We start from the raw sequence: 225,145 nt of genomic DNA, 5'->3' as shown, positions 1-225,145 counted from the left end.
CGTCGGTCGCGACCATCGTCAACCACATCGAGAACGTCCGCGCGCTGCTGCGTGTGGAGATAGCCGAGCTGCTGGCCTGACGGTCAGGACGGAAGGAGGGTTTTCCATGACCACTCAGGCACGCAAGCAGAAGGGCGGCCAGTCGCGGACGTCGGAGCACCGCTTCCACAATCCGCAGGGCGCCGAGGTCAAGACGCGCGACGAGGCGTTCGCCACGCCGATGGCCGAGGTGTCGACCGAGGCCCTGTCGACGGAGTGCAAGCTGACGCTCCACAGCGGCGCCGTCACGTTCGTCCTCGAGGTGAAGTACAACCCCAACACCTATCCGCACGTGGTGACGGGCGGGCAGATCACGTCCGGCATCTGCGGTGCGCCGTGGGACATCACGGGCGGCACGCTCGGCGAGACGATGCGGCTCGACGCGAAGCGCGCCGGGCAGGGGTCGTGCGCGAACACGATCACGATCGTGGGCGAGTACCAGAATCCTCCGGCGTACCGGGGGACGTACGGGTTCGACGGCGCGACGTCGTCGTTCAAGCACACGACGCGGTACGAATGCTGAGGTAAGGCACCGGACGGGCTGGATGTTTCAGCCCGTCCGGCGTTTGAGGACTGGGGGTCAAGGGGGCAAAGCCCCCTTGGAGACCGTGCTGCTAGAGACCCTGCTGCGACCGCGCCTTGAACGCCGCCTTGCGGGCCTCCTTGGCCACCTTCTTGTCGGGGTGCAGGCGGCCCATCGCCTCCAGGACGTCGGCCGTGGCGGGGTGCTCGACGCGCCACGCGGTGGCGAAGAAGCCGCTGTGCTGCTGCGCGAGGCCCTCGACCAGGCCCTGCAGCTCGTCCGAGTTGCCCTCGACGGCGAGCTGCGCGGCGAGCGTGTCGATGGTCAGCCAGAAGATGAGCTCCTCCGACGGCGCGGGCACGTCCACGGCGCCGTGCTCGGTGAGCCACACCCGGGCCAGGCCCCCGAGCTCCGGGTCGTCGAGGACATCGCGCAGCGCGGGCTCCGCCTCGTCGCCGACCAGGGAGAGCGCCTGCTGGCAGCGGAGCCTGCGCAGCGGCGCACCCTCGTCGCCGCCGCGCGCCGCGACCAGCAACTCCCGTGCGGCGGCCAGCGGTTCGTGCCGGGCGAGCCACCGCTCGATCTCCGCCTGCGCGGCGTGCTGCGGGAAGCCTGAGGTGCCGTCGAGCAGCACGTCGGCGCCCTTGTCCGCGAGGTCGCCGACGGCGGGCGCGTCGACACCGGCCTCCAGCATCCGGGCACGGACGCCGTACAGACCGAGCGGGGTGAGCCGGACCATGCCGTAGCGGCTGACGTCCTCGTCGTCGACGGGGGCGGGCTCGGGGCCCTCCTCGTCGATGTCGGCCATGAGCGCCTCGTCGACCGGCTGGTACTCGACGAGACCGAGCGGCTCGAAGATCCGGAACTGGTCGTCGAGCTTCATCATCGCGTCCGACACCTGCTCGAGGATGTCGTCCGTGGGCTCGCCCATGTCGTCGGGGACGATCATCGAGGCGGCGAGCGCGGGCAGCGGCACCGGCTCGTCGCCGCCCGCGGCGTCGCCCACGGTGAGCAGGTAGAGGTTGCCGAGGACGCCGTCCAGGAAGTCGGCCTCGGCCTGCGGGTCCCAGCCGAGCTCTTCGAAGTCGACCTCGCCGTTCTCCTCCAGGACGTCGAGGAGGTTCTCCATGTCGGGCACGGTGGCGTCCGAGTACACCGTGTCGAGGGCGCCGAGCCAGATGCCGAGGACGTCCTGCGGGCTGCCCGCGGAGAGCAGCGCGAGGTCCTCGCCCTGGGTGACGGTGCCTTCCGCGCCCTCTTCCTCGGCGTCCGTGACGTCGATGAGGCCGGTGTCCACCGCGACCCGCCAGGCCTCGCTCGCGTACGCGGCCGCATCTGCGCCGTCGATGGCATCCGCCGCGAGGCCGAGCTCGGCAGCGGCCGCCGGAAGCTGCGCGTCGACGAGCTCACCGCCCGCGCGGACGCGGGTGTCGGGTCCCGCCCAGCGGGCGAGCCGCACGGCGCGGGACAGCAGCGGCGTGGCGAGCGCGGCCCGCGCGAGTTCCGCTTCGGAGTGCAGCAGCACCGGCGGCAGGGTGGCGGGGCTTACGGACATCGGCTGGTTCTCCTCCGAGGGTGTGGGGCGCCGAGGGTACGGGTCGGCAAGGCGCAAGCCTAGACGGATTTGGCACCATGCCGCCCGGTTCATGTCCCTGTCAGAAAACGTACAGCCTCGGAACACCCGAACAACCTTGACAACTCCCCTGGTCACACAAGAGATTGACGCGCGTAGAGCCCCGCACGGGCCCGCACCGCCGCACCGTTTCTTTCCCTGCTCCCACCCTCATCCGGAGTCACTGATGCCGCACATACCGACGCCCCGCGTACCGAGAACCGCCGCCGTCAGCGCCGTCGTCGCCACCGCCCTGGCCGCGGGACTGCTCATGGTCTCGTCCTCTGCCGCCTCCGGCGCCTCCGGCGCCTCGTCCGATGCGGTCGGCATCCACGACGTCCAGGGCGCCACCCGTGTCTCGCCCCTGGCGGGACAGCAGGTCAAGGACGTCGCGGGCATCGTGACCGGGGTCCGCGGGTACGGCTCGAAGGGCTTCTGGATCCAGTCCGCCGACGGGGCGGCCGACGCCGACCCCGCCACCAGTGAGGCCGTCTTCGTCTTCACCGGCTCGGCGGCGCTCACCGTGAAGGCGGGCGACGCGGTCCTGGTCTCCGGGACCGTCGGTGAGTACGTGCCCGGGGGCGCCGGTTCCGGCAACCAGTCCGTCACCCAGCTCACCAAGCCGACGGTGACCGTGGAGTCGTCCGGCAACCCGCTGCCCGCGCCCGTCACGGTCGACGCGAAGTCCGTGCCCGCCGCGTACGCGCCCGCAGGTGACCCCGCGCAGGGCGGCAGCATCAACGCGCTGCCGCTGAAGCCGCGCTCGTACGCCCTCGACCTGTACGAGTCCCTGGAGGGCATGAACGTACGGGTCGGCAGCTCGCGCGTGGTCGGCGCGACCGACGCGTACAACGAGCTGTGGGTCACCGTGAAGAAGCACGAGCACCGGAACAGGCGCGGCGGCACCGTCTACGGCTCGTACGACGCGCAGAACGGCGGACGGCTGCAGATCCAGCAGCTCGCCCCGGTCTCCGAGCAGCCGTTCCCCAAGGCGGACGTCGGTGACGTGCTGCGCGGCGGCGCCGAGGGCCCCCTGGACTTCAACCAGTTCGGCGGCTACACCCTCGTGGCACGCGAGCTCGGCAAGGTCGAGGGCAAGGGCCTCACGCGCGAGAAGACACGGCGGCAGGCCAAGGGCGAGCTCGCCGTGGCCACGTACAACGTCGAGAACCTCGACCCGACCGACCCGCAGAAGAAGTTCGACGCGCTCGCCGGGGCCGTCGTCTCGAACCTCTCCTCGCCCGACATCGTGGCCCTTGAGGAGATCCAGGACGACAACGGGGCGAAGAACGACGGCACGGTCTCCGCGGAGGCGACCCTGAAGAAGTTCACGGACGCGATCGCCGCCGCGGGCGGGCCGCGCTACGCGTGGCGGTCCGTGGACCCGGAGAACAACAAGGACGGCGGCGAGCCGGGCGGCAACATCCGTCAGGTCTTCCTCTACAACCCCGAGCGGGTCTCGTTCACCGAGCGCGCGCCCGGCGACGCGACGACCCCCACCGAGGTGGTGCGCAAGGGCGGCCGGGCCGCGCTGAGCCACTCCCCCGGGCGCGTCGACCCGGGGAACGCGGCGTGGGCGGACAGCCGCAAGCCGCTGGCCGGTGAGTTCACCTTCCGCGGCCGGACCGTCTTCGTGATCGCCAACCACTTCGGGTCGAAGGGCGGCGACGAGGGGCTGACCTCGCACCACCAGCCGCCGGTGCGTTCCTCCGAGGCCAAGCGGCTGCTGCAGGCGCAGGCCGTGAACGGCTTCGTGAAGGACATCCGCAAGGTCCAGCGGAACGCCGACGTCGTCGTGCTCGGCGACATCAACGACTTCGAGTTCTCCGCGGCCACCAAGGCCCTGGAGGACGGCGGCGCGCTGCGCTCCGCCGCCAGGTCGCTGCCGAAGAGCGAGCGCTACTCGTACGTCTACCAGGGCAACTCGCAGGTCCTCGACCAGATCCTGACCAGCCCGGGGGTGGGCGACGCGGACGACTTCAGCTACGACAGCGTGCACATCAACGCGGAGTTCGCGGAGCAGAACAGCGACCACGACCCGCAGGTGCTGCGCTTCAGGCCGTAGCGGTCCTGGACCGGCCGGGCCGCCTCAGCCGTAGAGGTGGTCCAGCCAGTCCTGCCACGCCAGTTCGGTGCCTTTGGGGTCCGCGTGCGCGCCGAAGTCGTGGATGCTGACGCCGACCGGGGCGCCGAAGTGGTTGCGTCCGTAGAAGCGGTGCAGCGTCTCGTCGGCGCGCAGGCCGATGAAGTACCGGCTGCGGAAGTCGATCACCGCGTCCAGCTCCCCGCCCGCTGCCTGCACCCGTACGCGCGCGCCGTCCGAGGCGTCGTCGGGCAGGCCGAGGGCCCGGCCGAGCCTGACGAAGGCGTCCGGGGCACTGGAGGCGGCCGGTCCGTGCAGGGCGGAGTAGACGACGGGGCGGCCCTCGAAGTACGCCATGTACTGGCCCAGGGTGTGCAGATGGAAGTCGGTGTGCTTCACGGCGCCGTCGTACTGCGTGTCCCAGTCGCCGGTGAAGATGCCGCTGTGCACATGGCGCAGCCAGGAGCGGCGGCCGCCGTCGCGCGGCTCGATGACGTGGTCGAGCTGGTTGAGGCGCCGGCCGGGCAGGCCGTCCGGGTCCTCGACGCGGGCCGCGAGGCGGTGGGGCGGGTCCCAGCAGGTGACGGTGGAGCCGCCGGGGCCCGCGCCGCCCTCGCGGGGCTCGTACTCCATCGGCCACAGCCAGCCGCCGGTGCCGGTGGTGAGGGCGGCCCAGAGCTGGGCCGGGGAACCCTCGACCTCCAGCTCCCGGACGATCTCGAAGGGCTTGCCCGTGCCGCCGGGGCCACCCGTACTGTCGGCGGCGCTCTGGACGGGTCTCCCGCTCTCGGTCTTCTCCCTGCCGGGCCTGCGTCTGCCCGGCCTGCCCCGGCCCGTCCTGCCGTCACCGCTCATGCCGGTCCCCGGGGTGGTGGCGAGGGACCGCGGTGACGTCCGGCATGGCTCCACCGTCCCGCCGCCGTCTGCCGCTGTCCAGGAGAGCGGGGCGGTCGGCGGTGAAGGGCCGGGAAAAACTACGCCTTGCTCGGTACGAAGCCGTACGCGAACCGGTACCTGGCGCCCGCACCGCCGCCCGCCGCGGCGAGCGCGTCGGCGTGGGCCTGCTCGCTCTCCCACTCCGCGTAGGTGACGACCCGCCTGCCGTCCGTGCTGACGTGGAAGTGCGCGGCGTACAGGCCGGGGTCGCCGCCGGGGTCGCTGTCCAGTGCCTCGGCCGCCCGGTCCGACCAGGCGCGCTGCCCGTCGGGGTCGGGCGCGTCGAAGTCGACCCGGGCGATGGCGACGGCGCCGGGGTCGCGGCCCTCGCGCCCGCGCCCGTCGGTCCAGCTGCGGTACAGCCGCGTCTTGTTCAGGCCGAGCCGCTCGATGCCGGGCACGGCCGCGTCGATCTCGGCGTTCCTGGCGTCCCTGCCGTTGCCGGTGCTCGCGAAGAAGTCCTGGTAGGCCTCCTCGTCCCGCCACTGCGAGTGGTGCAGGACGGTCGTGCCGTCGGAGCCCGCGTACACCGTGTACGAGAGGAGGCCCTCGTGCGGCCAGGTGCGGGTCTCCCAGGCCTTCGCGATGGCGTCCAGGGTGGCCCGCTGCCGCTCGGGCGAACCGGTGCTCCAGGTGCTGATGAAGGTGAGGCCTCCGTCGGCGCGGGCCGGGTCGGGGAGGGTGCCGGTGCTGAGGGTGCTGGTCGCGGGCATGGCGGGTCCGTCCGTCTCGGTCGAAGGGTCGAAGTCTGGTGCCGGAGCGGGTGTCAGCTCCGTGCACGCACCACACTCCGACCTCGACCAAGGTTGAGGTCAAGGGTTGACGCCAAGGGGCGAGGCCAAGGGGCGAGGCCAGGGGGTGAGGTCAAGGGGCGAGGTCAGGCCCTTTCGTGATCCGCCGCGGTCACCGCCTCCAGCGCCGGGCGCTTCGCGTCCCGCCCGTCGCCCGACGACCGCCCGCGCACCCGCCGCCACGCCCAGGGCCCCATGAACCCCGCGAACCAGCGCGCCTCCGCCGTCACCGCCCCGAGCACGGACACCGGGGCCAGCGGCGGCAGCGGGCTCATCCAGCTCTCGTGCCCCGCGAGGCCGAGCGCGTCCGCCATGCCCGCGGCGATCCGGGCGTGGCCGAGCGGGCTGGCGTGCATGCGGTCCTTGCTCCACAGCCGTGGATCGGTCGTGATGCGGTGCGGGAACGTGTCGAGCACGACCACGCCGTGCCGGTCGGCGGCCGCGCGGATCCGGGCGTTGAGGTCCAGGACGCGGGGCAGCGCACGCCGGGCGAGGGGCGAGACGCGCCCGATGTCCGGGAAGGTGACGGTGGCCACGCGCGCGCCCGCCGCGGTGAGTTCGGTGAACATCTCCTCGACGTCGGCGGCGACGCGCGCGGCCTCGAAGCCCGGCCGCACCAGGTCGTTCATGCCCGCCATGACGGTCACCAGATCCGGCTTCAGGGCGAGGGCGGGACCCAGCTGCTCCGCCTTGATCCCCGCCGTCCGACGGCCGCGCACGGCGAGGTTGGCGTAGGTGAAGTCCGGGTGCCCGGCGGCGAGGATCTCGGCGAGCCGGTCGGCCCAGCCGCGGTAGCCGTGCTCTTCGTCGCCGTCCCCGAGGCCCTCCGTCTGACTGTCGCCGATCGCGACGTAACGGGCGTACGGATGCTGCTGCGTCGTGGCCATGGCCCGAGCTTCCTCCGGGCGTCCGGACCCGTCAACGCAGGCCCGGCGCCGCCCGATGGGCCGCAGATGGGCTACAGGAGGTGGCCGCCGCCGTCGACGAGCAGTACCTCTCCGGTGATGTACGAGGAGTTGGCCAGGTCGGCGACCGCCCCGGCGATGTCCTCCGGGCGGCCCACGCGGCCCAGCGGCAGCCGCTCCGCCACCGCCGCCATGGACGCCTCGATGCCCTCGACCCCGTCGAACCACGGCGTGTCGATCATGCCGGGCGCCACCGCGTTGACCCGCACGGCCGGGCCGAGCGTCTTGGCGAGCAGCTTGGTCATGTGGTTCACGGCGGCCTTGCTGACCGCGTACGGGATCGAGCTGCCGTTCGGGCGCACGCCCGCCTGCGAGGTGATGTTGACGATGCTGCCCGCACCGCTCGCGCGCAGGTGCGGGACGGCCGCGGTGATGGTCTGCCACACGCCGATGACGTTGACGTCGTACAGCTCCCGCCACACCTCGGGACTGGCCGCCGTCAGGTCGTCGTGGTCGATGAAGCGGGTAGTGCCCGCGCAGTTGACGAGGATGTCCAGGCGGCCGTACGTGTCGACGGCGGTCTGCACGAGCCGCGCGGCGTCGGCCTCGTCGGCGACGTTCGCCCGGACGTAGACGGCGTCCGGGAGTTCGGCCGCCAGCTTCTCGCCCGCCTCGACCGAGCGGGCGGAGTTGACGACGACGCGGACGCCGGTGGCGGCGAGGCGGCGGGCGATGGCGGCGCCGATGCCGGACGAGGAGCCCGTCACCAGCGCGACGCGCCGCTCGTCCTGCCCTGCGGTGCCAGGGCCGCTGTCGTCGGAGCCGGTGCCGCCGTTGGTGCTGCTTTCGCTGTTGTTCTTCATCGTGCCTTCAGCCTCTGTGTCCGTCCGGCCTGTCGGCGCCCGCGCCGATCATGTCAGACGGCCGCGGGAGTCAGCCCGGCCAGCGGCCCGTCAGGCGCCGTACGCCGACCGCGCCGCCGCGGTCCACCGCGGCCCTGACCACGGAGAAGATCGCGCCCTGCAGCGCCGCGGCGGCGAGGATCTCGTTCCAGGAGCGTTCCTCGTCATGGGCGTCCGGCGCGTCGTCCTCGCCCGCCACCGCCTTCCAGGTGCGCCGGAACAGCGCGCCCGCGACCGCGCCGCCCAGCATGCCGAAGGCCATGCCGAGCGGCTTGTAGAGGATCTTGGTCCCGCTCATCGGCGGCCGGACCGCTTGCGGCGGCGCAGCATCACCCAGGCCACCAGGACGCCCGCCCCGGCCGCGGCGACCGTCCGCGGGTGGCGGCCGCCGGTCCGCACGACACCGCTCGCGGCGGCCCGCACGGGCTCGGGCGTGCCGTCCTGCACGCGGCGCGCGGCTTCGGCCACCTTCTCCTCCGCCTGGACCACGGCGCGGTGCTGCTCGGCACGTGCCTTGCCCTCCAGCACGGCACCCTTGGCACGCCCGGCGCCCTCGGCCGCGATCCCCTTGGCACGCCCGGCCCCTTCGGCGGCCTTGCCCTTGGCGTGGGCCACACCCTCGGCGGCCTTGCCCTTGGCGTGGGCCGCACCCTCGGCCGTCGCGCTCCGCGCGTGCCCGGCCTCGCCCGCGGCCTTGTCCTTGGCGCGCGCCGCCTGCTCCGTCACCTTGTCCTTCACCTGTGCCGCCGTCCCTTGCACCTGGTCCTTCACCGCCGCGGCCCGGTCCCGGGCGCGGGCCTTCACGTCCGCCTTCGCCGCCAGCTCCCCGACGGTCTCGCCGAGGCTGCCGCGAGTCTCCTCGATCTGCCGACGCAGTTCGTCGGGCCCCTTCGCGCCCGCGTTCTTCTTCCCGGCTGCGTTCTTGGCGTTCTTGGCGTTCTTCGCGTCCTTCGGGGTTTCCGTCATCGGTGCGCCCTTTCCTTGATCTCGTCGACATCCGCCCTGACGCTGTCCATCGCCTCCCGCGGCATGGGGGGCGCCGCGCGGCTCAGCTGTCCTCGGCCCACGACGGCGAGCACCGCGGCCACGGCGAAGAGCACGCCCGTGACGACGAGGGCGGCGCCCCAGACGGGCAGGGTCAGTGCGAGTGCCGCGACCCCCGTGGCCGCCAGCGCCATGAGTCCGACGTAGGACACCGCACCGGCCGCTCCGAGGAGTCCCCCGCCGCGGCCCGCGCGCCTGCCCTTCGCGGCCATCTCCTGTCCGGCGAGCCGCATTTCCTGGCGTACGAGTTCCGAAAGCTGTGCGGTGGCCCGCTCGACGAGCTCTCCCACCGAGTGCTGCGCATGCTCGCGCGTCGGCTGCTCGCCCATGGTCCCGGTCACGGGGTCCGCCTCCCTTCTGGCTGGGACGGCCGAGTACCCGCGCCGGGCGACGCTATCCCCGCCGATCTCCGTGAGCCGCGCCGACACAGCGCGTCCGGCACGAGGACGGGCGGCAATTCTCGTAGCTCCTCTATCCATTACCTCGTAGAAGAATTAAGTGGAGCTTCACCACAGGCGGACCGAGACTTCCCCCATGACCTCCCGAACCGCGGCGCCCTTCGGCCGCGCCCTCTGCGCGATGATCACGCCCTTCACGGCCGGGGGCGACCTCGACCTCGACGGCGCCCGGCAGCTCGCCGACCACCTGGTGTCCGAGGGCTGCGACGGGCTCGTCCTGTCCGGCACGACCGGTGAGTCGCCGACCACCTCCGACGCCGAGAAGGCGGCGCTCGTCCGGGCCGTGGCCGACGCGGTCGGCGACCGCGCGTCCATCGTCGCGGGCGTCGGCAGCAACGACACCCGGCACGCGATTGAGCAGGCCCGGCAGGCCGAAAAGGCGGGCGCCCACGGCCTGTTGGTACTCACGCCGTCCTACAGCCTGCCGCCGCAGGACGCCGTCGAGGCACACTTCCGCACGGTCACCGACGCCTGCGGGCTGCCGGTGCTGCTGTACGACATCCCGGGCCGCACCGGCACCCGCATCGCGACGGAGACGGTGCTGCGGCTCGCGGACCACCCGCGGATCGTCGGGGTGAAGGACTGCGCGTACGACGTCCTCGGCAGCCAGAAGGTCATCTCCCGCACGGAGCTGGCGTACTACGCGGGCTGCGACGAGTTCCATCTGGCGCTGTACGCGGTGGGCGGCGCGGGCTGCGTCAGCACGGTGGCCAACGTGCTCCCCGGCCGTCCGCGGGAGGTCTTCGACGCGTTCGACGCCGGTGACACGGAGGGTGCGCGCCGGGCGCAGCTGGCCGCGGTCCCGCTGATCGAGGCGATGATGGCGTCGGGCCTGCCCGGCACCGTCACGGCGAAGGCCCTGCTCGGCGCGCTCGGCCTGCCCGCGGGGCCGGTACGGGCACCGCTGCTGCCCGCCGGCCGGGAGGCGACCGACGGGCTGCTTGCCGCGTACGAGAGGGCGCGGGGCGCGACGGCCCTGGCTGCGGGGTGACCGGCTCCGGGGCTCAGCGCCAGCGCTCGGCGTTAGTGCTCAGCCCCAGTGCTCAGCGCCGGGCGAAGAGCGGTGTCCAGCGTCCGCCGGAACTGTCCCCCGACGAGCGGTAGCCGCTGAGCGGAACCGTCTTCTTGCTCCCGATGGTGATGAGCACGAGCCGCTGCCGGTACTCGCTAGTGCCCGGTTCGATGTCCCAGGCGATGAGCCGTCGGTCGTCGGCCCAGGCGAGCAGCTGCTGACCGGGCAGCTTGGCGATCCGCTTGCCGGTGAGGGGGTCGAGGACCTCGGTGGCGGTGGTCTTCATGCCGCCCGCGAAGTCACCTGCGGCGAGCTTCCCGTTCGGGGAGAGCCGGGCCTCGACGGCCCAGTGCAGGTGCCTCTCCCGCACGGGCGTGCTCTTCTTCCGCCCCTGGAAGTCGTAGTACTGCTGGCTGGGCTCGCGGATCCGACCCGAGTAGACCAGCGAGCCGTCCCGGCTGAAGTCGAAGTCCTGCCGGGTGTTGATGTCCGACATGCCGAACCCGCCCCCCTTGGTCTTCACCTCGCTCCAACTGCCTTTCCCCGAGGCCACGTCGAGGACGTAGAAGCCGGTCCTGCTCGGATCGGCGGGCCCCGGCTCCTCGTGCTTGCCGTCGTTGATCGGCCGGTCCTTGTCGAGCCGGTCCGGGTCCTTCGCGTACGTCGTCGCGACGAGCTTCCTGCCGTCGGGCGAGAACTCGACGCCGCCGACACCGCCGACGCCACCGTCCACCGGGATCCAGCGCTCGACCTTGCCCGTGAGCAGGTTCAGCAGCCCGATCCGCTGGGCGGGCAGACCGCGCTCCAGGACGGCGGCGGTCCGCATGCCGGGCGCGACGTCGATCCACGACCAGCGGGGGTCCGTGCGGTAGGTGCCGGTCTTCTGGTCGAGCAGCCGGTAGGTGCGGGTCATGAGGGCATCGCCGTCAGGCTGCTTGACGTTCTTGTTCGTGCTGTACGCGGCGAGGGCCGTGCCGCCCGCGGCGATCAGCTCCCGCGGCGGCGTCTGGCCGGGGTGCGCGACGACGTCGCCGCTCTGCAGCTCGCTGGCCGGGCGCGGCCCCTGCTCCTCGGAGTCCGAGGAGATGACCGGCACCGCCACCGCCACGACGGCGGCCGTCGCCACGGCGAGCGAGGTGCCCACGATCGCCCGGTTCCTGCGCCGTCGGCTCACGGCAAGCACGCGGTCGGCGAAGTCCCCCGGCACGGGCGCCCCTTGGCCCGCCTGCTCCCGCAGCGACTCGCGCACCAGATCTGCCACGTTCACGGTGAAACCTCCATGGGCGAGAAGTCGGAGGACGCGGGCCGGTCGGCGGCGTCGGAGCGGTCCAGGTGCGCCAGTTCGGGGGCGAGGCCCCGCAGCCTGGCGAGCGAGCGGTGCGTGGTGCTGCGCACGGTGCCGACGGAGCAGCCGAGGACGGCGGCCACCTCCGCCTCCGGCAGGTCCTCGAAGTAACGCAGGACGAGCACGGTCCGCTGCCGTGCGGTGAGCTTGGCGAGGGCCCCGCGCATCACGATGCGCAGCTCCGCCGCGGACGTGCCGTCCCCCGACTCGGCACGTTCCGGCGGTTCGGCGACGGCCAGTTCGCGCCGCGGCCACTTCAGCCGCCACCGGCTGACCTGCTGCCGGTACAGGATCCGGCGGACGTACGCCTCCGGCTCGTCGATCCGCTGCCACCGCCCGGCCGCCTTGACGAGGGCGTTCTGCAGCAGGTCCTCCCCCGCGTGCCGGTCGCCCCCGCAGAGCAGCACGGCGGTCTTCAGCAGCGCCGACGATCTGGTCTCCACGAACTCCCGGAAACTGTCCTGCTCATGGACATTCATCGGCACCTTCGCTCCCTGGTGGGCCTGTTGCCCTCCCGCATGAATGAGGACGGGTCCGGACGGCCGCCGCTATGCCTCGCCGCCGGAAAAAGAAAAAAGAGCGGCCGCCCTGCAAGAGGGCGGCCGCTCCTGGCCGAGGCGCGTGCGCCTGCGTGCTCGTCAGCGGGCGGCGGGGAACCCCGCCGCCTTGGTCCAGCGCAGCGTGTCGCTGCCCCGGCTGAACGTGACCTTCTTGCCTCCGGGGGCGACGACGATCTTCTCCCAGCCGTCGAAGTCCTTCGTGAGGTGCTTGTCCCACTTGGTCAGCGGCCCCACGGCGACCGCGGCGACCGACTCGGTCGGCGGTTCGCCGTCCGCGCAGTACACGCCGAAGTCACCGAAGGCCGCGACCGTGCCGTCCTTGGCCTTGAGCGTGATCCCCTGGCAGGCGTCGGTCTTGGTCTTGTACACAACGGCCGACTTGGACCACCCCTTGGTGCGGGGGCTGTAGTCCTGCACGAACAGCCCCTTGCCGCGCATGTAGTGCATGGCCACGCGCCGCCCGTCGGCGAGCTTGACCTGCGCGTTGAACGGGCTCGGGCTGCCGCTCCAGTGGATGTCGCTCTTGCGCAGCGGATAGCTGTGGTCGCCGGTCGCCGCCCGGCTCACCTGCTGCGCGCCGCCGCCCCGGACGTCGTCACGCGGCTGCCCCACGCTCTGCCCGCACCCGGCCACCAGGCCGAGCACCGCGGCGGCGCCGAGGGCCAAGGCCCGTGCACCCGTTCTGTTCATGTCGTCCCCCTGTGGAGCGCTGTGGAGCCGTGGCGATGGCGACGGCGATGGCGCCCCAACGATAGAGCAGCGGCGTCTGCCGTCAGTTGTGGCTGTGCAGCACGTCGTTCAGGCCGCCCCACACCGCGTTGTTCGGGCGGGCCTCGACGGCGCCGCTGACCGAGTTGCGACGGAAGAGGATGTTGGACGCGCCGGAGAGCTCGCGGGCCTTGACGATCTGTCCGTCGGGCAGGGTCACGCGCGTGCCCGCGGTGACGTACAGACCGGCCTCGACGACGCACTCGTCGCCCAGCGCGATGCCGACGCCCGCCTCGGCGCCGATCAGGCAGCGCTCGCCGATGACGATGCGTACGTTGCCGCCGCCGGACAGCGTGCCCATCGTGGAGGCGCCGCCACCGATGTCCGAGCCGTCGCCGACGACGACACCCGCGGAGATGCGGCCCTCGACCATGGAGGTGCCGAGCGTGCCCGCGTTGAAGTTCACGAAGCCCTCGTGCATGACCGTGGTGCCCGCGGCGAGGTGCGCGCCGAGGCGCACGCGGTCGGCGTCGGCGATGCGGACGCCCTTCGGCGTGACGTAGTCCGTCATGCGCGGGAACTTGTCGATGGACGTCACGGCGAGGTGCAGACCCTCGGCGCGGGCGTTGAGCCGCACCTTCTCGACGTCGTCGACGGCGACGGGGCCGAGCGAGGTCCAGGCGACGTTGGCGAGGAAGGCGAACTGGCCGTCCAGGTTCACGCCGTGCGGCTTGACCAGGCGGTGCGAGAGCAGGTGCAGGCGCAGGTAGACGTCATGGGCGTCCAGCGGCTTATCGTCGAGGGACCCGATGACCGTACGGACAGCGATGATCTCCACGCCACGGCGGGCGTCCGGGCCGATGGCCTTGCCCGCGCCCGCACCGAGCAGTTCCACGGCGCGCTCGGCGGTCAGCCGCTCACTCCCGGCGGGGCCGGGCTCGGCGACGAGCTCGGGGGCGGGGAACCAGGTGTCGAGAACGGTGCCGTCGGCGGTGACGGTGGCGAGGCCTGCGGCGACGGCGCCGGTGGTGCGGGAAGCGTTCGTGTCGGTCATGGGTGAAACCTAACCGGAGGTGCACCGCGCGGGCGAACCGGTCTCAAGGTCCGGGCCGCCACGAGGCCCCTGTGCGCGGGCCGCACCGCGAATCCCTGCGCGCCCTGAGCCAGCGCCGACCGAAGTAGAACATTCCCACCGCTCCACCCACCGCACCGACGGCACACAACACGGTCGCCCATCGAGCCATGTCCCGCGTCATCCACAGCAAGCTGACCGCGACCAACGCCAGAGAGATCAGAAACCGCTCCCCATATCCCGGATATCCCGGACTACGGCGCCCCATCAGGCCCTCGCTCCCTGTCGGGGGTGCACGAGCAGCCGGTCGAGCATGTCCCGTGCGTACTCCTCCTCGTACTCGCCCCCGGTGAGCAGCACCTGCAGGCTGATCCCGTCCATGAGGGCGACGAGGGCGCGTGCGGTGACCGGGTCGGTCCGCAGTACCAGGACGTCGGCGAGCCCCTGGCACCACTCGGCGGCCACGGGCCGCAGCGCGGGCCTGCGCAGGGCGGCGAGGTAGAGCTCGTACTCCAGCTCGACCCCGGACCGCTCCCCCGCGAACCACTCGCCCAGGAGCCTGGCGAGCCCGGCGGCGAGGTCGGCGGCCGGGTCCTCGAACACATCGCTGGCGGCCATCACCTTGGCGAAGCCCTCGTTGCTCTGCCGCAGCGCGGCGACCATCAGCTCGTCGAGGGTCTTGAAGTGGTACGTCGTCGAGCCGAGCGGCACATCGGCCTCGGCGGCGACCGAGCGGTGGCTGAGCCCGCCGATCCCCTTCGCCCCGACGACGCGGATCGCGGCGTCGATGATCCGCTGGCGGCGCTCGGGGTCGTAGCGACGGGCCATCAGTGGGCCCCGCCCAGGTTGAGCACGACCACGCCCGCGATGACGAGCGCGATGCCCGCGACCTTGATCATGTTGGCCGACTCCCCCAGGAAGATCATGCCGATGGCGGCCACGGCGGCAGTGCCGATACCGGCCCAGATCGCATACGCAGTGCCCACGGACAGGGTCTTCAGGGTCTGCGCGAGCAGCGTGAAGGCGAGCAGATAGCCCGCGACCGTGATCAGCGAGGGGACCAGCCTGCTGAACCCCTCGCTGTACTTCATGGCCGTCGTCCCGGCCACCTCCGCCGCGATGGCCGCGGCCAGCAGTGCGTATCCCATGCGTACGAGTGTACATATCGATGCGTACAGGCGTACACAAAAGCGCGTGGCATCACCGATTAGGGTGACGCGATCACTGTGGGGGGGCACCGAGGGCCTGGCGCACACCCTGCACTCGGCGGCGTGAGCGGGCACGACAAAGCCCCCCGGAGAATCCTCCGAGGGGCTTCGCAAGGCGTCGCTCAGACGTTGAACCCGAGCGCCCGAAGCTGCTCACGCCCATCGTCCGTGATCTTGTCGGGGCCCCACGGCGGCATCCAGACCCAGTTGATCCGGAGCTCGTTGACGATGCCCTCCGTCGCGGACTTCGCCTGGTCCTCGATGACGTCGGTCAGCGGGCAGGCCGCGGACGTCAGCGTCATGTCGATCGTGGCGATGTTCGCGTCGTCGATGTGCACGCCGTAGATCAGGCCGAGGTTGACGACGTCGATGCCCAGCTCGGGGTCGACGACGTCGTACAGCGCCTCGCGGACCTCTTCCTCGGAAGCGGGCTTCGTGGTCAGGGTCTCGTTCTCGCTCATGCGGTCTTCCTCTCAGCGACGTCGGCGGCGTCGGTGCCCAGCGCCTGGGCCGTCGCGTCCTTCCACGCCATCCAGCTCAGCAGAGCACACTTCACACGTGCCGGGTACTTGGAGACACCGGCGAACGCGACGGCGTCCTCCAGGATCTCCTCCATCGAGTCGTCCGGCTCCAGCTTGCCCTTGGACTGCATCAGCTCCAGGAACGTGGCCTGGATCTGCTGCGCCTCCTCCAGTTCCTTGCCGACCAGGAGGTCGTTCAGGACGGACGCGCTGGCCTGGCTGATGGAGCAGCCCTGGCCCTCGTACGAAACGTCGGCGATCGTCGACCCGTCGTACTTCACGCGCAGCGTGATCTCGTCGCCGCACGTCGGATTGACGTGGTGCACCTCGGCGTCGCCATCGCGCAGACCACGCCCGTGCGGGTGCTTGTAGTGGTCCAGGATGACTTCCTGGTACATCGAATCCAGCTTCACGTTCCCAGCCAGCCCCTCAGCCGAAGAAGTTCCGTACGTGCTCCAGGCCGTCGACGAGAGCGTCGATCTCGCCGGGCGTGGAGTACAGATAGAACGACGCTCGCGTGGTCGCAGGAATTCCGTACCGGAGGCAGACAGGGCGCGCGCAGTGGTGACCCACGCGGACCGCGATGCCCTGCTCGTCGAGGACCTGGCCCACGTCGTGCGGGTGGATGTCGCCGAGCGTGAAGGAGATCGCGGCGCCGCGCTCCTCCGCCGTCGTCGGACCGATGATGCGCAGGTCCGGGACTTCGAGGAGGCGCTTGACCGCGTACTCGGTGATCGCGTGCTCGTGCGCGGCGATCTTGTCCATGCCGATGGCCGACAGGTAGTCCACGGCCGCGCCCAGGCCCACGGCCTGGGAGACCGGCGGCGTGCCCGCCTCGAACTTGTGCGGCGCCGGCGCGTACGTCGACGAGTTCATCGACACGGTCTCGATCATCTCGCCGCCGCCGAGGAACGGGGGCAGGTCCTCCAGGAGCTCCTGCCGTCCCCACAGGACGCCGATGCCCGTCGGGCCGCACATCTTGTGGCCGGTGAAGGCCACGAAGTCGGCCTGCAGCGCCTGCACGTCCAGCGGCATGTGCGGGGCGGCCTGCGAGGCGTCGATCAGGACGAGCGCCCCGACCTCCTGGGCGCGGCGCACGATGGCCTCGACCGGGTTGTGGGTGCCCAGGATGTTCGACACCAGCACGAAGGAGACGATCTTGGTCTTCTCCGTGATGACCTCTTCGATGTTCGAGAGGTCCAGGCGGCCGTCGTCCGTGAGGCCGAACCACTTCAGCTTCGCGCCGGTGCGCTGCGAGAGCAGCTGCCACGGGACGATGTTGGAGTGGTGCTCCATCTCCGTGATGACGATCTCGGTCTCGTGGTCCACGCGGTAGGGCTCGTCGGCCCAACCCAGCATGTTCGCCACGAGGTTGAGCGACTCGGACGCGTTCTTGGTGAAGATCACCTCGTCGCGACTGGGCGCGTTGATGAACTCCGCGACCTTGTCACGGGCGCCCTCGTACAGCGCCGTGGCCTCCTCGGCGAGGACGTGCACGCCGCGGTGAACGTTGGCGTTGTGCTGCTCGTAGTACTCGTTCAGCACGTCGAGGACCTGGCGCGGCGTCTGCGAGGTCGCCGCGTTGTCCAGGTACACGAGCTTCTTGCCGTCGTGGATCGTGCGATCCAGGATCGGGAAGTCCTTGCGGATCGCCTCGGTGTCGAGGAGGCCGGAGAGCCCCTGGTGGGCCACTGTCACGCGGATGCGCCACCCTTCGTGTAGGCCTCGTAGCCCTCGGCCTCCAGCTTGTCGGCGAGCTCGGCGCCGCCGGACTCGGCGATGCGGCCGTTCGCGAAGACGTGCACGAAGTCGGGCTTGATGTAGCGCAGGATGCGCGTGTAGTGCGTGATGAGGAGGGTGCCGACCTCGCCCGTCTCGCGGACGCGGTTGACGCCGTCCGAGACCTGGCGCAGCGCGTCGACGTCCAGACCGGAGTCCGTCTCGTCGAGGATCGCGATCTTCGGCTTGAGGAGCTCCATCTGCAGGATCTCGTGGCGCTTCTTCTCACCGCCGGAGAAGCCCTCGTTCACGTTGCGCTCGGCGAAGGCCGGGTCCATCTGGAGCTGCTCCATCGCGGACTTGACCTCCTTCACCCAGGTGCGCAGCTTGGGGGCCTCGCCGCGGATCGCCGTCGCCGACGTGCGCAGGAAGTTGGAGACCGAGACGCCGGGGACCTCGACCGGGTACTGCATGGCCAGGAACATGCCAGCGCGGGCGCGCTCGTCGACGGACATCTCCAGGACGTCCTCGCCGTCGAGGGTCACGCTGCCCTGGGTGATCGTGTACTTGGGGTGACCCGCGACCGAGTAGGCGAGCGTCGACTTGCCGGAGCCGTTCGGGCCCATGATGGCGTGGGTCTCGCCCTGCTTCACGGTCAGGTCGACGCCCTTGAGGATCTCCTTCGTGGCGTTGTCGGCCTCGACGGTGACGTGCAGGTCCTTGATTTCAAGCGTTGCCATGGGTGCCTCAGGACTCCTGGGAAAGGGAGGCGTGTACGTCAACGAGTACATCGCCCCCTTCGATCTTTACGGGGTATACGGGGACGGGGCGCGTCGCGGGAAGGCCGGACGGCTTGCCGGTGCGGAGGTCGAAGCTGGAGCCGTGCAGCCAGCACTCGATCTGACAGTCCTCCACCTCGCCCTCGGAGAGGGAGACGTTCGCGTGCGAGCAGATGTCGTGAATCGCGTACACCTCGCCCTCGGTGTGGACGACCGAGACCGGCGTGCCGTCGAGTTCCACCCGCTTCGGGGTGTCCTCCTCCAGCTCGCTCAGTCCGCAGGCCCGAACGAAGCGGGCTTGGTCGAGGCTCATGCGACGGTCGCCTCCAGCTCCTCTTCGATCTTCGCGATGAGGCGCTCCTCGACGTCGGGCAGGCCGATCTGCTGGACCAGCTCGGCGAAGAAGCCCCGGACGACGAGGCGGCGGGCCTCCTCCTCCGGGATGCCGCGCGACTGGAGGTAGAAGAGCTGCTCGTCGTCGAAGCGGCCGGTCGCCGAGGCGTGGCCCGCGCCGACGATCTCGCCGGTCTCGATCTCGAGGTTCGGCACCGAGTCGACCCGGGCGCCGTCGGTCAGAACCAGGTTGCGGTTCATCTCGTACGTGTCCGTGCCCTCGGCGGCGGCCTCGATGAGGACGTCACCGATCCACACCGCGTGCGCGTTGTCGCCCTGGAGCGCGCCCTTGTAGACGACGTTCGACTTGCAGTGCGGGGTGTTGTGGTCGACCAGGAGGCGGTGCTCCTGGTGCTGGCCCGCGTCGGTGATGTAGAGGCCGAAGAGCTCGGCCTCGCCACCGGTGCCCGCGTAGTTGACGCGGGGGTGCAGGCGGACCAGGTCGCCGCCGAAGGTGACGACCACGGACTTGAAGGTGGCGTCGCGGCCGACCAGCGCGTTGTGCTGGGCGACGTGCACCGCCTTGTCGTCCCAGTCCTGGACGGAGACGACGGTGAGCTTGGCGCCGTCGCCGACGACGAAGTCGACGTTGGCGGCGAGCACGGCGTCACCGGTGTGGTCGATGACGACCAGGGCCTCGGCGAACGCGCCGAGCTCGATGACCTGGTGCGCGAAGGCGGTGCCGCCCTCGCCGTGCACGGCGATCCGGATCGGCTCGGTGAGCACCGTCTCCTTGGGGACGGTGACGATCGAGGCCTTCTCGAAGGAGGAGTAGGCCTGCGCGGCGATGCGGTCGACGGGCTTGCCCGCCTTGCCGACGCGCGCGTCGTCCCGGCCGACGGTCTCCTGGGTGACGCCAGCGGGGGCGCTCACCTCGACGCGGATGCCGCCGTCGGCGACCGCCGTGCCGTCGTGCAGTCCGCGCAGGCGCTCCAGCGGCGTGAACCGCCACTCCTCCTCGCGGCCGTGCGGGACCGGGAAGCTGTCCACGTCGAAGGACGGGGGCGCGCTCATGCGGGTCGCGACGGTGGACTCGGCGGCCACCGCGATCGATCCGGCGGTGGTGCTTCCCACCGGGATGTTCTGAGCCTCAGCCATGGCTGTCGTCGTGCTCTCTCTCTGGGTCAAGAAGTCAGTCGCTGCTAAAGAGGAACGGTCTTAACCGACCGAACCCTCCATCTGCAGCTCGATCAGCCGGTTCAGCTCCAGGGCGTACTCCATGGGCAGCTCCTTGGCGATCGGCTCGACGAAGCCGCGCACGATCATCGCCATGGCCTCGAACTCGGTCATGCCGCGGCTCATCAGGTAGAAGAGCTGGTCGTCGGAGACCTTGGAGACGGTGGCCTCGTGGCCCATGGAGACGTCGTCCTCGCGGACGTCGACGTAGGGGTAGGTGTCCGAGCGCGAGATCGTGTCGACGAGCAGCGCGTCGCAGAGCACGTTCGACTTCGATCCGGCGGCACCCTCACCGATCTCGACGAGGCCGCGGTACGACGTACGACCGCCGCCGCGCGCCACCGACTTGGAGACGATGTTGGAGGAGGTGTTCGGCGCCATGTGGACCATCTTGGAGCCGGCGTCCTGGTGCTGGCCCTCGCCCGCGAAGGCGATGGACAGGGTCTCGCCCTTGGCGTGCTCGCCCATGAGGTAGACGGCGGGGTACTTCATCGTCACCTTGGAGCCGATGTTGCCGTCGATCCACTCCATGGTCGCGCCCTCGTACGCCACGGCGCGCTTGGTGACCAGGTTGTAGACGTTGTTCGACCAGTTCTGGATCGTCGTGTAGCGGCAGCGGCCGCCCTTCTTCACGATGATCTCGACCACGGCGGAGTGCAGCGAGTCCGACTTGTAGATCGGCGCGGTGCAGCCCTCGACGTAGTGAACGTAGGCGTCCTCGTCGACGATGATCAGGGTCCGCTCGAACTGACCCATGTTCTCCGTGTTGATGCGGAAGTAGGCCTGGAGCGGGATCTCGACCTGCACGCCCTTGGGGACGTAGATGAACGAGCCGCCGGACCACACGGCCGTGTTCAGCGAGGCGAACTTGTTGTCACCGACGGGGATGACGGTCCCGAAGTACTCCTTGAAGAGCTCCGGGTGCTCCTTCAGCGCCGTGTCGGTGTCCATGAAGATGACGCCCTGCTCCTCCAGGTCCTCGCGGATCTGGTGGTAGACGACCTCGGACTCGTACTGGGCCGCGACACCGGCGACGAGGCGCTGCTTCTCCGCCTCGGGGATGCCGAGCTTGTCGTACGTGCTCTTGATGTCCTCGGGCAGGTCCTCCCAGGACTGTGCCTGCTTCTCCGTGGACCGCACGAAGTACTTGATGTTGTCGAAGTCGATGCCCGACAGGTCCGAGCCCCAGTTCGGCATGGGCTTCTTGTCGAACAGGCGCAGGCCCTTGAGGCGCAGCTTCGTCATCCACTCGGGCTCGGACTTCTTGGCCGAGATGTCCTTGACGACGTCCTCGTTGATGCCGCGCTTGGCGGAGGCACCGGCCACGTCCGAGTCGGCCCAGCCGTATTCGTACGTGCCCAGACCCTCGAGTTCGGGGTGGGCAGTCTCCGTGGGGAGCGTCATGCGGGGTTCCTCCCGGCCGTGCTTGCTGATGCTGGTGTGGTGGTCCGTCTGGTGCTGCTGCTGCCGCTACCGCCGCTGCCGCCGCTGCGCGGAATGAACGTCGTACAGACGCCGTCTCCGTGGGCGATGGTGGCGAGGCGCTGCACATGCGTGCCGAGGAGCTCGGAGAACATCTCCGTCTCCGCCTCGCAGAGCTGCGGAAACTTTTCGGCGACATGGGCGACCGGGCAGTGGTGCTGGCAGAGCTGTTCGCCGACCGGTGCGCTACGCGCCGTAGCAGCGTACCCGTCTGCGGTCAACGCCTTCGCCAGAGCCTCGGTGCGCCGTTCGGGGGGCGCGGCGTCCATCGCCTGCTTGTACGTCTCGGCCTGGGCGACGATCCTCGCCCGGGCGAAATCGACGACGGCCCCTTCGCCGTGGTGCTCGGTGATCCACCGGAGCGCGTCCGCGGCCAGCTTGTCGTACGACTGGTCGAAGGCGTCGCGCCCGCAGTCGGTCAGTGCGAAGACCTTGGCGGGGCGGCCCCGGGTCCGTGCGCCGTACACCCGCTGTTCGCGGGGCTCGACGACGTTCTCGTGCGCGAGGGCGTCGAGGTGCCTGCGGACGGCCGCCTGGGTGAGGCCGAGGCGCTTCGCGAGATCGGCGACGGTGGACGGGCCGTGATCCAGGATGGACCGCGCGACCCGGTTGCGCGTCGAGTGGTCCGAGCGCATCCCGGCCGCGAGTTCCTCCTGCGGAGCCTCGCCAACGTTTTTCACAACGCCATTGTTGCGTAATTCCTCAGAGCCTGACAACCCGCGCCCTGATCACCCAACGGTGCGCTGCATCACTTAGGCATACCTAAGCTGACCTGCGGAAACGATCACTGATCGATCAATTCGGTGGCGCGGGCGGGGCTCTTCGGGGAGACTCCCTGACCATGCCGACACCCCCTCCGACCGGCCCTTTGTGCACTCGCGAGTCGCTCAGGGACGAGCTTTTGAAGCTCGGCGTGCGCCCCGGCGAGACGCTCCTCGCACACACCTCGCTCAGCTCGCTCGGCTGGGTCAGCGGTGGAGTGGTCGCACTCGTCCAGGCGCTCCTCGACGCGCTGGGCCCCGACGGCACGCTGGTGGTCCCCACCCACACCGGTGACAACTCCGAGCCCTCGGTGTGGCAGAACCCGCCCGTGCCCGAGGAGTGGTGGCCGGTCCTGCGCGCGTCGATGCCCGCGTACGACCCGCTGACCTCGCCCTCCTTCGGCGTCGGCGTCGTCCCCGAAGCCGTGCGCACCTGGCCCGGCGCCCTGCGCAGCACCCACCCGCACGCGTCCTTCGCGGCGCTCGGCCCCGCCGCCGCCACGATCACCGCCGGGCACGCCCGCACCTCCAGCTTCGGCGAGCGCAGCCCACTGGCACACCTGGAGAAGGCGGGCGCCCGCGTCCTGCTGCTCGGCGCGGGCTACGACTCCTGCACCGCCTTCCACCTGGCCCAGTACCGGATCCCGGGCCCCGAGACCGAGAACTCCTTCGCGGTCATGACGTCCCAGGGGCGCCAGTGGACGACCGTGCGAGAGCCCGCGTTCCCCAGCGACCGCTTCGACGAACTCGGCGCGGACTTCGAGCGGGACACGGAGGTCGTACGAGGACGCGTGGGCGCCGCCGATGCGCGGCTGTTCCCGGTGGCCGACGCCGTCGCGTACGCCGAGCGGTGGCTGGCCCCACCCGCCTAGAGGTCTTCCTCCCGCTCGGGACGGCCCATGAACCAGTAGGAACCTGCGACGAGCAGCCCGCCCCCGACCACGTTCCCCGCCACCGTGAACAGCAGGTTCCTGCCCAGATCGGCGAAGCCCGCGCCGCCGTCGAGGATCGCCAGGGCGAACAGCGCCATGTTCGCCACGCAGTGCTCGAAGCCGACCGCGACGAACACCAGGACCGGTATCCAGAGCACGAAGATCTTCGCGCCGTCGCCCTTGGCCCGGTAGAACATCCAGATCGCCAGGCAGACCAGGAAGTTGCAGAGCACCGCGCGCCAGAAGAGCTGACCGCCGTCCAGCGCCTCCTTGCCCCGCACCATGTCGGCGAGCATCGCCCGCGCGGACGGCGTCGACGTCACGCCCGACGCATGCACCATGGCGCCGAAGACGAAGGCGCCGACGAGGTTCCCGACCAGCGAGAGCCCCCAGCTGCCCACCAGGTCCCGCGCGCCCGTCCGTCCCGTCAGCGCCCCGATCAGCATCACCATCACATTGCTGGTGAAGAGCTGCGCGCCCGCGAACATCACGATCGTCAGCGCGATCGGGAAGACCGCTCCTTCGAGGAGTTTCACCGCGGGCGAGCCCGCCGCCACGAACGGCGACACCGCCACCAGGAGCAGCACCTCGCCCACCCCGATGTAAGCGCCCGCGAGCACCGCCGAGACGAAGTAGCGCGGGGCGCGCCTGAGGTCGTGCGCCTTGTGCGCCGCCTGCTCGGATGTCTCCTCGACGTTCTCCGCGATGCTGGTCACGCATCGACGCTAGGTCCCGATTCGTCTGCGTACGGACGGAAAAGGTCCCTGGGCAGGGGACCGCCGCCCCGCGCGTCCGGGACCTCGGGCCCGTACCTAGACTGGCTCACCATGCGAAACGAGCCCGTCGTCCAGATCGAGAATCTGGTCAAGCGGTACGGACCCAAGACCGCGGTGGACGGTCTCGACCTGAGCGCCGGAGCCGGTATCACCGCCGTCCTCGGCCCCAACGGCGCGGGCAAGACCACCACGATCGAGACCTGCGAGGGCTACCGGAAGCCGGACTCCGGCACCGTCCGCGTCCTCGGCCTGGACCCGGTCCGCGAAGCCGCCGCGCTGCGGCCCCGCGTCGGCGTGATGCTCCAGTCCGGCGGCGTCTACTCCGGCGCCCGCGCCGACGAGATGCTCCGCCACGTGGCCAAGCTCCATGCCGACCCCCTGGAAGTCCCCGATCTCATCGAGCGCCTCGGCCTCGGCAGCTGCGGCCGCACCACCTACCGGCGGCTCTCCGGCGGCCAGCAGCAGCGCCTGGCGCTCGCCATGGCCGTGGTCGGCAGGCCCGAGCTGGTCTTCCTCGACGAGCCGACCGCGGGCCTCGACCCGCAGGCGCGCCGGGCGACCTGGGAGCTCGTGCGGGACCTGCGCCGCGACGGGGTCTCGGTCATCCTCACCACGCACCACATGGACGAGGCCGAGGAGCTCTCCGACGACGTCGCGATCGTCGACGCGGGCAAGGTCATCGCCCAGGGCAGCCCCGACGAGCTGTGCCGCGGCGGCGCCGAGAACACCCTGCGCTTCACCGGCCGCCCCGGCCTCGACGTCGGCTCGCTCCTCAAGGCCCTGCCCCCGGACTCCGCCGCGGCCGAACTGACCCCGGGCGCCTACCGCGTGAGCGGCACGGTCGACCCGCAGCTGCTCGCCACGGTCACCTCGTGGTGCGCGCAGCACGGGGTCATGCCGGACCGCATCTCGGTCGAACGCCACACCCTGGAAGACGTCTTCCTGGAGCTCACAGGCAAGGAGCTGCGCGGATGAGCGCCGCCGGAACGTACACGCCGAAGCCGGGCGCCGCCCCGCTCCCCCGCATGATCGCGGCGCAGGCGGCCCTGGAGACGAAGATGCTGCTGCGCAACGGCGAGCAGCTGCTCCTCACCGTCATCATCCCGACCCTGCTGCTCGTGCTCTTCAGCGCGGTCGACATCGTCGACACGGGCAAGGGCGAGGCCGTGGACTTCCTCGCGCCCGGCATCCTCGCGCTCGCCGTGATGTCGACGGCGTTCACCGGACAGGCCATCGCGACGGGCTTCGAGCGCCGGTACGGGGTGCTCAAGCGGCTCGGCGCCTCGCCGCTGCCGCGCTGGGGCCTGATGACGGCGAAGACGCTCTCGGTGCTGGTCACCGAGGTGCTGCAGATCGTGCTCGTCACGGTCATCGCGTTCGCGCTCGGCTGGTCGCCGCACGGCAACCCGTTCGCCGTGCTGCTGCTCCTGGTACTCGGCACGGCGGCGTTCTCCGGGCTCGGTCTGCTGATGGCGGGCACGCTCAAGGCGGAGGCGACGCTGGCCGCGGCGAACCTCGTCTTCCTGCTGCTGCTCATGGGCGGCGGCGTGATCGTCCCCCTCGACAAGTTCCCCGACGCGGCCCAGACGCTCCTCGGACTGCTCCCCATCTCGGCGCTCTCGGACGGCCTGCGCGACGTCCTGCAGCACGGCGCGGGCATGCCGTGGAAGGACCTCGGCATCCTCGCGGTGTGGTCGGTGCTGGGGCTCGGCGCGGCGGCGAAGTTCTTCCGCTGGGAGTAGAAGTTCTTCCGCCGGGAGTAATCGCGGTCACAAAAGCACCGCATACGTCCCCCTCGTGAAGCCGTGCACAAGCGGCCCCCTACGATGGGGCGCGTGCCAAACGTGACCCGAGCCGACATCGCTCAAGCCGTGCGGAACCCGCTCGCCTTCATCGCCGAGCGCTGGACCCCCACCCAGCGGACCGTCCAGCAGGCGGCCCTGATCTCCCTCGCCATGACGGTCCTCATCGTGGTGACGGGCGGCGCCGTCCGACTGACCGGCTCGGGCCTCGGCTGCCCGACCTGGCCCAAGTGCACGGACGATTCACTGACCGCGACGCATGAGATGGGCTTCCACGGAGCCATCGAGTTCGGCAACCGCATGCTGGCGTACGTGCTGTCCGCGGCCGTCGGCTGGGCGATCATCGCGGCCCGCTCGCAGAAGCCGCTGCGGCGCAGCCTCGTCCGGCTCGGCTGGGTGCAGTTCTGGCTGGTCATGGGCAATGCCGTACTCGGCGGCATCGTCGTCCTCGTCGGTCTGAACCCGTACACGGTCGCGGCACACTTCCTGCTCTCCTCCGCCCTGATCGCGGTCGCCGTCATCATGTGGCAGCGGACCCGTGAGGGCGACGCCGAGCCGCGGCCGCTGGTCGGCAAGGCCGTGGTGCAGCTCGTCTGGTTCCTGGTCGGGGTCTCGGTCCTGCTGATCGTGGTGGGCACCGTCGTGACGGGCTCCGGGCCGCACGCGGGCGACTCCAGCGAAGTTCCGCGCATGGGCGTCGACTGGGAGACGGTCAGCAAGATCCATGCGGTCCTCGCGTGGATCGTGGTGACGCTGACGTTCGCCCTGTGGTTCGTCCTGAAGGCGGTCGACGCGCCGCCCGGCCCGCTGGTCCGCACCCGCCAGCTGTTCCTGATCCTGCTGTCGCAGGGCGCGATCGGTTACGTCCAGTACTTCACGGACCTGCCGGAGCTCCTGGTCGGACTGCACATGCTCGGCTCGTGCATCGTGTGGATCGCCGTGGTGCGCGTCCTGCTCTCGCTGCGGGAGCGGCCGCTCACCACCGCCGACCTGCCCGCCCAGGCGGACGACTCACGGCTCTCGGCCGTCTGACCCGCCCGGCAGTCCGTACACCCGCCGCGCGTTGCCCGCGGCGATGAGCCCCGCCACGCGCTGCGCGTCGGTGAGCGACCAGGCGCCCTCCGCGACCCAGGTGCCGAGCACCCGCCCGAGTGCCTCCCTGAACAGGGAGGCCCCGACGACGTGCAGTTCGGGCAGCCCGTGGGCGCCGCTGGAGAACAGCAGCTTCCCGAAGGGCGCCAGTTCGAGGATCTCGGCGAGCACGGCGGCCGCGCGGGCCCCGGTGCGGACGAGCGCGGGACCCAGATCGGCGTACACATGCGGGAAGACGGCCGCGAGGTGCGCGGCGCTGCGGTGGTACGGGTAGCCGTGCAGCAGCACCAGATCGGTGCCGAGCCCGGCGGTGGCCCGCGCGAACTCCCCGAAGTACGTCTGCGGGTCCCCGGCCCCCGCGTGCAGTTGCAGCGGCCTGCCCGAGGCCACCGCGATCCACAGCAGGTGCCGCAGCAGCACGGGATCGGTGAGCACGCCGCCCACCTGCCGCCCCGCGAGCCAGCGCCCCACCGCGCCCCGCACCTCGCCGGGCCCCGGCGGCTCCGGGGCGAGGGCGAGCGGGTGCCGCACGCCCGCGACCGAGGTGAAGGCGACGGCTCCGACGGCGGCCGCGTGCACGGACTCGGCGAGGTTGGCGAGGAACGAGTCGGCGGTGCCCGAGGTGTCCGCGACCTGCTCGGCCAGTAATTCCAGGCGGACGATCTCGCGGGCGTCGGCGGCGCCGGTGGAGGCCATCTCGCCGGGCCCCGTCAGGTCCCCGGGCAGCCCCGTGTCGACGAGGTACGTGGTGATGCCGCTGCCGCGGAGGAGGCGCCGCCCCGATTCCAGGACGCCCAGTTCGCGGCGGCGGGCGAGATAGCGGGCCGGCCGGCAGTGCGGCTCGATGCCGAGTAGGGGCGGACACCAGCGGCGCACCGCGAAGCCGGTCTGGGTGTCGAAGAAGGTGGTGCCGGGGGCGGGTGGTCCCTCGCCCCGGCCGAGGTGGGCCTCGAAGGTGCCGAGGCCCAGCTCCGTGCGGAGGACGCCATGGCAGTACTGATCCACCAGGGACGGCGTTTCGATCATCCGGGCTCCCGATAGATGGACCGTGCTTCTACGGTCCTAACGGGTGAACCGGGTGTCAGGTGTTGCTTTCGGCGGTTATCAGTGCGAGCCGGTGCCGGGTCCGTCAGCCGTTGCTCGGGCCGCCGATCTGGATGCCCGCCATCCGCTTCCATTCGTAGGGGCCGGTCTTCACCTTGGCGGCGAATTCCCCCGCGAAGTCCTCGTGCACGGTGATCCCGGCCTTTTCCACGGCGCTCTGCGCGATGGCGTAGGTGGGCGCCACCAGGTCGCCCCAGCCGCCGTCCTCGCCGACGAGGACGATCCGGGTGCCCTCGTGCCCGATGTACGCGAGCTGTCCCTCGGCCCCGCCGTGGGCCTGCACGAAGGCGCCGATCTCCTTGGCGAGCCGGGCCGCCCTGCGCTCGGCCTTGGCGGCCTGCTTGCTGTCGTCCACCTGCTGCGTGTCTGCCATGAGCAGGATGCTACCGACGGGTAGATCAACTGGCGACGGGCGGGGCACGTGGCGTGCAACACCACGTGCCCCGCCCGTCGGCAAAGCCCTCGTCCGTGGACCCTCAGCGCAGGAAGGGGTCCACCGCCACGGCGACGAAGAGCAGCGAGACGTAGGTGATGGACCAGTGGAAGAGCCGCATCTCCTTGAGCTTGCCGCCCGTGACCTCCGCCTTGGCCCGGGTCTGCAGCCCGTGCGCCTCCCACAGCCAGTAGCCGCCGGTCACCAGCGCCACCACGGTGTAGAACCAGCCGGTGTAGCCGAGCGGCTGCAGCAGCAGCGAGACGGCGACCATGACCCAGCTGTAGAGGACGATCTGGCGGGCGACCACCTTGTTGGAGGCCACGACCGGCAGCATAGGCACGCCGACGCGCGCGTAGTCGTCCTTGACCTTCATGGAGAGCGGCCAGTAGTGCGGCGGCGTCCAGAAGAACATGACGAGGAAGAGGACGATCGGCGCCCACGACATGGAGTTGGTGACCGAGGACCAGCCGATCAGCACCGGTAGACAGCCCGCGATGCCGCCCCAGACGATGTTCTGGGAGGTCCGGCGCTTCAGGATCATCGTGTAGATGACCACGTAGAAGAGCAGTGCGCCGAGCGAGAGCCACGCGGAGAGCCAGTTGACGGCGAAGCCGAACAGCAAGGTGGAGATGACCCCGAGGGCGATGCCGAAGACGAGGCACTCGCGGGGACTGACCATGCCGGTCACCAGTGGCCGCTGCGACGTGCGGTCCATCAGCGCGTCGATGTCGCGGTCGATGTACATGTTGAGGGCGTTCGCGCCCCCCGCGGAGAGGTATCCGCCCAGGCAGGTCACGAAGACCAGCCACAGGTCCGGCACCCCTTGCTCGGCGAGGAACATCACCGGAACGGTGGTGATGAGCAGAAGCTCGATGATCCGCGGCTTGGTCAGCGCCACGAACGCCTTGACACGAGCCCCGAACGGCCGATGGCTCGGGCTAAGGTCCGTCCCGGAAACCCCCGCTGGACGGGATTCAACGGCCGTCACGCACACCCCTGACAGAGACATCCCAGCGAGCCGACCAGCACCTTCAGACATGAAGATCCGGTAAAGGCCCGCGCGTACCACGCCACTGTAGACGTTGCCCATACCTCGCCCTTCGCGGGGGTGGGGTCGTGTTGGGCGACCGGTCGAACGGCGTCCGGGGCGACTTGAGTCGCCACATGAGCGGAACCGTGCGTTCATTGAGCGGACAAATGGGCGATACCTATGGCCTTTTGAGCGGACATATGAGCGAGCCCGTATTCACTTGCGGAATGCCTGCGCTTTCCTTTCGGGAGGCGCATCCTCGCATGTCACTGCAGTCTGGAATGACTCGAAAAAATGAGCGTTCTAGCAGCGGTAGGCTCGACATCGGCCGGTGAGATCTGCATCGCCGGCATTCGACATGTGGAGAGGAGCCCTGACTCAGGGTGAGCACCAAGCCGACCACCACAGACCTCGAGTGGACCGAACTGGACCAGCGGGCCGTTGACACCGCCCGCGTCCTGGCCATGGATTCCGTACAGAAGGTCGGCAACGGCCATCCCGGTACGGCCATGAGCCTCGCGCCCGCCGCGTACACCCTCTTCCAGAAGGTGATGCGCCACGACCCGGCGGACGCCGAGTGGACCGGCCGCGACCGGTTCGTCCTCTCTGCGGGCCACTCGTCCCTGACCCTCTACATCCAGCTGTACCTGGCCGGCTTCGGCCTGGAGCTGGATGACCTGAAGGCCTTCCGCACCTGGGGTTCGAAGACCCCGGGCCACCCGGAGTACGGCCACACGGTGGGCGTGGAGACGACCACGGGACCGCTGGGCCAGGGCGTTGCCAACGCCGTGGGCATGGCGATGGCCGCCCGCTACGAGCGCGGTCTGTTCGACCCGGAGACGACCGACGGCTCGTCGCCGTTCGACCACTTCGTCTACGCCATCGCCGGTGACGGCTGCCTCCAGGAGGGCATCTCCGGCGAGGCCTCATCGCTGGCCGGGCACCAGAAGCTCGGCAACCTGGTCCTGCTGTGGGACGACAACCACATCTCGATCGAGGGCGACACCGAGACCGCGGTCTCCGAGGACACCCTCAAGCGGTACGAGGCGTACGGCTGGCACGTCCAGCGCGTGGCGCCCAAGGAGGACGGCGACCTCGACCCCGCCGCGCTCTACGCCGCCATCCAGGCCGCCAAGGCCGAGACCGAGCGCCCCTCCTTCATCGCGATGCGCTCGATCATCGCCTGGCCCGCCCCGAACGCGCAGAACACCGAGGCCGCCCACGGCTCGGCGCTCGGCGACGAGGAAGTGGCCGCCACCAAGCGCGTCCTCGGCTTCGACCCGGAGCAGAACTTCGAGGTCTCCGACGAGGTCCTGGCGCACGCCCGCAAGGCGCTCGACCGCGGCCGCGAGGCCAAGGCCGAGTGGGAGAAGGGCTTCGCCGCCTGGCGCACCGCCGACTCCGCGCGCGCGGCCGAGTTCGACCGCGTCGCCGCGGGCGAGCTACCCGAGGGCTGGGAGGAGAAGCTCCCGGAGTTCGAGACCGGCAAGGGTCTCGCCACGCGTGCCGCGTCCGGCAAGGTCCTGCAGGCGCTCGGCGGGGTCATCCCCGAGCTGTGGGGCGGCTCCGCCGACCTGGCGGGCTCGAACAACACCACGATCGACAAGACGTCGTCGTTCCTCCCCGTGGGCAACCCGCTGCCGGAGGCCGATCCGTACGGCCGCACGATCCACTACGGCATCCGCGAGCACTCCATGGCCGCGGAGATGAACGGCATCGCGCTGCACGGCAACACCCGCATCTACGGCGGCACCTTCCTGGTGTTCTCCGACTACATGCGCAACGCCGTGCGTCTCTCCGCGCTGATGCACCTGCCGGTGACGTACGTGTGGACGCACGACTCGATCGGCCTCGGCGAGGACGGCCCGACCCACCAGCCGGTCGAGCACCTGGCCTCGCTGCGCGCCATCCCGGGCCTGAACGTCGTGCGCCCGGCCGACGCGAACGAGACCGTCATCGCGTGGCGCGAGATCCTCAAGCGCTACACCAAGGAGTTCGGCAAGGGCGCCCCGCACGGCCTCGCGCTGACCCGCCAGGGCGTGCCCACGTACGAGCGCAACGAGGACGCCGCCAAGGGTGGTTACGTCCTGTTCGAGGCCGAGGGCGGCGAGCCCGAGGTCGTGCTCATCGGCACCGGCTCCGAGGTCCAGCTCGCCGTCGAGGCGCGCGAGCAGCTGCAGGCCGCGGGCGTCCCGACGCGAGTCGTCTCGATGCCGTCGGTCGAGTGGTTCGAGGAGCAGGAGCAGGGGTACCGCGAGAGCGTGCTGCCGCCGTCGGTGAAGGCGCGCGTGGCGGTCGAGGCGGGCATCGGCCTGACCTGGCACCGCTTCGTCGGTGACGCCGGTCGCATCGTTTCGCTGGAGCACTTCGGTGCTTCCGCGGATGCCAAGGTGCTCTTCCGCGAGTTCGGGTTCACCGCGGACGCGGTGGCCCAGGCGGCGCGGGAATCGATCGCCGCCGCTCAGCGCTGACGCTCATATACGACCAAGTAGGAGATGTAATTCCATGACAGACGCACTCAAGCGCCTTTCCGAAGAAGGCGTCGCGATCTGGCTGGACGACCTGTCGCGCAAGCGGATCACGTCCGGCAACCTCGCCGAGCTGATCGACCAGCAGCACGTCGTGGGCGTCACGACCAACCCGTCGATCTTCCAGAAGGCGATCTCGTCGGGCGACGGTTACGAGCAGCAGCTCGCCGACCTCGCCGCCCGCAAGGTCACCGTCGAAGAGGCCATCCGCATGATCACGACGGCGGACGTCCGTGACGCCGCCGACATCCTGCGTCCGGTCTTCGACGCAACGGGCGGCCAGGACGGCCGCGTGTCGATCGAGGTCGACCCGCGCCTGGCGCACAACACGGCGGCCACGGTCGCCGAGGCCAAGCAGCTGGCCTGGCTGGTGGACCGGCCGAACACGCTCATCAAGATCCCGGCCACCAAGGCGGGCCTCCCGGCGATCACCGAGGTCATCGGCCTCGGCATCAGCGTCAACGTGACGCTGATCTTCTCCCTTGAGCGCTACCGCGCGGTCATGGACGCCTTCCTCGCCGGCCTGGAGAAGGCCAAGGAGCGCGGCCTGGACCTCTCCAAGATCCACTCGGTGGCGTCCTTCTTCGTGTCCCGCGTGGACACCGAGATCGACAAGCGCCTGGACGGCATCGGCACGGACGAGGCCAAGTCCCTCAAGGGCAAGGCCGCGCTCGCCAACGCGCGTCTGGCGTACGAGGCGTACGAGGAGGTCTTCTCCTCCGACCGCTGGGCCGCCCTCGACAAGGCACAGGCCAACAAGCAGCGTCCGCTGTGGGCCTCGACCGGCGTCAAGGACCCCGCGTACAAGGACACGCTGTACGTCGACGACCTCGTCGCGCCCAACACGGTGAACACCATGCCGGAGGCGACCCTGGAGGCCTCGGCCGACCACGGTCAGATCACCGGCAACACCATCGCGGGCACGTACGACCAGTCGCGCGCGGAGATCGCCGCGGTGGAGAAGCTCGGCATCGCCTACGACGACGTCGTGCAGCTCCTCGAGGACGAGGGCGTCGAGAAGTTCGCGGCGTCCTGGAACGACCTGCTCAAGTCGACTGAGGCCGAGCTCCAGCGCCTCGCTCCCGCGAAGGGCTGACCCACCTTGTCAAGCAGCAATCCGCTGCGTGACGCCGCAGACCGACGGCTCCCGCGTATCGCGGGGCCGTCGGGCCTGGTCATCTTCGGCGTCACGGGCGATTTGTCCCGCAAAAAGCTGATGCCTGCTGTCTACGACCTCGCCAACCGAGGTCTGTTGCCGCCGGGCTTCTCCCTCATCGGGTTCGCCCGCCGCGAGTGGCAGGACGAGGACTTCGCACAGGAGGTGCACGACGCCGTCAAGCAGCACGCGCGCACGCCCTTCCGCGAGGAGGTCTGGCAGCAGCTCATCCAGGGCATGCGCTTCGTCCAGGGCAACTTCGACGACGACGACGCCTTCGAGCAGCTCAAGGCCACCATCCAGGAGCTGGACAAGGCGCAGGGAACGGGCGGCAACTTCGCCTTCTACCTCTCCGTGCCCCCGAAGTTCTTCCCCCAGGTCGTCCAGCAGCTCAAGAAGCACGAGCTGGCGGACGCCCCCGAGGGCTCCTGGCGGCGTGCCGTCATCGAGAAGCCGTTCGGCCACGACCTGGCGTCCGCGCAGGACCTGAACGCGATCGTGCACGAGGTGTTCGCGCCGGACCAGGTGTTCCGGATCGACCACTACCTCGGCAAGGAGACCGTCCAGAACATCCTGGCGCTCCGCTTCGCCAACCAGATGTTCGAGCCGATCTGGAACCGGTCGTACGTCGACCACGTCCAGATCACGATGGCCGAGGACATCGGCATCGGCGGCCGCGCCGGTTACTACGACGGCATCGGCGCCGCGCGTGACGTCATCCAGAACCACCTGCTCCAGCTGATGGCGCTGACCGCGATGGAGGAGCCCGCCTCCTTCGACGCCAACGCGCTCGTCGCGGAGAAGGCGAAGGTCCTCGGCGCCGTCCGGCTGCCGAAGGACCTCGGCAGGGACACGGTCCGCGGCCAGTACTCCGCGGGCTGGCAGGGCGGCGAGAAGGCCCTCGGCTATCTGCAGGAAGACGGCATCGACGCCAAGTCGAAGACCGACACCTACGCCGCGATCAAGCTGGAGGTGGACAACCGCCGCTGGGCGGGCGTCCCCTTCTACCTGCGCACCGGCAAGCGTCTGGGCCGCCGCGTCACCGAGATCGCGGTCGTCTTCCAGCGCGCGCCCCACTCCCCCTTCGACCACACCGCCACCGAGGAGCTCGGGCAGAACGCGATCGTCATCCGCGTCCAGCCCGACGAGGGCATCACGGTGCGGTTCGGCTCGAAGGTCCCCGGCACCTCCATGGAGATCCGGGACGTCTCGATGGACTTCGCGTACGGCGAGTCCTTCACCGAGTCCAGCCCGGAGGCGTACGAGCGCCTGATCCTCGACGTCCTGCTCGGCGACGCCAACCTCTTCCCGCGCACGGAGGAGGTCGAGCTGTCCTGGAACATCCTCGACCCGATCGAGCAGTACTGGGACAAGCACGGCAAGCCCGCGCAGTACGCGTCCGGCACCTGGGGCCCGGCCGAGGCGGACGAAATGCTCGCACGAGACGGACGGAGCTGGCGCCGGCCATGAAGATCGACCTCACGGACACCACGTCCAGCAAGATCAACAAGGCGCTCGTGCAGGGCCGCCGCGCGATCGGGACCCCGGCCGTCGGCATGGTGCTCACCCTCGTCATCGTCACCGACGAGGAGAACGCCTACGACTCGCTGAAGGCGGCCAGCGAGGCGTCCCGCGAGCACCCCTCGCGCACCCTCGTGGTCATCAAGCGCGCCGCCCGCTCGCCCCGCGACCGCACCACCTCGCGCCTCGACGCCGAGGTCCGGGTCGGCGCGGACGCGGGCACCGGCGAGACGGTCATCCTGCGGCTGTACGGCGAGGGCATCAACCACGCCCAGTCCGTCGTCCTGCCGCTGCTGCTGCCCGACGCCCCCGTGGTCGCCTGGTGGCCGGTGAACGCCCCGCTGGACCCCGCCAAGGACCCGCTCGGCGCCCTGGCCCAGCGCCGCGTCACGGACACGTACGCCGCGGAGCAGCCGATCCACGAGCTGACCGCGCGCGCCGAGGCCTACAGCCCCGGCGACACGGACCTGTCCTGGACCCGCATCACGCCGTGGCGCTCCATGCTGGCCGCCGCGCTCGACCAGGTCACCTGCAAGGTCACCTCGGTGCAGGTGGAGGGCGAGGAGTTCAACCCGAGCTGCGAGCTGCTCGCCATGTGGCTTGCGGACCGCCTCGACGTCCCCGTGCAGCGCACGCTGTCGGCGGGCCCGGGTCTGACCGGCGTACGCCTGGAGACCACCTGTGGTCCCATCGTGCTCGACCGGGCCGACGGCGCGCTCGCCACGCTCTCCATCCAGGGGCAGCCCGACCGTGCGGTGGCGCTCAAGCGCCGCGAGACGGCCGAGCTGATCGCCGAGGAGCTGCGGCGTCTGGACCCGGACGACACCTATGCGTCCGCGCTGAAGTTCGGCGTGGACCGCCTGGGCGAGCCCGTGGAGCAGACGGCGTCCCTGGCCGACGAGAAGCCCGCCGAGGAGTCCAAGTCCGCGGCGGCCACGTCGGAACCCGCCAAGAAGGCCCCGGCCAAGAAGACCGCGGCGAAGAAGGCGGCGGCGAAGTGACCGCGGCTCCGCAGCTCGTCGTCCACCGGGACAAGGAGCTGATGGCGCAGGCCGCCGCGGCCCGCCTCATCACGAAGATCGTCGACGCGCAGGCCGCCCGCGGCCACGCGTCGGTGGTCCTCACCGGCGGCCGCAACGGCAACGGCGTGCTGGCCGCGCTGGCGTCGTCCCCCGCGAAGGACGCGATCGACTGGTCGCGCCTTGACCTGTGGTGGGGCGACGAGCGCTTCCTGCCGGACGGCGACCCGGAGCGCAACTACACCCAGGCCAAGGAGGCACTGCTCGACTCGGTGCCCCTCAACCCGGCCCGGGTGCACCCGATGCCCGCGTCGGACGGCGCGTACGAGGTGGACGCGGCGGCGGAGATCTACGCCGCCGAACTCACCGCGGCCGCGGGCCCGGAGGACCACGGCCCCGTGCCGACCTTCGACGTCCTGATGCTCGGCGTCGGCCCGGACACGCACGTCGCGTCGCTCTTCCCGGAGCTGCCCGCGGTGCGCGAGACGGAGCGCTCGGTGGTCGGCGTGCACGGCGCGCCGAAGCCCCCGCCGACCCGCGTCACGCTCACGCTCCCGGCGATCCGGGCGGCCCGCGAGGTGTGGCTGCTCGCGGCGGGCGAGGACAAGGCGAACGCCGCGGCCATCGCCCTGTCGGGCGCCGGAGAGGTGCAGGCTCCTGCGGCCGGTGCCTACGGCCGCTCGCGCACGCTGTGGCTCCTGGACGCCGCGGCGGCCTCCCAGCTCCCCCCGGAGCTGTATCCACCGGCCATCGCGTAGCCGTTCACCGCTGCACATGCCTGAGGGCCCCGCACCGTCCGGTGCGGGGCCCTCAGGCGTCCACGAGGACGCGGCGGTAGCGGCTGCCGTCCTGCTCGCGGACGAGGAGGCCGTCGGTGACGCAGTACCTCCGCAGCGCCGCCGTGTCGTCGTGGACGGTGCGGAACGCGTCGTTGATCTCGCCCTCGCTGTAGGTGCGGTCGGCGTCGAAGAGGGCGTCCGTGAGGTGGACGAGGAGTTCGTGGCGCACGACGGGACGGACCGGAATGGCCGTGAGGCGGCCGTGCGCGAAGAAGCCGGTGAGGCGGCGCGGCACCGTGGGATGGGCGTGCGCGTCGACGGGGTCCGGGGAGCGCCGGAAGACGGCCGGGTCGGCCCGCAGCGATCCGTCGGGCAGCCGCTCCACGAGCCCGGTGGCGAGGAGGCGCCCCAGGTGCTTGCGGGCGACGGCGGAGTCGGCCTCGCGCGGCGGCAGGTCGTCGAGGACTATCCGCGCGTACAGCCTGAGTCTCTCGGGGTCGGCGAGCGCGGCGTGCAGCTGGTCCATGACGGGGTCCCCTCCCGGCGGGTGACAGAGCCGAAGCAGTGTCACCCGCCGGGCGGTTCGCCCGCATCCGATTATCGCCTGGTGAGACTCAACGCCCGCGCAGATCGCGGTACTTGGCGACCAGCGCGGTGGTCGACCCGTCCAGGTCGGGCACCTCGGCGCCCTCGGTCAGCGCGGGCTCGACGCGCTTGGCGAGGACCTTGCCGAGCTCGACGCCCCACTGGTCGAAGGAGTCGATGTTCCACACCGCACCCTGCACGAAGACCTTGTGCTCGTAGAGCGCGATGAGCTGGCCGAGGACCGAGGGGGTCAGCTCCTTGGCCAGGATCGTCGTCGTGGGGTGGTTGCCCTTGAACGTCTTGTGCGGGACCAGTTCCTCCGCGACGCCCTCGGCGCGCACCTCGTCCGGCGTCTTGCCGAACGCCAGCGCCTGGGTCTGTGCGAAGAAGTTGGCCATCAGCAGGTCGTGCTGGGCGACCAGGCCCGGCAGCAGATCGGCGACGGGCTCGGCGAAGCCGATGAAGTCCGCCGGGATCAACTTCGTGCCCTGGTGGATGAGTTGGTAGTAGGCGTGCTGCCCGTTGGTGCCGGGCGTGCCCCAGACGACCGGGCCCGTCTGCCAGTCGACCTCCTTGCCGTCACGCCCGACGTACTTGCCGTTGGACTCCATGTCCAGCTGCTGCAGATAGGCGGTGAACTTGGAGAGGTAGTGCGAGTACGGCAGGACGGCGTGCGACTGCGCGTCGTGGAAGTTGCCGTACCAGATGCCCAACAGGCCCATCAGCAAAGGCACGTTGGACTCGGCGGGCGCCGTGCGGAAGTGCTCGTCGACGAGGTGGAAGCCGTCGAGCATCTCGCGGAAGCGGGCGGGCCCGATGGCGATCATCAGGGAGAGGCCGATCGCCGAGTCGTACGAGTAGCGGCCGCCGACCCAGTCCCAGAACTCGAACATGTTGTCCGTGTCGATGCCGAAGTCGGAGACCTTCTCGGCATTGGTCGACAGGGCCACGAAGTGCTTGGCGACGGCGTCCTGCGAGGCCTTCAGCTCGGTGAGCAGCCAGTCGCGCGCGGACGTGGCGTTCGTGATCGTCTCGATGGTGGTGAACGTCTTCGAGGCGATGATGAAGAGCGTCTCGGCGGCGTCCAGGTCCCGCACGGCCTCGTGCAGGTCGGCGCCGTCCACGTTCGACACGAAGCGGACCGTGAGGCCGCGGTCGGTGAAGGAGCGCAGCGTCTCGTACGCCATCGCCGGACCGAGGTCGGAGCCGCCGATGCCGATGTTGACGACGTTCTTGATGCGCTTGCCGGTGTGTCCGGTCCACTCGCCGGAGCGGACCTTCTCCGAGAAGGCACCCATCTTGTCGAGGACGGCGTGCACGGCGGGCATCACGTTCTCGCCGTCGACCTCGACGACGCTGCCCCGCGGGGCGCGCAGCGCCGTGTGCAGGACGGCCCGGTCCTCGGTGGTGTTGATCTTCTCGCCGCGGAACATGGCGTCCCGCAGCCCGAAGACGTCGGTGGCGGCCGCCAGCTCGCGCAGCAGCGTCAGCGTCTCACCGGTGACGAGGTGCTTGGAGTAGTCGATGTGCAGGTCGCCGACCTGGAGGGTGTACGCCGTACCGCGCGCCGGATCGGCGGCGAACAGCTCGCGCAGCTGCACCTCCCCCAGCCGGTCACGGTGCCCGGCGAGCGCCGTCCACTCGGGAGTCTGATCGAGCCTGGCGCGGCTTTCTGCGTTCATCTCGGACTTCAGCCTTCTTTCGTACGCGCGTACGTCCAATTGCCCCGCTGCATCCTCCAACCTAATCGATCAGAGAGCGGGATGAGATGTCCGAAACTGTCTGTCAGCACACGTACGGGACAAAGAAACCGGCCGGACACCTATTGGTGTCCGGCCGGTTCTCACGTCGTATTCAAGTGCTAGATCTCGCCCCGCAGTTTGGCGAGCGCTTCCGCGAGGATCGCCTCCCCGTCCGCGTCGCTGCGCCGCTCGCGTACATACGCCAGGTGCGTCTTGTACGGCTCGGTGCGCGGCGGATCCGGCGGGTTGTCCCGGTCCTGACCTGCCGGAAAGCCGCAGCGGGGACAGTCCCACGTATCGGGGACCTGCGCGTCGCTGGCGAAGCTCGGCTGCGTCTCATGCCCGTTGGAGCACCAGAAGGAGATGCGCAGTCGCGGCGCGGACTCACCGCGCTCGGCCTCGCCCATCGGCCCCGCCCCGACCCGACTTCCTCGGATCGCGTTGCCACTTGCCACGGTCGTAACTCCCTGCGTGATGGTGCTGCTGCGGGCGCCTCAGTTTACGTAAGGCCCAACGCGCGTCCAGTGTTGGGAGTTACACCCCACCCCCGGACGCAAGCCCCATGATAAGCCGCGCACGCGGGCGCGCACCGGACAAGCGACCAGTGGCTGGCGCTAGTTGTTCGCCTTCATCAGCAGGCCGAGCGCGACAATGCACGCGAACCACAGCAGACCGACCACGACCGTGATGCGGTCGAGGTTGCGCTCCGCGACGGACGAACCGCCGACGGACGACTGCATGCCGCCACCGAACATGTCGGAAAGACCGCCGCCCTTGCCCTTGTGCATCAGCACCAGCAACATCATCAGAGCGCTGAAGACGATCAGGGCGATCGAGAACCCCATAACCACGGCTGGACCAACTTCCTCGGATCTGAATCGACGACGGGGGCCGAAGGCTTCCTTCGGCCCCCGTCAGGGTACGACGTAACGTCGCTAGCGCATACTCACTGGTCGCCGAAGCGAACGATCTTGACGAACTCGTCCGTGTCCAGCGCCGCGCCACCGACCAGGGCGCCGTCGACATCGCGCTGCGCCATGATGTCGGCGACGTTCTTCGCCTTGACGGAGCCGCCGTACTGGATGCGGACCTTGTCGGCGAGCTCCTGCGAGTACAGCTCGGCGAGGCGGCCGCGGATCGCGCCGCAGACCTCCTGCGCGTCCTCGGGGGTCGCGACCTCGCCGGTGCCGATCGCCCAGACGGGCTCGTACGCGATCACGATGGTCTCGGCCTGCTCGGCCGGGACGTCCTTCAGGCCGCCGTCGAGCTGGTTCAGCGTGTACTGGACCTGCTGTCCGGCCTTGCGGATGTCCAGACCCTCGCCGATGCAGAGGATCGGGGTCAGGCCGTGCTTGTACGCGGCCTTCACCTTGGCGTTGCAGATCTCGTCGGTCTCGTTGTGGTACTGACGGCGCTCGGAGTGGCCCACGGCGACGTAGGTGCACTTCAGCTTGGACAGCATCGGGCCCGAGATCTCGCCGGTGTAGGCACCGGAGTCCTGCGCCGAGATGTCCTGGGCGCCGTACTTGATCTTGAGCTTGTCGCCGTCGACCAGGGTCTGCACGGAGCGCAGGTCGGTGAAGGGCGGCAGGACGGCGACCTCGCAGGCCTCGTAGTCCTTGTCCGCCAGGGCGAAGGCGAGCTTCTGGACGTGGGCGATGGCCTCGAGGTGGTTGAGGTTCATCTTCCAGTTGCCCGCCATCAGCGGGGTACGCGTAGTCATCAGGTGTCAGTTCTCCAGTGCGGCGAGGCCGGGGAGCGTCTTGCCCTCGAGGTATTCGAGGGAGGCGCCGCCGCCGGTCGAGATGTGGCCGAATGCGTTCTCGTCGAAGCCTAGGTTGCGGACGGCCGCGGCGGAGTCGCCGCCCCCGACCACGGTGAAGCCGTCGCAGTTGAGCAGGGCTCGCGCGACGGCGGCGGTGCCCCCGGCGTAGTCGGGGTGCTCGGCGACGCCGACCGGGCCGTTCCAGAAGACGGTCTCGGCGTCGGCGATCTTCTCGGCGAAGAGCTCACGGCTCTTGGGGCCGATGTCCAGGCCCTCCTGGTCCGCGGGGATCTTGTCCGCGTCGACCGTCGAGAAGTCGGCCGGGGCCTTCGTCTTCAGGTCGGGGAAGTCCGTGGAGACCAGCACGTCGACCGGCAGCACGAGCTCGACGCCGCTCTTCTCGGCGCGCTCCATGTACTCCTTGACGACCGGGATCTGGTCCTCCTGGAGGAGGGAGATGCCGACCTCGTGGCCCTGGGCCTTGAGGAAGGTGTACGCCATGCCGCCACCGATGAGCAGACGGTCGGCCTTGCCGAGCAGCTCGTCGATGACGGCGAGCTTGTCGGAGACCTTGGCGCCGCCGAGGATGACGGTGTACGGGCGCTTGACGTCCTCGGTGAGCTTCTTGAGGACGCCGACCTCGGTGGCGATCAGGTAGCCCGCGTAGTGCGGGAGCTTCGCCGGGAGGTCGTACACGGACGCGTGCTTGCGGTGCACGGCGCCGAAACCGTCGCCTACGTAGACATCGGCGAGGGCAGCAAGCTGATCGGCGAACCCGCCGCGCTCGGCGTCGTCCTTGGACGTCTCACCGGCGTTGAAGCGAAGGTTCTCGATGACGGCGACCTGGCCGGGCTGCAGGCCGTCCACCGCGTCGTGCGCGGCGGGGCCGACCGTGTCCTGCGCGAACGCGACGGGCGCGCCGAGGAGTTCACCGAGCCGCTCGGCGGCGGGCAGCAGCGAGAAGGCCGGGTCCGGGGCGCCCTTGGGGCGGCCCAGGTGCGAGGCCACGACCACCTTGGCGCCCGCGGCGGCGAGGGCCTTGACGGTCGGCAGGACGGCGCGGATGCGGCCGTCGTCGGTGATGGTGGCGCCGTCGAGCGGCACGTTGAGGTCGGCGCGGACGAAGACCCGCTTGCCGTCGACTCCTTCGGCGAGAAGTTCGTCGATCGTCTTCACTACTGGACTCCTTGGGTGGGCTGACGCACAACAGGGCCCGGAGCGCGCGGCGTTGCGCGGTCCGGACCCTGTGCTCACATCTAGGTGTCTGCTCTGGTGACTAGAGCTGACCGCCGACGAAGACGGTGAGGTCGACGAGGCGGTTGGAGTAGCCCCACTCGTTGTCGTACCAGCCGAGGATCTTCACCGTCTTGCCCTCCTGGACCATGGTCAGGGAGGAGTCGAAGGTGCAGGAGGCCGGGTCGCTGACGATGTCGGACGACACGATCGGGTCCTCGGTGTAGAAGAGGATGCCCTTGAGGGCGCCATCGTCGGCGGCCTTCTTGAACGCGGCGTTGACCTCGTCCTTGGTGACGTCGCGCTGCAGGTCGACGACGAGGTCGGTGGCGGAGCCGGTCGGGACCGGGACGCGCATCGCGATGCCGTCGAGCTTGCCCTTGAGCTGGGGCAGGACCAGGGCGGTGGCCTTGGCGGCACCGGTCGTGGTCGGAATGATGTTCTCGGCGGCGGCGCGGGCGCGGCGCAGGTCCGAGTGCGGGAAGTCCAGGATCCGCTGGTCGTTGGTGTACGCGTGGACCGTGGTCATCAGGCCCTTGACGATGCCGAAGTTCTCGTCGAGAACCTTCGCCATCGGCGCCACGCAGTTGGTGGTGCAGGAGGCGTTGGAGATGACGTGGTGGTTGGCCGCGTCGTACTTGTCCTGGTTGACGCCCATCACAATGGTGATGTCCTCGTCCTTGGCCGGAGCCGAGATGAGGACCTTCTTGGCGCCGCCCGCGATGTGCTTCTCGGCGTCGGCCTTCTTGGTGAAGATGCCGGTGGACTCGATCACGATGTCGACGCCCAGCTTGCCCCACGGGATGTCGGCGGGGTTGCGCTCGGACAGCACCTTGATGGTGTGGCCGTCGACCGTGATGGTGTCCTCGGTGTGCGACACCTCGGCCTTGAGGCGGCCCAGGATGGTGTCGTACTTCAGCAGGTGCGCCGTGGTCGCGGTGTCACCCAGGTCGTTGACAGCCACGATCTCGATGTCCGCACCCTGCTCGAGCAGCGCGCGGAAGTAGTTGCGACCGATGCGGCCAAAGCCGTTGATGCCTACGCGGATCGTCACGAAACCGATCTCCTCGTTGGTACGCCGGTTTTAGACGCCGGCGAGTTGTATGGGATGTCCCCGACCGCCTCCGACCCTACCTCTCTGAAGCCTCTGAGGTGACATCGAGAGGGGCCGTAAGCGGCACAAAGGCCCGTACCCCGGAGTAGGGGTACGGGCCGCCGGGACCTTCGTCCCGATTACGGAGTGTCAGCTGCGCAGATGTGCCAGGGAGGCGCCCATAAGAGCGGCCCTTTCGGCACTTCCGGGCACATGCTCGAAGCCGAAGCCGAGGAGCACGCTGTCACGCGCTGTGACCGCCGCGAAGGAGCGGTAGAGCTCCCCGGTCCGGGCCCAGTCGCCTGTGATATTGGGGCTTCCCGGCGGGGCCGGCGCGACGCTCCAGGTGCCGAGCGACGACTCGAATCCCTCGGTCTCCTTGACGTTGCCGTTGACGACCAGCTGCGCGTTGTCGGCGAAGAGGCCGCGGCCGCCGGTGGAGGGGTCGGTGACGGAGCTGAGAGCCACCTCGATCTTCTTGCCCGCGTAAGGGCTGAGGTCGAAGGCGACGGGCTTCCAGCCGCCGGAGGAACCGGTGAAGCTGTTCCAGGCGCCGCTGGTGCCGGACGCCGTGCAGCCGTTGGCACCGACCGTCAGGTAGTGGCGCAGGAACGGGTGGCCGTTGACGAAGAACCCGGCCGCGCACTCGGCGGGGACGGCTGCGGACGAGTTGCCGTTCTTGTCGGGCAGCGTCGTCCAGTCGTCGGCGCCGGTGGTGTGCGCCTCCAGGAGGCCGTGGTCGTAGCCGGTCTCCAGGTTCCAGTTGAGCGCGAACCGCAGCTCCGGCTGGTCGGCGGCCGTGACGCCGGTCAGGTCGATGGTGCGGGTGAGCCGCTTCCAGTCCTGGTCGGCGTGGGTGGCCGAGGCCATGCCCTGCCCCTCGAAGGGCGCGTACGGGTTGGTGAGGCCGGGGTAGGAGCCCGCGGCCGCGCTCTTGAACTGCGGGAACTTCTCGGGCGGCAGGCTGTCGGAGGTGACGGTGAAGCGTCCTGCCTTGTCGAGCGGGTTGTTGTCGGCGGCGCCGAGCGGGGTGCTGACCCCGTCGAGCGCGCCGCTGCCCTGGAAGCTCTTGGCGCCGGGCGCGGAGAGCCGCTCGTACGCGCCGAGGTAGTACTGCGCGAAGTCGTCGGTGAGGGCCTCGCCGAGGTCGACGTTGGTGCCGGTGCGCTCACCGGACTCGATGAGCTTGCCGCCCTCGTTGAGGTAGTCGCGCAGGGCGAGTTGGGTGGGCGCGCCGGGGACGGGGTCGCCGGTGTAGTGGACGACCGCGGAGAAGTGCGACAGGACGCCGAGCGGGTGCGGGACGCCCTGCTTGGCGACGTCCCAGACGGCGGCGGTGCGGCCGTTGGCCTCGATGGCGTCGACGTACTTCTGTGTCTGGGTGGCCGTCGCGCCCTCCTCGGCGACGACGAGCGTGTTCGCCTTCGGGCGTTCGGCGACGGTATAGGTGAAGTGCTCGCTCTGGCTGCCGCCGTTCTTCGTGCGGCCGGTGAACCACACCTCTACCTTGTCACCCACGCGTGCGCCCTCGACCTCGGCGCGGTACTCGTCGAAGTGGAGGTTGTCGGCGCCGCCGTAGGTCTCGCCGCCCTTCCAGGCCTTGAGGCTCTCGTCGTGCGTACGGCCGCCGTTGACGCGGTAGTTGAGCTTCTTGTCGCGCACCGACTTGCGGGCGGTGACGGCGACCTTCTGGTCGCCTCCGCGGGCGTACGAGGTGGCGAAGGTGTCCGGGGTGAAGTCCGGGGCCTCGATGCCGGTGACGGAGACCGGCTGGTCGGGGTGGAGTGCGGTCTCGGCGACGGCGAGCGCGAACGGGACGTTCTTGGCGAACTCCTGCTGGATCAGCTTCTCGTCGTCCGGGAAGGTGAAGATGGACGCGCAGTCCTCGGGCTTCCAGGCGTCGTTCGGGTCGATGTTCGACGCGGTCTGGCAGGTGGACATCTCCGGGGTGAACATCGAGATGCCGTTGACGTTGCCCGCGTGGCCGTCGGCCTCACCGTTGGTGGTGTAGAGCTCGGAGGAGACCTGCGGGTGGTAGCCGGGCACGGCGGGCTTCTCCGGGGTGCCGTTCAGCGCCCGGTAGAGCACGTCGTCCGGGGTCGGCGTGGCGACCTGCCAGCCCACTCCGTAGAGGAGCAGTTCGGCCGCGGAGTGGTAGTTGATCCCGTACGTGAAGCCGATGCGCTTCTGGAAGCGGTCGAGCGCCTTGGTCTCCGGCTCGGACATCGCTCCGGTGCCGCGGTAGGTCTCGGAGGAGGCGTCCGGGGACGAGCCCTCGTTGTCGTAGCCCCACTTGTAGGCGAAGTTGCGGTTGAGGTCGACGCCGTCGCCCGGCGCTATCTTGCCGTCGCCGTCGACGTCGCGCAGGTTCTTGCGCCACTGGCGGTTGGCGGTGGCGGCGTGCGTGAAGTCGTAGCCGTCGGGGTTGGCGGAGAGCACGAACCACAGCTCGGTGGAGTTCACGAGCTTGGTGATGCGCTTGTCCTTGCCGTAGTTGTCCAAGTAGTGGTGCATCAGGCGGCGGGTCATCTCGGGGGTGATCCACTCGCGCGCGTGCTGGTTGGACATGTAGAGCGTGGAGGGCTTGGAGCCGTCCTTGGACTTCTTGGCGTCCTTGGAGAGCTTCAGGGCGAGGATGTCCTTGCCCTGGAGGGTCTTGCCGATGGAGACGACCTTGGTGATGCCGGGGTTCGCCTGCCCGGTCTTGACGACCTCCTCCTGGAGACCGCCCTTTCCGCTGTACGGCCGGTAGACGCCGTCCCCCGCGGCCTTGAGCCGCTTCTGCGTCGCCGCCGACACCTTGTGCTCGCTGAGCTCGATGCCCTTGCGCTCGATGGCCTTGGCCTGGCCCTCGGTGAGGTACAGCTCGACGCGGCCGGTGCCGGTCTCGGGTGTCTGTCCCGCGAGTTCGTGGGCGTCCTGGCCCGCCTCGACGAGGATCGGTATCTGTTTCTTGGTGACCTCTGCCTGGTAGACCTGCACGGCCGCCGGGTCGTCGGCGGCCGGGGCCTTGCCCGGGCCGCTGGCCTGGGCGTGCGGTGCGGCGGCGAGGCCGCCGATGAGCAGTGCTCCGGTGGCGAGAACGGATCTCGCGCTCGCTCTTCGTCTCATGAGCCCCCCTTGCGGTTGTCCGGCACAGATGTGCTGGATGCCAGGCTCGTGACAGTGCATGATCATGTCAATACAGCGCGTGAAGGCGTGCGAGGCGGGCATGCGAAAGCCGCCGGTGCCCGGTGGGACACCAGCGGCTTACGTGACGTACGGGACCGGCGTCAGACCGCCATGTTGTCCGCGAGCTCGTCGCTCAAGTTGGACTCCGTGCCCGCGATGCCCAGGTCCTGGGCCCGCTTGTCGGCCATGGCGAGCAGGCGGCGGATGCGGCCCGCGACGGCGTCCTTCGTCAGCACCGGGTCGGCGAGCGCGCCCAGCTCCTCCAGGGAGGCCTGCTTGTGCTCCATGCGCAGACGCCCGGCGGCCGCGAGGTGCTCCGGCACCTCGTCGCCGAGGATCTCCAGGGCGCGCTGCACACGGGCCCCCGCGGCGACGGCCGCACGGGCCGAGCGGCGCAGGTTCGCGTCGTCGAAGTTGGCCAGGCGGTTGGCGGTGGCGCGCACCTCGCGGCGCATCCGCCGCTCCTCCCAGGCGAGCACCGACTCGTGCGCCCCGAGCCGGGTGAGCAGCGCGCCGATCGCGTCACCGTCGCGCACGACGACGCGGTCCACGCCCCGCACCTCACGGGCCTTGCTGGCGATCTGCAGCCTGCGCGCGGCACCGACCAGCGCGAGCGCGGCCTCCGGGCCCGGGCAGGTCACCTCCAGGGAGGAGGAGCGGCCGGGCTCGGTGAGCGAGCCGTGCGCGAGGAACGCCCCGCGCCAGGCCGCCTCGGCGTCGCAGGTGGCCCCGGAGACCACCTGCGGCGGCAGCCCCCGGATGGGGCGGCCGCGGCCGTCGACGAGTCCCGTCTGGCGGGCCAGCTGGTCGCCGCCCGCCACGACACGGACCACGTAGCGCGAGCCGCGCCGCAGGCCGCCGGGGGCCATCACGATCAGCTCCGAGCTGTGCCCGAAGATCTCCAGGATGTCCCGCTTGAGCCGCCGGGCGGCCATCGCGGTGTCCAGCTCCGCCTCGATCACGATGCGGCCGCTCACCAGGTGAAGGCCGCCCGCGAACCGCAGGATCGCCGAGACCTCTGCTTTTCTGCAGCAGGTCCGGGTGACGGGGAGCCGGGAGATCTCGTCCTTCACCGCTGCCGTCATCGCCATGGGCCGATCCTTCCATGCATCCGAAAAATACGGTCGTACGCGGCTGCCAGGAGCTCCGGGTCGTGCCTCGGAGTCCCGTCGGGCCGGGCCACCGGCGCCAGCTCGACCGTGGCACCGAGCCGCTTGGCGGCATCGGTCAGTGACTCACGGTCGGGCACGGCGGCCTCGTCGGCCAGCACCACGTCCAGGGCGAGTTTAGGGGCGTGTCGGGCCAAAACCTCCAAATGACGCTGCGGAGAGAACCCTTCGGTTTCTCCCGGTTGCGGCGCGAGGTTGAGCGAGAGGACCTTGCGGGCCTTCGTCTCGGTGAGCGCGTCGAGCAGTTCGGGGACCAGCAGGTGCGGGATCACCGAGGAGAACCAGGAGCCGGGGCCGAGCACCACCCAGTCCGCGTCGAGCACGGCGGCGACCGTCTCGGGAACCGCGGGCGGGTCGTGCGGGACGACCTGGACGGACTGGACCTCGCCGGGCGTGAGCGCGACCGTGGCCTGTCCGCGCACGGTGTCCACGTCGTAGGGGCGCTCCGGGTCGTGGCCCTTGACCAGGGCCTGGAGCTCCAGCGGCACGGCCGACATGGGCAGCACGCGGCCCTGCGCGCCGAGCAGCCTGCCGACCAGGTCCAGCGCCTGGACGTGGTCGCCGAGCTGCTCCCACAGGGCGACGATCAGCAGATTGCCGACCGCGTGCTCGTGCAGGTCGCCCTTGGACTGGAAGCGGTGCTGGATGACGCGGGACCAGGTCTGGCCCCAGTCGTCGTCGCCGCAGAGCGCGGCGAGGGCCTTGCGCAGGTCGCCGGGCGGCAGCACGCCGAGCTCGTCGCGCAAGCGGCCGCTGGAGCCGCCGTCGTCGGCGACCGTGACGACGGCGGTGAGGTCACCGGCTCCGGTGATGCGGCGCAGCGCGGCGAGCGAGGCGGACAGGCCCATGCCCCCGCCGAGCGCGACCACCTTCGGCTGGGCGCCCCGCTTGCGGCCCAGTCGGCTCAGGCGGACGCTCCGGCGGTGCGGCGTCATTCGCGCCCCATGTCCCGGTGGACGATGACGGTCTCCACACCCTCGGACACCAGGCGCGCCGCGAGCTTCTCCGACATGGCGACGGAGCGGTGCTTGCCGCCGGTGCAGCCGACCGCGATCGTCACGTACCGCTTGCCCTCGCGGCGGTAGCCCGCGGCGATGAGCTGGAGCATTTCCGCGTACCTGTCGAGGAACTCCTTGGCGCCCGGCTGGTTGAAGACGTACGCCGCCACCTCCTCGTTGAGGCCGGTGTACTGGCGCAGCTCGGGGACCCAGTGCGGGTTCGGCAGGAAGCGCATGTCCACGACCAGGTCGGCGTCGACCGGCAGGCCGTACTTGAAGCCGAAGGACATGACGGTGGCCCGCAGCTCGGGCTCTTCCTCGCCCGCGAACGAGGCGTCCATCTTGGCGCGCAGCTCGTGCACGTTCAGGCTGGAGGTGTCGATGACCAGGTCGGCGTCGCCGCGCAGCTCGCGCAGCAGGTCGCGCTCGGCCGCGATGCCGTCGACGATGCGGCCGTCGCCCTGCAGCGGGTGCGGGCGGCGGACCGATTCGAAGCGGCGGACCAGGGCGTCGTCGGAGGACTCCAGGAAGACGATGCGCCGTGTGACGTTCTTCGACTCCAGCTCGGCGAGGGAGTCGCGGAGGTTGTCGAAGAACCGCCTGCCGCGCACGTCGACGACGACCGCGATGCGGGCGACGTTGCCCTGCGAGCGGGCGCCGAGCTCCACCATGGTGGGGATCAGCGCGGGCGGCAGGTTGTCGACCACGAACCAGCCGAGGTCCTCCAGGCACTTTGCCGCCGTGCTGCGTCCGGCACCCGACATGCCCGAGATGATCACCAGCTCGGGGATCGCGGCGTCCGGGACGGCCGGCGTCTCGTTGGGCGTGGCCGCACTCACTTGTTCTCCACCTTCGTCGTGCTCGCTCATGTCTCCTGCCCCCGTCGTTCTTCCGGGGTGCCCGCGGTCACGGGCTCCCCGCTCTCATTCTCCCCGGGCCCGCCCTCGGCGGGCGGCTCCCGGTCGTCGTCGGCCGCGGCGAACGGCTCGTCGTCGTCCAGGATCTCTCCGGTGGTCACGTTGACCGCGGGGGCGGCGGGGGCCGCCTGGGCGAGGGCCACCGCGATGGCCTCGGCCGTCTTGCGGCCCACTCCCGGAACCTCGCAGATCTGGTCGATTGTCGCGGATCGCAGCCGCTTCACCGAACCGAAGTGCTTGATCAGCGTACGTTTCCGGGCATCGCCGAGGCCGCGGACCTCGTCCAGCGGCCCGGCCTTGAAGCGCTTGGCCCGCTTGGTGCGCTGGTAGGTGATGGCGAAGCGGTGCGCTTCGTCACGTACCCGCTGGAGGAGGTAGAGCCCTTCGCTGGTGCGCGGCAGAATGACCGGATCGTCCTCGTCGGGGACCCAGACCTCCTCCAGGCGCTTGGCCAGGCCGCACACCGCGATGTCGTCGATGCCGAGCTCGTCGAGGGCTCTCTTGGCCGCGGCGACCTGGGGCTGTCCGCCGTCCACCACGACGAGCTGGGGCGGGTAGGCGAAACGCTTGGGACGGCCGTCCTCCTCGGTGGGGCCGTTGTCCGAGACCTCGCCGGTCTCCTCGTCCACCCACTCCCCGGTCCGCTCCTTCTCGGCGAGGTAGCGCCTGAAGCGGCGCATGATCACCTCGTGCATGGAGCGGACGTCGTCCTGGCCCTCGCCGTGCCAGATTTGCGTGTCTCCGACACGACCCTTGATCTGGAAGCGGCGGTACTCGCTCTTCCTGGCGAGGCCGTCCTCGAAGACGACCATCGACGCCACGACGTCGTCGCCCTGGAGGTGCGAGATGTCGTAGCACTCGATGCGCAGCGGGGCGCTGTCCAGCTCCAGGGCGGCGGCGATCTCCTCCAGCGCGCGCGAGCGCGTGGTCAGGTCGGAGGCGCGCTTGGTCTTGTGCAGAACGAGGGACTGCTGCGCGTTGCGCGCGACGGTCTCCATGAGGGCCTTCTTGTCGCCGCGCTGCGGGATGCGCAGCGAGACGTTCGCGCCGCGGCGCTCGGTCAGCCACTCCTGGACCGGCTCTATCGGGTCGGGCAGCGCGGGGACGAGCACCTCCTTGGGCACGGCGTCGCCGCGCTCCTCCCCGTACAGCTGCTGGAGGGCGTGCTCGACGAGGTCTCCGCTGGTGACCGCCTCGACCTTGTCGGTGACCCAGCCGCGCTGGCCGCGCACGCGCCCGCCGCGGACGTGGAAGATCTGCACGGCGGCCTCCAGCTCGTCCTCGGCGAGGGCGATGAGGTCGGCGTCCGTGGCGTCGGCGAGGACGACGGCGCTCTTCTCCATGGCCTTCTTGAGGGCTTCGATGTCGTCGCGCAGGCGGCCCGCCCGCTCGTACTCCATCTCCTCGGCCGCGTCCGTCATCTGCCGCTCCAGGCGGCGGATGTACGTGCCCGTGCGGCCCGCCATGAAGTCGCAGAAGTCCTCGGCGAGTTCGCGGTGTTCGTCGGGCGTGATGCGCTCCACGCAGGGCGCCGAGCACTTGCCGATGTAGCCGAGCAGGCAGGGGCGGCCGGTGCGGGCGGCGTTCTTGAACACACCGGCGGAGCACGTCCGGACGGGGAAGGCGCGCAGCAGCAGGTCGACCGTGTCGCGGATCGCCCACGCGTGGCCGTACGGACCGAAGTAGCGCACGCCCTTCTTCTTGGCGCCGCGCATCACCTGCACGCGCGGGAACTCCTCGTTCATCGTCACCGCGAGGTACGGATAGCTCTTGTCGTCGCGGTACTTGACGTTGAACCGGGGGTCGAACTCCTTGATCCAGGAGTACTCCAGCTGCAGCGCCTCGACCTCGGTGGTGACGACCGTCCACTCGACGGAGGCCGCCGTGGTCACCATGGAGCGGGTGCGGGGGTGGAGACCGGCCAGGTCCTGGAAGTAGTTGGCCAGGCGCTGGCGCAGGCTCTTGGCCTTCCCGACGTAGATCACCCGGCGGTGCTCGTCGCGGAATTTGTAGACCCCCGGGGCGTCGGGGATCTGTCCCGGCTTGGGGCGGTAGCTGGAAGGGTCGGCCATGTCGGACAGCCTACTGGCGGCCGCTGACAGTACGGGTCAGCGAGCGGGGCGACCGGCGCGGACGGTGATCACGTCGCCGGGTTCGAGACGCCCGTGGAGCGTGCGGGCGTCGTCGGGGCGCAGGCCGATCCAGCCCTTGGTGACGTCCATGGTCCCCGGCGCCTTCTCGTTGTAGGTCAGCGCGACGACGTAGTTGGTGCCGCCGTCGGGGGTGCGCAGCTCGACGACCCAGGGCAGCGTCATGTCGTACTCGCCGGGGCCGAACTCCTCCGCGGGCATGCGCTTCTGGGGGTAGGTGGCGACGACCGTCATCCGGCCGGTGGGGGTGGGGTGCGCGGCGGTGCCCGCGGAGACGGGCAGCTCCCGGCCGTCGAGCGTCATCCGGTGCCGGGACAGGTCGACCGTGGCGGCGGGGCGGCGGGTGCTCTCGGTGGCGACGGGCGCCGGTTTCCGGTGCGGGCGTTCATCGTCGGAGCCGGAGCCGGTGGTCAGGAGCCCGGCCGCGACGGTCACGGCCACGGCCGCCGTGACGAGGGTCGCGCCCGCGGCGGCGGCACGGCGGCGGCGTCCGCGCGCCGTGGCACGGCGGCGGATCTCGGCGCCGGGCACGGGAGGCGGCGTCCGGTGGTCGGCCGCCAGGTCACGGAGCGCGGAGGTCAGGTCATCGGACACGGCCACTCTCCTTCGCGCTCTGCCCGTCGCCGTCGTCGTCGCCTGCGCCGCCGCCGGAGCCCGGTCCGTCCCGCTCGGCGGACAACTGCGCGGCGAGCGCCGCCCGGCCGCGCGAGAGGCGGGCCTTGACCGTCCCGACGGGCGAGCCGGTCTCGGAGGCTACCTGCTCCACACTCAGGTCGCACAGGTGGTGCAGCACGACGGCGGTGCGCTGCGCCTCCGGGAGGGTGCGCAGCGCCTGCACCAGGGCGGTGTGTTCGGGTCCCGGTCCCGCGACGCGGTCGGCGGGCGGGTTCTTGCGCACGAGGTCCAGCCAGCGCCGGGCCCGGCGCCAGCGGCTCACCGCGAGGCGCAGGGCGACGGTACGTATCCAGGCCTCGGGGGCCTCGTCGGCGAGGAAGCTCTGACGGCGGTCCCAGGCCCGTACGAACGCCTCCTGGACGACGTCCTGCGCTTCGCCGTGATCACCGATGAGCGCGTACAACTGGCCGACCAGACGCGGGAAGGCGGATGCGTAGAACGCATCGAACTCGTCCTCCGTCATGCCCCGCGCCCCCGTCCGGCCCACCGGATCACGTGATCTGAAAATTCCCGCACCTGGTGTGCAACCCGCCGCCTCCCCCGTGCGTACAGGTCGCGTATATCGAAACACAGCCCAGGGGGACCGATGACCACAGGAATGACGACGGCCAGGCGCGCCACGCGCGCGTGGGGAGCCGCGGCGCTCTGTTCGCTCGCGCTCGCGGGGTGCACCGCGCAGGGCGGGGCCGACCAGGGCCGGGGATCCGACCCGAAGGACGCGGCGACCGCGGCGGACCGCGCGTCGTCCGCGCGGCAGAAGCCGGAGCGGCCCACGGCGAGGCCCGCCCCTGATCCCGCCGCACTCAAGGGCGTGCGGATCAACGTCTCCAACGGACAGACCGTCGGCGTCGGCATGCCGATATCGCTCACCTTCGCCCGTCCGGTGCCGGTGGCGGAACGGGCCGCGGTCGAGCGGCGCCTGAAGGTGGAGACCGACCCCGGTGTGACGGGCTCGTGGAGCTGGGTGCAGGACCGCAACCTGCCCGAGGGCCAGCGCGTCGACTACCGGCCGCGCGAACGGTGGAAGCCCGGTACGGAGGTCACCGTCCGGGCGGGGTCCGGGACCACCCGGACCTTTGAGGTGGGCCGTTCCCTCGTTGCCACCGTCGACGTGCGGACCCACACGATGACGGTGGTGAAGGACGGCAGGCCGCGCGAGGTGAAGGTGACGGCGGGCGCCCCCGGCATGGACACCTGGAACGGCACCATGGTCGTCCTGGACAAGCAGTCCCGCGTGCTCATGGATTCCCGGACCGTGGGCTACGGAAAGGCGTACAAGGACTACTACAACTACGCGGTGCACCTGACGGCTTCGGGTACCTACCTGCACGAGAACCCGAACGCGAACGCCACCGCGGGCGAGAGCAACGTGACGCACGGCTGCATAGGCCTGGCCACCGACGGGACCGCAAGGCGCTTCTACGAAGAGGTCATCCCCGGCGACATCGTGCGGGTCGTCGGCTCCAAGGAGACCGTGGCGGCGGGCAACGGCTACGGCGGCTGGAACGTCGGCTGGAAGCAGTGGCGTGCTGGCAGTGCGCTGAACTGAGGGCCGACGAGAGACCCAGCCAGGAAGGTCTGCGGAGCGGCGACCGGCGTCCCGGCCGCCGCTCCCCCGGGTCAGCCCCGCTGCCGGGCGCCGCGGCGCCGGACGAGCGCCGCCCCGGAGAGGCCGAGGGCGACCAGCGCCCCCGCGCCCGCCAGCGACGAGGCGACCGTGACCGGGCCCTCGGCGGACGACGCGGGACCCGTCTCCGGTTCGTCGTAGCCGCCCGCCTTGCCCGACTTCGCGTACGCGGAGCCCGGCAGCTTGTCGGCGTACGCCTTCCGCACGCGCTCGCGGTAGGCGGCGACCGAGGTTCCCTCGGCGCCCACGGCACGTATCGCGTCCTTGTCGAGGGGCAGCACGCGCGCGTGGGCATCGTCCCCGCCGTCCCTGACGTACCAGGCGTTGATCTGCGGCTCGTGGAAGACGGTGCCTCCGGGCAGCTTCTTGGCACCCACGCGCGCGTAGTGGGTCTCGTCGTCCCCGGTGGCGATGTTCACGACCTGCCAGGAACCGCCCCGCTCGACGGTCCAGAGGGAGGCCTCCTGGCCGTCTGAGGAGACCGCCTTGCTGGCGAGGAACTCCAGGCTGGCGATGGGTGCGCCCTTCTTGCCCGCGACGAAGTCCGCGGAGAGGTAGTAGACGGGCACGGCCTTGCCCTCGACGCGCGGGTCGGCCGCGGCCTTGGTGACCGCTCCCTCCCTGGCGAAGAAGCGGGAGAGCGTGTCGAGGGTCTTCGGCGCCCCCGCCGCCCGGTGCGCGGCGTCCCGGGAGGCCGCCGAGGGTGCGGCGGGGCGGGAGTCGGCGGAGGCCGCCGGGGCGGCCAGGCCGAGGAGCAGGGTGGCGGCGGTGCCCGCGAGGGCGGCCCTGACCAGGTGGCCGGGGAGGTGGCCGGAGAGCTGGCGGGGAAGGTGACGGGTCATCGCTCTCACGCCCCGATCCGGTAGAGCGAGTGGGTCCAGGAGAAGGTGTTGTTGTCGATGTACCAGTCGTGCGAGGCCCAGTTGTAGCGGTCGTTGGAGGGCCAGGGATCGCCCCAGTAGACCCAGCTGCTCGCGTCGTCGTAGCCGTAGAGGACGTGCATGTGGCCGCCGCCGTTGGACCATTGGATGCGGGTCTCGACCGGGCGGCCCGCGTCGATCTCGGCCTTCACGGTCGGATAGCGCAGCCAGCCGGTGACGTACGAGCCGGAGTTGATGCCCGCCCAGCGCAGACCGTTCTGCACATTGCCGAGGGTGGCCTGGTTGTTGGGGCACTCGGTGTTCTGGTTGCGCCCGAAGGCGGCGTTGCAGAACTGGTTCTGGCTGTAGTTGCGGCCCAGGAAGGTCGCGATGGTGTTTCCGGCCGCGGCCCAGCACCAGTTGGTCTTCTGCTGGGCCTGCATGGTGATGTTCAGCCGCTTGGCTGCGAGGACGGACGGGTCGGCGGCGTTCTTGGCCGTGGTGGCCGTAGTGGCATGGGCGGTGGTGGCGGTCGCCGTGCGGGCCTCGGGCGCGGCCGACAGGGCGGGGACGGGGTCGAGCGGGGCCGCCGTGGCCGTGGCCACGGGCGCGGCGAACAGGGCCGCCGTGACGACGGCGAGCGCGGAGAGGCGTCTCCGCCTGCCGACGCTGCCGCTCCTGCTGTGTGGTGGGCGCATCGCGTTCCTCCCGTGCGGGGTGGGGTGTGGAGGAGCGCGTCCGGACGCTGCGATTGAGCATCAAGTGTTGTCGGGTGCAGGTCAACACGCTTCAATGCGGGATTACTTGAGGCGTGAACGGCGGCGTACGGATGTGAACGCGAGCCGCGCGTCCACCTGGCAGCCCGCCCCCACCGGCGCGAACGCCGGAACGCAGATGTGAACGTTCACAGAAGGAGCCCGCTTTGCGGCACGGCACACCACTCGCGGCGGAACCCGAGCCCGATGCGCCCGCGGACCTGGAGGCCGCCCTGCGCACCGGCCCCTTCCACCTCGCGCTGCGCACCGCCATCGCCGCGCGGCGCCTGCCCCTGCAGCGCATACGCCACCATCTGGTGCGGCACGGCGTCAATGTCGGGGTGACGAGCCTCAGTTACTGGCAGCAGGGCGCCCGCCGCCCCCAACGCGCCGAGTCCCTGCGCGCCGTACGCGCCCTGGAGGAGATCCTCCAGCTCCCGGAGGAATCACTCATCCGGCTGCTCGTACGGCCTGCGGACCGCGCGGACCGGGCCCGGCCGGCCGCCCGCTCGTACCGCTCCCTGGTGGAGGCCTCCGACGTGCTGCGGTCCCTCCTGACCGACCTCGGCTCGCCGGTCGACGGCGGACTGCACACCATCGGCCACCACGAGCGGGTGCGGATCGGCGCGGAACGCGAGCTGCTCGGCCGCGAGTCGCAGCACATCGTGCGCGCCCACCGGGACGGCGTGGACCGCTATGTGGCCATCCACCACGGCGACCCCGGGTGCGCCCCGGACCGCGTCCGGGTGCTCGCCCTGGAGAACTGCCGCACGGGACGGGTGCGCTGGCACCAGAAGACGGGGGTGCTGGTCGCCGAGCTGCTCTTCGACGCCCGGCTGCGCGCGGGCGACACCCATCTGTTCGGCTACGGCTTCGAGGACGGCACGGCAGGGGCCGCCACCGAGTACATGCGCGGCTTCACCTACGCGGGCGGCCAGTACGCGCTGCAGATCCGCTACGACGAGGCCGCCCTGCCCGTACGCTGCCACCGCTTCACACAGCACTCGGCGGCGGCCCCGCGCGGCGGGCGGCAGGAGCTGACGCTGAGCGGCAACCACCGCTCGGTGCACACGGTCGAGCCGCAGGTGCGGGCGGGGATCCTGGGGATCGCGTGGGACTGGGAGTGAGTCCCGCGGAGTGAGGCCCCGGCCTGCTCAGGCCTTCTTCGCCGGACCCGCGACGATCTTGCCGTTCGCCACCTTCACCGGCACTTCGGGCAGCGGCTCGACGGCCGGCTCGTGCAGCACCTTGCCGTTGGTGGCGTCGAACTGGCTGCCGTGGCACTGGCAGATCAGCTTGTGTCCCTCCAGATTCTGGATGGGGCACCGCGCGTGGGTGCAGATCGTGCTGTACGCCTTGTACTCGTCGTCGGAGATCCGGCTGACCACGACGTTGCTGTCCTTGTACAGCTTCGAGGCGCCCACCTTCACGTCGTCGGCCTTCCCGAGGTCCACCGGCGCGGTCGGCGCCGACCGGTTCGACCCGTCGCCGGAGGAGCAGGCGGTGAGCCCGAGTCCGACGGCCGGGGCGAGAGCGGCGGCCCGCAGCACGGTGCGGCGGGCGTGGGGCGTGCCGGACATGGTGTCTCCACAGGTCAGGAGGGCATCGGTGACGGATCAGACCATACCGGTGCACCGCGCCGCGACCGGGTCGGGCACGACCGTGCCCGAGTCCTGCCCGGTTCCGCCCGCCGCGCCGCGCACGGCCTAGCCTGAGCCCGGCGAGCCCACCCGGACGGTGCCTGAGAGGAATGACCCGTGATTGTCGTCGCAGGAGAGGCCCTGATCGACCTCGTGCCGCAGGGAGCGGACGGCGGGCCGCACGAAGGCGGAGCCGGTGACGCGGGGCTGCCCGCGCTCGCGCCGCGCCTCGGCGGCGGCCCGTACAACACCGCCGTGGCGCTCGGCAGGCTCGGCTCCCCCGTCGCCTTCTGCTCACGCGTCTCCCGGGACGCGTTCGGCGAGGCGCTGCTGGACGGGCTGCGGGCGGCCGGAGTCGACGTGACGCCCGTGCGGCGCGGTCCTGAACCGACGACGCTCGCCGTCGCCTCGATCGGCGCGGACGGCTCGGCGGGGTACTCCTTCTATGTCGAGGGCACGGCCGACCGGCTCTTCGAGGCGCCCGACCGGCTCCCCGACGGCGTACGGGCGATGTCGTTCGGCACCTGCTCGCTCGTCCTGGAGCCGGGCGCGAGTGCGTACGAGGAGCTGATGCGGCGGGCGGCGGCGGACGGCGTCTTCACGGCTCTCGACCCGAACGTACGCGCCGGTCTGATCCCCGACCCGGACGCCTACCGCGCCCGGTTCAAGAGCTGGCTGCCGTCGGTGTCGCTGCTCAAGCTGTCGCAGGAGGACGCCGACTGGCTCGGCGGCACCCCGCACGAGTGGCTGGCATCGGGGCCCGCGGCCGTGGTCGTCACGCACGGCGGGGACGGTCTTTCGCTGTACACGCGGGACGGTACGGAGCTGCGCGTGCCCGGCGAGAAGGTCGACGTGGTCGACACGATCGGCGCGGGCGACACCGTCAACGCGGCGCTGTTGCACGGCCTTTGCGCGCGGGACGCGCTGTCGCCCCGGGGGCTGGCCGGTCTCGGCGCGGAGGGCTGGACCGGCGTCCTGCGGTTCGCGGCGCGCGCGGCGGCGCTCACCTGCTCCCGGGCGGGCGCGGAGCCTCCGTACGCGACGGAACTCGCCTGACCGCTGCCTCCCCCGACCGGCGGGCGTGCCGTCAGTGCCTTCAGTGCCGTCAGTCCCGTCAGCCGTTCACGACGTGCAGGCCGCCGGGTCTGCGGCCGGTGAGCCGGTCCAGGGCGGCCGACGTGGCTCCGTCGGCCGGGATGTAGACGATCAGGCGCTGCGGGTCGATGTCGGGCAGCGCGAGCGTCTCATACTCAAGGCGGAGCGGGCCTGCCTCCGGGTGGGTGATGCGCTGGACGCCACTGCGGCGGGGCAGCACGGGCGCACCGGATAGGCGGTCGGCGAACGGCGCGCCCGCGTCGACGGTCAGCTCGTCGGTGAAGCCCCGCACATGGGAGTCGTCGAGCATGGACTCGGTCTTGAGGTGCCCGACCAGGTCGTCGGCGAGGCGGTCCCACTCGGGGTAGGCGGCACGGGCCCGTTCGTCGGTGAAGGCGTACCGGGCGAGGTTGGGACGCTCGCCGTCCAGGATGCCGAGGGGTTCCGCGATCCGCCGGTAGCCCGTCGTGCAGGCCAGCACGTCCGCGAGGCGGTTGAGCAGGACGGCGGGCGTGGGCTCCAGGCTGTCCAGGATGGCGCGCACGGTGGGCCGGACCGACTCGGCCGGTGCGACGGCCGACGGGCAGCAGGTGGCCGAGCCGCGCTCCTCCTCCAGTCGGCGCAGGTGGATGCGCTCCTCGACCCTCAGGTGCAGCGCGTCGGCGAGCGCGCCGAGCACCTGGGCGGACGGGTGGCGGTCCCTGCCCTGTTCCAGCCGGGTGAGGTACTCGACGCTGATTCCGGCGAGGGTCGCGACCTCGGAGCGGCGCAGGCCCGGTGTTCGGCGGCGGGGGCCGCTGGGCAGTCCGACCTCGGTGGGTGTGACGGCTTCCCTGCGCGCTCGCAGGAAGGCGCCCAGCTCGTTCTCGCTCACGACTCGTTCTCGCTCACGGTGCGAACGTATCAGCGGTCCCGGTCCGGATCGTGGCCCTGTCACTACCAGCCTCGGCTCGGCCTCCCTCCGGGCCGGGCAGCGCCGCAAGGTGGGCTCATGACTCTTGAATCCACCGACACGTCCCGCTCCTCCGCACCCGCGCTGCCACTGGCCGCCGGGGTCTGGGAGATCGAGCCTTTCCACTCCGCCGTCAACTTCTCCATCCGCCACCTCGGCATCTCCAAGGTGCGCGGCCGTTTCACCGATGTGCAGGCCGAGCTGGTGGTGGGTGAGCGGGCCGAGGACTCCTCGGTGACGGCCACCATCGCGCTCGCGTCGATCGACACGGGCAACAAGGACCGGGACGGGCACGTGCTCTCCTCGGAACTGCTCGACGTCGAGAAGCGGCCCACGATGGCGTTCCGTTCGGCTCGGATCGCGGGCGCGGACGAGGAGTGGAGCATGGAGGGCGCGCTGACGATCGGCGAGGTGACCAGGCCGGTGACGCTGGCCGTGGAGTTCGGGGGCGTCGAGATCTTCCCCGGTCAGGAGCGCAGGCACGCGGGGTTCGAGGCGACGGGCGAGATCCGCCGCAGCGAGTTCGGGCTCGACTTCGCCCCGGGGCTGCTCGGCGAGGTCGTGAAGATCCAGCTGGACATGCAGTTCCTGGAGCCTGCGGAGGCTGCCGCGAAGCGGTGAGCACCCGGCCGGGGTTATGACACAGGCTCTCAGCGGCCGTTGAACGCCCCGTGCCGCCCCACCCCCGCGGCGAAGCGCGCCGCCCCCTGAGCCGCCTCGGCCAGGGAGTGCAGGCCATGGGCCAGCTCACCCGCCATCGCTTCCTCTTCGGACCGGCCGCCCTGTTCGAGTACGGAGAGCCGGTCGCGCCGCATACAGGTCTGCGGGAACGCGGCGATCTCGGCGGCGAGCCGCTCGGCCGCGGCGCGCGAGGTGCCCGGGGGCACAGTCCGGTTGACCAGACCCATGCCGAGCGCCTCCGCGGCGCCGACGGGGCGGCCGGTCAGGATCAGGTCCAGGGCGCGGCCCTCGCCGATCAGCCGGGGCAGCCGCACCGTCCCGCCGTCGATGAGCGGTACGCCCCAGCGTCTGCAGAACACCCCGAGGACGGCGTCCTCGTCGGCGACGCGCAGATCGCACCAGAGTGCGAGTTCGAGGCCGCCCGCGACGGCGTGGCCGGAGATCGCCGCGATCACCGGCTTCGACAGGCGCATCCGGGTGGGGCCCATGGGGCCGTCCCCGTCCTCGGTCACTTTGTTGCCGTCCGGGGTGCCGATGGCCTTGAGGTCGGCGCCCGCGCAGAAGGTACCGCCCTCGCCCCACAGCACGGCGACGGCGGCGTCCGGGTCTGCGTCGAAGGCGCGGAAGGCGTCGGCTAGGGCGCGGGCGGTGGGCCCGTCGACGGCATTTCGCGCGGTGGGGCGGGACAGCACGATGGTGGTGATGGGGCCTGCGCGTTCGCTGCGTACGGGCATGGGGCAAGCCGACCACGGGAACGGGGCGCCGGACAAGGTGTGTTCGGGCCCCCGCTCCCCCGTACGCGCGAAGCGCCCCGCCCCTGGTGAGGGGCGGGGCGCTCCGTCCGGGGACCCCGGTCGGGTCCCCGGTGCGCGGCGGCGGTCAGGCCTTGCGGGCCCGCGTCGTCTTCTTCGCGACGGCCTTCTTGGAGGCGGCCGTCTTGGCGGCGGCAGCCTTCTTCGTGGCGGTCGGCTTCTCCGTGACCGCCGTCTTCTTGGCGGCGGTCCCCGTCCTGGCGGTGGCCGTCTTCTTCGTGGCCGTGGCGCTCGCCGCCACCACCTTCTTGGCGGCGGCCTTCTTCGCGGGAGCCTTCTTGGCGGGTGCCTTGTTCGCGGCCGCCTTCTTCGCGGTGGCCTTCTTGGCGGCGCCACGCCCCTGTGAGGGCAGCGCGTCGCTGATCCGGTCGGCCGAGATGATGTCCCGCAGGAACTTGCCGGTGTGGCTGGCCGGTACCCCCGCGACCTCCTCGGGCGTGCCTTCGGCGACGACCCAACCGCCGCCGTTGCCTCCCTCGGGGCCCATGTCGACGACCCAGTCCGCGGTCTTGATCACGTCGAGGTTGTGCTCGATGACGATGACCGTGTTGCCCTTGTCGACCAGGCCGGAGAGGACCGTGATCAGCTTGCTGATGTCCTCGAAGTGCAGACCGGTGGTCGGCTCGTCGAGGACGTACACGGTCCGGCCCGTCGACCGCTTCTGGAGCTCGGAGGCCAGCTTCACGCGCTGGGCCTCGCCTCCGGAGAGCGTGGGCGCCGACTGACCGAGGCGCACGTACCCGAGGCCGACGTCGTTGAGCGTCTTCAGGTGACGGGCGATGGCGGGCACGGCCTCGAAGAAGGCGAGCCCCTCCTCGATCGGCATGTCGAGGACCTCGGCGATGGACTTGCCCTTGTAGTGCACGTCCAGCGTCTCGCGGTTGTAGCGCGCGCCGTGGCAGACCTCGCACGGCACGTACACATCCGGGAGGAAGTTCATCTCGATCTTGATCGTGCCGTCGCCGGAGCAGTTCTCGCAGCGACCGCCCTTGACGTTGAAGGAGAAGCGCCCGGGGAGGTAACCCCGCACCTTCGCCTCCGTGGTCTCCGCGAAGAGCTTGCGGACGTGGTCGAAGACTCCGGTGTACGTCGCCGGGTTCGACCGCGGGGTGCGGCCGATGGGCGACTGGTCGACGTGCACGACCTTGTCGACCAGCTCGTCGCCGTCCACGCGCGTGTGGCGGCCGGGGACGGACCGGGCGCCGTTCAGCTCGCGGGCCAGGTGCGTGTACAGGATGTCGTTCACGAGCGTCGACTTGCCGGAGCCCGAGACGCCCGTGACCGCGGTGAGGACGCCGAGCGGGAAGGAGACGTCGATGTCCTGGAGGTTGTTCTCGCGGGCGCCGTGCACCGTGAGCTGCCGGGACGGGTCGGCCGGGCGGCGCAGGTCAGGGATCGGGATGGCCCGCTTGCCCGACAGATACTGCCCGGTGATCGACTTGTCGTTGGCGAGCAGCTCCTTCATGGAGCCGCTGTGCACGACCTTGCCGCCGTGCTCGCCCGCGCCGGGGCCGATGTCGACGACCCAGTCGGCGACCTTGATGGTGTCCTCGTCGTGCTCGACGACGATGAGCGTGTTGCCCATGTCGCGCAGGCGGACGAGGGTCTCGATCAGGCGGTGGTTGTCGCGCTGGTGGAGGCCGATGGACGGCTCGTCCAGGACGTACAGCACGCCGACCAGGCCGGAGCCGATCTGGGTGGCCAGGCGGATGCGCTGGGCCTCGCCTCCGGAGAGGGTGCCCGCGGCGCGGTTCAGCGAGAGGTAGTCCAGGCCGACGTCGACCAGGAACCTCAGCCGTTCGTTGACCTCCTTGAGGACCCGCTCGGCGATCTTCTTGTCGCGGGCGCCCAGCTTCAGCTCCGCGAGGAAGTCCGCGCAGTCGCTGATGGACATCGCGGAGACCTCGGCGATGGACTTCCCCATGACCGAGACGGCCAGGACGATCGGCTTGAGGCGGGTGCCCTCACAGGTGGGGCAGGGCACCTCGCGCATGTACCCCTCGAAGCGCTCGCGGCTCGCGTCGCTCTCGGCTTCGCTGTGGCGGCGCTTGACGAAGGGCACGGCACCTTCGAAGGCGGTGGTGTAGACCCTCTCCCGCCCGTACCGATTGCGGTAGCGGACTTCGATCTGGGTCTTGTGGCCGTTGAGGAGGGCCTTCTTGGCGCGCTGCGGGAGCCCGGCCCAGGGCATGTCCGTGGAGAAGCCGAGGGCGTCGGCGAGGGCGCCGACGAGCCGGCCGAAGTACTCCTTGGTGTGGCCGTGCGACCAGGGGTGGATGGCGCCCTCGTCGAGCGACTTGTCCTCGTCCGGGACGATCAGCTCGGGGTCGACCTCCATGCGCGTGCCGATGCCGGTGCAGTCCGGGCAGGCGCCGAAGGGCGAGTTGAAGGAGAAGGAGCGGGGCTCCAGCTCCTCGAAGGACAGGTCGTCGTACGGGCAGTAGAGGTGCTCCGAGTACATCCGCTCGCGCTCGGGGTCGTCCTCGGGGAGGTCGACGAAGTCGAGCACGACCATGCCGCCGGAGAGGCCGAGGGCGGTCTCCACGGAGTCGGTGAGGCGGCGCTTGGCGGAGTCCTTCACCGTGAGGCGGTCGACGACCACCTCGATGGTGTGCTTCTCCTGCTTCTTGAGCGTGGGCGGCTCGGAGAGCTGGATCGTCTCGCCGTCGACCCGCGCGCGGGAGTACCCCTTCGTCTGGAGGTCGGCGAAGAGGTCGACGAACTCGCCCTTGCGCTCGCGGACCAGCGGCGACAGGACCTGGAAACGGCTGCCCTCGGGCAGTTCGAGGACCTTGTCGACGATGGCCTGCGGCGACTGCCGGGAGATCGGGCGGCCGCACTCGGGACAGTGCGGCTTGCCGATGCGCGCGAAGAGCAGGCGCAGGTAGTCGTATACCTCGGTGATGGTGCCGACCGTCGAGCGCGGGTTGCGCGAGGTCGACTTCTGGTCGATGGAGACCGCGGGCGAGAGGCCCTCGATGAAGTCGACGTCGGGCTTGTCCATCTGGCCCAGGAACTGTCGGGCGTACGAGGACAGCGACTCGACGTACCGCCGCTGGCCCTCGGCGAAGATCGTGTCGAACGCGAGCGAGGACTTGCCCGACCCGGAGAGTCCGGTGAACACGATGAGGGAGTCACGCGGGAGGTCGAGCGAGACGTTCTTGAGATTGTGCTCGCGCGCGCCACGGACGATGAGACGGTCGGCCACGCCGGTCCGCACCTTTCTTGAGAGAAGAGACAGGGGGCAGAACCCCCGTCGTTCACAGACTAGGGCGAGCCACTGACAACGCCGGGCTGCTTCCCTGGTTCCACGTACACAACAAACCCGGACCTTCAAGAATGCCCGATGCCGTCCTCGACCATATAGCACGTGTATTCGATTTGAGGGCGGGTTCGGAGCCCTTCACCCGAACGTGTCGCACAGCTATCGTCGACCGCATGATTGATCATGTGCGCGACCTGGCGTCTGTACGTGACGCGACCGACCGGCTGCTCAGTGCAGCGGCAAAACTGAACAACGATTCGACTGCCGAGCCGTCACGGCTTCCCGGCTGGAGCCGCGGCCACGTCCTGGCCCACATCGCGCGGAACGCGGACGCGCTGGTGAACGTCCTCGCCGGACGCCCGATGTACGAGAGCGCGCAGGCGCGCGACGGGGACATCGACCGGGATGCGCCGCGGCCGCTGGACGCACAGCTGGAGGACGTGCGCGAGAGCGGGGCCCGCTTCCTGGCCGAGGGCGAGCGGCCCGCCGACTGGTCCCGCACGGTGGAGCTGCGCAACGGCGTCACCGACTCCGCGTCGCGGGTGCCCTTCCGGCGCTGGGGCGAGGTGGAGCTGCACCATGTCGACCTCGGCATCGGGTACGACCTGGAGGATCTGCCCGAGGAATTCGCGCAGCGGGAGATCGCGTTCCTGACGGCACGCTTCTCAGGGAACCACGATCTCGCGCCCGTCCTGCTCAAGGACGGCACGCACGCGTGGAGCACCGGCCGGGAGGGCCGCCCCGAGATCACTGTCTCCGGGACCGCGCCCGAGCTGCTCGGCTGGCTGGCGGGCCGCCGCGACGGCTCCGCGCTCACGGCCGAAGGGGGCCTCCTGCCGTCCCTGCCCCCGCTATAGGCTGACGCACATGACGTACAGCGGAGCGGTGAAGGTCGGCGGGCCCGCGGATGTGCACGAGCTGCCGGACCTGATGATTTCGAAGGTCGCGGTCGGGCCGATGGACAACAACGCCTACCTGTTGCGCTGCCGGGCCACCGGCGAGCAGCTGCTGATCGACGCGGCGAACGACTCCGGGACGCTGCTGACGCTGATCGGTGACGACGGCATCGCGTCCGTCGTCACCACGCATCAGCACGGCGACCACTGGCAGGCCCTGGCCGCCGTCGTCGGGGCCACCCGGGCGCGGACGTACGCGGGCCGCGAGGACGCCACCGGCATCCCCGTCCCGACGGACGTCCTGGTGGACGACGGCGACACGGTCACGGTCGGCCGCGTCACGCTGACCGCGCGGCACCTGGTGGGTCACACCCCGGGTTCGATCGCGCTGGTCTACGACGACCCGCACGGCCACCCGCACGTGTTCACCGGCGACTGCCTCTTCCCGGGCGGCGTCGGCAACACGTGGAAGGACCCGAAGGCCTTCGCGAGCCTCATCGACGACGTCGAGACGAAGATCTTCGGGACGCTGCCGGACGAGACGTGGGTCTACCCCGGCCACGGCGGCGACACGACGCTCGGCGCCGAGCGGCCGCAGCTCGCCGACTGGCGCGCGCGGGGCTGGTGAGGCAGAACCGGTGACCTAGGGGTATGCGTTACGCCTGGCCGACGGCGATCAGCGCCGCCACCCGCTCCACCGCGAACGCGTACCCCTGCACACCGCATCCCGCGATGACACCGTCGGCACGCTGCGAAACGTAGCTGTGGTGCCGGAACGCCTCGCGCTGGTGGATGTTGGAGATGTGCACCTCCAACACCGGCATCCCGTCACAGGTGTTGAGCGCGTCCAGGATCGCGACGGACGTGTGGGAGTAGGCCGCCGGGTTGATGACGATGCCCGCGTGGTGCTCGCGCGCCTCGTGGATCCAGTCGACCAACTCGCCCTCGTGGTTGCTCTGTCGCAGATCCACGGTCCCGCCGTGCGCGGCCGCCGCCTTGGCGCACAGGGCCTCGACGTCGGCGAGGGTGTCCGTGCCGTAGATCTCGGGCTGGCGGCGACCGAGGAGGTTCAGGTTCGGGCCGTTCAGGATCATGATCGGGGCGGTGGCGAGGCTGCGCGTCATAGGGGAGGTCTATCACGCCTCCCTTGAGCGGGAGCACCCCAATCCGGATACCCTGACGGGGCAGTCGCCATGCGTTACCGGTAGTCACTTTGGGTAGTTGACGCGGCATGCACCGAACTGCGCCACCCTCACTGCCGCGGCTCGCGGCCGCCTCGCTCGCCGGGACCGCCATCGAGTTCTACGACTTCTTCATCTACGGGACGGCGGCGGCACTGGTCCTGGGTCCGCTGTTCTTCCCCACGTTCTCGCCGCTCGCCGGGACCCTCGCCGCCTTCGCGACCTTCGGAGTGGGCTTCGTCGCGCGTCCGCTGGGATCCGTCCTCTTCGGGCACATCGGTGACCGGCACGGGCGGCGGCCCGTGCTCATCGCGTCGCTGCTCCTCACCGGGGTCGCCACGGTCGCCGTCGGCTGCGTACCGACGTACGGATCGATCGGGATCGCCGCTCCCGTGTTGCTTCTCGTGCTGCGTTTCCTGCAGGGGCTGGGGCTCGGGGGCGAGTGGGGCGGTGCCGTGCTGCTGACGGCGGAGCATGCGCCTGCCGAGCGGCGCGGGCTGTGGGCGAGCTTCCCGCAGATCGGTCCCTCGGTCGGGTTCCTGCTGGCCAACGGCATCATGCTGACCCTGTCCGCCACGCTCACCGAGGCGCAGTTCGCGGCCTGGGGATGGCGTGTGCCGTTCTGGGTCGCGGGGCTGCTCGTGGCGGCGGGCCTCGCGCTGCGCAGCTCGCTCGCCGAGAGCCCGGACTTCCTGGAGCTGCGCGAGCACGCGCGCGTGCCGCTCGCCGAGGTGGTGCGCGGGCACTGGCGGCTGGTCCTCCTGACGGCGGGCGCGCTCGCGGTCGGGTACGCGGTGTTCTACGCCGTGACGACCTGGTCGCTCTCGTACGGAGTGGAGCGGCTCGGCGTGAGCCGCACGGTCATGCTGGCCTGCATCATGGCGGCGGTGGTGGTGAAGGGCGCCCTGACGCCGGTGGTCGCGGTGCTCGGCGACCGTTACGGGCGGCGGCCGCTGTGTCTGCTCGGGTGCGCCGCAACGGCCCTGTGGATGTTCCCGATGATCGCGCTGCTCGCGACCGGGGAGCCGCTGCTGATGTTCACCGGGTTCCTGGTGGCGCTGCTCGCGTTCATCACGATGTTCGCGGTGATCGGCGCGTATCTGCCGGAGCTGTACGAGCCCCGGATGCGCTGCACGGGCGCCGCGGTCGGCTACAACCTCGGCGGGGTGGTCGGCGGCGCCCTCACCCCGATCGTGGCGACGGCGGCGGCGCAGGGGGACGGGACGCCGTGGGGCGTGGCCGCCTATCTGACGGGCATCGCGCTGCTGAGCCTCGGGTGCTTCGCACTGCTGCCGGAGACCCGGCCGGTCACGGTCCCCGATCCGGCCGCCGCTACGGGGTGACCGCGAGCTCCAGGAACGCCGCGAACAGCACCAGATGGACCCCGCCCTGCAGCGGCGTGGCGCGTCCCGGCACGACCGTGAGCGTGCCGACGATCACGGTGAGCGCGAGCAGGACCATATGGGTGGAGCTCAGCCCCAGCACGAGCGGTCCCGACAGCCACACGGACGCGATGGCGACGGCCGGGATGGTCAGCCCGATGCTGGCCATCGCCGAGCCGAGGGCGAGGTTGAGGCTGGTCTGCACGCGGTCGCGGCGGGCGGCGCGCATGGCCGCGATGGTTTCCGGGAGCAGCACGAGCAGCGCGATGATCACGCCGACGACGGCGTGCGGCATGCCCGCGCTCTCCACACCCGACTCGATCGTCGGGGACACGCCCTTGGCCAGGCCGACCACGCCGATCAGCGCGAGCCCGAGCAGCCCCAGGCTGAGCATCGCCTCTTTGGCGGAGGGGCCCTCGGCGTGGCTGTCGGTGTCGATGACCTCGCCCTGTTTGGTGAGGGGCAGGAAGTAGTCGCGGTGCCGCACGGTCTGGGTGGTCACGAAGATGCCGTAGAGGACGATCGAGGCGATCGCGGCGAAGGTCAGCTGGCCCGTGGAGAACTCGGGGCCCTGCTTGGTGGTGGTGAACGTCGGCAGGACCAGGCAGAGCGTGGCCAGTGTCGCGACGGTGGCGAGGGCGGCGCCGGTGCCCTCGGGGTTGAAGACGGCGACGCGGTGGCGGAGGGCGCCCACCAGGAGGCAGAGGCCGACGATGCCGTTGCAGGTGATCATCACGGCGGCGAAGACGGTGTCCCGCGCGAGGGTGGAACTCTTGTCGCCGCCATCGGCCATGAGGGTGACGATCAGCGCCACTTCGATGATCGTCACCGCGACCGCGAGGACGAGTGAGCCGAAGGGTTCGCCGACGCGGTGCGCGATCACCTCGGCGTGGTGGACGGCGGCGAGCACCGCCCCCGCGAGGATCAGCGTCACCACGGCGACCAGCACGCCGGGCAGGTCCCGCCCCCAGGTGAGGGCGAGGAGAACGATCGCGAGGACCGGCACCACGGCCGTCCACTGCATGCTGAGCGCCCGGAGCCGAGTGACCATGACTCGATGCTGCCCCGGGCGCTCTGGTGCCGCTACTCGGTGGCTCCCGCCCCCGTGAGGGGGCGGGAGCGGTGCCGTCAGGCCTCGATCAGGCCTCGATGCTGTCCTTGCGGGCGTCGTCGGTGCCGCCCTCGGTCTCGGCCGCCGCCTGCTGCTCCTGCTTCTTGGAGGCGATGAGGCTGGTGATCGTGGTGATCACCAGGACGCCGCAGATGACGCCGAGCGAGACCGGGATGGAGATCTCGGGGACGTGCACCCCGTTCTCGTGCAGGGCGTGCAGCACGAGCTTCACACCGATGAAGCCGAGGATCACCGACAGGCCGTAGCTGAGGTGGACCAGCTTCCTGAGCAGTCCGCCGATCAGGAAGTACAGCTGGCGCAGGCCCATCAGGGCGAACGCGTTGGCGGTGAAGACGATGTACGGGTCCTGGGTGAGGCCGAAGATCGCCGGGATGGAGTCCATCGCGAAGAGCACGTCGGTGGTGCCGATGGCGAGCATGACGACCATGAGGGGCGTCATGATCTTCTTGCCGTTCTTCCTGATGAACAGCTTCGTGCCCTCGTACCGGTCCGAGACGCCGAACTTCTTCTCGATGGACTTCAGGAGGCGGTTCTCCTCCCAGTCCTCTTCCTCGTCGTCGGCACGGGCCTCCTGGATGAGCTTCCAGGCGGTGTAGATCAGGAACGCGCCGAAGATGTAGAAGACCCACGAGAAGTTGGCGATGACCGCGGCGCCGGCGGCGATGAAGATCGCTCGCAGGACCAGGGCGATCAGCACGCCGAACAGCAGCACTCGCTGCTGCAGGTGGGACGGGACCGAGAACTTCGCCATGATCAGGATGAAGACGAAGAGGTTGTCCACGGAGAGGGACTTCTCGGTGATGAAGCCCGCGAAGAACTCGCCGGACGCCTGGCTCTCGCCCGCGAACAGCAGGCCCAGGCCGAAGAGTGCGGCGAGGACGATCCAGACGATCGTCCAGATTCCGGCTTCCTTGATCGACACGTCATGGGGCTTCCGCCCGATGAAGAAGTCGACCGCGATCAGGGCACACAGACCGAGAACGGTCGTCACCCACAGGGTCAATGAAACGTCCACTGCGCCTCCGGCGTCGTACGGCTACTGATCAGCGTCGTCGCTGCCGGAGGTCTCTTCCACCCGAGGCGGTTGCCGCCATGAGTCGGGCCGACGCCCCGGGACCGATGGCGGTCCGTATTGACGGGTACGTCGCAGCCGGGAGTACTCCCCTCCGCAGGTAGAAGCGTACGCGAAATACCAAGCATTGGTAAAGGAGACGGCAAACAAGAGCCAAAAGCCCTGGTCAGGGCGGTGCGAAAGTCGCTTTAACGTCAGCGTCCGCCGTTGCGCCGGGCCGTGGCGACCTGGCCGAGGACCTGCCGCAGGATCTGGCTGCCCGGCGGGAACACCGGCGGGTCGTACGTCCACGTGTGCCCGACCCAGGGGTCGGCGAGGTGGTCGTCGGGCACCGGCGTCAGCCGCAGGAGGGCGCGCCACAGGGGGTCGAGCAGCGGCCCGTACTCCGCGGCGTCCTCGCGGTCGGCGACCATCATGAGGTGGACGCCGACGGCTGGGCCCTCGTCCGCGAGGTAACGCAGCCGGGTCACGGCGCGGTCGTCGAAGCCGTGCGGGAAGTCGTTGACGATCAGGAGCTGCTCGGCGATGTCCAGGTCCGGGGGCAGCGCGTCGGCGGCGCCGCCGCGGACGGCCATCTGGACCAGGTCCACGCGCTGGGTGAGCCTGCCGAGGACCTCCTCGACGCCTGCCGCCCCGGTGGCCGGGGGCCCGGCGAGCACACCGGCCGTCACGAGCGGCGCCAGCGCGGGCGCGGCCGAGCCCGCCGCGTCGATGACGTGCACCTGGAACTCGCCCGCCGGATAGGCCGCGAGGAGCCGGGCCGCGTGCGCGACCGCGGTGTCCATGGCCAGCCTGCGCAGCTCGGCGGAGTCCGTGAAGGAGTTGGTGAGCGCCTTGCCGCTGTCGATCCACAGGCCTCGCTCAAGGGGCAGCCTGACCAGCATCGGGATCCGCAGGTCGACGCGCTCGGGCAGGTGGAGGTCGCCGAGGCGCAGGGCCATGGGGATCTCCATCGGCGCGCGGTAGGCGTGCCAGGCGGGGCTGCTCCACGATGCGTACGACGGGGGCAGGGCGGGCTCGACGACGTCGGCCTCGGCAGCGAGCTGGGCCAGGTCGCGGTCGAGGGCGGCCCTGGCCTGGCCGACGAGGTCGGCGTGCTTGGCGCGGGCGGTCTCGCGGGCGGCGTCGCCCGCGCCGCCGATGCGGCTGCGCGGGTCGGAGAGGACCTTGTCGAGCTCCTGCTCCATCCGGGAGTCGGCGAAGTCCACGGCGCTGCGGTACGCCGCCGTGGTGCGGGCCAGGTCCTCGAACATGCCCCACACCTGGTTGTAGAGCCGCTCCTCCATGGACCAGCCGGTGGCGTCGCCCGCGACGGGCTGGGCGGGCTCTCCCGGCCGGGCCGTGGGCACGGTGGGCGGGGGCGGCGGGGGCGCGGTCGTCTGGCGTCCGGGGTGGGAGTAGTTGACGGGGCCGCCGCTCGGCTGGTCGGCGGGGGCGACCGGGGTGTCGTCGCCCGGCTGTCGCGCGGGGCGGGCCTGCGCGGGCGCGGGGTGGCCCTCGGGCGTCGAGGTCCGGTGGGCGTCCTGCCCCTGGGAGGCGGTGCGCACCCTGCTGCCGTCGGCGGGGCGGGGCGGCGGCGCCACGGAGCGGGCCAGGCCCTGGGCCACCGCGTCGTTGATCGCGGCGGCGAGCTCGCGGGCCTGGGGCAGCCCCTGGTCGGTGAGCATCTCGGCGAGGCCGCCCGCGTACCCCTGACCGACTGCACGGACCTTCCAGGCGCCCTGGCGGCGGTAGAGCTCCAGGGCGACGACGGCGGACTCGGCGTCCAGATCGGTGATGGTGTAGCTGGCGATCTCGGTGCCGTCGAGTCCGGTGACCGCGACGAAGGGGGCGGCGAGGGACCGGAAACTGGCCGGGCCCTCGACGCCGACGGGCAGCGCGAGCAGGAGGCTGACCCGGTGGACGGTGTCCTGGAGGGCGCCGAGGTCCACGGCGAGGCGGTGGTCGGCGGCCGCCTGCTTGGAGACCTCGAGGCCCGGGAGGGTGGGCGAGCCGGGGTGGGCCACCCACTCCACGCCGGGGACCCTGCCCCGGTCGTCGCCGAGCGTGGCGCCCGCCACGACCGGCCGGCCTGCCGACACGCGGATCTCCAGGCGGGTCCCGGGAAGCGGGTGGTTCTGCCCCCGCACCAGCTCGGCCGTCATCGCGTTCGTTCCCCCTCGTACGTACGGATGGTGCTTGTGGTGCTTGTGGTGCTTTTCGTGCTCGTGCTGCTTGGAGTGCTCGCCCTACTTGCAGCGCTCGTGCTGCTTGGAGTGCTCGCGGTGCTTAGAGGTGCGGCAGGATCGACGGCATCAGGTCCTGGAAGGTGCGGCCGTTGGCCGGGTTGCCGATGGCCGTCATCTGCCAGCCCGCGCCCGCCCGGTGGACCTTCGCCATGATCTGCGCGGTGTACTGGCCGCCGCCGTCGAGGGTGTAGCGCGCGAGCTCCTGGCCGTTGGTCTCGTCGACCAGACGGCAGAACGCGTTCTGCACCTCCTGGAAGGTCTGGCCGGTGAACGAGTTCACCGTGAAGACGATCTGGTCGATGTGGACGGGGATCCGCTGGAGGTCGACGAGGATCGCCTCGTCGTCCCCGCCCTGGCCGACACCGCCCACCAGGTTGTCGCCGGTGTGCCGCACGGAGCCGTCGTCGCTGACCAGGTGGCGGAAGAACACGACGTCCACCGGCTGCTTGTCCGCGAACAGCACCGCCGAGGCGTCCAGATCGACCTCACGGGTCCGCGAGCCGAACAGGCCACGGCGCGGGGCCGCCTGCCACCCGAGTCCCATGCGCACCGCGGTCAGGGCGCCCCCGTCGTCCTTCTGCAGGCTGATGGCCTGACCCTTGGTCATGTTGACCGTCACGCGCTGTCCCCTCTCGAACTGCCTGGGCAACCGCCTCTTGCGGTTGCCCAGCACCCTATGCACTCCGACCTGCGGAGCAGCACTCCGGGCCGCACTTTGTGGCGGTCTTGCAACAGACCGGGCAGTACGCCGTTCCTCGGGCCCCAGGCGTGTTTCCCGGCCCCGTCGTCACGGCCTCAGGCCTGGCCCGCCTCCCGCATCTGCCGCAGTTCCTTCTTCATCTCCGACACCTCGTCACGCAGCCGGGCGGCGATCTCGAACTGCAGGTCGGCGGCGGCCGCGCGCATGCGCTCTGTCATCTCGTCGATCTGCTCGGCCAGTTCGGCCGCGGGGCGGTCGGTCGGGACGGTCTCCGCGCCCTTCTTTCCCTTGCCCTTGCCCTTGGCGGGTGCCGCCGCCTTGGCCGCCTTGCCCGCCTCGCCGCCGAGCGAGGGCACCGGGGCCTTCGCGGCCTTCGACTTGCGGTAGTCGGAGCCGAGGAGCTGCTCGGTGTCGACCTCCTCGCGGGCGATCTGCGACACGATGTCGTTGATCTTCTTGCGGAGGGGCTGCGGGTCGATGCCCCTCTCCTTGTTGTACGCGATCTGCTTCTCGCGGCGGCGGTTGGTCTCCTCGATGGCCTTCTCCATCGCCGGGGTGATCTTGTCGGCGTACATATGGACCTGACCCGACACGTTGCGCGCCGCGCGGCCGATGGTCTGGATCAGGGAGGTGCCGGAGCGCAGGAAGCCCTCCTTGTCGGCGTCGAGGATCGCCACGAGGGAGACCTCGGGCAGGTCGAGCCCTTCGCGGAGGAGGTTGATGCCGACCAGGACGTCGTACTCACCGGCTCGCAGTTCGCGCAGGAGCTCCACGCGGCGCAGGGTGTCGACGTCGCTGTGCAGATAGCGGACCTGGATGCCGAGCTCCAAGAAGTAGTCCGTGAGGTCCTCGGCCATCTTCTTGGTGAGCGTGGTGACCAGGACGCGCTCGTCCTTCTCGGTGCGCGTGCGGATCTCGTGCACGAGGTCGTCGATCTGGCCCTCGGTGGGCTTGACGACGACCTCGGGGTCGACGAGGCCGGTGGGGCGGATGATCTGCTCTACGAAGCCGTCGCCGCGCGAGAGCTCGTACTTCCCCGGGGTCGCCGAGAGGTAGACCGTCTGACCGATGCGGCCGAGGAACTCCTCCCACTTCAAGGGGCGGTTGTCCAGCGCGGAGGGCAGCCGGAAGCCGTGGTCGACCAGGGTGCGCTTGCGGGAGGCATCGCCCTCGTACATCGCGCCGATCTGGGGGACCGTGACGTGCGACTCGTCGAGGACCAGGAGGAAGTCCTCCGGGAAGTAGTCGAGGAGGGTGTTGGGGGCGGTGCCGCGCTCGCGGTCGTCGAAGTGCATCGAGTAGTTCTCGACGCCGGAGCAGGAGCCGATCTGGCGGAGCATCTCCAAGTCGTACGTCGTGCGCATGCGCAGGCGCTGGGCCTCCAGCATCTTGCCCTGCTTCTCCAGCTCGGCAAGGCGCTCGGTGAGCTCCTTCTCGATGCCGGTGACGGCCTTCTCCAGGCGCTCGGGACCCGCTACGTAGTGCGAGGCCGGGAAGACGTACAGGTGGTCGTCGTCGCTGATGACCTCGCCGGTGAGCGGGTGCAGGGTGGAGAGCGCCTCGATCTCGTCACCGAACATCTCGATGCGGACGGCCAGCTCCTCATAGACCGGGAAGATCTCGATGGTGTCGCCGCGGACGCGGAAGGTGCCGCGGGTGAACGCCAGGTCGTTGCGCGTGTACTGGATGTCGACGAAGCGGCGCAGGAGCTGGTCGCGGTCGATCTCCGCGCCGACCTTCAGGGGCACCATGCGGTCCACGTACTCCTGCGGGGTGCCGAGGCCGTAGATGCAGGAGACGGAGGCGACCACGATCACGTCACGGCGGGTCAGCAGCGAGTTCGTGGCGGAGTGGCGCAGGCGCTCCACCTCCTCGTTGATCGAGGAGTCCTTCTCGATGTAGGTGTCCGACTGCGGAACGTACGCCTCCGGCTGGTAGTAGTCGTAGTACGAGACGAAGTACTCGACGGCGTTGTTCGGCAGGAGCTCGCGGAACTCGTTCGCCAGCTGGGCGGCCAGTGTCTTGTTCGGCGCCATCACGAGGGTGGGGCGCTGGAGCTTCTCGATCATCCATGCGGTGGTGGCCGACTTGCCGGTGCCGGTCGCGCCGAGCAGGACGACATCCTTCTCACCTGCACGGATGCGCCGCTCAAGGTCGGCGATGGCTGCCGGCTGGTCGCCGCTGGGCTGGTACGGACTGACGACCTCGAAAGGTGCCACCGTGCGTTCGATCTTGGATACGGGCCGCATGGAATCCACCGTACGACCCCGCACTGACAACCGGGCCGGACCGGCCGTTCAGCGGCTCACCGGCGCCGGGCGCCCGCTCACCAGTTCTGCGGGGTGCGGGAGCCGGGGCGGGTGCGGGAGCGGGGCCGGGTCCTGCGGCGGGCGGCGGGCACGTGGCGGTCGCCGGAGCGCGGGACGGGGTAGGACTGCCGGGCGCGGTTGCCGTTCGCGGGGTTCCTGACGTCCGCCTGGCCGCCCATCACCATGAGCGGGTCGAACATCACGATGACGCCCGCGAGGAGCAGGAAGGCGAGCGGCCCGATCATCATGGGCGCGAGGATCTCGGCGGGCGAGTCACCGGGCGGCGCGGCGCCCGAGCCGTGCAGATGGACGCTGAGCCCCGCCATCCCCATGTAGTGCATGCCGCTCACGGCCAGGCCCATGACAAGGCTCGCGCCGAGGCTCCACAGGATTCCTCTGACCTGCCCGGCCGCCCAGAGCGCGGCGGTCGCGGCGACCATGGCGATCACCACGGACGCGGCGACGGTCAGCGTGTTGTACTCCAGCGTCCCGCGCAGACGCATACCGGCCATTCCCAGGTAGTGCATCGTGGCCACGCCGAGCCCGGTGATCGTCCCGCCGGTGAAGAGGGCGGTGCCCGTCGCGCCGCGGTAGCCGACGATGAAAATGCCGATGCCGACCATGACGATGGCGACGGCGAGGCTCGCGAAGGTCAGTGGCTTGTCGTAGTGGATGGGGGCTTCCTCCACCGTGAAGCCCATCATCGCCACGAAGTGCATGGTCCAGATGCCGGAGCCGATCGCGGCCGAGCCGAGTGCGAGCCAGCCGGGCCGCCAGGAGTGCGCGAGGAGGAGCGATCTGGTGGTGCAGCGCAGTCCGAGCGCTCCTCCCAGACAGGCCATGAGGTAGGCCACTACCGGTGTGACGACTCCGTAGCTGAACCCGTCGACCGTGCCCTGCATGCGCGGAAGCCCTTCCTCCTGTTGTGCCCGAATGCCCGGAAAACGTCCCATGCACCCCCTGCCGGCGACCATCTGAAAGGCCGTCGGCTGAGGCAGAGAGTAAAGCTCGCCCCGGAACCTACGAACGATTTTCCGGCAAAGAATCGCCATCTCCACGCGCGGGGTCCTCGTCGGTGATGACTCCGTTCAACCTGTGGCCATCCTGCACCTGTCTCCCGTTGGCCGTGGACTGTCACTTTGGAGCAGTCCGCGATCACACGACGCGAGGAGTACCCGTGTACGCACGTGCTGCCGCCACCACCGCTGCCCTTCTGGGAGCCGGTGCACTCGTCCTCCCCACCGCCACCGCCACCGCGCAGACCCCGGCGCCGAGCACCCAGCACGACCGCCCGCTGGTCGTCGCCCACCGCGGCGCCTCGGCCTACGCTCCGGAGAATACGTTCGCAGCCATCGACAAGGCCCGTGACATGGGGTTCCGCTGGGTGGAGAACGACGTCCAGCGCACCAAGGACGGCGAGCTGGTGATCGTGCACGACGACACCCTGAAGCGCACGACGAACGTCGAGGAGGTCTACCCCGACCGTGCCCCGTGGAAGGTCGCGGACTTCACGGCGGCGGAGATAGCGAAGCTCGACGCGGGCAGCTGGTTCAGCCCGAAGTACGCAGGCCAGCGCGTGCCGACCCTGAAGCAGTACATGCGCAGGGTGTCGCACAACCACCAGAAGCTGGTCTTCGAGTTCAAGAAGCCCGAGCTGTACCCGGGCATCGAGAAGCAGGGCCTGCGGATCCTGCGCAACGAGGGCTGGCTCGACAAGCACCACGTGCAGAGCAAGCTGGTCATCCAGAGCTTCAGTGCGGACAGTGTGAAGACGGTGCACAAGCTGCGCCCCGACGTGAAGACCGGCTTCCTCGGCACCCCCTCGGTCGCCGACCTGCCCGAGTACGCGCGGTTCGCCGACCAGATCAACTCGACGCACACGTCTATCTCGGCCGCCTACGTCTCCGCGATCCACGCCCTGAAGGGCCCGCACGGCAAGCCGCTGGAGATCTTCACGTGGACCGTCAACGACGCCCCGAGCGCCAAGCGGGCGGCGGGATTCGGCGTGAACGGAATCATCACGAACACGCCTGACGTCGTGCGCAAGGCGCTGCGCGAGGACTGACGGACCCGCGTTGTCAGTGGGCGGTCGTACGGTGGTCGACATGAACGCCATGGCGCAGGACCAGCGTGCGGCCGTATGGGCCGTCGTCGACAGCGACATCGGTCCACTGCTGCTCGTCGCGACCGGCGAGGGCCTGGTCACCGTGGGCTTCCATGCCACGGAGGCGGTGCGCGACAAGACCCTGGAGCGGCTCGGCGCCCGCCTCGGCGCCGAGCCGGTCCACGCACCGGACTCGCCCCTGCTCGCCGAGGCGATAGGCCAGCTCCGTGAGTACTTCGCGGGCGAGCGGCACGACTTCGAGCTGGCGCTCGACTGGTCCCTGATCACCGGCTTCAACCGCCGGGTGCTGCGCGAGCTCGCCTCCGGCGTGCCGTACGGCGCAGTGGTGGGCTATGGAGACCTCGCCCGGCGCGTCGGCCAACCCGGTGCGGCCCAGGCCGTGGGCCTGGCGATGGGCGCCAACCCCCTGCCGGTCGTGGTGCCGTGCCACCGCGTGGTGGAGAGCGACGGCGGAATCGGCGGCTTCGGGGGCGGCCTGGAGACCAAGCGGCAGCTGCTCGCCCTGGAAGGGGTGCTCCCCCAGCCACTGTTCTGACAGAACCCTGTCCGACTGTTCGCTGTTTCGGCCGTACGAACGTCCTGACACACTGCGTCAGTGACTTCGACCGTGGACGCCCCTGACATACCCGGCCCGGAGGCGCTGCCCGCGCTGCGTCGCCGCACCAACGCGGTACTGATCGCCAGTCAGATCCTGGGCGGCCTCGGGGTGCCGATCGGCATCGCCCTGGCTCCGATGCTGGCCACCGACGTGAGCGGGACGGAGGCGCTGTCCGGCCTCGCGCCGACGGCCTCCGTGGCGGGCACGGCCCTCCTTTCGCTGCCGCTGGCCGCGCTGATGAACTCGCGCGGACGGCGTGCCGGGCTCGTCATGGCGTATGTGATCGGCGCGCTGGGCGCGGGGATCGTCGTGCTCGCCTCGGTCGTCGAGAGCTTCGCCCTGCTGCTGCTCGGCATGGCGGCCTTCGGCGCGGGCTCGCTGGCGACCCTGCAGGCCCGGTTCGCCGCGGCCGACCTCGCGGAGCCCGACCGGCGCGGGCGTGCCATCTCCCACGTCATCTGGGCCACGACCATCGGCTCCGTGCTCGGCCCGAACATCTCCGCGCCCACGAGCCGGATCTTCACCGACACCGCCATCCCCAAGGAGGCCGGTCCCTTCCTCTTCGCCGCCGGGATCTTCGCGGTGGCCGCCCTGGTGGTGGCGGTGCTGCTGCGGCCCGATCCGCTGCTCACGGCCCGCGCCCTGGCACCGCAGGAGAGCGGGACCGCGCAGAGCCGCTCACTGAAGGCAGGCATCGCGGCGGTGGCCGCATCGCCGATGGCACGCCTCGCCCTGGTGACGGTGGCCGCCTCGCACACCGTGATGGTCTCGATCATGGTGATGACCCCGGTCGACCTGGGGCATCACGGCGCGGACCTGCAGCTGGTCGGGCTGGTCATCAGCGGCCACATCGCGGGCATGTACGCGTTCTCGCCGGTGATGGGCTGGCTCGCGGACCGGTTCGGCAGGCTCTCCGTGATCGGGCTCGCGGTGGGGCTGCTGTGCTGCGCCGCGCTGCTGGCGGGCACGGCGGGGCCCAGCCACGGCCAGACCGCCGCGGGGCTCTTCCTGCTGGGCCTCGGCTGGTCCGCGGGCCTGGTCTCCGGTTCGGCGCTGCTCACCGACTCGGTGCCGCAGCCCGCACGGGCGGCCGTGCAGGGCCTTTCGGACCTCACGATGAACGCGGCGGCGGGCATCGGCGGCGCCGCCGCGGGGCTGATCGTCGCGCGGGCGAGTTACGGCTGGCTCAACCTGGTCGGCGTCTGCGTGCTGCTGCCGATGGCCGCGCTCGCCGTCCGCCGGTCACTCAAGAAGGCGTGAGAGAACGTGTGAGAGAAGGTGTGCGGCGCGGTCACGGGAGCGTGATGTGGTACGCCTTGCGGAGCGTCTCGTGCACGGTCCAGGTGGTGCGGTCGCCCTCGCGCAGCACGGCGGCGTCGCCAGGGCCGACCTCCAGGGTGTCGCCGCCCTCGACCTCGACGGTGGCGCGGCCGCTGACGACCACGAAGAGCTCATTGGCCTCGGTGTCGGTGACCACGCCGGGCGTGATCTGCCAGATGCCGCGCAGCTGCTTGCCGTCGGCGGACTCCCACAGCACCTTGCCGGTCACCACCGGGGCTCCGGAGACGATCTGTGCCGGGTCGAGCGGCTCGACCTCCAGCTCAACATCCGGAATGTGCACGGCAAAAGACGAAACAGTCTGATCATTCGTGGTCATGGCCGGTCACCCTAGCCCGGGGCCGGGCGGCCCCCCGGCGGCGGGGGTTTGCCGGAACGCGCCGCCCGCCAGGGATGAGGGGAGACCCGACAGGCAGGAGGCAGGCCCGTGCTGGTGGTGTCCGAAGAGGTGCGGTCGGCGGTCGCGGAGCAACGACCCGTGGTGGCCCTGGAGTCCACGATCATCGCGCACGGCCTGCCACGGCCGCGCAACCTCCAGGTGGCCGAGGAGCTCGAAGCGGTCGTACGGGACGAGGGTGCCGTCCCCGCGACGATCGCCGTACTGGACGGCGTCCCGCGGGTCGGCCTGACCAAGGACCAGCTGCAGCGCGTCGCGCACGACGACGGCATCCGCAAGCTCGGCCACCGCGACCTGCCCCTCGCCGTCGCGACGGCCGCGAGCGGCGCCACGACGGTGTCGGCCACGGCGCTGCTCGCCGCCCGCGCGGGCGTGCGGGTGTTCGCCACGGGCGGGCTCGGCGGGGTGCACCGGCAGTGGACGCAGGCGCAGGACGAGTCGGCCGACCTGGGGCTGCTCGCCCGCACCAGGATCGCGGTGGTGTGCGCGGGCGTGAAGTCGATCCTGGACGTCGGTGCGACCCTGGAGCGGCTTGAGACGCTGGGCGTCGCCGTGGCGGGGTACGGGACCGACCGCTTCCCCGGCTTCTACCTCGCCGACTCCGGGCATCCGGTGGACTGGACGCTGCACACGCCCGACGAGGTCGCCGAGGTGATACGGGCCCAGGACGCACTCGGCGGCCCGGACGCGGCGCTGATCGTGGCCAATCCGGTGCCGCGTGCCGAGCAGCTCGATCCGGCACTCCACGCGCGCGTGCTCGCCGAAGCGCTGGCGGCCTGCGAGGAGCGGGGCATCACGGGGCAGGCGATCACGCCGTTCCTGCTCGGGGAACTGGTGCGGCGCACCGGGGGCGCGTCACTGGAGGCCAATCTCGCGGCGGTCCGCGGCAATGTGCGGCTCGCGGGGCGGATCGCGACGGCCTGGGCCGGGCGTTGAACGGACGGGCGCCCGACGGACCGGTCGCCGACGAGCCCGGCACGGGCCTGCCGCCGCGTACGGCTCCCAACGCCCTGCTGGTCGTCGGGGACGTCGTCACCGACATCGTCGCCAGGCACCGGACCGCGCTCTCGCCGGGCACCGACACCGCCGCGGCCATCCGCACCGTGCCGGGCGGCGCGGGCGCCAACGTGGCCTGCTGGGCCGCGCATCGGGGCAGCCCCGATGTCCGGCTCATCGGCCGGGTCGGCGCCGACTCCGCGGCGTGGCACGAGGCGGCCCTCACGCGCGCGGGGGTGCGGCCCCGGCTCGTCGTCGATGCCGGGGCGCCGACGGGGACGGTGATCTGCCTGGTGGACGAGGGCGCCGCCGCGGAGCGGACGTTCCTCACGGACAGCGGCGCCGCGCTGCGGCTCTCCCCCGCCGACTGGTCGCCCAGGGACCTCGACGGCGTGGCCCTGCTGCACCTCTCCGGCTATCTGTTCTTCGCCGAGCCGAGTCGGGCGGCCGCCCGCGCGGCGCTGGCGGCGGCCGCCGCGCGCGGGGTGCCGGTGAGCGTGGATCCCGCGTCGGCGGGGTTCCTCGCGGAGTCGGGGGCAGAGCGGTTCCTGTCGGCGGTGGACGGGGTGGCCGTGCTGCTGCCGAGCCGGGACGAGGCGGAGCTGCTCACCGGCCTGCCCGACCCGGCGGACGCGGCGTCGAAGCTGAGCCACCGCTTCCCGGCCGTGGTGGTCAAGCTGGGCGCGGAGGGCGCGCTGGTGGCCCAGGACGGCCAGGTCCTTGGCCGGGTCCCGGCGCCACCCGCGCGCGCGAAGGACTCGACGGGCGCGGGCGACGCGTTCACCGGCGCGTTCCTCGCCGCGCGGCTGGCCGGGGCGGGGCTGCGCGAGGCGGCGGCGGAGGGGTGCGTCGCGGGAGCCCGGGCGGTCGAGCTCATCGGCGGCAGACCACCGGACCCGGGGCCGGTGACGTAAGCCCCCCTGCGCCCGGGGCCGGGCTCACGAAGTGACGACCACGCGGGAGCGTCACTCCGCTGGGGCCCAGGGCCGGGGGCCGGGAGCCGAGGCCCGGGGCCGGGGGCCGGGAGCCGAGGCCCGGGGCCGGGGGCCGGGGGCCGAGGCCCGGGAGCCGGGAGCCGGAGCCCGGAGCCAAGAGCCGAGGCCCGGGGCCAAGAGCCGGAGCCCGGGGGCCGAGGACCGGAGCCCGGGGGCCGGAGGCCGGGGGCCGAAGCCCGGGGGCCGGAGGCCGGGGGCCGAAGCCCGGGGGCCGGGAGCCGGGGGCCGGGGCCGAGAGCCGGAGCCCGGGGGCCGAGAGCCGGGGCCCGGGGCCGAGAGCCGGAGCCCGGGGCCGAGAGCCGGAGCCCGGGGGCCGGGGGACGAGAACCGGAGCCCGAGGCCCGGGGCCAAGAGCCGGAGCCCGGAGCCAAGAGCCGGAGCCCGGGGCCAAGAGCCGGAGCCCGGGGACCGAGGGCCGGAGCCCGGGGACCGAGGGCCGGAGCCCGGGGGCCGAGGGCCGGGGGACGAGAACCGGAGCCCGGAGCCCGGAGCCCGGGGGCCGAGGGCCGGGGACCGGGGGGGCCGAGCGGCCGAGGGCCGGGGCATGAGGGACCGCACCGCGCCCCCGTATGCCTCCCCCCTCAGCCGCTACGCCTTCTTCCCCCACGCCGAGATCAGCGGCGCCGTCGCCAGGTCCAGGGTGCCCGACGCGGCGTTCGCCAGGTGGTGGTCGATGTCCTCGGGCGTGGCCAGGCCCGCGGCGGTCAGCTCCGGGCGCAGTTGTTGGAGCGTCGCCGTCTCCAGGGCCGCACTGGCCGGGGAGGAGAGCGGGAAGTACACGTCGGACGCGACCTGGCGCAGGCCCGCGTCGCGCAGCAGCCGGGGCAGCCTGCGCCCGTACGCGAGGTCGGCGCCCCGCTCCGTGAGCAGCGCGCGCACCCCGTGGCGCAGCCGGTTCGCCGCCTCCTGGGCGGGGCCGTGCTCGTCGGGGCAGGCCAGCGGCTGCAGCGCGGGGTCAAGCTCCTCGACGAGCAGCCTGCCGCCGGGCCGCAGCGCCCTGAGCATCGACGCCAGGGCCCGCTCCCGGTCGGACACGTCCGCCAGGACGAGCCGCGCGTGCACGAGGTCGAAGCCCCCGACCGGCGGCGGGTCGGCCGCGATGTCGTGGACCCGTACTTCGAGGGGCGAGCGTGCGGCGCGGGTCTGCCACGACGTGTCGATGTCGGTCGCCAGGACCCGTCCGGTGGGGCCGACCCGCTTGGCGAGCCACGAGATCACGGAGGTGCCGCCCGCCCCGACCTCCCAGCAGCGCCAGCCGGGACCGATGCCGAGGCGTTCGACATGCCCGAAGGTCGTGGGGTCGAAGAGGGCGGCGAAGGCGTCGGCGCACGACCGCGCCCCGGGCTGCCGGGCGTCGGAGAGCTGACGGTGGTCGGAGAGCTGACGGGGTCCTGGGTACTGCCGGGGGTCGAGGAGATGACCGTCGATTCGCGTCATGCGGAGATCATCCCAGTTGTCCCGCTTGCTCCCGGGAGGCAGAACCGGGCAATCCGGAACGGAGTTCTCCGTTCCCCCAGGCCTTGGCGAGCTGCCGGAACGTACTGGCAGACTGGCACGCCAAATCGTCGGTGCGAGGAGCCCACATGTCGATGGCAGGCAATCTGCGCAAGGTCGGAAGCCTGCGCAAGGTCGGCGGCCTGCGCGGGGTCGGCGGCCTCCGGAAGGTCGCGCGGCTGGCCCGCCGCGGCGGCCGTGTCGACCTGAGCCACCCGTCCCGCTCCCCGCTGGGCTCCTCGGTGGTGAACTGCGTGACGTATCGCGAAGGCGTGCGCCAGCCGCCGGACCGCGATCTGGTCGATTCGGTGGAGCGCATCCGCAAGACCGGTGACGGCTTCGTCTGGCTGGGGCTGCACGAGCCGACGGAGGCGGAGTTCGCCGACATCGCCGAGCTCTTCGGCCTGCACCCCCTCGCCGTGGAGGACGCGGTGCACGCGCACCAGCGCCCGAAGGTCGAGCGGTACGACCAGACGCTGTTCGCCGTCTTCAAGACCGTCTGCTACGTGGAACACACCGAACTGACCGCGACCAGCGAGGTGGTGGACACCGGCGAGATCATGGTCTTCGTCGGCCGGGACTTCGTCATCACGGTCAGGCACGGCAGGCACGGCTCGCTCGGCCCGATGCGCGAGGAGCTCGAAGCGGCGCCCGACCAGCTCGCCCAGGGCCCGGCCGCGGTCCTGCACGCCCTCGCGGACCACGTGGTGGACGACTATCTCGCGGCGACCGACGCCGTGCAGTCGGACATCGACCAGGTCGAGACGGACGTGTTCGCCCCGGACGGCGCGCGGGCCGACCCCGGCCGGATCTATCAGCTCAAGCGCGAACTGCTCGAACTGAAGCGGGCGGTGGTGCCGCTGGGCCGTCCGCTCCAGGTGCTCGCCACCCAGCCGATGCGCGTCATCGCCCCGGAGATACAGGCCTATTTCCGGGACGTCGACGACCACTTGAAGCGTGCCACCGAACAGATCGCCGCCTTCGACGAGTTGCTGAACTCGATCCTCCAGGCGCACCTGGCCCAGGTGACGGTCGCGCAGAACGAGGACATGCGGAAGATCACCGCTTGGGCCGCGGTCATCGCGGTGCCGACGATGGTCTGCGGGATGTACGGCATGAACTTCGACCACATGCCCGAACTGCACTGGCGGTTCGGCTATCCGCTCGTCATGTCGTTGATCGCGGCGGCCTGTGTGACGCTGTACCGCGGCTTCCGGCGGAACGGCTGGCTCTGAGGAGCAGGGTCAGCTCCTGGCGTACACGCTCTCGACCCAGCCCGCGAGCTGGTCGTCGTCGAGGTGGGTGGCCAGGTCGGCCTCGCTGATCATGCCGACGAGCCGCTTGTTCTCGATCACCGGCAGCCGACGGATCTGGTGGCCCTGCATCTCCCGCAGGACCTCGTCGACATCGGCGCCCGAGTCGATCCAGCGCGGCGTGCCCTTGGCCATGTCGCCCGCGGTGATCCGGGACGGGTCGTGTCCCATGGCCACACAGCCGACGACGATGTCGCGGTCGGTGAGGATGCCGCAGAGCCGTTCGTTCTCGTCGCTGATGGGCAGCGCGCCCACGTCGAGTTCGCGCATCAGCTGGGCGGCGCGGTCCAGGGTCTCGTGCTTGGGGATCCACTGGGCACCCCGGTGCATGATGTCTCCGGCGGTGGTCATCACTACCTCCCGTGGCCGGGCAGTGTCCGGCGCGGCGCGGAGGCGCGGCTGGTCCCGGCGCTCCTCATTCTCGCGGCGGGCCCGTCGGCACGCATCCGGAGCCTGTCGAGGCCCGGTCACCCGCTCCACGCCGGATGCCGCGGGTCGTCCGCCCGCACCACCACGTCGGCCGCGGCGGCGGGGTCGGCCTCCGTCTCGTACCGTTCGAAAGCGGGCAGCGTCCACCGTTCGCCCTCCGGCGTGCGCCGCGCAAGGGCACCCGGCGAGAGCCGCACGTGCAGGGTCAGGTCGAACGGGAACCAGTGGCCGAGGAGCAGCGGCCCGTGCAGCAACAGCAGCCCGCCGGGCGGCAGTTGCACGTACGGACTGCGGGTCGCGCGGTCGGCCGCCGGGTCCCACAGGTCGGGCAGGACCCGCCCCGTGCCGCCGGGGTCGAGCGGCCCGAAGACCTCCCGCCACAGCGCGCCGGTGTCGAACCACCCGCTGTAGTAAGCCTCCACGTCCTCGTGGCCGTACTCGAACCGCAGCGACGCAGGCCGCAGAAAGCCCTCCGTGCCGACCACGAGGGCGCTCCGCCCTCGCAGCCGCAGCGCGTCGGCCACCCGGCGCGCCAGCTCACCGGTACCCCCGGCCGGTGCTCCGTCCACGGCGATGCGCGGCCAGGCGCCCCCGTCGGCCGTCTTCAGGTCGAGCAGGCGGTCGGCGAGGGTGTCGGCCAGGCGTTCCCAGGTGATCGGTTCGAGTCGCACGGGCCCATGATGCCGGGCGCCGCCACGACTGCGGGAAAGCGGTGGGGCCTCAAGGGCGGCGGTGCGGCTTCGCCGGGAGCGGTCGCGGGGATGAGAGGGGCATGGCGAGCTCCCCCGTATCCCCCGGCGCCCCCGCCGACTCTGCCGATCCTGCCGCCCGCGCCGGACTCGTGGTCTTCCAGCCGTTGAAGCGGCGGCGCTGCGCGGAGTGCCACGCCGGACCGCTTCCGCTGGTCGCCCTGGAAGCCGGTGAGCCGCGCTGCCTGGACTGCGCCGACCTGGGGCACCTCGTGTACCTGCCGCGCGGCGACACGGCGCTCACCCGCCGGGCCCGCGAGGGCAGCGGGCTCTCGGCGGTCGTCGTCCGCTTCCACCGGCGCCGCGCCCGGTACGAGCGGCAGGGCGTCCTCGTCGAGGAGGCCGCGCTCGTCCGCGCCGAGGAGCGCTGCCTGGCGGACGCGGAGGCAAGGGCGCGGCGCCGGTCCCGCGACGCGGCGCGCCGGGCCGCGGAGGACGTCCGGTTCACGGAGGCGTTCGCCGCGGAGATCCACCGGCTCTTCCCCGGCTGCCCCCTGGACCGCGCCCGCGCCATCGCCGCGCACGCCTCGGTGCGGGGCAGCGGCCGGGTGGGGCGCAGCGCGGCGGGCCGGGCCCTGTCCGAGGGGGCGGTGACGGCCGCGGTCGCGGCGGCGGTGCGCCACACGGCCACGCCGTACGACCGGCTGCTGATGAGCGGGGTGCCCCGCGGGGAGGCGCGGCGGCGGATCGCCGCCACGGTGCAGACGACCCTGCACGGATGGCGCGCGCAGAGGCCGTAGATCGCAGGGCACAGCCCCCTCCCCCCTCCCCCGAGACGACGGCGCATGCGGCCGCGACCGTCGCGTATGGCATTCGTCGGCCTGCGGGAATTGACTTGTGGTGACGGGGCGCCGGGTTGCAGGATCACTCGCTGCCCGCCATCCGCTGTAACCGCCCCAGTCTCCACGGGAGTTGTCATGATCGACGGACCGTACTTCGTGCTCGCCGTGCTCGGGGCGCTCGCCTGCGGCCTCGCCGCGGGTGTCTTCGCCGGATTCTCGACCTTCGTGATGAAGGGCCTTGCCGCGCTGCCTCCGGCCCAGGGCATAGCCGCGATGAACCGCATCAACGTCGCCGCGGTCACCCCGGCGTTCATGGCCGTGTTCATGGGGGCCGCGGCGCTCTGCGCAGTGCTCGCCGTCGTGACGTTCGTGCTCTGGCCGGACGAGGGCACGGTCGAGCTGCTGCTCGGCAGCGCGCTGTACCTCGTCGGCTCGTTCGGAGTGACCATCGCGGCGAACGTGCCGCGCAACGACGCGCTCGCCAAGGTCGACGAGGACAGCGCGGAGGGCGCCGCGTACTGGCGTACGTACGTCAGTGAGTGGACCGCGTGGAACCACGTCCGCACCGTCGCGTCACTCGCCGCGACCGCGTCCTTCATCCTTGCCCTGACCTGACCTCCGCGGCCGGTTCCCGGCCCCCGTCCGCGCGCCGGGCGCCGCGGCCCGACCCGTCGTATGGTGACAAGAAAGCCTGCGCGAGGGAGACGGCCATGGCCGACCCCAAGGGCTTCCTCACCACCTCCCGCCAGGAATGGCCGCGCCGCCCCGTCGCGGAGCGGGTCCAGGACTGGGAGGAGGTGTACGTGCCCGGGGCGCTGCTGCCCATCGTGGAACGGCAGGCGGACCGCTGCATGGACTGCGGGGTCCCCTTCTGCCACGAGGCGTGCCCGCTCGGCAATCTCATCCCCGACTGGAACGACCTGGTCTCCCGTGCCGACTGGCACGCGGCGGCGGAGCGGCTGCACGCCACGAACAACTTCCCGGAGTTCACCGGGCGGCTCTGTCCCGCCCCGTGCGAGGCGGGCTGCGTCCTCGCCATCAACCAGCCCGCCGTGACGATCAAGAACGTCGAAGTCGCCGTCGCCGACCGCATCTGGGCCGACGGCCTCGCCCCGCCGCGGCCCCCGGAGCGCCTCTCCGGCCGGACCGTCGCCGTCGTCGGATCGGGGCCCGCGGGTCTCGCGGCCGCGCAGCAGCTGACGCGCGCCGGGCACACCGTCGCGGTGTACGAGCGGGACGACCGGCCCGGGGGGCTGCTGCGGTACGGGATCCCGGCCTTCAAGATGGAGAAGGTCCATCTGGAGCGCAGGCTGGGGCAGTTGGCCGCCGAGGGCGTGCGTTTCCGTACGTCGACCGAGGTCGGGCGGGACGTGGACGCGGCGGAGCTGCGCCGCCGGTACGACGCGGTGGTGCTGGCCGTCGGGGCCACGGCGTGGCGGGACCTGGACGTGCCGGGGCGGGAGCTGGCCGGGATCGAGCAGGCCATGGTGTATCTGCCGCTCGCCAACCGCGTGTGCGAGGGGGAGCTGGCCGCATCGCCGCTGAGCGCCGCCGACAAGCACGTCGTCATCGTGGGCGGCGGCGACACGGGCGCCGACTGCCTGGGCACGGCGATCCGCGAAGGGGCGGCGACCGTCACGCAGTTGGACATCTACGCCCGCCCCGACGTGTCCCGCGACGAGGCGACGGAGCCCTGGCCCACGTACCCGAAGGTCCACCGGCTCTCCCCGGCGCACGAAGAGGCCGGGGAGCTGCGGACCGCCCCCGCGGCCGACACCGGGACCGGCACGGGCACCGGCACCGACGCGCGCCTGTTCGCGGCGTCCACGCTCCGCTTCGGCGGCGACGCCTCGGGCCACGTCCGCACCCTGCACCTCACGGAGGTCGACGCGGCCCGGCGCCCCCTGCCGGGCACGGATCAAGAGCTCCCGGCCGACCTGGTCCTGCTCGCGCTCGGCTTCTCCGGCCCCGACCGCACGACGGGCGGCCTGCTCGACCAGCTCGGCGTGGACCTCGACGGGCGGGGTGCGCTCCTCGCCCGCGACGAGCACTTCGCGACGAACGTCCCCGGCGTCTTCGCGACCGGCGACGCGGCGCGCGGCCAGTCGCTCGTGGTCTGGGCGATCGCGGAGGGCCGCGCGACGGCGGCCGCGGTGGACCGCTGGCTGACCGGCTCGACGGAGCTCCCGTCGCCGATCACACCGCACGACCGCCCGATGACGGCGTGACCGGGGCGGCGCCCGGCACCGTCAGGGCTTCCGCGCCACCGCGCCGTACCCCGGAGTGGGACCCTCCGCCGACTCCGGTGTCCACTCGCCCAGCTCCGGCTTCCACCGGTCGAGGACCGCCACTCCGGGCACCACCAGCTCGTACCCCTCGAAGAAGCGTTCCACCTCGGCCTGGGTGCGCAGCGCCAGCGTCATGCCACGCGCCTTGTAGAGCTCACCGGCCTGCTTCGCCGTGTCCGGGGTGAAGTCGGCCGTGCCGTGCGACAGCATCAGGTGACTGCCGGGCGGCAGCTCCCGCATCAGCCGGTCCACCAGGTCGTACGCGCCGTCCTCGTCCGCGATGAAGTGCAGCAGCGCGACCAGGCAGAGGGCCACGGGCCGTTCGAGGTCGAGGACCTTGGCGGCCTCTTCGAGGATCCGCTCCGGCTCGCGGAAGTCCGCCTGGATGTACTCGGTGACGCCCTGCGGGGTCGAGCGCAGCAGCGCGGCGGCGTGGGCGAGGACGATGGGGTCGTTGTCGCAGTAGACGACGCGGGTCTCGGGGGCGATCCCCTGGGCGATCTGGTGGAGGTTCGGCTCGGTCGGTATGCCGGTGCCGATGTCCAGGAACTGCCGTACGCCCTGGGAGGCGAGCCAGCGCGTGGCGCGCTGCATGAACGCCCGGTTGGCCCGCGCCGTCGTCAGGACCCGCCCGTCCATGGCGACGAGCTGCCGCCCCATCTCCTCGTCCACGGGGTAGTTGTCCTTGCCCCCGAGGAACCAGTCGTACATCCGCGCGGGGTGCGGCTTACTCGTGTCGATGTACGACGAGTCGGTCATGCGAACTCCAAGCAGCGGATGAACGGGGGACGTCACGCGGTCACGACAGCAGGAAGTCCGCTTCGCCCGCCTTTGCCCCCTGGATGAACGCGTTGATCTCCCCGAACGTGTAGATGAGCGCGGGGCCGTCGGGGTCGGCGGACTGGCGCACGGCCACCCGTCCGTCGGCCAGCTTCATGGCCTCCAGGCAGTTGCCGCCGTTGCCGCCGCTCCAGGGCTTGTGCCAGCCCTCGGTGCCCAGGTCGCGGGCGGGCATGCCGTTGTAGATCCGGGATTCCCTGATCTCGCTGCGCGAGTCGTCGCGGGCCCCGGGTGAACGCGGACCGGCAGGGCGCGTTCCGGATCGGTGTCGGTCCATGTCACAGCTCCTTGCGGAGGTCCCGAAGGATCTCCTTCGTGCGTTGTGCGGTGGCGGCCTGCGCCGCCATGCGGTCCATGACCTCCAGGTGGGTGGCCACCTCGGTGCGCGCGTCGAGGTAGACGGCGCCGGTCAGGTACTCGCTGTAGACCATGTCGGGCAGCTCCGCCATGGCGAAGCGGAAGAGCACGAACGGTCCGAACGTGCCGGGATGCGGACCCGCCGCGAAGGTCGCGACCTGCAGCGTGACATGGGGCAGTTCGGCGGCTTCGAGCAGCCGGTCGACCTGGCCCCGCATCACCTCCGCGTCGCCCACGGGCCTGCGCAGCGCAGTCTCGTCCATCACCACCCACAGGCGGGGCGCGTCCTCACGGGTGAGCAGCGCCTGGCGCTCCATGCGCAGCGCCACATACCGCTCGATGTCCGCGGGCCTGGTCTGGCCGATGGCGCCGGAGCGCATCACTCCGCGCGCGTACTCCTCGGTCTGCAGGAGTCCCGGCACGAAGTGGGGTTCGTACGACCTGATGAGGCTGGCGGCCCCTTCCAGGCTGACGTACATGCTGAACCAGCCGGGCAGGATGTCGTGGAACCGCTGCCACCAGCCGGGCTTGTTGGCCTCCTCGGCGAGCATGACGAAGGCGTCGGCCTCGTCGTCCGCGATTCCGTACGACTTCAGGAGCAGCTGGAGGTACGGGATCTTCAGCGCGACCTCGGCCGTCTCCATCCGCCGGACGGTGGCGGGGGCGACGCGCAGGATCTTCGCTGCCTCCTCGCGTTTCAGGCCCGCGCTCTCGCGCAGGTCCTGCAGGCGACGACCGAGAACGACCTGGCCGACGGTCGGCGCGGACCGCGGTTCGCTCACGTCTCCTACCTCCACCTGACTCCGCGTTGCTTCAACTCACACCGCACCGCGAGCTGTAGCGAGCAGTGTGCCATGCGCCGTCACGAAGGAACACGCCACTGTGCACTTTTCAGAGTGGGTCTTGCCAAGGTGTTCTGGGCGGGGCGATAGTGGAGAGCGTGACTCCGCCCGCGCCGTTACGAACCGAAGCCGCCGGAGGCCGTCTTGGCGATCTCGCCGAGGCCCGGCCCGAGGACGCCGAGGTCTGCGTCAGTTTCGCTCTCGCACCTCGTCCGGGCTCCGTCGCACAGGCCAGACGCCTGATGCGTACGCAGCTGGACGGGTGGGCGGTGAGCGACGACGACGCCTGCGACGCGGCGGCACTCGTTCTCTCCGAACTGGTCACCAATGCCGTGGTGCACACCGCGAGCCGGCGGATCATCTGCGAGCTCTGCGCAGATCCGGAGAAGCTGCGAATAGCCGTACGTGACGAGGGCCGCGGTTCAGGGATGCCGCGCCCGGTGCACAGGGGGGCCGACGAGGAGCATGGGAGGGGGCTGCTTCTTGTCGACGCGGTGAGCAGCGCGTGGGGCGTCCACGACGCGGGGCCCGGTATCGGGCGGACGGTGTGGGCGGAGTTGCGGCGGACGGGATCGTCGGCGACGACGACGGCGTACGCGTAGAGGCATCGAAGCACAGCGGCACAGAACGGAACGATCGAGCGTGGCAGTGGCACGGGCGGGGGGCATGTGAGCGCGGGTACGGTGCGGCCGTTGGATCTGAACACCTTGGTCCGTCTGTCGCGACGGCGGCAGCGCGCCGGGAGATCGACACCGCCGCTCCTGCGGCTCGATCTCCCCGCGGGCATGACCGAGCCGCTCGGCTGCGACGCGGTGGCGGTGCCCGCGGCGTTCGGGCCCCGGCTGATGTCCCGGCTGCCCCGCGTGGGGTGTGTGTACGAGGACGGGGCGCGCTGGTGGTGGATCGTGCCCGCGGACTCCGACGTCGCCATGGAGTGGCCCGCTCCTGCCGCCTACTCGGCGGGGGCGGTGGTGCGGGACGCGGACTGCCGTCCTGTGCTCATCAATCGTCCTGCGGACGACGTCCCCTATACACCGCCGATTCCGCTGTATCTGGCGCTGTGCCGGGTGACGGGAACCACGCCGGGGTGGTCTCGGGCCCTCAGCGCGTGAGCGCTCCGCTGGGTTGGGCGGTGTGGGGTTCGGGGGGCCTTGGGGCGGTTGCCTGGCTGCGGGTAGGTGGGGGCTTGTCGCGCAGTTCCCCGCGCCCCTGAACCCTCCCCCGAGCGTTCCCTACGCTGCCGCTGCCAGTTCCCCGCGCACGATCACCAGGAAGGCGTCCGAGGCGAGGTCCATGACGACCTCGGCGGGCTGGCCCTCCTGGCGCCGGTCCCGCGCGAACTCCTCCGCGGGCCACGATCCGCGCGGTCCGCCCGCGGGAAAACGTTCCAGTACCACTCGCTCGTTCATCATGATCCCTGTCCCCCGTTGTCGTTCCGTTGCGTGCGCTGTCCGAAGACTCTGTATCGAGGAGAACGCGCGGGACGGGCCCGTGGATGCGCAACGTGACGGAATCGAGACGGAGTTGGGGCATTTCCCAGGGTTCTCCCCTGGACCTTCCGGTGCCCGGCTCCGTCCGCTCAGTGCTCGTACTCGTCGTGGTACCTGACCCGCGCGCTGCCCGCGGGAGCCCCGTACACCGACGCACGCCCCGCGGGCAGCTCCCACTCCTCCTGTCGGCCGAGCGCGGTGAGGTCGAGGAGGCTCGTGGTGGAGCCGATGCCGTCCAGGCCGCGGGCGAACGTCGCGTACGTGTGGAAGATCCGGTCGCCGTACCTCAGGAAGCAGTTGATCGCGGGGACGTCGTGGGGCTCCTCGGGCGAGGACGCCAGGAAGTCGTAGTTGAAGTCGCCGCCGTTCGTCGAGTACCAGGGCACGGTCCAGCCCATCCGGGCCTTGAACGTCAGCAGCTTGGTGAAGGGCGCGCGCGACACGGCGACGAAGTTCGTGGACCGGGCCCGCAGGTGCGCGAGGTGCCCGATCTGGTCGAGGAAACCGGAGCAACTGCGGCAGCCCGCATCCCATTCGGGGGCGAACATGAAGTGGTAGACGATCAGCTGGTCCCTGCCGTCGAAGAGGTCGAGCAGGGTCGCCTTGCCGTCGGAGCCGTCGAAGTAGTACTCCTTGTCGACCTCGGCCATCGGCAGCCCGCGCCGCTCGGCGTTGAGCGCGTCGCGGGCGCGGGTGGCCGCCTTCTCCTTGGCCAGCAGCTCCTCGCGCGCGAGGAGCCACTCCTCGCGCGTGACGATCTCCGGAAGTCCCATGGTGTGTCTCCTCCACCCGTCGGGCGCATACGTCTGCGAAGGGTGGACCGGCGGGCTTCCCGGAACTCATCGCTCGCGGGCGAAGAAGTTCCGGAGAACTTTCAGAGGGTCACCGGGAGTTCGAGCAGACCCCGGGAACGGATCGACGGGCGCCACCGGATGTCGTCCCTGGGGACGGCGAGCGCGAGGCGCGGGAAGCGTTCGATCAGGGCGCCGACCGCGATCTCGGTCTCCAGGCGGGCGAGGGGCGCGCCGAGGCAGTGGTGGATGCCGTGGCCGAGGGCGACGTGTCCGGCGGTGGCGCGGTCGAGGTCGAGGCGGTCGGGGTCGGGGAAGCGCCCGGGGTCGCGGTTGGCCGAGCCGATCGAGAGCAGCACGGTCTCGCCCGCGGGCACGGTGACGCCCGCGATCGTGACGTCCCGCAGGGGAAAGCGGCGGATGGCGAGCGGTGCGGGCCCGTCGTAGCGCTGGAACTCCTCGACGGCCGCGGGGAGCCGGGCGGGGTCGGCCCGCAGCGCGGCGAGCTGGTCCGGGTGGTCGAGGAGGGCGAGCACGGCGTTGCCGATGAGGTGGACGGTGTTCTCGTACCCGGCGAAGAGGATGAGGAAGGCGAGCGACATCAGCTCGTCCTCGCTCAGCCGGTCCCCCGCGTCCCGCACCGCGATCAGGTCGGAGAGCAGGTCGTCGTCGGGGCTCTGCCGCTTCTCCGCGATGAGCCCGGTGAAGAAGCCGAGCATGGCGACGACTCCCTGCTTCGCCTTCTCCGGGTGTGCGGGGTCGGGCGCGAGGAGGGCGTCGGTCCACTCCCGGAAGTCGCGGCGGCTCCCGTCCGGCACCCCGAGGAGGTCGCAGATGACGGTGATGGGCAGCGGTGCGGCGTAGGCGGCGACGAGGTCGGCGCGGCCGAGGGGTGCGACGGCGTCGAGGAGGGTGTCGGCGGTGCGCCGGACGGGTGCGCGCAGCCGTTCGACGCGGCGCCTGGTGAAGGCACGGCCGACCAGGCCGCGGATGCGGGTGTGGTCCGGCGGGTCCATGTTGAGGAGGTTGGCGTCGAGGGCGGGCGGCAGCGCGAGGCCGCGGTAACCGCCGGGCAGGGCGTGGCTCTTGTCGAGCGAGAGCAGCGGGTTCGCGAGGGCCTCGCGGACGTCGTCGTACCGGGTGACGAGCCAGGCGGGGCTTCCGTCGGCGCCCGCGATCCGGTGCACGGGGGCGGTTTCGCGCAGCCGTGCACAGACCGCGTACGGGTCGTCGACGAGCCCCTCGGCCGGGTCCCGGCGTGCGGGCTCGTCCTGATTCCCCGGGGCCTGGTCCGTCCCCTGTGTCTTCGTCGTGGCCATGCCTCCCACCCTAGGCAGCCGCCCCCGCCCCCTCGGCCCCTACCCCTCGTACTCCTGGATCCGCTTCCCGTGGCTCCGGTCGACGAGTTCGGGCAGGAGTCCGCTCAACTCGCCGACGACGGAGGGCACGTCGAGGGTCAGCAGCTCGCGGTCGCGCATCAGGACCCGCCCGGCCACGATCGTGGTGCGTACGTCGCCGGAGCGCGCGCTGTGCACGAGCGTGGCCGCGAGGTCGTGCACCGGCTGGGTGTGCGGTCCTGTGATGTCGACGAGGACGATGTCGGCCTGCCGCCCCTCGGTGAGGCTCCCGATCTCCTCGCCGAGCCCGACGGCCCGCGCGCTCTGCAGGGTGGCGTGGTCCAGGGCCTGGCGGGCGGTGAGCCAGGTGGGGTCGCGCTCCACGGACTTCTGGACGAGTGCGGTGAGCGTCATGGACTCCCACACGTCGAGAGTGTTGTTGGACGCGGCGCCGTCGGTGGCCAGGCCGACCGGGACGCCCGCCTCGCGCAGCGCCCGCACGGGCGTCGTGTCCCAGCCGAACTTCAGATAGCCGCGGGGCGCGGAGGCGACGGCGACGCGTCCGCCGGAGCGCTCCGCCGCCCGGCGCAGGACCGGCAGGTCGCGGGCGGGATCGAGGCCGGTGACATGGGCGAGGAGCACATCGGTGTCGAGGAGTCCGGCGCGCTCCAGGACCTCGATGGGGGTGCGGCCGTGGCGGGCCAGGCTGTTGGCGGTCTGCTCGCGGTTCTCGGCGGCGTGGATGTGGACCAGCAGGCCGTGTTCCCCGGCGAGTTCCGCGGTCGCGGCGAGGTCGGCATCGTCGACGGTGTAGGGGGCGTGCGGGGCGAGGCAGGTGGTGATGCGGCCGTCGGCGGCGCCCCGCTGCCGGAGCGCGAAGTCGAGGGAGGCGGCGCGCCCTTCGGGGCCCTGCGTACTGAAGTAGGCCTGGCCGAGGACGGCGCGCAGGCCGCTCTCCGCGGTGGCGGCGGCCACCTCGTCCATGGCGAAGTAATGGTCGGCGAAGGTGGTGACTCCGGCGCGGATCATCTCGGCGCAGGCGAGCCGCGCGCCGAGCCCGACGACGCGGTCGGTCAGATTGGACTCGACGGGCCAGATCCAGTCGTTGAACCACGCGTGGGCGGGCAGGTCCTCGGCGAGGCCGCGCAGGGCCACCATCGGCGTGTGCGTGTGGCAGTTGACGAGTCCGGGGAGGGCGACGGTGCCCCGGCCGTCGACGTGAACGGCGCCCGGCGGCGCCTTCGGGCCGCCCGCCGTGACGGAGGCGATGGTTCCGTCCCGTACGACGATCGTGGCGTCCTCGACGAAGACGATCTCCCCCTGCGGATCGTGGGTCAGCGCGGTGCAGCCGGTGACGACGAGGTCGGCGGGGCCTTGCGGAGGAGGCGGCGTCATCTCTTCAAGGTAGTGCGAGTGCGCATCCGGCGGCCCTGTCGCGGGGACGGTTTCGCGGGCACGCTGGCCCCACCCGCCGATCGGCCGAGGGGACACGGACCAGGGAGTCGGACGAGGGAGTCGGCGATGATCATCGGCACGTGGAACCTGGAGAACCTCTACCGCCCCGGCGGGCCGTTCGGCCCCAAGGACAAGGCGGCGTACGAGGCGAAGCTGGCCTCGCTCGCGGCGACGGTCACCGCGCTGCGGCCGAGCGTCCTCGGTGTGCAGGAGGTCGGCGACCCGGCGGCGCTCGACGATCTGGCGGGCATGCTGGAGGGCACCTGGCACGTCACGCTCTCGCAGCACGCGGACGACCGGGGCATCCGGGTCGGCTTCCTGACCAGCCTGCCCGTCTTCGTCGTCGCCGACGAGGTCGGCCTCCCCGACCCGGTGCGGCCGGTGCAGACCGACGACTCGGGGCGGACGACGGCGCGGGCCGGGCGGGGGATCCTCGCGGTGACGGTGTCGACCCGGGCGTTCTTCTTCGACGCGGTCGTCTGCCACCTCAAGTCGAAGCTGCTCACCTACCCCGGCGGCCGCTTCTTCCCGCGCGACGAGGGCGAGCGCGCACGGTACGGCGCCTACGCCCTGTACCGCCGCGCGGCCGAGGCGACCGCGGTGCGCGCACTCGCCGACCAGCGGCTGCGGAACGACGGCCAGGAGCACCGGGTCGCGGTGCTCGGGGACCTCAACGACGAGGTCGGGGCCGCGACGACGCAAATGCTGCTCGGCCCGCCCGGCTCCGAGATCGGCACGCCGGGCTTCGACCGCCCGGACAAGGGCGACGCGACGCGGCTGTGGAACGTGGCGCCGCTGATCCCGGCCGACCAGCGCTTCTCCCGCATCCACGCGGGCCGCCGCGAACTCATCGACCACGTCCTGGTGAGCCGCGGCCTGATGGACCAGGTCCGCGGGGCGGGCACGGGCGCGCCGGGCGCCGCGGCGAACGCGCTGCCGTCGGTGGAGGAGGGGGACCCGGCGGTACGGAGGGATGCGCGGGGGTCGGACCATGCGCCGGTGTGGATACAGATCCAGCCGTAGCGGGGAGCTGAGGGGCGTATCGGCGGCGTGCGTGGTGCCGGGGGCGTACGTGGTGCCGGTGGCGAGTGGGCGGCGCACGTGGGTTCGGCGGGGCGCGAGCCCTAAGGTTGCTCCCGTCACCTCACCAGCCGTCCCTCGTCAGCCGCCAGGAGCCCCACCGTGTTCGACTCCGCGCCGGAGCAGCCGTACCCGTACCCCGAGAGCCACAGCCCGGACGCGGCGGCGCCCGCCCCGCACGCGCTGCTCACGCCCGTGCTCGGTCTGCTGGGCCGGTGGCACGGCCGGGGCCGGGGCGAATACCCCACGCTGCCCGCGGAGTTCACGTACGCGCAGGAGGTGACGTTCAGCCACGACGGCCGCCCCTTCCTCCGTTACGAGGCCAGGGCCTGGCTGCTCGACGCCGACGACGCCCCGCTGCGTCCCGCGGCGCGGGAGAGCGGCTGGTGGCGGCTGCAGCCCGACGGCCGGGTGGAGGCACTGGTCACCCAGCCCACCGGCATCGCGGAGATCGCGGTCGGCCACGCGGCCGGGGGCACGGTCGACCTCGCCACCCACGACGTGGCGCTCACCCCCACCGCCAAGGACGTCACCGCGACCCGCCGCCGCTACACGCTGACCGACGACGGCACGCTCACGTTCACCCACGATCTCGCGGCGGTGGGCCAGCCGTTGCAGCACCACCTCGCGGCACACCTGCGCCGCGCGCAGTGAGCACCGGGACACACGCACGCCCGGAGGGGGCCGGGGCTGCGGAGGCCGGGGAAGCGGAGCCGCACGGCTGGCCCGACCTCCCCGGCGACACGGCCCTGACCATCCGCATCCCCGAGGCGAACCCCCTGGTCCGGGCCGGTTTCCCGGCCCACGTGACGGTGCTCTACCCGTTCCTCAACGAGTCCCGCTTCACCCCGGCCACCCACACCGACCTGACGGACCTCTTCGCCGCCCGGCCCGCCTTCACCCTCACCTTCAGCGAGTTCCGCCGCTACCCGGGTGTCCTGTACCTCGCGCCGACCCCCGAGGCCCCCGTACGCGCCCTCACCGAGTCCCTCACGGACCACTGGCCACAGGCGCTCCCGTACCGCGGCATCTTCACCCCGCCCCTGGCACCCCACCTCACCCTGGCGAACGACGAGGGCCCCGACACCTGCGAAGCCGCCTACGACGCGCTGGAGTCGAGGCTCGCCCCGGCCCTCCCGCTGACCAGCCACGTGAGCAGCGTGCAGCTGATCGTGACGGACGGCCCGGGGAAGGGGTGGCGGGACCTCACGACGTACCGGCTGGGTACGGGCGTGTCACGCCCGCGTGAATCCGGTGTGGGGCCAATCAGGCCATAACGCCGGAAGAAGGGGCATCGGGTGCACCCGGGTCCGCTACGGTTTGCCGCCGTTACGGATCTACGGCTCCCGTGTCCCGTGTGCGCGGGAGCCGGTGCCCCTGCCCCCCCCCCTCCCCGGAAAGGGAATCCCCATGGCCTTCGCCTTCCCCCGCATCTCCGGCACCCGGCTCGCCGTGGCCGCGGCGGCGACCACCGTGCTGGCCGTCGGCGCTCCGGCCGCCTACGCCTCGCTGGACGACGGGGCGAAGCCCGCGCCCGCCTCGTCGGCCGCCGCGTCGACCGTCGCCCGAGGCAAGCCCTTCAACGAGACGCGGCTCTTCTTCGGCACGGAACGGCCCGACGGCGGGCCCGCCGTGACCGACAAGCAGTTCATGGCCTTCATCGACAAGGAGGTCACGCCGGGCTTCCCCGACGGGCTCACCATCCAGGACGGGCGCGGGCAGTGGCGCGACTCCAACGGCAAGATCGAGCGCGAGCGTTCGTACGAACTGATCCTGCTGTACCCGACGACCGAGGCGAAGAAGCGGGACGTCCAGATCGAGGAGATCCGCAGCGACTACGAGAAGGAGTTCGCGCAGGACTCGGTGGCGCGGCTGGACGAGCGGACCAGGGTGGACTTCTGACCGGATCGGACGGACGGGCCGCACCCGGCGACCGTAATTCGCTGGCGGCCCGTCCTCCGCGGCGGCACGCTGATCTCCCATGAACCACCGGATCCGCGCCCTGCACACCGACACGACCATCACCGTCTACCAGGCGTACGCCCCGGAGCTCGGCGTCCCCGCGGCGCGCACCGGACGCTTTCCCGCCGCCTGGAAGCGGGACCGCATGACCTGGATCAAGCCGTCCTTCCTCTGGATGATGTACCGCTGCGGCTGGGCCACCAAGGAGGGCCAGCAGACGGTCCTGGCGGTCGAGATCACCTGCGAGGGCTTCGACTGGGCGCTGCGCCACGCCTGCCTCTCGCACTACGTCCGCGGTCTCCACCCCGACCGGGCCGCCTGGAAGCGCGACCTGCACCGCTCCCCCGCCCGCGTCCAGTGGGACCCGGAACGCGACCTCCACCTGACCGCCCTCCCCCACCGCTCCCTCCAACTGGGCCTGTCCGGCGAGGCGTCCCGCCGCTTCGCGGACGAGTGGACGGTCTCGATCACGGACGTCACCGACCGCGCGCGGGAGATCCACGGCCTGGTCCGGGAAGGGAGCGACAGCGGGCTGGCAGCGGCGGCGCGGCTGCTGCCGGAGGAGCGCACGTACCCGGCGGGTGACGAGCTGCTGGCTCACCTCGGGGCGTGAACTACGCCTCCGCCACGTCCGCCAGCGCCCCCACGGGATCCAGGTCAGCCTCCCCCTCGGGCCACCAGTCGCCGCCGCCCGGCTCGCTCCGGTACGGATACCAGCGGCCGTCCGTTCCGTAGCGGAGCTGGAGCGTGCCCTCCGCGTTCGTGAGGTGGTTGCGGTGGATCGTCATGCGGGGCAGGTCGGCCGCGACCAGGGCGCCGCGGGCCCGGTCGAAGGGGCCCGCCGGGGGGTCCCAGGGGGATTCCAGGACCGCGAGGCCCTCCTCGCCGCCCTGACGCCAGGCCGCCGACGCCCGGGAGAGCTCCGCGGGGGTGCTCCCCACCGACCTGGCCAGCTCGGCGAACTGGCGGCTGAAGGTGCGGCGGCCCGTGAGGCCGGGGTGGGAGGCCGCGAGGCGGACCGCGTCGTGCCAGGGGGACGCGTCCGCGGGGAACGGGTTCGTGCCCGCCACGAGGAACGCGTGGGCCCTGGTCGCCGCGTCCGTGATCAGGAACTCCAGCGCCGTCGGGTCCGGGGCGCCGGGGAGCGCGGGCAGGACCGGGGGCTCGCCCGGGTGCGGCGGGGGCGCGAGCGGGGCGGGGAGCGGGGAGCGGTACTCCGTGGCCAGGGCCTCGCGGGCCAGGACACCCGGGAGAGCGGGGCCGCCGTTATTGGGGGGCTGCTCGGGTGCCTGTTCAGGTGTCTGGTCGGGGGCCTGTTCTCCGGACGGCGACTGCCGATCCGCCGCACGCCGGTCTCCTGTGCCCGTGGCTTCCGCCCTGCGGAGCTCTTCCGTCGCCTCCGCCGCCGACTTCTGCGCGTTGCGCCGCGAGAGTTCGTCCAGCAGGTCCCCTTCCTCGCCGCCGCGCAGCAGCAGGAGCACGAAGGGGTCGGCGTCCAGGAGCCGGGCCGTCTGGTAGGCCAGGGCGGCCGCGTGCTTGCAGGGGTGGCCGCGGTCGGGGCACGTGCAGGAAGGGGCCAGTTCGCGTCCGCCGGGGAGGAGGGGGACGTCCGCCCGGTCCGCCGCGTCGGCCAGGGCGTGCGGCATCTCCTTGTCGAGCAGTGCGGCGATCCGCGCGGGGTCGGTGGCCACCGCGTCCAGGAAGCGGTCCCAGTGTTCGGGAAGCATCGTCCGCATGCGGATCTCCGCGCGGTAGGGGCGGGCGCGGCTGCCGTGGACGTACGCGACGATGCGGCCGGGCGCGACGGTGATGGTGTCGACCGCGCCCTCGCGTGCGTACGTCCGGCCGCGGGCCAGGCGGGCCTGGTCCAGGGCGCTCTCCTCCAGCGCGTCGATCCACGCGTTGCCCCACCAGGAGGTGGCGAAGGGGGCCTGGGGGTCGGGGTGCGCGGGCAGGGCGGGGAAGACGCGGCCGCTGCCCATGCGGCTCGTCTCGCTCATTCCGCTGGCCCAGCCCAGGCCGCCGCCCCGTCCCGGTCCGCCCTGCGGCGTCATGCCGTCCTCCTGAGTGCGACGAGGTCCGCCAGGTCCGCGTCCGACAGTTCCGTGAGTGCCGCCTCGCCGCCGTCGCCGAGCACCGCGTCCGCCAACGCCTGCTTCGCCGCGAGGAGTTCGGCGATGCGGTCCTCGACCGTGCCCTCGGTGACCAGGCGGTGGACCTGGACCGGCTGGGTCTGGCCGATGCGGTACGCGCGGTCGGTGGCCTGCTCCTCGACGGCCGGGTTCCACCAGCGGTCGTAGTGGATCACGTGGCCCGCCCTCGTCAGGTTCAGGCCCGTGCCCGCCGCCTTCAGGGAGAGCAGGAAGACCGGGACCTCGCCCGACTGGAAGCGGTCCACCATCTCCTCGCGGCGCGCGACGGGCGTGCCGCCGTGCAGGAGCTGGGTGGGGATCCCCCGGCCGGCCAGGTGTGCTTCCAGGAGGCGTGCCATCTCCACGTACTGCGTGAAGACCAGGACGGCGCCCGCGCTCTCCGACTCGGCAAGGATCGTGTCGAGGAGCTCGTCGAGCAGTTCCAGCTTGCCCGAGCGCGGGCGGCCGGTGCGGGTCGTGAGCGCGCCGTCCTTCAGATACTGCGCCGGGTGGTTGCAGATCTGCTTGAGCGCCATCAGGAGCTTCATGACCAGGCCGCGGCGTGCCATGCCCTCCGACGCCTCGATGCGGGCCAGGGTCTCGCGCACCACCGCCTCGTACAGCGAGGTCTGTTCGCGGGTGAGGGTGACCGGGTGGTCGGTCTCCGTCTTCGGCGGGAGCTCGGGGGCGATGCCGGGGTCCGACTTCTTGCGGCGCAGGAGGAAGGGGCGGACGAGGCGGGCGAGCCGGTCCAGCGCGTCGTCGTTCGCACCGGTCCCGGTGGGATCGCCGCCCTCCACCAGGCGTGCGTGGCGGGCCCGGAACGCCTTCAGGGGGCCGAGCAGGCCCGGGGTCGTCCAGTCGAGCAGCGCCCAGAGCTCGGAGAGGTTGTTCTCGACGGGGGTGCCGGTGAGCGCGACCCTGGCCGGGGACGGGATCGTGCGCAGTGCCTTCGCCGTCGCCGCGTGCGGATTCTTGACGTGCTGCGCCTCGTCCGCGACGACGAGGCCCCATGTGGTGGCGGCCAGTTCGGGCGCGCTCGTGCGCATCGTCCCGTACGTGGTGAGGACGAAGCCGCCGGTGAGGCCGGTGAGGGTGCGGCCCGTGCCGTGGAAGCGGCGGACCGGCGTGCCCGGCGCGAACCGCTCGATCTCCCGCTGCCAGTTGCCGAGCAGCGAGGCGGGGCAGACCACGAGCGTCGGCGCGGATCCGCCGTCCCTGGTCCGGTGCAGGTGCAGCGCGATGAGGGTGATCGTCTTGCCGAGGCCCATGTCGTCGGCGAGGCAGCCGCCGAGGCCAAGGGAGGTCATGCGGTCCAGCCAGGCGAGGCCCTTGAGCTGGTAGTCCCGGAGGGTCGCGTGCAGGCCGGGTGGCTGCGCCAGTACGTCGAGGTCGCCCGTCACGCGCTCGCGCAGCATCGCCAGCGCGCCGACCGGCACGGCGGGCACCTGCTCGCCGTCCACCTCCGCGGTGCCGGTGAGCGCGACCGACAGGGCGTCCACCGGGTCGAGCAGGCCGAGGTCCCGCTTGCGTGCCTTGCGCACCAGCTCGGGGTCGACCAGGACCCACTGGTCCCGGAGCCGGACGACCGGGCGGTGCGCCTCCGCGAGGACGTCGAGCTCCGCCTCGGTCAGCGGGTCGTCCGACTGGTCGCCGAGCGCAAGCTGCCAGCGGAATTCGAGGAGTTCCTCGGTCTTGAAGAAGTCGAAGTTGTCGGCGGCGGTGCCGGGGGCGGGGCGGACGACGGCGGTGGCGGTGAGGCCGCGGGTGAGCTCCTTGGGCCAGTGGACGGCCACGCCCGCCGCGGCGAGCCGTCCGGCCGCCGCGCCCAGGAGGTCGGACAGCTCCTCTTCGCTCAGCGGCAGCACGTCGGGGCGCGGCCGCTCGAGGAGTCTGCCGAGCGGCGGCCACGCGCGGGCCGCGCGGCGCAGCGCGAGCAGCGTGTCGACGCGGGCGCGCGGTCCGAAGTGGTCGGTGCCCGCCCAGAGTTCCGGCACGTCCGCGACGAGCGCCGGGTCGGCGAGGCTGTGCACCTGGACGACGGCGGCGGCGGGACTGGCCACGGCGGCCCGGGGGACGCCGCCATCGGCCGCTCCGCCGGTGGCCCGGTCGGCCTCCGCCCCGCTCGCGTCACCCCCGTCGAACACCTCGTGCGCCCGCAGGTCGAGACGGAGCGACACGCGGACGCCCGCGTCCATGCCCGCCGCCACCTCGGCCGCCCACTCCCGGGCGCCCGTGAGGTGCTGCGGCTCGCGGGCGGCGAAGGGGGCGCCGACCGCGTGGGCGGCGGCCGGGGTGCGCGGCAGGTCGTCGATCACCGCGTCGACGAAGGCTCTGACCAGGGCGAACGGCTGCGGGAGCAGCAGGGGGGAACCGCCGGGGAGCGGCACCGCGTGCGCCTCGGCGGGGAGTGCCGCGGCGATGGCGCGCAGGTGGACGATGTCGGCCTCGTCCAACGGGCCCGCCCGCCATGCGTCCAGGTCCCCAGGGGTCAGTCCGGGCAGCAGCCTGCCCCGCGCCGCCAGGTGCAGCGCGTGCCGGGCGGCCGCGCCCCAGCAGGCCGCCGAGGGGTGCGGGTGCTCGGCGCGGAGCAGCAGCGGCACCGCTTCGGCGACCGGCAGGAACACCGCGGGCACCGTGCGGCCCCGCGCGCCCTTGCCGTGCTTGCGGGCGACGACGAGGTCGCCCCGCACACCGCCGCCGCCGGACGGCAGCTCCTCGCGGGGCTCCCCGGCCCCGCCGTCCGGGCGCCAGAAGGCGATCCGACCCTCCCGGGGCACCTCCGCGGGAAGGAAGACGGCGGCACAGGAACGCACGAGAGCGGCCCGGGCACGTACGAGAAGGGCATGCTCCTCCTCGCCCGCCGCCCCCGCCTCCGTCACCATCGCCACCGCCGCCTCACTCAGCCCCAGCTCACGCCACCTGTCCCTGGTCCCGCCACCCTAGGCGAGGCCACTGACAACACCGGGCGGCCGCGGCGACCGGCACCCGGCAACCGCAGCGGGACAAGCAGCGCATGAACACTGGAAGGAAAGTTTCCTAACAATAATTCATCTCAAGTTATTGACGCGCACATGCCGTGTCGCCAAGATTCCCCGAGACGGTCCGGCACCCCCCACGCCAACCGAGGAGACCGACATGCCGCTCACCCCTAGCGCCACGAACTCCCGTACGAAAAAAGCCCATTGGGGCATCCCCGTCGCCGCGGGCGCCTCGCTCGCCCTGGTCGGCGGCGTACTCCTGTGGTCCCCCGCCGGGGAGGCCGACGCCTCCCCCACCGCCGCGTCAAGGGCCGCCGGTTTCACGGCGGTCGCCGCGGGTGACATCGCGGAGCAGTGCACCGCGAGCAGCAGCAGCTGCAAGCACCCCAAGACCGCCGCCCTGGTGAAGCAGATCAACCCGTCCTTCGTGATGACCATGGGCGACAACCAGTACGACGACGCCCGCCTGAAGGACTTCCAGAAGTACTACGACAAGACCTGGGGCGCCTTCAAGAGCAAGACGAAGCCCGTGCCCGGCAACCACGAGACCTACGACCCGGCGGGCGCGCTCAAGGGCTACAAGTCCTACTTCGGGTCCGTCGCCTACCCCGACGGCAAGAGCTACTACAGCTACGACCAGGACAACTGGCACTTCATCGCGCTCGACTCCAACAGCTTCGACGACGACGAGCAGATCGACTGGCTCAAGGACGACCTCGCCGCCAACTCCAAGAAGTGCGTGGCCGCGTACTGGCACCACCCGCTCTACTCCTCCGGCGAGCACGGCAACGACCCGGTGAGCCGCCCGGTCTGGAAGCTGCTCTACGAGAACAAGGCCGAGCTGGTCCTGAACGGCCACGACCACCACTACGAGCGGTTCGCCCCGCAGAACCCGGACGGCAAGGCCGACGCCAACGGCATCGTCGAGCTGCTCGGCGGCATGGGCGGCGCCAACCCGTACAAGATCGAGGAAGTCCAGCCCAACAGCCAGAAGCGGCTCACCGACACCTTCGGCGTCGTGAAGCTGAACTTCACCGACACCGGCTTCTCCTGGAACCTCGTCGCCACGGACGGCTCGACGAAGGACACCAGCCCGTCCTACAGCTGCCACTGAGACGAACGCGACGCCATGTATCTGGCCACCACCGACGCGGTCGCCAAGACCTCGGAGCAGTCCGAGGTCCGGCGCGGCCGCGTCGCGGGACCCGTCCTCGCGCTCGGCGCGGTCAGCCTGGTCACGGACATCTCCTCCGAGATGGTCACCGCCGTCCTGCCGCTCTACTTCGTCCTCCAACTCGGCCTCTCCCCGCTCCAGTTCGGCTTCCTCGACGGGCTCTACAACGGAGTCACCGCCCTGGTGCGCCTGGCGGGCGGGTACGCCGCCGACCGCGGCGGCCGCCACAAACTGGTGGCGGGCGGCGGCTACGCCCTCTCCGCGCTGTCCCGGCTCGGGCTGCTGCTCGCGGGCGGCGCCACCGCCGGGATCGGCGCGGCCCTCGCCGCCGACCGCATCGGCAAGGGGGTGCGCACCGCGCCCCGCGACGCGCTCATCTCGCTGAGCAGCCCGCCCGACACCTTGGGCCGCGCCTTCGGCGTGCACCGGGCGATGGACACGACGGGCGCGCTGCTCGGGCCGCTCGCCGCGTTCGCGCTGCTGTGGGCGACCGCGGACGCGTACGACGCCGTGTTCGTGGTCAGCTTCTGCTTCGGGCTGCTCGGGGTGCTGATGCTGGTCGCGTTCGTGCCGGGCCACCAGGTGGGGACGGCCCCGCGACCGCCCGCCCCCGCCGTGCGGAGTCCCGGAGCGCGGCGCCGAGGAGCGCTCGGGCTGCTCCGCGTCCCCGCCTTCCGGCGCGTCCTCGTCGCGGCGGCGCTGCTCGGCGCCGCCACCATCGGCGACGCGTTCCTCTACCTCCTGCTCCAACGGCGGCTCGACTTCGCCATCTCGTGGTTCCCGCTGCTGCCGCTGGGCGCCGCCGCCGTCTATCTGCTGCTCGCGATCCCCGCCGGACGGCTCGGCGACCGCATCGGGCGCCGCGTGCCCTTCCTCGCCGGGCACGTCGCGCTGCTCGGCGGTTACGTCCTGCTGCTCGCGCCCACCGACGGCTGGCCGCTCCTGATCGGCGTCCTGCTGCTCCTCGGTGTCTTCTACGCGGCCACCGACGGCGTCCTGATGGCGCTGGTCGCGCCCGTGGTCGCCCAGGAGCGGCGGGCGAGCGGGATGGCCGTGCTGCAGACCGGGCAGGCCCTTGCCCGGCTCGTCGCCGCCGCCGGGTTCGGTGCGGCCTGGACGTTGTGGGGCGTCCAGGCCGCACTGACCTGCGCGGTGCTCGCGCTGACGGTGGCGCTCGCCGGGGCGGCAGCCCTGCTCCGGCCGTCCGAAAAGTCTCCCGGAGGGCCCTCATGACGTCACCTCTCAGCTCCCTGCGCTCCCGGGTCGTCGCCGTCACCGCGGCCGCCGCCGTCCTCACGGGGGTCGCCGTCACGTACACCCTGCACGCGGCGCAGCGCGCCGAATCGGCCGACGCCACATCGGAGTTCGGCCTGGACCGCGGGAAGCTCTACTTCCGCAGCACGGAGGCGGGGGCGGGCCGGGTCGCACGCGTCCCGGCCGCAGGCAAGGCCGCCCGCACCACCGGCGGCCCGACCTGCGAGCGCTTCTACGCCGCCGCGGGCACCGGCCTCTGCCTGCAGCGCAGGTCCGGGATCCCGCCCAAGTCGTACGCGGTCGTCCTGGACGACCGGCTCCGCGAAAAGCGCCGCATCGCGCTCACCGGCATCCCCAACCGGGCGCGCGTCTCGGCGTCGGGCCGGATGCTGTCCTGGACGATGTTCGCCACCGGCGACTCGTACGCGGGCTCGTCCTTCTCCACCCGCACCTCGATCCTGGACACCCGCACCGGCTACCTCATCAAGAACATGGAGGAGATCCCGCTCACCCTCGACGGCCGCCGCTACCACTCCCCCGACGTCAACTACTGGGGCGTGACCTTCGCGAAGGACGACAACCGCTTCTACGCGACCGTCTCGACCAAGGGCCGCACGCACCTCGTGCAAGGGGACATGAAGAAGTGGGCGGCGACCACCCTGCGCACCAACGTCGAGTGCCCCTCGCTCTCCCCCGACAACACCCGCATCGCCTTCAAGAAGCGGGTCCGGAAGGGCACTCAGGATCCGTGGCGGCTGTACGTCCTGGACCTGCGGACGATGCGCGAACGCCCCCTCGCCGAGCGGCACAGCGTCGACGACCAGGCCGCCTGGCTCGACGACGACACCCTCGCGTACGCCCTGCCGGGCGAGGACGGCCGCAAGCAGGACATCTGGTCGACCCCGGCCAACGGCTCGGGCAGCCCCACTCTGCGGATCCGCGGCGGAAGTTCACCGGCGGCGGTGCGCTGAGGGGGCACGGCGGACGAAATTCGGATGCGGCACCCGGCCCGACTACCGCACGATCACCGCATGACCGCCCCCGAACGCACCGTCGTGCCCACCCTCTTCCCGCCGCCCGGATACGCCCACGCCGCCGTGGTCGAGGCCGGCACCAGGATCGCCTTCATGGCGGGCTCCGTCCCGCTCGACCCCGAGGGGAACGTCGTCGGCGAGGGTGACGTCACCCGCCAGACCGCGCAGGTCATCGCCAACCTCGACGAGGCCCTGCGCGCGGTGGGCAGCGACCTGTCGCAGGTGGTCGCCAGCACGGTGTACGTGGTCGGCACCGAGCCCGCGCCGCTGACCGAGGCGTGGGAGGTCGTGCGCGGCTCCGCCCTGCACGCGGGCCCGCACACCTCGACCCTGCTCGGCGTGTCCTGCCTCGGCTACTCCGGACAGCTCGTGGAGATCACGGCCACCGCGGTCGTGCCCGATCCTTCATAGGCCCCAGGACCTCAGGGCCCTAGCCGCGCGCCCGCTTGGCGAGGCCCAGTGCGTACTCCGGCCACCACCGCCCGGCCTGCGGCCCGCCCCGGCACGTCCCGTCGGACTCGCCGGGCCGCTTGATCCACAGGTAGGCGTCGAGGGCGGGGTCGCCGGTCCTGCCGGTGGGCGGGGTACCGAGGGCGCGGCCGGGCGGGTTGCACCAGGACTGGGCGCCGCGGAAGGGGCCGTTTCCGTTGCGGCTGCTGTCGATGACGAAGTGCTTGCCGCCGCCGAGCTCCTTGGCGAGCCGGTGTCCGTAGTCGGAACTCACCTTGTTCGTCTGGTAGTTGGAGACGTTCAGCGCGAAGCCGTCGGCACGGGCGATGCCAGCCCGGCGCAGCGGGGCGACCAGGCGCCGCTCGTCGGGGATCCAGCTCGCGTTGCCCGCGTCGACGTACACCTTCGTGTGCGGCTGCCGCTTGAGGCGCTGGATCGCGTACGCGAGCAGGCCGTACCGCTCGGCGGCGTTCGCGCGCGGGCAGCCCGCCACCAGCTGGGCGACGGCGTCCGGTTCCAGGATCACGTACGCGCCCCGGGTGCCGAGGCCCGCGGCGAAGCCGTCGATCCACCGGCGGTAGTGGGCGGCGTCGCGGGCGCCGCCTGACGAGTACGCGCCGCAGTCGCGGTGCGGGACGAAGTAGGCGACGAGGACCGCGGTGCGCCGCGCCTTCGCCGCCGCGTCGACGTGGGCCCGCACGATGGGGCCCGCCCCGTCGTCGTTGAGCCAGGAGGCCTGGGGCCGCCCCGCGATGCGGTCGACGAAGCGGGCGTCGGCGACACGGCCCGCCCGCCGCCACTGCGCGGCCTGGCGGGCGGCGGCGCTCTGCGGGTCGACCCAGAACGTGGGGGCGGCCGCGGCGGCGGGGGCGGCGTCCACGGACGGCGCGCCGACGGCCTGCCCGCAGCCGGTCGCCGCCGCGCCCAGGAGGAGGGCCGCGGCCAGGGCGGCGGAGGCCCGGGACACGGCCCAAGGGGCGGCCCTCGGGCGGCGGGTACGGGCATGGGAGCGGGAATGGTCACGGGGGCGGGGACGGAGGCGGTGAGGGAAGGACGAGGACACCGGGCGGCTCCACTGGCTCGGCGCCGGTCCTGCCCGGCGCATTCCCCGGAGTCTGCGGTCGGCCCGCCCCCGCGGCGGCGCACACGCCTGCCGCCGCGACGACGGTTCACCCATAAATCACTCCGACGGCGGCCTCCCGCGCCCCGTCCCCCAAGTGCGCCCCTTCGGAAGGGGTTTGGCATATGCGCCGACGCGGCTGGTGGTCAGGCCGAGTCCGACGAGCGACTCGGCGAGCCGCACCGCCGCGCCGACCCCGTCGACGACCGGCATGCCGAGCTTCTCGCCGACGGCCCGCTGCAGCCCGGTCATCCCGGCGCAGCCGAGGACGAGCACCTCGGCCCCGGCGTCCCTGGCGCGCTCACCGGCCGCGAGGAACGCCCGGACGGTCCGCTCCTCGTCGCCCAGGTCGAGCACGCCGAGCCCGGTGCCCACGACGACGGCGCAGTTCCGCGCGACGCCCGCCGCGTGCAGGCTGTCCTCGATCTGGCCGCGGGCCCGGTCGAGGGTGGTGACGACGCCGTACCGCCGTCCGAGCAGACAGGCCAGGTGGGCGGCGGCCTCGGTGATGTCGACGACGGGGACGTCGAGGAGCTCCCTGGCGCCCTCGCGGCCGTGCTCGCCGAACCCGGCCATGACCACGGCGTCGTAGGGCTCCCCCGACGCGTCGTGCGCACGCAGCGCGTCGAGGACGGCGGCCGCCGAGAGGTAGCTGTCGAGCCAGCCCTCGGCGGACTCCACGCCCCAGGCGGGGGTGAGCCCGGTGACGGTGGTGCCTGCGGACGCCGCGTCGCGCGCGCCCCGCACGATCTCCTCGGTCATCGACCGCGTCGTGTTGCAGTTGGTGACGACGATGCGCACGCGCCTCAGCCCTCCGCCCCGGTGGCGGAACCGGTGGCGGAACCGGCCACGGCACCGGCCGCCGCCCGTTCCGACCGGCACAGCCCCGCGTACAGCAGCGCCGCCGCCACCGTCCCGATGAACCAGGAGTAGGGCGCGACCTGGTCGAAGAACGGCACGAGCGCGCAGACGGCCGCCGCGCCCGCCGTCGGCAGGAAGGCCCACAGCGCCCGGGGATTGACGCCCTTGCGGTAGTAGTACGCCGATCCCGGCTCGGCGCTGAACAGCGCCTCCTCGTCGATGCGTCCGCGCTTCACCCAGTAGTAGTCGACCGCGATGATGCCGAACAGCGGTCCGAGGAAGGCGCCGAGGCCGCCGAGGAAGTAGTTGACGACGGTCGGGTTGGAGTAGAGGTTCCACGGCGTGACGAGCAGCGCGGCGACCGTGGAGATGATCCCGCCGATCTTGAAGGTGATCTTCTGCGGCCAGACGTTGGCCAGGTCGTACGCGGGCGAGACGAAGTTGGCGACGATGTTCACGCCCATCGTGGCGACGGCGAAGGTGAGCGCGCCGAAGACGAGGACCCAGGTGTTGCCGATCTCGGCGACGAGTTCGGCGGGGTCGGTGATGGCCTTGCCGAAGACTTCGAGGCTGCCCGCCGTGACGATCACCGAGAGGATGACGAAGGCCGTCGAGTTGATGGGCAGGCCCCAGAAGTTGCCGCGCTTGACGGTGCGGTAGTCGGGGGCGAAGCGCGAGAAGTCGCAGAAGTTGAGCATCAGCGTGCCGTAGGTGGCGAGGATGAGGCCGATCGCGCCGAACCACTGCCGGACCTGTTCCCCCGTGGAGACCGGGTGCGGGGTCGAGGTGAGCGAGATGGTCCACCCCGCCTTCCAGAGGACCCACACGGCGAGGGCGATCATCACGATCCAGATGGCGGGGCCGCAGAAGTCCTGGAACTTGCGTACGGACTCCATGCCCCGGGTCATGATCAGCCCCTGCACCAGCCACAGGGCGACGAACGAGCACCAGCCGAGGGCGTGCAGCCCGAGGAAGGAGTGCTCGGTCCACGGCTCCAGGCCGGGGAAGGCAGCGATCAGCATGACGTTGACCGCGATGGAGGCGAGATAGGTCTGGATGCCGTACCACATGATGGCGATCACGGCCCGGATGAGGGCGGGGATGTTGGCGCCCCAGACGCCGAAGCTGATGCGGCTGACGACGGGGAACGGCACGCCGTGGCGCTGGCCGACGCGCCCCATCAGATTCATTCCGGCGTAGATGAGCACGAAGCCGACGAGGAGCGAGGTGAAGATCTGCCAGACGTTGAGGCCGAGCACCAACAGGCCCGCGGCGAAGGTGTAGTTGCCGAGGTTGTGGACGTCGGACATCCACAGGGCGAAGAGGTCGAAGACCTTCCACTTGCGTTCGGCCGTGGGGGCGAGGTCTTCGTTGGTGAGGCGGGGATCGGGGACAAAGGCGGGCGCTTCGGTGCGTTGGGCGAGGGACACGGGGCCTCCTGGAGGGGGACGGAGGTGCGGCACGCTGTGACCCTTTGGTATGCCAAACTTTGGTATACCAAAGATGCCGTCATGTTCCCGCCACCGATGGCGCCCGGCAATGTCCGTACGGTTACGAATCGGTAAATCGACGCGGGGTTCGGCCATGATGGACGTCATGACGACCGTGGAGCAGCCGCTGGGTGCCGTACGCGAACGCGTGCTCGCCGAGCTGCGGCAGGAGATCATCGCCGGGCGCCTGGGACCGGGCGACCGGCTGGTCGAGCGTGAACTCGCCGACCGCTTCGGGGTGTCCAGGGTGCCCGTGCGCGAGGCGATCCGCGCCCTGGTCGCCGAGGGCTTCGTCACCTTCGAGACGCCGCGCAGGACCGTGGTGCGCCCCCTGACCCGTACGGACGTGTCCGAACTCTTCGAGCTGCGCGAGGCGTTGGAGGTCTATGCGGCGGGGCGCGCGGCCGAGCGGGCCACGAAGGAGGGCCTCGCGGAGCTGAAGTCCCTGCTCGGCCTGGCCGCGAAGGCGACGCGCACGGCGGACGCCGAGGCGATCACGGACATCAACACCCGCTTCCACGACCGCATCCTCGCGATGGCGGGCAACTCCCTGCTCACCTCGGTGATGGAGCCGGTCGACGGCCGTCTGCGCTGGATGACCCGGCGCAACGAGGAGTGGCCGCACCTCCTCGCCGAGCACCGCGAGCTGTACGAGGCGGTGGCGTCCGGCGACGCGGAGCGGGCGCGCGCGCATGCGCTGGCGCACGTGCGGACGAATTACGAGTCGACGGTCCGGCACCTCTTCGGCGAGGGCGAGGAGGGTGGGGGCCAGCAGAACGGGGAGGGCGACGCGGATCAGGCCTGACGGAACCGGTCCGTCGCCGCCACCAGCTCCTCCGTGATGCCGCGCGCCCCCGCGTCGTGCCCCGCGAGGTCGACCAGGACCAACTCGCTGCCGGGCCACGCCTGGTGGAGCCGCCACGGGATGCCGACGAGGTTCCCGAGGTCCAGGCTGCCCTGCACCAGCACCCCCGGAATCCCCCGGAGGGACTCCGCGTCCCGCAGGACGACCTCGTCGCCGCCCAGCCAGTGGTCGTGGGCCCAGTAGTGCGTGACGGTGCGTGCGAAACCGGCCCGGAACGCCGCGTCCTCGTAGCGCGGCACGGACCGCGGCGGCGCCGGAACGCACGCCGTCTCCCAGTCCGTCCAGGCCCGCGCGGCGGTGGCCCGCACATCCGGGTCCGGCGACTCCAGGAGCCGGTTGTAGGCGGCGGCCAGATCCCCGTCCCGCTCCCCCTCCGGCACCCCGTCGCGGAACGACTCCCACGCCTCGGGGAAGATCCGCCCAAGCCCCCGCGTCAGGAGGTCCACCTCGGCGCGGCTGCCCGTGGCGATCCCCGTGAGGACCAGTTCCGAGACCCGGTCCGGGTGCGTCTGCGCGTACCGCAGGCCCAGCACGGACCCGAACGAGACGCCCCACACGAGCCACCGCTCGATGCCCAGGTGGCGCCGCAGCAGCTCCAGGTCGGCGGTCAGGTGCTTGACCGTGTTGACGCCCATGTCGGTCGCCGGGTCGCTCGCGTGCGGTGTGGACCGGCCTGCGCCGCGCTGGTCGAGCAGGACGATCCGGTACGCGTCGGGGTCGAAGTACCTGCGGAAGAAGGGCGTGCAGCCGGATCCGGGGCCGCCGTGCAGCACCACGGCGGGCTTGCCGTGCGGATTGCCGCAGGCCTCCCAGTACACGCGGTTGCCGTCGCCGACGTCGAGCATGCCGTGGTCGTAGGGTTCGATGTCCGGATAGAGGCCCATCGGGGCAGCGTAACGGCGCCCCCCGTCACTCCGCCTTCGCGTTTCGCATGCGCCCGTAGGCGTACACGCAGCCCGCGAGCGCCAGGTCGGAGAGGAGCATGAAGCCGATCGAGTACGAGTCCTTGGCGCTGTAGATCGCACCCATGACCAGCGGCGGCAGGAACCCGCCGAGACCGCCGACCGCGCCCACGATGCCCGTGACGGAGCCGACCTGCGGCTGCGGGGTGACCTGGGAGACGAGGGCGAAGACGCTGCCGCTCGCGGTGCCGAGGCCCGCCGCCATGAACAGGAAGCAGATCGTGCCCATCGGGTTCAGCGTCGGGTCGAAGGCCTGCATGACGGCGAAGAGGGCGACGACCGCGAGGGCGACCGTGGTGACCGTGGCCGGGTGGATCCGGTCGGAGAGCCAGCCGCCGATGGGCCGGAAGATCACGGTGACGAGTGCGAAACCGGCCGCCTTGGTGCCCGCGTCGGTGGGCGAGAGGTCGTACCAGGTCTTCAGGTACGTGGGCAGGTACACCCCGAAGGCGACGATGCCGCCGAAGCCGATCGCGTAGAGGGCGGAGAGCTCCCACGTGACCCTCAGGTGCCCCGCCTGCCCGAGCCGGGTGCCGAGGGAACTGGTGGGGATCGGCCGGTCGGGGCGGTCGGTGATGAGGAGCGCGGCGAGCACCGCGAAGGCGGCGAGCGCGATCGCCACGATGATGAACGGCAGATTCTCGCCGTGCTTGGCGATGCGCGGGGTGAAGTAGCCGGAGAGCGCCACACCGCCCATGCCCATGCCGAAGACGCCGAGGGCGAAGCCCCTGCGGGCGGGCGGGAACCACGAGTTCACCAGCGGGATGCCGATGGCGAACGTCGTACCGCCGAGGCCGAGCAGGAAACCGACCGCCAGCATCGCGCCGAAGCTGTGCTTGGCCGGAATGATGAGCAGCACCGGGATGATCGTGAGCGCCGAGACGAGCGGGAACATCTTCCGGGCGCCGTAGCGGTCGGTGAGCGCGCCGACCGGGACGCGGCCCAGCGAGCCGACGATCACCGGCACGGCGACCAGGAGCGACTGTTCGAAGGAGCTCAGGTTCAGCCGGTCCTTGAAGTCGCTGCCGAGCGGCGCCACCAGGTCCCACGCCCAGAAGGTCAGCGTGAACCCGAGGGTGGCCAGGGCCAGGTTGCGATAGGCCGCACCGGACGGCTTGGCCGCGGGGGCGCTTGCGGGCTTGGCTGCGCGAGTCTCGTCCACGTCCTCACGCTAGGAATCGGCGCCCGGCCCGGCTAGCTCTGCTGGGCCGTTCGGGTGCAGACCGGCCACGGAGGCCGCCGTGCGCAGCGCCTCCCGCAGCATGCCCGGCGTGAGGCGCCCGGTGAACGTGTTGCGCTGGCTGACGTGGAAACAGCCGAAGACGTCGAGCGGCTCCTGGTCCTGGCCGCCCGCGAGCCGTGCGTGCGCTCCGTGCCCGAAGGCCGGGCGCGGCTTCGGCACCTGCCAGCCCGCCGCGGTGAAGGCGGGGAACGCGGCCTGCCAGCCGAAGCCGCCGAGCACGATCACCGCCCGGAGCGTCGGGGCGAGCAGTTGCAGCTCGCTCACCAGCCAGGCGCGGCAGGTGTCGCGCTCCTGTGTGGTGGGCTTGTTGGCGGGCGGCGCGCAGTGCACGGGCGAGGTGATGCGGGTGCCGTACAGCGTCAGGCCGTCGTCGGCGCGCTCCGCCGTGGGACGGGAGGCGAGCCCGACGTCGTACAGCGCGGGAAAGAGGAAGTCGCCCGAGCGGTCGCCGGTGAACATCCGGCCCGTGCGGTTGGCGCCGTGCGCGGCGGGCGCGAGGCCGACGATCAGGAGCGCGGCGTCGTGCGGCCCGAAGCCGGGCACGGGCCGCCCCCAGTACTCCTGGTCGGCGAAGGCCGCGCGCTTGGTGCGCGCGACCTCCTCGCGCCACTCGACGAGACGGGGGCAGGCGCGGCACCCGGTGAGGCGCCGGTCCAGTTCACTCAGGCCGTCCATGTCCACCACCGTACGGACGCCGACACCGTACGTACGCCGACACCGGCGCCGCGCCCGCTCAGGTCACCGCGGCACCCAGCGCCACGAACCCGCAGATCAGCACGGCGAGCAGGGCCAGCAGCGGCCACACGAACCGCAGGTACTTGTCGTAGCCGACCTTCGCGAGCGCCACACCGCCGATGGTCACGGCCGTCGTCGGCACCCACAGGTTCATCCAGCCGCTGGCCGCCTGCCAGGCCGTCACGACGACCGCGCGCGAGACACCGGCGAAGTCGGCGAGCGGGGCGAGGATCGGCATGGCGAGCGTGGCGTGCCCCGAGGTGGAGGGGATCAGGAAGGCGAGCGGCAGGTTCACCAGGAAGACGATGACCGCGAAGAGCCCGGACGACGTCCCCTTCACGACCCCCTCGATGGAGTGCAGCACGGTGTCCGTGATCTTCGAGTTGTTCATGATCGTCGTGACGCCGCGGGCGAGCAGGATGACCAGCGCGGGCGAGACGAAATCGGCCGCGCCCTGGATGATCGTCGAGCTGAGCTTCTGCTCCCCCATCCGCGCGACGATCCCGACGAGCACCGCCGCGCACAGGAAGAGCGCGGCCAGCTGCGGGAAGGACCAGCCGAGTTCGAAGCCGTACGGCGTCGCGTCGGCCTTGCCCGTCAGCGCACTCGACCAGGGCACGACCGAGAAGATCATGAAGGCGAAGACGAGTGCCGTGGTGACGAGCACCGCCTTGTGCAGACCGGTGAGTTCGGGGACCCCCGAGACCCCAGCGGCCCCGGCGGTGCCCGCGGCGGCCTCCCCGCGGTCCCGGTCGCCCGGCAGGAAGCCGGACAGCGAGCGCTCCGGATCGCGCCGGACGCGCTGCGCGTAGCGGATGACGTACGCGACGGTGACCCCGGTCAGCACGACCCACATGGCGGAGCGCAGCACGATGCCGTCGCCGAGGGAGATGCCCGCGGCGGACGAGGCGACGCCCGTCGCGAAGGGGTTCACGGTCGAGCACAGCACACCGACCCCCGCGCCGAGGATGATCGCGCCGACGGCGGTCATGCGGTCGTACCCGAGGGCGAGCATCAGCGGCACGATCAGCCCGTAGAAGCCGAGCGTCTCCTCCGCGAAGCCCTCGACCGTGCCGAGGACGGAGAACACGACCATGACGCCCGCGATGAGCAGCGCCCCGCGCTCGCGCAGCCGGTGTGCGAGCCGTCCGATGCCGCGGTCGAGGGCGCCGGTCGCGAAGACGACGGTGATGAAGGCGCCGATGGCGAGGACGAAGAGGAAGACACCGGCGCTGCCGTACAGCGAGCCGACGTTGTCGGGCGCGACCAGCGAGGTCTTCTCGTCCTGGATGCCGTAGAGCCCGTTGACGGGTGACAGGAAGAGGTCGTTGAGGCGGTCGACGAAGGACTGCCCGGAGTCGACGCGGTGGTAGGTGCCCTCGACGGGGGCGCCCGACTTGTTGCGGTCGTACTGCCCCGAGGGGATGAGGAAGGCGAGCAGCCAGACGGCGACGGTGACGATCGCGAGGACGGTCAGGGCGCTGGGGAAGGTGAACTTGCCCTTTCCTGGCGGACTTTCACCCGCCTCCTTCGGCTCTCCCGGCTCGTTCGGCCCTCCTGGCTCGTTCGACCCTCCCGTCCCCCCACCCACAGGCGTCTCTGTCGTGCTCACGCGGCACCGCCTCCCGACTGCCGGAACCCGTCGGCGTACTCCCGTACGAAGGCGCACATGGCGACGACCGTGCTGCGCAGCTCCGAGAAGAGGACCCGCTCGTTCGGGGCGTGCAGATTGCACATGCTGTCCTGCGCCCCGAACAGCAGCACCTCGGCGCCGGGCGCCGCCTTCGCGAGCCCGTTGACCAGCGGAATGGAACCGCCGGTCGCCACGTACGAGGCGTCCTGCCCCCAGCCCTCCCGCAGCGCGGCGAGCGCGGCGCGGTAGGCGGGCCCGCCGGTGGCCGCCTCGTACCCGGGGCCGGTGTCGCCGGGCGTGACGGTGAGCGGAACGCCGAAGGGCCTGAGCGAACGCAGGTGCTCGACGAGCCTGCCCTGCGCCTCCCGCGGGTCCTGCTTCGGATGGAAGCGGAGATTCAGCTTGGCCCTGGCGTACGGCACCACGGCGGAGGCGGCGTGCTCCACGCTCGGTGCGTCAAGGCCGATGACGGTGATCGCGGGTCCGCTCCACAGCCGCTCGCCGATGCTGCCGCTGCCGATGAGCGGCACCTCCTCGCGCACGCCGGCGAGCGAGCGGAACTCCTCCTCCGTGTACGACGTCCCACTCCACTCCTCGCGCCGCAGCCCTTCGACGGCGACGTCGCCGTGGACGTCGTGCAGGGTGGCGAGGGCCTTCAGGAGAACGAGCAGCGCGTCGGGCGCCGCGCCGCCGAACTCCCCGCTGTGGCGCGGTTCGTCGAGGGTGCGGACCTCGACCGTGACCTCGGCGGCGCCGCGCAGGCCGGTGGTGAGGGTGGGGGTGCCGGGGCGCAGGTTGCCGAGGTCGGCGATGACCATGGCGTCGCAGGCGAACCGCTCGGGGTCGGAGGGCGGGTAGTCGTCGAAGGCGCTGCCGTACTCCTCCTGCCCCTCGATGACGATCTTGATCCCGACCGGCGGCCGCCCCTCGAACGCCCGCACCATCCCGAGGTGCGCGATGACGTTGGACTTGTCGTCCGCGATGCCCCGGGCGCGCAGCCCGCCCTCGACCGGCGTCGGCTCGAAGGGCGGGGACTTCCAGAGCGACGCGTCGCCGGGCGGCTGCACGTCGTAGTGGCCGTAGAGCAGGACGGTCGGCGCGTCCGGCGACGGGGGCAGGATCTCCCCGTAGATCACCGGGGCGGTGTCCGGCAGGTCGAGCCGCTCGACGTGCGGGACCCCGGCGTCCCGCAGCAGCCCCGCCACCAGATCGTGCGCCTCCTCCACCGGTTCGGCGGGGAATCCGGGGAACGCGATCGAGGGGATCGCGGCGAGCCGTTCCAGGTCGGCGCGGAGTCCGTCCATCAGACCGTCGACGGTGGCTTCGAAAGACGTCATGGGCAGCACTCCTGGGAGTCGCGTGTCATGTCCTCATGTCCGGACCTTTTTGTTGCGATCGGTCCGAATTATCGGCGTCCGAGGTCAGCGGTTTCCGGACGGCTCGCCGGGAGGCGGACATGCCACGCCGAAGCCGGACTAAGGTCGACACATGGCTTCGGAGACTTCAGGAGACGGCGGATCGGGCGGTGGCACGGGCGCAAGCGGCCCGGCGGGCGAGGGCTCGGTGCGCGTCGACAGCTGGATCTGGTCGGTCCGCCTGGCCAAGACCCGCTCGGCGGGCTCCACCGCGTGCAAGGGCGGCCACGTCCGGGTCAACGGTGAGCGAGTCAAGCCCGCGTACGGAGTGCATGTGGGCGACGAGGTACGCGTGCGGCAGGCGGGCGGCCGGGAGCGGATCGTCGTCGTGAAGCGCCTCATCCGCAAGCGCGTCGGCGCACCGGTCGCCATCGAGTGCTACGTCGACAACTCGCCGCCTCCGCCGCCCCGCGAGGCGGTCGCCCCCGCGGGCATCCGCGACCGGGGCGCAGGACGCCCCACCAAGCGGGACCGCCGCGACATGGAACGGCTCCGGGGAGCGGAGGGCCAGGCCCCGGCTCCTGGGCCCCACTGACGGATCTCAGCCGGATCCCAGTCAAGTCCTCAGCGGGAGGAGCCCAGGCCTCGCAGGCGGGCGACCAGCTCGGTCGTCTCGCCGCGCCTCGCCCAGGCGATCCACGCCAGCGGCAGGATCAGGATCACCGGCGTGGCCGCGTTCTCACCGCCGAGCGCGGTGACGGTCACGACGAACGCGCCGATCATCAGGCCGATGAACGCCGTGGCGGCGATCGAGGAGAGCAGCGGGAGCAGCAGCGCGATCCCGCCGAGCAGTTCCAGGGCGCCGATGGTGTACATCCCCGGCGCCCCCCAGCCGAGCTTGTCGAAGGACTCGACGGCGGTGGGGTGCGCGATCAGCTTCGGGGCGCCGCTGGCGACGGCGAAGAACACGCCGAGCAGCACCTGTACGGCGCGCAGGGCGACACGGGCGCCGCGGCCACGGATGCCCGTACGGGGACGGGGAAGCGGCGAAACGGTGGCGTGAGCGGTGGTGGCGGGAGTGGTCGCGGGGACGGTGGCGGACATCATGGTCTCCTCGGGCTGTTGTGCTGTCACCGTTGAAGACCGGTCGCCCGCCCCGAACTCATCGCTGGGCGCGCGACCTCATCCCACGGGCACGGCCCGCACCCAAATGCCGTCCTCCGTCAGGTACTCGGCGACCTTCAGGCCCGCCTCCGCCAGCGCCTCCTCGAACTGCTCCCGGTCGAGCGGCCTGGCCCGGAACGTCTGGGTCCATACGGCGTCCGGGAACACGTACTCCGCGCGGACCTCGTTCACGCCGTCGCCGACCGGCTCCGCCGAGACGATCCGGACCGTATAGCCGCTCGGGTCGACGCGCTCCCTCGGCAGGTCCGTGTGGTAGTCCGCGCCCTCTCGCTGGATCAGCACACAGCCCTGGTCCGTGACGTGGTTCCGGCAGGCGCGGAGCATGCCGCGCCGGACCGCCGTGTCGCCGCTGTGCACGAGGAACGACCCGAGCATCACCACGCTGAACTTCTCGTCCAGGTCGAGCTTCTCGATGGGGCTGCGCACCGTCCGCACCCCGCCGTCGAGCACGGCGACCTTCTCCAGCATCTCGGCGGACTCATCCACGGCCGTCACCCGGAACCCCCGCTCAAGGAGCGGACGGGTCACCCGGCCCGCACCGCAGCCCAGTTCCAGAATGTGCGCCCCCGCGGGCACGGCGGCCTCGATGACATCGGGCTCGCTCCCCACGGCCAGGCGCGTGTACAGCTCGACCGCGCAGCCGTCCGGCGTGATCGCGCCGGGTCCCGTTCCCTCGTATCCCTCACGCATCTGCAGGCTCATGCCCGCCCAACGAAGCCCGCCGGGCCCCCGTTCCCGTCCCCCGCACGGACCCGCCCGCTACAGCGGAAACCAGCCATGCCCTCCGTACCAGTGGCCGCCCGCCCGCAGATGGTCGCCCACGGCCCTCTCCACCCGCGTGCGCCTGGGAAGTTCGGCCACCGGCAGGTCCCGGTCGCCGAAGACGAAGGCGACGGGGTCGCCGTCCGACGGCTCCTGCCCGTACCCGGTCGCCGGACGGAATCGCTGCTGGAAGCGGACGATGTTCGAGTCCGCGGGGAGGTACGTCGCCAACTGCGGGTCGAGCAGCCAGGAGTGGCAGACGGCTGTCTCGAACCGTTCCTCGGGGAAGTGGCGCGCGAAGAACTCCCGCGCCCTGGATATCGACCGGTCGCAGGCCTCGGGCGTCAACGCGCCCCGGAAATCGGTGATGTGGACGTTCAGACACGGGTCTCCGGGGCCCGCCCGGTGCCCGGCCGCCGCCGTCGCGCCGCCCATGCGCGCGCCCAGCACGGCACGCTGGAACTGCAGCCGCCCCAACTGGTAGAGCTCGCCCCGGAAGTGCAGGCCGATCCAGTCCGGCACGAGGAGGCCCCGGCTGCCGCGCGCCCTGCGGTGCACCGCCATGTGGCGCCCGAGGTCGGCAAGGGTGCGGCGCGAGACGTCGTCGGAGATGCCGCGGCTTCGGTGGTACGCCCGCACGTGCTCCAGCGCCGCCACGTACACGTACACGAAGAAGCAGCGCCCGAGCTCTCCCCAGGCCTCGGGCAGCAGCGGGAGGCGGCAACCGCCGACCCTCCCCAGGTCGCGCACGACGGCGTCCACACAGCGGTCCAGCAGCCAGCGCGCCTCCGGGTCCGCCCACAGACGGCCGCGCAGCGCCACGAGAGGGTTGATGTCCTCGTGCGGCACGGCGAGGTCGAGGAGCACCTCCGGCAGCTCGTCGGCGTCCGGAAGCACCGCCGCGGCCCGTGGCTCCCCCGCGCCCTCCAGCTCGCCCAGCCACGCGGCGAGCCTCTCGTCGGACCTGAGCGCTTCCAGCACGTTCCCACCCTCTTTATCCTGTGAAGGAGGAGATGACCTCCCATGATGCGCACAGGCAGTGAACCGGTGACCGCACGCAGTCCCCTGCGGATGCGGTTCTGGTTCAGCGTATGGGGCCTGATCTGGGCCGCCTTCGGCACCGTGGCCTTCGCGCTCACCGGCCGGACGGGCTGGGCGGCGGCGTGCGGGGCCCTGCTGCTCGTGGTCGTCGCCGACCTGGCGTGGGTCGTACACCGAATCCGGCAGGGCCCGCACTACCAGCCGGGCAGGGACGTCCCGCCGTACGCACCACCGCACGAACCGCCGTACGAACCACCGGACGCCCCCTAGGGCACTGCTCGCCTACTCCTCGTCGAAGCGGGCCGCCGCCAGATAGTCCGGCTGCGGATCGAGGGCCGCCGCGAGCCGGAAGTGGCGCCGCGCCTGATCGGGCCGCGAGCCGCGCTCGTAGGTACGGGCGAGGGCGAAGTGCGCGAACGCGTTGTCCGGCTCGCGCTCCAGGACGATGCTGAACTCCAGCTCGGCGGCGCGCAGTTGCGCGGCGGCGAAGAAGGCGCGCGCCCGCAGCAGACGGGCCGCGGTGTTCTCGGGGTGGGCGGCGATGACATTGTCGAGCAGCTTCACCGCGCCGCGCGGATCCCGGGCGGCAAGAAGCTGTTCAGCCGCCCGGAAATCGATGACATGGGTCTCCGGGGTGATTTCGGGCACGCCGGACTCCTTCCCTCGCTCCCCCGTGTCAACGCCCGCCGCACACCCGCCTATTCCGCACGGACGTGAAATCACACCCCACGCGCGCGGGACGGGCTCTCAGCGCACCGCGACGGCGAGGACGGCCCCCAGCACCACGAGTGCCGCGCCCGCGCCGACGAAGGCCCGGTCGAGGCCGGTGCGCTCGCCGCCGATCAGCACGGTCTCGCGCGGATCCCCGATGTCGTACGCGATCCCGACCCGGTCCCCCGCGGCGAGCGGCCTGCGACGGCTCGGCGGCACGGGCGACACCACCTCGACGACGCGTCCGTCGCCCGTCTCGAACTGCAGCGTGGGCCGTTCGGCGCCGGGCAGCGCCGCCTTCACCAGGGCGTGGGTGACGGCTCCCGCGGTGGTGATGCGCCGCGTCTGCCGCAGCCCGTACGCACCGGCAAGCGCCGCGACAAGACCTCCCAGAACCGTGAACGCCGCCAGAACGACCACTGCCCCGCCCTCCCCGAGCGTGCGCGCCCCGCACCGAGGCGCAGGCCCCATCCGCATGCGCCTGCCGCATGCGCCACCCGCAGCCGCAGCCGCAGCCGCGGTCACAGTCTCTGCCGCTGCCGTGCCGCTAGTCGCGTGCCCTGCGCGCGAGGTCGGCCCAGACCTCGCCGACCCGCTCCGCCAGACCGTCCAGCGGACCGTCGTTGTCGATCACGATGTCCGCGATCTCCAGGCGCTTCTCGCGGGTGGCCTGCGCGGCCATCCGCGCGCGGGCGTCCTCCTCGCTCATGCCGCGCAGCCGCACCAGACGGTCCAGCTGGGTCTCGGGGCTCGCGTCGACGACGACCACGAGGTCGTACAGCGGCGCGAGGCCGTTCTCGGCGAGGAGGGGCACGTCGTGGACGACGACGGCGTCGCCGGACGCGGCCTGTTCGAGCTCGGCGGAGCGGGCGCCCACCAGGGGGTGCACGATCGCGTTCAGGGCGGCCAGCTTCTCCGCGTCCGCGAAGACGACCGCGCCGAGCCTCGGCCGGTCCAGCGAGCCGTCCGGCGCGAGGACCTCCCGCCCGAAGGCGTCGACGACAGCCGCGAGACCGGGAGTTCCGGGCTCCACGACCTCACGCGCGATCTTGTCCGCGTCGATCAGAACGGCACCGGACGCGACGAGCAGCCGCGACACTTCACTCTTGCCGGCGCCGATTCCGCCGGTCAGACCAACCTTCAGCATGACCGGAAGCTTAGGCCCTGGCGTTACGCGTCGCCCTCCCGCTCGGCAAGGAACCGTTCGAAGTCACGGCCGATCTCGTCAGCCGACGGGATGTCCAGCGGCTCGGCGAGCATGTTGCCCCGCTCCTGCGCGCCCGCCGCCGCGTCGTACTGGTGCTCAAGTCCCTGGACGAGCGCGACGAGTTCCTCGTCGCCCTCCTGGATCTGCCGGTCGATCTCGGTCTGCGTCCGGTGCGCCTCGGTGCGCAGTCCGTGGGCGACGGTGGGCAGCACCAGACCGGTCGCGGCCGTGATGGCCTCCAGGACCGTGAGGGCGGCGTCGGGGTACGCGGAGCGCGCGATGTAGTGCGGCACGTGCGCGGCGACGCCGAGCACGTCGTGGCCCGCCTCCAGGAGGCGGTACTCCACCAGGGCGGCGGCGCTGCCCGGCACCTGCGCCTCGTCGAAGGGGCTGCGGTGGCCCGGCACCAGGTCGGTGCGGTTGCCGTGCGGTGTGAGGCCCACGGGGCGCGTGTGCGGTACGCCCATGGGGATGCCGTGGAAGTTCACGGAGAGCCGCACGCCGAGCCGCTCCACTATCTGCTGGACGGCCGCGGCGAAACGTTCCCACTCGATGTCGGGCTCGGGCCCGGAGAGCAGCAGGAAAGGTGCGCCGGTCGCGTCCTGGACGAGGCGGACGTCGAGCGTCGGCACCTCGTAGTCGCTCCAGCGGTCGCGCCGGAAGGTGAGCAGCGGGCGGCGGGCGCGGTAGTCGACGAGCCGGTCGTGGTCGAACTTGGCCACCACCTGCCCGGGAAGGCTGTCCGTGAGCCGCTCGACGATCTGGTCGCCGGTTTCGCCCGCGTCGATGTATCCGTCGAAGTGGTAGAGCATGACAAGTCCGGCCGACTCCTGGGCGAGCGCCATGTCGACGACGGCGAGGCCCTTCGGCTCCCATGCGTACAAACCCTGCGGATCAAGCACTGTGACCGCTCCTCCTCGTGTTCGTAGTGAAGAACACGCGCAGCGTCACGAGCATTCCCGGCCGACCCTTCACAGCCATCGAGTTGAAGAGCTGGTCCATACCTTGACGCGGACATGCCGCAGCTCTACGTTCATAGGCACATCCAGAGTTCACGTACAAGAACACAGAAGTGCCGTGCACGCCGAGAACACCCACCGGACCCACCGGACCCACCGGACCCACCGGACCCACCGGACCCACCGACGGGAAGGCCACCCCCCCCATGCGCACCCGACGCCCCCTGCTCACCGCCCTGTTCGCCGCGACGGCCGCCACCGGAGGCCTGACCATGGCCTCGGCCGCGACCGCCTCGACCGCACCGGCGCGGACCATCGAGGTCTCCACGGCCGCCGAACTGAAGACGGCGCTCGCCGACGCCTCCCCCGGCGACACGATCCAGCTCGCCGACGGAACGTACTCCGGGAACTTCAAGACCACCGTGGCGGCGAGCGCCAACTCCAGGATCACGCTGACCGGTTCGTCGAAGGCCGTGCTCACGGCGGGCGGCGGCTACGGCCTGCACCTGAACGGCGCCGCGTACTGGACGGTGAAGGGCGTCACCGTGACCGGCGGCCAGAAAGGCATCATGATCGACTCCGCGAGGGGCGTCGTCGTGGACACCGTCACGGTCCACGGCCTCGACATGGAGGGCGTCCACTTCCGGAAGTCGAGCAGCGACGGCGTGATCAAGAACTCGCGGATCTACGACACCGGGAACGACGACCGCGGCATGGGAGAGGGCGTCTACGTCGGCTCCGCCAACACGCTCTCCGACAAGAGCGACAACGTACAGATCCTCGGCAACACCATCGGCCCGGACGTGGGCGGCGAGGCGGTCGACCTCAAGGAGGGCACCACGGGCGGCAAGGTCTCGGGCAACACGTTCGACGGCAAGGGCCTGACCGGCAACAACTACGACGACTCGTGGATCGACGTGAAGGGCAACAACTACGTCGTCGAGAACAACACGGGCAAGAACACCACGAACAACGGCTACGAGACCCACTCCCAGCAGTCCGGCTGGGGCTGCGGCACGGTCTTCCGCGGCAACAAGTCGACCCTGACGGGCGCGACGGGCGACAAGCAGCTGGCGATCAACGTGACGAACTACAGCGGCAGCTGCAAGACGACGGTCTACGCGAGCAACACGGTGACGGACGGCAAGGGCCTGACGAACATAACGGTGACGCCATAGAGGCAAGGCCCGAAGGGCCAAGCCTTCAGGGGCGCGGGGAACTGCGCACCCAGCCCCCACCAAGCCGCACCCGAACCCGAAAACAAAGAAGCGGGCCCGCACCTCCGAAGAGGTGCGGGCCCGCAACGTTCAACCGCTACTACCGCCTAGAGGCGAGAGTCAGCTCTGACCGCCGGCAAGCTTCTCACGAAGCGCGGCAAGCGCCTCGTCCGAAGCAAGGGCGCCGGAGTTGTCGTCCGACTCCGAGGAGTACGAACCGCCGCCGCCGCCACCGCCGGTGCCGGCGGCCGGAGCCGCGCCACCGGGCGCAGCCGCGCCCTCGGCCTCGGCCTGAGCGTCGGCCTCGCGGGACTTGATGACCTGGGCCTGGTGCTGCTCGAAGCGCGTCTGCGCCTCGGCGTACTGACCCTCCCAAGCCTCACGCTGGGTCTCGAAGCCCTCGAGCCAGTCGTTCGTCTCGGGGTCGAAGCCCTCGGGGTAGATGTAGTTGCCCTGGTCGTCGTAGGACGCGGCCATGCCGTACAGGGTCGGGTCGAACTCGACGGCCGACGGGTCGGCACCGAAGGACTCGTTGGCCTGCTTGAGGCTCAGCGAGATCCGGCGACGCTCGAGGTCGATGTCGATGACCTTGACGAAGATCTCGTCGTTGACCTGGACGACCTGCTCCGGGATCTCCACGTGGCGCTCGGCCAGCTCGGAGATGTGGACCAGGCCCTCGATGCCCTCGTCGACGCGCACGAACGCACCGAACGGAACGAGCTTGGTGACCTTACCGGGAACGACCTGCCCGATCTGGTGCGTGCGGGCGAACTGCTGCCACGGGTCTTCCTGCGTCGCCTTGAGCGACAGGGAGACACGCTCGCGGTCCATGTCCACGTCGAGAACCTCGACGGTGACTTCCTGGCCGACCTCGACAACCTCGGAGGGGTGGTCGATGTGCTTCCAGGACAGCTCGGACACGTGCACGAGACCGTCGACGCCGCCGAGGTCCACGAACGCACCGAAGTTGACGATCGAGGAAACGACGCCGGAGCGGACCTGGCCCTTCTGCAGGGTCGTGAGGAAGGTCTGGCGGACCTCGCTCTGGGTCTGCTCGAGCCAGGCACGGCGGGACAGGACCACGTTGTTGCGGTTCTTGTCCAGCTCGATGATCTTGGCCTCGAGCTCCTTGCCCACGTAAGGCTGGAGGTCGCGGACGCGGCGCATCTCGACGAGGGAGGCCGGCAGGAAGCCACGGAGGCCGATGTCGAGGATGAGACCACCCTTGACGACCTCGATGACGGTACCGGTGACGATGCCGTCTTCTTCCTTGATCTTCTCGATCGTGCCCCAGGCACGCTCGTACTGAGCGCGCTTCTTGGACAGGATCAGACGGCCTTCCTTGTCCTCCTTCTGGAGAACCAGGGCCTCGATCTCGTCACCGACGGCGACGACCTCGTTCGGGTCGACGTCGTGCTTGATGGAGAGCTCGCGGCTCGGGATGACGCCTTCGGTCTTGTAACCGATGTCGAGCAGGACCTCGTCCCGGTCGACCTTCACGATGACGCCGTCGACGATGTCGCCGTCGTTGAAGTACTTGATCGTCTCGTCGATCGCGGCGAGGAAGGCTTCCTCGTTACCGATGTCGTTGACCGCTACCTGCGGAGTGGTGGCGGTGGTCTCGGTGCTGCTCGTCATGTGGGTAAGGGCTCCGGTACGGACATTGAAGTCGTAGGTACTGCAACGCGCCGGAGCCGATTTCGCTCTGAAGAAGCCGGACAGCCTAGGAAGCGCGACTTCCGCGAAACGGAAGGCGCCTCGACAACCGAGGGGACATACAACAGACGCGAGCGCAGCCTGCTATGTCTGAGGAGCGCAGGCTCGCAGCGCAACTTGTAGCATACGGGGGCAGCCGGACAGGGTCAATGCGCGAAGGCGCACACCCGGGGCGGATCGCCGCATACCCGGCACAAAACCTGTCGCATGAGGCCACACGGGCCGCACTGCGCCCCCTTCGCGACGAGGTTCAAGGGAAGACACGGAAGATTACGACCATGGAGACGATCATCCAAGACTCCGAGCCGTCCGAGCCCGAGGCCACCAGGCGTGACGCCAACGTCACGGAGAGCAGTCGCGCGAACCGCGGCTGGTGGGACCGGAACGCCGACGACTACCAGATCGAGCACGGCACGTTCCTCGGGGACGACCGCTTCGTGTGGGGTCCCGAAGGGCTCGACGAGGTGGAGGCGGAGCTGCTCGGCCCGCCCGAGGAGCTGAAGGACAAGGACGTCCTGGAGATCGGCGCCGGTGCCGCGCAGTGCTCGCGCTGGCTGGTCTCGCAGGGCGCCAGGCCCGTCGCGCTCGACCTCTCGCACCGCCAGCTCCAGCACGCGCTGCGGATCGGCGGAAACGTTCCGCTGGTGCAGGCCGACGCGGGAGTGCTGCCCTTCAAGGACGGCTCCTTCGATCTGGCCTGTTCCGCCTATGGGGCGCTGCCCTTCGTCGCCGACCCCGTGCTGGTCTTCAAGGAGGTGCGGCGCGTGCTGCGGCCCGGCGGCCGCTTCGTCTTCTCCGCGACGCACCCCATCCGCTGGGCGTTCCCGGACGAGCCGGGCCCGGAGGGCCTCTCCGTAGGGGCCTCCTATTTCGACCGCACTCCTTATGTGGAGCAGGACGAGCAGGGCAACGCCGTATATGTGGAGCACCACCGGACGATCGGCGACCGGGTGCGGGACATCGTGGGCGCCGGGCTCCGGCTCGTCGACATCGTGGAGCCGGAGTGGCCCGCCTGGAACACCCAGGAGTGGGGCGGCTGGTCCCCGCTGCGCGGAAATCTGATCCCGGGGACGGCCATCTACGTGTGCGTACGAGACTGAGTACGTGATCGGTCTCCGCAACGAAGCTCTGGATCTGCCGGTACGCGACGCGCTGCCCGCCCTCCGTTCCGCTCTGGAGGGGCCGGGCAGCGCCGTGCTGTGCGCCCCGCCGGGGACGGGCAAGACGACGCTGGTGCCGCTGGCGCTGGCCGGTCTGCTCGATGCCTCGCAGGAAGTACGTCGCGTCGTCGTCGCCGAGCCGCGGCGGATCGCCGCACGGGCGGCCGCGCGGCGGATGGCGTGGCTGCTCGGCGAGCAGGTGGGCGACAGCGTCGGGTACACGGTGCGCGGTGAGCGCGTGGTGGGTCCACGCGCGCGCGTGGAGGTCGTCACGACCGGTGTCCTGCTGCAGCGGCTGCAGCGGGACCAGGAGCTGGCCGGGGTGGACGTCGTCATCCTCGACGAGTGCCACGAGCGGCACCTGGACGCGGACACCGTGGCGGCGTTCCTGGTGGACGTGCGGGCGGCGCTGCGCCCCGAACTGCGTCTGGTGGCCGCCTCCGCGACGACCGACGCGGCGGGCTGGGCGCGGATCCTCGGGGACGCGCCCGTGGTGGAGGCGCGGGGCACCGCACACCCCGTAGAAATGGTGTGGGCGCCGCCGCCGCGCGCGGTGCGACCGCCGCACGGGATGCGGGTGGATCCGGCGCAGCTGTCCCACGTCGCGTCGCTGGTGCGGCGGGCGCTGGCCGAGCGGGACGGGGACGTCCTGTGCTTTCTTCCCGGGGTCGGCGAGATCGCCCGGGTGGCCGGGCAGCTGACGGGCCTCGGCGATGTGGAGGTGCTGCAGGTGCACGGGCGGGCCCCGGCCGCGGTGCAGGACGCGGTGCTTGCCGGGTCGGAGCGGCGGCGGGTCGTGCTCGCCACGTCCGTGGCCGAGTCGTCGTTGACGGTGCCCGGGGTGCGGGTGGTGGTGGACTCGGGTCTGGCGCGCGAGCCGCGGGTGGACCATGCGCGCGGGCTGAGCGCGCTGGCGACCGTGCGGGCCTCGCAGGCGTCGGGGCGGCAGCGGGCGGGGCGCGCGGGGCGGGAGGCTCCGGGGGCCGTGTACCGGTGCTGGGCCGAGGCGGAGGACGGGCGTCTGCCGCGCTTTCCCGCGCCGGAGATCAAGGTGGCCGACCTCGCCGCGTTCGCGCTGCAGACGGCGTGCTGGGGCGATCCGGATGCCACCGGGCTCGCGCTCCTCGACCCGCCGCCGGGCGGCGCGATGGCGGCGGCCAGGGAGGTCCTCACGGCGGTCGGCGCGGTGGAGGCGGGCACGGGCCGGGCGACGGAGCGGGGCACGCGGATGTCCCGGGTGGGCCTGCACCCGCGCCTCGCGCGGGCCCTGCTGGACGCGGCACCGCGCGTGGGTGCCCGCCGGGCCGCGGAGGCGGTGGCGCTGCTGAGCGAGGAGCCGCCCCGCGAGTACGGCGACGACCTGGCGGGGGCATGGCGGGCGGCCCGGAGCGGCAGGGACGCCTACGGGGCACGGTGGCGGGCCGAGGCCAGGCGGCTCGCCTCGTCGGTCACCGGGTCCTCCGGCGGCGGCGAGGGGAGCGACGAGTACGTCGCGGGTCTGGTGGCCGCGCTGGCGTTTCCGGAACGGGTGGCCCGGAGCGTGGGCGGCGGGACGTATCTGATGGCGGGCGGGACCCGGGCCGAGGTCCGGCAGGGGTCCGCGCTGTCGGGGGCGCGGTGGCTCGCCGTGGCCGTGGCCGACCGGCCGGTGGGCGCGGGGCACGCGCGCGTGCTCCTGGCCGGGCAGGTCGACGAGGACGCGGCGCGCGATGCCGCGGCGCCGCTGCACTCCGAGGGCGACGAGGTGGCCTGGAGCGGCGGCGACCTCGTGGCGCGCCACGTGGAGCGGCTCGGCGCCGTGGAGCTGGCGGTGCGCCCCTTGAAGACACCCGCTCCCCGGCTGGTGCGGGAGGCGCTGCTCACCGGGCTGCGGGAGGAGGGGACGGGGCTCCTGAAGTGGTCACGGGACGCGCGGGAGGTGCGGGAGCGGCTCGCGTTCCTGCACCGGCATCTCGGGGCGCCCTGGCCCGACGTATCGGAGGACGCGCTCCTCGCGCGCGTGGACGAATGGCTGGAGCCGGAGCTCTCCCGGTCCGTGCGCCGGGCCGACCTGGCGCGGATCGACGCCGGGCAGGCCCTGGGCCGGCTCCTGCCGTGGGCGAGCGGTGAGGCTGCGCGCATGGACGAGCTTGCCCCCGAGCGCCTGGAGGTGCCGAGCGGGTCAAGGATCCGGATCGACTACACCGACCCGGAACAGCCGGTGCTCGCCGTCAAGCTGCAGGAGATGTTCGGGCTGGCCGAGACCCCGCGGATCGCGGACGGCCGCGTACCGGTACTGGTGCACCTGCTGTCCCCCGCGGGACGCCCCGCGGCCGTCACCGCCGACCTCGCGTCCTTCTGGCAGTCCGGCTACCGCGCGGTCCGCGCCGACCTGCGCGGCCGCTACCCGAAGCACCCGTGGCCGGAGGATCCGGCGACGGCGGCGCCCACTCGGCACACCAACGCCCGTCTGAAGGGGCGCTGAGCGCCGGGAAGCGCAGGCTGGGGCTCACGCGTTGACCGGCTCGGGTTCCGGATCCCGCTCCGTCGTCGGGGAGGGGTCGCCGGGGCGGCGGCTGCGGGCCTCCAGCCAGAGGGAGAGGGCCAGCAGGAGGATGCCGAGGCCGAGGAAGCCCCACGGGAGGTAGGAGGTCAGCAGGAGGACCAGGACGCGCTGGGACTTGACCAGGTCGACGGTGTCCTTGATGTAGTCCTCACGCATCTTCACGTGCCCGGAGAAGACGGTGACCTTGTCGCGGTCGCCCAGGAGGGTGCCGCCCCGCAGTTCGTTGTTCTGGATCTCCTCTCCGTAGACGGGTGCTCCGGTGGTCGGTTCGACCCAGAACTTGCGGACGGTGGTGTACCAGCGGGTGGTGCCCGTCTTGGCGAGGGACTCCGGGGTGATGCCCTTGACGGGCATCGTCTTCGGGAAGGGCACCTTGGTCCAGGGAATGGTCTGCTCGAAGTAGTAGACCTTCAGGCCGCGGAAGTTCTGGGTGCCCTTGTAGTGGATGGGGCGGGTGATGCGGGCCTGCGCGTCGAAGTACTCGTAGTCCCGCTTCTCGGTCAGGAAGGGCCACTTGAACTCGATGCCCTCGCGTTTGACGGGGTCGCCGTCGACCGATTCGCCGGTGGCGTGCACGGGTTCCTGGCTGTGCGCGTCGAAGATGTAGCGCTCAGGGATCTTGGAGACCATCTTGCCTTCGGCGTCCTGGACGTAGGAGAGCGCGTCCCAGACCACGACGTCGCGGTCCGCGGTCTTCTCGATCTTCTCGGAGGCCTCGACGTTGCCCTTGAGGGTCTGCACGATGGTGACCTTGTCGATCTTCTTCGCCTTCATGGAGCCGTAGTCGATGAGGGTCGGATCGTGCGCCTCGAGGACCGCCTCCTGGTACTGGCTCGGCGGGATCTTCGCGAGCCGCGGGAAGGCGTACCAGCGCATGAGCGGGGACATGGCCGTGAAGAACACGGCGAAGGCGAGCAGGACGAGGCTGGCCTTGCGGCGCATCGCGGCGGCCCTCCCTACGTCTATGGGTGCTTGGGGACAGTGGTGAGGAGCGGCTCGGGGGACGTCTCGCCCGGTGGGGCGCCGATCGCCGTGATCGTCAGGACCAGGGCGAGCGCGACGGCGAGGCCTGCGGCGGCGGCGATGAGGGCGCGCATGCGGGGCCTCCCGATTCGGCGTACGGCCGGAACTGATAGAGCGTCAGGTCGGGCACCGTAGCAACGGACGGGCGAGATGAGAACACGTTGCACAACACAGGACCGCCCCTCCGCCGTGCGTGGCGGAGGGGCGGTCCTGTGTTGTCGCGGGGCGGCCGGTCGGCCGCCCGGTCAGGCGCCGGGAGAAGCGCTCGTCGAGGCACTCGCTGAGGCGCTCGGAGAAGCGCTCGGGGAGGCACTGGAGGAGTCCGACGGCGACGGTGTCGCGTCGGGCTCCGGCGCGCTCACCTTCAGTTCGAGGGTCAGCGTGCCGCCGCCTTCGGTGACGATGCGCAGGAGGTACGTGCCCGCCGCGTCGTCCGCGTACATCTTCGGGAGCTTCAGCAGCCCGTTCGGGCCGGTCTTCAGGCCCGTCAGGGTGCGGACCGGCTTGCCGTCCGCGCCCTTGAAGTAGGGGCCCTTGTCGTTGGCGGTCGCATCCGTCGCCGATTTGATCATCGTGGCGGTCGCCGCGACGCCGTCCGCGACCTTGCCCTTGTGGGTCGCCTTGACCTCGACCCGCTCGCCGAACTCCTTGCCCGGCTCGCAGACCAGCGGCTTGTCACCGGTCCTGGCGAGCGCGTCGGCCACGCGTGCGACGGTCTGCGCCTCGAAGTCGACACGGGACGACGCGTGGCCGAGGACCCTGGCCTGCACGACGAAGTCACCGGGCTTCTGCCCCGCTTCGAGGACCGGCGCGGTGGCCTTGCCCTGGGCGTTCGTGGTGACGGTGACGCCCCTCGCGCCGCCGTCGAAGCGGGTGTCCGTGTCACCGGAGACGGTGAACCGCACCTTCACCTTGGGCACGAAGTCGCCCGACTTGGTCAGGGCACGCACCGCGACGCGCTCGGTGAAGGCGTCGCCCGTCTTCGCGACGAGGTCTCCCGTCCCGGCGTTCGCCAGCGCGTCGACCTCCGAGGGCGCGGGGTCGGGCTTGTGGGAGCCGCCCTCGCCCGGCGGCTTCGGCTTGGTGCTGCCACCGCCGTGGTTCCCCGACTCGTTCTTGCCGGGGTCCGGCTTCGGCTTCTTCGAGTGCGGTGGGTTCGGGGTCGGGTTCGGGGTCGGGCTCGTGCCGACACCCGGGTAGCGCGTGTCGGTGCGGTCGTCCGGCAGCACGCCCTTGCCGTCGGGAACCTCGTGGGTGCCCTTGCGGTAGTACTCCAGCCACGAAAGGACCGTGTTCAGGTACTCCGTCGACCGGTTGTAGCTCAGGATCGCCTTGTGCAGATCGGCCTCGACGGAGAGGTCCCGGTCGTTCGCGCACAGATAGCGGCCCGCGGCGAGCGCCGCGTCGTAGATGTTGTTGGGGTCCTTCTCGCCGTCGCCGTTGCCGTCCTGGCCCCAGGTCGCCCAGGTGGACGGAATGAACTGCATGGGGCCGACGGCACGGTCGTGCGTGCTGTCCCCGTCGTACGCGCCCTTGTCGGTGTCGGTGATCTTCGCGAAGCCGTTGCCGTTCAGGACCGGGCCGAGGATCGGCTTGATCGTCGTGCCGTTCGCGTCGACACGGCCGCCGCGGGCCTGGCCGGACTCGACCTTGCCGATGGCGGCGAGGAGCTGCCAGGGCAGGTTGCAGCCCGGCTGCTCGGTGGTGAGGGAGGCCTCGGCCTTCTTGTACGCGTCGAGGACCGTGGCGGGCAGACCCGCCTCGGCCTCCTTGTCGCCGCCGTTCGGAGCGCCGGTCGGCGGGACGGGGCTCTGCAGGGGCGGCAGGTCGGTGAAGTACGGGGAGTCACCGGTCGCGGAATCACCGGACGGCGGTGTGGTGTCCGAAGCGCCTGCCGCCTGACCGTCGCGCGGTACGTCCGTCACACCAGGGGCCTGCGACGCGGCGAGGGCCGCCACCGCCGCCGCGGCCACCGCAGCGGTCACCGTTCCTCTGCGCAGCCGCCTGCCGAATACCGGCGCCATGACCGAGCCACCCCTCCCCATTGACCACTGTTGCGCGCCGACCCACCCCCCGGAGCACGCTTTCCTGACTCCTGCGCGCATTCCGGTACGTACACACTTGCCTACGTACGCACGTACTCCCAGTGGACCGACTCAGCCGACACTACGACAACTTCCCGCGCCCAGGCACCCGTTCGTGCCCGGTTTTTACCGGTTGGCCGGGGGTCCGCGACAGGTCTGTTACGCAGTGGGGTCCCAGGTCTCCCCCTCCGGCGGCGCCGAGCCGTCCGGGACCTCGCTGATCTCGCTCTCCGGGGTCAGCCCCTGGCCTGCGGCACGCCCCTTGTTGAGGCCGCGGTGCACGGCCTGGGCGATGCGTTCGATGGTCCGCACTCCGTACGCCATCGAAGGGTTCCCGTGCGAGAGGACGACGATGCGGTACGTCCGGCCGCTGCCGGTGAACACACCGACGCTGTGCACCCGCCAGCCGAGGGTGGCGCGGGGCAGCCAGCCGTTCTTGAGGTGGGCACGGACGCCGCGCGGCATGCCCGCGGGCACCCCCCAGCGCTGGTCGCGCCGCACGTCGGCCATCTGCCGCAGGCCGTACTCGCGCGCACTCGGCTTCAGTACGCCACGTCCGCCACGGGCCCCCGACAGCACACCGAGCAGCCGCATCTGGTCGGCCGCGGTGGTCCGGGTCAGGCCCCAACGGCCGTACGAGCCGAGCGTGGTGGCCGAGGTGCCGACGCGACGCAGGAAACGGGAGAGGTAGGGGTGGCCGAGGTCGTTCCACAGGCGCCGGGCCGCGTCGTTGTCCGACGCGGTGATCATGGGGCGGATCCTGCGGCGCTCCCAGCCGGTGAGGTTGCGGCGCCAGTCCTGCGCGCGGCGCAGCGCCGCCTCCATCATCAGGACCTTGGTGACGCTCGCCGCGTCGTAACGCTGCTGGCCCGCGAGGTCGCAGACGAGACCGGTGCGGGTGTCGTGGACGGCGACGGAGACGCTGCCCGCCCTGGACGACAGCGCCGCCCGGATGTCCTTGGACATCCGGGCGGCGAGAGTGCGGTCGCGGCCTGCCGTGCAGAGGGCGGGCCCCTGCTGGTGGTGACCGGCATCGGCGGCGGTCGCCGGTATGGGGGCCAGCAGGACCGTCGTCAGCGCGGCGGCAACGGCCGCACGGCAATTTCGCAGGTGAGGGACCATGCGCTCATCCTGACCCCGCACGCGGGTGGGGGGCGCTCCACCGGGGGCCACGCGAGTGAGACTCCGCTGCGCTGGGCTTGGGCGGTGTTCTCGCTGCGCGGGGCGGTTCCGCTGCGTGGGGCTTGGGCGGTGCGGTGCGCTTTTGGCTGCGGGTGCGCCGTGGCTGGTCGCGCAGTTCCCCGCGCCCCTGGGGAGCCGTCGCACCGTAAGCCGCACTGTGACCCCAAGGAGTCCCACCTAGGGGCGCGGGGAACTGCGCGACCAGCCACCACGCGCCCGCAGGTCACCGAAGAGCCGCACCCCCCCGGATCCCCGCCCGGGAGGGCTAGTGCGCTGCGGACTCCCAGTCCGGGCCCACGCCCACCGACACATCGAGCGGCGCCCGCAGCGTCACCGCGCCCGCCATCTCCCTGCGGACCAGCTCCTCCACCTTCGCGCGCTCGCCCGGCGCGATCTCCAGGACGATTTCGTCGTGGACCTGCAGCAGCATGCGGGAGTCGAGCTTCGCCTCGGTGAGCGCGCCGTGCACGTTCAGCATGGCGATCTTGACGATGTCCGCGGCCGTGCCCTGGATCGGCGCGTTCAGCGCCATCCGCTCGGCCATCTCGCGGCGCTGGCGGTTGTCGCTGTTGAGGTCGGGGAGATACCTCCGGCGGCCGAGCATCGTCTCCGTGTAACCCGTGGCGCGGGCCTCGTCGACCGCGCGGCGCAGATAGTCCCGCACACCGCCGAACCGCTCGAAGTACGTGTCCATCAGCGCACGCGCCTCGCCCGCGTCGATGTTCAGCTGCTGGGAGAGGCCGAACGCGGACAGACCGTACGCCAAGCCGTACGACATCGCCTTGATCTTGCGGCGCATCTCCGCGTCGACGGCCGGGCCCTCCACACCGAACACTTGCGAGGCGACGGTCGTGTGCAGGTCCTCGCCGGACGAGAACGCCTCCAGAAGGCCCTCGTCCTCGGAGAGGTGCGCCATCACGCGCAGTTCGATCTGGCTGTAGTCCGCGGTCATCAGGGACTCGAAGCCCTCGCCGACCACGAAGCCGCGGCGGATCGCCCGGCCCTCGTCCGTACGGACCGGGATGTTCTGCAGGTTCGGGTCCGTGGAGGAGAGGCGGCCCGTCGCCGCCACCGTCTGGTTGAACGTGGTGTGGATGCGGCCGTCCGCGGCGGTCGTCTTGATCAGGCCCTCGACCGTGACGCGGAGCTTCGCCTGCTCGCGGTGGCGGAGCATGATGACCGGCAGCTCGTTCTCCGTCTGGGCCGCGAGCCAGGCCAACGCGTCCGCGTCCGTGGTGTACCCGGTCTTCGTCTTCTTCGTCTTGGGGAGGTTCAGCTCGCCGAAGAGGACTTCCTGGAGCTGCTTGGGCGAGCCCAGGTTGAACTCGTGGCCCGCCGCCGCGTGCGCCTCCTTCACGGCCTGCTGCACCGCGCCCGCGAACTGCTGCTCCATGGACTGCAGATGCTCGCGGTCCGCCGCGATGCCGTGCCGCTCCAGGCGGGCCAGGAGCACGGACGTCGGCAGCTCGATGTCGGCGAGCAGATCGCTCGCGCCGACCTCCGTCAGCTTCTCGCCGAAGGCGGTGCCGAGGTCGAGGATGGTGCGGGCCTGCGACATCAGGGAGTCGGCCTCGGCCCGGTCGTCCTCCTCCGTACCGAAGGCGAGCTGGCCGTCGGCGGCGGAGGCGGGCGCCAGCTCACGGCCCAGGTACTCCAGGGACAGCGCGTCCAGGGCGAAGGAGCGGCGGCCCGGCTTCACCAGATACGCGGCGAGGGCGGTGTCCATGGTGACGCCGTCCACGGTCCAGCCGTGCTCGGGGAAGACCCGCATCGCGCCCTTGGCGTTGTGCAGGACCTTCGGCTTGGCGGCATCGGAGATCCAGGCCGCGAAGGCGTTCTCGTCGGCCTCGTCCAGCGTCGCCGGGTCGAACCAGGCGGCCGCACCCCCGGCCGCGGCCAGCGCGACCTCGGTGACCGTGCCCGTGCCCAGCTGCCAGGTGTCGACCGTGGCCAGGCCGAGGACCGCCGTGCCGTGCTCGGCCAGCCACGGCGCGAGCTCGCCCGCACCGAGCACCGTGCCGTCCAGCTCCACGCCCGGCTCGGCCGGGGTCTGCTCGGCCTCCTCCGCGCCCGGGTCGACGGCGAGCAGCCGCTCCCGCAGCGAAGGGTTACGGATCTCCAGGGTGTCCAGGACCATCGCGAGCGCCGTGCGGTCGTACGGAGCGCGCTCCAAGTCGACGACCGTCTTCGGCAGTTCGACGTCGCGCACCATCTCCGTCAGACGGCGGTTGAGCTTCACCGACTCCAGGTGGTCGCGGAAGTTCTGCCCGGCCTTGCCCTTGACCTCCTCGGCACGCTCGACGAGGTCGGCGAACGAACCGAACTGGTTGATCCACTTCGCGGCCGTCTTCTCACCGACGCCCGGGATGCCCGGCAGGTTGTCCGACGGGTCGCCGCGCAGCGCCGCGAAGTCGGGATACTGACTCGGGGTGAGGCCGTACTTCTCCTGGACCTTGTCCGGGGTGAAGCGCGTCAGCTCCGAGACGCCCTTCGTCGGATACAGCACCGTCACGTGGTCGGTGATCAGCTGGAAGGAGTCACGGTCGCCCGTGACGATCAGCACGTCAAAACCGGCCGCCTCCGCCTGCGTGGCCAGGGTGGCGATGACGTCGTCCGCCTCGAAGCCGTCGACCGCGAAGCGCACCGCGTGCATCGCGTCGAGCACCTCGCCGATCAGCTCGACCTGCCCCTTGAACTCGTCCGGGGTCTTGGAGCGGTTCGCCTTGTACTCCGGGAACTCCGTGGAACGCCACGTCTTGCGCGAGACGTCGAACGCCACCGCGAAGTGCGTGGGCGCCTCGTCGCGCAGGGTGTTCGCCAGCATCGACGCGAAGCCGTAGATCGCGTTCGTCGGCTGGCCCGTCGCGGTCGTGAAGTTCTCCGCGGGCAGCGCGAAGAACGCCCGGTACGCCAGGGAGTGCCCGTCCATGAGGAGCAGGCGCGGGCGCTGCTCACCGCCCGGCTTCCCGTCCTTCGTCGCCGCGGTCTCGGACTTCTTCTTCGCTGCTGTTTCTGCCACGTCCCCGATCCTGCCACGCCCCACTGACACTCAGGCCCAACCCTCACCCGCGACGGCTCCGGCAGTGCCGCGTGGGAGGATCGAAGACGTAGCTCACGTACGCGCTCGAAGGGGAGCCGACCATGGCAAGCAAGCCGCCCAAGGGCGATCCGGTCCAGGACGCGCCGCAGGTCGCCGAGGCGCAGCACGCGGCCGCGGGACTGCCCGCCATCGGTCACACGCTCCGCATGGCGCAGCAGCAGATGGGCGTGCGCCGCACCGCCCTCACCCTGCTCCGCGTCAACCAGAAGGACGGCTTCGACTGCCCCGGCTGCGCCTGGCCCGAGCCGGACCACCGGCACAAGGCCGAGTTCTGCGAGAACGGCGCGAAGGCGGTGGCCGAGGAAGCCACGCTGCGCCGCGTCACGCCCGACTTCTTCGCCGCGCACCCCGTCGCGGACCTCGCCACCCGCAGTGGGTACTGGCTGGGCCAGCAGGGCCGCCTCACCCACCCCATGTACCTGGCGCAGGACGCGGAGCGCTACGAGCCGGTCTCCTGGGAGCGGGCCTTCGGCATCATCGCCGAGGAGATCGCCGCGCTCGACTCCCCCGACGAGTCCGTCTTCTACACCTCGGGCCGCACCAGCAACGAAGCCGCGTTCCTGTACCAGCTGTTCGCCCGCGAGCTCGGCACGAACAACCTGCCCGACTGCTCGAACATGTGCCACGAGTCGTCCGGCTCGGCGCTCACCGAGACGATCGGCATCGGCAAGGGCAGTGTCCTCCTGGAGGACCTCTACAAGTCGGACCTGATCGTCGTCGCCGGGCAGAACCCGGGCACGAACCACCCGCGCATGCTCTCCGCCCTGGAGAAGGCGAAGAACAACGGCGCGAAGATCATCACGGTCAATCCGCTGCCCGAGGCGGGCATGGAGCGCTTCAAGAACCCGCAGACCGCACAGGGCATGCTCAAGGGCACCGCCCTCACCGACCTCTTCCTGCAGATCCGTCTCGGCGGCGACCAGGCCCTCTTCCGCCTCCTCAACAAGCTCATCCTGGAGACGGAGGGAGCCGTGGACGAGGAGTTCGTCCGCGAGCACACCCACGGGTACGAGGACTTCGTCGCGGCCGCGCGGGCCGCCGACTGGGACGACACCCTCCAGGCCACCGGCCTCGGCCGCGAGGACATCGAAGAGGCACTGCGCCTGGTGCTCGCCTCCAAGCGCACCGTCGTGTGCTGGGCGATGGGCCTGACCCAGCACAAGCACTCCGTGCCGACCATCCGCGAGGTCGTCAACTTCCTGCTGCTGCGAGGCAACATCGGCCGCCCCGGCGCGGGCGTCTGCCCCGTGCGCGGCCACTCGAACGTGCAGGGCGACCGCACCATGGGCATCTTCGAACGCCCCGCCCCCGCCTTCCTCGACGCCCTGGAGAAGGAGTTCGGCTTCGCGCCGCCCCGCCACCACGGCCTGGACGTCGTCCGCGCCATCCGGGCCCTGCGGGACGGCGAGGCGAAGGTGTTCTTCGCGATGGGCGGCAACTTCGTCTCCGCATCCCCCGACACGGACGTCACAGAAGCCGCGATGCGCCGCGCCCGGCTCACCGTGCACGTCTCGACGAAGCTGAACCGCTCGCACGCCGTGACGGGCGCCCGCGCCCTGATCCTGCCGACGCTCGGCCGCACCGAGCGCGACCTCCAAGTCGGCCCGAACGGGAAGAGCACCGCGCAGGTCGTGACCGTCGAGGACTCCATGGGCATGGTGCACGCCTCACGCGGCCGCCTGGAGCCCGCGGGCAAGCAGCTCCTGTCCGAACCCGCCATCGTGTGCCGCCTCGCGCGCCGCGTCCTCGGCGAGGCGTCCCGTACGCCGTGGGAGGAGTTCGAGAAGGACTACGCCACCGTGCGCGACCGCATCGCGCGCGTGATCCCCGGCTTCGAGGACTTCAACGCGAAGATCGCCCGCCCCGGCGGGTTCGCCCTGCCGCACGCGCCGCGCGACGAGCGCCGCTTCCCCACGGCCACCGGCAAGGCCAACTTCACGGCGGCCCCCGTCGAGTACCCGGCCGTCCCGAAGGGACGGCTGCTGCTGCAGACCCTGCGCTCCCACGACCAGTACAACACCACGATCTACGGCCTCGACGACCGCTACCGCGGCATCAAGAACGGCCGCCGCGTGGTCCTCGTCCACCCCGAGGACGCGGCGGAGCTCGGTTTCGCCGAGGGGACGTACGCCGACCTCGTCAGCGAGTGGCAGGACGGCGTGGAGCGCCGCGCGCCGGGCTTCCGCATCGTGCACTACCCGACGGCCCGCGGCTGCGCCGCCGCGTACTACCCCGAGACCAACGTCCTGGTGCCGCTGGATGCCACCGCCGACACCAGCAACACCCCTGCCAGCAAGTCCGTGGTCGTACGCCTGGAACAATCGGCCGTCGACTGAGCGTTTGCTCAGCGACAGGTGCGACGACCAACGAACGGAGCCTGGCCCCATGGGTGAGCAGCACGGCGTGAAGTTCCCGCAGGAAGTCATCGACGAGTACGCCTCGCTCGGTGTCGACCTGCCCTCCCTGTTCTCGGCCGGGCACCTCGGCACCCGCATGGGCGTGCAGGTCCTCGAGGCCTCGGCGGAGCGTGTCGTCGGCACGATGCCGGTCGAGGGCAACACCCAGCCGTACGGCCTGCTGCACGGCGGCGCGTCCGCGGTGCTCGCGGAGACCCTCGGGTCGGTCGGCGCGATGCTGCACGGCGGCGCGCACAAGCTGGCCGTCGGCGTCGACCTGAACTGCACGCACCACCGCGGCGCCCGCTCCGGCCTGGTCACCGGGGTGGCGACGCCCGTGCACCGGGGCCGCTCCACGGCGACGTACGAGATCGTGATCAGCGACGAGCAGGACAAGCGGGTGTGCACCGCGCGGCTGACGTGCATGCTGCGGGACGTGCCCGCACCGAGCGATTCGACCGCCTCGGCGGGCGCCGCGGGCTGACCGCTGGAGGACCCGGCGGCGAGGACCGGTGCCCGTGCATTGTCGGAGCGTGAGGCTCCGGTCTAGCGTCTCTGCATGAGGCACCGGATATCGCTCTGTGCGCTCGCCCTTGCCGCCGCCGTCGCCGCCGGATGCGGAAGTTCCGGCTCCGACGAACCGGATGCGGCCCGCAGCCCTTCCCCCGGCACCACGTCCCCCGCCGACCTGTGCACCACGATCATCACCAAGTGGGCGCGGGAGATCTACGACTCCGGCGACACGACCTACGGCGATTACCAGTCGATGGCCCTGTCGAACGGGCAGTACACGATCCTGCGCGACGTCCTGGACGCCGCACGCGCCGAGCGCAGCCGTGAATCGGCCGCTTCGGGGCGGAAGTTGATCGACCATCAGGTCCGCAAGCGGTGCGCCGAGCGCTACCTCGACGGCGGACCGAGCGGCGGGCCGTGGACGTGAACGCCATCGGCCCGGTCGAACCGGGCGAGGACACCTACGACCACGAGTCCGCACTCCCCCGAAGAGCCCGGCCGCGCCCGCTCCGGTTCCGCCGCACCACCCTCGCCGCCACCGCGGCCGCGATCATCGGCGCCGCCGGGATCGGCTTCTATCTGACGCGACCGGAACCGCCGCCCCCCGCGCCCCCGTCGTGGCCGTCACAGAGCGTCTCGGTGACGTACGAGGGCGGGATGTCGCAGCCCCGGGCCGGGGACCGGACGTTCACCTTCGCCGTCGCGTTCACACAGGAGTCGGGGCCGCCCGCGACCGTCCGGCGGGTCGGCCAGCCCTCCACGGCCCTTTCGGTCAGCACATCCCCTCTCACCCCTTTCGAGGTCAAATCGGGATCACCCCGGAAGTCGATCATCACGATGCACATTCGCGAATGCGGCGAAGTGCCCCGGAATGCGGGACTCCCTTTCCTGGAAGTAACACTGCGTAATGTGCGCGCAATCCAGAAGCAGAGTTACATCCTGGGTCCGGAATACGCGAATGATCTTTCTGCCGCCCTGATGGCCGCATGCCCGCGAACACCAGTGTCATGAGTAAAACGGCTTTACAGTCCTGCCAGTTGCCCTGGGGATTCTCACCATGCGGATACGTCGAGATCCACCTAACAGGGCCATATTCAGCCTCAACCGCCCCCTGCGTTCCAGCCCGGAATACTCCGTGGCATAACAAGAGCGTCACAGCCTTGGTCCGACCACTCCACCAAGAACAAAGGCGCCCTTAGAGTCACGGCCAGTCACCGCGCCCACCGGATTCCTGTCAGTTCGGTTCCGCGCTCGACTCGGCATCCCAACAAGGGACAGCCGTGCCAGGGGAAAGGACTGATCGTGCGTCAACGTTCGCTCATAGCCATCACCGCTGCACTCACCGCGGGGGCTCTCACCCTCACCGCCTGTGGCTCGCGCGACGACAAGGACGACGGAGACGAGGCCGGTGGCGGCACCACCGTGATCATCGGCGTCGACGCGCCACTGACCGGCGAACTCTCCGCGCTGGGCCTCGGCATCCGCAACTCCGTCGACCTCGCCACCAAGCAGGCAAACTCCAAGAACTACGTCGACGGGGTCAAGTTCAAGATCGAAGCCCTCGACGACCAGGGCCAGCCCTCGTCCGGCCAGACCAACGCCACCAAGCTCGTCGCCGACAAGGACGTCCTCGGCGCCGTCGGCCCCCTGAACTCCTCCGTCGCCGAATCGATGCAGAAGGTCTTCGACGACGCCAAACTCGTCCAGGTCTCCCCCGCCAACACCAACCCCGCCCTCACCCAGGGCCCGGACTGGAACGGCGGCAAGAAGGCACGCCCGTACAAGTCGTACTTCCGCACCGCCACCACCGACGCCATCCAAGGCCCCTTCGCGGCCCAGTACCTGTACAACAAGGCCAAGAAGAAGAAGGTCTTCGTCGTCGACGACAAGAAGACCTACGGCGCCGGACTCGCCGCCACCTTCAAGGACGAGTTCACCAAACTCGGCGGCAAGGTCGTCGGAACCGAACACATCAACCCCGACACCAAGGACTTCGGCGCCGTCGCCACCAAGATCCGCAACTCCGACGCGGACCTCGTCTACTACGGCGGCGAATACCCCCAGGCCGGACCCCTCAGCAAGCAGATGAAGCAGGCCGGATCCAAGGCCCCCCTCGTCGGCGGCGACGGCATCTACAGCGCCGACTTCATCAAGCTCTCCGGCAAGCAGGGCGTCGGCGACTACGCCACCTCCGTCGGCCAGCCCGTCGAAGAACTGCCCTCCGCCAAGGAGTTCATCGCCAACTACAAGAAGGCAGGCTTCAAGGAAGCCTACGAAGCCTACGGCGGCTACTCCTACGACAGCGCCTGGGCCATCATCGAAGCCGTCAAAAAGGTCGTCGACGACAACGACGGCAAGCTGCCCGACGACGCCCGCGCCAAGGTCATCGACGCCATGAAGGGCGTCTCCTTCGACGGCGTCACCGGCAAGGTCTCCTTCGACGAATACGGCGACGCGACCAACAAGCAGCTCACCGTCTACCAGGTCAAGTCCACCGACCCCAAGAGCGGCTGGAAGCCCGTCGAGTCCGGCACCTACACCGGGACCAACTGACACCCGGCACGTAGCCCACGACAACCCGCGCGGGGCGCCGCAGACGAGCGCCCCGCGCGGCGTCGCATCCGTCGCACGAAAGACTCGGAGGACCTGCGGTGCACGAACTGCCGCAACAGCTGGTCAACGGCCTGCTATTGGGATCCATGTACGGCCTCATCGCCATCGGCTACACAATGGTCTACGGCATCGTCCAGCTCATCAACTTCGCCCACGGCGAGATCTTCATGACCGGCGGCTTCGGCGCCCTCACCGTCTGGCTCTGGCTCCCCGCCGGCACCAGCGTCTGGGCCGCCCTGCCCCTCATGCTCATAGGCGCCATCTTCGTCTCCACCACCATCGCCATCGGCGCCGAACGCTTCGCCTACCGGCCCCTGCGCGGAGCACCACGCCTCGCCCCGCTCATCACCGCCATCGGCCTCTCCCTCGCCCTCCAGCAAGCGGTCTGGGCCTGGTACCCCGAAGCCAAATCCGCCCGCTCCTTCCCCGAACTGCCCGGCGGCTCCATCCACATCGGCTCCGTCACCATGCAGCCCGGCGACATCTTCCTGCTCATCACCGCCCCCATCTGCATGATCGCCCTCGGCTACTTCGTCATGAAGACCCGCATCGGCCGCGGCATGCAAGCCACCGCGCAGGACCCCGACACCGCCAAACTCATGGGGATCAACACCGACCGCGTCATCGTCGTCGCCTTCGCCATCGGCGCCGCCTTCGCCGGCATCGCCGCCGTCGCCCGCGGACTCAAATACGGCCAGATCGACTTCCGCATGGGATTCATCCTCGGCCTCAAAGCCTTCACCGCAGCCGTACTCGGCGGCATCGGCAACATCTACGGCGCCATGATCGGCGGCGTCGTCCTCGGCCTCGCCGAATCCATGGCCACCGCCTACATCAACGACGTACCCGGCATGGACAAGCTCGGCGGCCAGTCCTGGGCCGACGTCTGGGCGTTCGTACTCCTCATCGTCGTACTCCTCGTCAGGCCCCAAGGCCTCCTCGGCGAGCGCGTCGCGGACAGGGCGTGACAACCATGACCACACACACCACCACGGCCGACAACGCCCAGCCGCACAAGGAAAAGCCCCCCACCGGGCTCATCCACCTCCCCGTCGGCCCCGCCCGCGCCCTCACCACCGGCGGCGGAATCCTCACCGTCATCTCCGCGTTCCTCGCCTGGACCTGGACCTCCGCCTTCCCCGGCGACCTCACCGTCTACGGCTACCCCGGCGGCCTCCAATGGCTCGTCCTCATCGCCGGCGCCCTCACCACCCTCCTCGGACTCGCCTCCTACGGAGTCAAGGGCATCCGCGCCATCGCCCCCGCCGGAACCGACGCCGCCCTCAAATACTCCGCACTCGCCGCCTTCGCCACCGCCTGGTACACGATCTTCGCCATCAGCAAGAAGCTCGGCGGCCTCGCCAACCTCGAACCCGGCGGCTGGATCGCAGGCGTCGCCACCCTCACCGCCCTCATCGGCGCCCTCGCCCTGCCCTTCAAACGACCGCACACCTACCCGGTCGACGAAGAAGACAGCACCTGGGAACAGTTCAAACACCGCACCCGCAACGCCAGCACCACCTTCAAGGGCGCCTTCGCCGCGGAAACCCCGCCCCCGCCCCGCAAACTCAACTCGTACCTCGAGATCCTGGTCATCATCGCGGCACTCGCCACCGGCCTGCTCGTCTTCACCTACGGCATCGGCACCGAATACGACGAACTCTTCATCGGGTTCCTCATCACCGTCAGCTTCTGCTTCGCCGCACTCGCCAAAGCAGGCCTCGTCGCCCAGGTCTCCACCTACACCGCACGACACCGCCACGTCACCCTCGTCGGCGCCTTCCTCGCCGCCGCCGCATTCCCCTTCACCCAGAACGACGACCAATACGCCACCATCGGCGTCTACATCCTCATCTTCGCCACCGTCGCCCTCGGCCTGAACATCGTCGTCGGCCTCGCAGGACTCCTCGACCTCGGATACGTCGCCTTCCTCGGCGTCGGCGCCTACGCCGCATCCATGGTCTCCGGAACACCCTCCTCACCCTTCGACATCCACCTCCCCTTCTGGGGCGCCATCCTCGTCGGCGCCGGCGCATCCCTCGTCTTCGGCGTCCTCATCGGCGCCCCCACCCTGCGCCTGCGCGGCGACTACCTCGCCATCGTCACCCTCGGATTCGGCGAAATCTTCCGCCTCGCCGCCAACAACTCCGACGGCTCCTCCGGACCCGACATCACCAACGGATCCAACGGCATCTCCTCGATCCCGAACCTCAAAATCTTCGGATTCGACTTCGGCATCGAACACAGCATCGCGGGCTTCACCATCGGCCGATTCGCGAACTACTTCTTCCTGATGCTGCTCATCACCCTCGTCGTCGTCCTCGTCTTCCGACGCAGCGAGAACTCCCGCATCGGACGCGCCTGGGTCGCCATCCGCGAGGACGAGACCGCGGCACTCGCCATGGGCATCAACGGCTTCCGCGTGAAACTCATCGCCTTCGCCCTCGGCGCCTCGCTCGCCGGACTCGCAGGCACCGTCCAGGCCCACGTCACCTACACCGTGACACCCGAGCAGTACCAGTTCGCCAACTCCGTACCGCCCAACTCCGCGTTCCTCCTCGCGGCCGTCGTCCTCGGCGGCATGGGCACCATCAGCGGCCCCCTCGTCGGCGCCGCACTCCTCTACCTCATCCCCAACAAACTCCAGTTCCTCGGCGACTACCAGCTGTTCGCCTTCGGACTCGCGCTCGTCCTCCTCATGCGCTTCCGCCCCGAAGGCCTCATCCCCAACCGCCGCCGCCAACTCGAGTTCCACGAGGCCGAACTCAGCCCCGGCGAGACGCCGCCACCCGCAGCCCTCAGCAAGACAGGGGTCTGACCATGACCACCGACACCACCAAAGAGGACCGCACCCCCGCCACCCCGGCAGGCGAGAACGTCCTCGACGCCCGCGGCGTCACCATGCGCTTCGGCGGCCTCACCGCCGTCCGCTCCGTCGACCTCACCGTCAACACCGGCGAAATCGTCGGCCTCATCGGCCCCAACGGCGCAGGCAAGACCACCTTCTTCAACTGCCTCACCGGCCTCTACATCCCCACCGAGGGCGAAGTCCGCTACAAAGGCAACATCCTGCCCGCCAAATCCTTCAAGGTCACCGCGGCAGGCATCGCCCGCACCTTCCAGAACATCCGCCTCTTCGCCAACATGACGGTCCTGGAGAACGTCCTCGTCGGCCGCCACACCCGCACCAAAGAAGGCCTCTGGTCCGCCCTCCTCCGCGGCCCCGGCTTCCACCGCGCAGAAGCAGCCTCCAAGGCCCGCGCCATGGAACTCCTCGAATTCGTCGGCCTCGCCGACAAGGCCGAACACCTCTCGCGCAACCTCCCCTACGGAGAACAGCGCAAGCTCGAAATCGCCCGCGCCCTCGCCAGCGAACCCGGCCTGCTCCTCCTCGACGAGCCCACCGCCGGAATGAACCCCCAGGAAACCCGCGCCACCGAAGAACTCGTCTTCGCCATCCGCGACATGGGCATCGCCGTCCTCGTCATCGAGCACGACATGCGCTTCATCTTCAACCTCTGCGACCGCGTCGCCGTCCTCGTCCAAGGCGAAAAACTCGTCGAAGGATCCAGCGAAACAGTTCAACAGGACGACCGCGTCATCGCCGCCTACCTCGGCGAGCCCTTCGAGGAGAACAAATCATGACCGCACTCCTTGAGGTCGAGGACCTCCGCGTCGCCTACGGCAAGATCGAAGCCGTCAAAGGCATCTCCTTCAAAGTCGACGCAGGCGAAGTCGTCACCCTGATCGGCACCAACGGCGCGGGCAAGACCACGACGCTCCGCACCCTCTCGGGGCTCCTCAAGCCGGTCGGCGGATCGATTAAATTCAACGGGAAACCCCTGCGGAAATACCGCGCCGACCAGATCGTCGCGCAAGGCCTCGCCCACTCCCCCGAAGGCCGCCACATCTTCCCCCGCATGACCATCGAGAACAACCTCCGCCTCGGCGCCTACCTCCGCACCGACAAAGCAGGCATCGAAAAGGACATCCAGCGCGCCTACGAACTCTTCCCCATCCTCGGAGAACGGAAGAAGCAAGCCGCAGGCACCCTGTCCGGCGGCGAACAACAAATGCTCGCCATGGGCCGCGCCCTCATGTCCCAGCCCAAACTCCTCATGCTCGACGAACCCTCCATGGGCCTCTCGCCGATCATGATGCAGAAGATCATGGCGACCATCTCCGAACTCAAGGCCAACGGCACGACGATCCTCCTCGTCGAACAGAACGCCCAGGCCGCGCTCTCCCTCGCCGACCACGGCCACGTCATGGAAGTCGGCAAGATCGTCCTCTCCGGCACGGGCGGGGACCTGCTCCACGACGAGTCCGTACGCAAGGCGTACCTCGGCGAGGACTAGGCGCCCCGCGCCCTTCCCGCACACACGCACACACGACGAGGCCCGCACCCCTAGCCAGGGATGCGGGCCTCGTCGTACGTCCGTCTCTACCGGGCGCTCAGCCCTTCGACGCCTTCTTCTCCTCGGCGTCCTCGATGACCGCCTCCGCGACCTGCTGCATCGACAGCCGACGGTCCATCGACGTCTTCTGGATCCACCGGAACGCGGCGGGCTCCGTCAGGCCGTACTCCGTCTGCAGGATCGACTTCGCCCGGTCCACGAGCTTCCGCGTCTCCAGCCGCTGCGAAAGGTCCGCGACCTCCTGCTCCAGCGCCTTCAGCTCCGTGAAGCGGGACACGGCCATCTCGATCGCCGGAACCACATCGCTCTTGCTGAACGGCTTCACGAGGTACGCCATCGCACCGGCGTCCCTCGCGCGCTCGACGAGGTCGCGCTGCGAGAACGCGGTGAGCATGAGCACGGGGGCGATGGACTCCTCGGCGATCTTCTCGGCCGCGGAGATCCCGTCGAGGACGGGCATCTTCACGTCCAGGATCACCAGATCCGGCTTGTGCTCGCGGGCCAGCTCGACGGCCTTCTGCCCGTCACCGGCCTCGCCGACGACGCTGTAGCCCTCTTCCTCAAGCATCTCTTTGAGGTCGAGCCGGATCAGGGCCTCGTCCTCGGCGATGACGACGCGGGTCGTCAGCGGAGGCACGTGCGACTTGTCGTCGTCCGACGCGTCGGTGGGCTGGGGCGACTCGGGGGCGGTCACGGGGGCTCCTCGGTACGGGCAGCTGCTGCTTCCCATGAGCCTACCTAGCTACGGTATGGTGGTGACACGGCGGGTGACCGTCGACCTTCGTTTCGATGGAGCCCCGGTAGCCCAGCGGTAGAGGCCATGGATTCAAAACCCATACAGCGTCGGTTCGAATCCGACTCGGGGCACTTTTCCTTCTTTTCCAAGGTCACCATTAGCAAGCGGATGTTCCCGTTCTCGTGAACATCCGCTTTTTGCTGTGCTCCGGAGACCGCAGCCCCGCAAAGTGAGCCCATGTACGACATGGGTACGCGCAAGCAGGCCATGGTCCTGGTCGGGCAGGGCCACAGCCTGAACTCCGTCAGCAAGGAGACCGGCGTCTCCAGAGCCGCCCTCCGTGCCTGGCGGACGCGCATCGAGCCACTCGACCGGGGCCGCGCGGACCCTTGCCCTCGATGTGCGGACAGGCCGCGCGCTCCCGAGGATCCCGCCGCGTACTCGTACCTGCTGGGTCTCTACCTCGGCGACGGCTGCATCAGCCACCAGGGGCGCGGCGTCCATTCCCTACGGATCGCCTGCGCCGACGACTGGCCCGCACTGATCGACGCCTGCGTCGCGGCCGTCCAAGCGGTACGCCCCGGCAACAAGGTGTGCCGGGTGCAGAGTCAGGGGTGCCAGTACGTCACTTCCTCGAGCAAGCACTGGCCCTGCCTCTTCCCCCAGCACGACCCCGGCAAGAAGCACGAGCGGAAGATCGCCCTGGCCCCCTGGCAGCAGGAGATTGTCGACGCCCACCCGTGGGCGTTCATCCGCGGGCTCATCCACTCCGACGGGTGCCGCATCACCAACTGGACGACCCGCATCGTCGCGGGCGAACGCAAGCGATACGAATACCCCCGGTACTTCTTCACCAACTTGTCCGGCGACATCATCCGGCTCTTCACGGCCACCCTCGACAAGCTCGGTGTCGACTGGAAGGCAGCCAACCACCGCAACATCTCCGTCGCCCGCAAAGCCTCCGTAGCCCTCATGGATCTCCACGTCGGCCCGAAACACTGAACAGCCGCGCTACTTCGGGCTGTCGTCCTCGCCGATGTGGTGGATGCGGACCAGGTTCGTGGAGCCGGGGACTCCGGGCGGGGAGCCTGCCGTGATGACGACCGTGTCGCCCTTCTGGCAGCGGCCGATCTTGAGGAGGAGTTCGTCGACCTGGTCGACCATCGCGTCGGTGGAGTCGACGTGCGGGCCGAGCAGGGTCTCCACGCCCCAGGTGAGGTTCAGCTGCGCGCGCGTCGCCTTGTCGGGGGTGAAGGCGAGGAGCGGGATGGGTGAGCGGTAGCGGGAGAGGCGGCGGACCGTGTCGCCGGACTGGGTGAAGGCGACGAGGAATTTGGCGCCGAGGAAGTCGCCCATTTCCGCGGCCGCACGGGCGACGGCGCCGCCTTGGGTGCGGGGCTTGTTGCGTTCGGTCAGCGGGGGCAGGCCCTTCGCGAGGATGTCCTCTTCCGCCGCTTCGACGATGCGGCCCATCGTCCTGACGGTTTCGATGGGGTATTTGCCGACGCTGGTCTCGCCGGAGAGCATCACCGCGTCGGTGCCGTCGATGACCGCGTTGGCGACGTCGGACGCCTCGGCGCGCGTGGGGCGGGAGTTGTCGATCATCGAGTCGAGCATTTGCGTGGCGACGATGACCGGCTTGGCGTTGCGCTTGGCGAGTTTGATGGCGCGCTTCTGGACGATCGGGACTTGTTCCAGGGGCATTTCGACGCCGAGGTCGCCGCGGGCGACCATGATGCCGTCGAATGCGGCGACGATGTCTTCGATGTTGTCGACGGCCTGGGGCTTTTCGACCTTGGCGATGACGGGGAGGCGGTGGCCTTCTTCGTCCATGATGGCGTGGACGTCTTCGATGTCGCGTCCGCTGCGTACGAAGGAGAGGGCGATGACGTCGAATCCTGAACGCAGGGCCCAGCGGAGGTCTTCGCGGTCCTTTTCGGAGAGTGCGGGGACGGAGACGGCGACGCCGGGGAGGTTGAGGCCCTTGTGGTCGGAGACCATGCCGCCTTCGATGACGGTGGTCGTGACGCGGGGGCCGTCGACGGCGGTGACCTCGAGGGTCACCTTGCCGTCGTCGACGAGGATGTGTTCGCCGGTGGTGACGTCCTGGGCGAGGCCGTCGTAGGTGGTGCCGCAGACCTGTCGGTCGCCTTCGACGCCGTCTTCGACGGTGATGGTGAACTCGTCGCCGCGTTCGAGTAGTACGGGTCCTTCGCGGAAGCGGCCGAGGCGGATCTTCGGGCCTTGAAGGTCGGCGAGGATGCCGACGCTGCGGCCGGTCTCCTCGGAGGCCTTTCGCACGCGCTGGTAGCGCTCCTCGTGCTCGGCGTAGGTGCCGTGGCTGAGGTTGAAGCGGGCCACGTCCATTCCGGCTTCGACCAGTGCCTTGATCTGGTCGTACGAGTCGGTCGCGGGTCCCAGGGTGCAGACGATTTTTGCTCGGCGCATGGTTCGACCCTAGGCCTTACCCGTGGGTAGAGAATTGGTCGGGGGTGACTACTCAACAACCTTTGCATGAAGGGTTATTGACAAGTGTTGAATTGTGCGGGGCACCGCTCCTATGAGCGTTGCGGGGGTGTCTGGTGCGGGTGTTCGGGTGTTCTAGGGCTGTAGGTCGGGTGGGGTCATGGTGAATCGGGCGTTGACGGTTGCGTAGACGTGCTGGCGTTGGGGTTCGAGGTCGAGGGGCGGGGCTTCGGTGAGGTCGGGGGCGGCGCCGCCGTAGGAGACGGCGGAGCGCATGCCGCCGGCGAATCCTCCGTAGCCCGGGGCGGGGGCGTTCTCGGCGCCGAGGTCGGCGAGTTCGACGAGGGCGGCGAGGCCGGTGCCGAGTGCTTCGGCGTATTCGCGGGCGCGTTGGACGGCTTCGCGGACGGCTTGCTGGCGGGCTTTGCGGTGGATGGGCGAGTCGGAGCGCAGGGCCCACCAGGGGCCTTCGACGCGGGTGAGGTCGAGGTCGGCGAGGCGGGTGGTGAGTTCGCCGAGGGCGGTGAAGTCGGTGAGTTCGGCGGTGGCGTGGACGCGGCCGTGGTAGGCGCGGATGCGTTCGCCGCGGCCGTGTTTGGTGAGTTCGGGGCTGATGGAGAAGGCGCCGGTCTCGACTTTTTCGACGGCTTCGCCGTAGGTCTTGATGAGGTCGAGGACGACGCTGTTGCGGCGGGTGAGGTCGTTGAGGGCGTCGCGTCGGTCGGTGCCGCGGGCGTGGACGGTGATGCCGATGCGGGCGATTTCGGGGTCGACTTCGAGGTGTGCTTCGCCGCGGACGGCGAGGCGGGGTGCGTCGGGGGTGCCGTAGGGCGTGGAGGTGGGGGCTTGGGTGGTGGCCGGGTCTGTGTCCATGGGGTCACTCTCGCATCGCGTGGACGTACCGGACAGTCACCGGATCGCAACCTGCGGGGTCTGTTGCGCGTGTGGGCGGCGGGGACAGAATCTACGCGCGTTAACCATGCATGTTGACCATGGCGACCGAGGAGTACAGAGATGCCGTTGAACCGCAGGAAGTTCCTGGGCACGTCCGCCGCCACCGGCGTGGGCGTGGCTGTCACGGGTGCGGCCGTCGCGCCGTCCGCCGCGTCCGCGCACGGTTCCGGGAAGCCCGCGCGCCGCAAGCGCCGGTATTCGTTCACGGTGCTCGGCACGACGGACCTGCACGGCAATGTCTTCAACTGGGACTACTTCACGGACAAGGAGTTCGACGACAAGGACCACAACGATGTGGGCCTGGCGAAGATCTCGACGCTGGTGAACCGGATCCGCAAGGAGAAGGGCCGCGGGAACACGCTTCTGATCGACGCGGGCGACACGATTCAGGGCACGCAGTTGTCGTACTACTACGCGAAGGTCGATCCGATCACCGCGAAGCGCGGTCCTGTGCATCCGATGGCGCAGGCGATGAACGCGATCGGGTACGACGCGGCGGCGCTCGGCAATCACGAGTTCAATTACGGCATTCCGGTGCTGCGGAAGTTCGAGGAGCAGTGTGATTTCCCGCTGCTGGGGGCGAACGCGCTGGATGCGAAGACGCAGAAGCCCGCTTTCCCGCCGTATTTCATGAAGCGCATGCGCACGCCGCACGGTCGTGATGTGAAGGTGGCGGTGCTTGGTCTGACGAATCCGGGGATCGCCATCTGGGACAAGGTGAACGTGCAGGGGAAGATGACGTTCCCGGGGCTTGAGGAGCAGGCGGCGAAGTGGGTGCCGAAGCTGCGGTCGATGGGTGCGGACGTGGTGATCGTGTCGGCGCACTCGGGTTCGAGCGGCACGTCGTCGTACGGTGATCAGCTGCCGTATGTGGAGAATGCGGCCGGTCTGGTGGCGGAGCAGGTGCCGGGTATCGACGCGATCCTGGTGGGGCATGCGCACACGGAGATTCCCGAGTACTTCGTGGAGAACAAGGCGACCGGCAAGAAGGTCGTCCTGTCGGAGCCGTTGAAGTGGGGGCAGCGGCTGACGCTGTTCGACTTCGATCTGGTGTGGTCGAAGGGCCGCTGGACGGTCGAGAAGGTCGGCGCGAAGGTCCTGAACTCGAACACGGTCGAGGAGGACAAGAAGGTCACGCGGCTGCTCACGGACGAGCACAAGAAGGTCGTCACCTACGTCAACCAGGTGATCGGTTCGTCGACGGCTGCGATGAGCACGGCCGAGGGCCCGGTCAAGGATGTCGCGATCATCGATCTGATCAATCTGGTGCAGCGGGAGACGGTTGCGGCGGCGCTGAAGGGCGGCGCGTATGCGGCGCTTCCGGTGTTGTCGCAGGCTTCGTGTTTCTCGCGTACGGCGCAGATTCCGGCGGGTGATGTGACGATCAGGGATGCGGCGGGTCTGTATCCGTTCGAGAACACCCTGGAAGCGCGGCTGCTCACGGGTGCTCAGCTGAAGGAGTACCTGGAGTTTTCGGCGCGGTATTACGTGCAGACTCCCGCGGGTGGCCCGGTGGACCCGGCGAAGCTGACGAACGCCGAGAACATCCCGGACTACAACTACGACGCGGTGAGCGGTCTGACGTACGAGATCGACATCGCGAAGCCGGTGGGGTCGCGGATCGTGAAGCTTTCCTTCGAGGGGAAGGACATCGATCCGAAGGCGGAGTTCGTGTTCGCGGTGAACAACTATCGGGCGAGTGGTGGCGGGAACTTCCCGCACATCGCGGGTGCCAAGCAGTTGTGGGCGAATTCGGAGGAGATCCGGAACACGATCATCGGTTGGGTGAAGGCGAAGGGGACGGTGGACCCGGGGCAGTTCGCGTCGGTGGACTGGAAGCTGACCCGGGACGGCACGCCCGTCTTCTAGTTCCTCGGGTTCTGGTTCTTCGGGTTCTAGATCTTGAGGGCGGCGAGGTCGACGCTGTCGGCGAGGGCCTTGGCTCCTGCGTCGTTGACGTGCAGGCCGTCGCCGCTGTCGTAGTCGTCGTGGATCCGGTCGGGGTCGGCCGGGTCCGCGACGGCGGCGGCGAAGTCGGCGTAGGCGTCGAAGGGGCTGTCGGCGCCGCGGAGCCAGTCGTTGACCTCGCGGGCGACGGCGATGCCTTCGGGGGTGGAGTAGCCCTCGTAGACCGTGTCCTTGTAGGGGCCGACGGTGGTGGCGGTGGCGGTGAGCCCGGCCGCGTGGATGCGGTCGGCGAGGGTGGTGAGGCCCGTGATGAGGTCGGCGGCGGTGGGGATGGGGGCGGGCTCGGGGTAGGCCTCCTGGCCGGGGATGCCGAGGTCGTTGAGGCCGAAGTGGATGAGGACGTGGGTGACGCCGGGGACGTCGAGGGCGTCGCGGTCCAGTCGGGCCAGGGCGTGTTCGCCGACCTCGTCGGTGAGCAGGCGGTTGGCGGAGAGGCCCTGGTTCACCACCCAGCCGGTGCTTCCGGCGTCGCGCAGGCGGTTGTTGAGCAGGTCGGGGAAGCGCTGGTCGGCGTCGTTCGTGGTGCCGTTGCCGTCGAACCAGGAGTCTCCGAAGGCGACGGCGATGCGGGTGCCGGTGGGGGCGAGGACGTCGGCGCCGCTGATGAAGTGGCGGGTGGCGAGCTCTTCGAGTCCTTCGGTGCCGTCGAGGGTGGGTGCGGTGAGGGCGTTGCCGGGGACGGTGTAGCCGGTGCGCAGGGGGACGATGGAGTAGGTGGAGAGGCCGGTGTCGTCGGGCAGCCAGAGGGTGAGGGCGAGTTCGTCACCGGCGGCGAATGTGCCGTCGATGGGGTCGCTGATGGCTTCCTCTCCGACTGGGACGGTGAATTCTTCGGCGCCGCCGAAGCGGAGCGGGGTGTCGGTGCCGGATTCGATGCCGCTTCCTTCGGTGCGTCTGGCGAGGTGGGCGCCGCCGATGTGCAGGGGCTCCTTGCCGTAGCGGTTGCTGAGGCGGATGCGCAGGGCGCTGCCGCCGCCGTCGAGGCGGATGATCTGGCGGAGGGTCTGGGCGGCGAAGCCGCGGAGCTCGACGAGGTCGATGGTTTCGTGGGGGCTGACGACGGCGGAGCGGAAGGCTGCGGTCCAGGAGGCCGTGGAGTCGGTGGTCATGGTCGTCCGAACCGGGTGGCGGTGCCTGTTATTTCGGTGATCGGCGCTTTTCCTGATGGAATATTCGGGGGCGTCGTGGCGCTTGGGGCCGGACAATTCAGGTCATGGATGAGGAACTTGCTGCGGCGCTCGACCCGGTGCTCCGCGATCTGAGGGCCACGTGTGCGGTGCGTCCCGTGGTGCGGGAAGAGCGGGACGACATGATCGGGGAGCTGGTCGTGCTGTATGAGCCGGACGGGTCGGGTGCGGGGCTCGTGCCGCGTTTCGGCGGGAGTGCGGCGGAGCGGACGGCGGACTTCGCGGATCAGGCGCAGGACTGGGCGGTCGAGGCGCTGTGTGCGGTGTTGAAGCCCGCCGTGTGGCCGGAGTGTCCGGAGCACCCCGACTCGCATCCGTTGGCGGCCGGGGTGGTGCGGGGTGTCGCGGTGTGGTCGTGTCCGCGGACGCGCCGGGTGGCGGCGCCGGTCGGGGAGCTCGGGGGTCCTGTCACGTCTTGAGGCGTACGAGGTTTCCGCGCTGTTCGCCGATGCGTCCCGCGGTGCCGGGGTGCCGGTCGGGGGTCTGGAGGCCGAAGCTGGTGAAGGCGGTGCGCTGTGGCAGGGGGTAGGGGTCGCGGCCGGTGAGGGAGTTGAGGATGGTGGCGCTGCGCCAGGCGGCGAGGCCGAGGTCGGGGGTGCCGACGCCGTGGGTGTGGCGTTCGGCGTTCTGTACGTAGACGGAGCCGGTGACGGAGGGGTCGAGGACGAGGCGGTACTGGTCGTCGATGCGGGGGCGGGCGGAGGAGTCCTTGCGGATGTAGGGGTCGAGTCCGGCGAGGAGTTGGTCGAGGGGGCGCTCGCGGTAGCCGGTGGCGAGGACGACGGCGTCGGTGGTGAGGCGGGATCGGGTGCCTTGTTGCAGGTGTTCGAGGTGGAGTTCGACGCGGGTGTTGGCGACGCGGCCCGCGGTGCGCACGGAGACGCCGGGGGTGAGGACGGCGTCGGGCCAGCCGCCGTGCAGGGTGCGGCGGTAGAGCTCGTCGTGGATGGCGGTGATGGTGTCGGCGTCGATGCCTTTGTGGAGCTGCCACTGGTGGGGGACGAGGCCGTCGCGGACGGCTTCGGGCAGGGCGTGGAAGTAGCGCGTGTAGTCGGGGGTGAAGTGTTCGAGGCCGAGCTTGGAGTACTCCATGGGGGCGAAGGCTTCGGTGCGGGCGAGCCAATGGATCTTTTCGCGTCCGGTGGGGCGGGAGCGGAGCAGGTCGAGGAAGATTTCGGCGCCGGACTGTCCTGAGCCGATGACGGTGATGTGGTCGGCGGCGAGCAGGAGTTCGCGGTGGTCGAGGTAGTCGGCGGAGTGGATGACGGGGACGGTGGGGGCTTCGGCGAGGGGTTTGAGGGGTTCGGGGACGTAGGGGGCGGTGCCGATGCCGAGGGCGATGTTCTTGGTGTAGGTGCGGCCGAGTGCTTCGGCTTCGCCGTCGGTGTCGAGTTGGGTGAAGTCGACTTCGAACAGGTCGCGTTCGGGGTTCCAGCGGACGGCGTCGATCTGGTGTCCGAAGTGGAGTGCGGGGAGGTTCTCGCTGACCCAGCGGCAGTAGGCGTCGTATTCGGCGCGCTGGATGTGGAAGCGCTCGGCGAAGTAGAAGGGGAAGAGGCGCTCGCGGGTCTTGAGGTAGTTGAGGAAGGACCAGGGGCTTGCGGGGTCGGCGAGGGTCACGAGGTCGGCGAGGAAGGGGACTTGGAGGGTTGCGCCGTCGATGAGGAGTCCGGGGTGCCAGTGGAAGCCGGGGCGCTGTTCGTAGAAGGCGGTGTCGAGTTCGCCGAGGGGGTGGGCGAGGGCGGCGAGGGAGAGGTTGAACGGGCCGATGCCGATGCCGACCAGGTCTCGGGGGTCTTCGGGTGTGGTGGGCGGCTGGGGGCCGGGGTGGTCGGGTGTGCCGGTCATCGGGGGTCGGTTCCTTCCGTGTGGTCGGCGGCCGCGGTGGTTTCGGTGGTGGGTGCCGCGGCGGTCTCTTCGACGAGTTTGAGGAGCGCGGCGAGGTCGCCGGGCCGGGTGTGCGGGTTGAGGAGGGTGGCTTTGAGCCAGCGGCGGCCGTCGAGGTGGGCGCGGCCGAGGACGGCGGTGCCTTCGGTGAGCAGTCGCCTGCGGACGTGGGCGATGTGGTGGTCGGTGGCGCCCGTGGGGCGGAAGAGGACGGTGCTGATGGCGGGGGTGTCGTAGAGCTCGAAGGCGGGGTGGGCGTCGATGAGTTCGGCGAACTCGCGTGCTTGTTCGCAGACTTGGTCGACGAGGTGGCCGAGTCCGGTGCGGCCGAGGGCTTTCAGGGTGACGGCGATCTTGAGTACGTCGGGGCGGCGGGTGGTGCGCAGGGAGCGGCCGAGGAGGTCGGGGAGTCCCGCGTCGGTGTCGTCGTCGGCGTTGAGGTAGTCGGCGCGGTGGTCGAGGGCGTGCAGGTCGTGGGGGTCGCGGACGGCGATGAGGCCTGCGGCGGCGGGCTGCCAGCCGAGTTTGTGGAGGTCGAGGGCGACGGTGTCGGCGCGGTCGATGCCGTGCAGCTGTGCCTTGCGGGTGTCGCTGAAGAGGAGTCCTCCGCCGTAGGCGGCGTCGATGTGGAGGCGGGCGCCGTGGGCGGCGCAGAGGTCGGCGATGTCGTCGAGGGGGTCGATGAGGCCCGCGTCGGTGGTGCCCGCGGTGGCGGCGACGAGGAAGGTGCCCGGGGGGCCGCCGAGTTCGGTGAGGGCTTCGTCGAGCGCCGCGGGGTCGAGGGTGCCTGCGGGGGCGGGCACGATGACGGGTTCGGGGAGTCCGAGGAGCCAGGCGGCGCGGGTGAGGGAGTGGTGGGCGTTGGCTCCGGCGAGGAGGCGGACGGGGCCGCGGGTGGCGGGGGCTTCGCGGGCGAGGAGCAGGGCGAGCTGGTTGGCTTCGGTGCCGCCGGTGGTGATGAGGGCGTCGCCGCCGTCGTGGATCTGGGCGGCGAGGGCGTGGGTGACGAGTGCTTCGAGTGCGGTCGCGGCGGGTGCCTGGTCCCAGGAGTCCATGGAGGGGTTGAGGGCGGACGCGGCGAGGTCGGCGGCGGTGGCGACGGCGAGCGGCGGGCAGTGCAGGTGGGCTGCGCAGAGCGGTTCCGCGGGGTCGGCGGCGCCTTCGGTGAGGGCGTGGACGAGGGTGCGGAGCGCCGTTTCGGGTCCTGTGCCGTGGTCGGGGAGGACGGGGTGGGCCGCGGCGTGGATGCGTTCGGCGACGGCTTCGGGGCCGCCCGCGGGGAGGGGTCCGCGGCGGGCGGTGGCGCCCTTGCGGAGCGCGTCGAGCGCGACGGCGAGCAACGGCCGCAGCGCATCGGCTCCTTGGGTGCCTCCGGCGAGGGGCGGCGGGGTGCGCGGGGTGCTCATGCTGCTGTCCTTCGGGTGCGCGCGTACAGGGGCACCAGCCTGTACGCCGCGTGGGCGGTTCGCCCGATTTCCCCGGCGAAGGGAACCCGAAAGTGGTACTGCCGTGCGGAGAAAACGTGTTGGGGGTGCGCGGGGTGCTAGGGGGTTTCGGGGGCCGGGTTCCGGGGGCCGGGGCCCCCGGCCGGTCACCCTGTGCCCGTCAGTTTCCCTCCCCGTTCCCCCGGACCCTCAACGCCCGTGCCAGGTCGTCGAGTTGGTCGACGAGCTTGCGGCGCAGGGCCGGTGTGGGATCGGCGTCGCGCAGGCATCGTTCGCCGAGGGTGAGCGTTTCGGCGTCCACGAGGGCGGCGGGGAAGGCGTACCGTCCGGCGGCCTCGGCCATGGCGGGTCCGCGGCGTCCTGCGAGGGCGACGGCGTCCTCGTAGTAGCGGGGGACGTACTCCCGGACGAGGTCGGCCTGTTCGGGCTGCCAGAAGCCCTGTGCGGTGGCGGTGAAGAGGTAGTTGGAGAGGTCGTCGGAGCCGAACATGGCGTCCCAGGCGGCCCGCTTGGCCGCGGCGTCGGGCAGTGCGGCGCGGCAGCGTGCGGCGCCTTCCTGTCCGGTGGCGCTCGGGTCCCGTTCGAGTTCCGCGGTGATGGCGGTCTCGTCGGCGGCGTCCAGGACGGCGAGCCGGGCGAGGATGCGCCAGCGCAGCTCGGGGTCGAGTTCGGGGCCGCCGGGGACGGTGCCTTCGCCGAGCCAGTCCTGGAGGGGCGCCGCCTGGGTGGCGACGTCGATGAAGCCGCGGACGGCGGTGAGGCGCAGGCCTGGGTTGGAGCCGTCCTCGGTGCGGCGGATCAGGTCGCGGCAGAGCTCGCCGAGGAGGGCGAGGGCGGCGGGCCGCTGTTCGGGGGTGGTGAAGCGGTCGGCGATGTGGAGGGTGGCGAAGGTGAGGACGCCTTGGACGATGGCGAGGTCGGTCTCCTCGGGGAGGTGGGCGCGGGCGGTCTCCAGGTAGGCGGCGCCTTCGAGCTCGCCGTCGCGGACCATGTCGCGCAGGCTGTTCCACAGGACGGCGCGGGTGAGTGCGTCGGGGACGCCGGAGAGGACGCGCAGGGCGGTCTCCTGGGACACGTCGTCGAGGCGGATCTTGGCGTAGGTGAGGTCCCCGTCGTTGGGGACGATCAGGGCGGGGCGGCCGCCGTCGCGTGCGGTGTCGGTGCCGGTGGCGGGGACGTCCGTCTCGAAGCGTTCGCGCAGGACGAGGGCGCCGTCGCCGGAGAGGTCGCGGTCGTAGACGCCGACGGCGATGCGGTGGGGGCGGCCGTCGTCGTTGCCGGGTCCTGCGTCGCGGTCGACGGCGAGGGTCCAGGTGCGTCCGTTGTGGGTGACGTCCGAGGTGAGGGTGTCGACGCCGGTGGTGCGCAGCCAGGCTTCGGCCCAGGCGTGGACGTCGCGGTCGGTGGCGTGGGCGAGGGAGTCGATGAAGTCGGCGAGGGTGGCGTTGCCGAACTTGTGGCGGGCGAAGTGGGTGTTGATGCCCGCGAGGAAGTCCTTCTCGCCGAGCCAGGCGACGAGCTGGCGCAGGGCGCTGGCTCCCTTGGCGTACGAGATGCCGTCGAAGTTGAGCATCGCGGAGGCGGTGTCGGGCACGGCGTCGGGGTCGGGGGCGACGGGGTGGGTGGAGGGGCGCTGGTCGGCGTCGTATCCCCAGGACTTGCGGGCGACGCCGAAGTCGGTCCAGGGGTCGGTGAAGCGGGTGGCTTCGGCGGTGGTCTGGAAGCCCATGTACTCGGCGAAGGACTCGTTGAGCCAGATGTCGTCCCACCAGCGGAGGGTGACGAGGTCGCCGAACCACATGTGGGCCATTTCGTGGGCGATGACCATGGCGCGGGTCTGGCGCTCGGTGTCGGTGACGGCGGAGCGGTAGATGAATTCGTCGCGGAAGGTGACGAGTCCGGGGTTCTCCATGGCGCCTGCGTTGAACTCGGGGACGAACGCCTGGTCGTAGGAGTCGAAGGGGTAGGGCTCTTCGAACTTCTCGTGGTAGCGGTCGTAGCAGGCGCGGGTGGTGTCGAGGATTTCCTCGGCGTCGGCGTCCATGAAGGGGCCGAGTGAGCGTCGGCAGTGGATGCCGAAGGGCAGGCCGCGGTGTTCGGTGCGGACCGAGTGCCAGGGGCCTGCGGCGACGGCGACGAGGTAGGTGGAGATGAGGGGGGTGGGGGCGGCCCGCCAGGTGCCGTCGCCGAGGTGTTCGGTGACGCCGTTGGCGAGGACGGTCCAGTTCTTCGGGGCGGTGACGGTCAGCTCGAAGACGGCCTTCAGGTCGGGCTGGTCGAAGGCGGCGAAGACGCGCTGCACGTCTTCCATGAAGAGCTGGGTGTAGGCGTACGTCTCGCCGTCGGTGGGGTCGGTGAAGCGGTGCATGCCTTCGCCGGTGCGGGAGTAGCGCATCGCGGCGTCGACCACGAGTACGTGTTCGCCTGCGGTGAGTGTGTCGAGGGCGAGGCGGTTGTCGACGAGTGCGGAGGCGGCCGTGAGGTCGAGGGGGTGCCCGTCGAGGGTGACGGTGCGCAGCTCGGCGGGCTTGAGCTCGACGAACGTGGCGCCTTCGGTGCGGGCGCTGAAGCGGATGACGGTCCGGGAGTCGAAGGTGTCGCGGGCGGCGTCGGCCGCCCGGGTCAGATCGAGCTCGACCGTGTACCGGTGGACGTCGATGAGCTGGGCTCGGGTCTGCGCTTCGTCGCGCGTCAGTACGGGCATGGGCCCATGCTGCCCGATGGTGTGGGGGCGGGTGTAGGGCCGTCCTCTGAGAGCGGACCGCCTGCCTGCCGGGGGCGGCCGTTGACGTGCATCCCGCTGTAGCTGCCGCGGACGAGGGCGTTGCCGCGGCCGCCGCGGCGTTCGGCGGTGGTCTTGGCCGTGCCGAATCCGTCGCTGACGGGAAGGTGCGCGGTGGTGGTGCACGGCAGGGACCGGGACGGTTCCGGCGCGGAGTGGATCATGTACCGGTGCTAGCGGTCCACGGAGGGCGGTTCACGCAGGGAGGGTTCCGTCGCTGGTCAGGGGCTGCTCGGCGATCTGCTCGTGGTGCCTGATCACTTCGGCGATGATGAAGTTGAGGAGTTTTTCCGCGAAGGCCGGGTCGAGTTTGGCGCTCTCGGCGAGCTCGCGGAGGCGGGCGATCTGGCGGGACTCGCGGGTCGGGTCGGCGGGCGGCAGCTGGTGCTGGGCCTTGAGGTGGCCGACCTGCTGGGTGCACTTGAAGCGCTCGGCGAGCATGTGGACGACGGCGGCGTCGATGTTGTCGATGCTGTCGCGCAGGCGGGACAGCTCGGCGCGGACGGTCTCGTCCGTCGCCGTGGCGGGGCTCGTGCCCGCGCTCGCGGCGCCGCTCGTGCCGTTCACGCTGTTGTCGTCACTGGTGTGGCTGGTGGTCATGGTCCACGAGCCTACGTGGCCGGTCCGGAGCCGCCACCGGCGGAAGAGCGCAAAATGGGTGGGTGCTCGGGGTCGGGTATCTGGTGGGACCAGCCGCCGGGTACGGCCCTTCCCTGCTGGTCGCGGAAGCGTACGGGGGCCATGCCGACCCGGCGGGTGAATAGGCGTGAAAAGTACGCCGGGTCGTCGTATCCGACGCGTCGGGCGACGGCGGCGACGGGCAGTTCGGTGGCGGCGAGGAGTTCTTTGGCGCGGCCCAGGCGGATGCCGAGGAGGTAGTCCTTGGGGCTGCAGCCGGCGCCGCGGCGCACGGCGGTGCGCAGTTCCGCGGGGGTCATGCCGTGCCGGGCGGCGTGTTCGGCGACGGACAGGGGCTGGAAGGCGTCGCGGGCCAGGGCCTGCAGGACGGGGTCGCCGTCGGGGGCGATGTCGGCGCGGGCGCGGCGCAGCGCGACGAGGAGTTCGTGGACGGCTGCGCCGGTCTCCACCTCCAGGAGGGGGTTGCCGCGGCGGGCGGCGCGGGCGATGCGGGCGACGACGGCGCGGGCGCTCGCGGCGTCGGAGAGCGGCACGACGGGCCGGGTGGGTTCGATGTAGCCGAGTTCGGTGTACGTGGCGGTGGCGGGCCCGGTGAAGTCGACGAAGCACTCGTCCCAGCCGGTGTCGGGGTCGGGTCCGTAGTGGTGGCGTGCGCCGGGGGTGAGCCAGATCAGGGCGGGCGCGGTCACGGTGGTGCGGCGCCCGTCGGGGCCGCGGAACCAGCCGCCGCCGGAGCTGACGACGACGGCGACGTGGTGGTCGAGGGTGCGCGGGCCCACGGTCGGCAGGATGCCGTGCTGCAGGCCGACACCGAGGCAGGCGAGGCCGAGCTTGTGGTGGGCCGGGCTGGGGGTGAAATACCGCATCCATGTGTGGTACATCCGCGTATGTCCTTTCCTGGATGCGTTCAGTTCCGCGCCGCGTCCCGTTCCCTCGCTGCGTCCAACCGGACCCGATCTTTGTCCATGGACCCTGCCGCCCGCCAGAGGTGATCGTGGGCGAGACGTGAGCGAGAGGACGCGATGAACGGGTTCAGGGTCGGCGAGGACGATTTCGAGGTGGCCGGGCGGCCGGTGCGGCTGCTCTCCGGTGCGCTGCACTATTTCCGGGTGCACGAGGCGCAGTGGGGGCACCGGCTTGCGATGCTGCGGGCGATGGGGCTCAACTGTGTGGAGACGTACGTCCCGTGGAATCTGCACGAGCCGCGCCCGGGCACGTACCGCGACGTCGAGGCGCTCGGCAGGTTCCTGGACGCGGCGCACGAGGCGGGTTTGTGGGCGATCGTGCGGCCGGGCCCCTACATCTGCGCGGAGTGGGAGAACGGCGGGCTGCCGCACTGGCTGACGGGTGCGGTGGGGGCGCGGGCGCGGACGCGCGACGAGGAGTATCTGGGGCATGTGAGCCGCTGGTTCCGTCGGCTCCTGCCGCAGGTCGTGGCGCGCCAGCAGCAGCTCGGCGGCCCGGTGATCATGGTGCAGGTCGAGAACGAGTACGGCAGTTACGGCTCGGACCAGGTGTACCTGCGCCGCCTTGCGGACCTGCTGCTCGCGGAGGGCGTGGAGGTGCCGCTGTTCACCTCGGACGGGCCCGAGGACCACATGCTGACCGGGGGTTCGATCCCCGGCGTCCTGGCGACGGCCAACTTCGGTTCGGGGGCCCGTGCGGGCTTCGGCACACTGCGCAGGCACCGTCCGAAGGGCCCGCTGATGTGCATGGAGTTCTGGTGCGGCTGGTTCGACCACTGGGGTACGGAGCACGTCGTGCGGGACGCCGAGGATGCCGCGGCGGCGCTGCGCGAGATCCTGGAGTGCGGGGCGTCGGTGAATCTGTACATGGCGCACGGCGGCACGAACTTCGCGGGCTGGGCGGGGGCCAACCGGGGCGGCGGTTCGCTGCACGACGGGGAGCTGCAGCCTGACGTCACGTCGTACGACTACGACGCGCCCGTCGACGAGTTCGGCCGGGCCACGCCCAAGTTCTGGGCGTTCAGGAAGGTCCTCGCACGGTATGCGTCCGCTCCCCTGCCCGAGCCGCCCCCGCCGCTGCCGTCCCTGGAGGCGCCCGCGTCGGCGGAGCTGACGGACTGGTCGCCGCTGGACGCGGTCCTGGACGCCTTGGGCGGCCCGGAGGCGGAGTACGCCGTGCCGCCCACGTTCGAGGAGCTCGACGTGGACCGCGGTCTGGTGCGGTACGCGGTGACGGTGCCGGGGCCGCGTGCGCCGTATCCGCTGAGCGTGCGGGGTCTGCGGGACCGGGCGGTGGTGTACGTCGACGGGGAGCGGGCCGGTGTCCTCACGGAGGGCACGCCGACCCTGCTGTCCCCCGTGGCCGGGCATGCGCGCGTGGAGCTGTGGGTGGAGTCGCTGGGGCGGGTCAACTACGGTCCGCGGACGGGTGAGTGCAAGGGGATCACCGGGGGGATCCTGCACGAGCGGCAGTATCTGCACGGGGTGCGGGCGGGCGCGCTGCGGCTGGACGCGTTCGACGTGCCGTCGGCGGTGCGGGCGGTTCCCTCGGCGGGCTCCGGGGCGGGGCGTCCGGGTCTGTACCGGGGCACGGTCGAGGTCGACTCCCCCGGCGACGCCTCCCTGGAGCTGCCCGGCTGGACGCGCGGCTTCGTGTGGGTGAACGGCTTCAACCTGGGCCGTTACTGGTCGGCGGGCCCGCAGACCACGCTGTACGTGCCCGGTCCCGTGCTGCGGGCCGGGGCGAACGAGGTGTGGGTGCTCGAGCTGGAGGAGGGCGGGGAGCGGATCGGGCTTGCGTGAGGACGATGACGCCCCATGACCGGGCCCGCCCCCTCTGAGGGGGCGGGCCCGGTCGTGGGTGGGGGGAATCAGGCCTCTCGGACGTCGAACGCGTCGAGCACGAACTCCGCCTTGCCGTCGTCGCCGGTCTTGCGCAGGCCGACCCAGGCCTCGCCCTCGGCGGGGGCGGTGAACTCGTAGGTGAGGGTGGTGGGTCCGGTGGCGACCGGGAGTTCCTTGCGGTCGAGCTCGCGGGGTGCCGGTTCGTCGACGGCGGTGATCCAGGCGTACTGGCCCGCCTTCTCGTTCTCGTAGCGGAAGGACACGCGGTAGCGCTTGCCCGGTGTGAAGCGGGCGGTGTGCTGGACGGTGCGGTAGACGAGGCCGGTGTTCTCGCCGCGGGACTTCAGGGAGTTCGATCCGTCGATGACGTCGTCGATCGTCTTGCCGTTCCAGCCGCGCTGGGTGAAGGGGGCATGGCGCTGGGCGATGTGGGTGCGCGGGTCGGTGACGTCGCCCGCGTCGCCCTTCACGAAGGGGCCCCAGCCCTGCGGGACGTGTTCGAAGTCCTCGTGGACGAGGGTGGCGCGGGGCAGCTTGTCGGGGCGGCCGGTCGCGACGATCCGTACGTTGTCGAAGCGCACGCGCGCCCGGCCCGCCTCGGCGCGCAGCGTCAGCTCGGCCGTGCCGCCGCCTTCGGGGACGGTGAAGTACGTGAACATGCGCTGGAAGCGGGTGCCGTGCTTGCGGTCGGCGGCGACGTAGTTGCCCGCGGTGGACGTCCTGGTGGAGTTGGTGGCGGTGATGCCGTCGGCGGTGCGCACCTCCAGGGCGGCCGTGCGGCTCTCCCCCGGCTGCTCGCCCACCTCGACCTGCACGGACGCGACGTAGGTGCCTGCTTTGAGGCGGGCGAGGCGCTGGCCGACGGCTGCCGCGCCGCCCTCGCCGATGACGAGCTCGTGGTCGCCGAGGGTGCTGAGCTTCACGGCGGCGGGTCCGCTGACCTTCCAGCCGTCCAGGGAGCCGGAGTGGAAGCCCGGGTCGTGCAGCGGGGTGCCCTGGCCCCACTGCGGGTCGGGCAGGGCCGCGGCGCGCTCGCGGTAGAGGACGTAGGGCTGCTTCGGCTCCGCCTTGAGGGTGACCTTTCCGCCCGCTACGGAGACGTACGAATCGAAGACGCGCCCCTGGTCGGTGAGCCGGTAGAGCGCCACTCGGGAGCGGCGGGCCCACGCGCGGGGGAGCTGCCAGCTGCTGGTGCCGCCCGCCGGGTTGTAGTGGTAGAGCTTGGCGGGATCGTGCGCTTTGCGGGGCTCCCAGGGAAGCAGATAGCGGCCGTCTTCGTAGACGACGTTTCCGTCGGTGGTGATGCGGCGCTTGCCTGAGGCGTCGGAGACCGTCGTCGCGGCTCCGGACCGGGCGTCTCCGAAGAAGGCGATCTCGTGCTCGCCCCAGCTCTTGATGGGGTACGCCTGGAGGTACTTGGCGGGCAGCGAGTGCGTCCAGATCAGGTCGTAGAACGCGTGCCAGTCGGTCTTGCCGACCCAGCCCTCGAAGTTCCCCATGCGGGCGATGCCCAGGAGGGTGGGCCACTTGTCGGCGAAGACGTCCTTCTGGTGGTTGCGGACGAAGCGGATGAGGCGGGAGTTGATGCCTCGGGAGGTGTCGCCGCCGTAGTCGGGTTCGGTGGCCCAGTGGGACCAGATCGCGGAGCGCTCGAAGCCGTGGCCCCACTCCGTGGTGATCGTCCAGCCCTGTTCGCGGAAGGCCCGCTGGAGGCGGTCGGAGGTCCAGCCGGACTCGCGGAACACGTCGATGTAGAGGGTGTTGAGGCCCTTGTGGGTCTGGGCGCGCAGGTCGGCGAAGCGCTTGACGATGTCTCCGGAGACCAGGTCGCGGCGCTGGTCGATGCGGTAGCTCTGGTCGAGCCAGTCCCACTGCTCGTTCTTCTTGTCGACGAGCTTGTCGGAGAAGGCCTTCGCCACGGGGTACGACTCGGTGGTGTTGACGTGCACGCTGAAGTCGCTGTTCCACTTCTTGCCCTCGCGGACCAGCGCGTTGAGGTCGTCGAGGCCGCCCGCGCGGGTGTTGTAGTTGTCCGCGTAGTCGGGGTGGGCGGAGTCGTGGCCCTCGGACTGGTAGCCCTTGAGGAGCGTGTACTGGCGCAGGCCGTCGGTGGCCAGGTGGATCCGCTTGACGTTGTCGAGCGTGGCGAGGAACGGGTTGGTGGCCTGCGAGGCGAAGTTGAAGGGGATGTGCGGGACGACCCGCAGGTGCTGCTCGTCGGCGCCGAGGGGGGTGACCATGATGTCCCGGAAGGCGATCGCGGCGTCCTGCCAGTCGACCTTGCCGTCGCCGTTGCGGTCACCGGTGATCACGACGGTGGCGTACGGGAGGGGTTCGGTGGCGTCGGCGGGGGCGGTCGCGGCGCGGTGCGTCCACTGGCCGGGGCTCAACCGGGCCTCTACGTAGTCGGCGTTTGCGGTGGGTCGCACCGTCTCGCGCCACAGGCGGCCGTTCTCCCAGGTGGTGCCCGCCTCCGAGGTGGGCTTGTCGTAGACGGTGTTCGTCTCGAAGGCGCCGCCGAGCCGGTCGTGCGCGACGACGGCGTACGCGCATCCGGTCGGCGCTTCCGCGGGGGTGTCCTGGGCGGGCCGGACGAGGGTGTCGCCGCTCTTGGCCTTGTCGAGTTGCACCTTGGCGGCGAGGAGTGCGGCGCCGGGCTGGTCGCTGCGCACGGAGAGCAGGGTGAGGCCGGGGATCCGCAGGGTGCCGACCCGCAGCGCGGCCGTGTCCGCGATCTTCGTGACGCGCCAGTGGACCTGCCTGCCCTCGACCGCGATCTCGACGTCGATCCGGGTGCCGCCCTCGAAGGCCAGCACGTACGCGGCGCGTGACCTGTCCGTCGTGACGGTGACCTGCGGGGTGTGTTCGGCCTCGTCGATGAGGACGGTGGTGACGGCGTCCGCGCGGCCGTGCAGCACGGCGCCGCTCGCGCGGTCGGTGTACGAGACGACGCTCGGGAAGGCGGTGGCGACGCGGACGTCCAGGTCGGCCGAGCGCAGGACCGCCTCGGCCGCCGGGCGCTTTCCGGCGGCGGGCGCGGTGGGCACGGCGAACGCGCTGCCGCCCGCGCCGAGGGCGACGCCCATTCCGGCGATCGCGCCCGTCGCGACCACGGCTCTGCGGCTCGGTCCGGACGTGTCTGACGGCAGCATGGGAGCACCCCTCCATGGACGGAAATTCGTGCCGCTCACGATGCGCCGGGCGGGACGAATGCGCCCATGGACAAAGGAGGGGGAGGTGTTGGACTAACCGTCGGGCGGTGCTCCTGGTGGCATTTTCCGGCGGGCGCATGGCGAAGCGGGGCGCCCGCAACTGCAGGCGCCCCGCCACAGAACGTCGGACGTCAGGCTCTCAGAGCTCCGACGCCGCCTTCTCTATGTCGCCCGCGAAGGTCGACACCTCGGTGTAGACACCGGGGTACTTGGCCTGCGCGCAGCCGTTGCCCCAGCTGACGATGCCGACCTGGACGTACTCGCCGGCCTCGTCCTTGCGGAACATGGGGCCGCCGGAGTCGCCCTGGCAGGTGTCGACGCCGCCCTCGTTGAGCTTGCCCGCGCAGAGCTCCTCGCCGGGCGTGAGGTCGGCGCCGTACGCGGCCTCGCAGTCGGCGTCGCTGACGAACGGGACCTTCGCCTTGAGGAGGTAGCGCTGCTGGTCGCCACCCTCCTTGTCGGCACCCCAGCCGGCGATGTCGAACTCGCCCTCGTTGTACTTGGTGTCCTTGGCGATCTTCAGCGTGGGCTGGTCGATCGGCTTCTCGAGCTTGATGAGGGCCCAGTCCTTGCCCTTGCCGTTGTAGCCGGGGGCCTGGAGGACCTTGGTGGACTTCACCTTGATCGCGTCGGAGCTCTCCAGGTCCACGACGCCACCGGTGGCGGTGATGCCGGTGTTGTCACCGGAGCCGTCCACACAGTGGGCGGCGGTCAGCACGATGTCCTGGGCGTACAGAGCGCCGCCACAGCCCATCGACAGCCGGACCATGAACGGGAATTCGCCCTGCTCGGCGGGGGTGCCGCCGACGACGCGCTCGCTCGGGTTTGGGCCCGGGTGGGGAGCCGCCTGAGCGGCCACGGGCTGAAGGCTCACAGTGGCCAGAGCGATCACACCGAGGGTGGCGGCTCTCTTCACTCCACGCAGCTTGGTCTTCAACTGACTTCCCTTCGTGGGGGGTTCGTGGGGGTAGCGCATCCGGCTGGCATGAGCCCGCCAAAAGCGTTGTTGCGGATTATGGAGATCGGTGTCCGCTCAGGACAAGGGGCGGTTTCCAGCCACGGTGTGTCGCGCCGGTCAGGGCCGGGGGCGGCGACCGCCGTACAGTGGAGGCCGGTTGCGGTGTCCGGGCGGGGCGGGTCGCGGTGTCCGGTGGGCGGCGTCAGGAGGTGCGGACGTGACGGTCGGCGGCGGTCCAGTCGTGCACGGCTACCCCCATCTGGAGACCGTGCGAGCCGCCATCACGGCGCTCTACAAACGCCTCTCGTACGACACCGTGCACTCCTTCGAGACCAGCGTGGCCCCCGCGGACGTGGCCTTCAGCGACCAGGACGACCTGCATCTCGGCGCCCAGCGGGTGGCTCGCGAGATGGTGCGGCACCTGCACCTGCCCGACGCCCGGATGATCGTCGGCTTCCGCGAGATGCAGCATGCCGCGTCCGTCGAACTCGCCGCGGGGCCCGAGTACTTCATCGAGCTGAACGACCGCTTCCGCAACCATCGCAGGGACATCGGCGCGGCCCTCGCCCACGAAGTCATGCACGTGTATCTGCACCGGCTCGACCTCTCGTTCCCCGGCACGCGCGACAACGAGATCCTGACCGATACCGCCACCACGTACCTCGGCGCGGGCTGGCTGCTGCTCGACGCCTACCGCGAGGACGGCGCCTCGTCGCAGAAGTTCGGCTATCTGACCCCGGAGGAGTTCGGATACGTCCTGGCCAAGCGGGCGTTGGCGTTCGGCGAGTCGCCGGAGACGTGGTTCACCAGCGCGCAGGCCTACACGGCGTACACGAAGGGGCTCGCCCAGGCCCGCCGCGACGAGCAGCAGCCGCCGCTGACGGCCGCCGGGTGGGCGGGGCGGCGGCGGTACGCGAAGGACCGGCGGTACGCGCAGGAGCACGGGGCGGCGGCGCGGGGCGGGACGGCCGGGGCGAACGGAGGGGCCGGGGCGCCGGGAGCCGCGGGGGCGTACACCTTCTCCGGCGACGGCCTGGGCGCGCTGCGCGTGACGTTCCCCTGCCCCACCTGCCACCAGCGGATCCGGGTGCCCGCGCGGGGGCGGGTACGGGTGCGGTGCACGCTCTGCCGGACGGTGCTGGAGTGCGACACGTAGCGGTGCGACACCTGGCGGGTCGCCGCCCGGTCAGGCCTGCGACCAGTGCGCGGGGCGGTGGAGGGAGGCGGACAGTTTCGTGCCGTCGTCGCCCTTGGCCGCGTTCACCTGCGACTGGGTGAGGAAGAGCGCGCCGGTCAGGTCGGCGCCGCGCAGGTCCGCGTCGCGGAAGTCCGCGCCGATCAGGTCGGCCGCCCGCAGATCGGCGTCGCGCAGGTCGGCACCGATGAGGTACGAGCCGCGAAGGTCGACGCCCGCGAGGTCGGCGCCCCTGAGCCGCGCGCCGATGAGGTCGGCGCCCCTGCGGTCCTTCTTCTTGCCGCCTTTGCCGCCCTTGGCGTTCCTGCTGCCCTTGCCGCCCCTGCCGCCTTGACCGGCTTGGCCCAGGTGCTCGGCCCGGACGAGTTCGCTGGTGCGCAGGAGGAGCGTGTTGACGACCTGGCGGTGGGCGGCGACGTCCGTATCGGCGACGGCTTCGGGGTCGCCCTGGGCCAGCCGCTCCGTCTCGGCGAGGACGCGCTCCAGGTCGGCGGCGATCGGCCGGGTCTGCGGGAACGTCAGCGCCTCGGTCACGTACCAGAGCAGTTCGTGGAGCTGCCGCATGAGCGGGAAGACCTCGAACATCTGTCGGGCAGTGGCCGGATCCCGACGCCAGTCGCGCCCCTCGAAGGTGCCTTGAGAGACACGCTGCCCCGCCCCGAAGCAGTCGTACACGGTGCATCCCCGGTACCCCTTGTCCCGGAGGTCGCGGTGGATGCCGCACCGGAAGTCGTCCCGCAGATTGCCGCACGGCTTCCCTGCGTCCTTGTTCACGGGGAAGTCCGAGGACGCGGAGAAGGTGAGCGCCACACAGCACAGCCCGAAGCAGCTGCCGCAGTCGGCGCGCAGCGCGGCACGGTCGTCCTCGAGCAGAGGCAGGGTGACGGGGTCGCGCTCCGATGGCATCGAGCGGGCTCCTTGGGACCGGGTGGTAGTGCAGGTGGGGCGGGTGGGGCCGTGGGACCGGTCAGGCCGGTCCCACGGGGCCGCGTCAGGCGTCAGGCCGCGGAGCGGCGGCCTCCCTGCGCGCCACCGCGCTCGCCGCCACCGGAACGGCCGCCACCACGGCGTGCCCTGCCGCCGCCGCTGCCCGCGGCCGCGCCGGACCCGCCCTGGCCCTGGCCCTGGCGGGGCGTGCGTCGCTGCCCGCCCTGCGCCTGGCCGCCCTGGGCCGCGCCACCGGCACCGGAGCCACCGCGCGGGCGGCGACGGCGCTGCGCGGGCGTCTTGGCCTGCTGCTGCGGCTGCGGCGTCTCGATGACCACCGGAACGCCCGAGGGCTCCCGCGCGCCCGTGATCCGGGTCAGCTCCTCGTCGGAGGAGGAGATGCGCGCCGTGTTCGGCCGGATCTCGGCGTCGGTCATGAGCCGCGTCATCTCGCGCTTCTCGTCGGGAAGCACGAGGGTGACGACGCTGCCCGACTCCCCCGCCCGCGCGGTGCGCCCGCCCCGGTGGAGGTAGTCCTTGTGGTCGGTGGGCGGGTCGACGTTCACGACCAGGTCGAGGTCGTCGACGTGGATGCCGCGCGCCGCGACGTTCGTCGCGATCAACGCGGTGACCTGGCCGTTCTTGAACTGGTCGAGCGTCCGGTTGCGCTGCGGCTGCGAACGGCCGCCGTGCAGCCCGGAGGCCCGCACGCCGTTGGCGAGCAGCCGCTTGGTGAAGCGGTCCACGGCCCGCTTGGTGTCCAGGAACATGATCACGCGGCCTTCGCGGGCGGCGATGCGCATGGCCACGGCCTTCTTGTCCGTCTCGTCGGCGACGTAGAGCACGTGGTGCTCCATCGTCGTCACGGCGCCCGCCGACGGGTCGACGGAGTGCACGACGGGGTCGGTCAGGAACATCCGGACGAGCCGGTCGATGTTCTTGTCGAGCGTCGCCGAGAAGAGCATCGTCTGGCCGCCCTGCTCGACCTGCTTGAGCAGCGCCGTGACCTGCGGCATGAAGCCCATGTCGGCCATCTGGTCGGCCTCGTCGAGGACGGTGATGCGGACCCGCGACAGGTCGCAGTCGCCGCGCTCGATCAGGTCCTTGAGGCGGCCGGGGGTGGCCACGAGGACCTCGGCGCCGCGGCGCAGCGTGCCCGCCTGCCGGCTGATCGAGAGGCCGCCGACGACGGTGGCGAGGCGGAGGTTGACCGCCGTCGCGTACGGGGTGAGCGCGTCCGTCACCTGCTGGGCCAGCTCGCGCGTGGGGACCAGGACCATGGCGAGCGGGGAGCGCGGCTCGGCGCGGTGCCCGGCCGTGCGGGCCAGGAGGGCCAGGCCGAAGGCGAGGGTCTTGCCGGAGCCCGTGCGTCCGCGGCCGAGGATGTCGCGCCCGGCGAGGGAGTTGGGGAGCGTGGCCGCCTGGATCGGGAAGGGGTCGGTGACGCCCTGGGCGGCCAGCGTCTTCAGGAGGGCCTCGGGCATGTCCAGCTCGCCGAACGCCTCGACGGCGGGCAGGGCGGGCGTGATGCTCTCGGGCAGGGCGAATTCGCCGCCCTGGACCGGCTTCGGCCGACGGTTTCCGGATTTCCTCGCGGAGTGCGCGGAGCCCTTCGACTGGCCGGACGGTCGGCCCCTTCCGCCTGCGCTGCCGCCTGCGGTGCCGCCTGCGGTGGCGGGTCGCTTACGGGCGGGGCGTGCCGGACGCTCGGAGCGGTTCATGCAGTAGTGCCTTCCTGGTCGCTGGACTTCCGGACCTCTGAGCCGGTGCGGCTCTGGGCCCGTAGGGCCCGATGACAGCGCAAGCCGAGGCCCGCACCTTCCGGTGCGGGCCTCGGCTGTGAGGTTCGCGCGCTGCGACGATCAGGCAGGAACGATGTTCTCGGCCTGCAGGCCCTTCTGGCCCTGCGTCACCTCGAAGGAGACCTTCTGGCCCTCGAGGAGCTCACGGAAGCCCGAGGACGCGATGTTCGAGTAGTGGGCGAAGACGTCGGGGCCGCCGCCGTCCTGCTCGATGAAGCCGAAGCCCTTTTCCGAGTTGAACCACTTAACGGTGCCGGTTGCCATGTCAATCTCCTCAACAGGGGCAGAAATGGAGAAACACCGAATTGCGAATCTCCAGCGCTGCATTGACCCCCATACCGGAGAGAACCGGAAAAACAATAATGCGCCTTCGGAGCATTCCCGTCAGGCGCACATAAAGTTCATGGGTACCAAAACTGCAACACATAACCCTAACATGCTCACGGTCCGGCTCGCACGACACCTCCTCGCGCACACCCCTTCCCCCCTCAAGATCACATCGCTACCTTCAGCCAAACAATCGCTTGGTAGGCCGATGGGAAGGCGGACCGATGCGCATCTCTCGTACCCGTACCGCAACCGGACTGGCGATCTCCGCGCTCGCCCTGGGCACGCTGCCCGCATGGGCGGCCCCCTCGGAAACCGTGGCGCCCGCCGCGCCCCCGTACGCAGCCTCGGCCGCGGCCTCCGAAGCCGTCCGCCAGATCCCCCTCCAGGGCGCGGTCAACGTACGAGACGTGGGCGGCTACCGGACCTACGACGGGGAGCGCGTCCGCCTCGGACGGGTCTTCCGTGCCGACGGCCTCAGCAAGCTCACCGACGCCGACCTCGGCACGGTCGCCGGGCTCGGCCTGAAGAAGGTGATCGACTTCCGGGTGCCCGCCGAGGTGCAGTACGACGGGGTGGACCGGCTGCCCGCCGGGCTCTCCCCCACCTCCCGGCCCATCACCGACAACGGCCTGTTCACCCAGCTCCTCACCGCCATCGGTTCCAAGGACCCGGTCAAGCAGGAGGAGATGCTCGGCAACGGGAAGGCGGCCGCGTTCATGCGGGACGTCTACCGCACGTTCGTCACCGACTCCGCCAACCGCGCGCAGTTCGCGGCCACCCTGCGCGACATCGCGGACAGCCGCTCGCCGCTGCTCTACCACTGCACGTCGGGCAAGGACCGCACCGGCTGGACGACCTATCTGCTGCTGCGCCTGGTGGGCGTGCCCGAGCGGACCGCGGCCGGTGACTACCTGGCCTCCAACACCTACCGGGCCGCGTACGACGCGAAGCTCCGCGAGGCGCTCAAGCAGGGCGGGCTCATGCAGAACCCGGATCTGATCATCCCGCTCCAGGAGGTCCGCGCCGACTACCTCGGCACGGCGCTGACGGAGGCCACCCAGCGGTACGGCGGCTTCCAGGGCTATCTGACCAAGGGGCTCGGCCTGGACGCGGGCACCGTCCTGAAGCTGCGCGGGCGCATGATCAACTAACCGGCCTGACCGACCTAACCGACCTAACCGGCCTAACCGGCCTCCGGAGCGACGATCCCGCGGGCCCGCGCCGCCGCGAGCCACGCGGGGAACTCCCCCACCAGCCGGTCGTAGAGCTGGTCGTCCGCCACCGCCAGGGGGTCCTCCCCCACGTGGAAGAAGCCCGCGTTGTCGACGGGGCGCTTGGCGGGGACGGCAAGATCGTCGAGCTTGCGCAGATAGTCGAACTGCTTGCTCTTCGGGTCGCCGAAGCCGATGAACTGCCAGAACAGGGGAAGCTTCGCCGCCTTGCACAGATAGCGCTCGGCGGCGAGCTTGTTGATGGGGCCCCCGTCGGTCTGGAAGATGACGAGGGCGGGATCGGTGGCGCCGTTGTCACAGCTGTCGACGTAGTGGTCGATGACGGCGTCCATCGCCAGGTGGTAGCTGGTCTTGCCCATGTGCCCGAGCCCGGCCACGATGTCGTCGATCCGGCCGTGGTGGTTGTCCAGCGCGATGTCCGTCACCGCGTCCACGTCCGTCGAGAAGAAGACGGTGGGCACGACCCCGTCGTCGTCCAGGTGCGCGGAGAGGCCGAGGACGCGGTCGGCGAGGGCCTGGACGCTGCCGTCCTTGTAGTAGGGCTTCATGGAGCCGGAGTAGTCGACGACGAGGTAGACGGCGGCCCGCACCCCGTCCAGGCCGTGTTTGCGCAGGGAGACCCCGGCGCTCTTGTAGAGGCTGACCAGGGCCGGTGCCGAGTCCTCCACCTTGCGCAGACTGATTGCGGATCCCATGTGCCGCCCCGCCCTTCCACCTTGCACATATGACTGCTAGACACATGCCGATTCGGCACGTACGGACGTACGGAGGATGGCATGAACCACGGCCTGGACGGCAAGGTCGTCCTCATCACCGGGGCGGGCCGCGGACAGGGGGCCGCGGAGGCGCGGCTGTTCGCGGCGGCAGGGGCGCGGGTCGTGGTGACCGACGTACGGGAGGAGGCGGGCCGCGAGGTCGCCGACTCCCTGGGCGGGCAGGGCCTGTTCGTACGGCACGACGTCACCGACGCGGAGAGCTGGGCGGCGGCCGTGGCGGGGGCTCTCGGTGCCTTCGGGCGGCTCGACGTCCTGGTGAACAATGCGGCGCTGTGGCGGACGGCGTCCGTGGAGGACGAGACGTACGAGAACTTCGAGGCGCTGGTCAGGGTCAATCTGCTCGGACCGTTCCTGGGCATCCAGGCGGTGCTGCCCGCGCTGAAGGAGGCGGGCGGAGGTTCGGTCGTGAACGTCTCGTCGACGGCGGGGCTGGTGGGCATCCCGGGGCACGCGGCGTACGGCTCGACGAAGTTCGGCCTGCGGGGTCTGACCCGCTCCTCGGCGCTGGACCTGGCCAAGTACCGGGTGCGGGTCAACTCCGTCCATCCGGGGGCGGTCGACACCCCGATGATCTCCGCGGCCTCCGCCGGGCGGGACTGGTCCCATCTGCCGCTGGGCAGGATGGGCCGCCCGGAGGAGGTCGGGGAGCTGGTGCTGTTCCTGGCGTCGGACGCGTCGTCGTACGTCACGGGGGCGGAGTTCACCGTGGACGGCGGGTCGACGACGGGGTGACGGCCAGGTGGTGGGTCAGTGGCGGTCGGTCAGGTACACCGAGCGCAGCTTGAGGCGGTCGGTGGCGGGGTGTCCGTGCGGACGCAGCGTCCAGGAGTCGCCCGTGCAGTCCGGCTCGGTGAAGACCATCGCCCATACGTCGGTGTCGTTGTGCGGGGCGAACGCGGGCTCGGAGGCGCCCGGGTCTGCGCTCTCGGGCAGGGTGATGCAGCCGGGGCTCGCCGGGTCGTGCAGGGTGATCGACTGGGGGTAGCCGTCGGGCCCGACGAACTTGTAGGAGAAGTCGCCGGTGGCGGCGCTCGCGGAGGTCGGCAGGGTGACGACGAGGGCGAGCGCGCCGAGGGCGGCGGCGACGGTGTGGCGAAGGCGCATGAATTCCGTTTCCGTACGGGCGCCGGGCTGGGAACTCCGGCGCCTGGGGTGGCCGGACCCGTCCGGGAGTCGACGGGTCCGGCTGCGCCCTCCCCCGTCGGCGGCCCGCGCATGCGGGGTGTCACCCGTGCGGGGCCGCCGCATCGTTCCTTCCTACGCCGTGTGGGCTACCGCACGACGCCCTGCCGGTTCACGCCCCCGTCTGGTCCTGGAACGCGGGCAGCGCGAAGATCCGCGTCTTCGCGTCGTCGTCCATCAGCTCGACGAGCGGCATGACCAGCTCCCAGAGGTCCTGCTTGTCGACCTCCCGGGCGAGCGCGTCCAGGTCGGGCTCGGGCAGCGCGCCCGCCGTGTCGGCGACGACCTTGCGGGACTCGGCGGGCAGCGCGTCCACGAGCGGCAGGAACTCCGCCCACAGGGCGGTGGCGACGACCGCGCGCACCACCCCGGCGAGCACGTCCTCGCCGCGCAGCGAAGGCAGTTCGGCCACCGCGCGCCGCTCGTCCTCGCCGAGCAGCGCGACCAGGGGCAGCAGGGACTCCCACAGGTCCTGCTCCGCCACCGTCGTGACCAGGGAGTCGAGCCGGTCCTGCGGCTGTCCCGCGGTGAGCGAGGCGATGCGGCCGCGCTGCTCGCCGGTGACCATGCCCGCGACGGCGAGCGCCTCGGGCCACAGTCCTTCGGCGGACGCGGAGCCGATGACCGAGGCGAGCCGTTCCTCGCCCATCAACTCGATGATGTGGCCGAGCCGTTCGGGTACGTCGATCACGAAGCCGGTCCTGAGGACGGCGGCGTCGTCGACCTGCGGCAGGATGCGGCGCAGCGCGGGGTCGGGGAGGTGGCCGACGAAGCGGCCCATCGTGAGGTGGTCGCCGCGCTCGGCGAGGGCGACGGCGATACGGACGACCAGGTCCTCGCCGAGGCGGCCCACGATGCCCTCGATGCGGCGGGGGTCGAGGTGGGCGCAGGACTGGGCGGTGAACGACACCGGGAGTTTCTCGATGATGTCGGCGGCGCGTGCGGGTTCGAGGCGGCCCGCGACGGCGGCGGCCAGGCGCGGGCCCAGGGCCTTCTGGGAGATGGCGGCCGCGACTCCGGCGGGCACCAGTTTGGTGGCGGACGCGATCCGGTCGAGCATGTCGGGTGCCCGGTCGAAGAGGGCCGCGACGGTCTGGGTGCGGAAGCGGCGTACGTCCTCGACGGGCAGCCCCTGGAGGAAGGCGAGCGCGTCGGGTTCGACGTCGAGCAGGTGGGCGATCTTGAGGGCCTCGGCCCTGCCGCGCAGCTTGTCCATGCTGACTCCTCGCTTCTCTCGGCTACTCGGCTAGCGGAAGAGGATGCGGCGGACGGGGCCGCGGGCGAGGGCGGGCACGAGCTTGAGTGCTTCCTCGGCGGCTTCGTTCAGTCCGGCGGCGCGGCTCTCGCGCTGCCGTTCCAGTGCGTCGGCGAGGGCCGCCAGCTGCTGGGGCTCCAACTGCGCGAAGGATTCGGGTGGTTGGTCCCGTAGCTCTGCGCCGAGCCGCTCGTGCTGCTCCCGTGTTCCGGTGCTCACTTCGCCTCCCTGGGGATGACCTGTGGCCGTGTACGGGTCCAGAGAGTGGCGCCGAATTGACTTTTAGTCAATAGACGGGGATGCGGAAGGCCGACAGGGAGGCGTCCGGGTGCCGTGACCCGGCACCCGGACGCCTCCCTGTGGACGGTCAGCCCTTGACGGCGCCTGCCGCCAGACCCGAACCGAGCTTCCGGTGCACGATCACGAAGAAGATCATCACCGGCACGGTCACCAGCGTGGAGCTGGCCATGACCGGGCCCCAGGCCGTGGAGTTCTCACCGAAGAACTGATAGATGCCCACGGCGGCCGTGTACTTGTCGCTGCCCTTCATGAACGTGTACGCGAAGACGAACTCGTTCCACGCCGTGATGAAGGCGAAGATCGAGGTGGCGACGAGCCCCGGCGCGACCAGCGGGAGCAGCACCGACCAGAACATCCGCGGCCAGGACGCCCCGTCGATGTACGCGGCCTCCTCGACCTCCTTGGGGACGGTGGCGACGAAGCCGCGCAGCGTCCAGATGGCGAACGGGAGCGAGAGGGCGATGTAGACGATGCTCAGCCCCAGCAGGGAGTTGAGCATGTCGTAGTCCCGCATCTGGATGAAGAGCGGGATGACGAGCGCCTCCAGCGGCACCATCTGCACGATCAGGATCATGATCAGTACGGAGGTGCGGAAGCGGAACTTGAACCGCGCCACCGCGATGGCGGCGAAGAGCGAGAGCAGCGCGGCCGCCACGATCGTGGCGAGGCCGACGACCGCCGAGTTCAGCAGGTACGTACCGAAGTTGCCCTTGTCGAAGACGAACTTGAAGTGTTCGAGGCTGACGCCGCTCGGCAGGACGTCCGAGCCACGGAGCGACGCCTTCGGGTCGAGCGCCGTGGAGACCATCCAGTAGACCGGGAAGAGCGTGAAGACGAGGAGCCCGACGACCGCGGCCGGCAGCCCGATGCGCGAGGCGAGAGTGGTGCGGCGGGTTGTCACAGGTCCTCGTCCCCCTGCCGGAACAGCGTGCGGATGTAGACGACGGTGATGGCCAGGAGCAGCACGGTCAGCAGGACCGCGGCCGCGGCGCCCGTGCCGTAGTCGTTCTTGGCGAAGGCCTGGATGTAGGAGAAGACGCCCAGGTTGTAGACCTCTTCGTTGGAGCCGTCGCCGCCCGGTTGCAGATACACCTGGGTGAAGACCTTGAAGTCCCAGATCGTGGAGAGGATGGTCACCACGAGGAAGACGGGCTTGATGGTCGGCACGGTGATGTTCCAGAACCGCTGCCAGGCGTTGGCGCCGTCCAGCTCCCCCGCCTCGTAGAGCTCCTTGGGGATCGTCATGAGTCCCGCGAGGACGGTGATGGCGACGAACGGGAAGCCGTGGTGGACGACGTTGAGCGTGGCGATCGCGTAGAACGGGCCGCGCTCGGTGAACCAGTTGGTGGTCTCCGGGTCGATCAGGCCGACCGAGCCCGCGAGCTGGCTGACCATGCCGTCCTGTGGCTGGAAGAGCCAGATCCATACGTACGTGCCCGTCACCGCGGGCATGGCCCAGGCGCCGAGGACCGCGATGGAGCAGATCATCCGCCAGGTGGTGCCGAGGCGGTTGAGCAGCAGCGCCACCAGGGTGCCGAGCGCGACGGTGAGGCCGACGCAGGCGAAGGCGAAGAAGACGGTGTTGGGCAGGACCGTCTTCCACAGCAGGCCGCTGGAGAGCAGGTCGCTGTAGTGGTCGAAGCCGGTGAACGTGCTGACGCCGCCGCCGAACTTGACCTCGTAGTCCTGCATGGAGAGCTTGCCGACCTGGATCAGCGGCCACAGCAGCAGGCCCGCGAGGACCACCAGGGAGGGCGCGAGGAGAAGCCAGGGGCGGGTGAGGGTGATGAGCTTCTTGCGACGGCGGGCCGCTTCGGCCCCGCCGTCGGGCTTCCGGGGGCCGCGAGGGGCCGACGTCTTCGGCCCCTCGCTGACGAGCGTGTCTTTCACGGTAAGTCCTTCACAGTGCCGAACTCGCCCTTGTCTACTCGTCCTTGGCGAAGATCGCGTCCATGTCCTTCGCCGCCTTGTCCGCCGCTTCCTGCACGGACGCCTTGCCGGTCAGGATCGACTGGACCATGCCGGGGATGACCTTGGAGGCCTGGATCTCGCCGTACGACTTGGTCTTGGGGACGGTCGCACCGGCCTCCAGCATCTGCTTGGCGAACGGCTCGACCAGCGGGTCCTTCTTCGCCTCGATCTTCTTCAGCTCGGAGTTCTGGCCGGGGAAGTAGTTGGTCTCCGCGGCCCACTTGGCGGCGAACTCACCGGTGGTCACCAGCTTCACGAACTCCCAGGCGAGGTCCTTCTTGTCCGTGTTGAACGTGGACAGGTAGGAGCCGCCGAGGAAGGACTTGCTCATGCCGCCGTTCTGGCCCGGGATCGGCACCGCGCCGAGCTTGCCCTTGAGGTCCTTGTTGGCGTCGACGATGGCCTTCGGGGTCCAGTTGCCGCCGATGGCCATGGCGATCTCGCCCTTGTTCCAGGCGTCGCCGACCTCCTTCTCCGTCCAGGTGTTGACCTTGGCCGGGGAGACCTTGTCCTTGGTGGCGAGGCCCGTGTAGAACTCCAGGCCCTTGACGGCCTCGGGCGAGTTGACGCCGGACTTCCACTTGCCGCCGGACTCGGTGGCGAGCTCACCGCCCGCGCCCCAGATGAAGGGGGCCGCGAACATCTCCGCGCCGCCCGCCACCGGGAAGGAGACGAGCTTCGGCTCCTTCTCCTTGAGCGTCTTGGCGGTCGTCTGGAGCTCCTTCCACGTGGTCGGAGGCTTCAGGTTGTGCTTCTCGAAGATGTCCTTGCGGTAGACGATGGAGCGGACGCCCGCGTACCACGGCATGCCGTACTGCTTGCCGTCGAGCGTGCCCGCGTCCTTGAGGCCCGCGACGAGGTCGTCGTTCAGGCCCGACTTCTTCACCTCGTCGGTGACGTCGACGAGGGCGTCGGTCTCGGCGAACTGCGGCACCCAGGTGGTGCCGACCTCGGCCACGTCGGGCACCTGGTCCTCGCCGCCCTCGATGGCGGTCGTGAACTTCTTCTGGGCGCTGGCCCACTGCTGGTACTCGACCTTGATCTTGGCGCCGGTCTTCTTGGTGAAGGCCTTCTCGGCCTCCGCGAAGAAGGGCCGAGCGTCGGGGTTGGTCCCCTCCATGATCCATACGGTGAGGGTCTTGCCCTTGCCGTCGGTGGCCTTGTCGCCCGAGTCGCCATCATCGCCACCGCATGCCGTGGCGGTCAGTCCGAGACTCATGGCGATACAACCAGCGGCGATGACACGTCGATTCATGCCGGCCCCCTCCAGGTTCCGATTGGTGGGAGCGATTGTGGTCACACCAGACCTAGGCGGTCTAGACCCATTGGTATAAGCGGCCGAACCGTAATGAGGGTTGCGACTGACGCAACATACGCTCATACCATTGCGCCCCATGCAACGCATCCGTTGCATGGGGCGCCGTTTTCGGAAGATCTGTCCGGCTACGGCATGTCGATCGACGCGCTGGAGGCCAGAACGGCCTGGTGAAGGTTGTGCACCCAGGGCGAGGTCTCCAGACCGAGGTCCCGCCGCAGGGCGCGGTGCAGTTGCTGCAGGACGTCGAGCGCCTGCACCCGCCGCCCGGAGCGGTAGAGGGCGAGGGTCAGTTTGGCGTGCAGATGCTCGCGCGTCGGGTGCTCGACCGCCAAGGCGCTGAGCTCCCCGATGAGTTCACGGTGTCGGCCGAGGCGCAGATCGGCGTCGATCCGGTGCTCCTGGGCCGTGACCCGTTCCTCCTCCAGATGGACGACGTGCCGACGCAGCACCGGCCCGTGCCGCACGTCCGCGAGCGCGGGGCCCCGCCACAGGTTCAGGGCCTCGGCCAGCCGGTCGGAGGCCTCGCGGTCGTCCGTCTTGAGGAGTTCCTTGCCGGTCCGCAGGAGTCCGGTGAACTTCTCGGTGTCCAGATCACCGGGGCGCGTGACGAACAGATAGCCGCCGTCCCGGGTCTCCAGGATGCTGCGCGCGGCCGGGAGGCTGCCCACTCCGGGCACGCTCTTGAGGGCGTGGCGGAGCTGGAGTATGTGGGACTGGAGCGTGGCGCGGGCGGCGTCCGGCGGGTCCTCGCCCCAGAGCTCGTTGACGCACGTATGGATGGGTACCACTCGGTTGGAATTGAGCAGGAGCAGGGCGAGCAACTGACGTTGTTTTGGTGCCGTAGGAATGTATGACTTACCCCCGTCAGTCATTTCCAGCGATCCGAGAACCTGGAACTGCATTGTCAACACACCCTTCGTCAGGCCCGCCCACATCCCCCTGGGGGCGGGACCCTTGCACACTGAATTCTGACAGAAATCAGAAGCAGCGGGTCAATTCCCGACAGGACTTTCACATATGAGTTTTGTGAAACGTCCGCGGTGAAATACGAGCGGAGCATTCCGCTCCGCCGCGTCACCGTCCACCGTCTCGGCGATGACGAGTTCGTGGTCCCCGGCCGGGTGTACGGCCGAAACGCGGCAGTCCAGCCAGGCGAGGGCGTCGCCGGGCACCGGGTGGCCGCCGGGGGTGCGGGCCCACTCCCGCCCGGAGAAGCGCTCCGCGCCGGGGGTGCTGAACGACCGGCAGAGCTCCTCGTGCTCTTCCCCGAGTATGGAGACAGCGAATGCGTCGGACCGCAGGAGGGCGGTCAGGGTCGGCGACCCCGTGCGTAAGCAGAGGGAAATGAGCGGAGGTTCGAGCGAGACCGAGGTGAAGGAATTCACGGCCATGCCCATGGGAACACCGCGCGGCGGCTGCAGAGTGAGCAGCACCACTCCCGTGGCAAACCGCCCGAGTATGTCGCGGAAAGGATGCTTCTCCAACATCGGCCGTCCTTTCTAACGGTTCGGCGTACTCGCACCGAGTTCGGCGGCGAAGCCCTCGCGCCAGCTCGCGCGGGACGGCTGCCAGCCGAGTCCGCGGGCGGCCAGGCCGTTGTCCGCACCCTGGAGTTCGTTCATGAAGGCCACGCCGTAGGACCCGATCATCGGGCGCACCAGCCACACGGGGACGCGCATCGGCGCCTTCGCGCCGAGCACGCGCGCGAGTTCCGGCAGCCAGGCCGACACCGGCGCCGGGTCGTCGTCGACGATGTTGTACGTGGCGCCGCGCACTACGTCCGCGTCGCCTTCCAGGGCCTTGAGTACGGCGGCGGCCGCGTCCTGGGCATGGATGAAGGAGAAGACGGCGTTGCCCTCGCCGACCAACGGCAGCATCCGCTTGCGGACCTGCTGGGTGAAGTTCCCTTCGCGGTCGAAGGCGGAACCGGGTCCGTACAGGTGACCGAAGCGCAGGACCGTGCCGCCCTCACCGGTCGTGCGCTCCTCCAGTTCCCGCAACGCCGCGACGACGGGCCGGAATTGCTCCGGTCCCGTCGTCCACAGGGGGGACGTCTCGTCCCGCAGACCGCCGTCGGGGGCCGGCCGGTACCCGAAGGCGACGCTCTCGCCCACCATGCGCTGGACGCCCGCCGCCTTGGCCGCGTCGACGAGGTTGCGGGTGCCCCGGGTGCGCAGCAGGTTCGTCGCGGCGAAGTCCCGGTCGAGCCGCCGGGAGTCGACCTTCCTGGGGATCGCCGTGAGGAGGTTCACGACCGCCTCGGGCTCGGCCCGCACGACCGCGGCGGACAGCCCCTCCGCGTCCAGGGCGTCGGCGCGGACCGCCCGCACCCCGCTGCCCGACGCGGCGGCGCGCTCCGGATTGCGGGCGAGAGCGATCACCTCGTGCCCCTTGTCCGCCAGCAGACCGGTCAGCTGTCGGCCGATGACACCAGTGGCACCGGCGACCAGAACGCGCATGTCTCTCTCCTTGACTTCGTCGACGTGAAGCGCGGGGGAGCAGCACCGACCCTGAGTGGCTCTCCCCCGTACGGCTGCTCGCCGGGCGCGGGTCGCGGCCCCGGCGACCTCGGCGTGCACTGGCCGACAGCCCTTCAATTTGCTTCACAGTAGCCAAGCCCGACCGGATGCTCACAGGCTCGTGCCACTGTTTCAGCCAGAGTCCACGGAGGCGCGAGCGAAACTAGAGGCTCCGGCCATGGGACCGTGCCAGGGCCGTGGACGACGGTTCGCACCGCCCGTGACGAGCCGTCATGACCCGCTGTGCGCGCATCTTCCGCGTTCCGTCAGTGAGGCCCCGCACCCTCGCTCACCAGTCAGAGAGCGGACTCCGGGCGGCCATGGAGCCGCCCCTTGCGTTGCTCCAGCAATCCTTCAGTGAACGCACAAGCACTCTGCAGCCGCCCTGGATGTGCGTGGTGCAGCATCGGCACATCCCACGGAGACACGGAGCCCTGGAGGACGTGTGTCAGCCAAAGACGAAGTGTTGCGGAGCGTGACCGGACACATCGAGGCGATCAGACCGACGTTGCGACGCGACGCGATCACCCCCGCCGCCTCCCTCGCCGCCGACCTCGGCCTGGACTCGATGGATCTCGTGGAACTCGCCGCGCGCATAGCCGCCGACCGCCCCGCCTTCGACATGAACGCGTGGCTGTTCGAGGCGAGCGCCCCCGGCATGGACTCCCTGGGCTCGCTCGTCGCGGCCCTGGGGAGGCAATCCGAGTCCCGACCCGATGCGAAGCAGGTGTGAGAGCCATGACCGCCGGACACGTCCGTCCCAGCGCTGTCGACATCGCACGCGAGCTCGCGCCGTCACTGGCCGACCGCGCCGCGGAGCACGACCGCGAAAGCAGCTTCCCGCACGAGAACTTCGACAAGCTGGTCTCCAGCGGTTACACCGCACTGACCGTGCCCAAGGAACACGGCGGCGGGGGCATCACCCTGGAAGAGCTGTGCCGGGGCCAGGAGATCCTGGCCGGCGCGTGCTCCTCCACCGCCTTCGCCGTGAACATGCACATCCACGGCCTCGCCATGATCGCCGCGATGGACCAGGAGGACCGGCACGCCTGGGCGTACCGGGCCGTGGTCCAGGACGGCGCCGTCATCGCGGGCGGGTTCAGCGAGCCGGGCATCGGGGGCAACTGGTGGCACCCGACGACCGCCGCCACGCCGGTCGAAGGCGGTTATCTGCTCAACGGCCGCAAGGGCTTCTTCACCGGCTTCCCCGCCGCCACGCTGCTCTTCGTCTCGGCGGCCGACAAGGACGACCGGGGACGTCCGAAGCCGCTCGGCTTCCTCCTGCCGCGCCCCGAGAAGGGCGTGGAGGTCATCGCCGAATGGGACGCGGCGGGCATGCGGGGCACCGGCAGCCACGCGCTGGAACTGAAGGACCTGTACGCCGACAGCCGTTACCTCATCGGTGACGCGGGTCAGCTGCCGCTGATGTTCATGCGCGGCGTGCACTGGGCGTGGTGCAGCTTCGCCTCCGTCTTCCTCGGCACCGCCCAGGCGGCGCTCGACTACGTCGCGGCCGCCCAGCGGGAGCGCAGGCTCGCGGTCCTCGACCGCACCATCGCCCACCTGCCGGGCGTGCAGTTCCGCGTGGCGGACATGGCGACGAAGCTCGCGGCGGCCCGCGCGCACCTGTACGCGGCCGTCCGGGCCGACCACTCGGTGGACGTGGACCCGCTGGGCCATTACATCGAGATGAGCGTGATGAAGAACGCCGTCTGCAAGCTCGCCCACGAGGTCGTCACGCTGGCGCTGCAGGTGCAGGGCGGCTCCGCGCTGAGCTCGAAGAACCCGCTCCAGCGCATGTACCGCGACGTGGTGGCCGGACTCCTGGTGCCGCCCAACTCGGACCTGACCGCGGAGTGGTCGGGCAAGCAGTCCCTCGGCGTGCCGGTCCTCGACGAGCCCCGGTGGGGCGGGTGAGCCCGGCGGCGCGTCGCACCGCGGTGCGACGGGCCCTGCCGACGCCGCTCGCCCGGCTGCGCAACCTGGTCACCTTCGACATCACGCGGCTCTACGAGACGCTCGCCGCCGACCACGGCGACCGCCCGCTGCTCGTGCCGCCCACCCCGCTGGAGTACCCGGGTTACGACACCGCAGAACTGACGGGGCGGCAACTGCGGGACGTGGGCCACCGGATCGCCAACGCGCTGCGGGCGGCGGGCGTCACCACCAACACCCGCGTGGTCATCGTGAAGCGGGACCACCCGGACTACCTGCTCTACCTCTACTCGGCGATCGCGGCCGGTGCCGTACCGGTCAGCGTCAGCCCCGGTACCGGCTGGGCGTACGCGACGGCGGTGGCGGAGCGGGCCGGGGCGCGTTTCCTGATCTCCGACGCCGCGACCCTCGGGGCGCCCGGCGGCGCCGAGCACGTGGGCCGCATGCTCGACGAGGGCACCACCGTGCTCGCCGTCGGCACACCGTCCGGCGCGGACGGCGACGCCTGGTGGGCCGGGCGCGAGGGCGTCGTCGACTTCGTGGACGCCGTCACCGCGGCCCCCACGACGGCCCCGCCACGGCGGCGGATCGGCAAGGACACACCGCTCGCGCTGTTCCACACCTCGGGGACCACCGGGTCGCCCAAGCTCTGCATCTGGAGCCGCCGCAACACGTACCGCATCTGGAAGCCGATGATGCCGGTGCTGCCGGTGGGCAGCGGATCGCGGGCCATGCTCGGGGTGCCCTTCTCGCACCAGATCGCGTTCGCCCTGGGCACGGCCGTGCTGCTGTGCGGTGCGCGGATGAGCACGGCCTCGCTGTACGACCCCCGCGCGGCGCTGCGCAGGATCGAGGAGGAGCGGATCAGCTGCGTCATGGCCTTCCCGCACCTCTACATGCGCATGGCAGGCGAGGACCTGGACGCCTACGACCTCAGCTCCATGAAGGTGTGGGCCGTCGGCGCCGACAAGGCGCACGCCCCCCACATCGCCGCGCTGACCCGGCACGGTTCGCTGCGGCTGCCCGGACGGCCGCGCGGCTCGGTCTTCCTCGACTCGTACGGCTCCACGGAGATCGGCGCGGGCGGGATCATGCAGGTCTGGCTCCCCGGCGACGTGCCCGAGCCGTGCGTCCAGGGCAAGCCCATGCCCACGCAGTTCGGCGTGCGCATCGTCGACGAACGGTGGCAGCCGGTGCCGGACGGCGCCCCGGGACGCATCCTGGTGCGCAGCACCTCGCACTTCGACGGGTACTGGGACGACCACACCCGCTGGGCCGAGTCCCGGATCGACGGCTGGTGGTGGGGTGGCGACGTCGGCCGCATCGACGGCAAGGGCCGGCTCGTCTTCCTGGACCGCGAGGCGGACTCGGTCCGCACCGGGGCGGGTGTGCTGTACGGCCTGCCCGTGGAGGAGCGGCTGCTGACCCATCCGCGCGTCCTGGAGGCGGCGGTCTTCTCCGCCGCGACCGACCCGCGCACCGGAGTCGGGCGCGCCGAGGCCTGGGTGGCGCCCAAGGGCGTACTCACCCGTGCCGACCTGGCCGCCCTCGACGAGTCGGACCGGCTCGTCCTGGAGAAGGAACTGCTCGCCCTGGCGGGCGACACGGGAGAACGACCGGGCCTGGCCGCGGTACGCGTGGTCGCCCTCGAACAGATCCCCGTCGGCGTCACCGGCAAGGTCCTCAAGCGCCGGCTGCGCGAGCTCACGGCCACCGGGGACGAGCTCACGTCCACAGAGAAAGGCAACAGCACCGATGACTGATCAGTCGCGTGAAACCGAGTGGGAGCGGCTGCGCACGGCCGCCCGGGAGCTGGCCGTCACCTTCGAGGAGCGCAGCCTCGCCCACTACGAGAGCGGCTCGTTCGTGGCCGCCAACATCAAGGATCTGGTGGCGTCCGGCATCACCGCCATGAACGTCCCCGTCAAGCACGGAGGCTTCGAGGGCACGCTCGCCGAGAACGTGGAGATCCTCAAGACCATCGCGAAGGGCTGCGGTTCGACCGCGTTCACGCTCTCCATCCACGCGGTGCTCACCGGTTCGCTGCGCGGCGAGGTCGACTCGGAGGTCAGCGCCCGGCTCAGCACCGCCCTCCTGGACGGCGCCTTCGTGGTGGGCCCGTTCACCGACGAGAACTCCGGCAGCAACTGGGTGCTGCCCTCGACGACGGCCAAGCGCGACGCCGACGAATTCGTGATCGACGGGATCAAGCACTTCTCGACGGGGTGCGAGGCGGCCACCCACATGGTGATCACCGCGGGCCTCGACGACGACCACCTGGAGCCGCCGTTCAACCTGGCCGCCTTCCTGGTGCCCACGGGCGACACCGACAAGATCACCGTCAAGCATCCGTGGACCGGTTTCGCGATGCCGATGACGGGCTCGCACTCGCTCGCCATCGAAGGGGTGCGGGTCTCGCAGGACGACATGCTGCTGCCCGAGGGCCTGACACCGCTGTACGTCATGTCCCGCCAGCAGTGGGGCAGTTACTGCTTCACCGCGGTCTTCCTCGGCCTGGCCCAGCGGGCGTACGAGATCGCCGTGCAGACCACCGTCGGGCGCTCCAACAACGCGGTGGGCGACCTCGCGAAGCTGCCCGGCATCCAGTTCGCCGTCTCCAGGATGCGCTCCTCGCTCGCCACCATGGAGGCGCTGCTCGACGAGTACGCGACCGAGCACGTCGACCCCGGCGACGACCTGCCCGCGTTCGTCGCCGACACCTGCGTGCCGAAGTACTTCGTCACCAACGAGGCCGAGCACGTCGTCGCCACCGCCTTCGAGGTCATCGGCGGCAGCGGCATCCGCAAGGGCGGCCGGATCGGGCAGATCTGGCGGGACATCAAGGCAGGGCCGCTGCTGCCGCTGACCAACGACCTGTGCCGCGAGTACATCGGCAAGACCGTCCTCGGCATCGACCCGCTCGCCACGCCGAGGTGGGTGTGAATGGGCGCCGTCGCGACCGCACCCGCCATCGACAACGAGTACTACGACGAGGTCGGCGAGGCCTGGTGGGACAGTGAGGGGCCCTTCCGTGCCCTGCACGAGATGAATCCGGTCCGGCTCGGCCACTTCCACGAGACGCTGGGCCGCCACTACCCGGACCGGGCGCCGGGAGACCTGCGCGTGCTGGACCTCGGCTGCGGCGGTGGGCTCCTCAGCGAGGGGCTGGCCCGCCGGGGCTACCGCGTGACGGGCGTCGACATCTCCGAGGGCTCCCTCGCGGTGGCCCGGACCCACGCGGCCCGGCACGGCGTGGAGGTGGAGTACCGCAGCGGTTCCGCGTACGCGCTGCCCTGCCCCGACGCCTCCTTCGACGCGGTCACCGCCTCCGACATCTTCGAGCACCTCGACGATCTGGAGCAGGCGCTCGCCGAGATCCACCGGGTGCTGAAGCCGGGCGGCACGGTGCTCTTCGACACCATCAACCGCACGGCGCGCAGCTATCTGGTCTCGATCCTGCTGGCCCAGCGCCTGCTGAAGGTGGTCCACCCCGGCACCCACGTGTGGCGGATGTTCATCCGGCCCGCGACGCTGCGCCGCACGTTCGAGGCCGCCGGGCTGCGGCCCGCCTCGGTCGCGGGCATGGTGCCGGCCCGGCCGCTGCCCGGCGTGCTCCTTTCGCTGCTGCGCGGCCGCGGGCTCGGCGGCTTCACCATCGCGGGCGACCTGTCCAACAGCTACATCGGGCACGCCGTCAAGGGGCGCCCGCTCCACGAGAACCGCACCACAACGGGAGGACACTGATGGTCTGGATACGCGCAGCGAGCAAGCACGGCGACACGGTCCGCGCGGACCTCGACCGGCTGCGGACCTTCCTCGCCGATGTCGGCGCCTCGGGACCGCTGATGCCGACCGTCGTCGAGCTCCGGGACGAGGGCGAGGGGGTCTTCCGCTACGAGCTGGAGGAGTTCGACAACGGTGCCGTCAGCCTCGCCCCCCGCTACCAGGTCCGCTTCGACGCCTCCGATCCCGCGCAGATCAGCTGGGAGCCGTACGGGGAGCACTCCTTCAAGTCGTGGGGCGTCTTCCGCACCTCGGCCGGCGTGGACGGGGAGTCCCAGTTGGAGATCGAGACGCGCAGCGAGATCGACGTGCCCGTGGCGGCGGTCATGGCCGTCCTCGTGGAGCCGTTCGCCCAGTCCTCCATGGACGAGGTGACGGAGGGGTTCCTGGCGGCGCTGAAGCGGCACGCGGAATCCTGGAACGGGCCGGAGGACGCGTGATGTCCCCCACCGCGGGCGCCCGCATCCTGGGTCTCAGCACCGCCCACCCCGGCCTGCCCCTTGCCCAGGACGAGCTGTACGAGACCTTCTACGCCGACTTCTACCGCGAGGTGCCCAACGCGGAGGAGATCTTCAAGGCCACCCAGGTCCGGACCCGGCACATGGCCTGGGACCCCCGCGAGCACTTCGCGGGCCGCACCGCGCCGAGCATGTCGGAGCGCATGCGGGGCTGGGAGGAGAACGTCCTGGCGTTGGGCGCGGAGACGGTGGGCTCGGTCCTCAAGGGGGTCGACACCGCCGACGTCGGCTCCTTCACCATGGCCAGCTGCACCGGGTACGCGGGCCCCACCCCGGAGATGCTCCTCGCCAAGGAGTTCGGCCTGCCGGTCCACCTGCGGCGCACCTTCGTCGGGCACATGGGCTGCTACGCGGCGTTCAACGCCCTGAAGGTGGGCCTGGACGCGGTGACGGCCCGCCCCGACGAGCTCGCCGTGGTGAGCTGCTGCGAGATCTGCTCGCTGCACGTCCGGCCGGAGATGACGAAGGAACAGGTCGTGGTGCACGGCCTGTTCGCCGACGGCGCCGCCGCGGTGCTGCTCGGGCCGGACGACGGCCAGGGACCGGCAATCCTGCGCACCCACACCGAGACGCACTACGCGACCTCCGAGGCCATGACGTGGCGGGTGCAGGACGACGGCTTCCGGATGACCCTGTCCCCCTACGTCCCGGCGATCCTGTCGGGAGCCGTCGAGTCCTTCGTGGAGAACCTGCTGCGGCCGATGGGGCTGAGCCGGCACGACGTGCGGCACTGGGGCGTCCACCCCGGCGGCCCCAAGATCATCGACCTGGTCGGGGCGCGCCTCGGGCTCACCGAAGCCCAGCTCGCCGCGTCCCGGCACATCCTGGCGAGCCGTGGCAACTGCTCGTCGTCGACCGTCCTGCTCATCCTCGAACAGCTGCTGGCCGGGGTGCACGACGCGGTGCCCAGCCCCGGCGAGTTCGGCGTTCTGATGGCGTTCGGCCCGGGTCTGACCATGGAGTCGGCCCTGGTCCGCTTCTGACGCACTGCTGACGCGCTTTGACGCACTGTCGACGCGCTCTGACGCGCTTCTGTGTGGCGCGGCACGTCCCGCCGCCGCCCGCCCGAGCAGATCACCCCTTACGGAGCCGTACTGATGACAACGCACGCATCCAGCACACCGGCGGGTCTCGAACCGACCCGCGACCTGCCCGCTCTGCACCACGCCATCAAGGACCACTACGACGGTCTGATCGAGCTGTACGAGGACCTGTGGGGGGAGCACATCCACCACGGGTACTGGGCCAAGGGCGAACCCGACCCGGGCCGCCACGCCGCGCAGAACCGGCTCGCCGACGAACTGGTCGCCCTCGCCGACATCCCCCGGGGCGCCCGGGTCCTGGACGCCGGCTGCGGTGTCGGGGCCTCCGCGATCCGGCTCGCCCAGCAGCTCGACTGCCGCGTCGACGCCATCACGCTCAGCGCCGAGCAGGTCCGCCGGGGCACCGAGAAGGCCGCGGAGGCCGGCGTCGGCGACCAGGTCACGCTGCGCTGCATGGACGCCATGAAGACCGAGTACGAGGACGGCACGTTCGACGTCGTCTGGGCGCTCGAGAGCTGCGAACTCATGTGGGACAAGAAGGAGTTCCTGCAGGAGTGCAAGCGGGTCCTCAAGCCGGGCGGACGGCTCGTGGTCGCCACCTGGTGCGCCAGGGACGAGTCCCTCAAGCCCGCCGAGGTCCGGCTCCTGCACCGCATCTACCGCGACTTCGCGGTCTCGCACGTCCTGCCGCTGCGGCGCTACGAGCAGCTCTGCGCCGAGGTGGGCCTCACCGGCGTCACCACCGCGGACTGGACCAGCGAGGTGCGCGACACCTGGAAGCTGTCGACCGACATCGTCAAGCCCGTGGTGCGCGACCCCTCCTACGTGTGGAAGCTGGTCCGCGCCAAGGGCGTCGACGTCTTCCGCTTCCTCAACTCGGTGCCGCTGATGCGCCAGGCGTACGACCGCGGGGTCATGCGCTACGGAGTCTTCACCGCCACCCGCCCCGCCGACGACACCGTCGCGTCCCGGAAGGACCTGGCATGAGCGCCCCCGTCACACCCACCGTGCAGGACCTGGTCGCCGATCTGCTCACCCAGTCCTGGGTCGTGGAGCTCTTCACGGAGCTGAGCGAGCGGCAGGCGGAGTCGACCCGGCTGGTCGAGCGGCTCCGCGCCCGCGACGTCACCAACCACGCGTTCTGGCCCTTCCACGCGCCGCCGATGCCGGTGTCCATGCGGAAGGCGGAGGGCTCCAGGGTCACCGACGCGGACGGCAACACCTACATCGACACCCACCTCGGCTTCGGCGCCCAGGCGCTGCACGGCCACAACCCGCCCTCCGTGGTGGAGTTCGTCCGCGACCGGATGGGCACCGGTACGGGCAACGGCTACTTCCAGACCATCGAGCTCGAACTCATCGAGCTGCTCGGCTCGTTCATGCCACACATCGAGAAGTACGCCTTCCTCAACTCCGGCACCGACGCCACCGCGGCCGCGATCCGCATGGCCAGGGCGCGGACGGGCAAGCGCATGGTGGCGAAGTTCGAGGGCTCCCTGCACGGCGTGCACGACCTCGCCGCGCACAACACGGCCTTCTGGTACCACGGCCACCCCACGAACCCGCTGCCCGAGGTCGGCCCGGACGGCGTGGCGCTGCAGCCCGCGCTCGCGGGCGTCCACCAGGCCGACCCGCGCGACCTGCTGGTGCTGCCCAACGACCTGGAGGCCGCCACGAAGCTGCTGCACCGCCACCGGGACGACCTGGCGTGCGTCCTCGGCGAGGCCGTCTCCTCGTCGTTCCCCTTCGAGGAGTACACCGTCCCGCTGATCAAGGGCACGGCGCAGGAGGCCCGCAGGCTCGGCATCCCGTTCATCCTCGACGAGGTCCTGACGGGATTCCGGGTGGGTCCTGGCGGCGCCGCACAGGCGTACGGCATCGAGGCGGACCTGTACTGCTACGGCAAGGTCATCTCCGGTCTCGGTCTGCCGCTCTCCGCGGTGGGCGGCCGGGCCGACCTCCTGGAGACGGTGCAGTCGAGCGGCATGGCCCTGACCGACCTGGGCCGCAAGAGCAGCGTCCAGACCACCCACGCAGGCAACTACCTCTCGCTGTGCGCCTCTTACGCCTCGCTCAGCCTGCTGCGCGACAAGGGCGACGCCTACTACACGCGCACCCGCGGCAAGGTCGGCGTGATCCGCGAGCGGCTGGCCCGGCTGCGCGCGGAGGAGGGCATCCCGCTGCGGCTCCTCGGCTTCGGCGACTTCATCGGCTCGTTCGCCTTCCTGGAGCAGGAGAGCTACCGGGACTACCGGGACTTCACGGCCGCGGTCAACCCCATCGGTCTGTTCCTGCTGACCCTGATGCTGCGCCGACGGGGCGTCTACACGCTCAGCCTGCCGATGCTGTTCACCGGTGACGCGCACAGCGACGAGGACGTCGACGCGGTCTGCTCGGCGGTCGTCGACAGCGCCCTGGAGCTGAAGAAGCACGGCTTCCCCTTCGTCCTGCCGGTCTGACGGTTTCCGCTGCGCCGGATCGACGGAGCCCCACCGCGCGTACGCGCCGAGAACGGAGACACTGATGGCAAGTCCACCGCTGACCACGCGGTCGGTGCACCCTGACAGAGCGGACTGGCGGCCGGGCGGCCCGCTCGCCCGGCTCGTCCCCGAGGACACGGTCGGCGCCGCCCTCGCGGGCCGCCGCGAGCGGGCGCCCGACAGCGTCGTCAGCTACGTCCACGACCGCTCCGGTGTGCTCACCCGGCTGACGGCGGGCGAGCTGTGGGACCGGGCCTGCGCGGCGGCCGACGAGCTGCAGGCGCTGGGGGTCGGCGCCGGGGACACCGTCGCGCTGTGCGCGGACACCGGCCCCGATCTGGTCACGGCCCTGTTCGCCGCCATGCTGGCGGGCGCGGTGCCGTTCGTCGTGGAACCGCCGCTCAACGAGGCGCGGGGCGCCGTGTGGGGCGAGCGGTTCCGGCACATGGCCGCGGTGGCCTCGCCGCGGGCGCTGGTGTCAGGGCCTGAGCTCTCGTCCACGGTGCGGAGCGTCTGCGCCGACCTGCGGGTGCCGGTCCTGGAGCCGCCGTACGGCGCTGCCGGGGGGAGCCCTTCGACGCGGCGGCCCGCCCCCGTCGACGCGGACGCCCCCGCGTACCTGCAGTTCACCTCGGGAACCACGGGCGACGCCAAGGCCGTGGTGATCACCCACCGGCAGTTGTACGCCAACGTCGCCGCCATCGCGCGGCACGTGCCCTACCTGCAGAGCGACGTGATGGTCGGCTGGCTGCCCCTGCACCACGACATGGGCCTGGTCGGCACGGTCTTCTCGACCTTCCTCCACCAGATCCCCGTCGTCCTGATGCCGCCGCTCGCGTTCGCCTTCCGGCCCGAGCGGTGGCCGCAGGCGATCAGCCGGTTCCGGGGCACGCTGTCCCCGGCACCGAACTTCGCGTTCCACCTCTGCGCGGCGCGCGCCAAGGACGAGGGGCTCGCCGGGCTCGACCTGAGCTCCTGGCGGGTGGCCTTCAACGGCGCGGAGGCCGTCAGCTCGGCCACCCTCGACCTGTGGCAGCGGCGGATGGGCCCGCTTGGCTTCGCCGCCGAGGCCATGCAGCCCTGCTACGGCATGGCGGAGATCGGCATCGCCGTCACCCTGTCCGAGCCGGGGCAGCTGCCCCGGGTGCTGCACATCAGCCGCAGCGCGCTGGCCGGGACGGGCACCGTGGTGGCCGCGGAGCCCGGCGACCCGGACGCCCAGGAGGTCACCGCCGTGGGGCGGCCGCTGCCCGGCTACGGCGTCCGGGTGGCGGACGCCGACGGCAACGAACTGCCCGAACGGCGCCAGGGCCGGCTGATCATCAGCGGCCCCTCGCTCACCGAGCGGTACCTGACCGTGGACGGCGTCGGCGATCCGTCGCTGCGCCCGGACGGTCTGGACATCGGCGACCTGGGCTTCTACGCCGACGGCGACCTGTTCGTGACGGGCCGCGTCAAGGACCTCATCATCATCGGCGGCCGGAACTACCTGCCGTACTCCCTGGAGGCCGCCGCCGCGGAGGTGCCAGGCATCCGCAGGGGCGGTGTGGCCGCGGTCGGTGTGCCGCACCCGGAGCGGGGGACCGAGACCCTCCTGGTCGTGGCGGAGAGCGCCGCGGCCCACGACCCGGACCGCAGTCGCGCGCTGGCCGCCGACGTCGAGCGCATGATCGCCGCGCGCACCGGGCTGCGCCCGGACCGGGTCCACCTGCTGCCGCGCGGCAGGCTGCCCAAGACGCCGAGCGGCAAGCTGCAGCGGGGGCGGATCACCGCGCTCGCGGCGTCCGGCCTGCTGGACCCGGTGTGAGCGCCCGGTCCGGCACCGCGGTGCGCCGGGTCGTGGTGGTGGGCGGCGGCACGGCCGGTCTCATGACGGCGTGCGCCGCCGCCCGCGCCGGATGGCGGGTCACCGTCCTGGAGTCGTCGCGGCACCCCGGGGGCCGGGCCCGGGGCCCGGCCCTCGGGCCGCACCCCGTCACCCTGGGGCCGCGCGCCCTGTACAAGAGCGCGGGGTGGCGGATGCTGCGCCGCCTCGGGGTGCGGCCCCGCGGTGCGACCCCGGCGATGGGTGCGGCGCTCGCGCTGCGGCAGGGCGACCTCGTCCCCGGATACGCCACCCCTCAGGGGCTGTTGACGACTCCGCTGCTCTCGGTGCGGGAACGGCTTGCGGTGGTCGGGCTGCTCGGCCTGGCCCGCCCCGCGCCGGGCCTCGCCCCGTTCACCGGTGAGCAGTGGCTGGAGCGCAGGCTGCCGAGCGCCAGGGCGGCGGAGACGGTGTTCGCCCTGATGCGGATGATGGCGTACGTCGGCTCCCCCGCCCAACTGGGCGCGGACGCGCTGGCCGGTCGGGTGGCCGCCGCCCGCAGCGGCGTGCTCTATGTGGACGGCGGCTGGCAGTCGGTGGTCGACGCGCTGCTCCTGCTGGCCCGTCGGCTCGGTGTGGACATCCGCACCGGCGCCCGGGCCGTCGCGATGACGGCCGCGGACCGGAGGCCGCGGGTGCGCTGGGCCGAGGGCGGCGAGGAGCGCGAGGAGACGTGGGACGCCGCGTTCGTCGCGGGGCTGACCCCCTCGGCCGCGGCCCGGCTGCTCGGTGAGCCGGAGCCCGGCACGGGGCCCGGTCTCTCCACGGCCTGCCTCGACGTGGTGCTTGACCGGCTCCCGGTGCCCGCAGCCTCGCTGGTGTACGGCGTGGAGACCCCGGTGTACCTGGGCGCGGAACCGGCCGCGGCGCGGACCGCCCGTCCGCAGGGCGCCGTCCTGCACCTGGCCCGCTTCGACGACGGCACGCCGCGCAGCGCGGCGGACAACCGCAAGGAGCTGGAGCAGCTGCTCGACGTGGCGCAGCCGGGCTGGCGGCGCCATCTGGTCGAGGAGCGCTTCATGCCCCGGATGCGGACCATGGGGGCGTTGCCCCACCCGTCGCGGGGCGGGCTGCGGGGCAGGCCGGGGCCCGTGACCTCCGTGCCCGGGGTGTTCGTCACGGGCGACTGGGTCGGGGGCGAGGGCATCCTGCTCGACGCGGTCGGCGCGAGCACGCGGCAGGCGCTGGACGCGTGCCGGTCGTATCTGCGCGCCGAGGACTGATAATCCGTCAGAATCGGAGACCGCACAGACCGCACAGACCGCACAGACCGCACCAACACCGCCGGACGAAGGGGCCGTTGGGATGTTTTCCACCATCGCGGGGTGGCACCTGCGACGTCGGCGCGTGCTGCTCCTGCTCGCGCTGGTCGTCGCCGCGCTGGCCGGGGCCTTCTCCTCCGACGTGACCTCGCGGATGTCGAACTCGACGACCATCTACGAGGACGCCTCGCGCCCGAGCGTGACCGCGCGCCACACCATCAGCGAGGCGACCGGCACCGACCCCTCGCAGGGGTACGTCATCGAGGTGCGCACCGAGCGGCGCCTCTCCCCCGGCGATCCGGTGCCGGACGCCGTGGCGAAGGCACGCTCGGTGCTGCGGGCGCGGCCGGAGACCGTGACGGTCGCCGACTACACGTCCCGGGGGCCCGCCCTCATCTCCGACGACGGCCGCGGCACCCTCGTCGTGGCCGCTCTCGGGCCGCTGTCCGAGAAGCAGGCCAAGGACGGCACCGAGGCGGTCCAGGAGGCCATCGACGACGAACCGGCGCTGCGCGAGAGCGCGTTGCTCGGTGGCCCGACGGCCGCCCGGCACCAGGTCGGGGAGTTGTCGTTCTCGGATCTGGCGCGCGCCGAGCTGTTCGCGCTGCCGGTGCTGCTCCTCGTCCTGGTCCTCGTCTTCCGGGGTGTGGTGGCGGCGCTGCTCCCCCTGGTGGGCGCCGTCTTCACGCTGCTGCTCACCTTCGGCGGGCTCGCGGTGGCGGTCCGCGGCATGACGGTGGCCTCCGGGGCGATGAACCTGGCCACGGCGCTCGGGCTCGGCCTGTCCATCGACTTCAGCCTGCTGCTGGTGACGCGGTTCCGTGAGGAGCTGGCCCGCGGCCTCGGTCCCGCCGACGCGCTGCGGGTGTGTCTGGGCACCGCGGGGCGCACCGTGCTGTTCAGCGCGCTCACGGTCACGGCGGCGCTCGCGGCGCTGCTCGTCTTCCCGCAGCCCTATCTGCGGTCGATGGGACTCGCCGGAATCCTCACCACCGTGGCGGCCGCGCTGTTCGCCCTGCTGGTGCTGCCCGGACTCCTCGCCGCGCTGGGCACCCGGATCAACGCGCTGCCCCTGCGCAGGTCCCGCGGTGAGGCGGCGGCGGAGGAGGCGTCGGTGCGCCGTTGGCGCCGCCGTACGCAGTTCATCGTGGGCCGGCCCACCCTGTTCGGTCTGGGCGCGGTCGTCCTCCTGGTGGTGCTCGCCTCGCCCGCCCTCGGGGTCCGGTTCACCGGCGTCGACGGGACGTCGCTGCCGGACTCGGTCTCCTCGGGCCAGGTGGCCGCCTCGATGAAGGAGCACTATCCGCGCGCCTCGGCCCAGCCGGTCGTGGCCGTCGCGCAGGCCGGTCCGTCCAACCGGGCGCGGGTCGTCGCGTACGGGAAGCGGCTGGCGGCCGTCGACGGGGTGGCCTCGGTCGGCGAGCCGCGCCGGATCGACGCCGGGAACTGGCAGTGGGACATCACCGTGGAGGGCGCTCCGCTCGGTGAGCGGGCGCAGCAGGTCGTCGAGGACCTGGCGGCCGAGGAGACCGTGTCGCCGGGGTTGCCGGTCTCCTTCACCGGGGGCGCGGCCGACTTCCGCGACCAGCAGCGCAGCATCGGCGACCGGCTGCCGCTCGCGCTGACGCTGCTCGGCGTCACGACGTTCCTCCTGCTGTTCGCCTTCACGGGGTCCGTGGTGCTGCCCCTGAAGACGCTGCTGATGAACGTGTTGAGCACGGCCGCCGCGGTGGGAATCCTCGTGCTGCTCTTCCAGGGGCACACGTTCGAGGGGCTGCTCGGCTTCACGTCGCAGGGCGCCCTGGAGTCCACGGGCCCGTTGCTGCTCGCCGTGCTGGCGTTCGGGCTCTCCACCGACTACGGGGTGTTCCTGCTCGGCCGGATCATGGAGGCGCGCGCCGGGGGCGCCGCCGAGCGGGAGGCGGTCGTCACCGGGCTCTCCCGGTCCGGGCGCATCGTCACGTCGGCGGCCGCGCTGTTCTGCATCCCCGTCGCGGCGCTGGCGCTCTCCCGCGTCGTACTGATCAAGGAGCTCGGACTCGGCACCGCCTTCGCCGTGTTCCTCGACGCGGCGCTGATCAGGACCGTGCTCGTGCCGTCGCTGATGGCGCTGATGGGCTCCTGGAACTGGTGGGCCCCCGGTCCGCTGCGGCGGCTGCACACATCGTTGGGGCTCGACAGGCTCCACCGGGCGGAGACGTCGGCGGGGCTCCCGGAGCCCGAGCTCGTCGGCACGCCCGGTCCTGGCCCGTCCCGCGGCTGACGGCGCGCGACGCAACGACGCCCGCCCTGGTCCGGTCGGGGACGAGGCGGGCGTCGCTCAGTTCCGTACGCCGTTGTACGGGACGTATGAGGGGTCGTACGGAATCAACCGTACGCGGTACTAGACCGTCAGTGCGCGGTCCGTCGGGCGGATCGGGGCCGGGAGGTCGCTGGCGCCGGTGAGGAAGCGGTCCACACCGCGCGCCGCCGAGCGGCCCTCGGCGATCGCCCACACGATGAGCGACTGGCCGCGGCCCGCGTCACCGGCGACGAAGACGCCGGGGACGTTCGTCTGGAATTCGGCGTCGCGCGCGACGTTGCCGCGCTCGTCGAGGTCCAGGGCGAACTGGTCCACCAGACCGTTGTCGCGGTCCGTGCCCGTGAAGCCCATCGCGAGGGTGACGAGCTGCGCGGGGAGCTTGCGCTCCGTGCCCGGCTTCTGGGTCAGCTTGCCGTCGATGAACTCGACCTCGACGAGGTGCAGGAACTGGACGTTGCCGTCCTCGTCGCCCTCGAAGTGCGTGGTCGAGACGGCGTAGACCCGCTCGCCGCCCTCCTCGTGCGCGGAGGTGACCTTGTAGAGCATGGGGAAGGTCGGCCACGGCTGGTGCGGGGCGCGGTCGTCGCCCGGCTTCGGCATGATCTCCAGCTGCGTCACGGAGGCCGCGCCCTGGCGGTGCGCGGTGCCCACGCAGTCGGCGCCGGTGTCGCCGCCGCCGATGACGACGACGTGCTTGCCCTCGGCGGAGACGGGCGTGGTGACGTAGTCGCCCTCCTGGACCTTGTTGGCCAGGGGCAGGTACTCCATCGCCTGGTAGACGCCCTTGAGCTCACGGCCGGGGACGGGCAGGTCGCGGGAGGTGGTGGAGCCCGCGGCGATGACCACCGCGTCGTAGCGCCTGCGCAGCTTCGCCGCGTCGATGTCGCGGCCGATCTCCACGCCGGTGCGGAACTTGGTGCCCTCCGCGCGCATCTGCTCGATGCGGCGGTTGATGTGCCGCTTCTCCATCTTGAACTCGGGGATGCCGTAGCGGAGCAGGCCGCCGATGCGGTCGGCGCGCTCGTACACGGCGACGGTGTGGCCCGCCCGGGTCAGCTGCTGGGCGGCGGCGAGACCCGCGGGGCCCGAGCCGATGACGGCGACGGTCTTGCCGGAGAGCCGCTCGGGCGCCTGCGGCTTGACGTCGTTGGTGTCCCACGCCTTGTCGATGATGGAGACTTCGACGTTCTTGATGGTGACGGCCGGCTGGTTGATGCCGAGCACGCACGCCGCCTCGCACGGGGCCGGGCACAGACGGCCCGTGAACTCCGGGAAGTTGTTCGTGGCGTGCAGGCGCTCGGAGGCGGCGGACCAGTCCTCGCGGTACGCGTAGTCGTTCCACTCCGGGATCAGGTTCCCGAGCGGACAGCCGTTGTGGCAGAACGGGATGCCGCAGTCCATGCAGCGCGAGGCCTGCTTGGAGATGATCGGGAGGAGCGAGCCGGGAACGTAGACCTCGTTCCAGTCCTGGACGCGCTCGCCGACCGGGCGGGTCTGCGCGACCTCGCGGCCGTGGTTAAGGAAGCCCTTGGGATCAGCCATTGGTCGCCGCCTCCATCATCTTCTCGGTGATCTCGGTCTCGGAGAGACCGGCTCGCTCGGCGGCGTCCTTGGCGGCGAGCACTGCCTTGTACGTCCTTGGAATAATCCTGCTAAACCGCGCAACATGCTCAGGCCAGTTTGCGAGGAGCTTCTCGGCGACGGTGGAGCCCGTCTCCTCCTGGTGGCGGCGCACGACGTCGTGCAGCCACTGCTTGTCGGTCTCGTCGAGCGGCTCGACCGCCGCCAGGTTCCCGGCGTTGACGTTGTCGCGGTCGAGGTCGATCACGTACGCGATGCCGCCCGACATGCCGGCCGCGAAGTTGCGGCCCGTCTCGCCGAGGACCACCGCGTGGCCGCCCGTCATGTACTCGCAGCCGTGGTCGCCCACGCCCTCGGAGACCACGGTCGCGCCGGAGTTGCGGACGCAGAAGCGCTCACCGGTGCGGCCGCGCAGGAACAGCTCGCCGCCGGTCGCGCCGTACGCGATGGTGTTGCCCGCGATCGTCGAGTACTCGGCGAGGTGGTCGGCGCCGCGGTCCGGGCGGACGATGACACGGCCGCCGGAGAGGCCCTTGCCGACGTAGTCGTTGGCGTCGCCCTCCAGGCGCAGCGTCACACCGCGCGGCACGAAGGCGCCGAAGGACTGGCCCGCCGAGCCGGTGAAGGTGATGTCGATGGTGTCGTCGGGCAGACCGGCACCGCCGAACTTCTTCGTCACCTCGTGGCCGAGCATGGTGCCGACCGTGCGGTTGATGTTGCGGATGGCGACCTGCGCGCGGACCGGGTGGGCGTCCGTAGCGCTGGACGCGGCGAGGGCGTCGGCGGCGAGCTTGATCAGCTCGTTGTCGAGCGCCTTCTCCAGGCCGTGGTCCTGGACCGCGATCTGGTGCCGGACGGCGCCCGCGGGCAGCGAAGGCACGTGGAACAGCGGCTCCAGGTCGAGGCCCTGCGCCTTCCAGTGGCTGACGGCCTTCTCGGTGTCGAGGAGCTCGGCGTGGCCGACGGCCTCCTCGATGGAGCGGAAGCCGAGCTCGGCGAGGAGCTCGCGGACCTCTTCGGCGATGAACTCGAAGAAGTTGACGATGTACTCGGCCTTGCCGGAGAAGCGCTCGCGCAGCGCCGGGTTCTGCGTGGCGATGCCGACCGGGCAGGTGTCCAGGTGGCAGACGCGCATCATGACGCAGCCGGAGACGACGAGCGGCGCGGTCGCGAAACCGAACTCCTCGGCGCCGAGCAGCGCGGCGATGATGACGTCGCGGCCGGTCTTCAGCTGGCCGTCGGTCTGCACGACGATGCGGTCGCGCAGGCCGTTGAGCAGCAGGGTCTGCTGGGTCTCGGCGAGGCCGAGCTCCCAGGGGCCGCCCGCGTGCTTCAAGGAGGTCAGCGGGGAGGCGCCGGTGCCGCCGTCGTGGCCGGAGATGAGCACGACGTCGGCGTGGGCCTTGGAGACGCCCGCCGCGACCGTGCCGACGCCGACCTCGGAGACCAGCTTCACGTGAATCCGCGCCTGCGGGTTCGCGTTCTTCAGGTCGTGGATCAGCTGGGCCAGGTCCTCGATGGAGTAGATGTCGTGGTGCGGCGGCGGCGAGATGAGGCCGACGCCGGGCGTCGAGTGACGCGTCTTGGCGACCCACGGGTAGACCTTGTGCCCGGGCAGCTGGCCGCCCTCGCCGGGCTTGGCGCCCTGCGCCATCTTGATCTGGATGTCGTCGGCGTTGACGAGGTACTCGCTGGTCACGCCGAAGCGGCCGGAGGCGACCTGCTTGATGGACGAGCGGCGCGCCGGGTCGTAGAGGCGCTCCGGGTTCTCGCCGCCCTCACCGGTGTTGGACTTGCCGCCCAGCTGGTTCATGGCGATGGCGAGGGTCTCGTGCGCCTCGCGGGAGATGGAGCCGTACGACATCGCGCCCGTGGAGAATCGCTTGACGATCTCCGAGACGGGCTCGACCTCGTCGACGGAGATCGAGGGGCGGCCGGACTTGAAGCCGAAGAGTCCGCGCAGTGTCATCAGGCGCTCGGACTGCTCGTTCACGCGGCCCGTGTACTGCTTGAAGACGTCGTAGCGGCGGCCGCGCGTGGAGTGCTGGAGGCGGAAGACCGTCTCCGGGTCGAACAGGTGCGGCTCGCCCTCGCGGCGCCACTGGTACTCGCCGCCGATCTCCAGGGCGCGGTGCGCCGAGGGGACGCCGGAGGCGGGGTAGGCCTTGGCGTGCCGGGCGGCGACCTCCTGGGCGATGACGTCGAGCCCGGCGCCGCCGATCTTCGTCGTCGTACCGCTGAAGTACCGCTCCACGAAGGCCGTTTCGAGGCCGACGGCCTCGAAGACCTGCGCGCCGCGGTAGGAGGCGACGGTGGAGATGCCCATCTTGGACATGACCTTCAGGACGCCCTTGCCGAGGGCGTAGATCAGGTTGCGGATGGCCTCCTCGGCCCCGCCGTCGACCGACTCCAGGAACGTGCCCGCGCGGACGAGGTCCTCGACGGACTCCATCGCCAGGTAGGGGTTGACGGCCGCGGCGCCGAAGCCGATGAGGAGGGCCACGTGGTGGACCTCGCGGACGTCGCCCGCCTCGACGAGCAGGCCCACCTCGGTGCGCTGCTTGGTGCGGATGAGGTGGTGGTGGACGGCCGCGGTGAGCAGCAGCGAGGGGATCGGCGCGTGCTCGGCGTCGGAGTGCCGGTCGGAGAGCACGATCAGGCGGGCGCCGGCCTCGATGGCGGCGTCGGCCTCGGTGCAGATCTCGTCGATGCGGGCGGCGAGCGCGTCGCCGCCGCCGCTGACGCGGTAGAGGCCGGAGAGCGTCGCGGCCTTCATGCCGGGCATGTCGCCGTCGGCGTTGATGTGGATGAGCTTGGCCAGCTCGTCGTTGTCGATCACCGGGAAGGGCAGGGTGACGCTTCGACAGGACGCGGCGGTCGGGTCGAGCAGGTTGCCCTGCGGGCCCAGCGAGCTGTGCAGCGAGGTGACGAGCTCTTCACGGATGGCGTCCAGCGGCGGGTTGGTGACCTGCGCGAACAGCTGCGTGAAGTAGTCGAAGATCAGCCGCGGGCGGGCGGAGAGGGCCGCGATGGGGGTGTCCGTGCCCATGGAGCCGAGCGGTTCGCCGCCGGTCTTGGCCATCGGCGCGAGGATGATGCGCAACTCTTCCTCGGTGTAGCCGAAGGTCTGCTGGCGGCGCGTGACGGAGGCGTGCGTGTGCACGATGTGCTCGCGCTCGGGCAGGTCGGACAGCTCGATCTCGCCCGCTTCCAGCCACTCCTGGTACGGCTTCTCGGCGGCGAGGCCCGCCTTGATCTCGTCGTCCTCGACGATGCGGTGCTCGGCGGTGTCGACGAGGAACATCCGGCCCGGCTGCAGGCGGCCCTTGCGGACGACCTTCGCGGGGTCGATGTCGAGGACGCCGACCTCGGAGCCGAGGACGACGAGGCCGTCGTCGGTGACCCAGTAGCGGCCGGGGCGCAGGCCGTTGCGGTCGAGAACCGCGCCCACCTGCGTGCCGTCGGTGAAGGTGACGCAGGCCGGGCCGTCCCAGGGCTCCATCATCGTGGAGTGGTACTGGTAGAAGGCGCGGCGGGCCGGGTCCATGGAGGCGTGGTTCTCCCAGGCCTCCGGGATCATCATCAGGACCGAGTGCGGAAGCGAACGTCCGCCGAGGTGCAGGAGTTCGAGCACCTCGTCGAAGGACGCGGAGTCGGAGGCGTCCGGCGTGCAGATCGGGAAGATCCGGTCCAGCCTGTCCGACTGGCCGGTGGCGCCGAAGAGCTCGGAGGCGAGCTGCGACTCACGGGCCCGCATCCAGTTGCGGTTGCCCTTGACGGTGTTGATCTCACCGTTGTGCGCGACGAAGCGGTACGGGTGCGCGAGCGGCCAGCTCGGGAACGTGTTCGTCGAGAAGCGGGAGTGGACGAGCGCGACGGCCGTGGCGAAACGGCGGTCGGACAGGTCGGGGAAGAACGGCTCCAGCTGGCCGGTGGTCAGCATGCCCTTGTAGACGATGGTGCGGGACGAGAGCGAGGGGAAGTACGTCCCTGCCTCGCGCTCGGCGCGCTTGCGCAGCACGAACGCCTTGCGGTCCAGCGCCAGGCCCTCGGTGTCGCCGTCGGCGACGAAGATCTGCCGGAAGACGGGCATCGTCGAGCGGGCGGTGGCACCGAGAAGTTCGGGGGCGACGGGGACGTCGCGCCAGCCGAGGACGGTCAGGCCCTCTTCGGAGGCGATCGTCTCGATCTGTGAGACGGCTCCGTCGGTGGTACCTGCGGTGTCCACCGGCAGGAAGGCGATGCCGACGGCGTAGGCACCGGCCGCGGGGAGCTGGAACCCGGCCTCCTCGCGGAGGAAGGCATCGGGGACCTGGAGCAGGATGCCCGCACCGTCACCCGAGTCCGGCTCGGAGCCGGTGGCGCCGCGGTGCTCGAGATTGCGCAGTACGGTCAGCGCCTGTTCGACCAGTTCATGGCTGGCAACACCGGTCAGGGTGGCCACGAATCCGACACCGCAGGCGTCGTGTTCGTTGCGGGGGTCGTACATCCCCTGGGGGGCGGGGCGACCGTCCATGGGCGACCAGGCGTGGGTACGCATCGGCACTCCCGTCGTCGTCGGGGCAACTACATGTGGCAAGGGACGACGTTGGCCCTGGCAAAATTTCGTGCAGATTACATGATGGAACGCTTCTCGAAAAGCGGATAGCTGATTCCACCATGTGGACACCGCTCATGAAGGTGGGAGCGGTACGAAGGGGACCTCTGCGGACAGATCCATGACCACGGGCCCGGCGCGACACAGGCCTCATTGCCCGCAGCGCTTACGGCTCATGCCCCGTGATCACGGTGTCGAAACCGCCGAGTAACGGCTAGTTATGCAAGGTCCCGCATAGGCCTGCAGAAGCTCATCCTACGGCGGTACCGAACAGACTGCCCAGGACGTACGTCACACCGGCGGCCGCGCCACCGAGCGCGAGCTGCCGCAGACCGCTGAACCACCAGGACCTCGCCGTCACCTTGGCCACGATCGCACCACAGGCGAAGAGCCCGATGAGCGCCAGCAGCAGGGCGGGCCAGAGCACGGTGGCGCCGAGCAGATACGGCAGTACGGGGAGCAGGGCGCCCAGCGCGAACGAGCCGAAGGACGACACCGCGGCGACGGTCGGCGAGGGCAGGTCGCCCGGGTCGATGCCGAGCTCCTCGCGGGCGTGGATCTCCAGAGCCTGCTCGGGGTCCTTGGAGAGCTGGCGGGCGACCTCGCGGGCCAGCTCGGGCTCGACGCCGCGCGACGCGTACAGCTCGGCGAGCTCCCGCTCCTCGTCCTGGGGGTGCTTGCGCAGTTCGCGCCGCTCGACGTCCAGCTCAGCCTGGACGAGCTCGCGCTGCGAGGCCACCGAGGTGTACTCGCCCGCCGCCATGGAGAAGGCACCGGCGGCGAGCCCCGAGAGGCCGGTGATGACGATGGTCTGCTGCGAGACCGCGCCGCCCGCCACACCGGTCATCAGCGCGAGGTTGGAGACGAGCCCGTCCATGGCCCCGAAGACCGCAGGACGCAGCCAGCCGCCGTTCACATCGCGATGGGTGTGGTTGTCGCGGTGCGCCTCGTGCAGTGCCGCTTCGGTTTCGATGATCGCCATGGTGAGCCCCCTCGTACGTGTTGGACGACCTCGAAAGTACGCGCGAAAAAAATCTCCCGCCAGCAAGGAAGGCCGTACTTACCTGCGAAAACGCGCCGCGCGGAGGGTCCACACGGCCACCGGAATCCGCACCCCCGCAGGCGCGAAGGAGTGATCTGAGCCACCGCATGCTCTTTTGAGCGCGCCGCGTGGCAGAGATGCACCAAGCACCACCGCATCCAGCGGTCCGCCCGCAACGGACGGTCCGCGCACAAGGGAGGCACGGCATGGCGTCCATCGCATGCGTTCCCTCGGTCCCGGCGCCCGGCGACGCCGACGACCTCCGCGAGCGGGCGCGCGGCGCGCTGCTCGGCCTCGCGGTCGGCGACGCGCTCGGCGCGCCCGCCGAGAACATGAAGCCGTCCGAGATCCGCCGCCGCTGGGGCCGCATCACGGGCTACGTCGCCGAACATCCGGCCGGTACGGACGACACCGAGTACGCGATCTTCTCCGGGCTGCTGCTCGCCAGGCACGGCTCCGCGCTCACGGTCGCGCACGTCGAGAGGGCCTGGCACCAGTGGATCGCGGACCTGGACGAGGGCCCCTTCCGCGGCGCGGGCTTCAGCGAGCGCGGCACCCTGGAGAACCTGCGCAGGGGGCTCGCCGCCCCGATCTCCGCCCAGCACCGGCACGCGTGGAGCGACGGCCTGGCGATGCGGGCCGCACCGTTCGGCGTCTTCGCCGCGGGCCACCCGCACGAAGCGGCCCGCCTCGTCGCGATCGACGGCTCCGTCAGCCATGACGGCGAGGGCATCTACGGCGGCCAGGCGGTGGCGGCGGGCGTCGCGGCGGCCATGACGGGAGCCCCGGTGGAGGCGGTGGTGGCGGCAGCGCTCTCGGTCATCCCCGAGGACTGCTGGACGTCCCGGTCGCTGCGCCGCGCGGTGACGGTCGCCCACCGCGGCGAACGCGCGGTCCGCTCCGCGGTGGTCATCGGCGGCTATCCCTGGACGGACCTCGCCCCGGAGGCGGTGGGACTGGCGTTCGGGGCCTACGCGGTGGCGCGTGGCGACTTCGGCGACGCGGTGCTCTGCGCGGTGAACATGGGGCGGGACGCGGACACGACGGCGGCGGTGGCGGGCGCGCTCTCCGGCGCCACGTGCGGCGCCGCGGCGATCCCCCTGCCGTGGTCGGCGGCCATCGGCCCGGCCCGGGGCAGCTGTCTGCCCTCGATGCGGGGCCACCACGTCCTGGACGTGGCCGACCTCTTGACGCCGGATTCCGAACCGCTGGAGGTGGAGACCTCGTGACTACTGTGGGCAGGCGTGCCGCAGGGCGGCACGGGTGGGCACAGCCCACGGTGCAGGGAAGCTCATACGCAGGCGCCCGCCAAAGCACCGGCTCCCGAGCCGAAGCGCTCCTGCTGGGCCTGGCCGCAGGCGACGCCGCCGGGTGGCCCGCCGCCCGCCACCGGGCGGCGCGGATGCCCGAGTGGACGCGGCGGCTCACCCGGGAACTCGACACCTTCGCCGAGCAGAACGCCACGACCACCCTCCCCGTCCCCATCGCCCTGAACCAGCCACCGGAGCCCCTGCGCCTCGGCCCCTCCGACGACGCGGAGTGGGCCGCCTTCACCGCGGAGTCGCTGCTCCGGGCGACGGACGGCACCCCGCACCCGTGCCCGCACCCGGACCACCGCGTCCGGACCGCGCTCGACCTGGCCTGGACCACCCTCGCCGCCGAGATCGCCGCGGCGGCGGACCGCGCCCCCGAGGTCGAGTCCGCCGTGCTCCCCCTGCGCGCCCGCATCTCCGTCCGCGCGGGCCTCGGCAACCTCGCGACGGGACTGCGCCCGCCCGCCACCGGCCACGACAACCCGCACTACTTCGACGACGCGGCCTGCGTACGCGCCTGCGTGCTCGCCCTGGTCCACCCCGGGGACCCCGAACGGGCCGCCGACCTCGCGGAGTTCGACGCCCGCTACACCCAGGACGGCGACGGCGTGCACGGCGCCCGCGCCATGGCCGCCGCGGTGGCCGCCGCACTCGGCGCCGCCGACGTCGACACTGCGGTGGACCGGGCGCTCGACCAACTCCCGGCCCACACGGAGATCGGCAGGAACGCCCGGCACGCCGTGAAGACGGCCCGCGCCCAGCCGGAGGACGGCGCCTTCGCCCTCGTACCGCTCCTCGAACACCAAATCGTCGACCACGTCTACAGCTACGGCATCGCCGCCGCCGAGACCGTTCCTGTCGCCCTCGCCCTGGCCACCGCCGCACGCGGCCGCATCCACGAGGCAGTGCCCGCCGCCGCGTGCCTGTCGCGCGTCGCGGACTCCGCGCCCGCGCTGGCCGGAGCGCTCACCGGCGTCCTCGGCGCGGCGGCCGCGATCCCCGGGGCCTGGCGCGACGCCTGCCGCACGCTGTCGGGCTGTGCGCTCCCCCGGCTCGCGGGCACCGACCTGGTGGAACTCGCCGGGCGCCTGGCAGACACGGAACTGGCCGTCCCAGGTGGACAATTCCGGCATGACACCCATGACGCCCACCACGCATGTGTCACCCCCGACGGCCACGCCGAACCCGACGACCACCACCCCGCCGCCACGCGCTGATCCTTCGCTGCCCGACCGCATCGCGGGCAGCCTCGTCGGCGCCGCCGTCGGCGACGCGCTCGGCGGCCCCGTCGAGGGGTACGCGCCCGAGCAGATCGCCGAGCGGCACGGCGGCCGCGTGAGCGGCATCGTCGGCCCCTGGAACGGCGACCGCTGGCGCACCGCCCGGCCCATCGCGCCCTACCACAAGGGTGACGGGCACGTCACCGACGACACCTTGATGACCCATGCGCTCGTCCGCGTGTACGCCACCGTCCGCGACCACCTCGACGCCTATGCCGTGGCCGACCACCTGGTCCCCGACCTGATGACGAACCCGCGCTGGATCCCCGAGCTGGAGGCCGAGGCGATCCCCCTGCACCGGATCTTCCTCGCCGAGAAGTGGCTCGCCGCCCGGCTCCACTACGGCCACGTCGACCCGCGGGAGGCCGGTACCGGGAACATCGTCAACTGCGGCGCGGCGATGTACATGGCGCCGGTCGGGCTGGTCAACGCGGCCGACCCGCGGGCCGCGTACGCCGAGGCCCTCGACATCGCGGGCGCCCACCAGTCCTCGTACGGCAGGGAGGCCGCGGGCGTCTTCGCGGCGGCGGTCGCGGCCGCCTGCACGCCGGGCGCCACCGCGGAATCGGTGGTCGAGGAGTGCCTCGCGCTGGCCAAGGACGGCACCCGCGCCGCGATCGAGGCGGTCACCGAAGTCGCCGCGCGCCACCGGGACTTCGAGACGGCCCTGGCCCCGGTGCGCGCCGCGGTCGCCCCCTTCGACACCGTCGGGCCGGACTACCGCGCCCCGTCCCTCGGCGCCCGCCGCCCCTCCCGCCTGCACTCCATCGAAGAGCTCCCCGTCGCGCTCGGCATGCTCCTGGTCGGCGGGGCCGACTACCGCCGCACCGTGCTCGGGTCCGTCAACTACGGCCGCGACTGCGACTCCATCGCGACGATGAGCGGCGCGATCGTGGGCGCGCTGCACGGCGAGGCGGCGGTGCCCGGCGAGTGGTCCGTGCGGGTCGCCGAGGCCAGCCGCCTCGATCTGCACGCACCGGCGGCGGCCCTGACGGAGGTGGCGCGGGAGATCTTCGCCCGTGACGTCGGGCGCCGCCGCGCCCACGAGTCCGCGTTCGCGGCCCTGACGGCCGAGCGATGATCCGCCTGACCTGGGTCCAGCCCGAGGATCTCGTCGGCCACGAACTCCGCCAGGCCGAACAGGAGGGCCGCGACGTGTCGGCGGTGCGCGCCCGCTGGCTGGCGGCGGGCGGCCAGGTGGCCCCGGCGACCGCGGGCGCCTCCCCCGCTCCGGCCCCGGCCCGCCTGCGCGGCCTGGCGGAACGGCTCCTGGACGAACTCGCGCCGCCCCCGTGGCACGGCGGGCCGAGCGCCCCCGCGCCGGGCCCCGCCCCGGCCCCCGCGACGACCGGCACACCGGACACGGGCGACGGGCCGCGCGACCGCCTGCACGCCGCCTGGCTCGGCAGGGCCGCGGGCTGCCTCCTGGGCAAGCCGGTCGAGAAGCTCCCCCTGGAGGGCATCCGGAGCCTCGCCAGGGCCACCGGCAACTGGCCCCTGCAGACCTGGTTCACGGAAAAGGGCCTAACCCCCGCGCTGCGGGCCAAGTACCCCTGGAACAAACGCTCCGCGCCGACCTCCCTGGCCGAGAACATCGACGGCATGCCCGAGGACGACGACCTCAACTACCCGCTCCTGAACCTCGTCCTGCTCCAGCGCCACGGCAAGGGATTCACCACGGAGGACGTGGCGCGGCTCTGGCTGGAGGAGCTCCCCGCGGGCCGCACCTTCACCGCCGAACGCGTCGCCTACCGCAACCTCCTGCAAGGCATCGAACCCCCGCACACCGCCACCCACCGCAACCCGTTCCGCGAGTGGATCGGCGCCCTGATCCGCGCCGACGTGCACGGCTGGACCAACCCGGGGGCGCCCTGGGCGGCCGCCGCGCAGGCCCGCCGCGACGCCGTCCTGAGCCACACGGAGAACGGGGTGTACGGCGCCATGTTCGCCGCGGCCACGATCGCCTCTGCGGCGGGCGGCGGCGCCGACGTCCACGCCTGTCTGGACGCGGGCCTCTCCGTCGTACCGGCCGACTCGCGGCTGGCCCGCGCGGTCCGTCACGCCGTCCAACTAGCGCACGACACGCGGGACTTCGACGACGTCGTGGACGACCTCCACGCACGTCACGGCGCCCACCACTGGGTCCACGTCGTCCCCAACGCCGCCCTGCTCGCCGCCGCCCTCACCCACGCCGACGGCGACTTCACCGGCTCCATCACCCGCGCCGTCTCCGGCGGCTGGGACACCGACTCCAACGGCGCGACCGCGGGCTCCGTCGCCGGTCTGCTCGCGGGCCGCGCCGACGCACTCCCCGACCGGTGGACGGCGCCCCTCAAGAACCGGCTCGCCACCTCCGTGGGCGACTTCAACGGCATCGGCTTCGACGCCCTGGCCGACCTCACCACCGCACTCACCACCCGGGAGGCACCCCCCTCATGAGCCCCACCCCCCACATCGCCGTCCTCGGCAGCGCCAACATGGATCTCGTCGCGTACGTCGCCAAGGCCCCGCAGCGCGGAGAGACGGTGACGGGCCGCGAGTTCCGCACCGTCCCCGGCGGCAAGGGCGCCAACCAGGCCGTCGCGGCGGCCCGCGCGGGCGCCACCGTCTCGATGATCGGCGCCGTCGGCAACGACGCCCACGGCACCCGGCTCCGCTCCGCCCTGGAACACTCCGGCATCGAGACGGACCTCCTGCGCACCGTCGACATGCCCACCGGCACCGCGCACATCGTCGTCGACGACGAGGGCGGCAACGCGATCGTCGTGATCCCCGGCGCCAACGGCACCGTCACCGCCCTCGCCCCCGGCGACGAGGGCCTGATCGCCTCCGCCGACGCGCTGCTGCTCCAGCTGGAGGTGCCCGTCGACGGGGTCCTCGCCGCCGCGCAGGCCGCCCGGCGCCACGGCGTCCGCACCATCCTGACGCCCGCCCCCGCCCAGCCACTGCACCCCGAACTCCTCGCCGCCACCGACCTGTTGCTCCCCAACGAGCACGAGGCCGCCGCCCTCACCGGCATCGCCGACGACCCGCGGGCCGCCGCCCACGCACTGCTCTCCCAGGTGCCCGAGGTCGTCATCACCCTCGGCTCGCGCGGCAGCCTGTACGCGGCCCGCGACGCCGAACCCGTCGTGGTGCCCGCCCGGCAGGTCGAGGCGGTCGACACCACCGGCGCGGGCGACACCTTCGCGGGCACCCTCGCCGTGGCGCTCGCCGAGGGCAACTCCGTGCCGGACGCGCTCGGTTGGGCGTCATCCGCGGCGGCGCTCTCCGTGCAGCGCGCGGGGGCATCGGCCGCCATGCCGTACCGCAAGGAGATCGACTCAGCGGCGGGCACCACGTCATGACCGCTCCTCTCACCGGCCTCCGCGTCCTCGACCTCGCCACCCTCTTCGCGGGCCCCCTCGCCGCCACGATGCTCGGCGACTTCGGCGCGGAGGTCATCAAGGTCGAGCACCCCACGCGCCCCGACCCGTCCCGCGGCCACGGCCCCGCCAAGGACGGCGTCGGCCTGTGGTGGAAGCTGCTCGGCCGCAACAAGCGCACCATGACCCTCGACCTGTCGACGCCCGGCGGCCACGACACCCTCCTGCGCCTGGCCGCCACCGCCGACGTGATCGTCGAGAACTTCCGCCCCGGCACCCTGGAGAAGTGGGACCTGGGCTGGGCGGAACTGAGCGCGGCCAACCCTCGTCTGGTCCTGGCCCGGGTGACGGGCTTCGGCCAGTTCGGCCCGTACTCCCGCCGCCCCGGCTTCGGCACGCTCGCCGAGGCGATGAGCGGCTTCGCCGCGATCACGGGCGATCCGGAGGGGCCGCCCACCCTGCCGCCGTTCGGCCTCGCCGACTCGATCGCGGGTCTCGCGACGGCGTACGCGGTGATGACGGCCCTCGCGGCCCGCGACCGCACGGGCGAGGGCCAGGTGGTGGACATGGCGATCATCGAGCCGATCCTCACGGTCCTCGGCCCCCAGCCGCTCTGGTACGACCAGTTGGGCCACGTACAGGCCCGCACCGGCAACCGCTCCACCAACAACGCGCCCCGCAACACCTACCGCACGGCGGACGACAAGTGGGTCGCCGTCTCCACCTCGGCCCAGTCGGTCGCGGAACGGCTCATGCGCCTGGTCGGCCGCCCCGACCTGATCGCCGAACCGTGGTTCGCCAGCGGCGCGGACCGGGCCCGTCACGCGGACGTCCTGGACGGGGCGGTCGGCGCCTGGATCGCCCGGCACACCCGCGCCGAGGTGATCGACGCCTTCGAAAAGGCGGAGGCGGCGGTCGCTCCCATCCAGGACGTACGCGACGTCATGACCGACCCCCAGTACGCCGCCCTCTCCACACTCACCACGGTCGACGACCCGGAACTCGGCCCCCTGCGCATGCAGAACGTCCTCTTCCGGCTCTCCGCGACCCCCGGCGCGATCCACTGGGCGGGCCGCCCGCACGGCGCCGACACGGACACGGTCCTCGCCGAACTCGGCCTGACGGAAAGGGAGATCACCGATCTGCGCAAGGAGGGCGCCCTGTGACCGCGCCATCCCCGCTGACCTGGTTGTATGTGCCGGGAGACCGTCCCGACGTGGTCGCCAAGGCCCTCCAGGCGGGCGCCGACGCGGTGATCATCGATCTGGAGGACGCGGTCGCCCCCGACCGCAAGGAGTATGCGAGAGCGGCGACGGCGGAGCTCCTCTCGGCACCCCAGCCACTGCCCGTCCACGTCCGGGTGAACGCCCTGGACGGCCCGCTCGCCGACGCCGACCTGCGCGCCGTCGCACCGCTCCCGGGCGTGGCGGGCCTGCGCCTGCCCAAGGTGACCTCGCGCGCCGAGGTCATCCGCGTGGCCGAGCGCGCGGTGCCCGCCGACGGCGGCGCCCCCGCCCTGCACGCCCTCGTCGAGTCCGCGCTCGGCCTGGAGCACGCCTTCGCCATCGCCACCGCACACCCGGCCCTGCACGGCGTCTCCCTCGGCGAGGCCGACCTCCGCGCGGACCTGGGCGTACGCGACGATGCGGGCCTGGACTGGGCGCGCTCGCGGGTGGTGGTGGCCGCGCGGGCCGCGGGCCTGGCGCCGCCCGCCCAGTCGGTCCACCCGGACATCCGTGACCTGGACGGCCTCGCCGCCTCCTGCGCCCGGGGCCGCGCCCTGGGCTTCCTCGGCCGCGCGGCGATCCATCCCCGCCAGCTCCCGGTGATCGAGCGGGCCTACCTCCCCACCGCCGCGGAGATCGAGCGGGCGGAGGAGATCACCAAGGCGGCGGCGACGGACGAGGGCGCCCTGGCCCTGCCGGACGGCCGCTTCGTGGACAAGGCGGTGGTGGAGGGGGCGCGGCGGGTCCTGGCGCTGGCCCGCAGGAAGTGACCGGAGCACGCGAAGGGCCGCCGGATCAGGTGATCCGGCGGCCCTTCGACGTACGACCGTTGGCGGTCAGCTCTTCTTGGCCGACCCGGCTTCCTCGTCGGAGGCCTTGGCGTCCTCCGCCTTATCAGCCTTCTCGGCCTTGTCAGCCTTCTCGGCCTTGTCGGCCTTCTTGGCCTCGTCCTCCGGCTTGGTGAGCTTCGAGGCGGCGGTGTCGCTCCCGTCGGGGGACGACTCGTCGTCCGGCTCGACGATCTCCTCGCGTCCGGGGTGCTTCTTGGCCGACACCACGAGGTAGGCGACCGCGAGCACGAACACCACGATGGCGGTCCACACGTTCAGCCGCAGGCCGAGCACGTGGTGCGCGTCGTCGACCCGCATGTACTCGATCCAGCCGCGCCCGGCGCAGTACGCGGCGACGTACAGCGCGAACGCCCGGCCGTGTCCGAGCTTGTAGCGGCGGTCCGCCCAGATGACGAGGGCGGCGACGCCGATGCACCACAGCGACTCGTACAGGAAGGTGGGGTGGTACGTGCCGGGGACCCGGCCGTCCTCGGCCGAGGTGATCTTCAGCGCCCAGGGCACGTCCGTGGCCTTGCCGTACAGCTCCTGGTTGAACCAGTTGCCCCAGCGGCCGATGGCCTGGGCGAGGGCGATGCCGGGGGCCAGCGCGTCGGCCCAGGCGGGCAGCGGGATCCCGCGGCGGCGACAGCCGATCCATGCGCCGACCGCGCCGAGCGCGATCGCGCCCCAGATGCCGAGGCCGCCCTCCCAGATCTTGAAGGCGTCCACCCAGTCACGGCCGTCGCTGAAGTACAGCTGATAGTCCGTGATCACGTGGTAGAGGCGGCCGCCGACGAGGCCGAACGGCACGGCCCACACGGCGATGTCGGCCACGGTGCCTGACCGGCCCCCGCGATCGATCCACCGCTTGTTGCCGAGCCAGACGGCTACGAAGACGCCGATGATGATGCAGAACGCGTAGCCGCGCAACGGGATGGGTCCGAGTTCGACCACACCGCGCGACGGACTGGGAATGAAGGCAAGGTCCATGACACGACCGACGCTACCGTGCCGGGCATCGGGGACGGCAACCGGTCCGGCTACGGGTCCATAACGTCAGCCACGTCGGTGACGTCGGCACCCGCTCGGTTGCCGCCCCCGCGCATCAGCTCCGGTTCGCCTCTGCCACCAACTGCTTCAGCTTCTGGGGCGACAGCGGGTTGCTCTGGTCCCCGAAGATGTCCTTGCCGTTGAGCCGGACCGTCGGGGTGCCTCCGAGCTTCGCGTCCTGGAACGCCTGGTTGGACTTGTCGACCCAGCTGTCGTGCTTGCCGTCCTCGACGCACTTCTTGAAGGAGCCGGTGTCCAGGCCGTCCACCTGCCCGGCGAGCTCGATCAGCTTGCTGTTCTTCCCGAACGCGTCGTCGGGCTCGGCGGGCTGATTCTTGAAGAGCACGTCGTGGTACGGAACGAACTTGCCCGCGTCCTGGGCGCAGCCCGCGGCGTTGGCCGCGCGCTTGGAGCCGCTGCCGCCCATGTTCCCGTCGATGAGGGTGGCCAGGTGGTACTCGACCTTGAGCTCGCCCTTCTCGGTGAGCTCGTGGATCGTCGAGCGATAGCCGTCCTCGAATCCCTTGCAGGCCGGGCAGCGGAAGTCCTCCCAGACGGTGAGGGTGGACTTGGCGCTTTCCTTGCCTACGGGGATCGCGGGCCCGTCCTTGTCGCTCGCTCCCTTGGGCGCGACCACAGGACCCGCCGTGTCGCTCTTGTCGTCGTCGCCGGAGTTGGCGGCGAGCAGCCCGACCACGGCGGCGAGTCCGAGGACACCTACCACCGCGGCGCCCACGACCAGCGCCCGGCGCTGCTTGTCACGCGCCTTCTGCCGATCTCGCTCTTCCGCCAGCCGCTCGCGGGCCGATCGTTTTCCCTCACGGTTCTTCTCGCTCACACTGGGCCAAACGAACCGGGGAGGCACGAGCGTGCCTCCCCGGTCCAGGTCCACCCGTACGAGTTACGCCTTGCCGCGGACCCCGTCCGCGAGCTCACCGGCGAGCGCACGCACGGCGGCGAGCCCGGTGGCCTCGTCCGGCGCGTCCAGCATCCGCTGCACGAACGCGGAGCCGACGATCACTCCGTCGGCGAAGCCCGCGACCTCGACGGCCTGACGGGCGTTGGAGACGCCGAGGCCGACGCAGACCGGCAGTTCGGTGGTGGCCTTGGTGCGCCGCACCAGGTCCTGCGCCTGGGCGCCCACCGACTCACGGGTGCCGGTGACCCCCATCAGCGACGCCGCGTAGACGAAGCCGGAGCCCGCCGCGGTGATCGTGGCGAGCCGCTCGTCCTTGCTGCTCGGCGCCACGACGAAGACCGTCGCCAGGCCGTGCTTCTCGGCGTGCTCCCGCCAGAGCGCGGACTCCTGGACGGGCAGGTCCGGCAGGATGCAGCCCGCGCCGCCCGCCTCGGCGAGCTCGGCGGTGAAGCGCTCCACGCCGTAGCGGTCGATCGGATTCCAGTACGTCATGACGAGCACCGGCTTGCCGGTCGCCTCGTGGGCCTCGCGGACGGTGCGCATGACGTCGCGGATCTTGAGGCCGCCGCGCAGCGCGATGTCGTCGGCGGTCTGGATGACCGGGCCGTCGAGCACCGGGTCCGAGTGCGGCAGACCGACCTCGACCACGTCGGCGCCGCCGTCGAAGACCGCCTTGACGGCCTCGATGCCGCCGTCGACGGTGGGGAATCCCGCGGGCAGGTAGGCGATGAGGGCGGCCCTGCCCTCGGCCTTGGCACCGGCGAGGGCCTCGTCCAACAGCCTGATGTTGCCGCTCACTTGGCGTCCCCCTCGATCTCGGCGCCGGTGGCGGACGCGTCCGCCTCGACGACTGCGTCCGTGTCGTACAGGCCGAAGTAGCGCGCGGCCGTGTCCATGTCCTTGTCACCGCGCCCGGAGAGGTTGATGACGATCAGCCCGTCCTTGCCGAGCTCCTTGCCGACCTCAAGCGCCCCGGCGAGCGCGTGGGCGCTCTCGATGGCAGGGATGATGCCCTCGGTGCGCGACAGGAGGCGCAGGGCCTGCATCGCCGCGTCATCGGTGACCGCCCGGTACTCGCCGCGGCCGCTGTCCTTGAGGTAGGCGTGCTCGGGGCCGATGCCGGGGTAGTCGAGTCCGGCCGAGATCGAGTAGGGCTCGGTGATCTGGCCCTCCTCGTCCTGGAGGACGTAGCTGCGGGAGCCGTGCAGGATGCCCGGCTCGCCCGCGGTGAGGGTGGCCGCGTGCTCGCCGGTCGCCACGCCGTGTCCCGCGGGCTCGCAGCCGATGAGGCGCACGTCCGCGTCCGGGATGAAGGCGTGGAAGAGGCCGATGGCGTTGGATCCGCCGCCGACGCAGGCGACGGCGGCGTCGGGCAGGCGCCCGGCGCGCTCCAGGATCTGCCGCCTGGCCTCGACGCCGATGACGCGGTGGAAGTCGCGCACCATGGCGGGGAAGGGGTGCGGCCCGGCCACGGTGCCGAAGAGGTAGTGGGTGCGGTCCACGTTGGCCACCCAGTCGCGGAACGCCTCGTTGATGGCGTCCTTGAGGGTGCGGCTGCCGGACTTCACGGCGACGACCTCGGCGCCGAGCATCCGCATGCGGGCCACGTTCAGGGCCTGGCGCTCGGTGTCGATCTCGCCCATGTAGATGGTGCATTCGAGGCCGAAGAGCGCGCAGGCGGTGGCCGTGGCGACGCCGTGCTGTCCGGCGCCGGTCTCGGCGATGACGCGGGTCTTGCCCATCCGCTTGGTGAGCAGGGCCTGGCCGAGCACGTTGTTGATCTTGTGCGAGCCGGTGTGGTTCAGGTCCTCGCGCTTGAGGAAGACGCGGGCGCCACCGGCGTGCGTCGCGAAGCGGGGCACCTCGGTGAGGCTGCTGGGCCGCCCGGTGTAGTGGACGAGCAGGTCGTCCAGCTCGGCGGCGAAGGCGGGGTCGCTCTTCGCCTTGTCGTACTCGACGGCGACCTCGTCCACGGCGGCGACGAGGGCCTCCGGGATGAACTTGCCGCCGTACGCGCCGAAGTAGCCTTCGGCGCTGGGGATCTGACCCTCCGGGTCCGGGATGAAGTACTCGCTTGACATGGCTGGATCCTTGTCAGGGCTGGCGATGGCGATGGGTGCTTGGCGCCCCTTCAGGGGCGCGGGGAACTGCGCGACAAGCCCACGAGGGGCCACGGTCGCGACGGAACCCGGCCGACAACGGCGCGTGGGTTCTTCAGTTCAGGCGGCGCACAGGGCGCCGCGTCGCCATCGCATCCCGGGAATCTGACCCGGCTCGGAGCCGATGTGGTACCGCACCCGCCTGCCCCGCACCCGCCGCGCGGGCGCCCGGCAGCCGCGGGGGCGGCAACCGGGTGCGAGGCGGGCGGAGATCGACATGGGGAGGGTCAGCTCCGTCCGTGCCGGAGCGCCGGGTGCGTGCCCGCGGCGACCAGGTCGGCGACCGCGCCCTTCGGGTCGCGGCCGGTGACCAGGGACTCGCCCACGAGCACCGCGTCGGCGCCCGCGTTGGCGAAGGCGATGAGGTCGTGCGGCCCGCGCACACCGGACTCGGCGATCTTGACGACGCTGTCCGGCAGCTCGGGGGCGACCCGCTCGAAGGTGGAGCGGTCGACCTTCAGGGTCTTGAGGTCGCGGTTGTTGACGCCGATGACACGGGCGCCCGCGTCGACCGCACGCTCGGCCTCGTCCTCGTCGTGCACCTCGACGATCGGCGTGAGGCCGATCGATTCGGCGCGCTCGATGAGGGACTCCAGGGCGGGCTGCTCCAGGGCGGCCACGATCAGCAGCGCGAGGTCCGCGCCGTACGCCCTGGCCTCCCACAGCTGGTACGAGGTGACGATGAAGTCCTTGCGGAGCACCGGGATGTCGACCTTGGCCCGGACGGCCTCCAGGTCGGCGAGCGAACCGCCGAAGCGGCGCTCCTCGGTGAGCACGGAGATGACGGCGGCGCCGCCCGCCTCGTAGTCGGCGGCGAGGCCTGCCGGGTCGGCGATCGCGGCGAGCGCGCCCTTGGAGGGGCTGGAGCGCTTCACCTCGCAGATGACCTTGACGCCGTCGCCGCGCAGGGCCGCCGCACCGTCCTTGGCCGCGGGAGCCTTGGCCGCACGCTCCTTGAGCTCGTCGAGGCTGACGCGTGCCTGCCGCTCCGCGAGGTCGGCACGGACTCCGTCGATGATCTCGTCGAGCACACTCACGCGAGCGGCCCCCTTCCTGACGGTTGAGCTGACGTTCAAGCTGGTCACTGCGATGGTATCCGCAGGAGGGCGAAGGGCCCGCATCCGGTTGACGCGCATCCCACGACCTGGACAGCCGTCGGGCCCGCAACCTGCGGTTTCAGGGATGCAGCCATGACCCGAACGGCAGATTGCGCGTCAGGGTGAAGATCGCGACCAGGGCGCCGAGACCCCACAGCTGAACCGTCCCCAACGTGATCCGCAAGGGCCGCCCGCGCACGGTCCTGACCACCCACACGGTCCACAGCACGGCGAAGACGACGTACCCGGCGACGGCGAGCGCATTGGCGCCGAGGGCCGCCGCGACATCGCCGTGCACGAAGGCGTGCGCGCTGCGCAGGCCGCCGCAGCCGGGGCAGTAGATGCCAGTGAGGCGCAGCAGCGGGCAGGCGGGATAGTGGCCGGGTTCGTTCGGGTCGACGGCGCCGACGTAGGCGAAGGCTCCGGCGACCGAGGCGAGCAGTCCCGCCGGTACGAGCAGACGGGTCAGGACGGCGGGCGCGGCGCTCTCGGGTTCGGCGGTCACCCGTGCATTCTGCCGCGCGCCCGGGCGCGTCGCCCGGTGGGCACGGCGGGTCGATGGCGGGGAGTTCCGGAAACGCGGAAGAGGCGGCCCCGGCACCTGCCGGACCGCCTCTTGCCGTGCGGCGCGGTCAGCTGCCGGAGGTCGCGACCTGGCGCTGCGGACGCTTGGCCTGGCCCATGCCCGCGGCGCGCATGGCGCCGCCCACGAGGGCGCCGATGACGGTGATCGCCATGCCGACCCAGAAGCCGGGCACGTTGGCCATCACCATGAAGGCGCCCGCGACGCAGAAGCCGACGAAGGCGATGATCGAACCGGTCCAGGCAGCCGGGGTGTGTCCGTGGTCATGCGCCATGAAAATGCTCCTTGTTGCTGTGTGCGCGGCGGGGACTGGGGAGCCCACCGCGTAGCGGACGCTCCCTGCCATTCTCCCGCACTCGCGCACCTGCCCCGAGCTCGGGGGTCAGGTTCCGTGCGTGGGGTCCTCGCCGCGGTCGAGGGCCTTCCACAGCTCCTCGGGGCGCTCCGGGTCCGGGGCGCGGCGCGCCTTGCGGGGACTGGGCGTGCCGTCGCGTTCGTAGCGCCCCGACATCGCGGGCCAGGAGCGGCCGTAGGTGAGGGCGAGCAGCCCGGCGAGCAGCAGCAGCGCGCCCGCGGCGGCCGCGGCGTAGGGCCAGCCGGTGTGCGACAGGTCACCGATGGTGGTGGCGGCGTCGCCGGACGCGGTGGCGGCCTTCTCGTCGAGGGAGTCGCTGTCGTTGGCACCGAGCAGCGCCGCGGCGACGATGCCGCCGCCGCTGAGCGTGAGCAGCAGGGAGACCAGGAAGCGTCCGGCACGGCGGACCGCGAAGACCGCGACGAGGGCGGCGAGGCCGACGATCGCCAGGGCCGCGGGCACGCCCGTGACGTCGCTGCCCTTGGCGGTCAGCGGCAGCTCGCCGCCGGCCACCGACGCGGTGCCGTGGGCCCAGGCCTGGCGGGACGCGAGCAGCGCGAGGGCCGCGCCGACGGCACCGAGCAGCAGGGCGACAGCGATGCTGCGTCTGCTGCTGCGCTGGGCCGGGCTCTCGGACGTGGACGTGTCCTCAGTACGGGGCGGAGGTACGGCAGAAGTCACCTGTCCACTATCCCTCACGGCCCGAACGTCCGTGCAGCCGGTTCGCCGTGTGGATGGCGCGCAGCACCGCGGCGGCCTTGTTCCGGCACTCGGTGTCCTCGGCGACGGGGTCGGAGTCGGCGACGACCCCGGCCCCGGCCTGCACATATGCCGTGCCCTCGCGGAGCAGGGCGGTGCGGATCGCGATGGCGGTGTCGGAGTCGCCCGCGAAGTCGAGGTAGCCGACGCAGCCGCCGTAGAGCCCGCGGCGGGACGGCTCCAGCTCGTCGATGATCTGCATCGCCCGGGGCTTGGGGGCGCCGGAGAGGGTGCCCGCGGGGAAGCAGGCGGTGAGCACGTCGAAGGCGGTGCGGCCCTCGGCGACCTGGCCGGTGACCGTCGACACGATGTGCATGACGTGGGAGTACTTCTCGATGGACATGAAGTCGACGACCTCGACGGAGCCCGGTTCGCAGACCCGGCCCAGGTCGTTGCGGCCCAGGTCGACGAGCATCAGGTGCTCGGCGCGCTCCTTGGGGTCGGCGAGCAGCTCGTCGGCGAGTGCCTGGTCCTCCTGCGGGGTGGCACCGCGGTGCCGGGTCCCCGCGATGGGGTGGACCATGGCGCGCCCGTCCTCGACCTTGACGAGGGCCTCGGGCGAGGAGCCGACCACGTCGAAGCCCTCGAAGCGGAAGAGGTACATGTACGGCGAGGGGTTGGTGGCGCGCAGCACGCGGTAGACGTCCAGCGCGGTCGCCGTGCACGGGGTCTCGAAGCGCTGCGAGGGGACGACCTGGAAGGCCTCACCGGCCCGGATGCGCTCCTTGATGTCCTCGACGGCCTCCTGGTACTGCTCGCCGCCCCACAGGGCGGTGTACGCGGGGAGCTCGGAGGGCGGCAGGGCGGCCGGGGGCTGGGAGAGGGGCCGGGAGAGGTCGGCCTCCATGGCGTCGAGGCGGGCGACCGCGTCGGCGTACGCCTCGTCGACCCCGGTCTCCAGGTCGTTGTGGTTGATCGCGTTGGCGATCAGCAGCACCGAGCCGTCCCAGTGGTCCAGGACGGCGAGGTCGCTGGTGAGCAGCATGGTCAGCTCGGGGAGTCGCAGGTCGTCCCGCTCCCCCGGGCCGATCTTCTCCAGGCGGCGCACGATGTCGTAGCCGAGGTAGCCGACCATGCCGCCGGTGAAGGGCGGCAGGCCGTCGGCGCTGACGACGTCGCGGGGGGTGTGCAGTATCCCGATGGTGGCGCGCAGCGCGGCGAGCGGGTCGCCGGAGGTCGGCACGCCGACGGGCGGGGTGCCGAGCCAGTGGGCCTCGCCGTCGCGGACGGTGAGGGCGGCGGCGCTGCGGACGCCGACGAACGAGTAGCGAGACCACAAGAACCCGGCGCGCCCGTTCTCCGCGGATTCGAGGAGGAACGTGCCGGGGCGTTCGGCGGCCAGCTTGCGGTAGAGGCCGACGGGGGTGTCGCCGTCCGCGAGGAGCTTGCGGCTGACGGGGATCACTCGGCGGTCGGCCGCCAGCTTGCGGAAGGTCTCGAGGTCCATGGCAGCAGACCCTACTGACCGGAGCCGGGCGCGCCGGGCACGGGCAGGACGGGCAGGACGTCGGTGTCGAAGCAGGTGCGCGTGCCCGTGTGGCAGGCCGCGCCGATCTGGTCGACCTGGACGAGGACGGTGTCCGCGTCGCAGTCGAGCGCGACCTCCTTGACGTACTGGAAGTGCCCTGACGTGTCGCCCTTGACCCAGTACTCCTGGCGGCTGCGCGACCAGTAGGTGCAGCGGCCCGTGGTGAGGGTGCGGTGCAGCGCCTCGTCGTCCATCCAGCCGAGCATGAGCACCTCACCGGTGTCGTACTGCTGGGCGATGGCGGGGACGAGGCCGTCGGCGCTGCGCCTGAGGCGCGCGGCGATCTCCGGGTCGAGGCTGCCGCTGGGCGGGGGAACGCTGGTCATGGCCCTATTGTGCCGCCCTTCGCGGGCCGCCCAGGGCGGTGTCCACTGTCCGGACCGTGGGGCCGGTCGTAGGGTGGCTGACATGTCGACCCATGCGAAGCGTGAACGACTTCTCCTCGCCGATCTGTTGGAGGCGGAGGGTCCCGAGGCGCCCACCCTGTGCGAGGGCTGGAAGACGCGTGACCTGGCGGCCCACGTGGTGGTGCGCGAGCGCCGCGCGGACGCGGCGGGCGGGCTCCTGATCAAGCAGCTCGCGCCGCGGCTTGAGCGGGTCCAGGCCGAGTTCGCCGCGAAGCCGTACGAGGAGCTGATCCAGCTGATCCGTACGGGACCGCCGCGGTTCTCGCCCTTCTCCCTCAAGCAGATCGACGAGCTGTCGAACGCCGTCGAGTTCTACGTCCACACCGAGGACGTGCGCCGCGCGCGTCCAGGCTGGACGCCCCGCGACCTCGACCCGGTCTTCGCGAACACCCTCTGGTCCCGCCTGGAGCGCTCGGCCCGCCTGGTGGGCCGCAAGGCCCCGGTGGGCCTGGTGCTGCGCCGCCCGGACGGCCAGACGGCGGTGGCCCACCGGGGCGCGCCGGTGGTGACGGTGACCGGTGAGCCGTCGGAGCTGCTGATGTTCGCGTACGGCAGGCAGGCGGTCGCGGACGTGGAGCTGGACGGCGACAAGGGAGCGATTGCGACGCTGCACGAGTCGAAGCAGCTGGGCCTCTGAACTTCCCCGCTCAGCGCGGGAGTTCGGCGCGGCGCAGGGGGCGTGAGCAGAGGCCTATGACGCCGCCTAGGGCGCTGAGTGCGGCGCACGCTGTGTACACCGGCTCGATGCCCCACGCCCCGATCGCGGCGCCGACGACCGGGTAGCAGAGCGGTGCGACGCCCATCGTGAACAGGGTGGCCACGGAGGTGACGCGCCCCAGGTAGGCAGGGTCGGCGGCGGTCTGCATGAGCGCCCCGATCAGGGCGCCGCCGAGCCCGGTGCACAGCCCCACGCAGAGCCCGGCCGCCGTGGCCACCGCGACCGAGGGCGCGAAGCCGATGCCCGCCAGGGCGACCGCTCCGGCGATGACGCCCACGGACTGCACCGCCCCGGCCCGGGGTATCCGCCCGCGCACGGCGAGCAGGAGGGCGGCGAGCCCCGCGCCGACGCCGAATCCCGCAACGACCCACCCCATCCCCGCTGCACCCCAGCCGCGCCGGTCGGCGACGAGCACCAGGCCGATGTTGGCGGGTCCCGCGAAGCCGAGCTCCGTCACCGCCGCGACGAGCGTCAGCGGGGCGAGGACACGATGTCCGCGGATGTACCGCAGCCCGTCGACGAGTTGCCGCATGGCCGAGTCGCCGCGCGCCATGGTGTCGTCGGCAGGCAGCGGGTGCAGGCGTACGGCCGCGAGCAGCGCCAGCGAGAGGACGAACAGCACGCCGCCGACGCCGAACGCGGCCGCCGGTCCGCCGAGCGCCACGGCGAGGCCGCCCAGCGGCGCCGCGACAACGGTGGCGACGCGTTGCGCCAACCCCCGCATGCCCTGGACCCGTCCCAGCTGGTCGGGCGCGGTGATGCGGGGCGGCAGCGCGCCCACGCTCGGCAGGAACAGCGCGTCGACCGCGCCGAAGACCAGGGCGATGCAGGCGAGCAGCCAGATGCCGGGCGAGGAGACGAGCAGCAGCAGCGCGGCCACGAGGAGCACCGCGCAGCGGACCGCGTCGCTACCGATCACCACGCGGCGCGGGCCGAGGCGGTCCGCGACGACTCCCCCGCCGAGCATGAGGGCGGCCCGCGGGACGGCGCCGACGGCGAGGACCAGGCCCGCCTGGCCCGCGCTTCCGCTGCGGGCTGCGGCCCAGGACAGGGCGACGAAGTAGATCCCGTCGCCGACCATCGACGTGGTGTAGGCGCCGAGCCAGCGCAGGACGTTGGCGTCGCGGTGGGCTGGGCGCTCGGTCGCCGGGGGCGCGGTCACTGTGGTCACGGCGGGCCCCTCAGATCCGGAACGGGAAGCTGGCCATGTGCACGGCGACGTGCTCGCGGCCCTCGGTGTCTCCGGCCGCCTCGGCGGCCTTGCCGCGCTCCGTGTACGTCTGGATCAGGTCGTGGATGCCAGCGTTCAGGGCCGTGAGCTCCGCAGGGTTGAGGCGGGCGAGGAAGTCCGACTGGTCCGCCGCCCGGCGCCACTCGGCGCCCCAGGCAGCCTGCTGGTCGAGGTACGTCTCGTACTGCTCCCTGCGGTGCGCGACGAGGCCGCGGATGACGGCCGCGTGGGTGGCGGCCCCCTCCGGTGTGTCCTTGAAGTCCTCGTGGCGGAAGCTCAGCGTGTCCTGCGCGGCCTGCCACCACCGCTCCCGTGCGTCCTCGCTCTGCACCTCGGCCGCCTCGATGAGGCCGTGCTCGGCGAGCTTGCGCAGGTGGTAGCTGACGAGGGAGACAGCCTCGTCGACCTGCGCCGCCAGGTGCGAGGCGGTCGCGGGGCCGCCCACCCGCAGGGCTCTGTACAGCTTCATGCGCAGGGGGTGCCCGAAGGCCTTGAGGGTGCCCAGATCCGTGATCCGGCGACGGTTCTCCATGCCCTCACGGTAGATACGAAAGAAAAGTTGCGCAACAAATATTGCGCAACCTTTCTTTCGCACTGTGACGCGAAAAGGCCCCGGCCACCCACACAGGGTGACCGGGACCCAAGAACCCCCGCCGCTAGCGGACCGGGTGCCCCGCCCCCCGCAACGTCTCCTTGACCTCACCGATCCGCAGATCGCCGAAGTGGAAGACCGACGCCGCGAGCACCGCGTCCGCGCCCGCCGCGACGGCGGGCGGGAAGTGCTCCAGGCGGCCCGCGCCACCGGAGGCGATCACGGGAACGGTCACGTGCTTGCGTACGGCCGAGATCATCTCGATGTCGTAGCCGTCCTTCGTGCCGTCCGCGTCCATCGAGTTCAGCAGGATCTCCCCCGCCCCGAGCTCCGCGGCCCGGTGCGCCCACTCGACCGCGTCGATCCCCGCGGACTTGCGGCCGCCGTGGGTGGTGACCTCGAAGGGC

At 71.2% G+C, this 225,145-nt stretch carries 210 protein-coding genes and 1 tRNA gene (2 of these 211 only partly in view); 83 read left to right on the top strand and 128 right to left on the bottom strand.

The window, feature by feature from the left end; all coding sequences use genetic code 11:
- A protein-coding gene (locus ABZV77_RS31810; RefSeq protein ID WP_356264289.1) for a hypothetical protein crosses the window boundary here: on the top strand, positions 1–80 show its 3' end. It extends 1,084 nt beyond the left edge of the window; the window shows 80 of its 1,164 coding nt (coding positions 1,085–1,164); its start codon lies off the left edge, out of view; it ends in the stop codon at positions 78–80.
- Positions 81–106: 26 nt separating this feature from the next.
- Entirely contained in the window at positions 107–562 is a 456-nt protein-coding gene (locus ABZV77_RS31805; RefSeq protein ID WP_356264286.1) for a hypothetical protein, read from the top strand.
- 91 nt (positions 563–653) lie between these two features.
- Here ABZV77_RS31805 and ABZV77_RS31800 read toward each other — a convergent pair whose 3' ends face one another.
- Positions 654–2,117 carry a hypothetical protein gene (locus tag ABZV77_RS31800; protein WP_356264283.1) on the bottom strand — a complete coding sequence of 488 codons (1,464 nt, stop codon included), beginning with the start codon at positions 2,115–2,117 and terminating at the stop codon, positions 654–656.
- 244 nt (positions 2,118–2,361) lie between these two features.
- On the opposite strand from ABZV77_RS31800, the gene ABZV77_RS31795 reads away from it, so the two are divergent.
- Entirely contained in the window at positions 2,362–4,239 is a 1,878-nt protein-coding gene (locus ABZV77_RS31795) for an endonuclease/exonuclease/phosphatase family protein (RefSeq protein ID WP_356264280.1), read from the top strand.
- 24 nt (positions 4,240–4,263) lie between these two features.
- Here the strand turns inward: ABZV77_RS31795 and ABZV77_RS31790 are convergent, their stop codons facing one another.
- The 7 genes from ABZV77_RS31790 to ABZV77_RS31760 form a co-directional block, all read right to left on the bottom strand.
- Complete coding sequence (locus ABZV77_RS31790) at positions 4,264–5,112, bottom strand: SRPBCC domain-containing protein (protein WP_356264277.1); 849 nt, start codon at positions 5,110–5,112, stop codon at positions 4,264–4,266.
- Between the two features lie 119 nt (positions 5,113–5,231).
- Positions 5,232–5,906: an antibiotic biosynthesis monooxygenase gene (locus ABZV77_RS31785; RefSeq protein ID WP_356264275.1), complete on the bottom strand. Its 675-nt coding sequence runs from the start codon at positions 5,904–5,906 to the stop codon at positions 5,232–5,234.
- A gap of 164 nt (positions 5,907–6,070) precedes the next feature.
- The gene (locus ABZV77_RS31780; RefSeq protein WP_356264272.1) at positions 6,071–6,871 is read right to left on the bottom strand and encodes an SGNH/GDSL hydrolase family protein; all 801 of its coding nucleotides are present in this window, start codon (positions 6,869–6,871) and stop codon (positions 6,071–6,073) included.
- 71 nt (positions 6,872–6,942) lie between these two features.
- Complete coding sequence (locus ABZV77_RS31775) at positions 6,943–7,752, bottom strand: SDR family oxidoreductase (protein WP_356264270.1); 810 nt, start codon at positions 7,750–7,752, stop codon at positions 6,943–6,945.
- A 70-nt stretch (positions 7,753–7,822) separates the two neighbouring features.
- Entirely contained in the window at positions 7,823–8,089 is a 267-nt protein-coding gene (locus ABZV77_RS31770; protein WP_356264267.1) for a DUF4235 domain-containing protein, read from the bottom strand.
- The gene (locus ABZV77_RS31765; RefSeq protein ID WP_356264264.1) at positions 8,086–8,757 is read right to left on the bottom strand and encodes a DUF3618 domain-containing protein; all 672 of its coding nucleotides are present in this window, start codon (positions 8,755–8,757) and stop codon (positions 8,086–8,088) included. The genes ABZV77_RS31770 and ABZV77_RS31765 overlap by 4 nt, the downstream gene beginning before the upstream one ends.
- Complete coding sequence (locus ABZV77_RS31760; RefSeq protein ID WP_356264261.1) at positions 8,754–9,176, bottom strand: phage holin family protein; 423 nt, start codon at positions 9,174–9,176, stop codon at positions 8,754–8,756. The genes ABZV77_RS31765 and ABZV77_RS31760 overlap by 4 nt, the downstream gene beginning before the upstream one ends.
- Positions 9,177–9,369: 193 nt before the next feature.
- On the opposite strand from ABZV77_RS31760, the gene dapA reads away from it, so the two are divergent.
- Positions 9,370–10,284: a 4-hydroxy-tetrahydrodipicolinate synthase gene (gene dapA, locus ABZV77_RS31755; RefSeq protein ID WP_356264258.1), complete on the top strand. Its 915-nt coding sequence runs from the start codon at positions 9,370–9,372 to the stop codon at positions 10,282–10,284.
- A 52-nt stretch (positions 10,285–10,336) separates the two neighbouring features.
- Here the strand turns inward: dapA and ABZV77_RS31750 are convergent, their stop codons facing one another.
- The 14 genes from ABZV77_RS31750 to ABZV77_RS31685 all read right to left on the bottom strand — a co-directional run bounded on the left by ABZV77_RS31750 (position 10,337) and on the right by ABZV77_RS31685 (position 21,948).
- Positions 10,337–11,572, bottom strand: a complete 1,236-nt coding sequence (locus ABZV77_RS31750; RefSeq protein ID WP_356264255.1) for a WD40 repeat domain-containing protein — start codon at positions 11,570–11,572, stop codon at positions 10,337–10,339.
- Positions 11,569–12,129, bottom strand: coding sequence for a SigE family RNA polymerase sigma factor (locus ABZV77_RS31745; RefSeq protein ID WP_356264253.1), 561 nt, complete (start codon positions 12,127–12,129; stop codon positions 11,569–11,571). The genes ABZV77_RS31750 and ABZV77_RS31745 overlap by 4 nt, the downstream gene beginning before the upstream one ends.
- A gap of 159 nt (positions 12,130–12,288) precedes the next feature.
- The gene (locus ABZV77_RS31740; RefSeq protein ID WP_356264250.1) at positions 12,289–12,900 is read right to left on the bottom strand and encodes a hypothetical protein; all 612 of its coding nucleotides are present in this window, start codon (positions 12,898–12,900) and stop codon (positions 12,289–12,291) included.
- A gap of 82 nt (positions 12,901–12,982) precedes the next feature.
- Positions 12,983–13,972, bottom strand: coding sequence for a 2,3,4,5-tetrahydropyridine-2,6-dicarboxylate N-succinyltransferase (gene dapD, locus ABZV77_RS31735; protein ID WP_356264247.1), 990 nt, complete (start codon positions 13,970–13,972; stop codon positions 12,983–12,985).
- A gap of 285 nt (positions 13,973–14,257) precedes the next feature.
- Positions 14,258–14,818 carry a TetR family transcriptional regulator gene (locus ABZV77_RS31730; protein WP_356264244.1) on the bottom strand — a complete coding sequence of 187 codons (561 nt, stop codon included), beginning with the start codon at positions 14,816–14,818 and terminating at the stop codon, positions 14,258–14,260.
- Positions 14,818–15,138, bottom strand: coding sequence for a multidrug efflux SMR transporter (locus ABZV77_RS31725; RefSeq protein WP_356264241.1), 321 nt, complete (start codon positions 15,136–15,138; stop codon positions 14,818–14,820). Before ABZV77_RS31725 ends, ABZV77_RS31730 begins: the two co-directional genes overlap by 1 nt.
- 182 nt (positions 15,139–15,320) lie before the next feature.
- Entirely contained in the window at positions 15,321–15,659 is a 339-nt protein-coding gene (locus tag ABZV77_RS31720; protein WP_030358830.1) for a metal-sulfur cluster assembly factor, read from the bottom strand.
- A complete protein-coding gene (gene sufU, locus ABZV77_RS31715; RefSeq protein WP_356264238.1) occupies positions 15,656–16,132 on the bottom strand; it encodes a Fe-S cluster assembly sulfur transfer protein SufU in 477 nt (158 codons plus the stop codon). Before sufU ends, ABZV77_RS31720 begins: the two co-directional genes overlap by 4 nt.
- Positions 16,133–16,148: 16 nt before the next feature.
- A complete protein-coding gene (locus ABZV77_RS31710) occupies positions 16,149–17,417 on the bottom strand; it encodes a cysteine desulfurase (RefSeq protein ID WP_268770541.1) in 1,269 nt (422 codons plus the stop codon).
- Entirely contained in the window at positions 17,414–18,178 is a 765-nt protein-coding gene (gene sufC, locus ABZV77_RS31705; RefSeq protein WP_055566802.1) for a Fe-S cluster assembly ATPase SufC, read from the bottom strand. The genes ABZV77_RS31710 and sufC overlap by 4 nt, the downstream gene beginning before the upstream one ends.
- A gap of 7 nt (positions 18,179–18,185) precedes the next feature.
- A complete protein-coding gene (locus tag ABZV77_RS31700) occupies positions 18,186–18,530 on the bottom strand; it encodes a bifunctional 3-phenylpropionate/cinnamic acid dioxygenase ferredoxin subunit (RefSeq protein ID WP_055566801.1) in 345 nt (114 codons plus the stop codon).
- On the bottom strand, positions 18,527–19,708 hold the full coding sequence (gene sufD, locus ABZV77_RS31695; RefSeq protein WP_356264233.1) for a Fe-S cluster assembly protein SufD: 1,182 nt from the start codon (positions 19,706–19,708) through the stop codon (positions 18,527–18,529). Before sufD ends, ABZV77_RS31700 begins: the two co-directional genes overlap by 4 nt.
- 60 nt (positions 19,709–19,768) lie before the next feature.
- Positions 19,769–21,190 (bottom strand): Fe-S cluster assembly protein SufB, encoded by a 1,422-nt coding sequence (sufB, locus tag ABZV77_RS31690; protein ID WP_356264231.1) that lies wholly within the window; start codon positions 21,188–21,190, stop codon positions 19,769–19,771.
- Positions 21,187–21,948, bottom strand: coding sequence for a metalloregulator ArsR/SmtB family transcription factor (locus ABZV77_RS31685; protein ID WP_356264228.1), 762 nt, complete (start codon positions 21,946–21,948; stop codon positions 21,187–21,189). The genes sufB and ABZV77_RS31685 overlap by 4 nt, the downstream gene beginning before the upstream one ends.
- Before the next feature lie 161 nt (positions 21,949–22,109).
- Here ABZV77_RS31685 and ABZV77_RS31680 point away from each other — a divergent pair, with 161 nt between their 5' ends.
- Complete coding sequence (locus ABZV77_RS31680; protein ID WP_356264225.1) at positions 22,110–22,901, top strand: AAC(3) family N-acetyltransferase; 792 nt, start codon at positions 22,110–22,112, stop codon at positions 22,899–22,901.
- Here the strand turns inward: ABZV77_RS31680 and ABZV77_RS31675 are convergent.
- Positions 22,898–23,677, bottom strand: a complete 780-nt coding sequence (locus tag ABZV77_RS31675; RefSeq protein ID WP_356264222.1) for a formate/nitrite transporter family protein — start codon at positions 23,675–23,677, stop codon at positions 22,898–22,900. The two genes, ABZV77_RS31680 and ABZV77_RS31675, sit on opposite strands and share 4 nt — an antisense overlap.
- Before the next feature lie 111 nt (positions 23,678–23,788).
- Here ABZV77_RS31675 and ABZV77_RS31670 point away from each other — a divergent pair, with 111 nt between their 5' ends.
- The 3 genes from ABZV77_RS31670 to ABZV77_RS31660 all read left to right on the top strand — a co-directional run bounded on the left by ABZV77_RS31670 (position 23,789) and on the right by ABZV77_RS31660 (position 26,571).
- Positions 23,789–24,712: an ABC transporter ATP-binding protein gene (locus tag ABZV77_RS31670; protein ID WP_356264219.1), complete on the top strand. Its 924-nt coding sequence runs from the start codon at positions 23,789–23,791 to the stop codon at positions 24,710–24,712.
- The gene (locus ABZV77_RS31665) at positions 24,709–25,479 is read left to right on the top strand and encodes an ABC transporter permease (protein WP_356264216.1); all 771 of its coding nucleotides are present in this window, start codon (positions 24,709–24,711) and stop codon (positions 25,477–25,479) included. Before ABZV77_RS31670 ends, ABZV77_RS31665 begins: the two co-directional genes overlap by 4 nt.
- An 84-nt stretch (positions 25,480–25,563) precedes the next feature.
- On the top strand, positions 25,564–26,571 hold the full coding sequence (locus ABZV77_RS31660) for a COX15/CtaA family protein (protein ID WP_356264213.1): 1,008 nt from the start codon (positions 25,564–25,566) through the stop codon (positions 26,569–26,571).
- Here the strand turns inward: ABZV77_RS31660 and ABZV77_RS31655 are convergent.
- The 3 genes from ABZV77_RS31655 to ABZV77_RS31645 form a co-directional block, all read right to left on the bottom strand.
- The gene (locus ABZV77_RS31655; RefSeq protein ID WP_356264210.1) at positions 26,551–27,657 is read right to left on the bottom strand and encodes an amidohydrolase family protein; all 1,107 of its coding nucleotides are present in this window, start codon (positions 27,655–27,657) and stop codon (positions 26,551–26,553) included. The genes ABZV77_RS31660 and ABZV77_RS31655 overlap by 21 nt on opposite strands.
- Before the next feature lie 103 nt (positions 27,658–27,760).
- Positions 27,761–28,108 (bottom strand): hypothetical protein, encoded by a 348-nt coding sequence (locus tag ABZV77_RS31650; protein WP_356264207.1) that lies wholly within the window; start codon positions 28,106–28,108, stop codon positions 27,761–27,763.
- Between the two features lie 103 nt (positions 28,109–28,211).
- Complete coding sequence (locus ABZV77_RS31645) at positions 28,212–29,165, bottom strand: heme o synthase (RefSeq protein ID WP_356264520.1); 954 nt, start codon at positions 29,163–29,165, stop codon at positions 28,212–28,214.
- Positions 29,166–29,584: 419 nt separating this feature from the next.
- On the opposite strand from ABZV77_RS31645, the gene tkt reads away from it, so the two are divergent.
- The 5 genes from tkt to pgl are packed head-to-tail and all read left to right on the top strand — an operon-like array spanning position 29,585 to position 36,183.
- Positions 29,585–31,672 (top strand): transketolase, encoded by a 2,088-nt coding sequence (gene tkt, locus ABZV77_RS31640; RefSeq protein WP_356264205.1) that lies wholly within the window; start codon positions 29,585–29,587, stop codon positions 31,670–31,672.
- A gap of 34 nt (positions 31,673–31,706) precedes the next feature.
- On the top strand, positions 31,707–32,825 hold the full coding sequence (gene tal / locus ABZV77_RS31635; protein ID WP_356264203.1) for a transaldolase: 1,119 nt from the start codon (positions 31,707–31,709) through the stop codon (positions 32,823–32,825).
- A 6-nt stretch (positions 32,826–32,831) separates the two neighbouring features.
- A complete protein-coding gene (gene zwf / locus ABZV77_RS31630) occupies positions 32,832–34,355 on the top strand; it encodes a glucose-6-phosphate dehydrogenase (protein ID WP_356264200.1) in 1,524 nt (507 codons plus the stop codon).
- Positions 34,352–35,407, top strand: a complete 1,056-nt coding sequence (gene opcA / locus ABZV77_RS31625; protein ID WP_356264197.1) for a glucose-6-phosphate dehydrogenase assembly protein OpcA — start codon at positions 34,352–34,354, stop codon at positions 35,405–35,407. Before zwf ends, opcA begins: the two co-directional genes overlap by 4 nt.
- A complete protein-coding gene (gene pgl, locus ABZV77_RS31620) occupies positions 35,404–36,183 on the top strand; it encodes a 6-phosphogluconolactonase (protein WP_356264194.1) in 780 nt (259 codons plus the stop codon). The genes opcA and pgl overlap by 4 nt, the downstream gene beginning before the upstream one ends.
- A 52-nt stretch (positions 36,184–36,235) precedes the next feature.
- Here pgl and ABZV77_RS31615 read toward each other — a convergent pair whose 3' ends face one another.
- The 14 genes from ABZV77_RS31615 to ABZV77_RS31550 form a co-directional block, all read right to left on the bottom strand.
- Positions 36,236–36,730, bottom strand: a complete 495-nt coding sequence (locus ABZV77_RS31615) for a DUF2087 domain-containing protein (protein ID WP_356264191.1) — start codon at positions 36,728–36,730, stop codon at positions 36,236–36,238.
- 88 nt (positions 36,731–36,818) lie between these two features.
- Positions 36,819–38,471 carry a glucose-6-phosphate isomerase gene (gene pgi / locus ABZV77_RS31610; protein WP_356264188.1) on the bottom strand — a complete coding sequence of 551 codons (1,653 nt, stop codon included), beginning with the start codon at positions 38,469–38,471 and terminating at the stop codon, positions 36,819–36,821.
- 179 nt (positions 38,472–38,650) lie between these two features.
- Entirely contained in the window at positions 38,651–38,986 is a 336-nt protein-coding gene (locus tag ABZV77_RS31605) for an RNA polymerase-binding protein RbpA (protein WP_003957010.1), read from the bottom strand.
- A gap of 159 nt (positions 38,987–39,145) precedes the next feature.
- Positions 39,146–39,376, bottom strand: a complete 231-nt coding sequence (secG, locus tag ABZV77_RS31600) for a preprotein translocase subunit SecG (RefSeq protein ID WP_030784160.1) — start codon at positions 39,374–39,376, stop codon at positions 39,146–39,148.
- Between the two features lie 101 nt (positions 39,377–39,477).
- A complete protein-coding gene (tpiA, locus tag ABZV77_RS31595; protein ID WP_356264184.1) occupies positions 39,478–40,254 on the bottom strand; it encodes a triose-phosphate isomerase in 777 nt (258 codons plus the stop codon).
- 6 nt (positions 40,255–40,260) lie between these two features.
- Entirely contained in the window at positions 40,261–41,472 is a 1,212-nt protein-coding gene (locus ABZV77_RS31590; RefSeq protein WP_356264182.1) for a phosphoglycerate kinase, read from the bottom strand.
- A gap of 100 nt (positions 41,473–41,572) precedes the next feature.
- Positions 41,573–42,583, bottom strand: a complete 1,011-nt coding sequence (gene gap, locus ABZV77_RS31585) for a type I glyceraldehyde-3-phosphate dehydrogenase (protein WP_356264179.1) — start codon at positions 42,581–42,583, stop codon at positions 41,573–41,575.
- 189 nt (positions 42,584–42,772) lie between these two features.
- Positions 42,773–45,733 (bottom strand): M14 family zinc carboxypeptidase, encoded by a 2,961-nt coding sequence (locus tag ABZV77_RS31580; RefSeq protein ID WP_356264176.1) that lies wholly within the window; start codon positions 45,731–45,733, stop codon positions 42,773–42,775.
- 161 nt (positions 45,734–45,894) lie between these two features.
- On the bottom strand, positions 45,895–46,884 hold the full coding sequence (gene whiA / locus ABZV77_RS31575) for a DNA-binding protein WhiA (protein ID WP_356264173.1): 990 nt from the start codon (positions 46,882–46,884) through the stop codon (positions 45,895–45,897).
- Positions 46,875–47,897: a uridine diphosphate-N-acetylglucosamine-binding protein YvcK gene (gene yvcK, locus ABZV77_RS31570; RefSeq protein ID WP_356264170.1), complete on the bottom strand. Its 1,023-nt coding sequence runs from the start codon at positions 47,895–47,897 to the stop codon at positions 46,875–46,877. The genes whiA and yvcK overlap by 10 nt, the downstream gene beginning before the upstream one ends.
- Positions 47,894–48,829 (bottom strand): RNase adapter RapZ, encoded by a 936-nt coding sequence (gene rapZ / locus ABZV77_RS31565; protein ID WP_356264167.1) that lies wholly within the window; start codon positions 48,827–48,829, stop codon positions 47,894–47,896. Before rapZ ends, yvcK begins: the two co-directional genes overlap by 4 nt.
- Positions 48,826–50,949, bottom strand: a complete 2,124-nt coding sequence (gene uvrC / locus ABZV77_RS31560; protein ID WP_356264164.1) for an excinuclease ABC subunit UvrC — start codon at positions 50,947–50,949, stop codon at positions 48,826–48,828. Before uvrC ends, rapZ begins: the two co-directional genes overlap by 4 nt.
- A 36-nt stretch (positions 50,950–50,985) precedes the next feature.
- Entirely contained in the window at positions 50,986–51,621 is a 636-nt protein-coding gene (locus ABZV77_RS31555) for a L,D-transpeptidase (RefSeq protein WP_356264161.1), read from the bottom strand.
- Complete coding sequence (locus ABZV77_RS31550) at positions 51,611–52,165, bottom strand: SigE family RNA polymerase sigma factor (protein ID WP_356264159.1); 555 nt, start codon at positions 52,163–52,165, stop codon at positions 51,611–51,613. Before ABZV77_RS31550 ends, ABZV77_RS31555 begins: the two co-directional genes overlap by 11 nt.
- A 123-nt stretch (positions 52,166–52,288) precedes the next feature.
- Here ABZV77_RS31550 and ABZV77_RS31545 point away from each other — a divergent pair, with 123 nt between their 5' ends.
- Positions 52,289–53,251, top strand: coding sequence for a L,D-transpeptidase (locus tag ABZV77_RS31545; protein WP_356264156.1), 963 nt, complete (start codon positions 52,289–52,291; stop codon positions 53,249–53,251).
- Between the two features lie 71 nt (positions 53,252–53,322).
- On the opposite strand, the gene ABZV77_RS31540 is transcribed toward ABZV77_RS31545, so the two are convergent.
- Positions 53,323–54,171: a hypothetical protein gene (locus ABZV77_RS31540; protein ID WP_356264153.1), complete on the bottom strand. Its 849-nt coding sequence runs from the start codon at positions 54,169–54,171 to the stop codon at positions 53,323–53,325.
- A 5-nt stretch (positions 54,172–54,176) separates the two neighbouring features.
- The gene (locus ABZV77_RS31535) at positions 54,177–54,887 is read right to left on the bottom strand and encodes a papain-like cysteine protease family protein (protein ID WP_356264151.1); all 711 of its coding nucleotides are present in this window, start codon (positions 54,885–54,887) and stop codon (positions 54,177–54,179) included.
- Positions 54,888–55,111: 224 nt separating this feature from the next.
- On the opposite strand from ABZV77_RS31535, the gene ABZV77_RS31530 reads away from it, so the two are divergent.
- Entirely contained in the window at positions 55,112–56,071 is a 960-nt protein-coding gene (locus ABZV77_RS31530) for a hypothetical protein (RefSeq protein WP_356264148.1), read from the top strand.
- A gap of 27 nt (positions 56,072–56,098) precedes the next feature.
- Here the strand turns inward: ABZV77_RS31530 and ABZV77_RS31525 are convergent, their stop codons facing one another.
- Positions 56,099–56,524, bottom strand: coding sequence for a Rieske (2Fe-2S) protein (locus tag ABZV77_RS31525; RefSeq protein ID WP_356264145.1), 426 nt, complete (start codon positions 56,522–56,524; stop codon positions 56,099–56,101).
- Positions 56,525–56,701: 177 nt separating this feature from the next.
- Between ABZV77_RS31525 and ABZV77_RS31520 the strand changes: the two genes are divergently transcribed.
- Positions 56,702–57,640 (top strand): carbohydrate kinase, encoded by a 939-nt coding sequence (locus ABZV77_RS31520; protein WP_356264142.1) that lies wholly within the window; start codon positions 56,702–56,704, stop codon positions 57,638–57,640.
- 58 nt (positions 57,641–57,698) lie between these two features.
- Here ABZV77_RS31520 and ABZV77_RS31515 read toward each other — a convergent pair whose 3' ends face one another.
- Positions 57,699–58,553, bottom strand: coding sequence for a helix-turn-helix transcriptional regulator (locus ABZV77_RS31515; protein WP_356264140.1), 855 nt, complete (start codon positions 58,551–58,553; stop codon positions 57,699–57,701).
- 117 nt (positions 58,554–58,670) lie between these two features.
- On the opposite strand from ABZV77_RS31515, the gene ABZV77_RS31510 reads away from it, so the two are divergent.
- Entirely contained in the window at positions 58,671–59,252 is a 582-nt protein-coding gene (locus ABZV77_RS31510) for a YceI family protein (protein ID WP_356264138.1), read from the top strand.
- A 29-nt stretch (positions 59,253–59,281) separates the two neighbouring features.
- On the opposite strand, the gene ABZV77_RS31505 is transcribed toward ABZV77_RS31510, so the two are convergent.
- Positions 59,282–60,046 carry a crotonase/enoyl-CoA hydratase family protein gene (locus ABZV77_RS31505; protein WP_356264135.1) on the bottom strand — a complete coding sequence of 255 codons (765 nt, stop codon included), beginning with the start codon at positions 60,044–60,046 and terminating at the stop codon, positions 59,282–59,284.
- Between the two features lie 145 nt (positions 60,047–60,191).
- The gene (gene uvrA / locus ABZV77_RS31500) at positions 60,192–63,332 is read right to left on the bottom strand and encodes an excinuclease ABC subunit UvrA (RefSeq protein ID WP_356264132.1); all 3,141 of its coding nucleotides are present in this window, start codon (positions 63,330–63,332) and stop codon (positions 60,192–60,194) included.
- Between the two features lie 230 nt (positions 63,333–63,562).
- Between uvrA and ABZV77_RS31495 the strand changes: the two genes are divergently transcribed.
- Together ABZV77_RS31495 and ABZV77_RS31490 are read left to right on the top strand one after the other, a co-directional pair.
- Positions 63,563–64,246: a maleylpyruvate isomerase family mycothiol-dependent enzyme gene (locus tag ABZV77_RS31495; protein WP_356264129.1), complete on the top strand. Its 684-nt coding sequence runs from the start codon at positions 63,563–63,565 to the stop codon at positions 64,244–64,246.
- Positions 64,247–64,256: 10 nt separating this feature from the next.
- Entirely contained in the window at positions 64,257–64,913 is a 657-nt protein-coding gene (locus tag ABZV77_RS31490) for an MBL fold metallo-hydrolase (RefSeq protein WP_356264126.1), read from the top strand.
- Between the two features lie 28 nt (positions 64,914–64,941).
- Here the strand turns inward: ABZV77_RS31490 and aroQ are convergent, their stop codons facing one another.
- Complete coding sequence (aroQ, locus tag ABZV77_RS31485; protein WP_356264123.1) at positions 64,942–65,409, bottom strand: type II 3-dehydroquinate dehydratase; 468 nt, start codon at positions 65,407–65,409, stop codon at positions 64,942–64,944.
- Positions 65,410–65,516: 107 nt separating this feature from the next.
- Between aroQ and ABZV77_RS31480 the strand changes: the two genes are divergently transcribed.
- Positions 65,517–66,809 (top strand): MFS transporter, encoded by a 1,293-nt coding sequence (locus tag ABZV77_RS31480; protein WP_356264120.1) that lies wholly within the window; start codon positions 65,517–65,519, stop codon positions 66,807–66,809.
- Here the strand turns inward: ABZV77_RS31480 and ABZV77_RS31475 are convergent.
- The 6 genes from ABZV77_RS31475 to ABZV77_RS31450 form a co-directional block, all read right to left on the bottom strand.
- A complete protein-coding gene (locus ABZV77_RS31475; RefSeq protein WP_356264117.1) occupies positions 66,799–67,899 on the bottom strand; it encodes an ionic transporter y4hA in 1,101 nt (366 codons plus the stop codon). The two genes, ABZV77_RS31480 and ABZV77_RS31475, sit on opposite strands and share 11 nt — an antisense overlap.
- Before the next feature lie 88 nt (positions 67,900–67,987).
- Positions 67,988–68,995 (bottom strand): TerC family protein, encoded by a 1,008-nt coding sequence (locus ABZV77_RS31470; protein ID WP_356264115.1) that lies wholly within the window; start codon positions 68,993–68,995, stop codon positions 67,988–67,990.
- A 251-nt stretch (positions 68,996–69,246) separates the two neighbouring features.
- Positions 69,247–71,196, bottom strand: a complete 1,950-nt coding sequence (locus tag ABZV77_RS31465) for a TerD family protein (RefSeq protein ID WP_356264112.1) — start codon at positions 71,194–71,196, stop codon at positions 69,247–69,249.
- A 124-nt stretch (positions 71,197–71,320) separates the two neighbouring features.
- On the bottom strand, positions 71,321–71,899 hold the full coding sequence (locus ABZV77_RS31460) for a TerD family protein (protein WP_356264109.1): 579 nt from the start codon (positions 71,897–71,899) through the stop codon (positions 71,321–71,323).
- 176 nt (positions 71,900–72,075) lie between these two features.
- Positions 72,076–74,229, bottom strand: coding sequence for an excinuclease ABC subunit UvrB (gene uvrB, locus ABZV77_RS31455; protein WP_356264106.1), 2,154 nt, complete (start codon positions 74,227–74,229; stop codon positions 72,076–72,078).
- A gap of 77 nt (positions 74,230–74,306) precedes the next feature.
- Positions 74,307–75,191, bottom strand: coding sequence for an MHYT domain-containing protein (locus tag ABZV77_RS31450; RefSeq protein WP_356264103.1), 885 nt, complete (start codon positions 75,189–75,191; stop codon positions 74,307–74,309).
- Positions 75,192–75,466: 275 nt separating this feature from the next.
- Between ABZV77_RS31450 and ABZV77_RS31445 the strand changes: the two genes are divergently transcribed.
- From ABZV77_RS31445 to ABZV77_RS31435, 3 genes are read left to right on the top strand one after another with little or no spacing between them, the layout of a single operon-like run.
- Complete coding sequence (locus ABZV77_RS31445; RefSeq protein WP_356264100.1) at positions 75,467–76,354, top strand: glycerophosphodiester phosphodiesterase family protein; 888 nt, start codon at positions 75,467–75,469, stop codon at positions 76,352–76,354.
- A 40-nt stretch (positions 76,355–76,394) separates the two neighbouring features.
- Complete coding sequence (locus ABZV77_RS31440; RefSeq protein WP_356264097.1) at positions 76,395–76,949, top strand: methylated-DNA--[protein]-cysteine S-methyltransferase; 555 nt, start codon at positions 76,395–76,397, stop codon at positions 76,947–76,949.
- Positions 76,950–77,009: 60 nt separating this feature from the next.
- Positions 77,010–78,272 (top strand): MFS transporter, encoded by a 1,263-nt coding sequence (locus ABZV77_RS31435; RefSeq protein WP_356264094.1) that lies wholly within the window; start codon positions 77,010–77,012, stop codon positions 78,270–78,272.
- 31 nt (positions 78,273–78,303) lie between these two features.
- Here ABZV77_RS31435 and ABZV77_RS31430 read toward each other — a convergent pair whose 3' ends face one another.
- Complete coding sequence (locus ABZV77_RS31430) at positions 78,304–78,669, bottom strand: cupin domain-containing protein (RefSeq protein ID WP_356264091.1); 366 nt, start codon at positions 78,667–78,669, stop codon at positions 78,304–78,306.
- Positions 78,670–78,777: 108 nt separating this feature from the next.
- Between ABZV77_RS31430 and ABZV77_RS31425 the strand changes: the two genes are divergently transcribed.
- A complete protein-coding gene (locus tag ABZV77_RS31425) occupies positions 78,778–79,683 on the top strand; it encodes a pseudouridine-5'-phosphate glycosidase (protein WP_356264088.1) in 906 nt (301 codons plus the stop codon).
- 47 nt (positions 79,684–79,730) lie between these two features.
- Positions 79,731–80,657 (top strand): sugar kinase, encoded by a 927-nt coding sequence (locus ABZV77_RS31420; RefSeq protein ID WP_356264518.1) that lies wholly within the window; start codon positions 79,731–79,733, stop codon positions 80,655–80,657.
- Between the two features lie 669 nt (positions 80,658–81,326).
- On the opposite strand, the gene ABZV77_RS31415 is transcribed toward ABZV77_RS31420, so the two are convergent.
- Positions 81,327–82,175: a methyltransferase domain-containing protein gene (locus ABZV77_RS31415; protein WP_356264085.1), complete on the bottom strand. Its 849-nt coding sequence runs from the start codon at positions 82,173–82,175 to the stop codon at positions 81,327–81,329.
- A 146-nt stretch (positions 82,176–82,321) separates the two neighbouring features.
- Here ABZV77_RS31415 and ABZV77_RS31410 point away from each other — a divergent pair, with 146 nt between their 5' ends.
- Positions 82,322–83,467, top strand: a complete 1,146-nt coding sequence (locus ABZV77_RS31410; protein WP_356264082.1) for a magnesium and cobalt transport protein CorA — start codon at positions 82,322–82,324, stop codon at positions 83,465–83,467.
- Between the two features lie 9 nt (positions 83,468–83,476).
- On the opposite strand, the gene ABZV77_RS31405 is transcribed toward ABZV77_RS31410, so the two are convergent.
- Together ABZV77_RS31405 and ABZV77_RS31400 are read right to left on the bottom strand one after the other, a co-directional pair.
- On the bottom strand, positions 83,477–83,896 hold the full coding sequence (locus tag ABZV77_RS31405; protein ID WP_356264079.1) for a CBS domain-containing protein: 420 nt from the start codon (positions 83,894–83,896) through the stop codon (positions 83,477–83,479).
- 116 nt (positions 83,897–84,012) lie between these two features.
- The gene (locus ABZV77_RS31400) at positions 84,013–84,645 is read right to left on the bottom strand and encodes a uridine kinase (RefSeq protein WP_356264076.1); all 633 of its coding nucleotides are present in this window, start codon (positions 84,643–84,645) and stop codon (positions 84,013–84,015) included.
- 101 nt (positions 84,646–84,746) lie between these two features.
- Here ABZV77_RS31400 and ABZV77_RS31395 point away from each other — a divergent pair, with 101 nt between their 5' ends.
- From ABZV77_RS31395 to ABZV77_RS31385, 3 genes are all read left to right on the top strand, one after another.
- Positions 84,747–85,463, top strand: coding sequence for a DUF2293 domain-containing protein (locus ABZV77_RS31395; protein WP_356264073.1), 717 nt, complete (start codon positions 84,747–84,749; stop codon positions 85,461–85,463).
- Between the two features lie 177 nt (positions 85,464–85,640).
- Positions 85,641–86,120 carry an anthrone oxygenase family protein gene (locus tag ABZV77_RS31390; RefSeq protein WP_356264070.1) on the top strand — a complete coding sequence of 160 codons (480 nt, stop codon included), beginning with the start codon at positions 85,641–85,643 and terminating at the stop codon, positions 86,118–86,120.
- A 95-nt stretch (positions 86,121–86,215) separates the two neighbouring features.
- Entirely contained in the window at positions 86,216–87,733 is a 1,518-nt protein-coding gene (locus ABZV77_RS31385; protein WP_356264067.1) for a glutamate synthase subunit beta, read from the top strand.
- 21 nt (positions 87,734–87,754) lie between these two features.
- On the opposite strand, the gene ABZV77_RS31380 is transcribed toward ABZV77_RS31385, so the two are convergent.
- The 3 genes from ABZV77_RS31380 to ABZV77_RS31370 form a co-directional block, all read right to left on the bottom strand.
- A complete protein-coding gene (locus ABZV77_RS31380) occupies positions 87,755–88,552 on the bottom strand; it encodes an SAM-dependent methyltransferase (RefSeq protein WP_356264064.1) in 798 nt (265 codons plus the stop codon).
- A 40-nt stretch (positions 88,553–88,592) separates the two neighbouring features.
- Positions 88,593–88,808: a DUF397 domain-containing protein gene (locus tag ABZV77_RS31375; protein WP_356264515.1), complete on the bottom strand. Its 216-nt coding sequence runs from the start codon at positions 88,806–88,808 to the stop codon at positions 88,593–88,595.
- Between the two features lie 103 nt (positions 88,809–88,911).
- Positions 88,912–89,772 (bottom strand): helix-turn-helix transcriptional regulator, encoded by an 861-nt coding sequence (locus ABZV77_RS31370; protein ID WP_356264062.1) that lies wholly within the window; start codon positions 89,770–89,772, stop codon positions 88,912–88,914.
- Between the two features lie 158 nt (positions 89,773–89,930).
- Here ABZV77_RS31370 and ABZV77_RS31365 point away from each other — a divergent pair, with 158 nt between their 5' ends.
- Both ABZV77_RS31365 and ABZV77_RS31360 read left to right on the top strand, forming a co-directional pair.
- Positions 89,931–90,434: an ATP-binding protein gene (locus ABZV77_RS31365; protein ID WP_356264060.1), complete on the top strand. Its 504-nt coding sequence runs from the start codon at positions 89,931–89,933 to the stop codon at positions 90,432–90,434.
- A 90-nt stretch (positions 90,435–90,524) separates the two neighbouring features.
- Complete coding sequence (locus ABZV77_RS31360) at positions 90,525–90,944, top strand: hypothetical protein (RefSeq protein WP_356264057.1); 420 nt, start codon at positions 90,525–90,527, stop codon at positions 90,942–90,944.
- A 120-nt stretch (positions 90,945–91,064) separates the two neighbouring features.
- Here ABZV77_RS31360 and ABZV77_RS31355 read toward each other — a convergent pair whose 3' ends face one another.
- The 4 genes from ABZV77_RS31355 to ABZV77_RS31340 all read right to left on the bottom strand — a co-directional run bounded on the left by ABZV77_RS31355 (position 91,065) and on the right by ABZV77_RS31340 (position 94,845).
- Positions 91,065–91,244: a hypothetical protein gene (locus ABZV77_RS31355; RefSeq protein WP_356264528.1), complete on the bottom strand. Its 180-nt coding sequence runs from the start codon at positions 91,242–91,244 to the stop codon at positions 91,065–91,067.
- A gap of 167 nt (positions 91,245–91,411) precedes the next feature.
- On the bottom strand, positions 91,412–92,095 hold the full coding sequence (locus ABZV77_RS31350; protein ID WP_356264054.1) for a DUF899 domain-containing protein: 684 nt from the start codon (positions 92,093–92,095) through the stop codon (positions 91,412–91,414).
- Between the two features lie 101 nt (positions 92,096–92,196).
- Positions 92,197–93,432 carry a cytochrome P450 gene (locus tag ABZV77_RS31345; RefSeq protein WP_356264051.1) on the bottom strand — a complete coding sequence of 412 codons (1,236 nt, stop codon included), beginning with the start codon at positions 93,430–93,432 and terminating at the stop codon, positions 92,197–92,199.
- Positions 93,433–93,471: 39 nt separating this feature from the next.
- The gene (locus ABZV77_RS31340) at positions 93,472–94,845 is read right to left on the bottom strand and encodes an amidohydrolase (protein WP_356264048.1); all 1,374 of its coding nucleotides are present in this window, start codon (positions 94,843–94,845) and stop codon (positions 93,472–93,474) included.
- Between the two features lie 126 nt (positions 94,846–94,971).
- Here ABZV77_RS31340 and ABZV77_RS31335 point away from each other — a divergent pair, with 126 nt between their 5' ends.
- The 5 genes from ABZV77_RS31335 (at position 94,972) to ABZV77_RS31315 (ending at position 98,560) form a co-directional block, all read left to right on the top strand.
- The gene (locus tag ABZV77_RS31335) at positions 94,972–95,928 is read left to right on the top strand and encodes an endonuclease/exonuclease/phosphatase family protein (RefSeq protein ID WP_356264045.1); all 957 of its coding nucleotides are present in this window, start codon (positions 94,972–94,974) and stop codon (positions 95,926–95,928) included.
- A 159-nt stretch (positions 95,929–96,087) separates the two neighbouring features.
- Positions 96,088–96,639, top strand: coding sequence for an FABP family protein (locus tag ABZV77_RS31330; RefSeq protein ID WP_356264042.1), 552 nt, complete (start codon positions 96,088–96,090; stop codon positions 96,637–96,639).
- Positions 96,636–97,262 carry a 2'-5' RNA ligase family protein gene (locus tag ABZV77_RS31325; protein ID WP_356264039.1) on the top strand — a complete coding sequence of 209 codons (627 nt, stop codon included), beginning with the start codon at positions 96,636–96,638 and terminating at the stop codon, positions 97,260–97,262. The genes ABZV77_RS31330 and ABZV77_RS31325 overlap by 4 nt, the downstream gene beginning before the upstream one ends.
- Before the next feature lie 133 nt (positions 97,263–97,395).
- A complete protein-coding gene (locus ABZV77_RS31320; protein WP_356264036.1) occupies positions 97,396–97,887 on the top strand; it encodes a DUF3574 domain-containing protein in 492 nt (163 codons plus the stop codon).
- Positions 97,888–97,966: 79 nt separating this feature from the next.
- On the top strand, positions 97,967–98,560 hold the full coding sequence (locus ABZV77_RS31315) for a DUF4291 domain-containing protein (RefSeq protein ID WP_356264033.1): 594 nt from the start codon (positions 97,967–97,969) through the stop codon (positions 98,558–98,560).
- A 1-nt stretch (position 98,561) separates the two neighbouring features.
- Here the strand turns inward: ABZV77_RS31315 and ABZV77_RS31310 are convergent, their stop codons facing one another.
- Positions 98,562–100,001: an SWIM zinc finger family protein gene (locus tag ABZV77_RS31310; protein ID WP_356264030.1), complete on the bottom strand. Its 1,440-nt coding sequence runs from the start codon at positions 99,999–100,001 to the stop codon at positions 98,562–98,564.
- The gene (locus ABZV77_RS31305) at positions 99,998–102,964 is read right to left on the bottom strand and encodes a DEAD/DEAH box helicase (RefSeq protein WP_356264513.1); all 2,967 of its coding nucleotides are present in this window, start codon (positions 102,962–102,964) and stop codon (positions 99,998–100,000) included. Before ABZV77_RS31305 ends, ABZV77_RS31310 begins: the two co-directional genes overlap by 4 nt.
- A 253-nt stretch (positions 102,965–103,217) precedes the next feature.
- Here ABZV77_RS31305 and ABZV77_RS31300 point away from each other — a divergent pair, with 253 nt between their 5' ends.
- Genes ABZV77_RS31300 through ABZV77_RS31285 form a run of 4 tightly spaced genes read left to right on the top strand, consistent with a single transcriptional unit; the run spans position 103,218 to position 106,933 of the window.
- Positions 103,218–104,174, top strand: a complete 957-nt coding sequence (locus ABZV77_RS31300; protein ID WP_356264027.1) for a metallophosphoesterase — start codon at positions 103,218–103,220, stop codon at positions 104,172–104,174.
- A 15-nt stretch (positions 104,175–104,189) separates the two neighbouring features.
- Positions 104,190–105,467, top strand: coding sequence for an MFS transporter (locus tag ABZV77_RS31295; protein ID WP_356264024.1), 1,278 nt, complete (start codon positions 104,190–104,192; stop codon positions 105,465–105,467).
- A complete protein-coding gene (locus ABZV77_RS31290) occupies positions 105,464–106,459 on the top strand; it encodes a hypothetical protein (RefSeq protein WP_356264021.1) in 996 nt (331 codons plus the stop codon). Before ABZV77_RS31295 ends, ABZV77_RS31290 begins: the two co-directional genes overlap by 4 nt.
- 60 nt (positions 106,460–106,519) lie before the next feature.
- Positions 106,520–106,933: a RidA family protein gene (locus ABZV77_RS31285; protein WP_356264018.1), complete on the top strand. Its 414-nt coding sequence runs from the start codon at positions 106,520–106,522 to the stop codon at positions 106,931–106,933.
- Positions 106,934–106,952: 19 nt separating this feature from the next.
- On the opposite strand, the gene ABZV77_RS31280 is transcribed toward ABZV77_RS31285, so the two are convergent.
- From ABZV77_RS31280 to ABZV77_RS31270, 3 genes are all read right to left on the bottom strand, one after another.
- Positions 106,953–107,852, bottom strand: coding sequence for a glycoside hydrolase family 6 protein (locus ABZV77_RS31280; protein ID WP_356264510.1), 900 nt, complete (start codon positions 107,850–107,852; stop codon positions 106,953–106,955).
- Positions 107,853–108,152: 300 nt separating this feature from the next.
- The gene (locus tag ABZV77_RS31275) at positions 108,153–108,893 is read right to left on the bottom strand and encodes an aspartate/glutamate racemase family protein (protein ID WP_356264015.1); all 741 of its coding nucleotides are present in this window, start codon (positions 108,891–108,893) and stop codon (positions 108,153–108,155) included.
- 5 nt (positions 108,894–108,898) lie between these two features.
- Positions 108,899–110,383, bottom strand: coding sequence for an NCS1 family nucleobase:cation symporter-1 (locus tag ABZV77_RS31270; RefSeq protein WP_356264012.1), 1,485 nt, complete (start codon positions 110,381–110,383; stop codon positions 108,899–108,901).
- A gap of 166 nt (positions 110,384–110,549) precedes the next feature.
- Between ABZV77_RS31270 and ABZV77_RS31265 the strand changes: the two genes are divergently transcribed.
- Positions 110,550–111,248 carry a GntR family transcriptional regulator gene (locus ABZV77_RS31265; RefSeq protein WP_356264009.1) on the top strand — a complete coding sequence of 233 codons (699 nt, stop codon included), beginning with the start codon at positions 110,550–110,552 and terminating at the stop codon, positions 111,246–111,248.
- Here the strand turns inward: ABZV77_RS31265 and pip are convergent.
- From pip to ABZV77_RS31240, 5 genes are all read right to left on the bottom strand, one after another.
- Positions 111,239–112,192 carry a prolyl aminopeptidase gene (gene pip, locus ABZV77_RS31260; RefSeq protein WP_356264006.1) on the bottom strand — a complete coding sequence of 318 codons (954 nt, stop codon included), beginning with the start codon at positions 112,190–112,192 and terminating at the stop codon, positions 111,239–111,241. The genes ABZV77_RS31265 and pip overlap by 10 nt on opposite strands.
- A 25-nt stretch (positions 112,193–112,217) precedes the next feature.
- Complete coding sequence (locus ABZV77_RS31255; RefSeq protein WP_356264003.1) at positions 112,218–113,432, bottom strand: MFS transporter; 1,215 nt, start codon at positions 113,430–113,432, stop codon at positions 112,218–112,220.
- A gap of 9 nt (positions 113,433–113,441) precedes the next feature.
- A complete protein-coding gene (locus tag ABZV77_RS31250; RefSeq protein WP_356264000.1) occupies positions 113,442–114,188 on the bottom strand; it encodes a uracil-DNA glycosylase in 747 nt (248 codons plus the stop codon).
- Between the two features lie 58 nt (positions 114,189–114,246).
- Entirely contained in the window at positions 114,247–115,725 is a 1,479-nt protein-coding gene (locus ABZV77_RS31245) for a Na+/H+ antiporter NhaC family protein (RefSeq protein ID WP_356264507.1), read from the bottom strand.
- Between the two features lie 131 nt (positions 115,726–115,856).
- The gene (locus tag ABZV77_RS31240) at positions 115,857–117,218 is read right to left on the bottom strand and encodes a M20/M25/M40 family metallo-hydrolase (RefSeq protein WP_356263997.1); all 1,362 of its coding nucleotides are present in this window, start codon (positions 117,216–117,218) and stop codon (positions 115,857–115,859) included.
- A gap of 151 nt (positions 117,219–117,369) precedes the next feature.
- Here ABZV77_RS31240 and ABZV77_RS31235 point away from each other — a divergent pair, with 151 nt between their 5' ends.
- On the top strand, positions 117,370–117,831 hold the full coding sequence (locus ABZV77_RS31235) for an RNA-binding S4 domain-containing protein (protein ID WP_356263994.1): 462 nt from the start codon (positions 117,370–117,372) through the stop codon (positions 117,829–117,831).
- 29 nt (positions 117,832–117,860) lie between these two features.
- Here ABZV77_RS31235 and ABZV77_RS31230 read toward each other — a convergent pair whose 3' ends face one another.
- From ABZV77_RS31230 to ABZV77_RS31220, 3 genes are all read right to left on the bottom strand, one after another.
- Positions 117,861–118,343, bottom strand: coding sequence for a DoxX family protein (locus tag ABZV77_RS31230; RefSeq protein WP_356264504.1), 483 nt, complete (start codon positions 118,341–118,343; stop codon positions 117,861–117,863).
- 75 nt (positions 118,344–118,418) lie between these two features.
- Positions 118,419–119,111 carry a class I SAM-dependent methyltransferase gene (locus tag ABZV77_RS31225; RefSeq protein WP_356264501.1) on the bottom strand — a complete coding sequence of 231 codons (693 nt, stop codon included), beginning with the start codon at positions 119,109–119,111 and terminating at the stop codon, positions 118,419–118,421.
- 69 nt (positions 119,112–119,180) lie between these two features.
- The gene (locus ABZV77_RS31220; protein WP_356264498.1) at positions 119,181–120,080 is read right to left on the bottom strand and encodes an acyltransferase domain-containing protein; all 900 of its coding nucleotides are present in this window, start codon (positions 120,078–120,080) and stop codon (positions 119,181–119,183) included.
- Between the two features lie 129 nt (positions 120,081–120,209).
- Here ABZV77_RS31220 and ABZV77_RS31215 point away from each other — a divergent pair, with 129 nt between their 5' ends.
- A complete protein-coding gene (locus tag ABZV77_RS31215) occupies positions 120,210–120,494 on the top strand; it encodes a DUF6343 family protein (protein WP_356264496.1) in 285 nt (94 codons plus the stop codon).
- A gap of 12 nt (positions 120,495–120,506) precedes the next feature.
- On the opposite strand, the gene ABZV77_RS31210 is transcribed toward ABZV77_RS31215, so the two are convergent.
- From ABZV77_RS31210 to ABZV77_RS31195, 4 genes are all read right to left on the bottom strand, one after another.
- Positions 120,507–120,872 (bottom strand): tetratricopeptide repeat protein, encoded by a 366-nt coding sequence (locus tag ABZV77_RS31210; RefSeq protein ID WP_356263991.1) that lies wholly within the window; start codon positions 120,870–120,872, stop codon positions 120,507–120,509.
- Positions 120,873–120,971: 99 nt separating this feature from the next.
- Positions 120,972–121,355, bottom strand: coding sequence for a DUF3592 domain-containing protein (locus ABZV77_RS31205; protein ID WP_356263988.1), 384 nt, complete (start codon positions 121,353–121,355; stop codon positions 120,972–120,974).
- A gap of 127 nt (positions 121,356–121,482) precedes the next feature.
- A complete protein-coding gene (gene coaE / locus ABZV77_RS31200) occupies positions 121,483–122,082 on the bottom strand; it encodes a dephospho-CoA kinase (protein WP_356263986.1) in 600 nt (199 codons plus the stop codon).
- A gap of 23 nt (positions 122,083–122,105) precedes the next feature.
- A complete protein-coding gene (locus ABZV77_RS31195; protein WP_356263984.1) occupies positions 122,106–123,044 on the bottom strand; it encodes a PAC2 family protein in 939 nt (312 codons plus the stop codon).
- A 263-nt stretch (positions 123,045–123,307) separates the two neighbouring features.
- Here ABZV77_RS31195 and ABZV77_RS31190 point away from each other — a divergent pair, with 263 nt between their 5' ends.
- Complete coding sequence (locus ABZV77_RS31190) at positions 123,308–124,279, top strand: right-handed parallel beta-helix repeat-containing protein (protein WP_356263982.1); 972 nt, start codon at positions 123,308–123,310, stop codon at positions 124,277–124,279.
- A 159-nt stretch (positions 124,280–124,438) separates the two neighbouring features.
- On the opposite strand, the gene rpsA is transcribed toward ABZV77_RS31190, so the two are convergent.
- Positions 124,439–125,956, bottom strand: a complete 1,518-nt coding sequence (gene rpsA, locus ABZV77_RS31185; protein ID WP_055554894.1) for a 30S ribosomal protein S1 — start codon at positions 125,954–125,956, stop codon at positions 124,439–124,441.
- A 356-nt stretch (positions 125,957–126,312) separates the two neighbouring features.
- Between rpsA and ABZV77_RS31180 the strand changes: the two genes are divergently transcribed.
- Entirely contained in the window at positions 126,313–127,134 is an 822-nt protein-coding gene (locus ABZV77_RS31180) for a class I SAM-dependent methyltransferase (RefSeq protein WP_356263980.1), read from the top strand.
- Between the two features lie 4 nt (positions 127,135–127,138).
- Positions 127,139–129,658, top strand: a complete 2,520-nt coding sequence (hrpB, locus tag ABZV77_RS31175) for an ATP-dependent helicase HrpB (RefSeq protein ID WP_356263977.1) — start codon at positions 127,139–127,141, stop codon at positions 129,656–129,658.
- Positions 129,659–129,682: 24 nt separating this feature from the next.
- Here the strand turns inward: hrpB and ABZV77_RS31170 are convergent, their stop codons facing one another.
- The 5 genes from ABZV77_RS31170 to polA all read right to left on the bottom strand — a co-directional run bounded on the left by ABZV77_RS31170 (position 129,683) and on the right by polA (position 136,957).
- Entirely contained in the window at positions 129,683–130,681 is a 999-nt protein-coding gene (locus tag ABZV77_RS31170; RefSeq protein ID WP_356263974.1) for a DUF3068 domain-containing protein, read from the bottom strand.
- 20 nt (positions 130,682–130,701) lie between these two features.
- Complete coding sequence (locus ABZV77_RS31165; protein ID WP_107098168.1) at positions 130,702–130,836, bottom strand: SPW_0924 family protein; 135 nt, start codon at positions 130,834–130,836, stop codon at positions 130,702–130,704.
- Between the two features lie 171 nt (positions 130,837–131,007).
- Positions 131,008–132,786, bottom strand: coding sequence for a lytic murein transglycosylase (locus ABZV77_RS31160; RefSeq protein ID WP_356263971.1), 1,779 nt, complete (start codon positions 132,784–132,786; stop codon positions 131,008–131,010).
- 219 nt (positions 132,787–133,005) lie between these two features.
- A complete protein-coding gene (locus ABZV77_RS31155; protein WP_356263968.1) occupies positions 133,006–133,968 on the bottom strand; it encodes a serine hydrolase in 963 nt (320 codons plus the stop codon).
- Positions 133,969–134,293: 325 nt separating this feature from the next.
- A complete protein-coding gene (gene polA, locus ABZV77_RS31150; protein ID WP_356264493.1) occupies positions 134,294–136,957 on the bottom strand; it encodes a DNA polymerase I in 2,664 nt (887 codons plus the stop codon).
- A gap of 212 nt (positions 136,958–137,169) precedes the next feature.
- On the opposite strand from polA, the gene ABZV77_RS31145 reads away from it, so the two are divergent.
- From ABZV77_RS31145 to ABZV77_RS31105, 9 genes are all read left to right on the top strand, one after another.
- Complete coding sequence (locus ABZV77_RS31145; RefSeq protein WP_356263965.1) at positions 137,170–139,464, top strand: FdhF/YdeP family oxidoreductase; 2,295 nt, start codon at positions 137,170–137,172, stop codon at positions 139,462–139,464.
- A gap of 49 nt (positions 139,465–139,513) precedes the next feature.
- Positions 139,514–140,008 (top strand): hotdog fold thioesterase, encoded by a 495-nt coding sequence (locus ABZV77_RS31140; protein WP_356263962.1) that lies wholly within the window; start codon positions 139,514–139,516, stop codon positions 140,006–140,008.
- Positions 140,009–140,083: 75 nt separating this feature from the next.
- Entirely contained in the window at positions 140,084–140,464 is a 381-nt protein-coding gene (locus tag ABZV77_RS31135) for a hypothetical protein (protein WP_356263959.1), read from the top strand.
- Complete coding sequence (locus ABZV77_RS31130) at positions 140,455–141,048, top strand: Tat pathway signal sequence domain protein (RefSeq protein WP_356263956.1); 594 nt, start codon at positions 140,455–140,457, stop codon at positions 141,046–141,048. Before ABZV77_RS31135 ends, ABZV77_RS31130 begins: the two co-directional genes overlap by 10 nt.
- Positions 141,049–141,339: 291 nt before the next feature.
- Positions 141,340–142,590 (top strand): branched-chain amino acid ABC transporter substrate-binding protein, encoded by a 1,251-nt coding sequence (locus tag ABZV77_RS31125; RefSeq protein ID WP_356263953.1) that lies wholly within the window; start codon positions 141,340–141,342, stop codon positions 142,588–142,590.
- A 98-nt stretch (positions 142,591–142,688) separates the two neighbouring features.
- Positions 142,689–143,618, top strand: coding sequence for a branched-chain amino acid ABC transporter permease (locus ABZV77_RS31120; protein ID WP_150183559.1), 930 nt, complete (start codon positions 142,689–142,691; stop codon positions 143,616–143,618).
- Between the two features lie 5 nt (positions 143,619–143,623).
- Positions 143,624–145,468: a branched-chain amino acid ABC transporter permease gene (locus ABZV77_RS31115; RefSeq protein WP_356263950.1), complete on the top strand. Its 1,845-nt coding sequence runs from the start codon at positions 143,624–143,626 to the stop codon at positions 145,466–145,468.
- A gap of 2 nt (positions 145,469–145,470) precedes the next feature.
- Positions 145,471–146,295, top strand: a complete 825-nt coding sequence (locus ABZV77_RS31110; RefSeq protein WP_356263947.1) for an ABC transporter ATP-binding protein — start codon at positions 145,471–145,473, stop codon at positions 146,293–146,295.
- On the top strand, positions 146,292–147,008 hold the full coding sequence (locus ABZV77_RS31105) for an ABC transporter ATP-binding protein (RefSeq protein ID WP_356263944.1): 717 nt from the start codon (positions 146,292–146,294) through the stop codon (positions 147,006–147,008). Before ABZV77_RS31110 ends, ABZV77_RS31105 begins: the two co-directional genes overlap by 4 nt.
- A gap of 97 nt (positions 147,009–147,105) precedes the next feature.
- On the opposite strand, the gene ABZV77_RS31100 is transcribed toward ABZV77_RS31105, so the two are convergent.
- On the bottom strand, positions 147,106–147,762 hold the full coding sequence (locus tag ABZV77_RS31100) for a response regulator (protein WP_356263941.1): 657 nt from the start codon (positions 147,760–147,762) through the stop codon (positions 147,106–147,108).
- A gap of 100 nt (positions 147,763–147,862) precedes the next feature.
- On the opposite strand from ABZV77_RS31100, the gene ABZV77_RS31095 reads away from it, so the two are divergent.
- Together ABZV77_RS31095 and ABZV77_RS31090 are read left to right on the top strand one after the other, a co-directional pair.
- Positions 147,863–147,935: transfer RNA gene (locus tag ABZV77_RS31095), tRNA-Leu, on the top strand.
- Positions 147,936–148,041: 106 nt separating this feature from the next.
- Positions 148,042–148,806 (top strand): transcriptional regulator, encoded by a 765-nt coding sequence (locus ABZV77_RS31090; RefSeq protein ID WP_356263939.1) that lies wholly within the window; start codon positions 148,042–148,044, stop codon positions 148,804–148,806.
- A gap of 9 nt (positions 148,807–148,815) precedes the next feature.
- Here the strand turns inward: ABZV77_RS31090 and pyk are convergent, their stop codons facing one another.
- Together pyk and ABZV77_RS31080 are read right to left on the bottom strand one after the other, a co-directional pair.
- Positions 148,816–150,252, bottom strand: a complete 1,437-nt coding sequence (gene pyk / locus ABZV77_RS31085) for a pyruvate kinase (RefSeq protein WP_356263936.1) — start codon at positions 150,250–150,252, stop codon at positions 148,816–148,818.
- Positions 150,253–150,405: 153 nt separating this feature from the next.
- Complete coding sequence (locus tag ABZV77_RS31080) at positions 150,406–151,143, bottom strand: SIMPL domain-containing protein (RefSeq protein ID WP_356263934.1); 738 nt, start codon at positions 151,141–151,143, stop codon at positions 150,406–150,408.
- 141 nt (positions 151,144–151,284) lie between these two features.
- Here ABZV77_RS31080 and ABZV77_RS31075 point away from each other — a divergent pair, with 141 nt between their 5' ends.
- Positions 151,285–153,093 (top strand): 5'-nucleotidase C-terminal domain-containing protein, encoded by a 1,809-nt coding sequence (locus ABZV77_RS31075; RefSeq protein ID WP_356263932.1) that lies wholly within the window; start codon positions 151,285–151,287, stop codon positions 153,091–153,093.
- Positions 153,094–153,119: 26 nt separating this feature from the next.
- On the opposite strand, the gene ABZV77_RS31070 is transcribed toward ABZV77_RS31075, so the two are convergent.
- Complete coding sequence (locus ABZV77_RS31070) at positions 153,120–154,301, bottom strand: GDSL-type esterase/lipase family protein (protein WP_356263929.1); 1,182 nt, start codon at positions 154,299–154,301, stop codon at positions 153,120–153,122.
- Between the two features lie 104 nt (positions 154,302–154,405).
- Between ABZV77_RS31070 and ABZV77_RS31065 the strand changes: the two genes are divergently transcribed.
- Positions 154,406–154,798, top strand: a complete 393-nt coding sequence (locus tag ABZV77_RS31065; RefSeq protein ID WP_356263926.1) for a hypothetical protein — start codon at positions 154,406–154,408, stop codon at positions 154,796–154,798.
- On the opposite strand, the gene ABZV77_RS31060 is transcribed toward ABZV77_RS31065, so the two are convergent.
- The 6 genes from ABZV77_RS31060 to ABZV77_RS31035 all read right to left on the bottom strand — a co-directional run bounded on the left by ABZV77_RS31060 (position 154,788) and on the right by ABZV77_RS31035 (position 162,013).
- The gene (locus tag ABZV77_RS31060; RefSeq protein WP_356263923.1) at positions 154,788–156,227 is read right to left on the bottom strand and encodes a SidA/IucD/PvdA family monooxygenase; all 1,440 of its coding nucleotides are present in this window, start codon (positions 156,225–156,227) and stop codon (positions 154,788–154,790) included. The genes ABZV77_RS31065 and ABZV77_RS31060 overlap by 11 nt on opposite strands.
- A complete protein-coding gene (locus ABZV77_RS31055; RefSeq protein ID WP_356263920.1) occupies positions 156,224–157,672 on the bottom strand; it encodes an aminotransferase class V-fold PLP-dependent enzyme in 1,449 nt (482 codons plus the stop codon). Before ABZV77_RS31055 ends, ABZV77_RS31060 begins: the two co-directional genes overlap by 4 nt.
- Before the next feature lie 199 nt (positions 157,673–157,871).
- Positions 157,872–160,415, bottom strand: a complete 2,544-nt coding sequence (gene pepN, locus ABZV77_RS31050; protein ID WP_356263917.1) for an aminopeptidase N — start codon at positions 160,413–160,415, stop codon at positions 157,872–157,874.
- Entirely contained in the window at positions 160,403–160,657 is a 255-nt protein-coding gene (locus ABZV77_RS31045) for a hypothetical protein (RefSeq protein WP_356263914.1), read from the bottom strand. The genes pepN and ABZV77_RS31045 overlap by 13 nt, the downstream gene beginning before the upstream one ends.
- Positions 160,658–160,688: 31 nt before the next feature.
- Positions 160,689–161,093 carry a chorismate mutase gene (locus tag ABZV77_RS31040; protein ID WP_356263911.1) on the bottom strand — a complete coding sequence of 135 codons (405 nt, stop codon included), beginning with the start codon at positions 161,091–161,093 and terminating at the stop codon, positions 160,689–160,691.
- 11 nt (positions 161,094–161,104) lie between these two features.
- Positions 161,105–162,013 (bottom strand): AraC family transcriptional regulator, encoded by a 909-nt coding sequence (locus ABZV77_RS31035; RefSeq protein WP_356263908.1) that lies wholly within the window; start codon positions 162,011–162,013, stop codon positions 161,105–161,107.
- A 141-nt stretch (positions 162,014–162,154) separates the two neighbouring features.
- Here ABZV77_RS31035 and ABZV77_RS31030 point away from each other — a divergent pair, with 141 nt between their 5' ends.
- Positions 162,155–163,900 (top strand): beta-galactosidase, encoded by a 1,746-nt coding sequence (locus tag ABZV77_RS31030; RefSeq protein ID WP_356263905.1) that lies wholly within the window; start codon positions 162,155–162,157, stop codon positions 163,898–163,900.
- A 68-nt stretch (positions 163,901–163,968) separates the two neighbouring features.
- Here ABZV77_RS31030 and ABZV77_RS31025 read toward each other — a convergent pair whose 3' ends face one another.
- Together ABZV77_RS31025 and ABZV77_RS31020 are read right to left on the bottom strand one after the other, a co-directional pair.
- On the bottom strand, positions 163,969–167,094 hold the full coding sequence (locus ABZV77_RS31025) for an endo-alpha-N-acetylgalactosaminidase family protein (protein WP_356263902.1): 3,126 nt from the start codon (positions 167,092–167,094) through the stop codon (positions 163,969–163,971).
- Between the two features lie 199 nt (positions 167,095–167,293).
- Positions 167,294–168,091 (bottom strand): serine protease, encoded by a 798-nt coding sequence (locus ABZV77_RS31020; protein ID WP_356263899.1) that lies wholly within the window; start codon positions 168,089–168,091, stop codon positions 167,294–167,296.
- 238 nt (positions 168,092–168,329) lie between these two features.
- Between ABZV77_RS31020 and ABZV77_RS31015 the strand changes: the two genes are divergently transcribed.
- Entirely contained in the window at positions 168,330–169,268 is a 939-nt protein-coding gene (locus ABZV77_RS31015; protein WP_356263896.1) for a hypothetical protein, read from the top strand.
- Between the two features lie 30 nt (positions 169,269–169,298).
- Here the strand turns inward: ABZV77_RS31015 and ABZV77_RS31010 are convergent, their stop codons facing one another.
- The 3 genes from ABZV77_RS31010 to ABZV77_RS31000 form a co-directional block, all read right to left on the bottom strand.
- Complete coding sequence (locus ABZV77_RS31010; RefSeq protein ID WP_356263893.1) at positions 169,299–170,213, bottom strand: pentapeptide repeat-containing protein; 915 nt, start codon at positions 170,211–170,213, stop codon at positions 169,299–169,301.
- Positions 170,214–170,305: 92 nt separating this feature from the next.
- Positions 170,306–171,955, bottom strand: coding sequence for a DEAD/DEAH box helicase (locus tag ABZV77_RS31005; RefSeq protein WP_356263890.1), 1,650 nt, complete (start codon positions 171,953–171,955; stop codon positions 170,306–170,308).
- A 141-nt stretch (positions 171,956–172,096) separates the two neighbouring features.
- A complete protein-coding gene (locus ABZV77_RS31000; protein ID WP_030362889.1) occupies positions 172,097–172,300 on the bottom strand; it encodes a cold-shock protein in 204 nt (67 codons plus the stop codon).
- Between the two features lie 287 nt (positions 172,301–172,587).
- Between ABZV77_RS31000 and ABZV77_RS30995 the strand changes: the two genes are divergently transcribed.
- Positions 172,588–173,517: a tyrosine-protein phosphatase gene (locus ABZV77_RS30995; RefSeq protein WP_356263887.1), complete on the top strand. Its 930-nt coding sequence runs from the start codon at positions 172,588–172,590 to the stop codon at positions 173,515–173,517.
- Between the two features lie 32 nt (positions 173,518–173,549).
- Here ABZV77_RS30995 and ABZV77_RS30990 read toward each other — a convergent pair whose 3' ends face one another.
- Positions 173,550–174,293 carry a VWA domain-containing protein gene (locus ABZV77_RS30990; RefSeq protein ID WP_356263884.1) on the bottom strand — a complete coding sequence of 248 codons (744 nt, stop codon included), beginning with the start codon at positions 174,291–174,293 and terminating at the stop codon, positions 173,550–173,552.
- Between the two features lie 81 nt (positions 174,294–174,374).
- Here ABZV77_RS30990 and ABZV77_RS30985 point away from each other — a divergent pair, with 81 nt between their 5' ends.
- Positions 174,375–175,106 (top strand): glucose 1-dehydrogenase, encoded by a 732-nt coding sequence (locus ABZV77_RS30985; RefSeq protein WP_356263881.1) that lies wholly within the window; start codon positions 174,375–174,377, stop codon positions 175,104–175,106.
- A 15-nt stretch (positions 175,107–175,121) separates the two neighbouring features.
- On the opposite strand, the gene ABZV77_RS30980 is transcribed toward ABZV77_RS30985, so the two are convergent.
- The 9 genes from ABZV77_RS30980 to ABZV77_RS30940 form a co-directional block, all read right to left on the bottom strand.
- Complete coding sequence (locus ABZV77_RS30980) at positions 175,122–175,478, bottom strand: hypothetical protein (RefSeq protein WP_356263878.1); 357 nt, start codon at positions 175,476–175,478, stop codon at positions 175,122–175,124.
- 190 nt (positions 175,479–175,668) lie between these two features.
- Entirely contained in the window at positions 175,669–176,772 is a 1,104-nt protein-coding gene (locus ABZV77_RS30975; protein ID WP_356263875.1) for a hypothetical protein, read from the bottom strand.
- 30 nt (positions 176,773–176,802) lie between these two features.
- Positions 176,803–177,030 carry a hypothetical protein gene (locus tag ABZV77_RS30970; protein WP_356263872.1) on the bottom strand — a complete coding sequence of 76 codons (228 nt, stop codon included), beginning with the start codon at positions 177,028–177,030 and terminating at the stop codon, positions 176,803–176,805.
- 148 nt (positions 177,031–177,178) lie between these two features.
- On the bottom strand, positions 177,179–178,012 hold the full coding sequence (locus ABZV77_RS30965) for a carbohydrate ABC transporter permease (RefSeq protein WP_356263869.1): 834 nt from the start codon (positions 178,010–178,012) through the stop codon (positions 177,179–177,181).
- Positions 178,009–179,001 carry a sugar ABC transporter permease gene (locus ABZV77_RS30960; protein WP_356263866.1) on the bottom strand — a complete coding sequence of 331 codons (993 nt, stop codon included), beginning with the start codon at positions 178,999–179,001 and terminating at the stop codon, positions 178,009–178,011. Before ABZV77_RS30960 ends, ABZV77_RS30965 begins: the two co-directional genes overlap by 4 nt.
- A 34-nt stretch (positions 179,002–179,035) precedes the next feature.
- A complete protein-coding gene (locus ABZV77_RS30955) occupies positions 179,036–180,301 on the bottom strand; it encodes a sugar ABC transporter substrate-binding protein (RefSeq protein WP_356263863.1) in 1,266 nt (421 codons plus the stop codon).
- Between the two features lie 224 nt (positions 180,302–180,525).
- A complete protein-coding gene (locus ABZV77_RS30950; RefSeq protein ID WP_356263860.1) occupies positions 180,526–181,272 on the bottom strand; it encodes an AfsR/SARP family transcriptional regulator in 747 nt (248 codons plus the stop codon).
- 120 nt (positions 181,273–181,392) lie between these two features.
- Positions 181,393–181,887, bottom strand: coding sequence for a flavin reductase family protein (locus tag ABZV77_RS30945; RefSeq protein ID WP_356263859.1), 495 nt, complete (start codon positions 181,885–181,887; stop codon positions 181,393–181,395).
- Positions 181,888–181,899: 12 nt separating this feature from the next.
- Positions 181,900–182,859: an NAD(P)-dependent oxidoreductase gene (locus ABZV77_RS30940; protein ID WP_356263856.1), complete on the bottom strand. Its 960-nt coding sequence runs from the start codon at positions 182,857–182,859 to the stop codon at positions 181,900–181,902.
- 535 nt (positions 182,860–183,394) lie between these two features.
- Here ABZV77_RS30940 and ABZV77_RS30935 point away from each other — a divergent pair.
- The 12 genes from ABZV77_RS30935 to ABZV77_RS30880 all read left to right on the top strand — a co-directional run bounded on the left by ABZV77_RS30935 (position 183,395) and on the right by ABZV77_RS30880 (position 198,067).
- The gene (locus ABZV77_RS30935) at positions 183,395–183,652 is read left to right on the top strand and encodes a phosphopantetheine-binding protein (RefSeq protein WP_356263853.1); all 258 of its coding nucleotides are present in this window, start codon (positions 183,395–183,397) and stop codon (positions 183,650–183,652) included.
- A 5-nt stretch (positions 183,653–183,657) separates the two neighbouring features.
- Positions 183,658–184,836 (top strand): acyl-CoA dehydrogenase family protein, encoded by a 1,179-nt coding sequence (locus tag ABZV77_RS30930; protein WP_356263850.1) that lies wholly within the window; start codon positions 183,658–183,660, stop codon positions 184,834–184,836.
- A complete protein-coding gene (locus ABZV77_RS30925; protein ID WP_356263847.1) occupies positions 184,833–186,617 on the top strand; it encodes a class I adenylate-forming enzyme family protein in 1,785 nt (594 codons plus the stop codon). Before ABZV77_RS30930 ends, ABZV77_RS30925 begins: the two co-directional genes overlap by 4 nt.
- On the top strand, positions 186,610–187,797 hold the full coding sequence (locus ABZV77_RS30920) for an acyl-CoA dehydrogenase family protein (protein ID WP_356263845.1): 1,188 nt from the start codon (positions 186,610–186,612) through the stop codon (positions 187,795–187,797). Before ABZV77_RS30925 ends, ABZV77_RS30920 begins: the two co-directional genes overlap by 8 nt.
- Positions 187,798–188,598, top strand: a complete 801-nt coding sequence (gene ubiG / locus ABZV77_RS30915) for a bifunctional 2-polyprenyl-6-hydroxyphenol methylase/3-demethylubiquinol 3-O-methyltransferase UbiG (RefSeq protein ID WP_356263842.1) — start codon at positions 187,798–187,800, stop codon at positions 188,596–188,598.
- A complete protein-coding gene (locus tag ABZV77_RS30910) occupies positions 188,598–189,077 on the top strand; it encodes a hypothetical protein (protein ID WP_356263839.1) in 480 nt (159 codons plus the stop codon). Before ubiG ends, ABZV77_RS30910 begins: the two co-directional genes overlap by 1 nt.
- A complete protein-coding gene (locus tag ABZV77_RS30905) occupies positions 189,077–190,138 on the top strand; it encodes a type III polyketide synthase (RefSeq protein ID WP_356263837.1) in 1,062 nt (353 codons plus the stop codon). Before ABZV77_RS30910 ends, ABZV77_RS30905 begins: the two co-directional genes overlap by 1 nt.
- A gap of 114 nt (positions 190,139–190,252) precedes the next feature.
- The gene (locus tag ABZV77_RS30900; protein WP_306334013.1) at positions 190,253–191,185 is read left to right on the top strand and encodes a methyltransferase domain-containing protein; all 933 of its coding nucleotides are present in this window, start codon (positions 190,253–190,255) and stop codon (positions 191,183–191,185) included.
- Positions 191,182–192,657 (top strand): aminotransferase class III-fold pyridoxal phosphate-dependent enzyme, encoded by a 1,476-nt coding sequence (locus ABZV77_RS30895; protein ID WP_356263834.1) that lies wholly within the window; start codon positions 191,182–191,184, stop codon positions 192,655–192,657. The genes ABZV77_RS30900 and ABZV77_RS30895 overlap by 4 nt, the downstream gene beginning before the upstream one ends.
- 64 nt (positions 192,658–192,721) lie before the next feature.
- Positions 192,722–194,485 (top strand): AMP-binding protein, encoded by a 1,764-nt coding sequence (locus ABZV77_RS30890; protein ID WP_356263831.1) that lies wholly within the window; start codon positions 192,722–192,724, stop codon positions 194,483–194,485.
- On the top strand, positions 194,482–195,765 hold the full coding sequence (locus ABZV77_RS30885; protein ID WP_356263828.1) for an FAD-dependent oxidoreductase: 1,284 nt from the start codon (positions 194,482–194,484) through the stop codon (positions 195,763–195,765). Before ABZV77_RS30890 ends, ABZV77_RS30885 begins: the two co-directional genes overlap by 4 nt.
- 82 nt (positions 195,766–195,847) lie before the next feature.
- Positions 195,848–198,067: an MMPL family transporter gene (locus ABZV77_RS30880; protein ID WP_356263826.1), complete on the top strand. Its 2,220-nt coding sequence runs from the start codon at positions 195,848–195,850 to the stop codon at positions 198,065–198,067.
- A 120-nt stretch (positions 198,068–198,187) separates the two neighbouring features.
- Here the strand turns inward: ABZV77_RS30880 and ABZV77_RS30875 are convergent, their stop codons facing one another.
- From ABZV77_RS30875 to ABZV77_RS30865, 3 genes are all read right to left on the bottom strand, one after another.
- Entirely contained in the window at positions 198,188–199,648 is a 1,461-nt protein-coding gene (locus ABZV77_RS30875; protein ID WP_356263823.1) for a glutamate synthase subunit beta, read from the bottom strand.
- The gene (gene gltB / locus ABZV77_RS30870) at positions 199,641–204,227 is read right to left on the bottom strand and encodes a glutamate synthase large subunit (protein WP_356263821.1); all 4,587 of its coding nucleotides are present in this window, start codon (positions 204,225–204,227) and stop codon (positions 199,641–199,643) included. Before gltB ends, ABZV77_RS30875 begins: the two co-directional genes overlap by 8 nt.
- Before the next feature lie 307 nt (positions 204,228–204,534).
- A complete protein-coding gene (locus ABZV77_RS30865; RefSeq protein WP_356263819.1) occupies positions 204,535–205,266 on the bottom strand; it encodes a VIT1/CCC1 transporter family protein in 732 nt (243 codons plus the stop codon).
- A 266-nt stretch (positions 205,267–205,532) separates the two neighbouring features.
- Here ABZV77_RS30865 and ABZV77_RS30860 point away from each other — a divergent pair, with 266 nt between their 5' ends.
- Genes ABZV77_RS30860 through ABZV77_RS30830 form a run of 7 tightly spaced genes read left to right on the top strand, consistent with a single transcriptional unit; the run spans position 205,533 to position 213,280 of the window.
- Positions 205,533–206,555, top strand: a complete 1,023-nt coding sequence (locus tag ABZV77_RS30860; RefSeq protein WP_356263816.1) for an ADP-ribosylglycohydrolase family protein — start codon at positions 205,533–205,535, stop codon at positions 206,553–206,555.
- Between the two features lie 50 nt (positions 206,556–206,605).
- The gene (locus tag ABZV77_RS30855; RefSeq protein ID WP_356264491.1) at positions 206,606–207,856 is read left to right on the top strand and encodes an ADP-ribosylglycohydrolase family protein; all 1,251 of its coding nucleotides are present in this window, start codon (positions 206,606–206,608) and stop codon (positions 207,854–207,856) included.
- Positions 207,780–209,000 (top strand): ADP-ribosylglycohydrolase family protein, encoded by a 1,221-nt coding sequence (locus ABZV77_RS30850; protein ID WP_356264489.1) that lies wholly within the window; start codon positions 207,780–207,782, stop codon positions 208,998–209,000. Before ABZV77_RS30855 ends, ABZV77_RS30850 begins: the two co-directional genes overlap by 77 nt.
- A complete protein-coding gene (locus ABZV77_RS30845; RefSeq protein WP_356263814.1) occupies positions 208,997–210,358 on the top strand; it encodes an ADP-ribosylglycohydrolase family protein in 1,362 nt (453 codons plus the stop codon). The genes ABZV77_RS30850 and ABZV77_RS30845 overlap by 4 nt, the downstream gene beginning before the upstream one ends.
- Positions 210,355–211,266 carry a ribokinase gene (gene rbsK, locus ABZV77_RS30840; protein ID WP_356263811.1) on the top strand — a complete coding sequence of 304 codons (912 nt, stop codon included), beginning with the start codon at positions 210,355–210,357 and terminating at the stop codon, positions 211,264–211,266. The genes ABZV77_RS30845 and rbsK overlap by 4 nt, the downstream gene beginning before the upstream one ends.
- A complete protein-coding gene (locus ABZV77_RS30835) occupies positions 211,263–212,450 on the top strand; it encodes a CoA transferase (RefSeq protein ID WP_356263808.1) in 1,188 nt (395 codons plus the stop codon). The genes rbsK and ABZV77_RS30835 overlap by 4 nt, the downstream gene beginning before the upstream one ends.
- The gene (locus tag ABZV77_RS30830) at positions 212,447–213,280 is read left to right on the top strand and encodes a CoA ester lyase (protein ID WP_356263805.1); all 834 of its coding nucleotides are present in this window, start codon (positions 212,447–212,449) and stop codon (positions 213,278–213,280) included. The genes ABZV77_RS30835 and ABZV77_RS30830 overlap by 4 nt, the downstream gene beginning before the upstream one ends.
- 66 nt (positions 213,281–213,346) lie before the next feature.
- Here ABZV77_RS30830 and lgt read toward each other — a convergent pair whose 3' ends face one another.
- The 10 genes from lgt to hisI form a co-directional block, all read right to left on the bottom strand.
- A complete protein-coding gene (gene lgt, locus ABZV77_RS30825; RefSeq protein ID WP_356263802.1) occupies positions 213,347–214,330 on the bottom strand; it encodes a prolipoprotein diacylglyceryl transferase in 984 nt (327 codons plus the stop codon).
- A 115-nt stretch (positions 214,331–214,445) separates the two neighbouring features.
- The gene (locus ABZV77_RS30820; RefSeq protein WP_356263799.1) at positions 214,446–215,228 is read right to left on the bottom strand and encodes a thioredoxin domain-containing protein; all 783 of its coding nucleotides are present in this window, start codon (positions 215,226–215,228) and stop codon (positions 214,446–214,448) included.
- A gap of 63 nt (positions 215,229–215,291) precedes the next feature.
- On the bottom strand, positions 215,292–216,107 hold the full coding sequence (gene trpA / locus ABZV77_RS30815) for a tryptophan synthase subunit alpha (RefSeq protein ID WP_356263796.1): 816 nt from the start codon (positions 216,105–216,107) through the stop codon (positions 215,292–215,294).
- Positions 216,104–217,390 carry a tryptophan synthase subunit beta gene (gene trpB, locus ABZV77_RS30810; RefSeq protein ID WP_356263793.1) on the bottom strand — a complete coding sequence of 429 codons (1,287 nt, stop codon included), beginning with the start codon at positions 217,388–217,390 and terminating at the stop codon, positions 216,104–216,106. The genes trpA and trpB overlap by 4 nt, the downstream gene beginning before the upstream one ends.
- Positions 217,391–217,695: 305 nt before the next feature.
- Entirely contained in the window at positions 217,696–218,505 is an 810-nt protein-coding gene (trpC, locus tag ABZV77_RS30805) for an indole-3-glycerol phosphate synthase TrpC (protein ID WP_055565964.1), read from the bottom strand.
- A gap of 139 nt (positions 218,506–218,644) precedes the next feature.
- On the bottom strand, positions 218,645–219,070 hold the full coding sequence (locus ABZV77_RS30800) for a DUF2752 domain-containing protein (RefSeq protein WP_356263790.1): 426 nt from the start codon (positions 219,068–219,070) through the stop codon (positions 218,645–218,647).
- Positions 219,071–219,197: 127 nt separating this feature from the next.
- Positions 219,198–219,422, bottom strand: a complete 225-nt coding sequence (locus tag ABZV77_RS30795; protein WP_356263787.1) for an HGxxPAAW family protein — start codon at positions 219,420–219,422, stop codon at positions 219,198–219,200.
- A 108-nt stretch (positions 219,423–219,530) separates the two neighbouring features.
- Positions 219,531–220,184: a TIGR02234 family membrane protein gene (locus ABZV77_RS30790; RefSeq protein WP_356263784.1), complete on the bottom strand. Its 654-nt coding sequence runs from the start codon at positions 220,182–220,184 to the stop codon at positions 219,531–219,533.
- 7 nt (positions 220,185–220,191) lie between these two features.
- Complete coding sequence (locus ABZV77_RS30785; RefSeq protein ID WP_356263782.1) at positions 220,192–221,709, bottom strand: anthranilate synthase component I; 1,518 nt, start codon at positions 221,707–221,709, stop codon at positions 220,192–220,194.
- A gap of 11 nt (positions 221,710–221,720) precedes the next feature.
- Positions 221,721–222,116: a phosphoribosyl-AMP cyclohydrolase gene (gene hisI, locus ABZV77_RS30780; RefSeq protein ID WP_356263779.1), complete on the bottom strand. Its 396-nt coding sequence runs from the start codon at positions 222,114–222,116 to the stop codon at positions 221,721–221,723.
- 82 nt (positions 222,117–222,198) lie between these two features.
- Between hisI and ABZV77_RS30775 the strand changes: the two genes are divergently transcribed.
- Positions 222,199–222,834: a TIGR03085 family metal-binding protein gene (locus tag ABZV77_RS30775; RefSeq protein WP_356263776.1), complete on the top strand. Its 636-nt coding sequence runs from the start codon at positions 222,199–222,201 to the stop codon at positions 222,832–222,834.
- A 10-nt stretch (positions 222,835–222,844) separates the two neighbouring features.
- On the opposite strand, the gene ABZV77_RS30770 is transcribed toward ABZV77_RS30775, so the two are convergent.
- The 3 genes from ABZV77_RS30770 to hisF all read right to left on the bottom strand — a co-directional run.
- Entirely contained in the window at positions 222,845–224,086 is a 1,242-nt protein-coding gene (locus ABZV77_RS30770) for an MFS transporter (RefSeq protein ID WP_356263774.1), read from the bottom strand.
- A gap of 10 nt (positions 224,087–224,096) precedes the next feature.
- The gene (locus ABZV77_RS30765; RefSeq protein WP_356263771.1) at positions 224,097–224,678 is read right to left on the bottom strand and encodes a helix-turn-helix domain-containing protein; all 582 of its coding nucleotides are present in this window, start codon (positions 224,676–224,678) and stop codon (positions 224,097–224,099) included.
- Between the two features lie 124 nt (positions 224,679–224,802).
- On the bottom strand, positions 224,803–225,145 hold the final stretch of the coding sequence (hisF, locus tag ABZV77_RS30760) for an imidazole glycerol phosphate synthase subunit HisF (protein ID WP_356263768.1). The gene runs 413 nt beyond the window's last position; 343 of the gene's 756 nt are visible here — the last part of the coding sequence; its start codon lies beyond the right edge, outside the window; the stop codon is at positions 224,803–224,805.

This window comes from Streptomyces sp. NPDC004732, assembly GCF_040609235.1.
Classification (GTDB): Bacteria; Actinomycetota; Actinomycetes; order Streptomycetales; family Streptomycetaceae; genus Streptomyces.
Note: the sequence above shows the minus strand (reverse complement) of the source record. Positions and strands in the feature narration are given on the sequence as shown.

Bases quoted from the DNA above. Each gene is read 5' to 3' on its own strand.
- ABZV77_RS31805 (WP_356264286.1), top strand. From the start codon at position 107: ATGACCACTCAGGCACGCAAGCAGAAGGGCGGCCAGTCGCGGACGTCG.
- ABZV77_RS31800 (WP_356264283.1), bottom strand. From the start codon at position 2,117: ATGTCCGTAAGCCCCGCCACCCTGCCGCCGGTGCTGCTGCACTCCGAA.
- ABZV77_RS31795 (WP_356264280.1), top strand. From the start codon at position 2,362: ATGCCGCACATACCGACGCCCCGCGTACCGAGAACCGCCGCCGTCAGC.
- ABZV77_RS31790 (WP_356264277.1), bottom strand. From the start codon at position 5,112: ATGAGCGGTGACGGCAGGACGGGCCGGGGCAGGCCGGGCAGACGCAGG.
- ABZV77_RS31785 (WP_356264275.1), bottom strand. From the start codon at position 5,906: ATGCCCGCGACCAGCACCCTCAGCACCGGCACCCTCCCCGACCCGGCC.
- ABZV77_RS31780 (WP_356264272.1), bottom strand. From the start codon at position 6,871: ATGGCCACGACGCAGCAGCATCCGTACGCCCGTTACGTCGCGATCGGC.
- ABZV77_RS31775 (WP_356264270.1), bottom strand. From the start codon at position 7,752: ATGAAGAACAACAGCGAAAGCAGCACCAACGGCGGCACCGGCTCCGAC.
- ABZV77_RS31770 (WP_356264267.1), bottom strand. From the start codon at position 8,089: ATGAGCGGGACCAAGATCCTCTACAAGCCGCTCGGCATGGCCTTCGGC.
- ABZV77_RS31765 (WP_356264264.1), bottom strand. From the start codon at position 8,757: ATGACGGAAACCCCGAAGGACGCGAAGAACGCCAAGAACGCCAAGAAC.
- dapA (WP_356264258.1), top strand. From the start codon at position 9,370: ATGACCTCCCGAACCGCGGCGCCCTTCGGCCGCGCCCTCTGCGCGATG.
- ABZV77_RS31745 (WP_356264253.1), bottom strand. From the start codon at position 12,129: ATGAATGTCCATGAGCAGGACAGTTTCCGGGAGTTCGTGGAGACCAGA.
- ABZV77_RS31740 (WP_356264250.1), bottom strand. From the start codon at position 12,900: ATGAACAGAACGGGTGCACGGGCCTTGGCCCTCGGCGCCGCCGCGGTG.
- dapD (WP_356264247.1), bottom strand. From the start codon at position 13,972: ATGACCGACACGAACGCTTCCCGCACCACCGGCGCCGTCGCCGCAGGC.
- ABZV77_RS31730 (WP_356264244.1), bottom strand. From the start codon at position 14,818: ATGGCCCGTCGCTACGACCCCGAGCGCCGCCAGCGGATCATCGACGCC.
- ABZV77_RS31725 (WP_356264241.1), bottom strand. From the start codon at position 15,138: ATGGGATACGCACTGCTGGCCGCGGCCATCGCGGCGGAGGTGGCCGGG.
- ABZV77_RS31720 (WP_030358830.1), bottom strand. From the start codon at position 15,659: ATGAGCGAGAACGAGACCCTGACCACGAAGCCCGCTTCCGAGGAAGAG.
- sufC (WP_055566802.1), bottom strand. From the start codon at position 18,178: ATGGCAACGCTTGAAATCAAGGACCTGCACGTCACCGTCGAGGCCGAC.
- ABZV77_RS31700 (WP_055566801.1), bottom strand. From the start codon at position 18,530: ATGAGCCTCGACCAAGCCCGCTTCGTTCGGGCCTGCGGACTGAGCGAG.
- sufD (WP_356264233.1), bottom strand. From the start codon at position 19,708: ATGGCTGAGGCTCAGAACATCCCGGTGGGAAGCACCACCGCCGGATCG.
- sufB (WP_356264231.1), bottom strand. From the start codon at position 21,190: ATGACGCTCCCCACGGAGACTGCCCACCCCGAACTCGAGGGTCTGGGC.
- ABZV77_RS31680 (WP_356264225.1), top strand. From the start codon at position 22,110: ATGCCGACACCCCCTCCGACCGGCCCTTTGTGCACTCGCGAGTCGCTC.
- ABZV77_RS31670 (WP_356264219.1), top strand. From the start codon at position 23,789: ATGCGAAACGAGCCCGTCGTCCAGATCGAGAATCTGGTCAAGCGGTAC.
- ABZV77_RS31665 (WP_356264216.1), top strand. From the start codon at position 24,709: ATGAGCGCCGCCGGAACGTACACGCCGAAGCCGGGCGCCGCCCCGCTC.
- ABZV77_RS31660 (WP_356264213.1), top strand. From the start codon at position 25,564: ATGGGGCGCGTGCCAAACGTGACCCGAGCCGACATCGCTCAAGCCGTG.
- ABZV77_RS31655 (WP_356264210.1), bottom strand. From the start codon at position 27,657: ATGATCGAAACGCCGTCCCTGGTGGATCAGTACTGCCATGGCGTCCTC.
- ABZV77_RS31650 (WP_356264207.1), bottom strand. From the start codon at position 28,108: ATGGCAGACACGCAGCAGGTGGACGACAGCAAGCAGGCCGCCAAGGCC.
- tal (WP_356264203.1), top strand. From the start codon at position 31,707: ATGACAGACGCACTCAAGCGCCTTTCCGAAGAAGGCGTCGCGATCTGG.
- opcA (WP_356264197.1), top strand. From the start codon at position 34,352: ATGAAGATCGACCTCACGGACACCACGTCCAGCAAGATCAACAAGGCG.
- ABZV77_RS31615 (WP_356264191.1), bottom strand. From the start codon at position 36,730: ATGGACCAGCTGCACGCCGCGCTCGCCGACCCCGAGAGACTCAGGCTG.
- pgi (WP_356264188.1), bottom strand. From the start codon at position 38,471: ATGAACGCAGAAAGCCGCGCCAGGCTCGATCAGACTCCCGAGTGGACG.
- secG (WP_030784160.1), bottom strand. From the start codon at position 39,376: ATGGGGTTCTCGATCGCCCTGATCGTCTTCAGCGCTCTGATGATGTTG.
- tpiA (WP_356264184.1), bottom strand. From the start codon at position 40,254: ATGACTACGCGTACCCCGCTGATGGCGGGCAACTGGAAGATGAACCTC.
- ABZV77_RS31580 (WP_356264176.1), bottom strand. From the start codon at position 45,733: ATGAGACGAAGAGCGAGCGCGAGATCCGTTCTCGCCACCGGAGCACTG.
- whiA (WP_356264173.1), bottom strand. From the start codon at position 46,884: ATGGCGATGACGGCAGCGGTGAAGGACGAGATCTCCCGGCTCCCCGTC.
- yvcK (WP_356264170.1), bottom strand. From the start codon at position 47,897: ATGACGCCGCACCGCCGGAGCGTCCGCCTGAGCCGACTGGGCCGCAAG.
- rapZ (WP_356264167.1), bottom strand. From the start codon at position 48,829: ATGAGCGAGCACGACGAAGGTGGAGAACAAGTGAGTGCGGCCACGCCC.
- uvrC (WP_356264164.1), bottom strand. From the start codon at position 50,949: ATGGCCGACCCTTCCAGCTACCGCCCCAAGCCGGGACAGATCCCCGAC.
- ABZV77_RS31550 (WP_356264159.1), bottom strand. From the start codon at position 52,165: ATGACGGAGGACGAGTTCGATGCGTTCTACGCATCCGCCTTCCCGCGT.
- ABZV77_RS31545 (WP_356264156.1), top strand. From the start codon at position 52,289: ATGACCACAGGAATGACGACGGCCAGGCGCGCCACGCGCGCGTGGGGA.
- ABZV77_RS31540 (WP_356264153.1), bottom strand. From the start codon at position 54,171: ATGACCCGTCACCTTCCCCGCCAGCTCTCCGGCCACCTCCCCGGCCAC.
- ABZV77_RS31535 (WP_356264151.1), bottom strand. From the start codon at position 54,887: ATGCGCCCACCACACAGCAGGAGCGGCAGCGTCGGCAGGCGGAGACGC.
- ABZV77_RS31525 (WP_356264145.1), bottom strand. From the start codon at position 56,524: ATGTCCGGCACGCCCCACGCCCGCCGCACCGTGCTGCGGGCCGCCGCT.
- ABZV77_RS31510 (WP_356264138.1), top strand. From the start codon at position 58,671: ATGACTCTTGAATCCACCGACACGTCCCGCTCCTCCGCACCCGCGCTG.
- ABZV77_RS31505 (WP_356264135.1), bottom strand. From the start codon at position 60,046: ATGCCCGTACGCAGCGAACGCGCAGGCCCCATCACCACCATCGTGCTG.
- ABZV77_RS31495 (WP_356264129.1), top strand. From the start codon at position 63,563: ATGATTGATCATGTGCGCGACCTGGCGTCTGTACGTGACGCGACCGAC.
- ABZV77_RS31490 (WP_356264126.1), top strand. From the start codon at position 64,257: ATGACGTACAGCGGAGCGGTGAAGGTCGGCGGGCCCGCGGATGTGCAC.
- aroQ (WP_356264123.1), bottom strand. From the start codon at position 65,409: ATGACGCGCAGCCTCGCCACCGCCCCGATCATGATCCTGAACGGCCCG.
- ABZV77_RS31480 (WP_356264120.1), top strand. From the start codon at position 65,517: ATGCACCGAACTGCGCCACCCTCACTGCCGCGGCTCGCGGCCGCCTCG.
- ABZV77_RS31475 (WP_356264117.1), bottom strand. From the start codon at position 67,899: ATGGTCACTCGGCTCCGGGCGCTCAGCATGCAGTGGACGGCCGTGGTG.
- ABZV77_RS31465 (WP_356264112.1), bottom strand. From the start codon at position 71,196: ATGACGGCCGAGCTGGTGCGGGGGCAGAACCACCCGCTTCCCGGGACC.
- uvrB (WP_356264106.1), bottom strand. From the start codon at position 74,229: ATGCGGCCCGTATCCAAGATCGAACGCACGGTGGCACCTTTCGAGGTC.
- ABZV77_RS31450 (WP_356264103.1), bottom strand. From the start codon at position 75,191: ATGCAGGGCACGGTCGACGGGTTCAGCTACGGAGTCGTCACACCGGTA.
- ABZV77_RS31440 (WP_356264097.1), top strand. From the start codon at position 76,395: ATGAACGCCATGGCGCAGGACCAGCGTGCGGCCGTATGGGCCGTCGTC.
- ABZV77_RS31430 (WP_356264091.1), bottom strand. From the start codon at position 78,669: ATGACCACGAATGATCAGACTGTTTCGTCTTTTGCCGTGCACATTCCG.
- ABZV77_RS31415 (WP_356264085.1), bottom strand. From the start codon at position 82,175: ATGACGCGAATCGACGGTCATCTCCTCGACCCCCGGCAGTACCCAGGA.
- ABZV77_RS31410 (WP_356264082.1), top strand. From the start codon at position 82,322: ATGTCGATGGCAGGCAATCTGCGCAAGGTCGGAAGCCTGCGCAAGGTC.
- ABZV77_RS31405 (WP_356264079.1), bottom strand. From the start codon at position 83,896: ATGACCACCGCCGGAGACATCATGCACCGGGGTGCCCAGTGGATCCCC.
- ABZV77_RS31395 (WP_356264073.1), top strand. From the start codon at position 84,747: ATGGCGAGCTCCCCCGTATCCCCCGGCGCCCCCGCCGACTCTGCCGAT.
- ABZV77_RS31390 (WP_356264070.1), top strand. From the start codon at position 85,641: ATGATCGACGGACCGTACTTCGTGCTCGCCGTGCTCGGGGCGCTCGCC.
- ABZV77_RS31385 (WP_356264067.1), top strand. From the start codon at position 86,216: ATGGCCGACCCCAAGGGCTTCCTCACCACCTCCCGCCAGGAATGGCCG.
- ABZV77_RS31380 (WP_356264064.1), bottom strand. From the start codon at position 88,552: ATGACCGACTCGTCGTACATCGACACGAGTAAGCCGCACCCCGCGCGG.
- ABZV77_RS31375 (WP_356264515.1), bottom strand. From the start codon at position 88,808: ATGCCCGCCCGCGACCTGGGCACCGAGGGCTGGCACAAGCCCTGGAGC.
- ABZV77_RS31355 (WP_356264528.1), bottom strand. From the start codon at position 91,244: ATGATGAACGAGCGAGTGGTACTGGAACGTTTTCCCGCGGGCGGACCG.
- ABZV77_RS31350 (WP_356264054.1), bottom strand. From the start codon at position 92,095: ATGGGACTTCCGGAGATCGTCACGCGCGAGGAGTGGCTCCTCGCGCGC.
- ABZV77_RS31345 (WP_356264051.1), bottom strand. From the start codon at position 93,432: ATGGCCACGACGAAGACACAGGGGACGGACCAGGCCCCGGGGAATCAG.
- ABZV77_RS31340 (WP_356264048.1), bottom strand. From the start codon at position 94,845: ATGACGCCGCCTCCTCCGCAAGGCCCCGCCGACCTCGTCGTCACCGGC.
- ABZV77_RS31335 (WP_356264045.1), top strand. From the start codon at position 94,972: ATGATCATCGGCACGTGGAACCTGGAGAACCTCTACCGCCCCGGCGGG.
- ABZV77_RS31320 (WP_356264036.1), top strand. From the start codon at position 97,396: ATGGCCTTCGCCTTCCCCCGCATCTCCGGCACCCGGCTCGCCGTGGCC.
- ABZV77_RS31315 (WP_356264033.1), top strand. From the start codon at position 97,967: ATGAACCACCGGATCCGCGCCCTGCACACCGACACGACCATCACCGTC.
- ABZV77_RS31310 (WP_356264030.1), bottom strand. From the start codon at position 100,001: ATGACGCCGCAGGGCGGACCGGGACGGGGCGGCGGCCTGGGCTGGGCC.
- ABZV77_RS31305 (WP_356264513.1), bottom strand. From the start codon at position 102,964: ATGGTGACGGAGGCGGGGGCGGCGGGCGAGGAGGAGCATGCCCTTCTC.
- ABZV77_RS31300 (WP_356264027.1), top strand. From the start codon at position 103,218: ATGCCGCTCACCCCTAGCGCCACGAACTCCCGTACGAAAAAAGCCCAT.
- ABZV77_RS31295 (WP_356264024.1), top strand. From the start codon at position 104,190: ATGTATCTGGCCACCACCGACGCGGTCGCCAAGACCTCGGAGCAGTCC.
- ABZV77_RS31290 (WP_356264021.1), top strand. From the start codon at position 105,464: ATGACGTCACCTCTCAGCTCCCTGCGCTCCCGGGTCGTCGCCGTCACC.
- ABZV77_RS31285 (WP_356264018.1), top strand. From the start codon at position 106,520: ATGACCGCCCCCGAACGCACCGTCGTGCCCACCCTCTTCCCGCCGCCC.
- ABZV77_RS31265 (WP_356264009.1), top strand. From the start codon at position 110,550: ATGACGACCGTGGAGCAGCCGCTGGGTGCCGTACGCGAACGCGTGCTC.
- pip (WP_356264006.1), bottom strand. From the start codon at position 112,192: ATGGGCCTCTATCCGGACATCGAACCCTACGACCACGGCATGCTCGAC.
- ABZV77_RS31250 (WP_356264000.1), bottom strand. From the start codon at position 114,188: ATGGACGGCCTGAGTGAACTGGACCGGCGCCTCACCGGGTGCCGCGCC.
- ABZV77_RS31240 (WP_356263997.1), bottom strand. From the start codon at position 117,218: ATGACGTCTTTCGAAGCCACCGTCGACGGTCTGATGGACGGACTCCGC.
- ABZV77_RS31235 (WP_356263994.1), top strand. From the start codon at position 117,370: ATGGCTTCGGAGACTTCAGGAGACGGCGGATCGGGCGGTGGCACGGGC.
- ABZV77_RS31230 (WP_356264504.1), bottom strand. From the start codon at position 118,343: ATGATGTCCGCCACCGTCCCCGCGACCACTCCCGCCACCACCGCTCAC.
- ABZV77_RS31225 (WP_356264501.1), bottom strand. From the start codon at position 119,111: ATGCGTGAGGGATACGAGGGAACGGGACCCGGCGCGATCACGCCGGAC.
- ABZV77_RS31215 (WP_356264496.1), top strand. From the start codon at position 120,210: ATGCGCACAGGCAGTGAACCGGTGACCGCACGCAGTCCCCTGCGGATG.
- coaE (WP_356263986.1), bottom strand. From the start codon at position 122,082: ATGCTGAAGGTTGGTCTGACCGGCGGAATCGGCGCCGGCAAGAGTGAA.
- ABZV77_RS31190 (WP_356263982.1), top strand. From the start codon at position 123,308: ATGCGCACCCGACGCCCCCTGCTCACCGCCCTGTTCGCCGCGACGGCC.
- rpsA (WP_055554894.1), bottom strand. From the start codon at position 125,956: ATGACGAGCAGCACCGAGACCACCGCCACCACTCCGCAGGTAGCGGTC.
- ABZV77_RS31180 (WP_356263980.1), top strand. From the start codon at position 126,313: ATGGAGACGATCATCCAAGACTCCGAGCCGTCCGAGCCCGAGGCCACC.
- ABZV77_RS31170 (WP_356263974.1), bottom strand. From the start codon at position 130,681: ATGCGCCGCAAGGCCAGCCTCGTCCTGCTCGCCTTCGCCGTGTTCTTC.
- ABZV77_RS31165 (WP_107098168.1), bottom strand. From the start codon at position 130,836: ATGCGCGCCCTCATCGCCGCCGCCGCAGGCCTCGCCGTCGCGCTCGCC.
- ABZV77_RS31160 (WP_356263971.1), bottom strand. From the start codon at position 132,786: ATGGCGCCGGTATTCGGCAGGCGGCTGCGCAGAGGAACGGTGACCGCT.
- ABZV77_RS31155 (WP_356263968.1), bottom strand. From the start codon at position 133,968: ATGGTCCCTCACCTGCGAAATTGCCGTGCGGCCGTTGCCGCCGCGCTG.
- polA (WP_356264493.1), bottom strand. From the start codon at position 136,957: ATGGACGGGCACTCCCTGGCGTACCGGGCGTTCTTCGCGCTGCCCGCG.
- ABZV77_RS31145 (WP_356263965.1), top strand. From the start codon at position 137,170: ATGGCAAGCAAGCCGCCCAAGGGCGATCCGGTCCAGGACGCGCCGCAG.
- ABZV77_RS31140 (WP_356263962.1), top strand. From the start codon at position 139,514: ATGGGTGAGCAGCACGGCGTGAAGTTCCCGCAGGAAGTCATCGACGAG.
- ABZV77_RS31135 (WP_356263959.1), top strand. From the start codon at position 140,084: ATGAGGCACCGGATATCGCTCTGTGCGCTCGCCCTTGCCGCCGCCGTC.
- ABZV77_RS31115 (WP_356263950.1), top strand. From the start codon at position 143,624: ATGACCACACACACCACCACGGCCGACAACGCCCAGCCGCACAAGGAA.
- ABZV77_RS31110 (WP_356263947.1), top strand. From the start codon at position 145,471: ATGACCACCGACACCACCAAAGAGGACCGCACCCCCGCCACCCCGGCA.
- ABZV77_RS31105 (WP_356263944.1), top strand. From the start codon at position 146,292: ATGACCGCACTCCTTGAGGTCGAGGACCTCCGCGTCGCCTACGGCAAG.
- ABZV77_RS31090 (WP_356263939.1), top strand. From the start codon at position 148,042: ATGTACGACATGGGTACGCGCAAGCAGGCCATGGTCCTGGTCGGGCAG.
- pyk (WP_356263936.1), bottom strand. From the start codon at position 150,252: ATGCGCCGAGCAAAAATCGTCTGCACCCTGGGACCCGCGACCGACTCG.
- ABZV77_RS31080 (WP_356263934.1), bottom strand. From the start codon at position 151,143: ATGGACACAGACCCGGCCACCACCCAAGCCCCCACCTCCACGCCCTAC.
- ABZV77_RS31075 (WP_356263932.1), top strand. From the start codon at position 151,285: ATGCCGTTGAACCGCAGGAAGTTCCTGGGCACGTCCGCCGCCACCGGC.
- ABZV77_RS31070 (WP_356263929.1), bottom strand. From the start codon at position 154,301: ATGACCACCGACTCCACGGCCTCCTGGACCGCAGCCTTCCGCTCCGCC.
- ABZV77_RS31065 (WP_356263926.1), top strand. From the start codon at position 154,406: ATGGATGAGGAACTTGCTGCGGCGCTCGACCCGGTGCTCCGCGATCTG.
- ABZV77_RS31060 (WP_356263923.1), bottom strand. From the start codon at position 156,227: ATGACCGGCACACCCGACCACCCCGGCCCCCAGCCGCCCACCACACCC.
- ABZV77_RS31055 (WP_356263920.1), bottom strand. From the start codon at position 157,672: ATGAGCACCCCGCGCACCCCGCCGCCCCTCGCCGGAGGCACCCAAGGA.
- pepN (WP_356263917.1), bottom strand. From the start codon at position 160,415: ATGCCCGTACTGACGCGCGACGAAGCGCAGACCCGAGCCCAGCTCATC.
- ABZV77_RS31045 (WP_356263914.1), bottom strand. From the start codon at position 160,657: ATGATCCACTCCGCGCCGGAACCGTCCCGGTCCCTGCCGTGCACCACC.
- ABZV77_RS31040 (WP_356263911.1), bottom strand. From the start codon at position 161,093: ATGACCACCAGCCACACCAGTGACGACAACAGCGTGAACGGCACGAGC.
- ABZV77_RS31035 (WP_356263908.1), bottom strand. From the start codon at position 162,013: ATGTACCACACATGGATGCGGTATTTCACCCCCAGCCCGGCCCACCAC.
- ABZV77_RS31030 (WP_356263905.1), top strand. From the start codon at position 162,155: ATGAACGGGTTCAGGGTCGGCGAGGACGATTTCGAGGTGGCCGGGCGG.
- ABZV77_RS31025 (WP_356263902.1), bottom strand. From the start codon at position 167,094: ATGCTGCCGTCAGACACGTCCGGACCGAGCCGCAGAGCCGTGGTCGCG.
- ABZV77_RS31010 (WP_356263893.1), bottom strand. From the start codon at position 170,213: ATGCCATCGGAGCGCGACCCCGTCACCCTGCCTCTGCTCGAGGACGAC.
- ABZV77_RS31005 (WP_356263890.1), bottom strand. From the start codon at position 171,955: ATGAACCGCTCCGAGCGTCCGGCACGCCCCGCCCGTAAGCGACCCGCC.
- ABZV77_RS31000 (WP_030362889.1), bottom strand. From the start codon at position 172,300: ATGGCAACCGGCACCGTTAAGTGGTTCAACTCGGAAAAGGGCTTCGGC.
- ABZV77_RS30995 (WP_356263887.1), top strand. From the start codon at position 172,588: ATGCGCATCTCTCGTACCCGTACCGCAACCGGACTGGCGATCTCCGCG.
- ABZV77_RS30990 (WP_356263884.1), bottom strand. From the start codon at position 174,293: ATGGGATCCGCAATCAGTCTGCGCAAGGTGGAGGACTCGGCACCGGCC.
- ABZV77_RS30985 (WP_356263881.1), top strand. From the start codon at position 174,375: ATGAACCACGGCCTGGACGGCAAGGTCGTCCTCATCACCGGGGCGGGC.
- ABZV77_RS30980 (WP_356263878.1), bottom strand. From the start codon at position 175,478: ATGCGCCTTCGCCACACCGTCGCCGCCGCCCTCGGCGCGCTCGCCCTC.
- ABZV77_RS30975 (WP_356263875.1), bottom strand. From the start codon at position 176,772: ATGGACAAGCTGCGCGGCAGGGCCGAGGCCCTCAAGATCGCCCACCTG.
- ABZV77_RS30955 (WP_356263863.1), bottom strand. From the start codon at position 180,301: ATGAGTCTCGGACTGACCGCCACGGCATGCGGTGGCGATGATGGCGAC.
- ABZV77_RS30950 (WP_356263860.1), bottom strand. From the start codon at position 181,272: ATGACTGACGGGGGTAAGTCATACATTCCTACGGCACCAAAACAACGT.
- ABZV77_RS30945 (WP_356263859.1), bottom strand. From the start codon at position 181,887: ATGTTGGAGAAGCATCCTTTCCGCGACATACTCGGGCGGTTTGCCACG.
- ABZV77_RS30940 (WP_356263856.1), bottom strand. From the start codon at position 182,859: ATGCGCGTTCTGGTCGCCGGTGCCACTGGTGTCATCGGCCGACAGCTG.
- ABZV77_RS30930 (WP_356263850.1), top strand. From the start codon at position 183,658: ATGACCGCCGGACACGTCCGTCCCAGCGCTGTCGACATCGCACGCGAG.
- ABZV77_RS30920 (WP_356263845.1), top strand. From the start codon at position 186,610: ATGACTGATCAGTCGCGTGAAACCGAGTGGGAGCGGCTGCGCACGGCC.
- ubiG (WP_356263842.1), top strand. From the start codon at position 187,798: ATGGGCGCCGTCGCGACCGCACCCGCCATCGACAACGAGTACTACGAC.
- ABZV77_RS30910 (WP_356263839.1), top strand. From the start codon at position 188,598: ATGGTCTGGATACGCGCAGCGAGCAAGCACGGCGACACGGTCCGCGCG.
- ABZV77_RS30905 (WP_356263837.1), top strand. From the start codon at position 189,077: ATGTCCCCCACCGCGGGCGCCCGCATCCTGGGTCTCAGCACCGCCCAC.
- ABZV77_RS30900 (WP_306334013.1), top strand. From the start codon at position 190,253: ATGACAACGCACGCATCCAGCACACCGGCGGGTCTCGAACCGACCCGC.
- ABZV77_RS30895 (WP_356263834.1), top strand. From the start codon at position 191,182: ATGAGCGCCCCCGTCACACCCACCGTGCAGGACCTGGTCGCCGATCTG.
- ABZV77_RS30890 (WP_356263831.1), top strand. From the start codon at position 192,722: ATGGCAAGTCCACCGCTGACCACGCGGTCGGTGCACCCTGACAGAGCG.
- ABZV77_RS30880 (WP_356263826.1), top strand. From the start codon at position 195,848: ATGTTTTCCACCATCGCGGGGTGGCACCTGCGACGTCGGCGCGTGCTG.
- ABZV77_RS30875 (WP_356263823.1), bottom strand. From the start codon at position 199,648: ATGGCTGATCCCAAGGGCTTCCTTAACCACGGCCGCGAGGTCGCGCAG.
- gltB (WP_356263821.1), bottom strand. From the start codon at position 204,227: ATGCGTACCCACGCCTGGTCGCCCATGGACGGTCGCCCCGCCCCCCAG.
- ABZV77_RS30865 (WP_356263819.1), bottom strand. From the start codon at position 205,266: ATGGCGATCATCGAAACCGAAGCGGCACTGCACGAGGCGCACCGCGAC.
- ABZV77_RS30860 (WP_356263816.1), top strand. From the start codon at position 205,533: ATGGCGTCCATCGCATGCGTTCCCTCGGTCCCGGCGCCCGGCGACGCC.
- ABZV77_RS30850 (WP_356264489.1), top strand. From the start codon at position 207,780: ATGACGCCCACCACGCATGTGTCACCCCCGACGGCCACGCCGAACCCG.
- ABZV77_RS30845 (WP_356263814.1), top strand. From the start codon at position 208,997: ATGATCCGCCTGACCTGGGTCCAGCCCGAGGATCTCGTCGGCCACGAA.
- rbsK (WP_356263811.1), top strand. From the start codon at position 210,355: ATGAGCCCCACCCCCCACATCGCCGTCCTCGGCAGCGCCAACATGGAT.
- ABZV77_RS30835 (WP_356263808.1), top strand. From the start codon at position 211,263: ATGACCGCTCCTCTCACCGGCCTCCGCGTCCTCGACCTCGCCACCCTC.
- lgt (WP_356263802.1), bottom strand. From the start codon at position 214,330: ATGGACCTTGCCTTCATTCCCAGTCCGTCGCGCGGTGTGGTCGAACTC.
- trpB (WP_356263793.1), bottom strand. From the start codon at position 217,390: ATGTCAAGCGAGTACTTCATCCCGGACCCGGAGGGTCAGATCCCCAGC.
- ABZV77_RS30795 (WP_356263787.1), bottom strand. From the start codon at position 219,422: ATGGCGCATGACCACGGACACACCCCGGCTGCCTGGACCGGTTCGATC.
- ABZV77_RS30785 (WP_356263782.1), bottom strand. From the start codon at position 221,709: ATGGACCTCGAGACCTTCCGCAAGCTGGCGGCCGACCGCCGAGTGATC.
- hisI (WP_356263779.1), bottom strand. From the start codon at position 222,116: ATGACCAGCGTTCCCCCGCCCAGCGGCAGCCTCGACCCGGAGATCGCC.
- ABZV77_RS30775 (WP_356263776.1), top strand. From the start codon at position 222,199: ATGTCGACCCATGCGAAGCGTGAACGACTTCTCCTCGCCGATCTGTTG.
- ABZV77_RS30765 (WP_356263771.1), bottom strand. From the start codon at position 224,678: ATGGAGAACCGTCGCCGGATCACGGATCTGGGCACCCTCAAGGCCTTC.